This is a genomic window from Robertmurraya korlensis NBRC 107688 (genome assembly GCF_001591645.1).
Classification (GTDB): Bacteria; Bacillota; Bacilli; order Bacillales; family Cytobacillaceae; genus Robertmurraya_A.
On the sequence record NZ_BCVH01000007.1, the window covers coordinates 1 to 210,519 of the forward strand.

Genomic DNA, 210,519 nt, shown 5'->3' on the forward strand with positions numbered 1-210,519 from the left:
GAAGTTCAAGCATGTTGTACGTGCACAGGACTGTAGCGGAAAGGAGTTTGGCTCCCCTTGTTATTTTGATAATACCAAGCCGGGGTTTCAACTGTTTCTAGATTCGATTAAACAATTGAAGCTAGAACAACACATGAAAAAAGTGATCGTAGGGATGGAACCTACCGGACATTATTGGTTGAAATTTAGCACATATTCTTTAAGAAATCATATAAAGTTTGTCACCTGGTAACAAAGAGATGGCCCAACAAATCATGAGGGAGAAGTCAAAACCACTTGCCATAGACAGGACAGCTTATGAAAGCAACAAATAACATGGGTAATAAGTTAAGATGCAGAAATTAACTCAGTCTACTTTTATTCTATCAATAGGTAATTCTGAGCCGAAGAAAGAAATGTTATTAATACCATTTCTAATTAGATTTTCACACTCGGTGAAAGTATCGATAAAAGATTTAAAATCTATTTCGATTTCTATGCTTGGATAGGATTACATTTTGTAATTGTTCTAAAATACAATGGCTATGCTTTTTAGCATTTTTACTAGTAGATATACCGATGTTCGCCTCCAGATCAAAAAGTTTACAATATGCTCTAAATCCTCTTTATAACCTTTTCGTGAAATATTACCTCTTGACCAATTTTAACGTACCCTCCAGCAGCACCAATAATTCCACCAAATCCAACTTCGGGTATATCAGGGAATATTAGTGCTTAGATATTCCCGTACAAATAAGACAAGCCCTTCGCCTAGCGAGTTTGCAAGAATAAGGAATTATAAAATTTATCGTTAACCAAAGCCATCGATGTAAAAAATAGCCTTTTTCATATTTAATCCTTCCTAACTCTCATTTTTAAGACAGTCATTATAATGTCTTCTGCTAATAACTTTAGTAATCTAGTTATATATTCTATTATTGTTCTTCGGATTAGCATATGGGTTCAGGGTTTCTTGTTATGGATAACAACTAAAATAATGAGTTACATAAATGAATCACGTTGTACCATCCTACTATTGTTAGTTATTTCCCACAAGAACAAGGGATGTAATATTTGCTAGGCAATCTCTTAATGCCCTCTGTAAAAACAATACTTCCTAAAACTCCAACTAAATCGCTCGATGAAATAATTTTAAGTGCATAATAAATGCCAGTACCAGCAATAAAATCTAGTATTAAAATTCTTTTAATTGTCGAACCTTTAATAGTGATGAAAAAAACCTGATTTCGTTTTTTCATATTATTTATCACACCCAGTTTATTTTTTTCCAAAAAAGATATGACTAAATAAGATTGTCTTATTCCACTGATCGCCCACACTTATAAATAGTACTCTTTTAAAATATTTATAAGGCACAAACTATTACATTGTTTCATGTAACTGAAATTTAGTTAACATGTATTCTCTAACACTTGATGGTTATACAATTAGGAATTAAGTAAAACTCCAAATGGGAAAAGCATAAATATAATAGCTTTTGTATTAGTGTCTACCTAAATCAATCTAATCAAGGTTCTAACTCCCCCTTGACTATGGAGTAACTCCATAGTCTAAGATACGAGTATGAATTTACACACACAGGAGATGATCAACATGGCTATATCAAAAGGAATCGAAAAAGAATATACAATGAAATCCTTGTTAGCATACGCTACCCCAACCATTGGTGTAATGATATTTGCATCTATCTATACAATGGTAGATGGTGTTTTTTTAGCACGTTACGTGAATTCCACTGCGTTGTCCGCAGTTAATATTTTCATGCCTTTTTATGCATTAATATTTGCTGTTGCTTTAATGCTAGGAACCGGGGGCAGTGCCATTATTGCAAAGAAAATAGGTGAAAATAAATACAAGGAGGCAAATAGGAACTTTACGTTTATCGTATTATGTGGGATTGTCATTGGTTTTCTAATCATGATTTTTGGATTATTATTTATTCGGCCATTGTTAACGTTACTTGGAGCTGGTACAAGTGATCAACTTTTTGATTATACTATCTTATACGCGCAGACCATATTAACGATCGCCCCATTGCTTATTATCCAAGCAATGTTTGAAACCTTCTTTGTGACAGCAGGAAAACCAAATTTTAATTTGGTCATTACCATTATCGGTGGAAGTGTAAACATTGTTTTGGATTATGTGTTTATTGTTAAAATGAATATGGGAATTGAGGGAGCTGCCATTGCAACTGCAATAGGAATTGCAATTCCAGCGCTTGTAGGAATTGTATATTTTTTATTAGCAAAAAAAGACCAGCTTCACTTTGCTATTCCAAAAATTGAATGGAAAGTTCTTCTGAACAGTTGTCTTAATGGTTCATCTGAAATGGTTACTAACCTTTCGTCCTCGGTCGTAACTTTTGTTTTTAACCTATTAATGTTGAAATATATAGGAGTAGAAGGAGTAGCTGCTGTCACAATTATGCTTTACCTTATGTTTTTTTTAACTCCAATCTTCATGGGGTTTTCCGTTGGTATTGCCCCAATTATAAGCTATAATTATGGAAGTCAAAATACCAATCAATTAAAACGAATTTTTTTAAATAGCATACTTTTTATTGGAATTAGTTCAATAGTTGTATTTGGGGGTTCCCTTTTGCTAGGTCCTCTTTTAATCCAATTTATGGTGGAAGAGGGTAGTAATGTATATAACATAGTTATGGGGGGATTTCGAATATTCTGTTTTGCGTACTTATTCATGGGATTAAACATCTTTGCTTCCATGCTGTTTACAGCACTATCAAATGGGAAGATTTCAGCATTAATCTCTTTACTGCGAACATTGGTATTCGTATTAATTGCATTATTGGTTCTGCCAATTGTAATGGGAGTTCCCGGAATTTGGGTAGCTATTCCAATAGCTGAATTCCTCTCGATTATCGTTTGTGCTATTTTTATAGTTCGAAAAAGAGGAGTTTATCTTTACTATTAATGTGACTCGATAATTTTAAGAAAGGCAAATATTTTATGGACATAAACCCACAAATTCACTTAACGACAGGCCAATTTGCTAAATTAATGAATATCAGGAAAGATACTTTGATCTACTATGATAAAGTTGGTATATTTTCTCCGGAGATTATTACTTCTAACGGCTATCGCTATTATTCAGTATATCAAGCAGAGGTTTTTCATGTGATTTTAATACTCAAAGAGTTAGATATGCCATTAAAGGAAATTGAGAAATTCCTTGATAACAGATCACCTGAACGACTTCTTCTTTTATTGGAGCAGAAAGAAAAAGCACTTTCGACGAAAATTAACCATCTCACAAAAATGAAAAAGTTGGTTGAAGACAAAAAAAATGATATAAGAGAAGCATTGGAAGTAAATACCTCAGATATTTTTATAGAACATAAGGTAGAGGATGATTTCATAGTTGTAACCGATGCAAAACCCTTAACAAATGATAGAAACGCCTATGAATCTATCCAACTACATTTTAAGTATTTAGATGAATCTAATAATGTTAGTTCCACTTCTGAAGGATGGATGATTAGTGTAAGTAGTGTACTAGACAGGGAAAGTATTAAGTATGACTACCTTTATACAAAAGTAACTGAATCAAGTTTTGCTAATCGTATAATTGAGAAAGGAACTTATTTGGTTGCGTATCATAGTGGAGGTTATCTTAGAATTGAGGAAACCTACAGTAGGTTAGTAAAATACGCACACGATAATAATTTAGTCTTAAAAGGTTATATCTATGAAGATGCATTGTTAGATGAGTTATCTGTTAAAGGATTCGAAAAGTATTTAATAAAACTTTCCGTTCAGGTCCTTGCCTAAACTAATCTATCAGACACAACTTTACATGAAGATGGAGAGATATTTATATACCTGTCCATCTTCATGTTGTTAATTGATGGAATAAATTTCTATGGTAAATGCATTATATACAGTATTGAAAACGTTAAGCCTCATGTTCTTTCTTTTGAATGTGGAACTTCTCATTCTTATAGCTACAATAAAGAATGTTCTCTACTTGATTGAATCCTATTTTCTGAAGCTCCGTAATTAACCAATTCTTTGTTCTGTTTACTACTTTTAAATTATTTTCTTGAATTTTTCCATCTAAAACCAATGGTAGTGTAAAATTGTTATCCCCTTTTTTAAAGACAGATAGAGCCCCAGACCTTTCCAATATAGCATAGTCCACTTCTCTTAAATCTGATACCTCTGCTTGCCTTAGTTGAATCAGAATATCGTCTATAGTAAAACCGTGCTTCCGAAGATTTTTTTCTATTAGTTTTCCATTGTCCACTATCATTATTGGGCTTCCATTGATTAATTTATGGAACTTTTGACTTTTTAATTCTATTGTTCCTAGTATCACCTGTAAGGAACCAAGCAAAAAGATAGGTGCCAAAGCCCTAACCATATGGACATGTGGATCTTCGATCGAAATTACTGCTAACTCTGCAACCATTAGGGAGACAATTATGTCAAGTATACTTAATTTACTTAATTCTTTTTTACCCACAAAACGAAATAACGTTAGTACCACAAGGAATACTATAAGAGTACGCAGTAGAGTATTTACAATTTCCCACAAAATCTAAATCCTCCTATATTTTGTTTAGTTTGCTATCGACCCCTTAAACCTAGAATATTATTCTCTTTGTTCATGATTGGTGTCAAATGGTATTATTCCATTTGTGAAACGAATCATTCATGTTTACTGAAATTTATTCTAAATGGAGCAACGGTCTATTTAGAATTTCTACTCTGGAAAAGCAGGAGGGGGATCCCCTTATGGAACGTTGGAATGAGTAATTTCAATTTGAAGACTTTTTAAGTTTATTAAAGTTTCAATTAAATAATAGAGAAATCACTATCAATCGAAAATTATCCTCTCTAAAGTCCTTATTCAACTACCTTCAGAATATAGCGGAGACGGATCAATTAGAGCCTTATATTAAGAGAAATGTCATGGCTAAAATTGAATTTAATGATGTATCTGAGAACCCTGAGACGGTAGCAAAACCAAATGGAAGGGAAAATCTTAATGGGCGATGAATATGAGCTCTTTAGAAGCTTTGTAGCCCATGAGTATGGTGATCAGAACAGTTCTAACAAACATATTGTAAGATTTCATGAATTAATAAAGAGAGAAATAGAGCCATTGTTTCTTTGTTCTTAGGGTCTGGGTTAAGATTAACGGAATTGGCTGTTATTAAAATGGTCTGTGAACTTTTGTGAATTTTTAGGGGAAGCATGTGGTCAATATATATCTAATTAAGAAGGATGAAACTTAAATGGAAAATTATAAGAACATACTTTCAATAGCTATGCTTTGTCAGGGTGATCTTCTATAACCAGCTTAATTTCTGATACTTCTTTGCAGAAACCTTAAGCTCGTTTACGATCTTTTCAATAGGTTCCCCTTTAAGTAGCATCATTGTAATTTTAGCAGTTGTGTTTCTAATGTTGATAAGATTTTGTTCTAATCCTGAAATCATATGAGTGCCCCTCTTTTAAAATTTGCCTTCTGTATGTTTTATCTTCTATGTTTAGGAATAAAATTAAATGTACATTGAAGGTATTCCTAAATGTAAATATCTCGTGTTTGCCGCATCATTTTATATTTAGCTTTAGTTATAACTCGGGACTTTGCTGAATCAATACTTTTTAAAACAAGTAAACAAACGTTTTTTTGTTCACACTTTAAATATGAAAAGTGAGTAAGTTTATAGAACTTATATAAACACTAATCGGCCCTTGTAAACATCCTTATGGAACAAACGAGGCAGGATAATTGAAGAGGCCTGTTACATATAAGGGGTAGAGAGTGGGAGGGAATGTTTTCAACATTAAAGACAGAAAGATTGGTATTAAGAGAAATAACAATGGATGATGCAGAGGGCATATTTGCTTGTTTTTCAAATTTAAATGTAACACGTTATTATGGCGTAGAGACTTTAGGAAATATAGAACAAGCAAAGGCATTTGTTGATTTCTTAAAGGAGAAAAGAGGAATAAGTTGGGGAATTGAAATAAAAGTAACAAAAGGAATAATTGGGACTATTGGATTTAATGCTTGGCCCCAAAGCAAAAGTGAGCAGAGATAGGTTATGAGGTACATCCTCATCATAGGAGAAAGTGATACACCATTGAAGCCGTATCTATAGTAATTGAACACGTATAACAAGGCCCTTCTAGGAGAAGGACCTTGTTAATATGGAAACTAAAAGTTAATTTATCTCCACTTTCCTTGATCAACCTCGTAAGCGCATTGTCCTACAATCCAAGCAAGTTGACCAGTTATAACATATATATTACTTTTTACTCCCATCTTTATTAGTTGCTTAGCTGCAGCAGTATAATTTCCGCTCCAGAGATACTCGTAGAGGAGTGCAAGTGCAGATATCCCAAAAAAAGTGCCATTAAAATATGTCTTTAATTTAGAATTAACACATCGATTATGAGCATCATTTTTAGAGGTGCTGTAAGTAGTAACCAGACTAAAATATGGAGTTACAGCTGGCTCAGTCAAAAAATTTTTTTTGTTCCCGGGTTTTGTAAATACAACTGGAGAATTAGTGTATATCTCCTTAAACTGAGTAAGATCTGCACTTTTCCCGAACTCAGATTCTAACTTATTAAAATCAATATCTATGATGTTACCTTCTTCATCTTTTATGGTCGCCTCTTCCCATAAAAATTCAAGTTGTGCTGCCATTTCCTTTACTTGTTCCTCTTCGGAAGATGGAAGGGTTTTACCTTTAGCTAAACTGGTCGAAGCAAATACTAAGGTGAAAACGATAGACAATATAATAGCCTTTAACCAAATGCTATTTTTCAAATCTAGTAACGTCCTTTTGGTATTTATTTACAATAAATATTGTAACACACAGAAAATGTAATTAATATACATTTTTGGTAATTAAATAGATTTTTTGTATAATATAATCATTGGAACTAAAATATTTTTAAGGAGGTAAAAATATGGAAGTGAAAAAAAGAAGGACAATAGCCTTTTTTATTTGTTTAGTATTAATGTATTTATTTTTTATAGTTACTGACTATATTAAGTTAGATGAACTAAATTTACTGGTAAATTTTTTGAAATCATTGGTTATAATGGCTGTATTAACATTGTTAATGTGGTTATTTGGAGGGAGAAAAGAAGGGCATAAATAGTGAATGGAAGCGGCGGTGTTTTAAACAGTAACTTCATCTGAAGGAAATGATAACGATTATATAGAGGGATCAGAGAGAATGTGATATGATTTTAAATAATCCTACAAAACAATTGTAAATGATTTTGCTGAAGTGTTTTGTATTGCTAATAAATTATAGTTTATGAAGGTAGCATTCCTTTAGCAGGAATGCTTTTTTCTTGTTGAACAAATTGGGGCATCATTAATGTAATAAGGAAAATGAATTTCAAGTTTGTGTACAAATACACTTAAACAAACGGGGGCAATTACTGAATATATATCTATTAAATAGGTATATTCTATGGATTTTAGGCAGATACTGTTAGTACTAGAACGATCGGGGAGTTGTTCAAAATGCTAGTATCTGAAGCCTGGAAACTATATAAAGCAGATAAACAAATTCAAGGGTATTCTTCTCAAACATTAAAGGTATATAAAGTGCAATTGTCCTTGATGATAAAATACTTTGGAGATATTAAGATTACTGATATTACAACTGAATCTATCAAACTATATCTTGGAGAAGTTGCAACTCAATTAAAAGCGTCAAGTCTCTGTCATAGAATTCGTTTTATAAAATCGTTGTTTAAATGGGTTCAAGAAGAGAAGTATGTTTCGGTTAACCCGGTATCTAGTATTAAAGAACCCAAGCCGGAGAGTAGAATTCCTAAGTTTTTAACGGAAGAGGAAATTGAATTACTTCGCGAAGCGTGTGGTACCACTTTTGAGAAAGCGTTATTTGAGTTTATGTACTCAACCGGATGTAGAATTGGAGAGGTCGTAAACTTAGATAAGCATTCCATTAACTTTGCAGAACAGTCTGTTATCGTTTTTGGAAAAGGGAAAAAAGAAAGAGAAGTGTATTTTAATACTCGATGTAGTATCTGGTTAAAAAGATATATAGAGGAAAGAACGGATGATCAACAAGCATTGTTCGTAACGATTCGAGCACCACATCGAATGAGTATTGCTCAGATGAGATATGTTATAAAACAGGTTTCCAAAAGAGCTGGAATAAGTAAGTGCATCCACCCACATCAGTTAAGACATAGCTATGCGACAACTCTTATAAATAATGGAGCACCACTAGAAGTTATACAAAACTTAATGGGCCATGAAAAAAGTGAAACGACTAGAGTATATGCTTATCTAAGTGGACAATTGAGACGTGAGCTATATAAGAAATTCTTTTAAGTGCTGCATGAAGCAGCATTTTTTTTTGTTGTACTAAGAACTTGAATAATAGAGCCAAATTGTGCATTATAAAGAACTCAAAAAAGGCTACCTTGTTTGGAAGTAAGAGGATCATTTACTTCCTAAGGTAGTCTAAATGATAGTCAAGGATATGTTGTTATTTTAGGCTTTTTCCAATTTTCTAAGAAGAAATAGGATTATGCATCTGACGGTTATTCCTAAAACAAAAAATCCTATAAAAGAGTATGTGTGCTTCCAATTATCCATATGAAACATATGTACTTTAATGGCTAAAGGCACAATGATATAGGCAAACGTTAATGCCCATAGGGTATTTGCAATGAGAAACGAGCTCCATTTGATGAAATATTGATATACCAACATGGCAGAAACGGGGATAACCACTAAATCAGCTGGAAATAAAGGGGGTACCATTGAAAATAGTTTATCCAGGATAGCCCCATCTTATTAAATCAACACCAATTACATCTAGAACAGTTGATAGGCAGGTAGCAATTAATCCGTAAGATAGAATTTCAAAGAACCTTTCCTTATCTACAAGTTTATACCAAATGAATACAGGAATTATCGTAGAAGCTAAAAGGAGCCACCATATTGGTGAAAACAAGTCATCATTTAGCCAGTGTTTAAAAGCAACTTCACTTAATTCTTGGCGCGAGTTTTGTATGTCTTGATAATTAGGAATTCTCATATGATGAAACCTAATTTTTAGTTAGATATTATATATTCTTTTTCTAAATAGAGTTAAATATGCCAAAACCAACTAAAGAGTTGAAGGGATCAATTTTGTCAACTTTCAAAAGTAACTGAACACTATTTTGCTAAAGGGCAGAATTGTTTAATTAAAATCACAGAATTAATGGTGTAATGTTTAGGCATATTATAGGTAAAAAGGAATTAATTATGATTGGACTTGCTGTGGCAATTATTTTATTTAACTTCGTTGCTTTTAGAACAAATAGGAGACTAAAACCTAACCGAATTGTTCATATTTGGATTTTTACCATAGCTTTTCAGCAATTATTTGATACGATAATTGAATTAAAATATTACGGTTACTGGTACTTTGATAAAGAAGTTGATTGGGCGGGACTAATCCCACATCTTATACTTATTCCACCTGTTAATATGATGTTTCTCAATTGGTACCCTTTTAGTAAGAAAATTTTAAACCAAGCCACATACATTTTCATTTGGGTTATAGCCATATTACTATACGAGGCAATTACTTTACTTCCTCGACCGTGGGGTTATTTCCAATACGGTTGGTGGAATCTATGGCTTTCAGCGGCACTTGATCCAATACTTCTGCTAATATTACTGCAATACTATAAATGGATATGTAAAGTGGAAATAATGTCGAAAAAGAAGATAATACATTAGAAAAATGAATAGCGTAAGTACCATCAGAAGTTCCTAAATGAGTTAGTTCTTTTATTTAGTCCATAAAAAGCAAAACACCTCTCTTATTTAAGAGGTGTTTTGTCTATTTATCATTTTGATTATTTTGCTTTTCTTTTGATAAAAACCATCCTAATATTGCAATGAGTAATAAGACTGATCAAAATGTAATTTTCCACTCAGGAGATTTCGGGAACTCCTTTGTTAAATAACCTAAGTCAGGATGGGATAATGTGTAAACAGCTAACTTAACGCCAACCCAACCAACGATAAGAAAAGCTGCAGTTTCAAGGAGGCCACTGAAAAAGTCCAATATTTATAAAAGGCAGTTGAAAGTTCTATCAAATGAACTTTCAACTGCCTTTTTACTTTATAATATGTTTATCAAAAGTGTGTAGGTGGTATTCAAGTGATCTCAAATCAAGAATCTCTCAACTTCAGCCCATTCATGGCTTTATACGATATTGTTGTACCAAAAGATAATATGCTTCGAAAAATTAATGACCTTGTGGATTTTACTTTTATTCTTGAAGAATTGAAAACAAAATACTGTCTTGAAAATGGTCGTAATGCAATTTCCCCAATTCGTATGTTCAAATATTTACTTCTTAAATCAATCTATGATTTGTCAGATGTAGATGTTGTGGAACGTTCCAAATACGATATGTCATTTAAATATTTCCTCGATATGTCTCCAGAGGATTCTGTAATTGACCCAAGTTCATTAACGGAATTTCGAAAACTTCGTCTAAAAGATGTAGGTTTATTAGATATGCTAATTGGGAAAACCGTTGAGATAGCTCTAGAAAAAGAGATCATTAAGAGTAAAACAATTATCGTGGATGCAACACATACGAAAGCACGTTATAACCAAAAATCACCGAAAGAGTTTTTACAAGAGAAATCAAAAAGTGTCCGTAAAGCAGTATATCAAGTAGATGATTCAATAAAAGAAAAGTTTCCGCCAAAAACGACTTCTAAAGAAGTAAACGATGAATTGGATTATTGTCGTCAAGTCATTACGGTTATTGAAACTGAGCCACAAATTGCTGAGATTCCGGCTGTCAAAGAAAAATTAAATGTATTAAAAGAAGTTGTCGAAGATTATACAGAACAACTAAGCTTTTCAAATGATCCAGATGCGCGAGTCGGACACAAAACAGCTGATTCTTCTTTCTTTGGATTTAAAACACATTTAGCTATGAGTGATGAGCGAATTATTACAGCTGCGGTTGTTACTACTGGAGAGAAAAGTGATGGAAAATACTTAAAAGACCTAGTTGAGAAAAGTAAAAAAGCAGGGATGAATATTGATAGAATCATTGGTGATACAGCTTATTCGGAAAAAGATAATATTCAGTATGCAAAAAAAGAAGAATTTCAACTAGTATCTAAACTACATCCTCAAATCACACAAGGTGTACGAGCGAAAGAAGACGAATTTGAGTTTAATAAGGATGCAGGTATGTATGTTTGTAAAGCAGGTCACATGGCCATATGTAAAGCGCGAACAGGCAAGAAAAATCAAGGCACAAATCAAAGTGACACTTATTACTTTGATATAAAAAAATGTAAAGTATGCCCGTTGCGTGATGGCTGTTATAAAGAGGGGGCAAAAAGTAAAACATACTCTGTTTCAATCAAATCCACCGAACACAAGGATCAAGAAAAATTTCAAAACAGTGAAGAGTTTAAAGAATTTGCACGCTCTCGTTATAAAATTGAAGCAAAAAATAGTGAGTTAAAACATAGACACGGGTATGAAACGGCATCATCTGCGGGTCTATTTGGGATGGAGATTCAAGGAGCCACTGCGATATTTGCAGTTAATCTCAAGCGAATCCTAAAAATCCTAAATGAAAAAGAATAAAAGAGAAACGGAAAAAGGCAATTTACCGTCTAAAAAACAGACGGCAAATTGCCTTTTTTTTATTGAACTGAGATTCGAGAATAAAAAACGCAAGTTTTCAGTGGCCTCCTAACAAGACGGTCTTTTTTTTGGGGGGTATTATAAATACCTTTTTATATAACTTACGATAAGTTCAAAATGTAGACCCACAATAGTATTTTGAGTGTTTAGTAACAATACGGGCTCTTATCACATATAATTTGGTAATTTTGTGAAAAGGAGAGTGATTTTTATGCCATACACTTTACGAATTGATATCCCAGCAGGTCAAGCACAGGAGCATGTTGTTGAAGTATACAGCGTAAATGGCGGCAGCATTGACGTGAATTACGGAGTTGAAGTCTATTCTTATAATCGGTATGGTGCAATATTCAGAATGCAGGAACTCACAGTAACTCCTGATCGTTTTTATTTTCACTGTCGCTACTTAAACTATACGGGTTTCACCTTGACACTCCAGTGTCATGATCAGGATGTAGTAGTTAAGGGCACTCCCATCACAGATCCTAAGTGGGACATTTAATCATCTATCGCTCCAATGACTCATAAAAAACTTTTATTTAAACCAAGACCAAACCACAGGGAAATTTGTAATTGTACTACCGCTTTTTTACTTCCATTAATAACTCATTATAAGTTACAGGGAAAAGAGCTATTAAAAATTCTTTGTTTGTTGCTATAGCAAATTTTCCTACTACACTAGTAATTATTGGTGTTTTTACTTTATCTTTTGTAAGCTTAGTTTATTTGCCTGCTACATCGTTAATAATTTTTAGTTTAGTTGTATATATTAATTTTTCTCTATGTTAACGAGTGTTTTTGAAAAGATAAAATTTGACGTGAGTAATTAGGTTTCCGTTTTCTAATATAGTCAAAACCTCTGCTTTTTAAAAGTAGGAGGTTTTTATGAATAAGGGGTGGTTAGTTAAATTAATTATAAGCTGAACCTCGCATGTCTTGAGAAAACACTATTAATTTTCAGAATATCTATTGGAAAAACAGTAGGTTGATATTATAATAGTTGTAAGTACATGTTGTTCTTTATTTTAACATATACGTACAAGTTTATTAGCGTCAATGGAAAAGAGTACTTACAATATGATTCTTGCTAAGGAGACCATCCATGAAACAAAATAACGAAAACATATCATTTAAGGACCGAATGATTGCTCATTATTATTTTACTGATCCAGATAATGTGGGAAAAGACAGTTCGGAGAATAGCTATGATGCGATAACTGCGGGGACAACAAAACCTATCATAGAAACAGTAGGTGGCAAACCAGCTATTACGCTTGCCGGTGGAAATAGCGGGACTTCTTTTATGCAACTTCCTTCGGGATTACTGAAGGATATAAATGATCACTCCGGGATTACAGTCAGTACGTGGGTTTACTTGAACAAAGGGACGAATGTGTGGGAAAGAATTTTTGATTTTGGCAAAGGGTCTTCTGGACCGTATCTGTTTTTAACACGAAGTTTACGTGGTACTTGTTTTTCAGATGGAGATCTCGTGGCTGATGCTGGTAGAACGTACCCCTCGGGAGAATGGATTCATGTCGCTATGTCAGTTAAAGGGACGGAAGGCGGTACATTAAGCAGTGCTGGACCGATTATTTACGTCAATGGTGAAGTTGTTGCAGATGGTTCGATCAGCCAGACTACGAGTGGTACATATGCCAAACTTCGCAATTGGTTTGAAACGTTCTCAGAGCCATCCAATTATAGCAATAATTATATCGGCAAATCTCAATATGACGTAGATGCCGACTTTAGCGGTTCCCTCTCTGACTTCCGTATCTACAAAGCTGGTTTATCCCAAGACGAAGTGATTGAGGTAATGTGCGAATCTCTTACGGATGAAGAGATTGTTCAACTGGCCAAGGACAAGTATTTATCGTTTCCGATAACCATTGTAACGAAGGATGTGTCTTTGCCTACTTCACTTATGGGTGAAAAGGTAAGCGTTTACTGGCAATCAAGCAACCCGAAAGAGTTATCAAATGAAGGTGTAGTAGGAGAAATCCAAGAACCAAAGGGCGTTACTTTGACAGCGTTCCTAAACAAAGGAAATGCTTCCGCTAAAAAGGAATTTCCGGTATCCATCCTTCCGAATGGAGTCCCAACACATCATTTAACGATTGATGGAAGTCAAGAAGTGTTGGATATCAGTCAGACGTTATACGGTCTTTTCTATGAAGATATCAATAACGCAGCGGATGGCGGTATTTATGCGGAGCTTGTTCAAAATCGTTCCTTTGAATCGTTTGCGTTTGATACATATTCCCACGCATCCGGTGAGTGTGGTTGCTCGACAGGTAGAAACCATGAACCATTGCATGCCTGGTTTGGAGATGTTGAAAAAGTAACGGTGAAAAATACAGGAGGATTGAACGAGTTTTTTGGAATTTCTGATAAAGATGTCAATTCTCATTATATTACTGCACCAAATGGTAGCACGATTATCAACAAAGGGTTTACTGATTCAAATCACCATTGTGCGATGCCTATTAAACAAGGGGATCGGTATGAATTGACGATCTGGGCCAAGGCGGAATCAGCAGGAAGCATCATAGTCCAGCTACAAGATCCGAACGGCTTGTCTATCAGTGACACCGTAACGGTACAGGTGGAAGGCGGTAACACATGGCGGAAGTATGGCGTGGATTCTAAAATGGTACTTACGGGTTCGAATACCATTCTTGGTCAGCTTGCGTTAACCTTTACTGGTGAAATTTCCATTGATATGGTTTCTCTCATGCCGCAAGATGTATGGGGAGCAAAAGAGGAAGAGAGATCGAAAACGGCTCATTCTAACTATAATGGAAACTCAAATTATCGTTTACGAAAAGATTTAGTGAATGCTTTGGTTGACTTGCACCCGACATTTCTTCGTTTTCCAGGAGGTTGTATCTCAGAAGGATCGTATATTTGGGAAAACGTATATGAATGGAAAGACTCGGTGGGCGATATAGAGCTCCGTAAAGAAAACTTTAATGTATGGGGTTACATGATGACGATGGGTCTTGGCTACATGGAATATTTCCAGCTTGCCGAAGATCTGAATGCAACTCCTCTTCCTGTCATGGCCTGCGGAGTACTATGCCAGGCCCGTTCGGATTATGTCAATCCTGCAGGTGGAAGCCTAAGAGATTTTTATGTTAAGAGCTTTACAGATTTAATTGATTTTGCCATTAACACCGATTTTGAAAATAACGAATGGGCTTCTTTGCGTAAGCATATGGGCCACGCGGCGCCGTTTGACCTTCGCTACTTAGGTGTTGGGAATGAGAACTGGGGTACAGAGTTTTTTGCGAACTTTGAGTACTTTAAATCAGCCATTGAAGAATACATGGACAAGTATTATCCAGGCTATGAATTACACATTATTTCAACGGTCGGTGCACAAGCGGACGATGATGCTTATCAGCAAGGCTGGAAGTTCCTAAGCGGCAATATGACAGGAAGTGAAACGGTTAACTTTACGGACGGCAAGACGGTTACAGAAGAAACGGTCACTTGGTATGAGAAGCAGTCGAACTATATGGATACCATTGCAGATGAACATTACTACCGTACGAACAAGTATTTACTAAACAATGCCGACCGGTACAACTATTATTACCGAGCTTATCAGCCTGATGGCAGCATGAACGAAAGGGAAACCTCAAAGGTATTCGTTGGCGAATTTGCCTCCACGGATAAAAATACTTTGGCGGGAGCCGTTGCCGAAGCAGCTGTCATGACCGGTTTTGAAAGAAATTCTGATGTGGTGAGATTAGCTGCCTATGCACCGTTATTTAACAAAGTTTTGACTGACGGAACCTATCGATGGACACCTGATTTAATTTGGTTTGATGATGAGACCGTTTGGTTCACGCCGAACTACTATGTGCAGCATTTATTTGGTAAGTACCTTGGTACGAAACTGTTAGGTACAGCCTTCTCGACTTATCAGAATGGAAATATCACAGAATTAACTCCACGAGGTGGGATTGAAATCGCTGCAGGCAATGCCGAGATTCATGTGAAAACAGTGAAAGTGATTGATAATGTAAGTGGAACAGTGCTCTTTGACCAGGATTTCATGCAAGAATTAAATCCTGCTTGGGAGATGATCCCAGGTTCAGTTGGATACTCACTTGATCCGGAAAAAGGTCTAATATTACAGGCACAAAACGGTGGCTTAAACGGTTTATATATCAAGAACGAGAACTGGACCAACTATAAGGTTGAAGTGGAAGCAACAAAGTTATCCGGCTCCGACGGTTTTTATGTAGGTGTGGGCTTGACGGATATTTCTCCAGAGAAAAAGGATTGTTTAGAATACGCAATAGGATACAACGGAAATGCCACGGGTGTTAAGGTATACAAGCAAGGAGTTCAAGGCTATACATTAGGCGACTACTCATCCAGTACGGCAGCAGGCAACTTACGAGCAAGCTGCTATGAAGAGTTAGCGGATAACACGCCTTACACCATCTCAGTTAATTATGGAGCAGGTACTTGGGATCGTCTTATCTGTTCTTACACGGATGGAACAAAAACTAGCAAGGTGTTAGATTATAAGCTAGAAGCTTATAACCGAGACATTTTTAACTCGGTTACAAAAGACGATCGTCACGTCTATGTAAAGCTTGTCAATGCCGATCCATTTGAAAAAACAACCAAAATTATGCTGAAGGATTTGAGCGTGGCGGAAGAGGGTCGTATGATCACAGTGACTGGGGATGAATCCCTTGTTCATACACCGAATGTCAATAAAAAGAATGCGGAACAGATTGTTCCTTCCGAAACGGAAATCACACTTGACGACAATTGTGCGGTTGTCACATTATCAGCGAATTCAGTTAGTGTGATTGTTTTAGATGTAAAGTAAAGGAGTAAGGGAAAGTTTCTAAAAGTAATGCATCTTAAACAATATTTTTTTAGTATATTCAGACCCGTAGGTAATCTCTACGGGTCTTTTCGTTCGGGTAATGTTAATAAGAGGATTAAGATTCTATCTTAACACCATCCATTAGAGTATTCAAAAAAGTTCTTGACGAGTATGCGCCTAAATAGATAAATTTATAACAAACGTAACATTAGTGAACATATGTAAAAATTCAGCGCAAACTTGCACACAAAATAAGGTTATCAAAGGGCAAAAGTTGTTATGAAAACGTTTTCAGTTTTTGTGATCCATCAAATATAATAAAGGCATAAGGAGGTTGTAGTGATGTTCCTTGATGATCGAAGTGTAAATTTGTTAAATGAACTGATTAGAACACCTCAAATTAAAAATAAGGAACTAGAAGTGAAATTCAAGCTTAGTAGAAGACAGATCTCCTACTCCTTGGAGAAAATTAATCAGTGGCTAGAAACGAAAAACTTATCGCCCATAACTAAGAGTAGGAATGGTAACTTTATTATTGATAAAAAGATATTTGAACATTTTTCAGTCCCTCATCCAACTGTTAGTCAATTGGATGAATATATACCGACAGAAAAGGAACGCGCACTATTAATTATTTTATATTTACTTGGAAAAAAAGAAGAGGTATCCCTGTTTCATATTATTGATCTTTTTAATGTAAGCAAAAACACAGGAATTAGTGATATAAAAGAGGCATCCAATTACATTAAAAGCTATTCCTTGACAATCGTTTATAGCCGATCTGACGGATATGAAATTGTGGGTGATGAATTTCAAATTCGAAAGCTATTAGTATTTGTAGTTAGATCCGTTTTAAATTTGTTTAATGGTCACAAGTATTTTGAGAGGATTTTTCACCTGGATATCTCTCCAATGAGAGACAAAGTAAAGTCTATCGAAGCATCATTAAAGATCCATTTAACAGATGAGAGGTTTGAATGCTTACCATATATAATAGAACTAATTTTTTCGCGAATTGAACAAGGGCATTTTCTTAACGCTGATTTTCATATTGGTTTAAAGGAACTAGCTGATACAGAGGAATATTTAGTTTCGGAGATTCTATTAAAAGAAGATATGGATTTACCAATGAGCGAAAGAATATGGCTTACACTTCAACTGTTAACTTCAAATGTCCGATCATCAGATATCCTTACTGATGATCGGATAAACGACCTAAAGGTTGCAATCCTTAATATGCTCGCCATGTTTGAAAAGAAATCATGTATCTTTATCGATGATAAAAAGGCAATCCTCGATAAATTAATGATTCACATGAGACCGGCATACTACCGAATTAAATACCATCTTACGTTAAAAGAGCAATACTCTACCAAGCTAATCGAGGAGTATATGGAGCTGTACGAGACTGTCTCTTCTTCTATAAGTCCACTCGAGTCATTAATTGGTGAGAAATTCCCTGAAGGGGAGATTGCCTTTATAACCATGTTCCTTGCAGGTCAACTGATTAAACAGGGAGATGAGCTGCATAGAAGGAAACGTGCTTTAGTTGTTTGTACTAATGGTCTGACCGTGTCAAAAATTATGAAGCAAACGCTAAAGGAAATCTTTCCGGAGTTTTATTTTGCTGAAAGTCTGTCTCTACGACAATTCCAAATGTATCAACACGATTATGAAATCATATTTAGCACGATCCCGATTCAGTCCTCACAACCAGTGTATTTAATTAATCCACTCATGACTTTAAACGAAAAAGAAATGTTACGTAAACAAGTCATAAATACCATCGATAAAAAAAGCTATGACTCTATTAATATGAATACGTTAATTAATACGATAAAAGAGAATGCAATCATAACAGATGAGACTGCTCTATTAACCTCACTATCCAAACTATTTCAAAACAGTCAGAAGAAAGATTTGAAGAATAGAAAAGGTATCCCATTTGGTCTAAAACAATTCTTACCAATTGAATTTATCCAATTTAGCAACAAAGTGGAAACCTGGCAGGAAGCCATTGCTATCGCTTGTGAGCCATTAGTAAAAAATAACATCATTAGATCGTCCTACGTGACAACTCTAATTGAAGATAATGATCATCAGCATATTTACAGTTTTTTAGGAAAATATATGGCCATCCCGCATGCGGCCAGGGAAAAAGGAGTACTAGCTGACGCGTTTGCTATGCTGATCTTAAAGGAACCAGTAGAATTTGCAAATGGACATAAGGTATCCATTATTACACCGCTAGCTATTTATAACCCAAACCGTCACTTAAAGGCACTTTTTCAATTGGCAGATCTTGCGGAAGACGATTGGAAAATGTCTGAATTACTAGACTCGAAGGAGGCAGCTGATGCGTGGCTTATTATCAACGGAAGTTGAAACAGTAGGAGGAAGAACAATGTTTTTTGATAAAAATATAACCTTTTTTGGTTTAAATGCTAGTGATCGTACAGATGCCCTTCGGCAAATGGCTTTATCTTTGAAAGAGGCTAACTTAGTTACGTCTTCTTTTGAGAAAGGTGTGTTGGAGAGGGAGGAATGCTTTCCAACTGGCTTGGCAGTTGGGACGTTTGGGCTTGCTATTCCTCATACAGATTCAGATAAAGTCATTGCACCACAAATTGCTTTTGCCTCATTAAAAAATCCAGTCAAATTCCGTCTGATGGGAAATGGGGAGGAAGAGGTAGATGTCTCTTTAATCTTCATGCTTGCATTAAAAAAGTCTGAAGATCAAATAACGATGTTACAACGGTTAATGGAGATTTTTCAAAATCAGGAGTTGTTAAAGGAATTTGCTGAATGTAAGAGTCTAGAAGATTTTGACCAATTATTAAAACAAGTGGAACTAGAATGATTTACTAGATAAAGGGGGACATTACATGTCAGTTTTACAATGGTTCGTTGATCTAGGTGCAAGTGTTATGCTGCCTATTCTATTGTTTGTCTTTGGTATTATTCTAGGTACAAAACCAGCTAAAGCTTTTAAGGCGGGTCTAACTGTTGGGATTGGTTTTGTTGGATTAAACCTTGTCATCGGGTTATTAACGAATAGTTTAGGTCCTGCTTCCAAGGCAATGGTTGATAACTTTGGTTTTCAGCTCGGTACGATTGATGTGGGATGGCCTGCAGCAGCTGCTATTTCCTATGGTACAGCTTTAGGGAGTTTAGCGATACCATTAGGGATCGGTATCAATGTAGTCCTATTGATTACAGGATTAACTAAAACATTAGACGTTGATATTTGGGATTACTGGCATTGTGCCTTTACTGGGTCTCTTGTCTATGCCTTAACTGGAAACTTTGCACTTGGCTTATATACGATCGCCATACACTTGGTTGTCATCTTCTTCCTGGGAGATTTAATTGCAAAGGATGTTCAGAAATTTTATGGATTTCCAAAGATTACATTTCCTCATGGTGCATCTGCGCCATCCTATTTAGTAGCAAAACCATTGAACTGGGTGTTTGATAGAATTCCGGGCTTTAATAAATTAGAAGCTAATCCTGAAACTATCCAAAAGAAAATTGGTATTTTTGGGGATTCAACAGTAATGGGTGTGTTAATTGGGATTGTCATCGGCTTCTTAGCAGGCTACAGTGTTAGCGAGGTAATGCAACTTGCCGTTCAAACGGGTGCAGTAATGATGTTAATGCCACGGATGGTATCTTTACTAATGGAAGGGCTTTCTCCAATTTCGGAAGCGGCTAGTGATTTCGTAAAAAGACGGATGCCAGGAAGAGACCTATATATTGGAATGGATAGTGCCTTATCAGTAGGTCACCCCGCCGTATTATCTGCATCGTTAATTATTGTACCAATTACCTTGTTTTTGGCGGTTATTTTACCAGGGAATAAAGTCTTGCCATTTGGTGACTTAGCGACAATTCCCTTCTTAGTCTGTTTAATGACACCAGTTTTTAGAGGAAATATTATTAGAACAGTTGTTGCAGGCACCATTTATATGGCAGTGGGATTGCTAATAGCCTCATGGGCTGCACCATTAATTACAGATGCTGCACTGGCTGCGAAATTTGATATGGCAGGGAATACGAGTATATCCGCACTAGTCGATGGTGCTGTTTGGACGACATTTATCTTTGTGGGTTTAGCAAAGTTTATGAGCTGGGGTGGAATTACGATTATTGGCGTAGTTGCTTTTGCAGGTTTAATTTATATAAATAAGATTAAACCTAAGCGAGAAGCAAAAATCAACGATGACGTTGGAACTAGTTTATAACTAATCCTTAGGTGATTGAAGGTGATGTACAGTGTTAGAGGTTTGGAAACAGTTAGTCTGCGACGCGAATAAAGCATTAAAAGAGTTGCAGCTTGTCAAATGGACGAGTGGAAATGTTAGTTATAGAGACTATGAGAATAATAGAGTAATAATTAAGCCAAGTGGAGTTCACTTTGATGCTTTAAAGGTTGAGGACATGGTAGTCGTTGATTTAGAGGGAAATGTCATTGAGGGCAAGTTAAAGCCGTCTGTGGATACACACAGCCATTTATATGTTTACCGTCATCGTAAAGATATTCATAGTATAGTCCATACTCATTCACCGTTCGCTACAAGCTTTGCTATACGTGGATTAGACATTCCTTCTTACACTACAACAGCAGCTAATTTGTTTAAAGATCGTGTTCCATGTTCTGGTTTTGCTGCAATTGGTGAAGAAGAAATAGGGAAACAAATTATTGACCATATTGGTGATTCATCTGCTGTATTACTCCGAAATCATGGGGTATTCACGGTTGGGAAAGATATTGAACATGCAATGAAGGCAGCGGTTATTTTAGAAGAAACAGCTGAATATGCTCATTATGCGACCTTACATGAACCAGATCTTGAACCTCTTAGCATAGAAGTGATTAAGCAGTGCAACCACTTTTATAGCACTACTTATGGGCAAGAAGAAAATGAATCTATTACAAAGGGTGAGAGTAAATGAAAAAATTATTAATTATGTGTGGAACGGGTATTGCAACTTCCACAATTGTAACGGGTAAAGTAAAGGAATGGTTAGAGGAAAATGGGCTTCAAAATAAGGTGAAGTTATATCAATCAAAAATTAGTGAGGAATTAAGTCGTATTGATGAATACGATATCATCGTATCGACAACTCTAGTACCTGATAACATTCAGGATAAAGTTATTAATGGTGTACCTTTACTAACAGGTTTTGGGAAAGAAGAGATGTTTGAACAAATCAAAACACAAATCCTTGCCTAAGTGCTTAAGGGAAATTTATTAAAAAGGAAAACTTTGAACCAGGCAAGTTGAACTGCACTCCAGTAGTTAGACATGAAGTCTAACTACTGGAGTGTTTTTTTATAGTAAAGTTTTTCAGTGCTTGAATTGTTTAACCAACAATTCACTTACAAACAATAGACCAACTAGTTTATAATATAAGGATGTCTAAATGGGATAGAAGTAGGTGTCTACCCTTAGAACTGAAGAACATGTAAGTAGGTGAACAAAATAGATATCATTGAAACAAGGGTGAGAGGGTTTATTGAAGATATTCAGCACCCCAAACAAAAAAAGAAGATTAATATAAATGATTTAGAACTTCAGTTGCGTAAGCTGATGGATGATTATTTTGATATGGATGGCTATTCGCTGTTCTATCGTTCTATTGAGCTATTGCAAGCAGAAGGACAATTGATTCCTATTCAAAATAACCAATATAACGGAAGAACACCAGCTCTACCCCTATATTACTGGGTTAATATAAAAGATCAGTCAACCAAATGGGATCGTCTAGAGATGATGAAACTAAGTGATCAGTTTGACTTTTCCTATTATGAACGTTATCCCGAGTGGCAGACGAAAGAAGAATGGAACCGGATCGAGAATGTATATACTTTTCTCCAAGACCATCAGGAGAGGCAAATGGTTTCCTTTGAAGAGAGAAGCTTGGAGCTTTTTGGGCATGAAAAATTCTTACTAGATGGAGAGCAATTTCCTGAAGGCAAAGGCTTTTTAACTAGAATCGGAGTTTCAGCAGAGCAACTGAAAATGGAGAGCTACGGGGAACCCTTTGTCTTTTGGATGAAGCAAGGGAAAGAAATAAAAGATATTCAGCGTGTGCTCATTGTCGAAAATCTATCTTTCTTCCATACCTCTATTAAATTATTGGAAGCCAATATACTCGATTATGAACCAGAGCTTATTATTTACGGTGAAGGAACAAAAATTGAACGTAGTTTTTCCTTTTTCTTTAAAATGTTCCCACCAAAACCCTACCTATTCTATTACGCAGGAGATCTAGATGCCTCAGGGTATGGGATTCTTGTTCGTCTTATAGAAAAATACCCGGACTGCTGTATACAGCCTGCCTTGAAAATTTATCGCAAAATGCTTGAATGTGTTGAACAAAGAAATGAACAGAAACTTGGCCAAATGCAAAATAGCAAATACCGTGATTCATTTATCAGGTGGTTTACGGAAGAAGAACAAGTCTTATTAATGGAACTATGGCAGGAAAATAAGCGGGTCCCACAAGAGGTATTAACAATAGAAACATGGAGGAGATGGATGTGAACGAATCATGGGAAGGATTCGCCCAGCGAATGCAACGATTAAATCCACTGTTTGAGCTAGGAAGGGGGATGGAGGTTGGTGAATTAAAGCCACATATCCAGACCATTCTCATGCAGGTTCTCCTCACCATTTTTTATAGAGAATTAAATGATGATGATCATAGGCGCAAATCAGATATTAAATATATGGTTGAAGATGCTGTGAAACAAATGAGACTTTTGGCAGACGATAAGCAAATCGAACGGATCACTAGCGGGCTATTATATCAGGGGAAAGAAGAATATAGCAAGCCGTTTGAAGCCCTATATTACGATGAAATCAGACAATCCTGGGAGACGCAAACCTTCCGATATGTCACGATGGATGAACTATATACGAATCTAGAAATCGGCGGTACCATTGTTTATAAACTAACAGATGTTGCTCAGGAAATGATCTTTATGAGCAGAGAAATGGCTGAGGAATTTTCGATTACGATTGAACAACTTTATAGTATGCAGCTGATTAAAAACGGTAATTTCAGAAAAGCTACTCGAAACCTCGATCACCTCATTTCACGAGTGAACCGCTTAATGGCAAATGAATTCTCCTTTCAAAAGGAAATGATCAACAATCCCAAAATTTTATTGGTTGAAGAGGAAAGACAAAGAGCCGACAATCGTGTGGAAATTGAAAAGCAATTTGAAGAGGAAAAAAATCATTTTCGAACCATTACGAGTATGATAGAAAAAACAAAACGCAGGAATGAAGCAGACGATTATATTCAGAAAGAATTGATTCTACTACAGGAAAAAATTGGACATACAAGGCAATTGCATGATCGTTTTGCGAAGCTAGTTATTCAAAATATTTCTTATGAGCTGAAACTAAAAGCGGAAAATCCTTCATTGTTTTGGGAGAAAAGCATGGTTTCATTTCGTGAGCATGTTTATGAGAATTGGTTATTAAAAGAAGGTGTTCAGGATTTTACGGTCATCGAAAAAGTTCTTTCTCCCATGTTCTCACCAAGGAATGAGTTTATACTGCCACTCGATTGGATTTGGGGGGAACAGGAATTTGATGAAAAACAACTAATCGATACTGAACCAGAAGAGGAAGTCGAAGAAAGTGTTACTCGTCTACGAGTGACGAACTGGGATTCGGTTATCAAGGCCTGGAGCTATGTGTTTCAATTTTTACAATCGAACGGAGAGTTTTCATTATCAAATCTCGCCACCATGCCATTAGAAGTACAGGATTTGTGGTTCGAGGAATCTGAAACAATTGATTTATGGATGATGTTTGATAAAAAGCCATTGAAGGTTCAAGTGCTGCATCGGAAGGAAGAAATATTAAGCGATGAAAGAGAAATTCTCCTTCTTAAATTAATGAAAGAATATCCACAATTTGAAGTGTTTGAAGGGATGAAGATCTTTACGATGTTTGATCATCGAGCGGAGCCTTTCGTTTGGTATCAAACGAAAATAACCCCTTTTAAAATATGTATACAGGAGGAGAAACGATGAATACAGAAACGATCAAACGAGCATCGGCTGTCTACTTTACGTTATTAAAAGAAAAGGTCATCGACGAAAATAGTGAACACTTTCAAACATTCTTTGATCCGGAAGTACGCCAGACAGTCTTATTATTAGCAGATGAATCAGGTGCGTATATCATAGAATCGCCTAAACGTATTCATTTGGTGGTCCAGCCAACGGGATCTGTTTTTGCAACAAATTTCACTCATTTGAAAGAGAAACATCGGCAAGTTGAAACGAAGAAACATTTTCACCTCATTAGCATGATCATTATGTCCTTCTTGGCAGCAATAGACCGTAATCAGGCAGCAAGAATCCGTACGAAACGGGAAGGAATTAGCTACTACGCATTAGAACGGAACGTAAATGACCTAATCATGAATTGGGAGAACATTTCTAAAGCGAAACCTACTTTTGGAGAAGAAGAGCGTATCGATATGAAGGAAATGATAACCACATGGAAATACATGGAGGTTGACACCGAGGATTACGGGATGAAAAAAGGCAATAGAAGAACAAGAATCGGTTTAATTGCCAGTGCGATGCGTTTATTAGAGACGGAGGGGCTAATTGTTATTCTTGATCGGGACGATATTCCAAAGGTGATTCCTAAAGCCGAGCTATTTGAGAGAATTGAATATTTGTATCATGATTATGATCGTTATGAACAATTGAAAAAATTAATGACGACAGAGGAGGATGAGCATGCCGAAAATCCATCGAATTAGAATTGTTGGCCTGAAATACGATGGCATGCAAAAGCAATATAAAGATACCACCTTTAATTTCCATAATGAGGAAACATCCACCAATGGCCTGATTGCGATGATGAATGGTGGCGGTAAAGGGGTATTCCTACAAACCGTCTTCCAAATTCTCAAACCAGGAACGTCGTGGGGAAAGCAAAACAATCGTTATTATCAGCAGTTCTTCTTTAATAATAAAGAGCAATTCATTCCGTATACCTTTCATGTTCTCATTCAGTGGGAACTAGATGGTGGTGATCGCCGTCATCTAATCACGGGAGGAATGTTCTCTGCTGAACAGCGAATCTCAATGAGTGAAGAAAGTGGAAGTGAGAGTAAATCTTTGGAACAGGAAGCTAAAATCCTTCCGAATATTACTTTTTATACGAGGGAATTTGAAAGAAAAGAAGAGGCGTCCGTTGAGCATATTCCCCTCTATGAAAATGATGAGGTTGCTGACAGTGAAAGCTTAAAGGACTATTTAAAATGGAATGGATACGACGTTTATCGAGATACGAAAAAGCATTATCGCATCCTAGATACATACGGAATTAACCGTAAAGATTGGGATATTATGAAGGATATTAACAAGGATGAAGGTGGAGTCGGGAAGTACTTTGAGGGTGCCGAAGATGACCACTCCCTATTCCAAAAACGAATTATCCCTACTGTAAGTCAAGTTTTACATCGAACCGAACACCAAAAGAATGACCTTGTTGAGATTTTCAAGAGTCAGGCTAGTATTGCAAAGGATCTGCCTGTTCTTTTAAAAAGAGAACAAGCCCATAAAGAGTTTTTAGAAGACATCGTTCCATTTGAAGAGCATTTAGCTAAAGGGGTCGAACATAAAGAAATCGTTCAGGATAGTATAAAGGTCGGAAGACAGCTCCTAGGTGCTTTAGAGCATTTGAAGAAGTCAGAAGCGGAATTACTGCTTACTTTAGAGGGTGACTTGGAGAAATTAATGATCAAACAAGAAGACCTCCGCTATCAAAAGGATAACTTAGAATATGCAAAAGCCCATAGAGAGGTAATGGAGTGGGATAAGAAATTAGTGGACGAAAGGAAAAAGCATACGTCCTTACAAGATATTGTCAAAGAAAAACAGGAACGAAAAGAACAACTGGTCTTTCAGCTATTGTTGAAAGAGTGGAGTGAAAACGAACAAACGATTCGCGCTTTATCACAGCAGATAGCCATATTGGAACAGAATAGTGGCTTAGAACAAGTGAATCAAAGAATGGATGAAATCAAAAAAGAAGTGGCACAAGAATGGGAGCACTCCTATGTAACCATCCAAGAAGGGGTTAGGCAGTATTTAGGTTATCAGAAATTCTTAAAGAAAAAAGAAACAGAACTCTCACAACAGGATAAACAAAAGACAAAAGAAATTGCTCAAATTAGTACGGAAGCGGATTTTCTATATACACAAATGCATGCCTTTGAATCAAAGGATGCAGCGCTTATTAAAGAGTTTGGTGACCGTTTAACCTATGACTTAAAGGGTTTGATTGAGAGTTTCACTAAGCAAATGGAGGACAAAAAAGGTACATTAGAGGAGATACAAGCTAAGGATAAAGAATCTAGTGAACGACAAAATCAACTGGCTACCTCCCATGGTACGCTCGTCCAATCGATTCAGCATTCAGAAGAAAAATGTGAAGAATTAAAGAGCGCAAAGGAAGAGCAAGAGCAAAGAGAAGCAAAACTATTAGATAAGCTTCAAGGTTTATTAGATCATACCACCACTCCTTTTACACACTCTCTTTTATCAAAGTATGCGATTCAGATCGAAGAAATTCTGGCCAATAACCGAGAACAAGGGGAACAAATGAAAAAAGAGCTTTGGGAGACACAGCTCGACCACTCCTTGAATGACGAGGGCTTCTGGATTGCGAATAAAGATGTAAAAGAATTAAAGGAATGGATTGATGAGAAGACAGGTATTGATGTGTTCTATGGAACCCAATTTCTTCAATCGCTTAGTGCCGAAGAGATGGCGAATTATTGCTTAACGTATCCTCTCCTTCCATACGGTCTGGTCGTCAGTCAGCCTCAATGGAAAAAGATCAATCAACAGGTTCTATCAGGAAGAATGTATAAAAGTCCGGTTCCTATTTTCATGCGCGAGGAAATGAGTAACGACCAACAACAGCCATCCTTTGTCATTATTAACGGAACAGAAAAAGAGTTATTATCGGATAAAAATCAATTCACTCAATGGAAAATTAATATTGCTAAACAAATAGAAGAGAAGAAAGATACGCTCATTGAAATCGAGAAGACAGAAAACTCATTACGTCGTATGTTAAAAGAAATCGATCGGTTTGTATCAGGTAAGCTTTCTAGTGATATCGAAAAAAGCCTACTTCAGGAACAGAACGCTCTTCTTACTAAAAAAGCGAATTTACAGGAAATTACCACCCAAGAACAACGAGAAAAAGAGTTGCAGCATCAGTTAAAAGAGCAATTGGAAACTACAAAGAAGAAAATGGAAAAGATAAAAAGCGATGTTCAAGTGCTAGAGGATTTTGATAAAGAAAAACGGCTCTATCAAGAAAATAAACGAGTGAAACTAGAAAAAGAGAAACAAAAAGAAGCCTTAGTGATCAAGCAACAGGAACTAGGGAAAGAACACCAACAAATCGTAGAGCTACAAAATAAGTGGAACCATACGTTTGTAGAATGGAAGCTAACAACCGAACAGAATATCAAGGAGATTGCCTTCTTTATCGAGGGCGCAATTTTTCCTCCGGATGAAAAAGTAGACCAAAGTGAAGAGATTCCTCGCTTATCTACCAATTTATTAGAAAAGATAAATGGAAGCATCGATGAGCTGAAACAGCTTCAAAAATCAAAAGAAGAACAGGCGAGAGAATTACTCGTTATTCAAGCAAAAAAAGAAACCGAACAAAAGCAGCAGACGAAATTAGAGAAAAAACTCCGAGCTTCTAATGAAGAATGGGAAAAAACAGCGGAACCTGATGAACCGATCAGTATATTAGAAAATATGCTTCAAACGGCGCAGAAGGAAGCAAAGACAGCGGAAAAGGAAGAAAGAGAGCAGGGAACGGCTGTAACGGTAGCAGAAACATCCCTACAGCATGCGACAGAACAGCGTGAAAAGACAGGAAAGAAAGTCGAAAAGCATGAAAAACAGCCTGAAGAATGGGCAGATCTAGACCTAGAAGTGAAGGAAATAGAAATAAAGGACCAAACAAAGATCACGAAAAATGAAGTAAAGAAAACAGAGAAACGCCAAAAAGAAACTGAAACGAATATTGCGAGTTATGAAGGGGATTTGTTAACCCTATCCGTGATCCTTAAGGAAGAAGCGGCAGCCTTTACGGAACATGATCTAGAAAAGATTAAGAGTCAAGGGAAAGCATGTATTCTATCTTGGTGTGAGGAACATCAAGAGATTCTAGAAGAAGGGCAAGAGAAGCATGCGAAAATCGATCAATCATTGCGTAATCTGAAGCTTGCGATTGAAGGAAAGGATTGGGAGATTCGGTTTAAAAATGAAGTATTAACGACACTAGACCACATGGATACTAGGCATTATGCCCATATCCAAAGCATCGTGAAAAATATGAAGCGTTTTTCACAAAGTGGATTAGAACAGTTAGAACGCGACAAAGAAAGGGCAGAAAAGGCTCAAAACTTCTGGGCTAGCCGAGCAAGCATGAAAGTGATGAGTATTGCTGAGGCCATTCGTTCGATGATCGCGAAAATGAAGCTAAAGAATGAACGAGGATCGTTCCCGCTCGTTCAGCTGAAAGAAGATATCTTACCTAAAAAAGCAGAAGATATCGAACCACTATTAAAACAGCACTTCGTAGCGGCGATTAATAAAATTACGAAGCAATTTGATATGATTGATGATCAAAATAGATTACTAGACCAAGAGATAAAGCAACTCATCAGTGATGAGCAAATCTTATTTATCTCTCTAAGAAATCGTTATCCTGAGCTACTCGTCTATAATATGAGAACGGATAACGCGTTTATGTTCGGGAAACCACAAAAAGAGCATTATTCCACTTGGCAAACGATTAATCAAGGTTCAAAGACGAAATCTGATGGTAGTGGTGGACAAAAGTTATCAGCCCGAATGGTAATGATGATGATGTTATTATCAGTGAAAAGCGAAACTGATCAAAGCTGGGTTCCGTTAGTCTGTGATAACCCGTTTGGACAAGCAGCATCCACCCATGTCCTTGATCCGATCTTTGCCGTTGCTAACAAACTGAAGTTCCAATTCATTGTCGTCACTCCGCCTGAACTGGTGAAAACGGAAATCAGCCAACGATTTGATTCCTACTACAAATTGGACTTCATTCGAGAAAAAGGAAAAGAAATAGTTTCCGACACTATTGTTCCAGCATTTCGAATTTTCCAAGGAGAAGAAGTCGTTCAATAAGGTACTCACACAGAAAATCCCACCTTCTACATAGAAGGTGGGGTTTTTTATACTATAAACCATTATCTAGAAGTAGTTCAGATCAGAAAACACTGTTTTTTAATATAAAAAAACTGAATTTTAAATTTTATCCATAAAATCGTTTCCATATAATTAAGTTGAATCTTTATACGAGTAGACATTTATTTTAAATAAACGAAATATGAAGGGGGTAATTAACATGCTAAGACACGAAATTGAACAGAAGATAGAGCTCCTAATTGATAACCTAATTAACTTAAATGATCCAGATGGTAAATATGCGATTCCGCTTGCAGATGGGAGAAAAATCGATAATAAGAGCTTTAATTATTGGGAATGGACAGCGGGTGTCGGTTTATATGGAATGATGAAATATTATAAATTAACGAAAAAAGAAGAGATTTTATCTATTATTATCAAATGGTTTGACGATCAGTTCAAAGAGCCTCCAGTTGAGAAGAATGTGAACACGATGGTACAAATGTTAACGCTTGCATATTTATATGAAGAAACAGGTAATCCCACTTACCTTCCTTATTTGGAAACTTGGGGTGACTGGTTATACCATGATATGCCGAGAACAAAGGGTGGAGGAATTCAACACGTTGTTTTCGGATCGGAGAACTATCAACAATTATGGGATGACACGTTAATGATGAGTGTTTTGCCGCTAACAAAAATTGGTTTATTGATTAATAAGCCAGAATATGTGGAAGAGGCAAAAAAACAATTTTTAATACATATCAAATATTTATCTGATAAGAAAACAGGTTTATGGTTCCATGGCTGGACGTTTGAAGGAAATCACAACTTTGCAGAAGCTCTGTGGGGACGAGGGAATTCATGGGTAACGATTGCTATTCCGGAATTTCTAGATTTAGTTGAATTAGATGAAACTGACGCCGTACGTCAAGTATTAACTGATACGCTGGAGCAACAATTGGCTGCGCTTGAGCTATGCCAAAATGAAAACGGTTTATGGCACACATTGTTGCTTGACCCAAGTTCCTATGTGGAAGCCTCCTGTACAGCTGGTTTTGCGTTTGGAACGTTACGGTCTGTCCGTAAGCGATATGTTCCTAAAAGATACTTAAATATGGGATTAAAAGGAATTTCAGCGGTCATTGAAAATATTAATGATCATGGTGAATTACAACATGTTTCGGCTGGAACCGCAATGGGAGAAACACAAGAGTTTTACAAGGAAATTCCAGTTACTGCTATGCCATATGGGCAATCAATGGCCATTCTTGCATTAGTAGAGTATTTATATCACAGAATCTAATCAATCAGTTGAGGTGAATGAAATGAATATCGGTATTAGAGCCCATGATATAGAAAACCGGCCGTTAGAGGAGTTAGTAACAGAAATCGCGGGGAAAGGTCTAACATCCGTACAATTAGCACTTAGTAAATCATTTGAAGGGTTGAATACCGAATTAGGTAGTTTAAGTCCTGGATTAGCCAAACATATTGGAAATGAATTTTCAAAACAAAAAGTCCAAATCGCTGTCCTAGGTTGTTATTTTAATATGATTCATCCTGACCAAGTGGAGAGAAGGAAAGGAATCGAGCGATTTAAAGAGCATATCCGATTTGCAAGGGATTTTGGCTGCAGCATTGTTGCAACCGAAACAGGAAATGTAAACGCAGAAATCATCTATACAGAGGATAATTTCAAAGAAGAGCCTTTCTTAGAGGTAGTTGAAAGTGTTCGTGAACTCGTACAAGAGGCGGAGAAATTTGGTGTGATTGTTGGGATTGAAGCAGGTGTAAATCATCCTATCTATTCACCAAAAGTGATGAAAAGGCTGTTAGATACGATCTCTTCGAACAATCTTCAAGTAATCCTTGATCCAGTAAATCTGTTAACCGTGGATACGTATGAAAATCAGGAGGAGATTTTCCAGGAAGCAATGGAGTTATTCGGAGATCGGGTTGTTATTCTTCATGCGAAGGATTTTATCGTTCAAGATAATCAACTACTAACGACCGCGGTGGGAAAAGGCCTTTTAAACTATGATTTTATCTTGAAGAGGATTCATGAGAAAAAACCATATATAAATATTTTATTAGAAGAAACAAAGGAGCCTTATATTGATGAAAGTGTGGCTTTTTTAAAGGAAAGATATCAACTGTCTAAATAAATTCGTCAAAGGGATAGGGGAGAGAGACTTGACATCACTTTTTTCATTAGAAGGGAAAGTGGCATTAATCACTGGAGCAAGTCGTGGGCTTGGACAGGGAATGGCTGTAGGGTTGGCAGAGGCGGGGGCTCTTGTCATCGGAGCAGGCATGAGTGATATGTCAGAAACGAGAAAACAGATAGAATCAATCGGTGGTACCTTTCATGAAATACAAGCGGATTTATCCAAGCCTGATGCGGCAAGTCAATTGGTTGAAAAGGCCTTAGAGTTAACAAATTCGATCGATGTTCTAGTAAATAATGCAGGGATTATTCGCAGATCTGAAGCGGAAAGTTTTTCAGATGAGGATTGGCTCGAAGTCATTCAAGTGAATCAACATGCTGTTTTCCAACTCTGTCGTGAAGCGGGGAAGCATATGGTCGGAAAAGGGTCAGGAAAGATCATTAATATTGCTAGCATGCTTTCCTTTCAAGGGGGGTTACGAGTTCCTGCTTATACGGCTAGTAAGCATGCGGTTGCTGGCTTAACCAAATCGCTTGCAAATGAATGGGCAGGAAAAGGGGTTAATGTAAATGCCATTGCGCCAGGATATTTTGCAACCGATAACACGGCACCTATTAGAGAGGATGCCGATCGTAACGCTTCTATTACCTCAAGAATTCCGCAAGGACGCTGGGGAACACCAGAGGATTTAAAGGGAGCTGTTATTTTTCTAGCTTCAGATGCAGCTAACTATGTTAATGGCCATATTTTAGCGGTCGATGGTGGATGGTTGAGTTCATAAAATGGGTGCTTAGGATCTTCTTTTATATAAATTTTTTTTACTAAATTGGGGGAAGAACCATGAAGAAAATTGTTGTATGTGGATTAAGTAATCGAGCACTAGGAATGTTTGTTGATTCGATCCTTCATCAATTTGGTTCAAATAATCAAATTGTAGGATTACTCGATTCCGACGAGCGGAGAATAGAGCTTTGCAAGGAGCGTTTTCCGCAATTAGCATCTGTTCCTGCTTATGATCCAGTTCAATTCCAGCAAATGGTTGATGAAACCAATCCTGATACGGTGATTGTAACGAGTAGAGATGATACTCACATCAATTATATATTACAAGGCTTAGAGAGGAGCTTAACGGTTATTACTGAAAAACCAATGGTTACGAATGCTCACGATGCTAAAAGAATCATAGAAGCGGAAAAGGTGAGTAACGGGAGAGTCATTGTTGCCTTCAACTACCGTTATAATCCGTTCCATCGAAAAATAAAGGAATTGATTTTAGAAGGGAAAATTGGAAGAGTTACGTCTGTAGACCTTAATTGGTATATTGATACATACCATGGCGCCAGCTATTTCAAAAGATGGAACCGCAACCGGGAGTTTTCAGGTGGATTATCAATTCATAAATCCACCCACCATTTTGACCTAGTCAACTGGTGGCTAGATCAGAAGCCAGAAGAAGTCTTTGCCTATGGTGCCTTACATTATTTTGGGAAGGACGGAGAATTCAATCCGAGTCTAACAGATAATCGATACTGTAGCACTTGCGAAGAAAAGCACTTGTGTCATTACTATATGCGCTGGTCAGACCGTAGAAATAATGTAAATGCAATAGACGACCATATAAAAGCAGATAGCATTGAGAAGTCAGCACATAACTATACCCATTATCGTCCGGATTCATGTATTTTTGATCATGCGATTGAGATTGAGGATACCTACGTAGCAACCGTAAAGTATGACAAAGGTGCGTTCTTAAGTTATTCCGTAAACTTCTCTCTTCCGTATGAAGGCTACCGTTTAGCCATTAACGGTACGAAAGGAAGAATTGAAACAACGGAATATCATGAGCCAAGCCGAATACCGTTTTCAGTCCCTGAACAGACCATCGAGTTTTATCCACTGTTTGGCGGGGCGAAGGAGACGATTCATGTTCTTCAAACGGGAGGCGGCCACGGTGGAGGAGATCCTGTATTGTTGGAAGATCTCTTCTTAGGAGTAGATCAAACCCGCCAATATCCGATCTTAGCAGGTGCAGAAGCGGGGGCATATTCCATTGCCGTTGGTGAAGGGGTATGGCGTTCAGTGAAAGAAAAGAAGCCATATAAAATAGAAGATTTGTTGCGAAATAACGCAGATTTCTCTTTAACAAAGTAATAGGAATGCCCAAGAGGAGGATAAGAATGCCACAATTAGTTCTCGAGCAAAACAAGGTATCGCAGGCGATTGACCGCATTGTTGAAAGGACCTTTCAAATGGATTTCAGTTGGGATTGGCCAGGTGGAGTCGCTTTATTTGGTGTGGCCGAAGCTTACGAAGCCACTGGTGAGAAGAAGTACTTGCAATACATTAAGGATTGGGTAGATGCAGAATTAGAAGATGGTCTTCCGAGACTTACCGTAAATGCCTCTTCCATTGGCCATGTTCTATTAACCTTGTATAAGGAAACAAATGAAGAAACGTATATAGAGTACGCCACACAAATGGCAGATTATCTACTACATGACGCCGAGCGCTTTGCGGATGGAGTTCTGCAGCATACAGTCAACGGAACGAAATATCAATTTCCTGAACAAGCATGGGTAGATACAATGTTTATGGCTGGGTATTTCCTATTAAGAATTGGCCATTTATTAGATAGAGAGGATTACTTTAACTTTGGATTAAAGCAATACCATGGACATGAAAATTTCCTCCAAGATGACATGACCAACTTGTACTATCATGGCTGGGACAATCTTGCACAAAATCATATGTCCTCCATTTATTGGGCCAGAGGAAACAGCTGGGCAGCCTATACAATGGCTCGTGCTCTTGAACTGATTGAGGTTCAGCACCCATCCTTTATGATTATCCAAGGTTCCTTACGTGACCAGTTAAGTGCATTGGTTCGTTTACAATCTGAATCGGGACTTTGGCATACCATTGTAGACGATCCAACCTCCTATCTTGAAACATCAGGATCTGCTGGGATTGCTGCTGCATTATTGACACGAGGGAAACTGTACAACAAATATATCCAGAGATCAGTTGATGGAATTCTTGGTCAAATAAGAGAAGACGGCTCGGTGACGGGAGTTTCGGCAGGAACGGCTGTTATGTTCAATGCGGATGGATACAAAGAAGTTCCTTTTAAACGAGTACAGGGGTGGGGCCAAGGGCTTGTATTAGCCTTTTTATCACTGCTATTAAAAAGAGAAAATAAAAACTAGTAAACATTGAAACCTGTGGTCGTAGTAAGCTTCCACAGGTTCTTTTAAATCAATAGTTTCAATTTTGTAATAAAGGAGGAAAAATAGATGCTAATCGACGGGAATTCAAATGGTCCGGATGCTCCTAAGACGATCAAACTCTTTTTAGCTGGAGATTCTACCGTAGCGAGCTGTCCTCGGAATGAGGCACCAATGGCCGGTTGGGGGCAAGTGTTTCAATCCTTTTTTACAAAGGACGTTAAAGTTCTTAACTTTGCGAAGGGCGGAGCAAGTACAAATACCTTTATTGAGCAAGGATATCTGGATATCATACTAGAGTTCATTCAGCCGAACGATTATCTGTTTATACAATTTGGACATAATGATCAGAAACCTTTTGGTACGGAGCCTTTTACAAGCTATCCGTTATACCTCACTGAATATATAAATGGTGCAAGGGAGAAAGGTGCGATTCCTATCCTGGTTACTTCTGTCCATCGACGCAATTTTAATGAAGAGGGTCGATTAGTAAACACTCTCGGGGACTATCCAACCTCCATGATTCAGTTAGCGGAAACACTGGATGTACAAATGATCAATTTATGGAACAAAACAGAAAAACTCTATGAGTCATTGGGGTCAGAAAATTCGAAGAAATTGTTTGTCTGGTTTCATGAAAATGAACACCCAAATTATCCAGATGGACTTCAGGATAACACTCACTTTTGTGAATCAGGAGCTAAGGAAATCGGAAAGCTCGTAATAGAAGGAATCAAGGAATTGAAGCTGCCAATTATGTCTTTTATCAAAGAGTAGAGTTAGATCTACAAATAAGAGAAGGTGATACGTATGGGAAAAAAGTTATTTCACGGAGCTGCCTATTACCCGGAGCTTTGGGATGAGAAGGTAATTGAAGAAGATATTAAGTTAATGAAGCAAGCAGGTATTAATGTCGTTAGAATGGGAGAGTTTGCTTGGTCCACGATGGAGCCAGAGGAAGGGAAGTTTGAGCTGAGCTTTTTTGTAAATATAATAGAAAAACTCTATGAAAATGGTATTGAAACCGTTATGTGTACCCCGACTCCTACTCCACCTATTTGGTATACGTATGGGCATCCGGAGCGAATGTATGTGGATCGTGAGGGGAAGGTGATGGACCATGGATCTAGACAGCATGCGTGCACCAACCATCCATTTTTTAGAGAAAGAGCGGCACTGATTACGGAGAATCTAGCAAATGCAGTCGGAAGCTTGCCTGGGGTCATAGGTTGGCAGATTGATAACGAGTTTAAATGTCATGTGAGCGAATGTATGTGTCATACGTGTAAAGGCCAATGGCATCTTTGGTTAGAGAATCGCTATGACACAATAGAAAACCTAAATAATGCTTGGGGAACGAAGATTTGGAGCGAATATTATTATCGTTTTGAACAGGTACCGCAGCCGGGGCCAGCACCTTTTTTACACAACTCCTCATTAAGTACGATGTACCAACTCTTTTCAATGGAAAAAATGGCAGAGTTTTCCGATGAACAGGCAGAAATCATTAGAAGGTTTTCAAGTGCACCTATTACACATAACAGCTCCGTCTTTTTCAGTGTAGACAACGAGAGACTATATGAAAATTTGGACTTTGCTTCGTTTGATACTTATGCCACCATCGATTCCTTTGAAAACTATTTAATTAATAATGATTTGTGGAGGAACTTCAAAAAAGGGAAAAGTTTTTGGGTCATGGAAACCAGTCCATCCTATGCGGCATCCTTAGAAAGCCATGCAACACCACATCCAAATGGCTACCTGAAAGCAGAAGCAGTAGCTTCTTATGCATTAGGTGCTGAAGCGTTCTGTTATTGGTTGTGGAGACAGCAACGTGCAGGTTGCGAACAGCCGCACGGGTCTGTAATCAGTGCCTGGGGAAAGCCTACAGTTGGATTCTCCAATGTACTAGAAGTAGAAGAAATGCGTAAAGAAATTGAATCAATTATTCTATCAACTACACCTTCACAAGCAGAATTAGCTATTACTTATTCTGACCGTGGCAAGGCCTTCTTAAAGACCGAACCGCACCGAGATTTGAATCATCGTACGTTAGTTACAGACTTCTATAAACGGATATTATCCATGGGAATTCATCGCGATGTGATTCCTGAAGGAGCAAGCTTAGATGGGTATAAACTATTGTTCACCCCGTTTATACCTTACTTACCCTCTGACTATATTGCCAGAGCAGTAGAATTTGTTGAAAGTGGTGGAACTTGGATTGTCGGTCCGTTAACAGGAGGTCGTACTGAGCATCACACTGTTCATACCGATAAAGCCTTAGGAGAACTAGAAAAATACGCTGGTGTAGAAGTACTATACACCTACCCAATGGATGATAGCGGAACAATCGGGCGTGCGTTTGACATAGCCGCACCATTAGGGAAATGGAGTTCTGTGTTCGAAACAGATTCCAAAAGTACCGTCGGGATCATTGAAGAGGGACAATCAAAAGGAAAATCCTTTCTTACCGAACACCCACTTGGAGCAGGAAAAATCGTTATGCTTGGGTCCTTGCCACAAGGAGAGACAGGAGATTTACTGTTGCAGAAATTAATTGATCACTATTCACAAGAAGCAAACCTTACCATGAGAACAGATGTATCAAAAGGTACGATCGTTGCCCCGAGACAAGGGGATGGTTACACCGTGTGGTTTATCATCAATATGGACGGAAAGGGCGGCTCTGTATCGATCCCGCAACGAGGAGTAGATTTGCAGACCCATAGCCTAGTTGAGCCAGGGAAGCTTGTGCTTGGTAGCTTTGAATATAAGATGATTCAGTTTAAGGGGGAGTTAGAATGATTCGTAAAGCATCTGTCATGAAAGTGTTCGCTGGTTATCACGAGGAATATAAAAAACGCCATGATGAACTATGGCCAGAAATGGAAGTGGAACTAAAGAACCACGGAGCTCATCACTATTCCATTTTTTTAGATGAGAAAACCAATACCCTCTTTGCCTATGTAGAAATTGAAAGCGAAGATAAGTGGAATCAGATGGCCCATACGGACATTTGCCAAAAATGGTGGGCTTATATGAAGGATATTATGGAAACGAACCCGGATAACAGCCCTGTTTCAACCGAGCTAAAGCAGGTATTTTATTTAGATTAATAGATGAACCTAAAAGAGAGACCGTTAGTCGCTATTGAGTGGTCTCTCGTTTTTATTGTGTAACACAAAAAATTATAACAATAAAGAGGGGGATAGTTTATGCATAGCTTGCGTTGGGCATGGAGCTATATCCGTCACTATAAAGGAAAGTTGATTATTGGTTTACTATTGGCTCTAGCTGTGTCAGCCCTAAATATGGTCAATCCCTATTTAGCAGGGAGAATGGTTGATGATGTTATGTATGGTGAAAAGACAGGAATGTTATGGACCCTAATAGCCTTCATGATTGGAACAACAGTTGTAAGGACCTCCGTGCGATATGGCTATCAGATTATGTTTGAAAAAATTTCGCAAAATGTCATTTTTAGAATGAGAGAAAACCTTTATGATCGTCTTCTTCAACTGGATTTTGCCTTTTATGATCGGACAAAAACAGGTGATATTATGGCCCGAATGACCGGTGATATGGAGGCGATACGACATTTTACCGCTTGGACTATTTACATGATATTTGAAAATGCCACCATTTTTATCTTTGCGATTGTCTTTATGTTTACGATCCATCCTCCGTTAGCTTTAGCTATCTTATCAATTGCTCCAGTTATTGCATTTTTTGCGTTCCGTTTATCGAGCGATGTTAAGCCAACGTTTACAGAGATTAGAAATCAATTTGCAAAGCTTAATTCAATAGTTCAGGAGAATATCAGTGGGAATCGAGTGGTAAAAGCTTTTGCCAAAGAAAGTTATGAAATTGAAAAGTTTTCCGCTGAAAATGAGGCTTTTAGAGATCGAAATCTACAATCTGCTAAAGTATGGGAGAAATATTTACCCGTTCTTGATTCTCTCGCAGGTGTCTTAACGGTAGTGATGATATTAGTTGGGGGTATGATGGTGATAACAGGTTCCCTTACAATGGGAGAACTTGTTATCTTTAATTCTTTGATCTGGGCATTAAATAACCCTATGCGGATGGCAGGATGGTTGATGAATGACCTCCAAAGATTTATTGCTTCAGCTGAAAAGGTAGAGGAATTGCTGCTTACAAAATCACCAATGATGAATGGGATTAAGAGGAGTGATATTCAAGATATAACAGCAGGGACTGTTGAGTTTGAGCGTGTTTATTTTAGCTATGGTGATGGCATGGTTCTAGAGGATGTGACCTTTGAAGCGAATCCTGGGCAAACAGTAGGGATTATTGGCCCAACTGGCTCAGGAAAATCAACATTAGTGAACTTGCTTAGCAGATTTTACGACACAACCAGTGGAACGATTAAAGTGGGTGGTAGGAACGTTAAGGAATGGAATATTCATCAATTACGATCATCCATGGGAATGGTTATGCAAGATATTTTTCTATTTTCCGATACCATTGAAGGGAATATTGCCTATGGCAGTCCAAATGCAACATTGGAGGATGTTCAAGCTGCGGCAAAAAAGGCTGAAGCTCATGATTTTATTTCAACCCTTCCTGAGGGTTATGACACGATTGTTGGTGAAAGGGGTGTAGGATTATCAGGAGGTCAGAAACAACGGATTGCACTTGCAAGAGCCCTCCTGAAAGATCCGAGCATTCTCATCTTGGATGATACTACCTCCAGTGTGGATATAGAAACAGAGGAAAGAATTCAAAACACACTACAATCTATTCAACAAAGCAAAACTTGTTTTATTATTGCTCATCGTATTTCCTCTGTAAAAGAGGCAGATTTAATTCTCGTCATGAATAATGGCAAAATCATTGAAAAAGGAACTCATGATGAATTGCTTTTGAATAAAGATTACTATTATCATGTCTTTCAAAACCAATATGGGAACTTTGATGTTCACCTAATTGCAGGGAAGGTGAGATAAAGTGGCACGAAATAAATTTAATGTGGACGAAGAGCTAGAAACACCTTTTAGTATGGTTCACTTAAAAAGATTACTAGTGTATGTTAAACCCTATAAAAGAACCATCCTATTCACGGTCTTACTCATGATCATTGCAAGTGGTGCAAATTTGATTGGCCCTTATTTAATCAAACAGGCAATAGATGAAGAAATCCCGTCGAAAGATAGTACAGGACTAGTTATTTTGGCGGGCATTTATTTAGGTGCCTTGATCATTACAGGAATCTGTATGAAGTACAGAATCCGAATGATGTCTCAGATAGGTCACAATGTGATCAAACAGATCCGAAAAGATTTATTTACCCACTTACAAAAGCTTTCCTTTTCATTCTTTGACAGTCGGCCACATGGGAAAATTTTGGTGCGGGTAGTTAATTATGTGAATTCACTAAGTGACCTTTTATCAAACGGATTAATTAATTTAATCACCGACCTCTTTAGCTTATTGGTCATCATCGGCTTTATGCTTGCGATTGATGTCAAGTTAACCCTAGCTGCGATGGCAGGTTTCCCTATCCTAGCCGCAATCATATTTTTAATAAAAAATGCACAGCGGAAAGCTTGGCAGAATTTAAGCAATAAGCAGTCGAATCTGAACGCTTATATCCACGAAAGTATCAATGGAATCAAAGTAACCCAAGCTTTTGTACGAGAGGAAGAAAATAAAAAAATCTTTCATGGGGTTTCCAATGGATACAGAGGTTCATGGCTTCAAGCGATTAAAGTTCATTTTTTATTATGGCCAGCCATTGAGAATATATCTGTACTTACCGTTTCTTTGATTTACGTGATGGGTATCAGCATGATTGGAAGTGGCATTACAGTCGGTTCTTTGGTTGCGTTTGTCGGATATATCTGGATGTTTTGGACACCTCTGGCTAATATTGGAAACTTTTATAATGCGATTATTAATGCTTCGGCATACCTTGAAAGAATTTTTGAAATGATGGATGAAAAACCAACAATCATGAATGAACCGGGAGCGACTGACCTAGAGACTATTAAAGGGAAAGTTGAATTTAGCAATGTGGTCTTTGGTTATGAAGAGAATGATAGGAACCTAGATGGGATCAACTTCCAGGTGAATCCGGGTGAATCTATAGCTATTGTTGGTCCAACCGGGTCTGGAAAAACGACAATTGTCAATTTGATCAGCCGTTTTTATGATATAAATAGTGGACAGATAAAAATTGATGATGTTGATATTAAGACCGTAAGCGTTCCTTCCCTTCGAAAGCAAATGGGGGTAATGCTTCAGGATCCATTTATATTTTCGGGAACCATTATGGACAATATTCGTTATGGTAGATTAGAAGCAACAGATGACGAGGTAGTGGAGGCAGCAAAAGCAGTGCAAGCCCATGATTTTATTACCCAGTTAAATGATGGATATAATACAGAGGTAAATGAAAGAGGAACAAAGCTATCAAACGGTCAGAGGCAGCTGATCTCTTTTGCCAGAGCATTACTCGCTGATCCGAAAATCCTAATTTTAGATGAAGCAACATCTTCTATAGATACAGAGACAGAGCTTGCCCTGCAAAAGGGACTAGAGGCGTTGCTATCTGGAAGAACTTCCTTTATTATTGCCCACCGCCTTTCTACCATTCAAAATGCATCCCGGATCTTTTTTATTGAAAAAGGGAAAATTCGGGAGGAAGGAACACACGAAGAATTAATTCAACAGAGAGGCCTATACTGGAGTTTGTATACTTCACAATATTCCTCTTTAGTAGTTGGCTAATGTAAAGCTCCCAATCTAGGGGGCTTTTTTAATTGATTATTTAGAAAACTCAAACTCCTTAAATATTCCCTTTGAAAAATAGTTTAATAATGGTAAAATTTAAGTAACACGTACGGACAAATTTTGCTCTTTTTTGCTAATAAAAATGACGGCGCTTTCATACTTATCTACCAATAAACGGAAATTGGAGAATCACTCGAATGAAAAAGGTCTTTAATCAACTAAAGAGACGATATGATAATCTAAAAATAAAATACAAACTTTTTGTACTCGTTTCATGGATTATGATTCTCTCATTTTCTTTTACCTTTTTTGGACTAAGCTATGCCTTTAAAATTTACGATGAACAAATCTATAGCAAGTCCTCACAAGTTTTAAGTACATCCTCAAATAGTATTGAGAATGAATTAAAACGGATGGAGGACGTTTCCTATAATATTTTAACGGATCCCCAAATCCAACAATACTTATCTTTAATTATGGAAGACAGTACCGAATATGAAAAATTTCGTTTGCGCAACCAAATGAGTGATAAACTTCTTAGCTATGTTAATAAAGAGACCTATATTCAATCAGTTTATTTGGTCGATGCAAATGGGGAAGAGTACGCAGTAGGACCCAAAAGCGTGAAACTATCAGATAGACAAAAGAAGTATGTCACCAATATGGCGATAAGTGCAGATGGGAGCAATGTATGGCTTAATCCAAGGGAAAATGATTTTACCATTGCTACTGCTCGAGAAATTAGACAGTACAGAAACTTAAGTTTTGATAACTTAGGTACACTTGTTATTTATATCAACATGGATAAGCTTGTTGGGAATATATTAGAGGGTTCTAGAAGGATAGATGGTGAATTTTTTATTGTTGATACAGATGACGTTATTTTTCCTAAGGAGACCAATTTTCTAAAAGAGCCATTATTAACATTAGACTCAGGATACCAGATAAAGGAAATTGGTAAAAAAAATTACTTTCTTGTTTCTATTAAGTCAAATTACTTTGATTGGGGTTACGTTAACGCGATTCCCTTTAATCAAATTTTTAACAATATAAATCTTGTTAAAACATTTTTAATCATTATATTTATTCTGATGTTCGCTGTTGTAACTGTATTAGGAATGCGATTTGCGAGGAATATAACAATTCCTTTAGAAAATCTTGTAGCTGGAATGCAACACCTAAAGGTTGGTGATTTTAAAGAGGCAAGAGAGGAAACGCTTAAGTTTTCAACCACTCAGGATGATGAAGTGGGAAAACTGCAACAAAACTTTCAAACCATGATCCAGCAAATTGACGAGTTAATCCATGAAGTTTTTTCTAAGCAGCTAACAATCAAGGAAACAGAATTTAAAGCTTTACAGGCTCAAATTAACCCTCATTTTTTATACAATACATTAGAATCTATCAACTGGTTAGCTAAGGGAAATGGTCAAACCCAGATTTCGAAAATGGTTGAAGCGCTCGGTTTTTTATTGCGCAATTCTATTTCTCTAAAAAAACCATTGATTACGGTAGAGGAAGAACTTGATATTGTGAAAAATTACATCATTATTCAAAGTTATCGATTTGAAGAACGATTGGACTTTCACATGAATGTAAATCCAGATCTATATGGATATTCTATCCCAAAATTAACGATACAGCCCCTCGTTGAAAATGCCATTCACTATGCATTAGAACCAATGATAGAAACTTGTAAAATTGAAGTATATTCAATTGTTAAAAATGACTCTTTCCAACTAGTTGTTGAGGATAATGGTCCAGGAATGGAGCCTACCTTCATAGAAAAGTTAAAAAGGGGAGAAGTGAAAACAAGAGGACAAGGGCTAGGTTTATCAAATATAGATGAAAGAATAAAGCTTTCTTTCGGAGAAGACTATGGAGTTAGGATTGAGAGTGTACCTAATGAAGGAACAAAGGTAATCATTGTACTACCGTTTGATAAGGGGGGAAATCATGTATAAGGTTTTATTAGTAGATGATGAAAGAATTATTACTGATGGCATGTCTAAGGTCATTGACTGGGAATCTATTGGAACCAATTTAATGGGAACGGCAAGAAACGGCATCGAAGCATTCAGTGTAATTGAACAAAAACAACCTGATATTGTGATTAGTGATATCAAAATGCCTGGAATGAACGGGTTAGAGCTTGTTGAAAAAGTGAACAGCGTGTTTCCAGACATCCGATTTATTCTCTTATCAGGCTTTAGTGAATTTGATTATGCAAAACAGGCAATGGCATATGGAGTGAAACACTATCTTCTAAAACCATGTAATGAGCACTCGATTATGGATGCTGTAACAGAGCTATGTGAAGAGTTAACACAAAGACAAAATCGCGAACAATTTGTTAATAAAATGAAAGTAACCCTAGAAAGTGTTATGCCTTATGCAAAGGAACAGATGTTAAAGGAAATTGTCACCAATCAGTATGAAAATAAAGATTTGGATTACTATCATAAACTATTTCAATTAGATTTACATTCCTCTAACGTACGGATGGTATTATTCCAACTAGAGGGTGAGTTCCAATTTGAACAAATGTTTGCTATTAAAAATATAGCAGAACATATTTTTGACTCTTTTATTCTTAGCTGTACGGTAGGGCAAACCGTTTTGTTTTTAATTGAAGATAGTGTAGATACTCGTAATCTTCATAACCAAATTGAAAAGATTAAAAAAACGTTTTTTCAATATTACCGAATGGATTGTACAATTGCTATTACTGATGAAGGAAACATTAGGCATGCTAATAAATTATATAAGGAAGCACTTGATTGTCTGGCTTATCGATTTTATTTAAATGAAGGCGGGATTATAACTTCGAAGGATATCTCTAATCCATACGGTTTTGCGGAAGGAGATTTTTATTTTGATGATCAAAAGTTTTGTCGCTTAGTAAAATCGGGTTCATGGGAGGATGTTAAGAAAGAAATCAGCACATTCATTAATCATTTAATCTATTTAAAACTAGATATTCACACCACCAAGTCATACGTGATTCAACTTTTTAATGCCATGATTCGTTTATGTGAAGCAACAGAGATGAATAAGTATTTAGCCCAATTAACCATTCTATTAGAAATGGAAACAATCCAATCAATGAAGGCCTTTTTTGAAAGCGTTGCCGAGGAAATAACATTTTTATTTTATAACCAAAACAAGAATAAGCACTCGGCAATTATCAATAAAGTGTTTGAAATCATTGAGAAACACATTGGGAATCAACATTTATCCTTACATTGGGTAGCCAACGAGATGTTATATATGAACGCTGATTATCTAGGAAAGCTATTCAAGAAAGAAACGGGTGAAAAGTTCTCCAATTATATAACAAAGCAAAGAATTGAACTGGCCATTGAATTAATTGAAAAAGAAAATGATGTAAAGGTGTTTGAATTAGCAGAGAAAATTGGGTATGGTGATAACCCTCAATACTTTAGTCAGGTCTTTAAAAAACACACAGGCTATACTCCATCAGAATATAAAAAAGAATCGTTACAAGGGTAGGAAAAAATAAATAAAAGGGGAAATAACAATGAAAAAACTATTATTTTCAACCTTATCCCTAGTAATGGTAGTTTGCGCTGGTTGTGGAAAAGTAGACCTTCTCAATTTGGCATCGAGTCAGGAAAAAGAGAGGGTTACTATAAAAATTGCCTGGTGGGGTGAAAAGCCTAGACATGATTATACAATGGAAGTAATTGAGTTGTTTGAAAAAACATATCCCCATATTAATATTGAACCAGAGTATGCCTACTGGGATGATTATTGGAAAAGGCTAGCCCCGCTAGCAGCGGCAAATCAACTTCCAGATATTGTACAAATGGATCTCCTATATTTGAAAACCTATAGTGAGAATAACTTGCTAGAGGACCTGACCCCTTTTATAGATGAAGGAGTCATTAATACAGACGATATTAGTGAGGATTTTCTCTTAGGGGGTAAAGTAAATGGGGCGATGTACGGCTTTCCACTTGGATTAAATGTACCTGCCATTATCGTTGATCGGGATTTACTTTCTTCAGCTATTGATTCTTTTCCGGATTCCAACTGGACCTGGGCAGACTATGAAGAAATCGTTTCTAAGGTACATAATGTAAAGGGTATTTATGGAACCAACGGAATGAAATCAGTAGACGTGTTTTTTTCGTATTATCTTCGGACGAAAGGAATGAATTTATATAATAATAGCGGGACCGGGTTAGGGTATGAGGAAGATCAGTTGTTTATTGATTACTTTGAAATGCAATTGAGATTACTAGAAAAAGGTGCGTTTCCAAGGGCTGATGAAGAAGATCAAATTAAAGGAATTGAGAATGGATTACTAGTCAATAAATTGGCACCTATGACCTGGGCTTATTCCAATCAATACATCGGGATTTCAGAAGCCGCCAACCGTGAGCTTGATCTTATTCCTCCTCCGGGACCTGGGCAGTTTGAGGGCTTAACATTGAGACCGAGCATGCATTTTTCTATATCTAAGAGTTCAAAAAATAAAGAAGCAGCTGCACTTTTTATTAATTTTTTTATCAATAATATTGAAGCAAATCAAATCATAAAAGGAGAAAGAGGAGTACCTATTTCTTCAACAATTGCCGATAAAATAGAAAATGTGCTTTCTGAAGATCAGAAAAACGTCTTTGAATACGTTTATAAAGTAAAAAATAATAACCCAAAAGTGGAAAAAGCAGACCCTTTAGGAGGCATTGAGGTAGTGAGCTTATTACAGGATATATCAGACCAAATCCTTTTTAAGAAGATCACCCCAAGTGAGGGAGCAAAAATGTTTAGAACAGGGGCAAATAGTATTCTATCAAATAAAAACTAATATTTTTACTGGAGTAAGGGCTCTTTCGAACAAGATAAAATCACTTGTTCAAGGAGTCTTTTTTGTTTTCAAATAAATGTCTGATTTTTAAACAAATAGGACGGAAAAATGGATTCAGAATAGTTGGAATTGGTTGCATAATAAAAATGTAAACACTTACATAAAAGTGTGGAAAAAGAAGGGGGAAAAGAAATGAAAAAGTTTTTAGTGTTAATCTTTACTTTTGTATTAGTTTTTTCCTTAGCAGCATGTAACAGCAGTTCACCTAGCAGCAATGAGTCTGAAGAACCAAAAGATGACAAAAAAGATGAAAAAGTAACTCTTCGTATTGCCTGGTGGGGTTCTCAACCACGACATGATTACACACTTAAAATAATTGAAATGTATGAAGAAAAAAATCCAAATGTAAAAATTGAAGCAGAATATGCAGCATGGGATGACTACTGGAAGAAGTTAGCTCCACAAGCAGCTGCAAACGAGCTACCGGATATTATCCAAATGGATTTATCTTACTTCTCGCAATATGCACAAAATGGTCAAATCGCTGATCTATCTTCGTTTGTTGGGAATGAAATTAACACCGCAGATATTTCTGATAACGTGATCGATGGTGGAAAAATTGGCGACAAGCTTTATGGAATTAACGCAGGTGTTAACGTGGTTGGTTTCCACTATGACCCAGTAGGACTTCAAAAAGCTGGTGTAGATTCAATCCCTGAAAATTGGACTTGGGATGATTATCTGGATATTGCAGCAAAAGCGAAAGATGCAGGATTGTTTGTAGATACAAGCATGAAAGCGGATGTATTCTTTAACTATTATTTAAGAACAAAGGGTGAGTCTTTATACGGGAAAGACGGTGCTTCTTTAGGATATAAAGATGACCAATTATTCATCGACTTCTTTAAAATGAGATCCGATTTAATTCTGGATAAAGCAGCTCCGACTCCTGACTTTATGGCTCAGTTAAAAGGAATTGAAGATGATCCTGTAGTGACACAAAATGCAATTGGTATTTGGCAATGGTCTAATCAATTCGTTGGTTTACAACAAGTAGCAAATAGAGATCTTGCTATTGCTCCAATGCCAGGTCCTGACAGCGATAAAGGTTTATATTTGAAGCCAAGTATGTTCTGGTCTGTTGGAAATAATTCGAAAAATAAAGAAGAAGCTGCAAAGTTTATTGACTTCATGATCAACGATATCGAAGCGAATAAATTGAATCTTGGGGACCGAGGTGTTCCTGGTTCTGCAACTGTTAAAGAAGCATTAAAGCCATTGCTTTCACCAGCTCAGGTTCAAGTATTTGACTATGTTGAGTGGGCAGAAGGAAACAGTTCTCAATTTGATGGTCCAGACCCAGTAGGTGCAGGTGAAATTATCGAGACTCTAGATAGCTTAGCTGAACAAATGGCTTATGGAAATCTAAAAGTGGAAGATGCTGCAAAACAGTTTAGACAGCAGGCCGAAAGCGTCTTATTGCAAAACAAATAATAATTTCCAAAGATAGCTGATCACCTTTTCGATCAGCTATCGTCCTTTCATCTTATGGAAATGAGGCCAAAGAATTAAGGAGATGAAGATATGAGTATCCCAGTGATTAAGGGAAATCCCAAAGCGAATATTCCAATCCGCTCAATAAGCAAAAGAAGCCGTATTATTAAAGAAAACCTGACCGGCTATGCATTTATTAGTCCGTTTGTTATTGGATTCCTTGCGTTTACATTTATACCAATCCTTGCATCTTTATATTTATCATTTACAAACTATAATCTATTCGCCCCACCTAAATGGATAGGCTTAGATAACTACATAAAAATGTTTACAGGCGATCCTCGCTATTGGCAATCGTTAAAAGTAACACTCATTTATGTATTTGCTGGGGTTCCCTTACGACTCGCATTTGCATTGTTAATTGCTATGATGCTTAATACTGCATCTAAGGCAGTTGGGCTCTATCGCTCCTTGTTTTATTTACCTTCTCTAATTGGAGGCAGTGTAGCAGTTGCAATTATGTGGCGTAATGTCTTCGGTGATATTGGTATTGTTAATATTTTACTAGAATTAATTGGAATCCCAACCGTTAGATGGTTTGGTAACCCTACTGCAGCATTATGGATGCTTATCTTCTTATCCGTATGGCAATTTGGTTCTTCGATGCTAATCTTCTTAGCAGGATTAAAAGGTATTCCAAAAAGTTATTATGAAGCAGCAAGCGTGGACGGTGCCAATGGAGTTCAGAAATTCTTCAAAATTACTCTTCCCATGCTAAGCCCAGTTATCTTATTTAATACGGTTATGCAGACGATTGCTGCATTTATGACGTTTGTTCCAGCCTTTATTATTTCAAAAGGTACAGGGGGACCGTTAGACGGAACACTTCTGTATTCTCTATATCTATTCATTCAAGGGTTTGAGTTCTTTAATATGGGTTATGCTTCCGCCATGGCATGGGTCATGCTCATTATTGTGGGAATATTAACCGCGGTCATCTTTAGTACTTCAAAATACTGGGTTCATTATGAATCAGAAGGAGGCAAATAATTATGACATCAAAGTTAAAGTCACCAAGATGGTGGATCTATCATATACTCGTCGGCGGGTTTGCTATACTGATGCTGTATCCCGTTATTTGGCTCCTAATGAGTTCCTTTAAACCTAGTGACACCATCTTTATTACCGCGAAATCACTGATTCCAGATCCTTGGATTTGGACCAATTTTGTAGAAGGGTGGAAAGGGATTGGTGGCAATTCGTTTGGAGTGTTCATTAAAAATACAGCCATCCTGGTAGTGATTACACTAATTGGACAAGTAATTTCATCGGCCTTTATTGCCTTTGGTTTTGCACGATTACAGTTTAAAGGAAAAGCACTTTGGTTTGGAATCATGATGGTAACCCTAATGCTTCCACACGATGTGTTAATGGTTCCACAATATATTATTTTTTCTAAGCTTGGTTGGCTTAACTCTATTAAGCCGCTTGCTATCCCAGCCTATTTTGGACATCCGTTCTTTATTTTCCTCCTAGTACAATTTATTAGAACGATACCTAGAGAGTTAGATGAAGCGGCAATTATAGATGGGTGCGGTACCTTTAAAATATTTACAAAGATTATTTTGCCTCTAATTAAGCCAGCATTAGCGACAGCATCGATTTTCTCATTTTATTGGACTTGGGAATCGTTATTAGGACCAGTGTTATATTTAAATAGCCCGTCAAAGTATACTGTTTCAATGGCTTTAAATATGTTCCTAAGTAATGAAACGGTCTCTAACTGGGGATCCATGTTTGCAATGTCGGTTGTTACGTTAATTCCTGTTTTCGTTATTTTCTTCCTGTTTCAACGCCATGTTGTGGAAGGGATCAGTACGAGTGGACTTAAAGGCTAATAGGTACATCAGCTTCTGTAACCGGTCTATTTTCTTTGCCACTTCATAATAGGAAGTGTTGAAAGTCCGAAGTGGCAAAGATATATAATAGATTATGAGGAACGAGGGGGAGGACAAATGGAAACAAATGCTTTTATGGGCGGTTTTTATAAATTAATGGACTGGATATCAAGACTAGCATTCTTAAACATACTTTGGATTTCATTTTCACTAGTAGGTCTTTTCATCTTTGGTTTTTTTCCAGCAACAGTGGCTATGTATTCGGTTGTTCGAAAGTGGATGTATGGAAAAGAAGATGTATCTATGTTTCGAACCTTTTGGACGTCATATAAACAGGAGTTCGTAAAAAGTAATGTTCTCGGATTGATAATTTTCACGATTGGAGCTATTTTGTATATTGATTTTCACTTTGTCATTCAAGCAACAAATAGCTTTGTATCAATTCTTTATATTCCATTTTTACTAATTTCCTTTATCTTAGTTTGTATGTTGTTTTATATCTTTCCGATGTTTGTACATTATGATATGAAAATTAGTCAGGTGATTAAAAATTCTTTTTTTGTCATGATTATGAATCCTTTGTCCACTTTTTACATGTTAATTGGTAGTTTTGGTATTTGTTTTGCACTCTCCTATGCACCACCAATCTGTATCCTTTATAGCGGGAATTTGCTCGCTCTATTTATTATGAAACCTGCAACCATGGCCTTTGAGAAGATAGAACAAAAATCGAAATTACTACTTCAAGGACAATAAAAAACGGGCCCTCAGATTAATGGGACCCGTTTTTTCATGATGAGCCTAAACCATTTAGAGAGTAGGGGGATGTAATGGAACAAGTATTACTATGGAATTCACCGAACACCAAAGAAGATGATAGAAAAGATGATTCTCCTAATATAGAACTGTTTTTGTTAGATGGGGAAGGCATTCATCCAGTCATGATTATAGCGCCTGGGGGAGGCTATTCTCACCGAGCGAGTCATGAAGGGTACCCAATTGCTAAGTGGCTTAATTCCATAGGGATATCTGCGATTGTTCTTAATTATCGTGTAGCCCCTCATAAACATCCACTTCCACTTTCTGATGTTCAAAGGGCCATTCGATTGGTAAGATACCAATCTTCTCATTGGAGGATTGATCCAAACCGTTTAGGGATAGTAGGATTTTCTGCGGGTGGGCATTTGGCATCTGCTAGTGGTACACATTTTGACTCCGGAAATATGGAGGCCGAAGATCCTATTGAGCGGATCAGCAGCCGACCCGATGTCATGGTTCTTTGTTATCCAGTGATAACGATGGGTGAATCCACTCATGCTGGTAGCAAGCAAAATTTATTAGGGGAAAATCCAAGTGATGATTTGATACATCTGTTATCCAACGAATTACATATTAATGAACAAACACCACCCGCTTTTCTTTGGCATACAGCTGATGATGCATCTGTTGACGTGGAGAATAGTTTCCTATTTGCAAAAGAGTTAAGAAAGAATTCGGTCCCTTTTGAGCTACATGTATTCGAAAATGGTCGACATGGATTAGGTTTAGCTGAAGACCATCCGGAAGTAAAAGTTTGGCCAAGACTTTGTGAAAAATGGCTAAGAAAAAGGGGATTTTAAACATTTTCTAGTTTATCAATCTAGTTAGAGAAATTAGGAGGATAAGATGCTAACAAAAGATGAGATCAGGATTCGAGATCCCTTTATCCTTACAGCCCAGGATTCAAAAAACTATTATTTATATGGCACAACAGATGAGAATGTTTGGGAAGGACAGGCAGTAGGTTTTGATGCCTACAAAAGCAGAGACCTAGTAAACTGGGAAGGTCCATTTTCCGTTTTCCGGCCAGAGCCTAACTTTTGGGCAAACCAGCATTACTGGGCACCTGAGGTTTATTTTTATCATGATCGTTACTATATGTTTGCTAGTTTTAAAGGGGAGGGGAGATGTCGCGGAACTCAGATCCTTGTTTCCAATCATCCATTAGGTCCTTTTTCTCCTCTCACAGAACATCCAATTACCCCAAGTAATTGGGAGTGTCTGGATGGGACCTTATTTATAGATCATAACCAAGATCCATGGATTATTTATTGTCGCGAGTGGTTACAGGTTCAAGATGGAGAAATCTGGGCCCAGCGTTTAACACATGATTTTGTATCGATAGTAGGGGAACCTTGTTTTTTATTCAAAGCATCAAATGCTAACTGGGTAGTTCCAGTGAGAGGAGAGACGGAATATATCACAGACGGACCTTTTCTGTATCAAGATCAAAAAGGACGGTTACAAATGCTATGGTCAAGTAGAAGCCGAAAAGGGTATGCAGTTGGAATTGCAGTATCAAAATCCGGTGATATTTGTGGGCCATGGGTTCAGGAAAAGAAACCATTATTAGACGAAGATGGGGGACATGCGATGCTATTTAGAACATTTGATGATGAATTAAAACTAGCCATTCATTCACCCAACCGGTCCCCAATTGAACGACCTGTATTTTTATCGGTTCTAGAGCAGGGTGGCAAATTAGTTGTGGAAAAGTAATGATAGGCTAATCTTCTAATTATAAGAAAAACTATGTACCCAATTGGGTTACACAGTTTTTCTTTACTATTAAAATGTTAATTAATCAGTGCTTGTAGAGGGGCTGGTATTCTTCCTCCGCGATTGATCATATTTTGTGAGCTGAATGGATTTACGCCCATAACTGGTGCTCGACCAAGAAGTCCTCCAAATTCAACGATTTCTCCTTCTTGCTTTCCTGGTACGGGGATAACTCTAACAGCTGTTGTTTTCTTGTTAATCATTCCTATTGCTGCTTCATCTGCAATCATAGCGGAAAGGGTAGCAGGGGAAACATCTCCTGTTATTGCAATCATATCAAGGCCAACGGAACAGACACATGTCATGGCTTCAAGCTTTGATAAAGTCAAAGCTCCATCAATAATTCCTCGAATCATACCATTATCTTCACTGACTGGGATAAAAGCACCGCTTAATCCGCCGACATAAGAACTCGCCATGGCGCCGCCCTTTTTCACCGCATCATTCATGAGGGCTAAGGCTGCAATCGTTCCATGAGTACCTACGCGCTCAAGACCAATTTCCTCTAAGATTTCCGCGACACTATCATTTAAGGCATTCGTTGGTGCTAATGAGAGGTCCATTATTCCAAATGGGATACCTAGACGCTTGGCTACTACTCTACCAATTAGCTCACCAGCACGTGTAATTTTAAAGGCTGTTTTTTTGATAATATCAGACACTTCTCCAAGGTCAGCTTGGGGATGTTTTTTTAATGCGTTCAATACAACACCAGGTCCACTAACACCAACATTAATAACCGCTTCGCCTTCTCCAGCTCCATGGAAAGCTCCCGCCATAAAAGGATTATCCTCAACTGGATTACAAAATACAACAAGCTTAGCACAAGCGATTCCATTTTGATCCTTCGTCCGCTCCGCAGCTTCTTTGATGACATACCCTAATTGCCTAACCGCATCCATATTAATACCGGTACGAGTAGTCGCCACTGAAACAGAGGCACAAACTCGTTCTGTTACGCTAAGTGCTTCTGGCAAGGCTTTTAGTAAAGTCTCATCACCTTTGGAAAATCCTTTGTGCACAAGGGCCGAGAATCCTCCAATAAAATCTACTCCTAATTGCTTGGCGGCTAAATCCAGTGTCTTTGCAAGCTCAACGGTTTGTTCAACTGTTGCATTTCCTAGTATTTCTGCAATCGGGGTAATAGAAATTCGTTTATTTATAATCGGAACGCCAAACTCCTTTTCCGTTTCTTCTGCTACTTTTGTTAAGTCCTTAGCGTAGGTAGTAATTTTATTAAATACATTTTGCTGCATTTTACCAAAATCGGAATCCGCACAGTCTCGGAGGCTGATTCCCATTGTTACTGTACGAATATCAAGATTCTCCATTTGAACCATTCGGATCGTTTGAAGGATTTCATCCATTGCAATTGTCATTGTCAATCACCCCTAAGCTAAATTCTGTGCATCGCTTGAAAAATTTCTTCAAGTTGAATATTTATTTTTAAGCCCATTTCCTCACCAACCAGGTTTAGTTGGTCACGAAGGTTAGATAGATTTTCATTTCCAGTCACATCAATAATCATCATCATTGTAAAAAAATCTTGTAAAATGGTCTGACTGATATCCAATATGTTCATATGGTTATCAGCTAGAATGGTTGTTACTTTTGAAATAATGCCAACCTTGTCCTTACCAATCACACTTACCACTGCACGTCTTCTTTCCATTTGTTCCACCTCATTATTTTTTGAAATAAAAAAAGATTGGAGTATCTCCAATCTCGGGTAAGAAGAGTGTGCAAAATATTATTATGCAAACATTCTCTTCTGTCCTTTTGCCTGAGATTGTGAATCCTTCGGCGCCGTAAACATACGGTCTCTCCAGAAGCTGCTCCGGTAATAGTTTGATCCACTACCATCATTGCGGCTGTATTGAATTAAGTAAGATATTATCAATAAATAATAATTCAGTCAATTAAAATTTGTGGAAAGTGAAAAATGACATTACTGATTTTGACTTTTCAGAAAATTGTTATTGAAAATTGGTAAAAAAGAACATATAATCAAAAATGAGCATAAACGAGCATAAACATTCACTTTTATGACTGAAGATGAATGTTTTTATGTAAGCGCTCTATTTTCTGGAGGTGATGCTTATCCTAATAAGGAGAAAATTTACTAGAGGGTTAATTTTCTATTCTACTGTAGCAAAAAAAGCATGAAAAAAAGTACGATTCAGGGGGACCCACGACCAAATGGAAATAACCCCTAAATCATACCTCTGTTTGAGTATGTCTAAAATTCTTAAGAAATTTTAGAACTCATTTTTATGGTATGGCAAAACAGATTTTTTTTCAAGGATTGTATTTTGTAAAAAGTATCTATTATTCTACGAAATTATTATTTGGAGGTTTTGATACCATGAAAATTCTGAAAAAGTTTCAAATTATTTTATTTGTATTAATTTTATCCTTACTAAGTGCATGTAGCAGTGGAGAAAGTTCCTCCACGAGTGCTAATGATGATCATAGCGATGATAAAGAAAAACAGCTTAAGATCGGATTGACCGTCCCAACTTTAGGTAATCCATTCTTTGTAGCTATGTCCAAAGGGGCTAAAGAAGTTGCGACTAAGTATAATGCTGAAGTCATTACAGTTAGTGCCGATCATGATCTGGCAAAGCAAACGGCTCAAATTGAAGACTTTATTACAAAAAAAGTGGATCTTATTTTGTTAAGTCCATTTGATTCTGCTGGAATTGCAGGTGCAGTTAGTCAAGCAAAAGCAGCTGGTATTCCGATCGTTGCTCTAGATGGATTTGCAGAAGGTGGGATTGACACAGTAGTTATGTCAGATAACGTTCAAGCTGGGAGACTGGCTGCTGAATACCTTGTAGAGCAACTGAATGGAAAAGGGAATATTGTCATCATTGATGGACCTCCAGTTTCTGCTGTAACAGATAGAATTAAGGGCTTTAAAGAAGTGATTAGCAAATATCCTGACATTAAAGTGGTTGCGAACCAGAATGGTGAAGGAAACCGAGAGAAGGCTCTAACTGTAATGGAAGGAATACTATCTGCCAATAAGAAAATTGATGCGGTTTTTACCATTAATGATGAAGAGGCTGTTGGGGTACAAATTGCTCAAGAGCAAGCGGGCAGAAACGATGAATTCTTCCTAGTAAGTGTTGATGGTGCTCCATCTGCAGTAGATGCATTAAATAAGGGTGGAAGCTTTGCGGGTACTTCAGCACAATTTCCGAACCAAATGGTTATTGATGGTGTTGATTTAGCATTGAAAATAATAGATGGAGAAAAAGTCGACTCAGAAGTTCTTATCCCTACTGAATTTATTACTCAAGAAAATGTTGATTCATACAGCGGGTGGTAAGCTAAACCCCTTTAATTAGAAAGGTAGATATAGTGCTCTATTTTAGAGCACTATGTTTACACCAAAAGTAATGTAGGGAGGGGAAGAAATGATCATAACGAAAGAGCAACAAACGAGGATTCATTCTATAAAAGCACAACCTATTATGAGTATGAAGGGTGTTACAAAGCAGTTTTCTGGTGTGAAAGTGCTACAAAATGTTGATATTGAACTTTATCAAGGAGAAGTTCATGCACTGATGGGAGAGAATGGTGCAGGGAAATCTACTTTAATGAAAATAATGGCGGGTGTGTACCAGCCTGATGGCGGTTTAATTGTCTATAAAGGTCAAGAAGTCCATTGGAACAATCCAATGGATGCTAGAAATAAGGGAATTAGTGTCATTCATCAAGAGATTAGCTTATCTCCTAACTTATCCATTGGAGAAAATATCTTAATGGGTACCTCGTTAAAGAAAAGTAGATTAGGGTTAATTAGCTGGAACGATATTTACGAGAAGGCTGAAAATATCTTATCATCCATAGGTTCATCTTTGGACCCTCGAGCGAATGTTAGTTCATTAAGTGTAGCCCAACAACAAATGGTTGAAATTGCTCGTGCGTTATCACTTAACTCTGAAATCTTAATCATGGATGAACCAACCGCATCACTTACAGATAAAGAAATAGAGAGGCTTTTTACGATCATAGACGGATTAAAAAGAAAAGGCGTTGCGATTGTTTACATCTCACACCGAATGGATGAGATTTTTAAAATTTCTAATCGTTTTACTGTACTCCGAGACGGACGCTTGGTTACGAGTGGTCCAATATCAGAAACAAATCCTACGCATCTGGTAAAACTAATGGTAGGACGAGAGTTAAATGAGCTGTTTGTTAGAGATAGAAGTGAAAATAATACGGAAACAAAGAATCAAAAACCAGTACTTGAGTTGAGAGGTATATCCGACAGAAAAATTGTAAAAGATGTATCGTTAAAGATCTACCCTGGGGAAATTGTTGGTTTAGCAGGACTTGTTGGTGCTGGTCGAACAGAGCTTGTTAGAACCATCTTTGGATTATCCGATTTGTCAGAGGGCCAAATTTACATAGAAGGCAGATCGGTTCAAATAAAGAATCCAACCGATGCGATAAAGCTAGGAATTGCCCATGTACCTGAAAGCAGAAAGGAACAGGGCTTATTACCGAATCTATCAGTTAAAGAAAATATCATGATGGCACAATTTCCTATGTACCGTAAGTTTAGGCTTTTACAGTACAGCAAGATAAACCGTGAAGCAGATCGCTATATTGAGGAACTTGGAGTTAGAACGGCATCGAAAGAACAAAACGTGATGGGCCTTAGCGGTGGGAATCAACAGAAAGTCGTTATCGCCAAATGGCTTTCAATTGGTCCAAAAGTACTGTTGCTCGATGAGCCAACACGTGGGGTAGATATTGGTGCAAAAACAGAGATTCATAAAATCATTAATCAACTAGCCGAACAAGGACTTGCTGTGTTAATGATTTCTTCTGAATTACCCGAAATACTTGGAGTGAGTGATCGGATACTAGTCATGCACGAAGGCAGGCTAAGAGCGGAATTATCTCATAAGGAAGCTACCCAGGAAAAAATAATGTTCTACGCTACAGGAGAGGTTAAATGATGAATATTAATGTACAATCTAGTAGTCCATCCGTAGTTACATTCAAGGATCGTTCTAAACAAATATTTAATCAACTGGGCATGTTAATCATTCTTGCTTTGTTAATTGTAGTAATGAGTGTGATCGCTCCGAATTTCACAGATTCAAGCAATATTTTAAACGTATTGAAGCAAAGTTCAATAACTGCGATCCTGGCGGCAGGGATGACGGTAGTTATTTTAACAGGTGGAATTGACTTATCTGTAGGATCAACACTTGCTTTAAGTGGTGTTATATCAGTTCTACTGTCAAACTCCGGAGTTCCTGTAGTATTCTCTATGTTCGCTGGAGCTGCTGTTGGATATATAGCCGGGGCCATTAATGGTTATTTAACTGCTGTACCAAAGCTACCTGCGTTTATCGTAACTCTAGGAAGTATGACTTATTTGAGAGGATTGGCGTATGTCATAACAGGTGGTTATCCCGTAGTTTTAGCATCAGAGAAATTCAAGTTTATAGGAGCGGGTGAAATACTAGGTATACCTACTCCGATATATATTATGGCAATTGTTTATATCATCATGTTTGTTGTATTGAAATATACGATGTTTGGCCGACATGTTTACGCGATTGGTGGAAATGAAGAGGCCGCCCATCTAACAGGAATTAAAGTGAATCGTACATTAATCAATGTCTACTCTATCAGTGGATTACTGGCAGGTATTAGTGGAGTGGTAATGGCGGGGCGCTTATTCTCTGGGCAACCAATGGTAGGTATCGCGTTTGAACTGGATGCAATTGCAGCTGTTGTTCTAGGTGGAACGAGTTTTGTAGGTGGACGTGGCCGAATACAAGGTACGATTATTGGGGTGTTAATTGTCGCTGTATTAACGAACGGGATGACATTGCTTAATGTAGATTACTACTGGCAACAAGTGGTGAAGGGTATTGTTATTGTCATTGCCGTCCTTCTTGACCGGTTGCGTAGTAGAAATTAAGAATAGTGAAATAATGAATGTGAAATAGGGAAAAGCTACGTTTCCAAATAAGGAGCGTAGCTTTTGGGTTTAAGCAGCCACTTAATTGGTCATAAAGAATATAAAAAAGTGGATGTGATTCAATGGAGGAACATGAAGGGAATTTTGCACGAGGATTTGCTTGGGCTATCATGCTAAGTCTTCCCTTATGGGCAGGAATTATTGGCATTGTTCGATTTATTTCAAAGTAAAAATCGTTGAATAAATCTTTTAAGTAAGTTAAATAAGGTTTAAAGATTATGTATTCTGGGTATAGTCCAACACGTTAATCTAGGATAGGAGCGGTACATATGACGTTTATATCTAAGATTTTATACAGTTGGCATAGATTCCGGATGAATTATCACTATTTGTTAGTAGAAAGTTGTTTGGATTCTGAATTGAAAGGTAAGCTAATAAAAAAATTAGAATACCATAAAAATCAGGTCATGCGGTTAACAAAAGATGAAACGGAGTCTTTAGTCTCCCTTCAGGTTTCTTCACCTAGTCAAATGTTTTCTAGGAAGAAATAGAGGGGCCTCAATTCTGTTTATACGTAAGGTAATGGAGGAAAGTGATGAAAAAGAAGGTTACCATAATAGGTGGTACGGGCACGATAGGCTCCATCTTATATAAAGGTCTTTCGGATAAATATAAAATCGTCATTCTTGATAAAAAAGCCCCCAAACATGCTGGTGAATTTATTGAGGTGGATGCTACAAATGCTGAGATGTTACTAAACCGTATTCCAAAAGATACGGATGTACTTATCAATTTACTCACCATAAAAACGGAAAACGACTTAAAGGACATAAAAGAGTTTCAACGTATGACCGATATTCATCTATTGTCTTCCTTTTATGTGTTGTACGCAGCTATGACATTAGGTATTACTAAGGTGGTGTATGCAAGCAGTAATCATACCACTGATTCCTATGAGGAGGATGGTTTTTCTACGTTAGGTAGAGAAATTACCACTAGTGATTACCCTTCCTCTCGAGGATTATATGGGGTATTAAAGTTTGCTTCCGAGCAAATTGGCTATTTAATGTCTAAAGAGTCAGAAAAGCTATCTGTTATTAACTTACGGATTGGTAGTGTTCATCCTGATGAGCAAAAAGCGGTAAAGGAAGACAATCGTCTTCATCAAACCTTATTGTCTCATACAGATACGATTCAGCTTTTTGAATTAGCTATTCAATCCACCGTCCGTTTCGGAACCTACTACGGGGTATCAGATAACCCTGACAAGCCTTGGTCGCTGGAAAGTGCCTATCGGGAGCTTGGTTTTATTCCATTGGTAAATTCGTTACATGTTGCGAAGGAAGAGTGACTGATAAAATGTTAACGTTAACAAAAAATGATAAATTGATTTGTTAAAAGGGAAGTAAAGCTGGAGTGGCTCTGAAAATAAGGTATAATGAATATAATAGTCTCTGCAAAAAGGAAGGTCACCAATGGTTACAATAAAAGATATTGCAAAATTGGCCAATGTGTCTCACACAACGGTATCAAGGGCATTGAATAATAGCCCCCTTATCAAAGGACCAACGAAAAAGAAAATCCTTGAAATTGCCTCCCAGCTCAATTATTCCCCTAACTACAATGCAAAAAGTCTAGTGATGCAGAAGTCACATACAATTGGCTTGTTTTTAACAAGTATCAGCAACGGGACATCTGCGAGCTTTCTAGCTGATACGATCAAAGGTGTCAATGCGGCCATTAGCCAAGAATATAATCTTTTTATCAGGGGTATAGATGATTATGAAGATTATTCGAGCATCAATCCACAAAGGTTTGATGGAATTATTGTCATGAGCCAAAGTATACAGGACCATTCCTTTATTTATCATGTCCTTCAAAAGAAAATTCCGATTATCGTTTTAAATAGAGAAATTGAAGAAGATTATATTATGAATATCCTATCTGATGATAAAGAGGGTTCAAGGCAGGCAGTACAATATCTCATTGACTGTGGTCATAAGGATATAGGAATTATCGAAGGTACGCCATCCTTTAAATCGGCACAGATGAGAAAGGAAGGTTATTTAACCGCCCTAATTGATAATCATTTCCCTATTCAACAGGAGTATTCTGTAAATGGAAACTACGATATGGAAAGTGGATACAAAGGGATGGAAAAATTATTGTTGTTAGGGAAGCCTCCTACAGCAGTTTTTTGCTCCAATGATGACATGGCCATCGGTGCGATGAATGCGGTATATGCCCACGGGTTGAGTGTTCCGGATGATATTTCAATCGTTGGGTTTGATGATAGTGGATTTGCTCAATATACGACTCCAGGATTAACGACAGTGAAGCGTCCAGTAGAACAAATCAGCTATCTTGGTGCAAAAAACATATTATCATTGGTTACAGGTAAGGAAGTTACGTTAGAAAAAGTGTATGTTAATACAGAATTAATCATAAGAAAATCAGTTAAAAGCATAGAAAAAAGATGCTAGGTTGAAGTGACCCCCAAAAGTTAAATTTCCACTCTAACTTTTGGGGTGCAGTACAGTTTTAGCATCTTTTTTACTTATATTTGGAGCTGCTTTAAGTCAAAAAACTTTCCTTTTTTACTCATTAATTCATCATACGTTCCAAATTCTACGCATTTCCCATTTTCTATGACAGCAATTTTATCGGCATTACGTATGGTGGATAGGCGGTGAGCTACCATAAAGGTGGTTCTCCCTTTACATAAAGTATGTAAAGCTTCTTGAATTTTCTTCTCGGAATGGCTGTCAAGGGCTGAAGTGGCTTCGTCAAGAATGATTACCTTTGGATTACGGATTAATGCTCTAGCGATAGAAATCCTTTGTCTCTGCCCACCTGAGAGTTTATCTCCGTGTTCACCGATCCTCGTTTGTAAGCCATTAGGTAGTTTCTGAATAACATCCCAAAGGTTTGCTGCCATTAAAACTTGTTTGAGTTCTTCTGTTGATACGGAAGGCATGCCATAAGTAATATTTTGTTGGATGGTGCCTGAAAATAGAATAGTTGTTTGTGGGACTACGGCTAAATGGTGTCGATACGATCGTAAATCAATGGAATTCATATCAATCCCATCTAGAAGAATATTCCCCTCTGTTGGTTGAATAAATCCAATGAGTAGATTTAAGATGGTTGATTTACCAGAGCCAGATTCTCCTACAAACGCTATGGTTTCCCCTTGTTTTACCTCAAGATGAATATCTTCTAGTATATCCTGGTGAGAATCCGGATAACGATAGCTGATATGTTGTAAGGAGAAATTTCCGTTGACCTGTTTTACCTCTGATTTGTTTTCGTGGTTTTCTACTTCCCCAGCTGTTAATATCTCACCAATTGAATTCACAGATTCGAGTCCTTTAGCAATAGTAGGGATTAATGTAATCATACTAGATACGGAATTAACTACAGTAGTAAAGTAGGTTTGGTACATAACCACTTCTCCGGGAGTAATAGAGCCTTTAAAGGCCAAAATTCCAGTGAAAACCAAACAGATGATTTGAAATATTTGAAAGCTGGCCCAGCTAACAGAGCCAAATAAAGATTGGATGATATCTAAATGAAATCCTTTCAATAAAATTTGCTGAAATCGATGGTTCAATCGCCGAACCTCTTGCTTTTCAAGCGCATGTGCTCGAGCAATTGGGACTAATTCAATCATTTCGATTACACGAGCAGAGGTTTCCTCCATTTCTTGGCGAAACTCTGAATTAGAGACTTTGATTTTTTTCCGAAAGATGACAATGATGAGAGCGGCGATAGGAACGGTTAATAGAAAAAAGAAAAACACAATAGGGCTGTTATATAATGTAATGCCTAACGCCACGATTAGATTTACAAATATATTTAAGCTACTAACAAATACTTGTGAGGACAATGTTTGAACAGCTTCTACATCTCTCATTATTTTAGATTGAAGTCGACCGGATTGTATTTCCTTCTGGTAGGGAATGGATAATTCCTGTAGCTTCTTTATAAGAGAAGCACGTAAACCTGATTCGACACTACGGATGGCATAACTATGTAATTTCGTATGATAATAGTTTGTTAGAATATTTTGCAAAACTAAAATGATCATAACAATCGCATTTAAGTAAATGGTGCGAATACCATCTCCAGATGTATTCGTAGCAGCATTAATGACATTAGCAATTGCAATAGGCATAACCCAAGCTGGAATATGCTTGATAAAAAATAAGATAGCTGAATAAAAAATTCTTACATAATTCCCTTTATATAGACCAATTAGAATCTTAAAGGAGTTTTTTTGATTTTTTTGATAGATTTCCTGAACAAGTGAGTCCTTCAAATTTTTTCAACCCCCTATAGCTGAGGAAGGATACAGTGGTTCACACTAATACCCATTGCTTAGCTACTAGTTTAAAAGCTTTTTTAATGGAAGGTCACTGTCCTTGATTGCCTTAACAATTAAATGAGCTATAGCACGGGCTCCTTTTTCATTAAAGTGGGTATTATCATGAACTCCGTCAGGATAATTTTCTGATTCGCCAGGAGATAAATGTAAAAAGTATGAAATGGAATCCTCTTTTCCAATTGAATCCATCCATTCACAGGTTAGCTTATGAATATCTAATACTGGAACTTGATGTTTTTTCGCAAAGTGGAGCATTGCTTCTGGGAAGTCTCCAATTGACTTGGGATCAACCTTGTCTCCATTAAAGTATCGTCTAGTTACAGGAGTAAGTAATATGGGGTGAGCATTTACCGAACAAGCCACGTCAATAAATGCATGTAGGTTGTCTTGATAATCTTTGTAAGGATGCGTTCCTCTTTCAGGGTCTTCAATTTTTTGATCATTATGTCCAAATTGAATAAGTAGGTAATCTCCTGATCTAATACTATGTTTGATGTTTTCCAAGTGCCCTTCATTAATAAAGGATTTTGTACTTCTTCCATTAATTGCTCGATTTTCCAATCTAACATGCTTCTTAAAATAAGGGTGGAAAGCTTCCCCCCAGCCAGTTTCAGGACGTTTTTCTTGTAGTTTGCTAGAAGCAGTAGAATCTCCAGCTATATATATAGTGATTTGCCGATCCATATGGTATTCCTCCTTTTAGTAACATAATTATGTACACGTTAACAATTTTATGTTCCTTCATAAAATTGAATGTTTGGATTGAACCAATAAATAAATAAGTTGTAAAATTGAGTAATAGTTCAATTTTATATTATATAATGTTAACGTTAACATCCAGGTGAAAAAGTGTCAATCATTGATAAATATGAAACTAAAAGATCAGTTACATGGTTTTGTAACTTATGGTAATATGTAGATATTATATAACTCGGACTAATAGTAAAAACATAAATGATAGCGCTTTCCCTACCTTAGTTAGGAAAAAACTTTTTAAAGGAGTGAACTTTTTGAGGAAATCCAGAGTGTTTTACAAACTGTTTATCCCATTTTTCCTATTAGGAATAGGACTTGTTGTAGGATTTAGTATATTTATCTATAATTCTACTTACAACTCAGTAGAGGAAAGCTTCTTAAAGGATAAGAAAAATTATACAAGGCAAATCTTAAACAATGTTGAACAAAAAGTAAGAACAATCGAATATGGATATACCGCTTATAGCTCTACATCAAATTTTGAACAGATCTTTATGCATCCCATGACGGAAAAGGATTTTGAAACGTATCGAGATATAAAAAAGGAAATGAGCTATATAGAGATGATAGGGATCGAAGGGAGCAAATACAGTTTAGTAAGCTTGGAGCAGGAATGGGGCATAGTTGATGGTTCATTAAAAAGGCTAACCACTAATCAAATAGCGGAATATAAAGATACGTATATTTCTAGTGATACCAATGGTCTCTTCTGGAAACCGACAGAATCAGGTATAGAAATGGTTATGGCCCTTCCTATGTATAAAAGGGAGAAGTTTGCTTTAGGTATTTCTAATATCCCTAGAAGGAGTATTAATCAAATCGTTGGTGATAAAAATAATTTGGTAGAAATTTATAATAAAAAAGATCAACTGCTATACTCCAATAAGATGAAAGTTAGCGAAGTAACAACAGAAACATTTAAGCAATTTAAAGAAGTGGCAAAGGGTATCAATGGTCCGGATGTGCTAACAACTGAAGATGGGAAGAAATATGTATTTATGCAGTCCGAGTACAATCAATGGCTGTATGTGGTTGAAATTGATGAAAAAGAGATTGGGAGCATTATTCATAATACAAGAGTAGGTCTATGTGTTGTTTCAGCTCTCCTAATTTTATTGGTCGGCATTATTTCATATCTATCATCCGAATCGTTCTCACGTCCGATAAAGAAAATACAAGAAAAATTAGCCGTTCATGGTGTAAATCAAAAACAAAATGAACTATTACTTTTGGCAGATTCAGTAGACAAAATAGTTGGTCAAAATAAGAGTTTGACTACTAGTTTATCAATGCAAAAACCACAACTAGAAACTTTATTTGTTTTAAGCTTGTTTAGAAAGCGAATATCGGAAATAGAAATAACGAACCGTTTAGAACAACTTGGACATCAATATAAGAAGGAAAAGGTATATTATACAGGCCTAATTCAAATGGACAACATGGAAGATCAGAAAATAGGGGATAAAAATCTGTTTTTACTGGCCATAAATAATTTGGTAGAAGAGGTCGTTCCAAAAGAAGAGCGTCTCATTCCCATTGTATTAAACGATGAAATGCAAGCAACAATTTTTATATTAGATAACAATGATGAAGAGGCGGAGCGTCGCATCATAAAATATTATGAACATATTCAGGCTGCTGTAAAGAAATCACTTAATATGGTAATTAGCGTTGGAATTAGCCCTGAATATCATTCTTTAATAGATAGTAAAAAGGCGGTTGATTTGGCCAAAGAATCTCTTCATTATCGTGTGAACGTTGGTACTGAGTCGATCATTTTTTACAATGATATTGCTTCTATGCTAAATGAAGCTTCTATATCAAAATTTCCGGTGGAATTGCTAAATGAGTTATTGAATGCGATTCGATCTGGAGATGAGGAGGACGTAATGCGTTTGGTTGACCTCCTTGTAGAAGAGATTTTCCGATTAAATAAGAATCCTATCAGTCTAGGAGTTACCTTAATACGGGTGATTAATGAGCTTGTACAGTTAGGACAACTTCTAGGTGCAGAATCGAAAATCTTTGAAAATATTAAGAAGCTTTACCAAGCAGCTATCAATGCCTATTACCCTGAAAAAATAAAGGAAATGTTAATCCATGATTTAGTTAAACCAGTCATTATTAGTACTCACGATAAAACGGAAAGAGGTTTTAAATCACTTTCTGACAAAATCGCCTATATTGTACAAACCGAATACGATCAGGAGATTTCCCTTGAAATAATTGCGGAACGCTTGCATTATAACCCCAACTATTTAAGCAATGTATTCAAAAAAGAACATGGAGAAAATTTTGTAGATTACTTAATGAACTATAGGCTACAAATGGCGCAAACTTGGCTTAAGGAAACAGATCTAGCTGTAAAAGATATTGCTGAACGGTTACAGTATAGGAATTCTCAGAACTTTATTCGATTCTTTAAGAAGAAATTAGGAATAACTCCTGGTGATTATCGTAAGGAATATACTCAATAAAAAGAGACGGAATATTCCCTCTTCTCTTCACAAAGAAAAAGCTTCTGTTTCCAGCAGAAGCTTTTTCTTATATTCATTATCCTTTTACTGACCCAACGAGAGCACCCTTGACGAAGTATTTTTGAACGAAAGGGTAAGCAATTAACATAGGAACGGTAGCAATCACAATGACCGCCATCTTAATGGTTTGAGCAGGTGGGACCACGTCTACAGAAGAACCTTCCGCTTGCATCCCACTTGATACGATGACAATTTGGCGAAGCAAAACCTGTACCGGCCATTTGGTAGAATCATTTATATAAAGAATCGCTGTCATATACGTATTCCAATACGTAACGGCATAAAACAGGGAAATGGTTGCTATTGATGGGAGAGCAAGCGGTAGCATGATTTTAAGAAAGACTCCAAAATCAGTGCAGCCATCCATTTTTGCTGATTCCTCCAAACTATCCGGCAGTGCTTGAAAAAAGTTTCGCATGATTATTAGATTAAAAGCGTTTATGGCAACTGGTAAAATTAATGACCAATAGGAATCAATTAGCCCGACATACTTAACGACTAGGAAGGTAGGGATCATTCCCCCGCTAAATAGCATTGAAAATACCACAATAAAATTAAAGAAATTTCTACCTAGCAAGTATTTACGTGATAACCCATAGGCCATTAACGCTGTAAGAACCATACTAACCAAAGTACCAATTCCAGTTACTCCTATGGAGACTGCTAATGATTTGAAAATGGTTGGTGTTGATAATATATAGCGATAGGCGTCCAACGAGAAGGTAGTTGGAAATAAAATGAATCTCTTTGCGACAACCTCCTGGGTGGATGCAAAAGAACTCGAGATCACATTTACAAATGGAAGTAAGCAAGCGAGAGCAATTAGTACTAAAATACTTCCATTTATAATAGGAAACAAACCGCCTCCTTTCTTCTTTTTCTGCGTTTTGAATTTGTTCATACAAATCCTCCTCATTGAATTGTTTTATATAATAATAGGTACTTTTACCGTAACATCAGCTAGCGATTACGTATATAATCAGTATCCCACAACTGGAGGATGACGAGAAAGCGCTTTCTTACCTTTGTTAATAATCCGAAACTAAATAAAGTGATCTTTCTGGTGGATTCTAGGGCTAGAAACACAGCAAACAAGCTGTTGTGTAAGCGTAATTATAAAATGATTATGTACGTAATTTATCCATTTAAGTATGCTTGAAGCAAGAAAGAAAACAAAATCGTAACAAGGGGGGAGAAAAATGGAAGGTGCTGTGAAGCAGGAAGATCATACTTTACCGATATTGTCTTCAAAGCAGCAAAAAGTTTTAAAAAGACAAAAACTCTTTGCGGGAATGAAAACGAATAAAATTCTATATCTTATGATTCTTCCTGGAGTACTCTACTTTCTTATCTTTAAGTACTTACCAATGGCTGGTCTCATCATTGCGTTTCAAGATTATCAGCCGTATTTAGGGATCTTTGGAAGTCCGTGGGTTGGATTTAAACATTTTATTCGTCTATTTACGGAACCAACTTTTTTTATGTTATTAAGAAATACGTTAATATTGTTCGCATTGAATCTGGTCATCTTTTTTCCACTACCAATCATTGTTGCACTCATGTTGAATGAAGTTAGGAATAAGTACTTTAAAGCAGGAATTCAAACAATCATTTATATTCCACATTTTATGTCCTGGGTAATCATTGTTTCCATCAGTTTTATATTCTTAAATGTTGATGGGGGAATTATTAATGAGTTCTTAGCTTTAATAGGCTTAGAGAAAATTAGTTTTTTAACTTCACCTGATTGGACAAGAACCGTATATATTAGCCAAATTATTTGGAAGGAATTAGGTTGGTCTACTATCATCTATTTAGCTGCTATTACTGCGGTTGATACCCAATTATATGAAGCGGCTGAAATGGATGGGGCGGGACGTCTTCGTAAAACCTGGCATGTTACCTTGCCTGCCATTCGCCCGGTAATTATTACTCTATTAATTTTGAAAATAGGCAGTACCTTAGATTTAGGATTTGAGCATATGTATCTGTTGCTTAATTCACTAAATCGAAATGTAGCAGAAATTTTTGATACGTATATTTACACGGCAGGGTTAAAAAACGGTCAGCTTAGCTTTAGTACCGCTGTTGGTTTATTTAAAGGAATTGTTGGATTGGTTTTAGTTATTTTATCCAATAAATTAGCGAAGAAATTTGGAGAAGATGGCGTGTATTAAATGAAGTAGGAGAGGGTAACCATGCTGAAGTCAGTTGAAAAAGTAAATCATTTCTTAACGATCATCCTAAACCTCGTGTATGTGAATTTTTTATGGGTTCTCTTTACTTTATTAGGATTGATTCTATTCGGAATTGGCCCCTCTACTTACGCCTTAGTGAGCATTTGTAGACAATGGATTCGTGGGAATCAAAACGTATCCGTTTTCAAAACTTTTTGGAAGTATTACAAAGAGAACTTTAAGGAATCTGTTATCGTCAGTTGGCTCTATTTAGCTGTTGGAGTCATTTTAACTGTTGATTTACTGTATGTTACCAACTGGTATGGAAGAGCTGCTTTATTTGTTATAAGCTTCATGTATTTGTTATCACTCGTTTATATTTTTCCTATCATGGCTCATTATGATTGGAAAGGCATGTTCTTTAAGATTAGAATGTCTTTTCTATTCGGTGTAGCTTGTCTGCAATATTCACTTGTATTAGGTTTTGTGTTAGGTGTTTTTTATTGGGTAGTAACTAACTTTTTTCCTGGCGTCCTTACCTTTTTCGGTATGAGTTTCTTATTCTATCTGATTACTTGGACGGCAAACCAAGTATTTACTAGAATGGAAATAGCAAATGGAGAAGAGCTGAGGAAACATATTAATTATGAAAATGAAAAGGGGAATAGGGATGAAAAAACGCATGAATTCAAAGTTAGCTAGTATTAGTTTGGCAAGTATGTTGTTAATGGCAGGTTGCAGTGATTCAACTTCTGGTAGCAAATCCTCTGAGGGAGAAAAGGATAACAACAGTAAAACTGAAATTACATGGTTAAACGTATTGCATACGGCATCTCCTCCTACTGACACTGTATTAGATCTGATTGAACAAAAAACGAATACAGAAATTAGTTTCTCATGGATACCAGATGCTTCTAAGGAAGAGCGTATTAATACAGCATTAGCATCTGATTCTCTAGCAGATATTGTTACATTGACGATTTTAGAGAATTCCTCTGTCCGCAATGCATTAAAATCAGGAATGTTCTGGAACGTGGAAGAGTACTTAGATGAATATCCAAATTTAAAGGCAATCTCAGAGGAGACACGTAAGTCAGCGTCGATTGAAGGAAAGCTGTATGGGATTCCTTTTCAAAAGGACAAAGCAAGAAATGGTGTGGTTATTCGAAAAGATTGGTTAGAGAAAGTGGGTCTATCTGTTCCTAAAACAACCGACGAACTGATGGAAGTTGCGAAAGCGTTTACAGAAAAAGATCCTGATGGAAATGGAAAAAATGATACGACAGGTTTTATGGATCGAAGTGATTTGATTTACGGTGCATTTAAAACACTAGGTTCCTATTTCGGAACACCAAATAATTGGCAAGTGGATAGCAAAGGGAATTTTCAAGCTGAGTTTGAAACAGATGAATATATCGAAACGATGGATTATATGAAAGAACTTTACGAAAACGGTTGGATTAACAAGGATTTTGCAGTAACAGCAAAAACGGATCAACAACAAAATTTTGCTCAAGGTAAAGCAGGTATTTATGTTGGAGCCTTGTTTGATGCAAAAAATCTACAGACGATGGGTGCAGGAATTCAGGATAATATGGAATTAGCGTTAGTAAATGATATGGTTTCTGATACAAATCCTGACAGAGCCATTTGGTCTGCAGGGAACGGAATTGGCGGATTAATTGCATTCCCTCGTTCAGAAGTTAAGGACGAGGCCGAGCTAAAACGAGTCTTACAGTTTGTGAACGATTTATTAGAACCAGAAATCTATACGTTAATGACCTATGGGGTCGAAGGAACGCATTACAAGCTGAATGAGGAAGGGGCCTATGAAATTATTAATCAGGATTTATGGCAGCAAGAAGTTCAACCGTTTGCCGCATCTCGTCCAAAAGAAACTGGATATGGTCTAAAAGATCCTAATCCGATTAAAACGGAAGCAGATGAGAAGATAGCTGAAAATGAAAAATATGCTGTCTTTAACCCTGCATTTCCATTAGAATCTCCAACCTTTACGACGCAAGGGTCGGAATTACAAAAGGTTATTACCGACGCAACTTATCGATATATTTTAGGTGAAATTTCTCTTGCTGACTTTAAAGATGCAGTTAAGAGCTGGAATGAACAAGGCGGAAAAGCGATTAAAGAGGAATATAAGTCAGCGTACAAAGAAGCGAACTAATGAAAATGGGGGTTTTTCTATTGGGTATTATTCAATAGAAATACCTCCATTCTATATCTTAACCTATGTATGAAGAGTATTTAAAAAAGGAGATGGGTAGTTATGAATTGGTCGGTTCGAACAGCAAACTCAATTATGGAAAGGCTTCCTCGACTTTATGAGGACAAAGGATACAACGGAAAGTGGTCCTATGATTATGGTGTCGTCCTTAAAGGATTTGAGACAGTATGGAAGATAACAGGAGAAGAAAAGTACTTTACCTATATAAAAGAGAATATGGATTATTTCATTCAAGAGGATGGTTCCATTAAAGGGTATGAATTGGACGAATATAATATCGACCATATTAATAACGGAAAACTGTTATTTGTATTATATAAAGAAACTGGAGAAGAAAAGTATAAGAAAGCTTGTGAGTTATTACGCAAACAATTACAGACACACCCGAGAACCTCTGAAGGTGCGTTTTGGCATAAGCAAATATATCCTTATCAGATTTGGCTTGATGGTCTGTACATGGGATCGCCTTTCTATGCAGAATTTCAAACAACGTTTGCCCATGGAGAAGGCATAGAAGACATTATTCGGCAATTTCGGGTTAGTTACCAGCACTTGCTTGATCAAAAGACGAACCTCTTATATCACGCATGGGATGAGAGAAAAGTTCAGCCTTGGGCTGATACAAATACAGGGTTGTCAGAGAACTTTTGGGGACGTTCAATGGGATGGTATTTATTAGCAATTGTAGACACATTAGAAATCCTTCCAAGGGAAACGGAGGGCCGAGACTTACTAGTCCAAATGCTCAACCGAACTCTACAAGCACTAGTAAACTATCAAGATCCTAAAAGTGGTGTTTGGTATCAGGTAACTGATAAGGCGGGTGAGAAAGGAAACTATTTAGAAGCATCTTGTAGCAGCATGTTTGTTTGTGCAATAGCAAGAGGGATACGTCTTGGAGTTCTTGATAGAGAAGAATGGGAAAAACAATTAGTGAAATCCCATCAAGGGTTGCTGGACGAATTTGTTTTGTTAACAAAAGAGGGATGGGTAAATTTAAATAAAAACTGTCAGGTTGCTGGTCTTGGTGGAGCAGATCTACGTGATGGAACCTACACGTATTACATTAGTGAGCCGGTTATTTGTAATGATCAAAAAGGTCTAGGGGCATTCTTACAGGCATTGGCTGAGTTTGAAGAAGTGATGAATAAGGAGCAAAGAAATGACAACTTATCATATTTCTGCTAATCGTGAATCACGTGATGGACAGTTATGGACGGAAGAGATTCAGCGGGTTATTGATGAGGCCTATACGAATGGTGGGGGACGAATTGTTATTCCTGCAGGAGAATATGTAACAGGGGCTTTATTTTTAAAAGACAATATTGAACTTTACTTGTCCCCAGGATCAACCTTAAAATTCTCTGATCAGCAAGAGGACTATCCGGTAGTTGTCTCTCGCTGGGAAGGAGTGAAACGGGAAGTTTATGCTTCCTGTTTATATGCAGAGGATGCCAAAAATATTGCTGTTACAGGCTTTGGAACCATCGATGGGAATGGTAGGAGCTGGTGGCAGATTTTTCGGAATGAACAACAAAAGCTTTCTTACCCAAGGCCAAAATTAATAAGTTTTGACGGATGTAAGCACATTACGATTAGAGATGTAACCTTAATCAACTCCCCTAGTTGGACTGTAAATCCGATTCGTTGTCATGATGTTACTGTTGATAATGTATCAATTTTTAATCCAGCAGACTCTCCAAATACAGACGGTATCAACCCAGAGTCGTGTAAGAATGTAAGAATTTCAAACTGTCATATTGATGTCGGTGATGATTGTATTGCAATCAAATCCGGTACAGAAGATACGGAAGAAAGAGTTGCCTGTGAGAACATTGCCATAACAAACTGTACAATGGTTCATGGTCATGGAGCGATAGTACTGGGTAGTGAAATGAGTGGAGATATTCGAAATGTGACGATTAGTAACTGTATCTTTCAGGATACGGACAGGGGGATTCGGTTGAAGTCCCGTCGAGGACGTGGTGGTGTTGTAGAGGATATCCGGATTAACAATATTGTGATGGAGCGAGTGATCTGTCCATTTATTTTAAATTTGTATTATTTTTGTGGACCTCGAGGAAAAGACAAATATGTTTGGGATAAAAATCCTTATCCAATAACTGATGAAACACCGATATTTAGGAGGATTCACTTTGCTAATATATCAGCACGGAATGTTCATGCATCCGCTGGCTTTATATACGGGCTAGCAGAACAGTATGTATCTGAAATTACATTCGACCACATTGATATCTCAATGACTGAAAATGCCATTCCTGGAAAACCTGCTATGATGGCAGGGATAGAAGAAATGAATAACCGTGGATTTTACGTAGGGTTTGCCCGAGACATCCGATTCCATCGAGTCACGGTAGAGAATCATGAAGGTCCAGCTTTTCATATCGAATGTAGCGAGGATGTTGAAGTAGTTCATTGCAAATCAAAAAATACGAAATCAGAAGAACTGCTTCTTAGGGAAGTAGGAGTGAAATGATAGAAGAAAGACGAAGGCAGCTTTTGGAGTTATTAGGTGAACGTTCAAAACCAAAGAGAATTTTTGGGAAGGTTCTACAAGTAGAACAAAGTTCCAGCTATGTATTAGAGCATTTAATGTTGAATGTAAATGGGATTGAAACAGTTCCAGCTTATTTGGCGAAACCTTTGAATGCGGATCTACCTTTACCTATTGTTATCTATAATCACTCTCATGGTGGGAATTTCGAGCTTGGGAAGGAAGAACTGTTAACGAGCAGCCCTTATTTACAAAGTCCTCCCTTCATTGAAGAAATTACAGGGCTCGGATATGCCGTCTGTTCCATTGATATGTGGGGATTTAATCAAAGAAAAGGGAAACAGGAAAGTGAAATGGTAAAGGAAATGCTTTTAAACGGTGAAACTTTGTGGGGGATGCGTATATTCGATAATATGAGCCTATTAGATTACCTAGGAACTCGACCAGAAATTAATTGTAATAAGATCGCAACGATTGGAATGTCTATGGGTGGTTTAATGAGCTGGTGGTTAGCCGCTTTAGACGAACGGATTAGAGTAACGGTAGACATTGCAGCACAGGTCCACTTAGAAACTCTAATCAAAAAGAGAGGGTTAGATCATCATGGTTTCTATTATTATATACCAAGGTTTCTAAAGGATTTTTCTACATTAGGTGTTCAGGAACTGATTGCCCCCAGACCAAGGCTTAGTTTAATAGGAAAGGATGATCGGATGTGTCCAATAGATGGAGCAGAATGGTTAGATGAACAATTGAGAAAGACCTATAAAGAACATGATGTTCCTTTTAATTGGGAATGCCGGATCCTTACGGGAGGACATCAAGAGACAAAGGAAATGAGAGAAGAATGGAAAACTTTCCTAAAGAAGCATCTTTAAGCTTTGTTAAACAACTGGTTGTCGGAAAACATGGGATATGCGATTTTACTAGTATTCAGGAGGCAATAGATAGCTGTGATACGGTATGGGGTCCAGTTAAGATAACCGTTTTAAGTGGTGACTACTATGAAAATATCAGCTTATATCAATCCAATATATTATTAAAAGGTATTGGAACGGTAAAGGTGATTGGAAATCGATACGCATTACAAAAGGATGAGTATCAAAGGGAAATAGGCACTTTTTTAACGTCCACGCTGTTTATCAACGGTGAAAATGTTACTTTCGAAAATTTCGAGATTATTAATAATGCTGGACCAGGTGAAAAGGTGGGTCAGGCAGTTGCTTTGTACAATGAAGGAAATCAAATCACCTTTAGGAACTGTTCCTTCAAGGGGTATCAGGACACGGTATGTCTGGGTCCCTTGCCAGACGTTCAAAAGAATGGGAAGTGCTTTTCAACTCCAAACATAAAAACGAAATATCAAGAAAATATATGTTATTTTACTGAATGTTTCATAGAAGGCACCGTTGATTTTATCTTTGGTGGGGGAGAGGCGCTTTTCAAAGCCTGTGAAATCAAGTCATTAAAAAGGCCCCAAAACAAAGAAGGATATATTACAGCCGCTTCCACTTCCAAGGAGAAAAATGGCTTTACCTTTTATGGTTGTTACATTACATCAGAAGCTGATGTAAACAATGTTTTTTTAGGGAGACCCTGGCGTCCCTATTCAAAAACGGAATTTATTAATTGTTTAATTGGGCCACATATTCACGAGGATAGATGGAACGATTGGGGAAACAAGCTAAACAGAACCACTGTAACGTACAGAGAAGAAAAAAATAAATATCAGATTAAAAAGATAAAACCGATCCATTGGATTCAGTTGATTGAATAGATTCGAAAGGGAAAGGATCATATCTATGAAGCGAAAATGGGAAGTAATCATTGGATTAATAGGAGCCATACTTTGTGTCATTATGCTAGGTGGGTTTTCATTGACGATGACCACGATGGAGGAAGGTACTTTTGCAAAATCGGTTTTTCCGATATTGCAAGAAGGTGTCTCGATCCATGACCTTTCTCAGAGCTTTGAAGCAATGAAAGCGATAGCGGTATGGTTTGGTATAACGCTATTAATCGTACTTATAAGCGCTGTTATAGCGACTCTTTCAATCTTGAAAAATAAATTTCCTAAAAGAGCAGCTCTATTTTTTTCGTTAGCAGGCTTAGCTACTTTGATTGGTACTCAAATGATTGCTTTTCCAATCGCTTTTTTCTTTTTTGTAACATCAGGATTATGCCTTTTTAGAAAAGTGAGAGATGAGGAGATAGTTTATGTATCGAACAAAAATAGTTAATCCCATTTTACAAGGTTTTAATCCTGATCCATGTATTGTTAAGGCAGAGGATACTTATTATATTGTCGTGTCTTCCTTTGAATGGCTACCAGGAGTCCGGGTTTATCAATCAAAGGATTTAGTCAACTGGGAACATGAAACAGATATTCTTACCAATCAAGTAGATTTACGTGGGAATCCAAAAAACGGTAGCATTTGGGCACCGCAGATTAGTTACAATGATGGGGTTTTTTACCTAGTTTATACCGATGTGAAAAGTACAAACCGTCCATTTAAGGATAGCCATAATTACTTAATCACGGCTCCGAGTATAAAAGGACCATGGTCCAATCCCGTTTATTTAAATAGCAGCGGGTTTGATCCATCCTTATTTCATGATAGTGATGGACGGAAATGGTTATTAAATGAAATTTGGGATTATCGAATGACAACAGGGAACAAGTCTGCAGGTGTGGTTCTCCAAGAATTTGATGAGGAACAAAAGCGTTTGGTTGGACCCGTATATAAAATTTTTGATGGAACAGAATTAGCAAAAACGGAAGCACCTCATATTTACCATCATGGAGAGTATTACTATTTAATCACAGCGGAAGGAGGCACAGGATCCGGACATTCGGTTACCGTATGTCGGTCAAAGAATATTACAGGACCATACGAATTGGATCCGAGCTATCCGATGTTAACAGCTAGTGATAAACCTGAATCCCCGTTACAATGCTCGGGCCACGGCAGTATTGTTCAATCACCACTTGGGAATTGGTATATGGTTTATTTATGTACTCGGCCGTTACTAGCGAAAGCCGCCATACTAGGGCGTGAAACGGCGATCCAGGAGGTATATTGGACAGAAGATGGCTGGCTTCGACTAGTAGAGGGGGGGAATGGACCATTAATTGAAACAGAAATCATAACTGACAAACCACTGATTCAATCAATGAAAACCGACTTCCGAGATGATTTTAAGGATGTTCTTGATAAGGAGTGGAATACCTTACGTATCTTAGCGGATGATTCTTGGTGTAATCTTAAGAGTCGTTCCGGTTATGTGCGTATCATATCAGGCGATTCCATCCAATCCTTGTTTGAACATCATATATTAGCTATTCGTCAAAAAGATTTCTGTTTTCATGCGTTAACGAAAATAGACTATACCCCAAAAACCTATAATCAAATGGCTGGATTACTATTGTATTTAAATGACAGTAATTATCTTTATGCGTACTTAACTTATGATGAGGTTTTAGGACGTGTCATACGATTAATGCAGTGCAAAGACGGGGTGTACACTCTTTTTCCAATCATCATCCCACTAGAGGATGGAGAGGTAGAACTAAAGGTTGAGGTCGATGGACCAATAGGGAAATTCTATTATCGAATGGCAGGCAAAGCTTATTGGCTGGATATTGGAGATTCTCAGGAACTGCTATTTTTAGCGGGAGGATTCACTGGGAATTTTGTAGGAATTGCAGTTCATGATATGGATCAGAAAGCTGGCTCCTATGCTGATTTTGATTATTTCGAATATCAAGGCTTAGATAGATTTCAAGATTAACAGATTTTGAATATAATCTTCTATTTAAAGGAGAGGATGATCCCATGAAATTACAGTCAATTAATAGAAAGAAAGTCCTTACTTACCTAGTAACGACGGTACTAGCTATATCAACTTTTGCTATCCCCCCAACGAAACAGAAGACGCACATCGTCCATGCAACCGATCATCAAGCGGGAAGTGTACTAGCCTTTCCGGGTGCGGAAGGTGGAGGACGTTATACTTCCGGAGGACGCTATGGTGATGTCTATATTGTTACTACATTAGAGGATTATGCATCAGGTGAAAGAGCCATTAAAGGATCTTTGCGCGATGCTGTAAGTCAAGACAATCGATTTATTGTATTTCAAGTATCGGGAGTTATACATCTAAAACAACCTTTATCATTGAAAAACAGAAAAAATCTAACGATAGCCGGGCAAACCGCTCCTGGAGATGGAATTACACTTACTGGTTACGAAACAAATATCAGTGACTCTGAAAATGTCATTATTCGTTATCTTCGTTTTCGTCCAGGTGCTGACAATGTGCACCAGGGAGACTCAATGGACGCGATTTGGGGTAGAAGTATGAAAAATGTGATGATCGATCATATATCAACAAGTTGGTCTACTGATGAGACGATGTCATTGTATCGTGCAGAAAACATGACTGTCCAATGGTCGATTGTTGCTGAAAGTTTAGCCATGAGCGGCCATACGAAAGGACGTCATGGGTACGGTGGGATTTGGGGAGGAGTAAATACTACGTATCATCACAATCTAGTAGCCAATCATACTTCGCGTAATCCTCGGTTAGGTGGAGGGACTGTAGAGGCAGATGACAACAACCACATCGGCTTATTTGATATAAGAAATAATGTCATTTACAACTGGGGTTTTAATACCGCATACGGTGGCGGCCGTTCCTATGCTAATTATATGAATAACTATATGAAAGCGGGACTAGGTACACGTACTAGTGTTGAGTCACGTGTAATTGATGCTGGGGAAAAAGGGAAACCAGGCAAGTTTTACATTTCTGGGAATGTAATTGAAGGAAATGAGGAAGTATCCAGCGATAATTCTAAAGGAGTTTATGTATCGGAAAGTGCTACCCCAACGACAGAGATTGTCAATGAAGAGTTTAAGATGGATGGAACTTCTGAGAGAGCACTACGAACAACATCTGCTGAACAAGCATACAAAGAGGTTCTAGAAAAAGCAGGAGCAACCTATCCAAAACGGGATGCATTGGATGCACGGATTATTAATGAAGTGAAGAAAGATTTAGGTAGATTTGTGAATCACCATGAAGAAGTGGGAGGACTTCCCTATACTGAAACGATTTATCGGTCAGAAAATTTCGATAGAGATCAAGATGGGATATCCGATGATTGGGAGTTCAAAAATGGGTTAGATCCAAACAATGCTAATGATAGCAAAGTGTTATCAGCAGACCATAGTGGCTATACCAATATTGAAAATTACGTAAATTCGTTGATTGATATGGAATATATACCAGAAAATCCTGAGATTTCATTGACATCACCAACTAATAATCAGATTTATAAAACAAGTGATTTGATTACAATTGAAGCAAACATAACAGCGAAGTCAGACATTGAAAAAGTAGAATTTTATAATGGGCATAAGATGATTGGAACGGTAACAAGTGAACCATATGTAGTTCATACCAATCTGCCTGATGGTACGTATTATATATCTGCAAAAGTGACAGATAAAACTGGCCTCCAAACACACGCTACTGCTTCGGCCATACATGTAAATACGGATAGTAACATACAGCAGTGGAAGTCTGTTGATATTGGAAATCCAGGGGTCCCTGGTCATGCCTCTATCCACAGTAATGGGATGATAGTTAAAGGTTCAGGGAAGCTAGAAAAAAATGACGATGATTTTCATTTTGCTTATCGTAACTTGGCAGGAGACGGAGAATTAATTACTAAAGTAGAAACCATGACGCCTGTCGATCATCATGCATTTGCGGGATTAATGATACGAGAGGGGCTTGAAAAAGATGCGAAAACAGTAGCCTTAGGCCTTTCTTATACAAAATCTTATTCGTGGAAGGAAAAGGACCCGCTAACAGGGAAAGAAACCACCCATTATAGAAATCCTTGGTCAGCTTATTTAGCCTCACGATATGAAGTAGGTGGGAATATGGACAAATTAGGTGAGAACCTTGATTCACCAAGTAGCGCCATTGAATCGGGTGTTGCGTTACTAAATGATATACCGTTTAAAGATAAAGAGCATTCTCTTGGGTATTACCTAAAGCTGAAACGAACAGGGGATGTGTTTCGAGCAGAAGGATCCGTTGATGGAATCAACTGGACTCTTATCGGAGAACGAACAATAGATATGAATCAAAAGGTTTATATTGGGTTTGCTGTAGATGGGAACAAGGTTGATAATGAACTAAATAATTTAAATACAGCTACTTTTTCTCACGTGCAATTTACCTATTCAAAAAATCAATAAGGGTTTCTGTCTCGTTCATTGTATATTTAATAAGTAATTCCCTCACACTACCTCTAGAATGATTTGGAGGGAGATATAATGGAACAAATAATTTCGTTGGATAGCAAGTTATCTGGAATGTTAAATGAGTTAAAGGATCATTATGATAAAGAAACTAGTAAATCAGTTAGTTACGACGAGTTAATTAAGGAGTTGATTATTGCCCATTATTATATGGAGGTAAAGAAGTAATAAGAACAAACCCCATTCACGACTGTGAATGGGGTTTGTTAGTTGATTTACGCACTAATCTTAACAACTTTACCTTCTTTACGCTTTTTCGCGTATTCAGCAGTTGCTGTATACAGGACGTCAGATGATGAGTTAAGAGCCGTTTCACAAGAATCCTGTACCACACCGATAATGAAACCTACTGCAACTACCTGCATGGCCACATCATTAGAAACTCCAAATAAGCTACAAGCTAAAGGAATAAGTAGGAGTGAACCACCAGCAACACCTGATGCACCTGCAGCAGAAACTGCTGATAAAACGCTAAGGATAAGAGCAGTACCAATATCTACTTGAATACCAAGAGTGTGAACAGCTGCAAGAGTCAGAACAGAAATCGTGATTGCTGCACCTGCCATATTAATGGTTGCACCAAGTGGAATTGAAACAGAATATGTGTCCTTATCTAAATCTAGTTTTTCACATAATGTCATGTTTACAGGAATATTTGCCGCTGAACTACGAGTGAAAAAGGCAGTGATTCCACTTTCTTTTAGGCATTTAAACACTAATGGATATGGATTTGTACGAACATTTACATAAACAATGATTGGATTCACAACAAGAGCAACAAAGAACATACAACCGACTAGAACAAGAAGTAATTTTCCATAGTCTAATAAAGCAGATAGTCCGTTTGCTACAATCGCATCGTATACAAGTCCCATGATACCAATTGGTGCTAAGTTTATGACCCATTTAACGATTTGAGAGATCGCATTTGAAAAGCTCTCTAGTAAGTTTTTTGTAGAGTCATTAGCACTACGTAAAGCAATTCCAAGAAGGATAGCCCAAGTAAGAATACCGATATAGTTGGCATTGATTAAAGCATTTACTGGGTTATCAACAATATTAAATAATAATGTTCGTAAAACTTCTACAATTCCACCCGGAGGTGTAAGGTCCTCAGCCCCTGATGTAAGTGTTAAGCTGACTGGGAAGATAAAGCTTGCTACAACGGCAACAAGTCCGGCTAAAAACGTACTTGCAGCATATAATCCTACAATGGATTTCATATTTGTTTGCTGACCACTTCTATGCTTAGAAATGGCATGCATAACCAAGAACAGAACTAACACTGGGGCAACAGCCTTTAGTGCTCCAACGAATAATGAACCGAAAATAGAGACCCATTTGGTAGCATCAGGAATGGCTAAAGCAAAAATAATCCCCAAAATCATACCAACGAGGATACGTTTGACTAAGCTCACTTCGTTCCACTTAAGAAATAGATTTTTCATTTGACCCTCCGATTTTATAATTTAATGATAAAGGCAAAGTACAAAGCTATTTTGCTTTGCTGCGTTAATACCTGTTAGTTTAACACGAATATTATAAATTGTGAAATAAATTATTATATTGAAATATTTGAATTTTCTTTTAGTTAATATAAATAGTGAAAACGTAACGATGGGTAAAAATGGTGGAAGTTGCTAAATCAACTACTTTGCGGGTTGACAGAGGATTTTGGATAGAAAAATAAAAAGAAAATGACAAGAAGATTAAATGTTCGGAATATTATATAAATGTTATTCTTTTAATAATGTTTATATACGGTGATATAGCATCATCTATTCTCATACAATTTTCTTAGAACATTGTTTCTAAGGAGATGAGGGTATGAATCATAAAATGCAAAAAGCACTTCTACTCGCTGAAAATATAAAGGGTTTTCTTCTGTATGTTGAGAAGCATAAAAATAACTTCATGGTCGATGCGGATAAAATGTATCAAGTAAAACTATTTATTAAGGAATATAAATTCAAAATTATTGCGGATGAACTTCATAGAATCAACCAGTTTGAATGGGACGAAAAGTACACGTATTATTTAGTAGATAGCTTCCAAAAAGGACTCACCACTATTGATGAATATGTACAATATAACTACAATGATTTATTTATTTTAACAGCAAGGCTATATACATTAAAGAATCTTAGTCAATCTTTTGTTATTCAGTAGTTTACACATTACCTAAAATTAACAAAAGTACTATAATAGTAGTGTATGAAACGCTTTCAAATAATGGGTAATAAGGAGAGGAACTAAATTGGAATCGAGCCCCCAATTACGTACACTACTAAATAGCTTTGTAGAAAAAGGTCCTGCCGGTTGTGCCTGTTCAGTCTATCATCAAGGTAGGAAGGTGTTTGAGGATTATATTGGATATGCAAATGTAGAAGCAGAAAAGCCGATTGCACCTGATACTATTTATAGAATATATTCCAACACGAAAGTTGTGACCTGTGTCGCGGCACTGATGCTGTATGAGCGAGGTTTGTTTTTGTTGAATGACCCGCTTGAAGAGTATCTGCCAGAATTTAAAAACCCTCTCGTTTACAGGAAAAATGATTCGGGAGAAGTATATACCTCTCCTGCTGCTAGTTCAATTAAGGTGAAAGATCTTTTCACTATGACATCTGGATTAACCTATGAAGGGGATGGTAACGAAACAGAACGTCAAGTAAAAGAGGCTTTAAAGCGTGTCATGCAAAGTGGAGATACTGATCATTTCGACGTTCGAAGTTTATCTAAAATGTTAGCAGAGATTCCACTAGCTTTTGATCCAGGTACGAAATGGCAATACGGATTCAGTCATGATGTACTAAGTGCATTAGTGGAGGTTTTATCCGGAAAAACATTCGGACAATTTTTAGAGGATGAAATTTTTGACCCACTAAAAATGAAGGATACATTCTTTAAAATTCCAGAAGAAAAAAGAGACCGTCTTTGCAGTCTTTATGATCGAAGTGAAAACGGTATATTAACTGAAAACCAATTAATTGATGGGAATTACCAGCCGGGCACCATGTTCGAAAGCGGTGGAGCTGGATTGCTATCAACTCTTGATGATTATAGTCGCTTTGCTCATATGCTCGCAAATGGCGGTGAGCTTGACGGGGTGAGAGTATTAAGTCGGAAGACGGTTGAACTAATGTCCAGCAACCATTTATCACCTGAGCATTTTTCAGACTTTAACTGGGACTATCTTAAAGGGTATGGATATGGATTAGGAGTCAGAGTATTAATGAATCCTGCTGAAGCTGGGAGCAATAGCACAATAGGAGAGTTTGGGTGGTCAGGTTTAGCGGGTACATGGGTGCTAATTGATCCAAAAGAAAAATTATCTGCCGTATATATGCAGCAAATGTTTCCTAACTTTGAAGCATATCACCAACCACGACTTCGATCAGTGATTTATGGAGGGTTATAAATAGAAAGTGTTTGGTTAGCCGGAAGTATGTGTTACAATGAAATTCCTTGGCAGGGGCAACTATTATATTATATGAATTTGTGAGAAGCAGGGGGCTAATTTATAGTTCCTTGCTTTCTTTTTTTCTATCAAGAAATCTGTTGGAAGTTCTTTAAGTCAAATTACTATTAATAGGAGAGTTTTACGATTCTCTGATTAAAAAGTTTATAAATCATAGCCTCTCCGTAAAAATGACGAAATTGATATTGTTTTTTAGTTTATGGTGTAGGTATTTTTAAAAATATCCATCAATTATAATCTAATTACAGATATTTCTGAACATTCTATAATATTTCTTCTCCGCTAATTTTGCCTTGTATTCTATAAAGGTTCTAGGTTATTTCTATCGGGTGTTTTGAAAGCGGATACAAAATAGCGGAGGTTAACAGATTTAGTGGAGGTGAAAGATTAATTTTATTTTTTTTACTTTCAGGGTAATAGGAGATTCATTATGTTGCAATTAAACATGATTTAAAAGGGGGACTAAAAATGAAAAAGCTTTGTAAATCTATTTGTTCGTTTAGTTTAATGTTAATTTTAGTCATAGCTTTGTCCGCTTGTAACATGGAAACTTCTGGGGGTAATGATAAAAAAGATGGTGACGGTGGTAAAGAGGTTATAAAAATTGGAGCTATATTTGCTGAAACCGGTCCCGCTTCTACTTTAGGAAAAACTCAGGCGAATTATGTGAAGCTCATCCAGAAGCAATTAGATGAAGCAGGAACAATCAATGGAAAGAAAATTGAAATTATTATGCAAGACTATGAAACGGACGATACAAAAGCTGTAATTGCTGCAGACAAGTTAATTTCAGAAGGGGTAGTTGCGGTTGTAGGTGCTACTCAAGCTAGTACGTCAATGGCAATATTACCAAAGATTTCCGGTGAGGGAATTCCATTGATGACTGTGGCTCCTGTTAATCCTGAAGCGAAAGATATTTATCAAATGGCACCAAGTAACTTAACAAATGCTAGCTTAATAATTAAATTTTTAAAAGAAAATAATATTTCAAAAGTAGCCTGGATTAATGCTCGTGATGGATTTGGAGTAGAAGGTCTCCCTTCCTTTGAAAAGGTAGCAAAAGAAAATGACATAAAAATCGTGGCACATGAAGAATTTGATGCAACTGCAACGGATATGACGGTTCAATTAACAAATATTCGGAAAAAGAATCCAGAGGCAGTAATCGTTTGGTCAAGAACACCAGGTGCTGGAATTGTAGCTCGTAATTTTAAAGCTCTTGGGTTTGATATCCCTATGATTCAATCTTCTGCCTCTGCAAATAAAGGATTCTTAGACCAAGTGAAAGATAATAATGAAAATATCTACGTAATTGGAAGTAAATTAAGTGTTGTTGATCAGTTACCTAATGGAGAACAAAAAGATCGATTAAAAAAGTTCCGTGAAGATTATCGTACAATGTTTAATAGTGATCCTGATAATTTTACCGCACATGCAGCGGATGGGTTCCATCTATTAATTGAGGCGATTAAAGCAGGAAATACCACCTCTGAAGATATTCATAATTACTTAAAGACAGAAGTCAATAAATATTCTGGGTTAACGGGTTCATTCGAATTACAATCCGATTATGTAGGACCTTACGAAGATGGATTTTCAGTTCTTGGTATAGAGAATAATGAATGGAAGTATTATGAGTAGAACTAGTTTCAACGTTGTTTTTTGAGTAACTAAACCGTAAGAATAAAAAAGACCAATGGTAGAAACATAGGTTCTGCCATTGGTATTAAGAAAGGAGTACCTCCATGGAATTACTAATGCAATATATCGTAACCGGGCTAACAGTTGGAAGTATCTATGCTTTACTAGCCATCGGTTTTGTGACTGTCTATAACATTACCGGAATATTAAACTTTGCCCAGGGTGAATTTGCGATGATTGGTGCGCTGACTTGTATTACTTTTGTGAATGCAGGGCTACCCATGTATGCATCTATTATCTTTGCTATCCTTATCTCAGCTACCATAGGGTTAATAGTGGAACGTACGGCTATTCTTCATGCTAGAAATACATCAGTCATTATCTTAATCATTATTACAATAGGGGTTTCCACCTTCTTAAAGGGGATGGGATTAATTATATGGGGTACCAATCCGAAGCAACTTACTCCCTTAATTAAAATGGAACCTATTCATTTTATGGGTGCTGTTATTAACCCTCAAAGTATTTTTATTTTCATCGTTTTATTGATCCTGTTAGCTGTACTATACGTATTCTTTGAAAAAACCTATATCGGTTCCGCATTACGAGCTTGTGAAAAGAATCCACGTGCAGCGAAACTTATGGGGATAAATCCAAGTACTATGTCAGCCTTGGCTTTTACTTTGGCAGCCGCATTAGGGGCTATTGCTGGTATTTTGATTACCCCTATTACTGACGCAACGTATGAAATGGGGTTTCTAATTGGTGTCAAAGGGTTTGTTGGGATGGTCATTGGTGGAATGCATAGTATCCCAGGGGCTGTAGCAGGTGCGTTACTTGTCGGTTTGTTGGAAACCTTTTCTGGAGGTTTTATCTCCACGTTTTATAGTGATGCGATAACATTTCTCGTACTGATCCTTGTTTTATTTTTTAAACCAAATGGAATATTTGCAAGAGCCTCAGGTGAGAGAGTTTAGTAGGGGGGAATATAGATGTCGAAGCTGGAAAAAGTCTTATATGGAAATCGATTGAAACCTTTCCTATTTTTAGTGGGACTTATTTTGATGTTACCTTTCGTTGTAAAATCTTCGTATATTTTTACCATTTTAATATTAATAGGAATCTATTCAATCGTTACTCTAGGTTTATGTCTGTTAATTGGCTATGCAGGACAAATATCCCTCGGGCATGCAGCCTTCTTTGGAATAGGAGCTTACACGTCGGGTGTTTTAACTACTAGTTTTCAGCTTTCTCCCTGGTTAGCACTTGTTATAGGAATGGTTACTACTTTTTTTATCGCTTATCTAATTGGGATACCAATTTTAAAATTGAAAGGTCATTTTTTAGCTCTTGCAACACTTGGAATAAACATCATATTTTATATTTTAATTTTAGGTCTGAATCAGTTGACAGGCGGGGCCGCTGGTTTAATAGGGATACCGTCATTGTCTTTATTTGGATTACCGCTTACAGATAAATTATTTTTCTACTTTTTTGTTTGGACGGCTGCTTTACTTGTTCTATTATTATCATTAAATATCGTCCGCTCACATGTAGGTAGAGTGTTAAGAAGTATTCATGACAGTGAAATAGCAACAGAGACACTTGGAGTGAAAGTGGAGAATTATAAAGTTGCTATTTTTGCATTAAGTGCTGCTTTTGCATCGCTAGCAGGAAGTATGTATGCTCACTATATTACCTTTGTTGCTCCACCTACATTTTATATAACAAAATCAATCTTGTTTTTAATTATGGTAATGGTTGGAGGGGCAGGCTCCGTTTGGGGTGCGATTCTAGGAACTACAGTTATTATGTTTTTGAATGAGATCATTCGCTTTGTAGGACACACTTATTTTGGCATTAGTGGAGAAGTGGAGATTGTTGTCTACGGATTAATTATAATTTTGATTATGATGTTTTTACCAAAAGGGCTGATGCATGTTATTTCGAAACCGATTCAAAAGCTTAAGCAAAAAAAGAAAGTAAAAATAAAGTCTCATAAAGATATGATTTCTCAAAAAGGAGTTTAATAGGTCATGTCAAAACTACTTGAAGTAAGGGGATTAACAAAACAATTTGGTGGAGTTACAGCGGTCTCTGAAATCAGTTTTGATGTAGGAGCTGGAGAAATCGTAGCAGTCATTGGACCAAACGGTGCAGGAAAAACAACTTTATTTAATATGATTTCTTGTTTTCTTTCTCCAACAAATGGAGAAGCATACTTCAAAGGAAATAAATTGACAGGACAAAAGATTCCTCAACTAGCTCACTTAGGGATAGCAAGGACATTCCAGAATTTACAAATATTTCACAATTTGACTGTCCTTGAAAATGTAATGATGGGTGCTCATGTCAAGTTGAAAACCAATGTGGTGAATGCTGCCTTCCGACTCCCAAGGATTTTAAAGGATGAAAGAATTGCCTATGACCTAGCATTAGATGCGATTCATTTAGTTGGCTTAGAAGAATTAATGTTCGAACAGGCAGGCCAGTTATCATATGGTCTCCAAAAGCAGTTGGAGTTTGCAAGAGCGATTGTTTATAAACCAGATTTCATTATGTTAGATGAACCAATGGCAGGTTTGAATGATTACGAAACCAATCGAATGGCAGGTTATATTAAGAAGTTAAAATCAGAAGGTATTTCCTTTTTATTTGTTGAACATAAGATGGCGACGGTGATGGAGCTTGCTGATCGGATAATCGTCCTTGACTTTGGAAAGAAGATTGCGGAAGGAACTCCTGACGAAATACAACAAAATGCAAAGGTAATTGCTGCCTATCTAGGAGAGGAGGTTGTTTAATGCTGAAGGTTGATGGCGTAAGTACCCATATTGGAAAAATCAAAATACTTCATGAGATCTATTTCCAGGTGGAAAAAGGACAAATTGTCTCAATCATCGGTGCAAACGGTGCTGGGAAAAGTACACTGTTAAATACGCTTGCTGGACTTTATCGGCCAACATCTGGAACGATTACTCTTGAAAATGATGTTATAAGCGGCTATCCAGCTAATAAGGTAGTTGAAAAAGGCTTGAGTCTCGTCCCGGAAGGCAGACAAATCTTTTCTAACCTTACTGTAAAGGAAAATTTATTACTTGGAATGTTTTCAAAATATTATAAGGAGAAGAAGCTAGCAGAAGAAAATTTAACGAAAATACTTGATATGTTCCCTAGTTTAAAGAAACATTTAAAAAACCTAGGTGGAAATTTAAGTGGTGGGGAACAGCAAATGTTAGCCATTGGAAGAGGATTGATGTCAAATCCAAAAATCATTCTTCTAGATGAACCTTCCATGGGTCTTGCGCCGAAAATAGTATATGAAATACTAGATACATTAATGATAATTAAAGAGGATTTAGGAACAATGGTCATATTAGTAGAACAAAATGTGAAAGCTGCACTTAAAGTGTGTGACCAAGCCTATGTCATTGATCAGGGAAGAATAATTATAAATGGAACAAGAGACGAAATTAGCTCTAATCCTCAGGTTATCTCAGCTTATCTAGGCATTAAGTCAGCGGGAGCATAAGGTAAACGGCAAATAAAAGAATAAATTGATAGATAGAAAAGTTTCAGCTATTAATCCCTAAGAGTAATCTATGGGATTTTACTGTTTACTAAAAAAGGAGTATAGTATGTTTAGTTGGTAAATTTTGAATATTCACTCTCTTCAAAAAATCAACAGTTTCTTTTAAAATGAAAAGTAGAAATTTTAAAACGAGGGGAATGAGCTATGCCAAATAAAGTAAACGATCGCCTTATGAAAAAATTAGAAAATCACTTACGATCAACTGCCAGACAACTTGTAAAGTTTGATACGGAAGAGGAAGTACTACAATATTTGACAGCTTCGTTTCAAAGTGAGCTATATTGTGATTTTGTAGGGGTTATTTTAAATGAAACAGGAAACTTTGTGACAAAAGCTTGGAGCGGAAACGTACCAGAACTGACCAATTATTTTCCCCTTGAACAAAAGTTTTGCTCCAACAGACTTCTCCGACAAAGCCTAACGAATGAAAACGCTGATTCTCCTGAAACCTGTAATTTATCTAGGGTACTTAAAGAGGCAAATATAAAAACATGGTTTACTGTTCCTTTATTTGAAAACGATTCCAATTTAGGTTTTTGTATCATTGGATTCCTAAACTATGTTCCACTATTAGAAATGGAGGCTCCTTTTGAAGAATTCGGCAAAGATATTGCTGTAGCAATGGAAATGGCTAGGGAAAAGAAATCACAGTTAAAAAAGATCGAAGGGATTGAATGGATTGGCAAAAACCTTTCTCTTAATGCTCCTATTGAAAAGCATATTGAAGAGTTAACGTTAAGAGCCGGAAAAGGAACAAATGCTGATTTTGCTTGTATTTATTTATATGACGAAAAGGAAAATTGTTTTATATTCCAACCGCCTTCCTATGGAGAGAAACAACATCCTGATTCCATTATGATTAAAGATAATTACTTACTGAATAAATATTTTCCATTTCTGGAGAAACCTGGAGGCACTCAACTAACCATTCCTTTAATCATAGAATTACGTACAATTGGAGTACTGCATATCGAGAACAGTAAAGAGGATGTTTTTACGGAAAATGACTTGAGACTATTAGAACTATTGTCTAACCATGTAGCGACTATCTTAGAAAATGCACGACTATTTAACAGTGAGAAGGAGCATAAAAATCGCCTCCAATTTCTTTTAGATTTCCAACAAGCGCTTGTAAAAGAAACAATAGAGGTGGATGGTTTTGATGGCATTACCTCAATGCTTTCGAATCTATTTCAAAATCCAGTGATTTTATTTGACCGTTTTTTGCAGCCAATTTCAGTCCATATGAATAATAGAATCAATCAGGTCCAGCTTCTCGATCAACTTACCGAAATTGTACAAAAAGAAAAAGGAAAAATAAATAGTCCAGACTACTTTTTAATTAAGGATTCAGATGATCCCTCCGCCTTTTTTTCGTTCTTGACGGTACATGGGGGAGGAAGTTTACTAGGATATCTCGCCGTACGAAGATTGGGTCAAGAAATGGATGAGATTGATCGTTTAACGATTGAACTTGCTCGTAATATATATTCACTCCAATTTATTAAGCAAAAAATCGTTCTAGATGCAAAAGAACAGACAAAGGATAGTTTTATTAGTAAATTATTATCTAAACGAATTGAAGATAAAGAGGGGATTTTACAGTTTGCCAATGTTTTTCAATGGGACCTTTTTCAAAGCCATCAACTGTGCGTTTTGTCTATCATTTTGGATGAAGATGAAGTAAAAGGATCTAACCTTTTTGAGCAGCAGTCGAAAAAGAACCTTGTATGGGATTATATTAAATCACATTTACCAGAAAAGGATCATGGCATTATAACGGTAACCCATGAGGAGAAAAATGTGTTAATAATCCCATGTGAAAATAAAGGGACACAATCGAAAAAATTTTGGCAATTACTTTATTCGAAGATCAACAATTGGATGGAAGAAACCAATATAAGGTGCAAAGTGTTCATGGGGATTGGAGGAATGACAAGTAACATACAAGACTACTTTTTAAGTTATCAGCAAGCCATTCAGGCACTAAATATTGTCAACAGCCGATTACGTCAAAAAGGTTATATGCTATTTGATGAACTTGGCTCGTATGCGATCCTTCATCACTTGAACTACTCCATGGAAGTGGCCCTCTTTGTAGGTAAACAACTAGGACGGCTTCTATCTTATTCAGAAGGGAAAAATACCGATCTTTGCAATACTCTTCATACATTTCTACAAAATAATGGGAATGTTAAAAATACTGCTGAAGAGCTTTATATACATAGAAGTTCTTTGCTATATCGCCTTGAAAGAATAGAATCTCTATTAGATGTTCAGTTAAGTGATGCAGAAGTGAGGTTTAATTTAATGCTAGCATTAAAACTTCATGATATGTATGGGCAAGAAATAGAGAGAAGTGTCTTATTAAGATGAAAGAGCAATGTAAAAAAAACGGCCGCAATCTTTTAATGAGATTATTGGCCGTTTTTTAACTTTTTTCATTTTGGTGCAAGAGATATTGAAAATATAGGTTTTATAAGAAGATACTCCTTTTACTATAATACGACGAAAAATCATATGTATTTTCCTACATAGTGTAGGTACAAGGAAACAATCATTATTAGTTATAATAAATTTACAGAAATTATTAAAAATTCTAAAAAAGGAGTTGCGACAATGACCACTCAAACAATCGGTGTTGTAGGAGCTGGATCCATGGGGACGGGTATTGCAAACCTAGCTGCAATTAATGGATTCAATGTTGTATTAAGAGATATTGAGGAAAGATTTTTAGAAAACGCCTTAAATCGCATGAGTAAGTTTATGGATAAAAGTGTTTCAAGAGGAAAATTAACAGAAGAACAGAAACAAGAAGCATTAAGCCGTATACAAACAACCACTCAATTAGAGGATTTGAAGGATGTTGATATCGTAATTGAAGCCGTTATCGAGGATTTAACTTTAAAAAAGGAAGTATTCTCAAGCCTCGATCAAATTGTCCGTGAAGGTGTCATTATCGCGACAAACACATCCTCTATGTCAATCACTGATATTGCATCGGCAACTACTCGTCCTGAACGAGTAGCAGGAATGCACTTTTTTAATCCTGCACAAATCATGAAGCTCGTTGAAGTGGTACGCGGATATAAGACTAGTGATGAAACGGTAGAAGAATTGAAAGCATTATCTATTAAACTAGCAAAAGAACCAGTTGAAGTAAAAAAAGACTCACCAGGATTTATTGTTAATCGTATTATGCTTCCACAGTTTATTGAAGCAATCAAACTAGTTCAAGAGGGAGTGGCCTCTTATGAAGATATTGATAAAGCAGTGAAATTGGGATTGAATTATCCAATGGGCCCATTTGAGCTTCAAGATTTTGCTGGAGTAGATATTGGTTACCATGTAATGGAGTATTTTAAAAAAGAGTTTAATAACAATTTTTATGCACCACCACTTCTTTTAAAGGAAATTATTCGAGCAGGAAGATATGGAAAGAAAACAGGTGCAGGATTTTACGATTACGAATAATGAATGGAGGAAAAGTGAATGAGTTATGAATTTTTACTATGTGTGATTAACAAAAATGTGGCTGTTGTTACAATTAACCGCCCACCTGTAAATCCCTTGAATACAAACGTTTTTCAAGAATTAAATACTTTATTTGGTGAGCTTGAGGCAAATGATGAGGTGCGGGCAATTATCTTAACTGGAAGTGGAGAAAAAGCATTTGTTGCAGGTGCTGATATCAATGAAATGGCTAACCTTGGCCTTGTTGGAATTAATAAGATGAACAAAATTTCAAGATCGGTATTTTCAAAAGTTGAAAATTTAACAAAGCCTGTTATTGCAGCAATAAATGGTCTAGCTCTTGGTGGGGGATTAGAGCTAGCGCTTGCTTGTGATTTAAGGATTAGTTCAAGTAAAGCTAAGTTTGCATTCCCTGAAGTAGGACTTGGTATTATACCTGGTGGGGGCGGCACACAGCGTTTGCAAAAAGTGGTTGGCCAGGGAGTAGCGAAGGAACTTCTTTACTTTGGCGAGATGTTTGATGCCTACCGTGCCTTAGAACTAAACATGGTTAACAAGGTAGTTCCGCTTGAAGACTTACTTGATACAGCGCAGGAATGGGCTCTAAAGCTAGCCCAAAAACCACCAGTGGCTCTACAAATGTTAAAATTAGCCGTTAATACTGGAGGGAACACGGATCTTGAATCTGGCTTAATTATTGAAAGTGCTTGTTTTGCAAACGCTTTCTCGACAGAGGATCGAAAGGAAGGATTACAAGCATTTATAGAAAAGAGGAAACCAATTTTTGCAGGAAAGTAAGGAAAACCGCATCAAGTGAAGTATCCATAAAAAATATGGATACTTCACTAAATAAAAATGTTTTTTTCGAGGGGTGATCAAAAGAGTGGGAAAAGATCGTAATCTATTTACGGTATATGGAATTTTAGAGTCTTCATCAAAAAATTATGGTCAAAATGAAGCATTATTTGATTTGAAAAGAGTAGTTACTTACTCACAGTTAAAAAGAGATGTTGATAAATTTGCAGTGGCTTTAACGAAACGAGGGATAAATAAAGGGGACCGAGTGGCAGTATCCTTACCCAATTGGTACGAAACAGTTGTTATTTTTTTTGCCGTAGCAAAAATTGGTGCCATCCTTGTCCCGTTTAATCCTAAATATAAAGCTCATGAAGTGAACCATATACTGAAAAATTCTGAGCCAAAAGTAATTATTGTCTCTGAAGAATTTAACCACAATTTTGGGTTAAAAGAAGTTCTGTTTGTATTAGAAGAGGTTATTACCGTCCGTTTTTGTTGGGAAGGACTTTTATCCTTTCATGAAATCATGGACGAGGAATCTGTCCATCTGGATGAAGTACCAATAGATGTAGATCAGGACGTATTTTGCATTTTATATACCTCTGGTACGACGGGTGTTCCAAAAGGCGTCATGGTTACTCATCGTAGTGTTGTACAATCTGCTAATACAATGGGTATGGAACTCCTTTACTCCGAAAATGATGTACTAATTCTTCCGGCTCCTTTATTTCACATATTTGGTATGGCAGTTAATTTGTTTTGCGCTGCCTTCACAGGTTCTCGTATCGTTTTATTGGAGAAATTCAAACCGACTGAAATACTCCGTTTAATTGAACAGGAAAAAGTAACGATTTTAAATGGTGTACCTACCATGTTTATTAAACTACTAGAAGTGGAAAACTTCGATCAATATAATTTGTCTTCGCTACGAACTGGTGTTGTAGGAGCATCCCCGATTCCACCATCAAAGGTGAAAGAAATTCGGAATCGTATGGGAATTAACCTATGCCAATCATTTGGAATCACTGAGACGGTTACCGTAACCATGACTCCTTACGATGATAGCGAAAAGAATATTACAGAAACCCTAGGAAAGCCAATTCCTGGAGTAGAGTTAAAAATTGTTGATAATAACCGTAACAAGTTGGAGCCTGGAGAAAAAGGGGAAATCGCGATTAAGAGTTTTGGCATAATGAAGGGCTATTATAAAATGCCAGAGCATACAGCAGCAGTGATGGATCATGAGAATTGGTACTATACAGGTGATCTTGGCACCCTTAATGATCAAGGCTATTTAAAATTTGTAGGTAGAAAAAAAGAAATGATTATTCGGGGTGGACTTAATATTTATCCACAAGAAATAGAGTCTGTACTCGCAAGGCATCCAAAAATAGTAGAGACTGCTGTTGTAGGTTTGCCTGACGATACCCTAGGAGAATTAGTGTGTGCGGTTGTGCAATTGAAAAGTGGCGAAGAGTGTACGGAGGAAGAAATCATCAATTATATAAAGAACCATATTGCCTTATATAAGGTCCCTCAAAAAGTAACTTTCACAGATAAATTCCCGGTAACAGCAAGTGGAAAAATTCAAAAAATAAGGCTTTGTGAAGAAATAAGTAATAGTAATTCTACTATTCAAAGGTAAAGGAGGTAAGGAATATGAAGTCGGAATATTATTTTCAAGTACGTTGGGGAGATACGGACGCGGCAGGTATCGTTTATTATCCAAATTTCTTTAAGTGGATGGATGAAGCAACACATGATTTTTTTACAAAAATAGGTTATCCTTCTTCCAAGCTTTTTGCAGAACAGCAAATTGGGGTTCCTCTGTTAGAGGCGAATTGTTCATTCAAGAGCCCACTTGTATTTGAAGACCACATTGTTGTACAAAGCTCAATAGAAGAGTTGCATAACAAAGTCTTTAAAATTAAACATGATTTTATAAAAGAAGGCGAAATCGTCGCTGAAGGTTATGGTGTCCGTGCATGGGCCTCTTTTACTGGTAAACCAAAAGCCCAAACTATCCCAGACTATATTCGTGAAAAGATGGTATCTCAAGTTAAAGCAATGGAGGGATAGGTAAATGCTTATTGAAAAGAGGCAAAATCATCCATTTTTATATACTGGTAGATTAGTAGGGGACATTCTTACACCAGAGGACTTTCATGACGAACATCAAATGCTAGCAGACTTGACAAGTAAATTTGTCATGAACGAGGTTTATCCAAAGTTAGAAAAAATTGAAAACCAGGAGTTTGAGGAAACTGTTTCATTAATGAAAACAACCGGTGAACTAGGTCTAATTCGTGCAGATATCCCAGAGGAGGATGGTGGTCTTGGATTAGGGAAGGTTAGTGCAACCATTATTTCTGAAAAGATGGCACTTGGTCGTTCGTTTGCTATTACCTTTGGCGGTCAAACCGGGATTGGAGCATTACCTATTGCTTATTTTGGAACAAATTATCAAAAGGGTACGTATCTTCCAGATATTTTGAGTGGGGAAAAAATTGCTGCTTATGCTTTGACAGAACCATCTTCAGGTACAGATGCAATGAGTGTGAAAACAATAGCCGTCTTATCTCCTTGTGGTAATTATTATGTATTAAATGGGGAAAAACAATGGATTACAAATTCTGCGTTCGCTGATATTTTTATCGTGTATGCGAAAGTGGACGGGTCACAGTTTACCGCCTTTATTGTTGAAAAGAGCTTTGAGGGTGTCTCTACAAGTGCAGAAGAAAAGAAGATGGGGCTTAAAGGGTCTTCTACTCGATCACTTATTCTAGAAAATGTACGCGTTCCTATTGGAAATGTTATTGGAGAAGTAGGTCGGGGCCATAAAATTGCTTTTAATGTATTGAACATCGGTCGTCATAAGATTTCTGCAACATCACTCGGTACAGCTAAACGAGCTATTGAACTGGGAGTAAAATATGCCAACCAACGCATGCAATTTGGTCAGTGTCTTTCTGGCTTTAATCTAATTAAGAATAAAGTGGCTGATATGGTAATTAAAACGTATGTCAATGAAAGTGCTATCTATAGAACAGCGGGAATGATGGAAGAAGGCTTCGATTATATGAAAAAAAATGGGGATGATTTTGCTTCCACAATTGCACTTTTTGCAGTAGAGTGTTCCATTAATAAAGTCATGTCAACAGAAGCTTTAGATGAAATTGTTGATGAAGCCGTTCAAATTCACGGTGGTTACGGTTATATGACAGAGTATGAAATTGAAACACTATATCGTGACTCTAGAATTAATCGAATCTTTGAGGGAACAAATGAAATTAATAGACTCCTCATTGCCACCACTGTCTTTAAAAACCATGTAGATTTATCTGAAGGTGATGAGTGGAAAAATGGGTTACTTCAACATGAAAGACAGATTCTTCAACTAATGAAAAAATTATTCCATGCTGCTATTCAGTCTATAAATAAGAACAACCTTAGTAATTTTCAAATAGAGCAAGAAATTGCAGCATTTCTTGCTGATATGGTTATTACTATTTACGCTATTGAAAGCGCTATTTTAAGAACAGAAAAATTAATCATGAGATTGGGTGAGGAAAAGAACAGACAGAAGCTTGATTGTACTAAAGTATATACTCATGAAGCTTCTCAACAGATTGCACTTAGGGCATTAAACATGATTAACCATTTTGGTGATGAAGAAATCTTTTCTCGATTTGCTAGTCGTTTGATTATGAGCAGTTCAGAAAATAATGTGTTAATCAAACGAAGAATTGCTGATGTTGTAATAGAGAAAGAACGTTATTATTGTTAATTTGATCGCTTTCATCTGAGCGTTTTTATAAGGAGTGGTGAAGTATGAGCAATATCGTTTTGGTGGATGGGGCACGAACAGCATTTACAGAAATTTCAGGTACTTTTAGAGGTATATCAGCTACCGATTTGGGGGTGGAAGCTGCACGAGGAGCAGTCCTAAAAGCGAATATTAATCCCGAAGATATTGATCACGTCGTCTTCGCTAATGTTCAACAATCAAGCAAAGATGCACATATTTTAGCGCGTCATATTGGTTTAAAGGCGGGATTGCCTATTCATATTCCAGCTTTAACAATCAATCGCTTATGTGGTAGCGGTGTGGAAGCAATTATTACAGCAGCCCGGTATATTATGACGAATGAAGCAAAGGCTGTACTTGCTGGCGGAACAGAAAGTATGAGTAATGTTCCTCATGTTATTCCGGGGATGAGGTGGGGTAGTCCGCTTGGTGGACCTGCCATTGAAGACTGGGTATGGGATGGATTATACGATACAGTGGGTGACTGCACGATGGCTGATACAGCAGAAAATTTAGCCGAAAAATATGGCATCTCTCGTGAAGAGGCTGACAGTCATGCACTTACCAGTCATGAACGGGCCCTAGCCGCAATCGAAAGAGGATATATGGCAAAGGAAATTGTTCCAGTTGAAGCAAAAGAAAGGAAAGCAAGTAAGATCGTTCATCAGGATGAACATGTCCGAAAAACCAGCCTGGAGAAGCTTGCGAAGTTAAAACCCCGTTTTAGAGAGAATGGAATTGTTACGCCGGGAAATGCAAGTGGGATGGTCGATGGGGCAGCATCAGTTATTATCACTTCTAGTGGGTTTGCCGCCGAAAAAGGATTAAAGCCACTTGCAAGGCTAGTATCGTGGGCGGTTGTAGGTGTTGACCCTAAGTATATGGGGATTGGACCTGTTCCGGCCATTCAAAGCGCATTGCAAAAAGCAAACCTTACACTGAAGGATTTGGACTTAATCGAAATCAATGAAGCATTCTCGGCACAGTATCTTGCTTGCCAAAAAGAGCTGGGGTTTGATCCGGAGATTGGAAACGTAAATGGTGGTGCGATTGCTCTAGGACACCCACTTGCCGCTAGTGGGACGAGAATTACTCTTTCTTTGGCATATGAATTACAAAGACGTGGTGGTAAATATGGTGCATCTGCTGTCTGTATAGGTGGGGGACAAGGAATCGCCACGATTTGGGAGAGGTTATAAAAAAAATTTATTCAAAAGGAAAGGTAATCGCACGGTGGCTGTCACTAGTGCGATTTTTTTATACATAGAAAAGGAATCAAAAAGAGACAAAACGAGACACCCGTCTCAATTTGTCTCTTTTTTTGTAATCGAATCAGCGAGAAATGTCAAAAGCAATAGCTTATCATCTTGGCACAGTTCTTGCATTAAAAATAGTGTAATGAATTTTTCCTGGGAGGTTGTATATATGAGAACATTGGAAAGCAAAGATGTTGCTTTGACTAAGGAAAAAGCAAAGTGGATGTACCAAAAAATGTTAGAGATTCGGAATTTTGAGGACAGGGTTCATGAGTTGTTTGCACAAGGAATTTTGCCGGGATTTGTTCACTTATATGCTGGAGAAGAAGCAGTAGCTGTAGGGGTTTGTGCCCATTTAAATGATAAAGATAGCATTACAAGTACACATAGAGGACATGGACATTGTATTGCTAAAGGCTGCGATTTGAATGGTATGATGGCTGAAATTTATGGAAAAGTGACTGGATTATGTAGAGGCAAGGGCGGGTCAATGCATATTGCAGATCTTGATAAAGGGATGCTTGGTGCCAATGGTATTGTTGGTGGTGGGTTTCCTCTTGCGTGTGGTTCTGCTCTAACTGCCAAATATAAAAAGACCGAAAATGTAAGCGTTTGCTTCTTTGGTGATGGCGCTCAAAATCACGGAACTTTCCATGAAGGTATTAATCTAGCTGCGATTTGGAAGCTTCCTGTTGTGTTTGTTGCTGAAAACAATGGCTTTGCAGAAGCGACTCCTTTTTCCTATGCATCGAGCTGTAAATCAATTGTAGACCGTGCCATTGGGTATAACATTCCTGGTATTAAAGTCGATGGGAAGGATGTTCTTGCTGTTTATCAAGCGGCAGAAGAAGCGGTTCAAAGAGCAAGACGTGGAGAAGGACCTACTCTCATTGAGTGTGTAACGTATCGGAATTACGGTCACTTTGAAGGAGACGCACAAAAATACAAAACAGAACAAGAAAAGTCAGAGCATAAGACTGAAAAAGACGCGATTCTGCTCTTTAGAAATCACTTAGTAAATGAACAACTTCTAGCTGAAAAAGAATTAATCTCTATAGAAGAATCCGTTGAGGACGCAGTGAAACAAGCAGTGAAATTTAGTGAAGAGAGTCCCTATCCCAATGCTTCTGAATTACTAACGGATGTATATGTTTCCTATTAATGCTAGACATTTACAATCTTTTAAAATGATTCATATATAGGGGAGGAATCAATCATGACTAGAAAATTGAGTATGTCAGCTGCAATCAATGAGGCTATGAAACTAGCAATGCGTAAAGATGAAAATGTCATTTTAATGGGTGAGGATGTTGCTGGTGGAGCACAAGTAGATCATTTACAGGACGAAGATGCATGGGGAGGGGTACTAGGGGTTACAAAAGGGCTAGTTCAGGAATTTGGACGTGACCGAATTTTAGATACTCCGATTTCAGAAGCAGGTTATATGGGGGCAGCAATGGCCGCGGCTTCGACTGGTCTAAGACCCATTGCTGAGCTCATGTTTAATGACTTTATCGGCAGCTGTTTAGACGAAGTACTAAATCAGGGAGCAAAGTTCCGCTATATGTTTGGTGGGAAGGCACAGGTACCTGTTACCATTCGAACGATGCATGGAGCTGGTTTTAGGGCGGCTGCCCAGCATTCTCAAAGTTTATATGCTCTATTTACGGCGATTCCAGGCGTAAAGGTGGTCGTTCCTTCTACCCCACATGAAGCCAAGGGATTATTACTTGCCTCCATTGAAGATAACGACCCGGTCATCTTTTTTGAGGATAAAACTCTTTATAATATGACAGGCGATGTTCCTGAAGGGTATTATACGATTCCATTAGGAAAAGCGGATATCAAGCGCGAAGGCTCTGATGTAACAATCGTTGCTATTGGTAAACAGGTGCATACAGCTTTAGAAGCAGCTGAAACTCTAGCAACCAAGGGTATTGAAGTTGAGGTTGTAGATCCCCGTAGTTTATCACCATTAGACGAAGAGACGATTCTTTCGTCGGTAGCAAAAACAAATCGACTCATTGTTATTGATGAAGCAAATCCAAGATGTAGTATTGCTACTGATATTGCAGCACTTGTGGCGGATAAAGGATTTGATACACTGGATGCGCCAATTAAACGGATTACTGCACCACATACTCCGGTCCCGTTCTCGCCTCCATTAGAGGATATTTATCTACCAAAGCCAGAACGGGTAGTCAAAGTGGTATCTGAATTATTAGGTACACCGATTGAAGTATAGATAGAGAGCTGGGAGGAGAGAGACATGGCAGTCGAAGTAGTAATGCCCAAGCTAGGAATGGCGATGAAAGAAGGTACCGTCTCCGTTTGGAATAAGGGAGTCGGGGACCAGGTCGGTAAAGGAGAACCGATTGCGAGTGTAAGCTCAGAGAAAATTGAAATAGATGTAGAATCTCCGGCTGAGGGGACGGTCCTACAAATTGCGGTTTCTGAAGGAGAAGGAGTCCCACCTGGAACGGTTATTTGTTATATCGGAAATCCTGGTGAAGAAATTGGAGAGAGCATAACCACAGTAAAAAATCAAACTCCTGAAGTGGAAAAAGTAGCTCCTACAACTGAAAATACAGCACCTACACTACAGACGAAAACGCCTCGTGATCGTGTGAAGATTTCCCCAGTAGCCAGAAAAATGGCTGAGGCAGGTGGTCTTAATATTGAGGAAATCAATGGTACAGGACCAGGGGGAAGAATTACAAAGGAAGATGTACAAGAAGCTCTCAAAACTTCACGCTCAACTCAAGTAGAGCAAAACAAGGAAGTTGATATAACATCAGATAAACCGTTAGAAGAGATCGAACAGATTCCTGTATCGGGCATACGTAAGGTGATTGCAGAAAGAATGTATGATAGCTTGCAAAAATCAGCCCAGCTAACGCTAAACATGAAAGTTGATGTAACTAACTTAATGTCTTTACAAAAGAAAACAGCAGAAACGGTTCAATATCGTTTTGATAATAAGCTTACTGTAACAGATTTTATCGCAAGAGCAGTTGTGCTTTCGCTTCAGCAGCATCAGCAAATGAATAGCTCATATATTGACGATAAGATTCACTTATTCAACCATGTTCATCTGGGAATGGCTGTAGCACTAGAAAGAGGATTAGTTGTTCCAGTTATTCGTAACGCTGAAAGATGCACGCTTATTGACTTGTCCAGAAAAATCAAAGAGCTTGCGCAAGACGCCAGACGAGCGCAGCTTAACAGTGATGATATGCAAGGCTCCACGTTTACTATTAGTAACTTAGGTGCCTATGGTGTGGAGCATTTTACTCCCGTAATAAACCCACCAGAAGCAGGAATTCTTGGTGTGGGCGCTGTTTATGATACACCAGTATTTATCGGTGAGAAGGTGGAAAGAAGAAGCATCCTACCACTTAGTTTAACGTTTGACCATCGTATTCTCGATGGGGCACCGGCTGCTGCGTTTCTACAAACGGTAAAACAGTATTTAGAGGACCCAATTACGATGCTTTTTTAGAAAGAAGGGAGTTCTTTGAAATCGATTATAATTATAGGAGGTGGACCTGCTGGCTATGTGGCTGCTATTACGGCAGCCCAGCAGGGACAAGAAGTTACTCTTATTGATCAAGGGCCATTGGGTGGAACTTGTTTAAATGAAGGATGTATGCCCACGAAATCCCTTCTAGAAAGTGCAGAAGTACTAAGTCAGATCAAGCATGGAAGTGAGTTTGGAATTCGGTTATCAGCTGATCAGATAGAAATTGATTGGCCAAGGGTACAACAAAGGAAAAATCAAATCGTTTCAACCCTTGTAAAAGGGATTCACTTTTTAATGAGAAAAAATAAAGTGAAAATTATAAATGGCAAAGCGTCGTTTCTTTCGAGCAAAGACATAAAGGTTGAACGTGATGCAGATGAACAAGTAGTAACAGCGGACAAAATAATCATTGCAACAGGATCTGAACCTGTTCCCTTACCGTTTGCGCCATTTGACGGCAACTGGGTGATTCATAGTAGTCATGCGATGTCGCTTAGGGTTATACCTTCCTCGTTAGTCATTATTGGAGGAGGGGTAATAGGCTGCGAGTTTGCTAGTGTTTATAGCAGAATGGGAACGAAGGTCACAATGGTAGAGATGGCAAGTCAGCTCTTGCCCGGGGAAGATGAAGACATAGCTGCCATCTTACATAAGCAGCTTAAAAATGAGGGGGTCACCATTCATACTTCTTCTTCAGTGAGAAGTTTTCATTCAGGGCAAAAGAAAGTAGTTTTTGAAAATCAAGAGGGTCTACAGGAGGTTCAGGCAGAAATCGTCCTCGTTTCAATTGGAAGGAAACCAAGGATTGAACAATTAGGTCTAGAGAATATAGGAATAGATTTTTCTAGAAAAGGAATTATCGTCAATGAACATTTGCAAACGAATATACCCAATATATATGCATGTGGTGACGTAATTGGTGGTATACAGTTGGCACACGTGGCGTTCCATGAAGGTACGGTGGCTGCTTTACATGCGTGCGGGGTAGAATCTCAGGTGAACTATCGCGCCGTACCCCGCTGCGTTTACACTTCACCAGAAATTGCAAGTGTTGGTTTGACGGAGAAGCAGGCAAGAGACCAGTTTGGCGATATACGAATAGGGGAGTTTCCATTTTCTTCAAATGGAAAGGCGTTAATTGCCAATAAACAGGTGGGAAAGGTAAAAGTACTAATTGAACCAGAATTTGGAGAACTCCTTGGTATTTCTATTGTTGGAGCCCATGCAACAGAATTGATTGGGCAAGGCGCTGTGATGCTTCATGCTGAATTGACAACGGACATACTAGAAAACTTTATTGCTGCTCATCCAACTCTTTCTGAGGCAGTCCATGAAGCAATACTAAGTGCCGTAGGTCATGCGGTTCATGTATAAAATAGGAGGAATGTGAATGCGAGCTGCTCTCTGGTATAACAGAAAAGATATTCGTGTAGAACAAATTCCGGAGCCTTCGGTTGAAAGTGATGAGGTAAAAATAAAAGTATCTTATTGTGGAATTTGCGGGTCGGATTTACATGAATACTTGGCGGGACCCATTTTTATCCCGGTAGAAAAGCCTCACCCCATATCAGAGGATAAGGCTCCGATTGTTATGGGCCATGAATATGCAGGTGAAGTGGTTGCAATAGGTGAAGGGGTGACAACGGTAAAGGTTGGAGACCGTGTTTGCGTAGAGCCCATATACAACTGTGGAACATGCGCTTCTTGTTTGAAAGGACATTATAATGTGTGTGAACAACTAGGTTTCATTGGTCTTTCTGGTGGTTTAGGAGGTTTTTCGGAGTACAGTGTCGTTCCTCAAAAAATGGTCCATAAAATACCTGATTCTATGACTTGGGAACAAGCAGCTCTTGTGGAACCAACAGCCGTTGCTGTTCACGCTGTTCGCCAAAGTGAAATGAAAATAGGTGATTCAATCGCGGTAATCGGTACAGGCCCAATTGGCTTATTAGTGATACAAGCAGCTAAAGCGGCAGGAGCAAGCCAAATTATTGCGGTGGAAGTATCTTCAGAAAGACGCGGGATTGCCATACAAGCTGGGGCTCACCTGGTGATTGACCCTACGGAAGTGGATGCCGTCCAAGAAATAAAGAACTATACGAATGGACTTGGAGTGGATGTCGCGTTTGAAGTAGCAGGGATTGATGTAACCATTCATACAGCAATTCAGTCGACCAAAGCAGAAGGGAATGTAGTGAATATCAGCATTTGGGAAAAACCAGCGACTATTCCAGTTAATCATTTTATTTTAACTGAAAGAAAAATGACGAGTATTATTGCCTATCGAAATATTTTTCCACAAGTGATTCATTTGATTGCAAATGGACAGATTCAAGCCGAAAGTTTAATTACTAAGAAAATCACTCTTAATCAGATTGTGGAGGAAGGGTTTGAAGCATTAACGAAAAGTAAGAAGCAAATTAAGATACTAGTTGACCCTTCCCAATAAATCCTTGCAAAGCCTTTGCGTATAAATGACGCGAAGGCTTATTTTTTTGAAAATTCTTTATACGACCGATTACTCATTGAAAGCGTATACACCATTTACTATAATAGTAGTTGGAGATATATTCCTTCATAGGGAAAAACGTGGAAAATTCTATCATGGATAGAGGAGGTTTCATGGATACAACCTTTTATTTTGATACTTGGAAGCGTTTTGTAAAAGAAGGTGTTCTTGATTCAGCTAGGTTGAATAAGCGAATCTTAGAATCTTGGTATCGATGTAAAACAGAAAAAGTAAATCCTTATTTATATAAAGCCCACCATTTATTAACAGAAGAGGAATTACAAGCTAAAAAGAAAAACCATTCACTGCTTATTGAATTAGCAACTCCTTTTCTAAAAAAAATGGATCAACCTATTAAAGAATCAGGAATGATGGCATTGTTGGTCGACCCTGAAGGATATGTCCTTTCTTTAACAGGGAACGAAAGAACATTAATGAATGCACGCAAAATTAATTTTATTGAAGGTGTACGCTGGACCGAAACAGAGGTTGGGACAAACGCGATTGGGACGGCCTTACAAACAAAGGAACCTGTCATTATCCATGGTGCAGAACATTATTCAGTTGCTTCACATCAATGGAGCTGTTCTGCTACTCCTATTGTACATGGTGATGGTAGCTTACTAGGAGTCATTGACGTCTCTTGCCCTGTAGAATCTTCCCATCCCTTTATGATTGGTATGGTTACGTCCATTGCCTATGCCATTGAAAAAGAGATAATTAGTAGGTCTTATAAAAAAGAAATCGATCTAATTCAACAAGCAACACTTTTAGCGGAGACACATAAAAACCACCTCTTCATTGTTTGTAATCAGAAAAAAAAGATCCTATCAGCTAGTAAACCTATTCGAGAGAAAATCCCCCAAGTAATCGGTATGAACCTTCATGAGATGTTACATAACAATTACCGAATTGATTTTGAAATGCCTTTCATGTCAAAGGAAGACAATAGTATCAATGGCAGCTCCTTTTTCCTATCAGAAGTTGTTAAGCAACAGCATCGTCTTTTCATTTCTCATTCTAGTTCAACTTCAACAGATACCTTCTATTTTAAAGGAGAGGCTGGAGTAAGCGAGGTTTTCCAACACACGTTAAGAAAGGTGAAACTCGTCGCCCCAACTGATGCCACCGTGTTTATCACAGGAGAAACAGGAACAGGAAAAGAGCTAATTGCTCGTGCTATTCACGACAACAGTTCTCGAAGGAAGGGTCCATTTATTTCATTAAATTGCGGGGCAATTCCAAAAGACTTGATGGAAAGTGAACTTTTTGGCTATGTAGATGGAGCTTTTACGGGTGCTAGACGTCAAGGATATAAAGGGAAATTTGAACAGGCCCATAAGGGTACAATATTTCTAGATGAAATAGGGGAGATTCCCCACACCATGCAGGTTGCTTTATTACGTGTGCTTCAGGAAAGAACCATTACTCCGATTGGAAGCACAAAGGAAATACCATTGGATGTACGAGTGATTACAGCAACTCACCGTGAGATGTTAGAGCTTGTGAGAGAAGGGCATTTTAGGGAAGATCTTTATTACCGTTTAAATGTGTATCCCATTGTCATACCTCCTCTACGAAAAAGAAAAGAGGATATCCCGTACCTCGTTAATTATTTATGTCAGAAAAATAACTGGAGCTTTGATAACATAGAGGATATTTTCACTAGATTAAGAGAGTATGATTGGCCAGGGAATATAAGAGAACTGACCAATATGCTGGAGCGATTGCATATCATGCTTCCAGAAGGGGATTTGTCAGGTAAAGAAGACATTTCAATAGTGTTAACAACCAATATACCTATTTCTTCATCAATCGAAAAGGAAACCGTGGATAATAACCTCAAGACACGTGAGAAAATCCAACGGGATCTTATGCTGGATGCTTTAAAAAAGACAAAGGGGAATGTGACAGCTGCTGCCAAATTACTTGACATCCCAAGAAGTACTTTTTATAAAAGGCTTCAAAAATTTCGGCTGTGAAATCAAGAAAATCGCGCTATAAAGATAGAAAAGGCGGGAGTTCCAAGGGAACTTCCGCCTTTCTAGTATTCTCTACCTTATTTTGTTTGGCCAAATCAAGCCAATGATCACGCCAATGAAAGCCGGAAGCATCCATCCAAGACCAATCTCATAAAGTGGTAGATAGTCTAAATAAAACGTTTTAATTGATTCGAATAATCCTACAGTCGTTCCAGGTAAGTAAGCGGCTAACGTGCTATATCCGTCAATGATGCTTACAAAGAACGTAAGTAGCATCGAAGCAGCGAATACGCTTTGTTTTCCTTTAAATAATGGTGAAAATAAAGCTAATAAGATAAGAACAATCGCTAACGGGTATAAGAACATCAATACTGGGATTGCAAATAGAATGATATTGTTCAAACCGAAATTCGCAATGGCAAAAGAAACGACACATAACATAAGGACAAACCAACGGTAGCTTACTTTTGGAAACACATTATGGAAAAATTCACTACATGCCGTGATCAGTCCAATACTCGTTTTTAAGCAAGCAAGAACAATAATAATTGCTAATAAAATGTTACCAAATGATCCGAAATAATGCTGAGAAACAGCAGCAAATATCTCCCCGCCGTTCGTAAACGTTCCTACTGCGGTTATACTTGATGCTCCCATATACGTAATAAGACCATATATAAGCGTCATAAGTCCCATCGCAAACACACCAGATTGCCAAGTTGCTTTGGCAATTGCTTTTGTATTAGTGATGCCTTGGCTTTTAATCGTGTTGATGACTACAATTCCGAAAGCTAGGGAGGCAAGAGCATCCATGGTGTTATAGCCTTCTTTAAAGCCTGTCATAAATGGTAAGCTCTTATAATCTCCTGTAGGCTGTCCGAAGTCACCCATTGGCTTAACAATTGCTGTAACAATTAAAATAAATAAAAATACTAAAAAGGCCGGTGTTAAATACTTTCCAATATAGTCCATAATTTTTGCTGGGTTTAGAGAAAAATAATACACAATTAGAAAAAATACGAAACTAAATAGTCCTAGCCATAAACTTACAGAGTCTGGATTGATATACGGTTCAAAGCCGACGACAAATGGAACAGTAGCAGTACGTGGAATGGCGAAGAACGGTCCAATCGTTAGGTAAAGCGCCATCGCAAATACGACACCAAAAAGTGGATGAACGCGACTTGCTAAATCACGAAGCCCTGTACTTCCAGATAGTCCAATGGCTAGGATTCCTAAAAAGGGAAGTCCAATCGCTGTTACTAAAAAGCCAATCAATGCTGGCCAAAAATTCGTACCTGCTAGTTGTCCTAATTGGATGGGGAAAATTAAATTTCCTGCACCAAAATAAAGACCGAATAGCATAGTACCGATCAATGCGTAAGTAGAAAACGGTATTTTCTGTTGCATGTTGAAACTCCTTCAAGATGAATTTTTCATTAAAACTACTATATTAGAATCATATTTTAGTAGTTGCAATAAATTCGAATATATAGATTTATCTCTCTATTGTCAATCCAGTAATTTTTTTTCTATAGAAGATGGATCAAATAAATTCGAAGAGATTCAAACAAAATAGGAAAGTCATTCAGCTAGACAGCTAGAATGGCTTTCCTTTTCTATAAAACTTAATTTAACTGATCGGCAGGTCCAAAAAATTCAAAATGAATTCTATCAGCAGGAACTCCTAACTCTTTTAATGCAGTATTTACTGTTTTCATGAATGGAATCGGACCACAGAAGTAGAAAGAAGCATTTTTATCTTTAACAATTGAATCGATCCATTGAAGATCAATATATCCTTCTTTATCAAACTCTTTGTTTAATACATCTACTTCTGTCGGCTTTTCATAGCAAAGGTGATACTTAATATTCTCCGATTGACTTGAAAGCTCTTTAACATGTTCATGCATGGCATGAGTCGTTCCGTTAATAGCAGCGTGAATAAATGTGACTTTACGATTTGGCTGTTTGGAAGCAAGGGTATTTAGCATGCTAATCATTGGAGTAATTCCTACACCACCACTAAGCAACACAACAGGTTCTATAGATTCTACATCTAAAACAAAATCACCGGCAGGAGCTGTCACTTCTAGAGTATCTCCTTCTTGAATGGTATTGTGTAAGTATGTGGATACTTTCCCGTTTGGGATATGTTCAGAAGAAGAGGTTTCCTTTTTTACACTAATCCGGTAGTACTCTTTTTCAGGACTGTCAGATAAGCTATACTGGCGAATATGAGTGTACTCTTCTCCCGTAATTTTTACCCGAATGCTAATATACTGGCCAGGAGTGAAAGTAGGAATTCCCTTACCATCCTTTGGTTGTAAGTAAAAAGAGGTAATTACTTCACTTTCTTTTACTTTTTTAGCAACAGCGAAGTCTCTAAAATCATTCCAGCCACCAGATTGAGAAACCGTTTCCTCATACATTTCATTTTCTACTTGAATAAATACATCCGCAATCACACCATACGCTTTCCCCCACGCATCAATAATGTCATCGGTCGCAGCATCTCCAAGTACGTCTTTTATCGCAAGTAATAAATGTTTTCCAACGATAGGATAATGCTCGGCTTTCACTTGTAAACTTCTATGTTTATGGGCAATTTGTCTAACGACAGGTAGGATGGCTTCTAAATTATCTATATACGCAGCGGCAGCATAGACAGTATTTGCAAGTGCTTTAGGCTGTCTTCCTTGTTTTTGATTGGCGTGGTTAAAAATATTTAACAACTCCGGATGGTTTGTAAACAGCATCTCGTAGAATCTCTTAGTAATGGCTTCCCCATGTTGTGCTAGGACAGGAACAGTGGATTTAATAATTTCAATTGTTTTCGTGTCTAATGGACTTGTAGTTGTTGTCATGTTAATTCCCCCTTAATAATATTCTCACAGTGTTAAAGATATATTTAGAATACATGTTTTATTTTAGGCATTGATGGTTACTTAAAGCAATATTTTAAATACATGTTTAACAGAATGTTCACATTTATGTTGAACTAGTTAGTTTATGGTATATTTAAATTATTTAATGGCATAGGGATCAAGGTGATTATGATGCAACTTACCACATACACAGACTATACGTTACGTGTTCTTATTTTTTTGGGAATGCAAACAAGCAGCGAAAAATCAAATATCAAAGAAATTTCCAGCTTTTATAACATATCAAATAATCATTTAAGCAAAGTAGTTTATGAACTAGGAAAGCTTGGATTGATAGAAACGGTTAGGGGACGCAATGGAGGAATTCGGCTAGCGAAGGAGCCGGCTCAAATAAATATTGGTTCCATTGTTCGTCTAACGGAAAGTCCTATCAATATGGTGGAATGTTTTGACGAGACCAGAAACACTTGCCGAATCAGTCCGGCTTGTAAATTAAAACATGTATTAAATGAGGCTTTAAACTCTTATCTAAAGGTTTTAGATGGATATACGTTAGAAGATTTGCTGCAAAATCAGGATGAGTTAAAGACATTATTCTTATAAAAAGTAAAAAGGTTGCTCTGGCAACCTTTTATTATTAAATATAAAAAACAGATTTACTAAGTTCATCTTATTTTACTAAATACTGGAAAATACATGTCGTAAAGTCCAACTTAGTTCACTTATTCCGCTAAATATTGGAAATCGCATGTCGTAAAGTTCAACTTAGTTCACTTATTTCACTAAATATTGGAAATTGCATGTCGTAAAGTCCAACTTAGTTCACTCATGCCACTAAATGCTGGAAATCACATGTCATAAAGTTCAACTTAGTTCACTCATTCCACTAAATGCTGGAAATCGCATGATATAAATTCCAACCTAGTTACTCATTCCAAAATCTCAAAACTTTCAAGAACCTCGATAAGGAAGGATTCAAATTATTCTTTTTCCAAGCTATGACAAGCTCAAAGTCCTGATCCTCTATTTGATTCATTTCCACAAAACGAAGCGAGGGGCTAGATATCGCTTCAAAGCTCTTTGGTAAAATGGATATGCCCATTTCCGATTCTACTAAAATCGGAACCGTATCAACGAAGCGTGGCTGACTAACAATTTTCGGAGTGAACCCATGCTGTTCACATAACTGGACAATAAAATCATACGAGCCAACTGGTGAATCGTGGCGATTATGTATGATAAATGGCTCCCCAGCCACATCTGGTAGAGTGATATTTTTCTTGTTAACGAGTGGATGGTTTTGGTGCATAACAATACAGTACGGTTCTTTAGCAACCGTTTCAATTTCAATTTCTTCAATTCGATGGAGTCCTGAGGGGAGGGTTAGTGCAAAATCTAGTTCTCCATGCTCTAATTCATCTTTTAGCATTTTACTAGGAAAGTGGTTTAAATGGAGTTCCACTTTTGGATATAACTCACGAAACCGTTTGATGACTGAAGGTAGAAAACTTTTCACATGCACAGCTAGAAAACCAATGGAGAGACTTCCAATGATACCTTCATCTGTTTGCTTTGCCTTTTCAATGGCTCCTGATGTTTTCTCGACAATCTCAATGGCTTCTTTGAGGAAAACAGAGCCTGCTGGGGTGAGCTTTACGGAGCGTTTGTTTCTGATAAATAGTTTTACGCCTATTTGATCCTCTAAATCAGCAATTTGCTGGCTTATCGCGGATTGAGCAACATACAGCTGATTGGCAGCTTTCGTAAAATTTAGATGCTCTGCAACAGTGATAAAATAACGCAATTGGCGAATATCCATAAGACCCTCACTTGTTATGTGTTTTCTATTATTTTATCATAGAATATGAGAATAAAAGGGTCAGGAAGAAAAGTTTCCCATTTACCAAAAATAGTTGTCTACAAAAATATATGCAAAGAGTAATCAGGAATCCTGATTACAGAAATCAAACTCTAATATTTCCAATTCTTTTGATTTCGTTTTATGGTTAAATATGAAAGCGCTTTAAAGTATGAAAATTCTGACTAGGGGTGTGGGGAGATGGTTGTACGGGTTATTGGCAAATTACCTAATGAAGGAAAACCATATTACGTTCGAAACGGAGAGGGAGAAAGATACTTATTCGGAACACAGGTAGCCTCGGTTGTTGCCACCACGAAAAGTACGGGTGATATGCTAGAAATAGTTCAATTATCAGGAGGAAAAGGGGATTATTTTCCATCACATATACATGAACAAGCCCATGAAGGCATTGTCGTGCTTGATGGAAGACTTGAGGTAGAAATCAATGGAGAAAAGCATCTACTAACAGCAGGGGATTATGTTCATATTCCTTCAGGCACAGTCCATGCGTATCGGATGCAGAGTCATCGTACACGCTTTTGGTCGTTTACTATTAACGGCACTGTTGCAGAACTATATTCATATATTGGAGAACCCTATGATAAATTTGAACGTCCACCTGTTTGTAAAAATCCTTTAGATTCAAATAGTCTAGCAAACATTCCTAATGATATTGATATAAAATTTGTTGATTGTCAGCAAGTAAACGAATTCGTTCAACTAGTAAAAGGCTGTTCAATTCCAACAGAGCCAAAGGCCTACGTGCTTGAATCTGGAGAAGGGGTACACCTGCTGAGTGGAGATACCGTACATTCTCTTCTTACTACAAAAGAGGCGACTGACGGTCATTTTATTGCTTTAGTATCTGAAGGACCAAAGGGATTGCCGATTGGAGAACACGCACATGAAGTTACAAATGAAACTTTTATGTGCTTGCAAGGGGAAATGACCCTTTGGGTAAATGGAGAGGAATTACATTTGTTACCGGGTGATTTTGCCTATGTTCCTGCAAAGACAGCCCATCGCTTCCGTTGTGATGCTCACTACACAAAGTTTCTGGGGGTATTAACTCCGGCTGATTTTGAGGGTTTCTTTCGAATTTTAGGAGATGAATATGAACATTCTATTTTTCCTGACGAGCCTGCCCCTTACCGGTTTGACCGAGTCATTCAGAGGATCCAGGAACTAGACTTGACTCTATTAGGGAAGCCACCACGTCCATCTGATATTGAAGAGGTTAGTTGAATATGAGTTTTCAAGTAAAGTTATTACCAGACCTTGTGTTTTCCTCTCCCGGTGGAAAACCATTACTTCTAGATTTATATTTACCTCTTAAGAAGAAAGAACCATTGCCAGTTATCGTGTGGTTACATGGGGGCGGTTGGAGAATTGGGGATCGGAAGCTTGGACCGGATTTTTATCAATATTTTGCCGAAAAAGGCTTTGCGATGGCGAGTATCGAATACCGTTTGAGCGGGGAAGCCCTCTTTCCTGCACAAATTCATGACGTAAAGGCGGCGATACGTTGGCTTCGTTCGGTTGCTGATGAGTATCATTTAGATAGCGATCGCATAGGGTTATGGGGCTCATCTGCTGGAGGACATTTAGCAGCATTAGCCGGAACAACGGGAACAGGAATACTTGAGGGGTTGGAACACGGGGTTGAAGAATATTCCAGTGATGTTCAGGCGGTTGTTGATGGTTATGGACCAACGGATTTCTTGCAAATGGATCTACCTCATACGCCTGAGGGGCGTTCTAATGATCCAGAAACAGAACATCTTGACCCAGTCTTACATCACTCTGATATGAATTCTCCAGAATCTCAATTGCTAGGATCTCCTATTCATTCGGTACCTGATCGTGTGCGAGAAGCCAATCCCATTACGTATATCAAAGGGGATGAACCGCCTTTTCTGATCATGCATGGAACAAAGGATACGGCGGTACCAGCACATCAAAGTGAACTACTATATCAAGCTCTCTTAGAAAAAGGAAACGATGCCACTCTCTGTTTAATAGATGGTTTTGGCCATGCCTTTTTTAACAACAATGATTTGGACAATCATCCGCCTTATTCTGCTAGTCTTCATACAACTAGAGTAGGGGAGAAAGAGCAAATAGAATCCACCCACGTTAAAATATTTGAGTTGATTGAAAAGTTTTTCCGAAAACATTTAATGAAAATGGGCTAAAAGATACTCCGATCAAGCGGAGTATTTTTTTTTTGCAAATTAATCATCTGAAATCGCGATTTCTCAAATAACATCTGTGTATTTCAAAAAAGTTTTTCTTTGTCTTATCATAAAATTACAGGCTGACACGATGGCTACATTAAAATCAAGGAGGGTTTTACTTGAAATTACTAACATATTCCGAAAATAATCATTCACTTAGACTAGGTATTTTAGTAGACGAACATACGATTATCGATCCACAACTCGCGTACATCGAGCAGTTAAAGCAACAAGGGCAAAAAAGGGCAATAGAAATTGCAAGCGCTTTACTCCCGGCTAATCCAGTAGAATTTATTGCGAGTGGGGATGTGGCCTTGCAAAAGGCAAAAGAAGCGATTGACTTTGCTCTTGGGCATTCAGTAGAAACCTCGGCAATTTTTAAAAAAGATCGTGTAAAGATCGGACCACCAGTGTTAAAGCCGAATAAAATCATTTGCGTAGGATTGAATTACAAGAACCATATCATTGAGATGAAGCGTGACTTTCCAGCACACCCAGTCATTTTTGCTAAGTTTGCAACAGCAATTGCGGCTCCTAATGACATATTTCTACTTAACTCCGATTTAACGAAAAAATTAGATTACGAGGCAGAACTAGCATTTGTTATTGGGAAGGAAGGGAAGAACATCAAGGCTGAAGATGCTTTGGATTATGTGTATGGCTACACGGTGGCAAATGATATCACCGCTCGCGATATGCAGAAGAGAACGATTCAATGGCTGCAAGGAAAAACGCTAGATAACAGTCTCCCGTTAGGGCCCGTTTTAGTGACAAAGGATGAAATTTCCAATCCACATGGTCTTGATATTTCATTAACCGTAAATGGCGAAGTAAGACAAAAATCTAATACAGAGCAGCTATTGTTTAACGTAAATCATTTGGTTGAATTTTTATCTGGCATTTGCACGTTAGAACCAGGTGACATTGTTTGTACGGGAACACCAGGTGGTGTCGGTGAAGCACAAAATAAGTTTCTCCAAGATGGAGATGTTGTTAAAGTAGAAATTTCGGGGATTGGAGCAATCGAGACCACCATTAAGGAGGAGAACGTTTCATGACAAACTTTCAAGAGCCGATTCGCGATATTGCTCATTTAGCTCATATAGAATTGCAGACTCCAAGGCCAAATGAAAGTCTTGAGTTTTTCCAGGGGTTACTTGGGATGACGGTAGTGAAAAGTGAGGCACAATCCGTCTATTTACGAGGCTGGGGTGAGCAGCAGCTTTATAGCTTGAAACTCACAGAAGCCAAGCAAGCTGGCCTTGGTCATGTGGGGATGAGAACCTTCTCTCCACAATCGCTTGAGCAGCGAGCAAATCATCTGAAGGATAGCAAGTATGGGATTGGATGGACAGACGGCGATTATGGACATGGTCCTTCCTATCGTTTTATGGATCCCGCTGGACATAAAATAGAAGTCTTTTACGAAGCGGAAAAGTACGTGACACCGGATCATTTGAAGCCAGGGTTAAAGAACATGCCGGAAAAGTACTCTGCTAGGGGGGCAGCCGTTACACAGCTTGATCATATAAATTTGTTTAGTCCTGATGTCGATGCGGATAGTTTATTCTATCGAAAGTATCTAGGCTTTAAACTGAGTGAGCAAGCGGTAACAGAAACAGGAAAACAAACAACGGCGTGGCTACATGTGACCAACAAGTCTTATGACATGGCAATTTCATTGGATAAAACCGGTGCCCAAGGACGTTTTCATCACGCTGCATTTAAAGTAGAAACTCCAGAAATGGTTCTGCGAGCAGCAGATGTGTTTTTAGATAATGGAATTTATATTGAAGCTCCACCTAATAAGCATGTGGCAGGGCAAACGATGTTTGTGTACGTGTATGAGCCAGGGGGCAATCGTATTGAAGTATGTTCAGGTGGATTTCTCATTTATACACCTGATTGGGAAACGGTGACCTGGACACCAGAAGAACGGAAAAAAGGATTGGCATGGGGGTCTCCTTTGCCAGCAACGTTTCACACATATGGTACACCAGATATTGAGAAATCAAGTACAGGAGGGTGAGGGAATGAACAAGATGTTAAATAAGATTACTCATGAGGAAGCCATTGAGCGTGCCAAAGAATTATCTTTAATGATCCGTTCTCGTTCCCGTGAAGGAGAAAGCTTGAGACATCAACCACAAGAAACTATTGACGACTTTATTGCATCAGGGTTAGTTCGCTCATTGGTTCCAAGTCGTTGGGGAGGACATGAGCTCGATTGGAAAACATTAGCCGGTACCGCGATTGAAGTATCGAAAGGAGATGCCTCTGCAGGCTGGTGTTATTCCTTATTGCTACTTCACAGCTGGATGCTAGCCTTTTTCCCAAACGAAGCTCAGAAAGATGTATGGAAGGACAATCCAGACGCTTGTCTTGCCACCTCCATAAATCCAAGTCCGAACTCAGAGATTCTAAAGGTAAAAGATGGATATCGTCTAACTGGGAAATGGGGATTTTCTTCGGGAATCAATCACTGTGATTGGGTCATGATTAGTGCTGCAGCCCCACAAGAGGATAGTGAGAAAGAGAAAAAAATGTTGTATTTCCTCGTTCCGAAAAGCGACTTAAAGGTGATAGATGTATGGCATGTTATTGGTATGCGTGGAACAGGTAGTAACTTGTTAGAGTTATCGGATGTATTTGTCCCGGAACATCGCACGATGGAGTTAACTCCGTGGAATCTCCAAGGCATTTCTCCTGGTATGGAGCAAAATAAGGCCCCACTTTACCGTATTCAGCTGTCAGCGGTTATGCCTGTAACATTATTGTCTGTTATTTTAGGTGCAACAAAGGGTGCCTATAATATTTGGCGAGATATGGTCATTGGCAAAAATAAATCCCGTAAAGGAGAACCTGTTGCCAATTTAACACATCAGCAAATCCGACTTGCGAAGGTAGCAGCTAAGCTAGAAGCGGTAGATGCACTGCTTCATAAGTCGCTAGAGTTAGTAGAATCTGGAAGAGTGCTTGATTACAAGGAACGTGTTAGTTTGCGAAGAAATTATTGCTATTGTGCGGAACTCTGTACTGAGGCAATGGAAACCATTTATACAAGTAGTGGGGCAGCCGCTTCTGCAGAAAGTCATCCGTTACAACAGTTTTGGCGTGACATTCATGCTGGGGCACAACATACCGCATTTAATTTTGACTGGGTAGGAGAGCTTTTTGGAAAATTGGAGCTTGGACTTCCTGTGAGTGTAGAATACTAGAAACGGAGGAATGAAAATGACAGTAAGTGCTGACCGCTTGTCCAAAGAGTTAATATCTTCCTTGCAGGGAGAAACAATGGTTTCCTTAATTTCAGTAAATGCTGAAACAAAGTACCCACAATTAAGTGTGGTTTCGTGGGTGCATCCTACACCTGATGGAACGACGATAAAAATAGCGCTAGGTCATAAAGCATCTAGTATTGATAATATACGAAGCAATCCTAACGTAGTGTTAGGTGTAATTGGAGCTGGAAGCTGCTATTCTGTAAAGGGAAAAGCGTCAGTTTCTGAAATTAAAGAGCTTACTATGAAACTATGTGTTGTCACTATTGAAGTGGAAACAGTTGAAAATGTCATGTTTTACGGAGGTAAGGTAACAGCAGAACCTGTTTATGAGAAAACGTATCATAAAGACCTTGCTATAAAATTAGATACGGAAGTTTATCAGCTTCTAAGTGAGTAACAAAAACGAAAACCAAGCCAATCACTTTATGTGGTTGACTTGGTTTTTATTAATCTAATAAAGATTGAATTCCTTTTGCAAATGTCGCCTGTGGGGGCCAAACACAAAGATCAAATGGGAAATCAGAACCTGGAACGACGCGATCTTCACCAACTGTTTCCACTAGAAAATCAATGCTTGCTGGATTCCATAAGACCGTATCATACCAGAAACGCTTCAAGTATTCTGAAGGTTTTCCTTGTAAGTTAGACGAGACAGCTCCCCATTGCTCATATCCTTTATCAAGTCTGCCGATTTGATAAGGAAGGAAGCCTCCACCGTGGGCAAATAGGATTTTCACATTCGGATACTTGTCAATGATTCCACTTAATAGAATATCAGTTGCACACACGGTTGTTTCCCATGGGACACCTATTAGATTGGGCATCATCCAATTTTTTAATCGTGAATCTTCACTTAGCAATGGATGGATAAATACAATAGCTTTTAACCGGTTTGCTTCCTCAAAGAAAGGAATGAAATAGTCGTCTGAAAGCATTTTTCCTGCTGCTGACGGTCCTATGATAGCGCCTTTAAGTCCCATTTTAACTGCATCATGTAAAACGTCTGCAGCATGTTCTGGATGGGCAAGAGGAACGGTGCCAAGAGCGGATAGACTTCCATTCGCTTGTGTAACTAAATGTGATAAAGAGTGATTATAAACTTGGGAAATATCTGTGGTGATGTCTAGTGGAAAATCATACATAAAAAGCTGTGGAATAGGTGAGATCAAGGAATGAGAAACACCAGCTTCTTTTTGTTTGCGTAGATACAAGTTCTTGTCAATGAAGGATGGTTTTAATTCAAAGCCCCATTTTTCGTTAATTACTAAAAAGTCATCCTTATTTTTTTCTTTTTTTATCCATTTAGCATGAACATTTTCTTTATGGTCCTTTAACCAAGTAAGAACTTCATCGGGGATAAAATGGGTATGAAAATCATGCATATTCTCTATTCTCCTTTTAAAAAAATTTGATAGATTCTGAGTTTCTAGTCACCAATATCCCATACGATTGGATATCTCCATGGCTGCTTGGATTACTTTCTTTGTATATCCTGGTACTTTGTTCGCTTGTATTCTTTGCTTGGGTCCTACAATAGCTAGTGCAGCAATCACCTTTCCACGATAATCATAGACTGGTGCTGCGATCGAATTCACCCCTTCGAGTATTTCCTCGCTACTAAAAGTGTAACCGTTTTCTTTTATTTGTTTTAAATGAGCTCGAAGTTTGACAGGGTCGGTTATTGTACTTTTTGTGTATTTTGTTAAGCCTTTTTTAATGACTCTATCGACGAGCTGATCATCTGAATAGGCTAGTAACACTTTACCTGAGCTCGTGCAATAAGGAGGATTTCTTTTTCCCACATTCGTTAAGACGCGCACCGGGTGGTGGCAATCTACCTTTAGAAGATAAATGACTTCATCATTATCGAGAACGGAAATATGTGCTGTTTCACCTATGCTTTCCACCAAACGGTTTAAAATGGACTGTGACTCTTTGTATATATCCATATGACTATTAACGATTCCGCTTAAGGAAAGGATAGATAGGCCCAGGCGATACTTTCTTGTTTCAGGATCTTTATAGACAAAACCCTCAGAAGCTAACGTAGCCATGGTTCGACTCACCGTACTTTTATTGATTCCGAGAGAGGTAGATAAGTCGCTAATCTTCTTTTCTGGTTCTTCCATGGAAAAACTTCTTAATATTCGTAATGCATTTTTAACGGATGATAAATGCTGATCTTCCTGTTTTTCATTAACCATCTAGTTTCCTCCTTTCATTATTAGAAACAAAAAAGTGTTTGTTTCCCTATAGTGGAGAATATAGCAAATAATTCTAGATAAATAAAGTGAATATTTTAAAAGTTTTAATTTTGGTTTTGTTGCATATAGAGAAACAACAGTGTTGATGATGAAAAAAGTAGTAAGTAATATTATAAAGTGAGGATTGATAAATTTTAGGAGAGTACTAAGAAAGTCTTCTTCTAAAGACAAAATTGTAAGCGTTTTATTTATTATGAAGAGGGGGATGTAATATGTTCAAAAGAGGAATGAAGCTTAGTCTTACTTTGTTAATCTTAATTTCACTAGTATTTGTTTCCGCTTGTTCGAAGAGTTCTGGAGGGGAACAAGCTGGGTCGGATTCAAAATCTATCACCATTAAGATGGGTCACATGAACTCTCCTGACCATGTACAAGACTCTAAGGCAATGAAACCGTTTAGTGAAGAGGTAGAAAAGCTTACTGATGGTCGAGTGAAATTTCAAATCTATCCAGGTGGAGCGCTTGGTGGACCTAAGGATACGTTAGACAATATTACAACTGGAATCATGGATGCAGGTTGGGGGCTACATGGGTATAACGCAGGAAAGTTCCCTACCCACTCTGTTCTTCAGCTTCCATTCCTTGCAAACGGGACGGGAGAAGAATTGAGTGTGGTTGCTCAAGAGCTCTATGATACGTTCCCTGAAGTTCAAAAGGAATATGATGATCTAAAGTTATTATGGGTTCATGCTGCTGATCCTTACGCCATTATCACAAAAGGAAAAGCGGTAAGGAGCTTTGAGGACGTAAAAGGATTAAAGCTTAGAACACCATCTGTTGAAGCAGGTGAAATGATTAAGTCATGGGGTGCAACACCAGTTTCCTTACCAGCACCAGAAATATATGATGCTCTTCAAAAGGGAGTGATAGATGGGGGCGTCCTACCTGTGGCTGCTATAAAAGATTTTAACCTGACCGATTTGGTTGATTACGTTACATTAGGAAACTTTAACACTAGTATTTTCTACGTTGCCATGAACAAAGATAGCTGGAATAAGATTTCACCAGAAGATCAAAAGCTGATTGAAGAGGAACTTCTTGGTGAGCCGATGGCGAAAATGGCGGGTGCAGCGTTTGACTATCAAAAGGGCTTAGCGGAAAAAGAAGCAAAGGATGCAGGTGTAGAGTTTATTAGCCTTGAAGAGGGTGAGCTACAAAAATTTAAGGATAACTCAGATGGTGTAAAGGAAAAATGGCTGTCTGATATGAAAGAAAAAGGCGTAGACGGACAGAAGATTTACGATAAAACAGTAAAGCTTATTGAAGAATAAAAGTCTTCCTATATGGAGGTGTAGGTAATGGAACAAGAAGTAAGGAAGGACCTTTCGTTAAGAGCTTCGGCTCTTGACGAGGTCTCCGCATTCGAAAAAGTGATAAATCAATTCGAGAAAGTTGTTTCTACTTTAAATAATGTTCTTCATAAAATTTCGAGTATCATCTTGTTTCTATTAATGTTTCTCACAACTGCCGATGTGGTTGGTCGATATTTTTTTAATAAACCTATTACGGGTACGTACGAGCTAACAGGATTGGCACTAGCCATGATCATCTTTTTTAGCCTAGGTTCTGCACAAATTAAAAAAGATCATATTGAAATTGATTTCTTAACAAATATGATGCCAACAAAGGTTCAACATACACTTTCAGGTCTTACTTCTCTCTTATTGTTTATCCTAATGTCGTTAACAACCTGGCAATTATTTGAATATACAAAGAGGGTTTATTTCGGAAATGAACTAAGTGGAGATCTTGGCTTACCGCTGTATCTGTTCGTTACCTTTGCCACAGCTGGTGCGGTTTGTTTCACACTTACTTTTATTGTTGATACGTTAAGATCCTTCCTAAGGGTGGTGAAAAAATGAGTCCAGAAATGATAGGCGTGTTAGGAATTGTTTTACTATTGGTGCTCATCTTATTAAAGGTGTCTGTAGGACTTTCTTTATTTTTAGTAGGGTTCTTAGGAGTATCATGGCTTTCTGACTGGCAGGTAGGATTGTCACAGCTTGGATCCTCCGCTTTTGGAACTTCCAATAATTATGGGTTAAGTGTTATTCCATTGTTTATATTAATGGGAATGTTTATGTCTAATACAGGATTAGGAAAGGATCTTTTTAATGCTGTTGATAAGTGGATTGGGCACTTTCGTGGTGGTCTAGCCATCGCTACAGTTGGTGCAGCTTCCATTTTTGCCGCGATATCAGGCTCCTCCAACGCGACAACAGCTACTTTGGCTAAAATCACTATTCCTGAAATGAAAGAGTACAATTACAGGACGACTTTTTCTACTGCTGCTGTTGCTGCCGGAGGTACCCTTGGGATATTAATTCCTCCTAGCGTAATCTTGATTTTATATGGGGCTTTAACATCTGAACCTATAGGACCACTATTAATTGGTGGTTTAGTACCAGGAATCATCATGACCCTTCTTTTTATGCTTATGATAAATATACAAGTCCGGTTAGATCCTTCCATTGCTCCTACAAAAACGGAAAAGGCAACCATCGAGGAAAAATTCTCTTCGTTAAAAAGTGTGTGGCCATTTTTATTGATATTTGCCATTAGTATCGGTGGCATTTATTTTGGTGTATTTACTCCAAGTGAGGCTGGTGGGATAGGTGCAATTGGTGCTTTCTTTCTTACCCTTTTAACTAAAAGACTGAGTTTTAAAGGACTAATCTCTTCCTTAGATGAGTCGATAAGGTTGACGGTCATGCTGTTCTTAATTTTAATTGGAGCATCATTATTTGGAAAGTTCCTAGCGTTAAGCCAAATACCGATGTATTTAACAACGACGGTCGGTTCACTAGATGTTTCTCCCTTTCTCATCATGGCTATGATTCTTTTAGTCTATTTTATTCTAGGAATGTTTCTAGAAGGGATAGCAATCATGGTACTTACCCTGCCCATTGTCTATCCGTTAATCACTCAATTAGGATTCGACGGGTTATGGTTTGGAATCATTATGGTAATGGTGCTGAATATTGGTGTTCTTACACCTCCTCTTGGATTAAGCGTTTATATTATTAGTGGTGTCGTAAAGGATGTCCCAATTCAACAAATTTTCCGAGGAGTCTTCCCAACTATTATTACTATGGTTGCTTTTACCATTGTGCTAGTTATCTTTCCTGAAATCGTCACCTATTTACCCAGTTTGATTGAATAAGAACCTAAGGAGGAGTTGATCCAAAATGATCAAGAAAACATTGGATGAAAAGGCTTTTTACTTATTAAAAGAAAAAATGGATGAAGGGTTATTACCGCAATGGGTTCTAACTGACCCAGATATATATGACCTTGAAATAGAAAAAATATATGGACATTCGTGGCAGTTTCTTGGCCATGAAACGGAAATCAAAGAACCAGGAAGTTATGTTACACGTTGGATGGTCAATGATCCTGTTTTGTTAGTAAGAACTCGTGAAGGTGATATTAAAGCGTTTTTAAATTCATGTACCCATCGTGGAACTCAGCTTTGTACAGCAGATCGAGGAAATAAAAAAACCTTCACTTGTCCTTATCATGGCTGGAGCTATAATTTGAACGGTGAATTAGTTGGAATCGTAGCTGGTAATAAGGTGTATGGAGAAGAAATGGATAAATCCGAGTGGGGCTTAAGGCCCATCCCTCAGGTTGAAATGTATCAAGGAATGATCTTTGGAAATCTTGATAAGAATGCGGAACCTCTTGAGGAATATCTTGGGGAGATGAAATGGTACTTAGATATTCTTCTAGGTAGAAGTGGCGGAATGGAGGTCAGAGGTCTTCCACAGCGCTGGGTAGCAAAGGCGAACTGGAAAGCGACTGCTGAAAACTTTGCTGCTGATCCGTATCATGTACAAACAACTCACCGTTCCACAGTTGAAATGGGAATTAGTCCGGAAGACCCGTTGTATGCCGGCTATGGACATCAGGTGGTAATGAAAAACGCACATGGTATTAATGTGATAACCTCCAAGACAGGAAAAGCAAGAGTACCATATCAAGGTACACCCGAATCTATGTGGCCGTTGTTTGAGAAGAATTTAAGCCCCGAGCAGCTAGATATCCAGTCGAAAGTCACTGTGTTTGTAGGGGGAGTGTATCCGAATTTATCCTTTGTAAGTCCTATTCACGGAACGGAAGGACATTTACATAATTACTTGAACTTTCGAATGTGGAGGCCACTCGGGCCAGATAAGGTAGAGGTTTGGTGTTGGTTTTTAATTGATCAGGCAGCACCGGAGGAGTATAAAGAAGCTGCCTATCGAGGATATCTAGGTTCTTTCGGTCCAAGTGGCACACTAGAACAAGATGATACCGAAACATGGGCACGTATTGTTGAAGTAAGTAAAGGCTTAATGATGAGGGACAAAAGCTTGAACTACAATAGTGTGAGCAATTATTTAATGGGGTACTCCCATGTGGAACCAGATAAGAACTTTCCTGGGCCGGGGACTGCTTATCCAACAACGTATATAGACGCCTTATCTAGAAGGATGCACGAACAGTGGCTGGAGCTAATCTCGAAAGGTCTATTTAAAGAGGAGGTCAAGCAATGACTCTGAATATTCAAAGATTGGTGACCCCCGAACTTCATCTTGAGATCACGACGTTACTGAACCGAGAAGCGTATTTCCTTGACAATCGTAAATACAAGGAGTGGTTAGAATTACTTACCGACGACATCGTATATCGGATGCCATTGAGAGAAACGGTAGAAGGTGTTGGAGTGAATGATATCTCTACAGATACGGCTTTCTTCGAAGAAACAAAAACATCTCTAACGACCAGAGTTCACCGCTTGTATACAAAATCTGCCTGGGTAGAAAACCCGGCTACTAGACAGCGTCATTTTATTACCAATGTGACAGTAGAGGCAACGGAAGAGGAAGAAGAGTACAAGGTAAGAAGTTATTTCTTATTTATGAGAAGCAGAGCCTCTACGACCGATATGGAGCAAATGTTTGGGGAGAGAAACGATATCGTTCGAAAAGTAGACGGTGTGTGGAAAATCTCCTCACGAACGATTTTCCCGGATCAATCGGTAATCACGACAATGAATATGAGTATGTTTCTCTAATAAATCTCATTATCACACAGCCTCCTAGTGAAAAAGGGGGCATTTTAATTAAATTTTCAAAAAATATCAGACTGTTGCATATAGAGCAACAATGACGTTGTTGGTGCTGATAGTAAGCGTTACCATGTAATTAATAAAAATAATCTAATTTTAGGAGGATACACAGTATGCAGGTAGAAACAAAAGTTAAAGCAATCAATTGCTTACATTTTATCAACGGTCAATTTGTTGAATCACAAAATCATAAAACCTTTGAAAATATGAATCCAGCAACAGAAGAAGTATTAGGTACTGTAGCAGAAGGGGGAAAAGAGGAGGTAGACTTTGCGGTTCGTGCGGCGAGAAGAGCATTAAATGGTCCGTGGAAAAATATGACACTCGCAGAACGGTCAAAGATCCTTCGTCGCATTGGTGATTTGATTCTTGAAAGGCAAGAGGAATTGGCGATGCTAGAATCATTAGACACAGGAAAGCCATTTTCTTTAGCAAACAAAATTGATGTTCCACGTGCAGCGTATAATTTTCACTTTTTCGCCGATTATATCACATCTGTTGGAACGGATGCCTACCAACAGGATGATCAAGCAATTCATTATGCCTACCGTCGTCCGGTAGGGGTTGTTGGAATCATCAAGCCATGGAATCTACCATTATTACTTCTTACTTGGAAGTTGGCCCCTTGCCTTGGGATGGGGAATACGGCGGTCATTAAACCCGCAGAATGGACTCCGATGACAGCAACCGTGCTAATGGAAATTTGTAAGGAGGCAGGCGTCCCAGATGGAGTGGTGAATCTTGTACATGGCTTTGGTCCAAATTCAGCCGGCGGAGCAATCTCTGAGCACCCAGATATTGATGCCATTTCCTTCATCGGAGAACCGAGTACAGGGGCAAGTATCATGAAAGCAGCTGCTGACTCTTTGAAAAAGCTGTCTTATGAATTAGGTGGAAAGAATCCAAATATTATTTTTGCAGATTCTGATCTTGATGAAGTGATTGAAACAACGGTTAAATCTAGTTTCATCAATCAAGGGGAAGTTTGTCTTTGTGGCTCACGCATTTACGTAGAGCGACCAATTTACAATGAATTTATCAATAAATTTGCTGAAAGAGTAAGAGAGTTACGAGTAGGTGACCCGCTTGCTGAATCCACCAATGTAGGTGCGTTAGTTAGCAAGGAACACTATGAAAGAGTAAATAGCTATATCGAGATTGCACGAAATGATGGAGCAAATATTCTAACAGGTGGAAAGCGACCAGAAGGAATGGATAAAGGGTTTTTTCTAGAGCCAACAATTATCACTGGGCTTGATCGTACTTCTCGTTGTGTTCGTGAAGAAATTTTTGGTCCGGTTGTGACAGTAATGCCTTTTGATATGGAAGAAGAAGTCATCATGCAGGCAAATGATACACATTATGGGTTAAGCGCGACCATCTGGACAAACGATCTGCGCCGTGCACACCGAGTGGCACATCAAATTGAAGCGGGCATTATTTGGGTAAACACATGGTTCCTAAGAGATCTACGAACTCCTTTTGGTGGGATGAAAAATAGTGGGATTGGTAGAACCGGAGGAATGCATAGCTTAGATTTCTACTCGGAATTATCAAATATTACGATCAAGCTGTAAGAAAGGTGGGAAAGGAAATGTCCATTGTGACTCATAGAATAAAAGAATATGCCGCTCTATTAGCTGATGCTGAAAAGACAGGTGTTGGAACCAATCCACTTACGTCAATAGATCCAAATCTTTCTGTAACGGAAGCTTATCATATACAGCTAGAAAATATACAAATGAAAGTGGAACAAGGACTGATAATTGTTGGGAAGAAAATCGGACTTACCTCACTTGCTATGCAAAAGCTTCTCGGGGTTGACGAACCCGACTACGGTCACTTGTTAAATAATATGGAAGTAGCTAATGGCGGGACGATTCCAATCGAGAAAGTATTGCAACCAAAGGTAGAAGCAGAACTCGCTTTTGTTTTAAAAAAGGATTTAATGGGTCCAAATATAACGACACTTGATGTGTTACAGGCAACTGATTATATTGTACCCGCCCTCGAAATTGTAGATAGTAGGGTAAAAGATTGGAAGATTAAGCTTCCTGATACGATTGCAGATAACGCTTCTTCTGGTTTTTACGTACTTGGAGACAAAAAAGCAAAGGTGGACGAAATCAATCTTGAATTGCTTGGCATGGTGCTTTCGAAAAATGATGAGATTGTTAACACCGGGGTGGGAGCGGCCGCTCTAGGAAACCCAGCTACATGTGTTGCATGGCTAGCAAATAAATTGTCTGAATTTGGGATTTCACTGAAAGCAGGAGAAGTCATTTTATCTGGTGCACTATCGGCAGCTGCTGATGCGAAGGCTGGAGATACTTTCTCTGCTAGATTTGCTCATCTTGGCCAAGTAAGTGTTCATTTTTAAAAGGAAAGGATGGTTCTCATGGACAAAGTAAAGGTTGCAATTCTTGGATCAGGAAATATCGGTACGGATCTCATGATTAAGCTAGGACGCTCAGAAGTTCTTGAATTAACGACGGTAATTGGAATTGATCCTGAATCTGACGGGTTAAGAAAAGCAAAAGAGCTAGGCTATGAAACGATTGATACCGGAATAAAGGGGTTCTTAGAACGATCAGAACTGGCAGATATCGTCTTTGATGCAACATCAGCAAAAGCACATGTTAGGCATGCAAAGCTATTACGAGAAGCGGGCAAACAGGTTCTTGATTTAACACCAGCTGCAGTTGGCCCACTTGTCGTACCCCCAGTGAATATTAAAGAGCATGTGGACGCAGATAATATTAATCTGATTACATGTGGCGGGCAAGCGACGATTCCAATGGTTCATGCGATTAATTCTGTTCAATCAGTGGAATACGCGGAAATAGTCGCTACGATTTCTAGTAAAAGTGCGGGTCCTGGAACAAGGGCAAATATTGATGAATTTACCGAAACAACAGCACGTGGAATTGAAAAGATTGGAGGAGCAAGAGTTGGGAAAGCCATCATCATCCTGAATCCAGCCGATCCTCCGATCATGATGAGAGACACCATTCATGTTTTAGTAAAAGGTGATCAGGTGGATGAAGAGGGGATTGCTCGTTCCATCAAAGAAATGGAACAACAAGTACAGGAATATGTACCTGGGTACAAACTAAGACAAGAACCGATCTTCAACGGCAACCATATAACCGTTTTTATTGAAGTAGAAGGAGCAGGCGATTATCTGCCGAAATATTCTGGAAACTTGGATATTATGACGGCAGCTGCTGTGAAAGTAGCAGAAGAATGGGCAAAACGCAAAATTTCACAAGCAATTGTTTAAGAGAAAGGAGGAGCAAAAAATGGAAGCGAAACGTGATGTAATATTGACGGAGGTAGCTTTAAGAGATGGTAGTCATGCGATTCGGCATCAATTTACAGTTGAGCAGGTAACTCAGGTGGCAATGGGGTTGGATCAAGCCAATGTACCTTATATTGAGGTATCACATGGAGATGGATTAGGTGGATCCTCTTTGCAATATGGATTTTCCCGAACCAATGAAATGGAATTAATTGAAGCGGCGGCTGCTTCGGTAAAGCAGGCGAAAATCTCTGTTCTTCTTATTCCTGGAATCGGAACCAAGCAAGAATTAAAGCATGCGGCACAGCTTGGTGCCAAGATGGTGAGAGTGGCCACTCATGTGACTGAGGCTGATGTCGCCCCGCAGCATATTGCTCTTGCCAAAGATTTAGGTCTTGAAACAGTAGGGTTCTTAATGATGTCTCATATGGCTCCTACGGAAAAGTTGGTGGAGCAAGCGAAGCTTATGGAGAGTTACGGTGCCGATACAGTGTATGTGGTCGATTCTGCGGGGGCTCTCTTGCCACATGAAGTGAAGGAGAAAATTCGCGCTCTTAGACAAAGTCTTTCGATTGATATTGGTTTCCATGCTCATAATAACCTATCTTTGGCGGTAGCAAACAGTATTACCGCGATTGAAGAGGGAGCAAGACGCATAGATGGAAGCATCCGATGTCTTGGCGCCGGTGCTGGAAACACGCAGACTGAAGTACTCGTCGCCGTCCTTGACCGCTTAGGTATAAAAACGGGAGTGGATCTGTACAAAATGATGGATGTAGCCGAAGATATTGTTGCTCCAATATTAGAAAAACCACAAGAAATTACAAAAGACGGTTTGGTACTCGGATATGCGGGTGTGTACTCTAGCTTCTTATTACACGCACAAGCAGCTGCACGAAAATTTGGAATTGATTCCCGTGATATTCTCGTTGAGCTTGGAAAGATGAAGGTGGTTGGTGGTCAGGAGGATATGATCCTTGATGTGGCTGCTGAACTTGCTAAAAAACTGCAAACAACGGGTTGATAAGGAGGAAATGGAATGGCGACAGTGGAATATAAAGAGATTGCAAAATATTTAATTGCTGGTGAGGAAGAGAAAAGGGAGGTCGTAAAAGTAACAGAGAATATCAAACCAGATCTTTCTGTTGAAGAAGGATATCTCGTCCAACAGGAGCTTGTCAAAATAAAGCTGGAAGAAGGGAGAAGGATCGTCGGACCAAAAATGGGTTTAACTAGCAAAGCAAAGATGCAGCAAATGAATGTAAATGAGCCCATTTATGGATATGTGTTTGATTATATGCTGATCGAAAATGGTGGAAGGGTTCAATTACAAGACATGATTCACCCGAAAGTAGAAGCAGAGATTGCTTTTGTCATTGGGGAGGACATTGAAGGACCAAACGTGACAGCAGCAGATGTGTTGTCAAAAACTGAGTATGTGATTCCAGCTCTTGAACTAATCGATAGTCGGTACGTCAATTTCCAATTCACTTTACCAGACGTAATTGCAGACAATGCATCTACATCTAGAGTTGTTTTCGGAACATCTTTTCAAAAGCCCGACAAATTTGATCTTGATTTAGTAGGTGTAACACTTTCTATTAATGGGGTAATTAAGGAGCTTGGTGCAGGAGCAGCTGTGCTTGGCCACCCAGCGGAAGCGATTGCGATGCTAGCAAATATGCTTTCTCGTAAAGGGGAGAAGGTTCGTAAGGGTGATGTGATTTTATCTGGAGCAATTACAAGTGCCATTTTGTTAGAAAAGGGAGATGTTGTAACCGGTCGATTCGATGGATTAGGTGAAGTCTCTTTTGTGGTGACAGATTAATTTTATTTGAAGAGAAAGGAGGCATCCTATGCCAATCATTCAGGTTCAAATGATGGAAGGCAGACCAAAGGAGAAAATTGAAGAATTGATTCAGAATATTACAAATACGGTTACTGAAACATTGGACGCTCCAAAAGAGAGTATTCGAGTATTAGTGACTGAGATTCCGAAAACTCATTGGGGAGTAGCAGGTGTGCCAAAGTCAAAATCGTAAGGACTATAAGGAGGTTCATAATGACTATTGAGTTATGTACGTTAGTTCCGCATGTTCCAAGTATCTGTCATGAAGATACAGCTCCGGATTTTCAAAGAGACATGGTAGAAGGATTAAAAGAGGTTGCCAAGGACATTCAAAAAATCTCACCGGATGTGATTGTGTTAGTATCCTGCCATTGGCCATCTACTTTCTTCCATTATGTTGACTGTACCCCTGAGCATAAGGGGATTTTAACAGCCTTTGAAGCTCCTGATCTTATTAAGGATATTCCTTATTATTATCCAGGTGATGCCGATTTGGCTAATCAGCTGGTGCAAGCAGGTGTGAGTGCAGGATTACAGGTACAAGGAGTAAATGATCCATACTATATTTGGGATTATGGAACGGTTGTCCCTTTAAGATATCTTGTACCGAATGAAGATATTCCTATCATCAATCTTTCGGTTACTCTTGCTGCTAGTATCGAAGAAACATATAAATGGGGTCAAGAGATAGCAAAGGTTTTACATGCTACTGATAAAAAGGTCGTTTTTGTTTCAAGTGGTGCTCTATCTCATAATTTAGTCCGCGGTCGTCATAATAAGCCGACTGTGGCAGAGCACTCTTTAGATAAACAATTCATTGAGTTTGTGATGAAAAAAGACTATCAATCTGCTTATGATATGTTACCTGAATATGCGAGAATGGCTAGGGTTGAGTCTGGTGGACGACATCTGGCAATGTTGTTTAGTATGCTTCAAAAGGATGATGAGGTAGCTTACTTAGCAGATGGGCAATCCTCAGGAAGCTGGAATGTATTGCTAACCTTTGACTCCAAAAAGGTAGTTGGAGAGGATCGAATGGAAGATAGTAAGGTAGTAAAGAAATAAATATCTGTTAACAGTTAGTTTTGTAAGCGTTAACAAGGAAGTAGGAGGATGTTTCATGCGGACAAAAGTAGGTATTATCGGAGCGGGGCCAGCTGGATTATTGCTGTCCCATCTCCTGCATCTTCAAGGCATTGACTCTATTATTCTTGAAAATCGTTCGAAGGAAGAAATCGAGGGAACGATCCGTGCAGGAGTGCTGGAACAAGGAACAGTTGACTTACTTAATAGCACAGGTATTGGAAGAAGAATGATGAGAGAAGGGCATATTCACCATGGAATTGAACTTCAGTTTAATGGTCGTAGACATAGAATTGATATGAATGAATTAACCGATGGAAAGAAAATTATGGTTTATCCTCAACACGAAGTGATCAAGGACCTGCTTGAAGCTCGTCTAAAGGTCGATGGAAAGATCTACTTTAACGTGAAAGGCGTTCAGCTTCACGATGTTGATACGAATTCTCCAACCATTAGTTTTAAACAGGAAAATGGGACTGAGGTAGAACAAATTGAATGTGACTTCGTAGCAGGCTGTGACGGGTTTCATGGTCCAAGCCGTCAAGCGATACCAAAAAAAGAAAGGGTGGAAAAACAAAAAATTTATCCCTTTGGTTGGCTAGGAATTCTTGCCGAAACTCCACCAGTACATCCAGAACTTATCTATGCCCACCACGACCGAGGCTTTGCACTATTAAGTACTCGTACCCCTAAGATTCAACGCCACTACCTTCAAGTTGATCCAAAAGATGATATTGCGAATTGGTCAGATGACAGAATATGGTCCGAGCTACATGCAAGGGTTGATACTTTAGATGGATGGAAAATGATTGATGGCCCGATTATTCAGAAAAATATTGTTGCCATGAGAAGCTTTGTTTGTGAAACGATGCAGTATGGAAGATTATTTCTGGCTGGTGATTCCGCACATATTGTACCGCCAACTGGTGCAAAGGGGCTAAATCTAGCAGTAGCTGATATTCAAGTATTAGCGAAAGGAATCAGCGAATTTTATCTTTCAGGAAATGAAGATACTTTGGAACATTACTCCTCTATTTGTTTGCAAAGAGTATGGAAAGCCCAGCGATTCTCCTGGTGGATGACCACCATGCTTCATAGAAATGTTGAACAGACTCCGTACGAATATGGAATTCAAATCGCTGAGCTAGACTATGTTACTTCTTCAGAAGCAGCTGCAAAAAGTTTGGCTGAAAATTATGTTGGCTTGCCGATGGGGTTTAAAGGATTAGAGTTTAATCAGCAAATCCTAAACTAAGTAAAAGGGAGAAGGATAATCCCGTTAGGTTGAATCATAAAAGGGGTGTCAGGCTATGAGTCAAAAAAAGCAATCTTTTTTCCGATATGAAAATGGTATATTATTCGTTTTGTTTTTGGTTTTTGGCTTGGTATTTATGGATCGGCTTAGCATTATATATTTATTTCCTTTTGTTGCACCAGAGTTAGGTCTAAACAACACACAAATGGGGATGATTGTTGGGGCAACTTCTATTGCTTGGGGATTATCAACCCTATTATTTGCTAGTTTATCTGACTTTCTTGGAAAAAAGAAAAAGACCTTAATTGTTTTTATTATCATCTTTTCGGCTGCTACCTTTACCTCTGGCCTAGTTGGCGGGCTTGGATCCCTCATTCTGGTTAGACTCTTAATGGGAGCATCTGAGGGACCAGTTATTCCACTAGTTCAGTCTACAATTATGGCGGAATCCACTCCAAAACGAAGAGGGTTTAATATGGGCTTTATTCAAAGCTCCGGACCTCTTCTAGGAAATGCGGTTGCTCCAGTCCTGGTTGTGGCCATTGCAGCAGCGACAAATTGGCGGTATTCTTTCTTTGCTCTTGCTATTCCTGGAGTCATTCTTGCTATCATATTAATGTTTTATATGAGGGAGCCACTCTTACATTCATCTGGAAATAGTGGAGAAAAGCAGGGAAAGCCAACCTTTAGTGAATACAAAAGTGTTTTTAAAACAAGAAACGTATGGGTGGGAATGTTAATCGCTATTTTCTATATGATGTATTTACTGGTATTTACTAGCTTTATGCCTTTATTTCTATCAGGTGTATCTGGATACAGTGAAGCGCAATATGGAATTGTTTTAGGTGTTTTAGGGATTTCCATGTTCTTTTGGCAGTTATTTATTCCGTTTTTATCCGATAAGGTAGGGCGGAAAGCGGTTATCACTCCCGTAACGTTTATTGCTATTTTCCTACCGTTAGCCATTGCTAATTTTCATAATAATTTCGCTTTACTAGCTATTTCTGTTTTCATACTAGCCATCGGATTTGGAGGACAGCCGCTATATCTTGCTATTATTCCCTCTGAGTCAGTACCAAGAACATTTGCGGCTACTGCAATAGCGGTTATTGTGTTAACTGGAGAGATTATTGGCGGAACTTTAGGACCAATTGTTGCGGGTGTTTTAGCAGACAAATACAGTTTGTACGCCCCGCTATGGCTTGCCAGTGGAGCTGCAGTTATTTTCTTTCTTTTATCCTTTGCCCTAAAGGAAACAGCACCTGTGAAAGTGTCGGGGAATAAGGATATGAACGAGGTAAACGTACCAATTTAAAAACCCTATTAGAAGAGGCCATGATCCTATTTAGATTGTGGTCTTTTCTTTTGGGAAAAAGAGAAAGAGGTTGTTTTAAAAATAATGTAGGAAATTGTTGATGGAAAATCCCCAAAAAAGTTCGATCGTCTTGTTGACAACACTGAATATTTAAACTATTCTAAAATTAACAAATATGTAATCGTTTTCAAAGAAACCTTTCCCGAAGCATTCACCTAATCTATAGATTCTTCTACAAACTCATATTTCTAGTTTATTAAAAATGGTATATACCAAAATGATTGAATAGCATAGGACAGGGGATTGTATATTACTATATAATGTAAATAGTACTAGCCAAGTATTAACCATTTAAAGCAGGTGAAGAAATGCATAAAGGGGAAGAAGAAACACCATTTTATCAACAATTAAAAGATAAAATCATCGACGATATTGAAAGCGGGAAACTAAAGCATGGAGATAAGCTCCCATCTGAAAGGGAATTAGCTGAACAATATGGAATCAGCCGGATGACGGCAAGACATACCCTATCCATATTAGAAAGAGAAGGGGTCGTGGAACGAAGAGTTGGTGCAGGAACCTTTATATCTAATTATAAGATCGAGATGGATTTCATAACTTTTAATAGTTTTACAAGAACGATGCTGGGAAAAGGGTTAACACCAAGCACCCAAGTTCTTTCAATTAAAACGAGTCCAGCAAAACCAGGGATCGCAAATAAGCTAAACATTCCTGATGGGGAAGAAATTGTTATTATTAAGCGATTGAGAAACGTGAATGGAATTCCTATTTCTATTGAAGAATCCTTTATTCCGTATAGGTATTGTCCAGATATAGATAATAGAATAACTAACAATCATTCTCTTTATCAAATGTTAGAAAGTGAATATGGCATTACGCTAGTAAAGGCCAAAGAATATATGAAAGTGAAACTAGCAGAAGAAAGTGACTGTAAATTACTTAGAATTCGATCCGAAAGTCCATGTGTCTTACGTGAAGCGGTGGCCTACGATGATCAGGAACAATCGATCGAATATTCAACATCACTAACTAGAAGTGACATTGTCAGGTTTTATTCCGAGCTACATCTGAAATGACTATCATTTCAGGTTATTAAAAGTGGTATATACCATTAAAGGTAAGAGGAGGGAAAGTGATGAGAGTCATTGGGGTTGGAGATAATGTGGTTGATAAGTATATGTATAAGAGAATCATGTATCCAGGGGGAAATGCGCTGAATTTAAGTGTTTATGCAAAGCAACTAGGAGTAGATGCTGCCTATTTAGGTGTATTTGGAGATGATAAGGCAGCGAATCATATTATCGAAACACTAAACCATTTGAAGATAGATATCTCTTATTGTCGACAGCATCCTGGGGAAAATGGCTTTGCAGCAGTAGATCTTGTGGATGGTGATAGAGTATTTATCGGAGGAAATGATGGAGGTGTACAAAAGGAACATCCTATTATTCTCACACAAGAAGATTTGGATTATATTCAAACATTTGAATTGGCTCATAGTAGCATTTATAGCGGGATGGAAGCAGAACTACATAAATTAAAGGAAACCGGGATTCTCGTTTCCTTCGATTTTTCAACGGATTATAATGAAAGCGTTTTAAAGGGGGTTTGCCCTCACGTTAATATAAGTCTTCTCTCATGTGGTCAGCTTCCAACAGAAGAAGTAAAGGACCTTTTAACATATGTGTGTTCCTTAGGCAGTTCAATGGCTATTGGGACAATGGGTTCACGAGGGGCAATGGTATTTAACGGAAAAAACTTTTATGAACAAAAACCCCACTATGTTAAACCTGTAGATACGCTTGGAGCAGGAGATTCTTTTTTTACAGCTTTCATTCTTGAGTACTTAAAAGGGAGAAAGAAGAAGGTAAATGAAGATCAGTTGATCCGTGAAAGCCTAGAAGAAGGAGCGAAATTTGCGGCACAGACTTGCTTGGTCGATGGAGCATTTGGATTTGGTATGGAATTCTAAATTCTTTTTTAAAAGGATTTAAGAATCATAGATAAAAAGTACCGGGGGTGGTTGTGTTTTGGAAGGCTAATACACCTTAAATAATTATTTATGCTCTAACTATAAGGAGGGTCAATGAATGAGAACAAAAATATTAATTGTATTCATGCTTATGTTGGCATTGGTCATTACGGGTTGTTCCAGTTCTACCTCATCAAATGAAGATGATTCGGATAAGATTGTTTTGAAATTTTTGCATAAGTGGCCTCAACCAGAATACGCCCCTTATTTTGAAGAAGTAGTAAAAGAATTTGAAACTCAAAATCCAGATATTAAAATTAAAATGGAAGCAATTGCGGACGAACCGATAAAGGATAAACTTCGCGTCATTCTTGGCGGAAGCGAGGTTCCAGACATTATGTTTTCTTGGTCGGGTGAGTTTGCTAGAAAATTCGTACGTGCCGATGCAGCCTTAGATCTCACCCCATATTTAGAGGAGGACGCTGCATGGAAAGAAAGTTTCATTCCGGCTTCCCTACAGCCATTTTCTTCGGATGGGAAGAACTATGGAATTCCACTAAGATTTAATGGAAAGTTCTTTGTTTATAATAAAGAAATTTTTGATAAATATGGATTAGATGCTCCTAAAACATGGGATGAATTTTTAGATATTCTCGACACTTTAAAAGAAGAAGGCGAAACTCCACTCATGCTTGGAAATGAAAGTCCTTGGGCAGCTATCCACTACCTAACAGGGCTGAACCAGAAGATGGTGGACCAAGAGGTTCGAATGAATGATTATAATCCTCGTTCAGGAAAGTTCACGGATCCAGGCTATGTAAAAGCGATGGAAATGTTAGCTGAATTAAACGAGAAGGGTTATTTTATGGATAACGTAAACTCAAGTTCTCATGATATGGTGAAGCAAATGTTCTTTGCAGGAAAAGGGGCTATGTTCTACGTTGAATTAGAAGAGTTTCAAGATGTAGAAAATGCTTTGAAAGGGAACTGGGGATTCTTCCCGATGCCATCAATAGCTGATGGGAATGGAAGTCAAAATTATATAACAGGTGCTCCAGATGGATTTATTGTTTCTTCAAAGTCAAAGCATCCGAAAGAAGCCGTAGAATTTTTAAAGTTTATTACTAGTAAAGAAAATTCGTTAAAGCTAGTGAAAGATATTGGTTGGCCGAGTCCTATCGAAGGAGCTACGAACCCTGACACTGCTCTAAAGCAAGTGGCAGAAGGTGTGGATTATATGAAGCAGTCAGAAGGAATGGCTGAATGGTTAGATACAGATGTTCACGCCAAAGTAGCGGATGTGTATCTATCAAACATTCAACTTCTTCTAGATGGGTCAAAATCTCCTGAAGAGATTATTAAAGAAGTTCAAGATGTAGCCAAACAAGTGCAGAGTGAAGTGGAATAAATAGAACAGGGCAGGTATTCTTTCGATTACTTGCCCCCTCATAGGAGGGAGAAGGATGAAAGAAACATATAGAAACGGCCGAACGGCATTCCTTTTTATTTTACCAGCACTCCTTCTAATCCTGTTTATTGTATTTCTGCCAATTGTACTTAATTTATACAATAGTTTTTTTAGGTGGAATTCCTTTGAGGCAGGAAAAACGTTCGTCGGCTTCGATTATTATATAAGGCTTTTTAAAGATCCCGTATTTTTTACCGCTTTAAAAAATAATTCCCTATACGCAATTATTTCTTTACTTTGCCAGGTGGGTGGGGGAATTATTATAGCTGCTATTTTAGAAGATAAACTGATTAGGAGGTTTCAACCCTTTTTTAGAACCGTATTCTTTATTCCCTCTGTTATTTCGATTGCGGTTGTAGGTTTAATGTGGCAACTGATTTATAATCCAGAAATCGGGTTAGTGAATGGAGTGTTAAACGCCATTGGTCAATCGGAGTGGGCTCATTCCTGGTTAGGAGACAGTAAAACGGCCATTTATGCTGTAGTTGCCGTATCACAATGGCAATATACAGGATATATGACGATGCTATTTCTCATTGCCATGCAAAAAATTCCAATGGAATACTATGAGGCAGCCATGATTGATGGTGCTTCAAAGATCAATTCCTTTTTCCATATTACGCTACCACAAATAAAGGAAATGATTTTGGTAGGTTGCGTCATTACCGTGATTGGAGCTTTTAAGGTTTTTGATGAGGTATATGTGATGACGTTTGGCGGTCCAGGAAGATCAACAGAGGTCCTAGGAACAATGTTATATCGTTCCGCTTTTCGAAACGATGAAATGGGCTATGCATCTACCATCGGAACAATTATTTTTATCATCACCCTGACCCTATCCCTCATCCAGATGAAATTGGGAAAATCGGGACAGGAGGTGGATTAAGCAAATGACGATCGTAAAGAATAGAATTTTCCAAGTGGTCATCCTGTTGTGGTTTAGTATGTTTTCCCTAGTGATTATATATCCTATTATCTGGCTAGCTTTAAGTGGTTTAAAAACAAATAGTGATTTCTTTTTAAACACATGGTCACTTCCAGAAGAATGGGTATGGGAAAATTACAAAGCAGCATGGGATGCGGGAATCGGAAAATACTTTTTTAATAGTGTGTTTATTACGGTGGTTTCGGTGATAACAGTATTGTTATTTGGATCAATGGCTGCTTATGGGTTAAGTAGATTCCGTTTTAAAGGACAAAATATATTATTAATCATTATATTAAGTGGGTTAATGCTTGCTCCACAAGTAAGTTTGATTCCGCTATACAAGCTTCTTCAAGGAATTGGGCTTTACAATACCTATGGAGCATTAATCATTCCATATGTTGCCTTCCAACTGCCATTTGCTATTTTTTTAATGAGATCGTATTTTTTATCGATACCAAGAGAGCTTGAAGAGGCAGCCATTATTGATGGATGCAATCGTTGGAAAGTGTACTGGAATATCATTATCCCGATGGGAAAGCCAATTATTGCTTCCTGTGCCCTATTAACTGCCATGAATGTTTGGAATGAATTTATGTTTGCTTTGGTTTTTATTGAGGATTCAAGCCTTAGAACCATTCCGGTTGGTTTGATGAACTTACGAAGTCAATTAAATACTAACTTCGGAATTCAATTGGCAGGATTAGCTATTTCAGCATTACCGATGATTATCGCTTATATTATCTTTCAAAAGCAATTTGTCCGTGGGATATCGGCAGGTGGTGTGAAAGGATAATAATATATAAGTGTCTATATTAGTATATTTAACTAATATAGACGAATATAATGGTATATACCATTAGGAGGGGAGCAAATGAAGAAGGTTTCCAGAAAACAGATCACGGGGATGAACTTTCATTATCTACATTATCCATTTGAATACTTTTTGGATGCAATGGTGAAGTTTAAATTCCAGCAGATTGAAGTTTGGGGGGCAGCACCGCATTTGTATATCGAGGATCTGTCATTACAAGATATTAGGCGAATCAAAAGTGAGATTCACCAAAGGGAATTAACAGTCGTTTGTTTTACTCCAGAACAATGCATGTATCCCATCAATCTAGCTGCAAAAGAGATGGACATCAGGGAGAGAAGTATCGGTTATTTTCAAAAATCAATTGATGTGGCAGTAGAATTAGAAATTCCTATGGTGTTAGTAACAGCTGGCTGGGGATACCGAAATGAAAGTAGTGAGGAGGCATTAAAAAGATCAAAGGCCTCATTAGATATTCTATCAAACTATGCAGAAAAAGAAGGAATCGTATTAGCGTTAGAGCCATTGCAAAAAGTGGAATCGAACATCGTAAATACATTGCCTGATTTAAAGGGACTCCTTGAAGATATTTCTTCTCCCTATCTAAAAGGAATGGTAGATACAATCCCGATGGCGGTGGAGGGAGAAACTTTAGGTAGCTATTTGGAACAGTTGGAACTAGCGCATATTCATTTTATTGATGGAAAACCTGCCGGGCATTTAGCCTGGGGAGATGGAAACCTTCCATTAGAAACCTATATTCAAACATTATCTGATTACAATTATAAAGGTGCTCTTACACTGGAGTTTACTTCTACACAGTATTTGCTGAACCCAAATGAAGCAATCGAAAAATCACTTAACATGTTAGCTCCTTATCTAAATGAATAATTAAAAATTGTGGAGGGATTATTATGTTGAAATTTGATAAAGATTTATTTTTGCAACTAGTTGGAGAGGAAGGAATGGCAAAGCAAGGAGAAATCGAAAGAATCGTAGATGAGATTTCAAATAAGGGCTTCCAAAACATCTTTTTGATTGGATCTGGTGGAACGATAGCGATGATGTATCCTTATGAGTATATTTTTAAATCAAACTCGAGTTTGGATGTTCATACTGAGATTGCAGCAGAGCTACTAGTGATGAACAATCGTCATTTAACAAAGGACTCGGTTTGTATATTTGCTTCTGTCACTGGTACAACAAAAGAAACTGTTGCAGCTGCAGAATTTTGCAAAGATAAAGGGGCGACGACAATTGGTTTAGTAGCCATCCCAGATACCCCTCTAGCTAATGTAGTGGATCATTGCATTTCAACAGGCAAGGAAAAGCATTCGTTTGATACGTTCTTTGTACACCTCCAATTGCTTACTGCTCGATTTATTCACAATCATGGAGAGTTTCCTGACTATGAACAATTTACAAAAGAACTAGCTCTTCTTCCACAAGGAATTGTTCACGCAGTTGAAACGTTTGACCCTCGCGCAGAGCAATTTGCCATTAAACACAAAGATACCGGGTACCATATGTTAGTCGGAGCAGGGAATCTATGGGGAAATACTTACTCGTATGCTATGTGTATCTTAGAAGAAATGCAATGGATTAAATCCAAATCGATTCATGCAGCAGAGTTTTTCCATGGTACGTTGGAGCTAGTTGAGGAGGATACAAGTGTCATCCTGTTCAAAGGAGAAGATGAAACTCGACCACTCGTGGATCGAGTTGAAAGATTCGCTGAAAAAATTACAAACGAGTTATTTATTATTGATACTAAGGACTATCCGTTAGACGGTATTAGTGAAAAGTTTCGAAAGTTTTTTGCTGTGAATGTAAACTGGGCATTAACTGGACAAATTAGTGTCTATCTTGAAAGAGAAAGAAACCATCCTCTAGAGTTAAGAAGATACTACCGCAAAATGGATTACTAAGGGGTGGGAAAGATGTTTAATTTTGATAGAGACAGATTTTTACGAATCCAAAATGGGGCAATCGGTTTGAAGGATGAATTAGACATAGTGGTAGATGATTTAGTAACAAAAGGAGTAAAGAATTTATTTTTTGTTGGCACGGGTGGAGCGGCCATATTAATGTATGCTGCAGAATACATCTTAAAGAATCACTCAACCTTACCTGTTTTCACGGAAATATCGTCTGAATTGATGGTAATGGATCATCAGCATTTAGGTGAACAATCACTAGTCATTCTTCCATCTTTATCAGGAACAACAAAAGAAACAGTAGAAGTTGCAAAATTTTGTAAGGAAAAGGGTGCTACTACTATTGGTTTAGTGGGTTATGCGAATACACCACTTACTGAAGTGACAGATTATTCTTTTGTTAACTTTGCAGAGGATGATACGTCCTGTGAATCATTCTATCTTCAATCATTCCTCATTGCTTTTCGGTTAATGTATAAGAGACAGGAGTTTCCTGAGTACCATCAATGGATGGAAGAGCTAAAATTATTACCACAAGCTCTTTTAAAGGTGAAAGAGGATACTGAAAATCGTGCAAAAGAGTTTGCACAAAAGCATAAAGATACTCCTTATCATATCCTGTCTGGAGCTGGAATTGATTGGGGTCAAACCTACTATTATGGAATGTGTATCCTAGAAGAAATGCAATGGATTAAGACGCGTCCTGTTCAAGCATCTGATTTCTTCCATGGAACACTTGAACTGGTAGAAGAAGATACAAGTATCCTATTGTTAAAAGGAGAAGGAAAAGCACGTTCCCTAACGGACAGAGTGGAACGCTTTGCCCACCACTTTTCAAAGGAATTAACCGTATTTGATACAACAGATTATCTACTCGAGGGAATTTCAGAGCCATTTAGGCCGTTATTATCGCCAATCGTATTGGCAACCCTACTAGAAAGAATCAGCTGTCATTTGGAAGCAGTTAGAAACCACCCTCTCACCACAAGAAGATACTATAAAAAAGTTCCTTTTTAATACCATGCGAACTGTAGACTTCTAACTTGTCTACAGTTTTTTATTATTCATATTTCTTTATCTTATCGAAAAATTCTGTTAAAATCACTACGGAAACTATTTTAATTATGTATAACTAGAAAGTAAAAAATGTAAGGGGTTAATCCATGCTAAATTCAGATTTGGATACACGTTTAGAACCAAAAATTAAGGAATTATATCAATTACATAAGGAACGTTCGGCAAATATTGACTGGAGTTATCATGAATTTATCCCGTGGGACAAGGCGATGTCATTTAAGAGAGTTCCTTGGGATAAAAGTCAAGTCACTCTTCCGGAAGCAGTGATTGTGGCGATTGAGACAGCTTTATTAACAGAAGTGAATTTGCCTTGGTATACATCTCATTTGGATTATACTTTTAAAAACTCTATGGAAGTTATTAATGAATTTGTTCGCACATGGACGGCAGAAGAAGACCAACACTCTAGTTTACTTGAAACCTATTTATTGGTGACTCGTAACGTGGATCCAAAACGATTACATGAACTAAGAAAGCGAATGGTTGAGAGTGGCTGGTTCCCTGACTTCACGAACCCACTAGCAACGATGGCCTATACTTCTTTACAAGAATTAGCTACTCTTGTTTTCTATAATAATGTCGCGAAAATTGCTAGTCCTCACGACAAGGACTTAGCAACTTTACTTAGAAGACTAGCGAAAGACGAAGCTCTTCATTATGCATTCTATCGCGATACGGTGAAAGCACACTTGGAACTTGACCCCAATTTCCTAGTATTCTTCGAAGATGTCATTATCAATTTCTCTATGCCTGGCGCCGTTATGCCTGACTTTAATGAGAGAATGAAAACGATCGCCCTCGAAGCGAATTACGGTCCATTACAGTATTTTGATCAAGTATTAGATGTAGTTGTCACGTACTGGGATATTGAAAACCTCCAGCCTACTACGGAAGAAGCGAAGCAATCACAAGCGAATATTATGAAATATCACGGGCGCTTAAAAAGAATTAAAGAACGCCAACTAGCTAAAAAATAATAGCAAGATGTAAGGATGGATTAAATCATGACAACGAAATGCGAGATATGTAATAAAGATACGAAGGAAAGAGTAAGTTATTTAGAATTAGAAACATGGGAATTTGATTTCTTAAAGAAGCAAAATAAACTATTCTATTCTATTTGTTTCTCATGCTTTGACAAACATACGAATCAATTTATAGACAAAGAAACGGATCTTGAATTAAGAAAGAAACGTCTTAGTCTGGTTAGCAAAGAAATCCAAGACGAGATTGAGGATATTCTTGCAATTGAAGTGTAAACCCTAGAGGTATGATAGAAGACCAGTTCTTGAAAAGGAACTGGTTTTTTTGTACTGAAATTTGTCGTGAACAAAATGAACAAAATGATTAATAAGTTTTTAATGTTGTTTAAATGTATAATTCAAAAAATGTTCAAAAGTTTTGTAAAATTAAGAAAACGCTTACAAAGGGGGATTTGAAATGTTTTCTATTAAAAAAATTTCAGCTTGTTTTTGTGCAGGAGTATTGGCACTAAGCCTTAGTGCTTGCAGTAGTGGTCAACAAACAGCGGGGTCTGACAAAAAGGAAGAAAGTCCAGGATATCCTACTAAGGCTATTTCAGTGGTGGCACCATCAGGAGCTGGTGGGGGTTGGGACTTAACGGCTCGTTCATTAACTAAGGTGTTATCAGAGACAAAAATTGTGCAACAACCGTTAACAGTTGAAAACAAACCTGGTGGTGGTGGAGCTGTATTTATGGCTGAATACGCGACCCAGCAGGTAGAAAATAATGATATGTTATTCGTCAATTCTCCTCCTATTATCATTAATAACTTAAAAAAAGAAGGGAATAGTCCATTTGGTTACAAAAACACAACTCCTCTAGCACAGTTAACGAAAGATTATGGAGCTATTGTTGTAAAAGCAGATTCAAAGTTTACCGATCTAAAGTCCGTTTTGGAGGAGGTAAAGAAGGATCCTACGAAACTAACATTTGCAGGCGGCTCGGCACCTGGATCAATGGATCACTTAATTTCCATTCTTCCAGCTTATAAGTATGGGGTGGATCCGACAAAGGTGAAGTACGTGTCCTATGATGGCGGAGGAGAGGCGATTACAGCCTTACTTGGTGGAAATGCAGATGTGATTGGGACAGATGCTTCTAGTGTGAAGGAATTCTTAAAAGCAGGAGATGTGCGGGTGTTAGCTGTTACTTCACCGGAACGTATTGGCGGAGACTTCAAGGATGTCCCAACTGCCATTGAACAGGGTGTCGATGCAGAGTTTACTATTTGGCGTGGGCTATTTGGTCCTGAAAAGATGTCGGACGAAGCCAAAACATATTGGGAGACTTCTATAGAAAAGCTTGTGAATACCTCTGAATGGAAGAAGGAAGTAGAAACACAGGGCTGGGAAATGGAATACAAAAACAGCTCTGATTTCACAAAATTCTTAGAGGAGCAGGAAACACAGGTTCAGCAATTATTAACCGCGTTAGGTATGGAGAAATAGATGGCTTTAGGGAGGGGTTTTCCTTCTCCCTTCTGCTTTTTGAAAGGGGAGTACCAATGGATATTAAATTCGATCGTATTGCTTCTGTACTGTTTCTCGCAATTGGAGTTCTGTTTATCATCGGAAGTCGTAATCTTGCTAGCTCTTCATATGGAAGTTCTGTAGGGCCTGATATTTTCCCATTCATTCTCGGTGCTTTACTTGTCCTTTTAAGTATTCGTTTATTTTACGAAACCGTTATGACTAGGAACCATCAAGGTGAAAAGGAGAAGCTCCAGTACAAGCCATTTCTTATTATCTTTGTTGCTACGCTGATTTATATTTTGACGTTGGAAACGGTTGGGTACGTCATTACCACTTTTATCTTTCTCCTTGTTTGTTTTCAAACAATGGAACGTACAAAATGGGTAAAGTCTATCATCATATCCGCTTGTTTTTCAGGACTTGTCTATTTTTTATACGTACAAGTGTTAAAAGGAACTCTTCCTGGCTGGCCAATTTGGTTTTAGCTATGAAAGGTGTAGAGAGGAGAATAACGCATGGACACACTCGACTATCTATTTCAAGGTTTTGGAACAGCACTAATCTGGTATAATATCGCATTTGCTTTTGTAGGGGTGTTAATAGGAACGGCCGTAGGTGTGCTACCTGGAATCGGTCCTATGAGTGGGGTAGCACTACTGATTCCAGTTACTGCATCCATTACAAGTGGGCTTCCTCCAGAGCAAGCAGCTACAAGTGCCATCATTCTGCTAGCTGGGGTGTACTATGGAGCGATGTATGGAGGATCGACCACTTCGATTCTATTAAATACACCAGGGGAATCCTCTTCTGTAGTAACGACTTTAGATGGGTACCAAATGGCAAAAAAGGGAAGAGCGGGAAGTGCGTTATCGATTGCAGCGATTGGTTCCTTTGTTGCGGGTATTGTCACTCTTGTCGCACTCATTGCTTTAGCCAAACCATTGTCAGCTGTTGCTCTGAAGTTTGGACCAGCAGAATATTTTTCTCTGATGTTACTGGGGCTAGGCGCTGTTAGCGGTTTAGCAGGGAAATCTGTTACAAAGGCATTGATTATGACCATTTGCGGGTTACTTCTCGGGACGATAGGTATTGATAGTGTCTCAGGGATTGCTAGATTTACATTTGATGTTCCATGGCTCTATCAGGGGATTGAGTTTTTAACGATTGCTGTTGGTTTGTTCGCTCTAGGTGAAGTGTTCAAGACGATCTTAGAGAAGGAAGATGATGATGTTCACATCGCAAAAATAAATAACTTACTTCCTTCCAAGAATGAATTAAAGGAATCAGCAGGACCGATTGCTCGAGGTTCGGTGCTAGGTTTTTTTGTGGGAATATTACCTGGAGCAGGTGCGACGCTCGCTTCCTTCTTTTCGTATATTCTGGAAAAAAAGATTTCTAAGAACCCTTCCAAGTTTGGTACGGGATCCATTGCAGGGGTTGCAGCGCCGGAGTCTGCAAATAATGCAGCATCGGGTGGTGCAATGATCCCGTTATTAACGCTTGGTATTCCGGGTTCAGGAACCACAGCTATATTAATGGGAGCATTGATGATGTATAACGTCCAACCTGGTCCGTTATTATTTGAAGACCATCCACAGGTAGCATGGGGACTAATTGCTAGTATGTTTATCGGGAATTTAATGCTATTAATTTTAAATCTTCCATTGGTGAAAGTGTTTGCTAAAATTATTCAAACACCCAAGCAATTCTTGATTCCTATTATTATTGCTATCTCGATTTTTGGTGTATATGCGGTTCAAGTTTCCACCTATGATTTATTGCTGTTATTAGGATGTGGGATTTTCGGGTATTTTTTAAGCAAAAATGATTATCCCATCGCGCCCCTTGTACTAGGATTAGTATTAGGACCGATGGTTGAGAATAATTTACGAAGAGCATTAACGATTTCAAATGGAGATTTCAGTGTGTTTTTGACCAGACCCATTTCCCTTGCTTTTCTACTGATTACATTACTTTGGCTGCTCATTCCATTCCTATTGAAAAGAAGAGGAAAGGAAGTCATTATTAATGTAGAAGGATAAATTATTTGAAATAGTTCGAAAACTCCTTATTATTAAGGAGTTTTTTTATTATAATGAGAATAGAGGTGTTTGGATGCGTTTACATACGAAGTTAATGCTCGGGATTTTTATTGTTATTGTTGTGATTGGTGGCTTGTTTGGATATACATTTAAACAGATAATGGAATCTAACTTAAAAAATGAAATAGGTTCAAAAGCTTTATCCGTAGCCCAATCCGTTGCAATTATACCGGAAATACAAGAAGCTTTTGGGACGGAAGATCCAGCTGCTATTATTCAGCCTATTGCAGAGAGCATTCGTAAGCAAGTAGGGGCAGAATTTATTGTGATCGGGAACTTAGATGAGGTCAGATATTCTCACCCTAACCCTATACGGTTAGGGCAGAAGATGGTGGGAGGGGATAACATTCGCGTCTTTGACGGCGAATCAATCATCTCAGAGTCAACGGGAACATTAGGGCCATCACTAAGGGGGAAAACACCTATTTATCAGAATGGGGAAGTTATTGGTGTTGTGTCGGTCGGTTATCTTCAGACAGATATAGAGATGAAGGTGGCAAAAATACAGAAAAAGATTTTTTTAGTTACCTTCCTTATATTAATAGGGGGACTTTTAGCAGCTCTCTTAATCTCTTTAAACATCAAAAAAGCGATGTTTGGATTAGAACCAAAAGAAATTGCTTGGATGTATCAGGAGAAACATGCCATATTGGAATCGATTCATGAAGGAATTATTGCGATAGATACAAATGGCAGAATTACAGTAGTGAATGAAACGGCTCATAAAATTTTGAAGGTACCTAATAAGGTTTTACTCAGGGGAAAAAGAATTGAAGAGGTTTTAGAAAACACAAATCTTCTGAGTGTGGCTCGAACAGGGAAGGCGGAATACGACCAGGAAATGATGATTTTCGGGTCTGTGTTTTTGGCTAATCGTATCCCAATCTATAATAAAAAAGGTAACGTTATAGGAGCGGTTGCAAGCTTGCGGAATAAATCTGAGCTCGCACAGCTACTTCAGGAATTATCCCATGTAAGATCTTACGCGGAGGGATTACGAGCACAAACACATGAGTACTCGAACCGCCTTTATACTCTATTAGGATTAATCCAATTAGGGTCCTATAAGGAAGCGATTGAGTTTATATCTCATGAAGTGGATGTTGCCCAAGGATTCGTTCAATTTCTAATGAAGGAAATTCCGGATCCCATTATTGCTGGATTTATCCTAGGAAAAATAAGCTTGGCGAGTGAATGGAAAGTGAACTTTCTTGTAGATAGAGAGAGTAGTTTTAAAGATATTCCCAATGAGATAAATAGGGATTCGCTAGTCACTATTATTGGGAATCTAGTAAATAATGCTTTCGAAGCAGTAAGGGGCAATGAGAAGGAAGAGAAAAATGTTACCCTTTTTCTAACTGATCTTGGAAAAGATCTAATTATTGAAGTGGAAGACAACGGAAAGGGTATTGATAGTGGGAAAAGCGATTTGATTTTTCGTGAAGGTTATTCAACCAAGAACACAAAGAATAATGCAGGGATTGGACTGAGTCTAGTTCAGAAGGAAATTGAAACTCTTGGTGGAACAATTACATATTCGTCGCAGTTAGGAGAGGGCACGATTTTCACCGTAGCAATACCGAAAAAATAGGGGGAGTAAACGATGGGCAACCGTGAGATCGAAGTGCTAATTGTCGAAGATGATCTTAGAATTGCTGAGATACAACAGCGGTTTATAGAGCAAATACAGGGATTTCGGGTGGTTGGGATTGCGGCTAGTTATATAGAAGCAAAAACATTGATTGATATCTTGAAGCCGGATTTGCTCCTATTAGATGTTTATTTTCCGGATATGAATGGATTGGACTTGCTGAAAGAAACGAAACAGTTAGAGAAACATACGGATGTAATTATGATTACTGCGACAAAAGAATTAGATAAGGTTCAAGAGGCGATTAGTATAGGGGTATTCGATTATATGATTAAACCTGTGGTCTTTGATCGCTTTAAACAAGCATTGCAACGATATCAAGACTTCCATAAAAAACTATTTATATTAGGAAAAGAAAATACGCTTATTACACAGCAAGAGGTTGATCGTCTTTTACGAAAAGAGGTAGAAGTAACTAGTAGTAACGATCGATCGCTGTTACCAAAGGGAATTGATCCACTTACCCTTGAAAAAGTTTTAGAGGTATTAAGGAAAGTAGGAGTAGGATTAACAGCGGAGAGCGTGGCAAAAGAAATTGGTGTTAGTAGAACAACAGCACGTCGATACCTCGAACATCTAGTATCGATTGAACAAATTGAAGCAGATTTAGCATACGGGACGGTTGGCCGTCCCGAACGTGTGTATATTGTAGAGAGATAAGCTCATAACCCTCTTCCCTATTTTGGAAGAGGGTTAATTTATGTGGAAATATAGGGAAATCAACAAACACCCCTTTCATAGTGACTTATGAACTAGTAATTAATACTATATCCAATGTGAAAGGCGGAATTTGTCGATAAATTCCCTTCGTATATCGAACTAAATCCCCTGTTTGTTTTCCGAATATTCTGTTACGTTAACTTGGTAGTCTATTATATACATAGAAGGGATGATTTTATGAAGAAGAGGTTTACGGCTTTACTAGCGTTTTTACTAGTTTTAGCCCTATTTACACAGGCTTCGTTTCCTGTCTTTGCTACTGAAACGGCAGATGCCTACGATGTGGTAGAGTTAGAGACTAGTAGGTCTTTATTCTCACTGACGGAGGCTAGAACAGTAGAAGTTCAAGCGGATTTTGGAGCAAATGTCGATTTAAGTCAACTAGAGTTTCAGTTTGGAGGAAAAAGCCTCTCGGAATGGAAAAAGTGGACAAGAGGGACCAATTATGATGGTGAACCTTTTATTAAGGTGATTGAAGAGCCACATTTCGTAGATGGCACAACAGCCATTAAGGCAACATTAGAGTTTGGTCTTCTATATGATAGAGACAATCTATCAAACCGTACAATCCGTACGCAATACCAACAATTTATTGGAGACTATGAATTGGCGTTGGTGAACCCAGCTAGCCAAATGAAGGCTGCCAAAACTGTAAAACTGAATGTGTATGATCAATTCCATTTCTATGAAGAGTTAAAGCCAACCATTGATCAAGTATTCGAGGAAGCAAATACGGCAAATGACCGTTATCTAGAGTACCAAAGTCTAGGTAAAACTGTACAAGGCCGTGACCTGCATTTTGTCATTTTAGCAAGAGATAAAGCAGCAGTTGATAAGTATTTGAATGAAACTTTACCAATCGCATTAGAAAATCCTGATAGCTTATTAGAAAAGCTTGAAAATGGAACGATGGGAGATTACCAAGTTCCCGTATGGATAAACAATATCCATCCTGATGAAGTAGAGGGTGTGGATGCACAGGTTGAATTATTTAAGAAATTTGCCATTGAAGAGGAAGTCACATTTCAAACGGTTGTTGACAATCAGGAAAAACCAGTCACATTGAATGTGGATGAAGTTCTTGATGATGTCATCTTTTTATACATGTTTACGAACAATCCTGATGGTAGAGTACTTAACACAAGAGCAAATGCTAATGGATTTGACTTAAATCGTGATAATCACTACCAAACACAAATTGAAACACAGGAAGTAACGCAAGAAATTGCAAAGTGGACTCCACTTTCTTTTCTTGATATGCATGGGTACGTTAGTGGCTTCTTAATTGAACCAACTACCCCTCCACATAACCCGAACTTTGAGTATGATTTACTTTACGGCAATATGATTGAACAAGCTCATGTGATGGGGAAAGCAGGGATCAGTAACTCTGCTTATAACTCTTATGAAATTCCAGCACTTGACTACGGTGATGGTTGGGACGATATGACACCTGCCTATACAGCCATGTATGCGATGCTGCACGGTTCATTGGGACATACCATTGAAACACCAGCATTAAGTCAAAATGGATATGATGCTATGTATGGTACAGGTCTAGGTGCCACGCTTTATGTTACTGAAAACAAGGATGTACTGTACAAAAACCAGCTTGAGATCTTCAAACGTGGTGTGAACGGGGAGGATGATCGTGCGGTTGATGAATACTTCGTCAATGCTAACGGGGAATCAATTGGTCGTGTAAGGGGAGATAATGATAACTTCTTCCCGGAATACTATGTCATTCCAGCAGATGAGAAAGAGCAAAAAAATGCACTTGAAGCGACAAAAATGGTAGAATATCTACTTCGTAACGGTGTGAAGGTCGAACAAACGACAACAAACACAGAAGTAAATGATGTCACATATCCAAAAGGGACGTATGTGGTTCCTATGAATCAAGCAAAACGTGGATTGGCCAATGCTATGCTCTACAAAGGTGACGATGTATCTGATTGGGGAGCCATGTATGACCCAATCGTTGTTAACTTCCCAGCTTTAAGAGGGTTTGATATTGATGAAGTTCGTGTGTCAAATGCTTTTGATAACAAAACAACAGAAGTAGATCATGTAACTTTACCTACAGGTGAAGTGGTTGGAAAAACACCAAAGCAAGTGTTATCAAATACAAATAATGATACAGTGAAGCTAGTAAATGAGCTATTAAGAGACGGGAAAGTCGTTGAAAAAGCTATAGAAACAAAGGGCAAAGTGAATAAAGGTGACTATATTGTGAGTACAAAAGATTTAGCTGGGTATGATGACTTTTACTATGAAGCATCACCAGTCGGTACGACACAAAATGTAAAAACAGAAAAATTAACTCTTCCTAAAGTAGCTGTCACGGGTTCTGCCCAGTTATTATTCTCTGTCAAGGAGCTGGGGTTTGAAGTTGTAAGTCAGGCAGATGCTGATGTAGTTGTCAGTGATGGTAGTACCTTTAATGCAAGTAGTCTCGCAGGGAAATCGTATGTAGGTATGGGTGTTTATGCGCTTAATGCTGTGAAAAATAGCGGTTTGCTTGAAGGGTATGAGTGGGATTACACAAGCCCTGGTCACGAAGGGCTGTTAAAAGCAAAAGTGAATGATCATCAATTAACTGCTGGTTATCAGACTGATGAACTTTTGTATACTACCAACGGGGCTTGGATTACTTCTGTTCCTAAAGAGGCAGAGGTCTTGGCGACCGTTAGTACTAGTGACGACTTCTATGTTGCTGGATGGTGGCCTGGTCATGAAAAGGCAAAAGGTCAAACTCTAGCCTTTACTCAAAATCTTGAGGACACAAATATCACTTTATTTGCTAATGACCTAGCTTTTAGAGCACATACTCAGTATAGCTACCGTCTATTAGCTAACAGCATCTTTGCTTCGGTAGGTTCAGAAGTAGCAAAGAAAGGCAAAGGCTCCGTAAAGGATAAAGTTACGAAGAAGAATAACCAAGTTAAACCGTCTTTCTTTGAACAAGGAAGAGATAGAGAGTAGATTAAAAAAGGCAGGTTCTCAATCTAAGGTTGAGAACCTGCTGTTTTTCAGTAATCAAAATTTTAAATAATGTGATAATATAACGGTAATTGAAGGCGGGAAGGAGTAACTAGGGTGGTATTACATATGGAAGATGTTTCGTTAATAAGAGGGGAAAAATGGATATTACAGCAAATAAATTGGACCATTCATAAAGGGGATAACTGGGTGCTCTTTGGATTAAATGGTGCGGGAAAAACGGCATTGTTAAACGTATTAAATGCCTACTATTTTCCAACAAAAGGGAAAGTCAGTGTGCTAGGGAAAGAATTTGGTAAGGATCCTATTGGTGGTGAGCTACGAAAGCAAATAGGGTTTGTATCATCTTCGCTTCAACAAAAATTCCACCCAGGGGATAATTCCTTTGAGGTCGTATTAAGCGGTGCCTATGCGTCCATTGGTCTTTACGAAACTCCAACAGATAATATAAGAGAAAAGGCCATCACCTTATTAAAAGAGCTTGGTTGTATCCAATATGCAAATCGTAACTATGAAACTCTCTCACAAGGTGAAAAGCAAAGAGTGCTTATTGCTCGGTCTTTAATGAACAATCCATCTCTACTAATTCTCGATGAACCAACGAACGGTTTAGACTTCATTGCACGTGAACAATTTCTAGAAACGATTGAAGAGATTTCTACAAAAGAAGAGGCTCCAACTATGATATATGTAACTCACCATGTAGAAGAAATCCTGCCTATTTTTAATAAAACGTTGTTACTAAAAGAAGGACAGGTTTTTTCGGCCGGAGAAACAAACGAAATGATTTCAAGTTCTAATCTGTCTCATTTTCTCAACATGGATGTAGAAGTGATTTGGAAGAATGGTAGGCCATTGGTTTCAAAACGTAGAGCAATTAAAATTTAGTTATGTTTAGTCTTAAAATAATGTGAAAACATTGATGGAGGTCTCACATTATTTTAAAGATTTATAACAACTTTAAACCCAGTAAACTCAGAGTCAGTAAAAATGTAGATAAACCCAATGAAAGAAAAGCAAGAAAAATGGCCATTTTTGTTTTTTTTTTAAATCAATGGCCCTTTTTTAGTGTTTAAGACATTACTTGCTATCACTCCTAATAATAGAAATATGCTTTGGTAATAAATAACCGAATGCTAGAAGGAAAGTTAAAATCGAAATATACCAATTCCATCCTTTGTATTTCATATAGCCAGAGTGGATCATCCCAAATTCTACTAAGAGTGAAAGAAAAGTAAAACCAATTGTCAATCGCCACTTATTATTCCTTGTAAGGTAATTTAAGTAAAGAATTGAAAGTGAGGTTGGTATAAAGGTATAACTGAGAATATCTCCAAGGCCAGCTTTTTTGGGGTGACCAATATCAAACATGTCAATGACCCTAGCAATCATGCCATCACTAAACCAAGTAACAAATCCTACAACTCCAAATGTAATATAGATTTCCCTCCAAGTGATATTTTTTTTACGGATAAAAAGGGCAGTTGTAGCTAATAAAATACTTATGATTACAGGAAACCATAAGCCCTTTGCTCCTAAATCTAAATTTTCGATAAATTTCTGCATTTTATAACTCCTTTTTAAAGGTTACGTTTATTTTTTCTCGTACTAATTTATATATACTTGATAAATTTACTTTATCTAGCTAACAATCCAAGAAAAGGTGCCAACCAAAGTGAAGGCACCTTTTTTTATTTACATTAGTAAAGTTGTTAATGATTTTTTCACAACTGTAATTTGTTTCACTTCATGATTATCATTCTCAAATTATCATGGAAGAAAGTAAGAAAACTAAGGGGAAATCACTATGAGCAAGAATAATGTTGAAAATCAAGTGAAGCGTAATTTCCCAACATCAAAGGTAGTGACATGGGTTTCCGTAGGGATGGTTGCAGGTATAATACTTGTTTCTATTTTATTATTATTTTCATGACCCAAGCCTCTTTATATTTTAGTCTTTTTCATGTTTCTTGAGTTTATACGGAATGCTAAAATTTTTATCCATTATCTAATTTATTATAGCTATCAATCTTTGTAAGCCAATAGGCAGTAAAGTAAAGGGTTAAAAAAATAATAAAATCATACAAAGTTGACCAATTTTTAGGATTATAAAAATCAATAGCATCAAAGAGATTCATTCCGCCAAAAGCAGCAAGGGCTGAGAATATAACTCCCTTTAATAAGGGATTCATTTTTGGTTTTATTTGTATTGCAAACATCACCGCAACAGGTGCTAAAGAGAAGTGATAGGGTAAAAATAGAAAAGGTGCTAAAGGGATGATTACCATCGGGTACGACCAGAGTCCTAAAGATAACGCAGCAAGGTCTATTATTAGTGACAATATGATAGTCATCAAACCGCATAAAAGAAGACGCCCTGTACTATCTTTCTTCCTAAATACAAACCAGACAAACCATGGGATAATAAATAGGGCGAAACCTAGCCACCATTGCCATGTAAGGATAAATTCTTCCGATACTATTTTTGCAAATATAGAACTGATTTCAGTATACTGGTTAAAAGCTTTTTCAGATTGAGTGAGCCCTTTCTCAAATGCCATTTTCAAACATCTCCCGAAAAAAGTAATAATCTAATTTTTCCCGTTTAGGACTTAGCTATTCAAGCTAGCTAAAACCTTTAATGATCTAAATTTATCAATCCAAAATAAAGGATTTCTTCAACAAACTGAGTATATAAATAAGGAATATCTTTATTGAATCGGAGGCTATGCCTTTTATGAAATATCCTTATGAGAGTGTTGTAATTAATGACGAAGTCCCTGTGTTTGTAATGATGACCAGTGTAAAGTATGTGGCCATGCATTGGCACGACAGAATCGAACTGTTACTAGTGTTAAAAGGCCAAGTTCACGTTTATGTAGGGAAAGAAGAGTATGTACTTAGAGAAGATGACCTGTTGCTCATAAATAGTAATGAAGTACACGGGGTAGAATCAGATCAGGAGAATAAACTATTAATCCTTCAGATTCCTATTGCTTTTATAAAAAACTTCTATAGTACTATCGAAGAGGAATCCTTCATTTGCCAATCTCTCTATCATACTGAACAACACAAATATAACCTCCTTCGAATTTTACTTGCTCAGCTGATATTTACAGTGAAAAAGAAAAGTGATCATTACGATATAAAGGTTCATTCTCTTTTATTAGATATAGTTTATAATCTAATGACTAATTTTAAGATGGAAAAGAAAAATATAGTTTTACATACTAAAAAAGATATAGAACGTATGAATCGTTTAACCCATTACATACAGCAGCATTATTCAAAACCAATTACGCTACAGGAACTGGCTGAAACGGAGGAACTCTCACCACCATACCTTTCAAGATATTTTCAACAGCATATGGGACAAACATTTATAAAATATATCAATGGTATCCGCCTAGAGCATGCGGTTCGATATTTATTAGAAACCGATTGGCCCATCATTCAGATTGCACTTGAGTGCGGCTTTCCAAATCTTAATTCCTTTCACAAGTTGTTTAAAGAGACATTCCACACGACCCCTCACCAATACAGAAAGAAACACATAAATAAGTATCATTTGATTCGTCCAGCTGGATTAGGCGGAGTGGCAAGTTACGATTTCATTGAGGAAGAGGATTTTCAAGAGTTGTATAAATATTTAGAAAAAGATAAAAAATCATATGAATTAGGATAAAAAAGTAAACGTTTTCAATAACGGAAACCTCTATAATAAAGTTAATAAACCACTTAATGGTGGGAAATTATCATTCTAGGAGGGGAAGTTATGTACAAAAATCCACACTTTTTTTCGCATTTGGCTCATGTTGAATTAATTAGTCCGAAATTAGAGGAGTCTGCTGATTTCTTTAAAAATATTATTGGATTAGAGGAATCTGATCGTACGGATACCTCTGTGTATTTCCGGGCATGGGGAGAACATTATCATCACAGTTTAAAGATTACTGCAGGGGAAGAACCTGGATTAGGCCATATTGGTTGGAGAGCAGATAGTCCTGCGGCTCTTGAGGAGGCTGCGGCTCATATTGAGAAGCTAGGACTAGGAAAAGGCTGGATTGAAGGCGATCTAGGTCATGGTCGTGCCTATCAATTCACTTCTCCAGATGGACATTTAGAAGAGATTTTTTGGGATGTGGAGATGTACGAAGTACCTACGGTATTAAAAAGTAAGTGGAAAAATCGCCCACAAAAGAATCCTGGTCGAGGAATTTCACCACGTCGTATTGATCATATCACTCTACACAGCAATGATGTCACAAAGGATCGTGAATTCTATCAAAATCTTGGATTCCGTTACAATGAAGGCATTTTCTTGGATGCAAACGAACCTGCAAGTCCAGAAATTGGTGCGTGGCTTTCTGTTACCAATCTTTCTCATGATATAGCATTCTTGAAATCTCATACGGGAAAACCAGGTGGATTTAACCATGTTTGTTATGCGGTGGAAAGTAGAGAAGAGGTATTATTAGCTGCTGACCATATTATTGAAAGCGGATACAACCTAGCGATGGGTGGACCGACACGTCATGCACTTGCAGAAGGTTTCTTCTTTTATGTTGATGAGCCGGGTGGTAACAGATTTGAATTATACGCAGGAGCACATCTCGTGTTTGCGCCTGATTTTGGTCCATATAGATGGAGTCTATCAGAGAACCCGAACGATGCTTGGGGAAGAGAAATGCCATGGGATGCGACGGGGAAAATTATTAAGTAATAGCAAAAGTAAGGGGATGATTTATAATGTGGCACTTTTTTCCGGATAATTATATGTGGTCTTACCAAGTGGTAAGAATGATTAGTCAATCCTATTTTGGGGGCGGTGAGGTAAATGAAATACTTGACGCTGCTAGCCGAATGAAGGTGGGAGATTTCGAAAGCTTCCATCAAGAATGGATGAGACTGGGAAATAAAGCTTTAACAACAGCAAATGACGCGATGGATAGAGGATATGAGGAAACAGCTCGATCAGGATATTTACGTGCAGCAAACTATTATCGTTGCTCTGAATTTTTCCTTCAGCCAGATGACAATAGAAAACTACCAACCTATTTAAAAGCAGTTGATTCCTTCAGAAAGGGAGGGGAGTTATTACCGAATCCCCCAAAGGCGATTAATATTCCATTCGAGCATGCTGTACTTCCAGGATATTTTTTCGAAGCACCTGGCCAGAAGAGAGGACCATTAATGATTATGTTCGGGGGTCTGGATTCAACCGCTGAAGAGCTATATTATGGACCAGCTCAATTTTTGAACGAAAGAGGAATTTCTCTTTTGGCAGTAGATGGACCTGGGCAAGGAGGAGCAATTCGTCTTCATCATATTCATTCTCGCCATGACTATAATCTTGCGGGAACAGCAGCATATGAATGGGCCGTGGAAAACTTGGATGTAGGCCCAGATAGAATTGGAATTATGGCTGTCTCCATGGGAGGTTATATGGCGGCGAGATGTGCAGCGTTTGAACCGAGATTCAAAGCATGCGCGATTTGGGGTGCTGTGTATGACTATAATGATGTCTGGGAAAAACGACCGGATCATCACCCATTAGCAAAAATTCTCCAACACATATTTGGCGTAGAAGATATGCCTGCAGCACGAGCGAAGCTGCAACACTATAACCTAAGGGGAATAGCCGAGAAGATTCAGATGCCAACTTATATCGTACATGGGGAGGATGATCGACAAAATACCGTTGATAATGCCCATAATGTATTTAATGATCTAACCTGTCCTCGTTGGTTAAAAATCATTCCAGCAAGTAGTCCAGGCTCATCCCATTGTCAGGTGGACAATGTTACAGAAACCTACGAAATGTATGACTGGCTGAAGGAGCAACTAGCAAAATAGTTAGGAGGGAAAGGAATGAAATTTGTCACATTTATCAATACAGAACAACAACAAAGGGCAGGCATTCTGATGAATGACTCTGTGATTGATCTAAACTCTGCCTCTAATGGTGAACTTCCAGAAACCATGGCGGATTTCCTTAAAAATCAATCCCAATATATACCGGTTGTTCAATCATTACTAGAGACAAAAGATCTCCCTTCTATTAATTTAAATAATATACAGCTAAAAGCTCCACTTCCAAATCCAACTAGTTTTCGAGACTTTGTTGCCTTTGAAACGCATGTCAAGAATGCAACCAAGCGTTCGGGTGATACAGTGGCACCGGAATGGTATGAAATGCCGATCTTCTACTTTTCTAATCCAAATGCCATGAAGGGTCCAGATGAAGAAGTGAAACGACCTTCAAAATGTGTACGTCTCGACTATGAACTTGAGCTTGCTTGTGTGATTGGTAAAGAAGGGAAAAATATCAAAGCGAGTGAGGCGGAGGATTATATTTTTGGCTATACCATTTTAAATGACTGGTCAGCAAGAGATATTCAGATGAAAGAAATGAAGGTGTTATTAGGACCTGCAAAAGGGAAGGACTTTGCCACATCTATTGGTCCCTACATTGTAACAAAAGACGAACTTGAACCACACCGAGTGGGGCAACGTTTTGATTTAGAGATGACGGCAAAGGTGAATGGGGAAGTTCTTTCTAGAGGAAATTTTAAAGATATTTATTATACCTTTGGTGATATGATCGAGCGAGCTTCCGAGGATGTGACTCTTTACCCTGGAGATATTATGGGTTCAGGCACAGTTGGATTTGGATGCCTGATGGAGCTAGGGACAGAGGTTCATCGCTGGTTAGAACCTGGCGATGAGCTAGAACTCACAATTACTGGCCTTGGTTCTCTTACAAATAAAATCATTTGAATATGGTAAGGGGGAGCTTATGAGGAGAATAGTGGACCTGAGCGTATCAATTGAAGAGGATTTAAAGGATCCTCTTCCTTTTTCCATTCGTTATGAAACACATGAGGAAGGAGCGGAATTCGGAGCCAAATTAGTGGGGGTGACTCCAGACGATTTTCCCGAGAGGAAGGGCTTGGCTGGAGAATTCCTTTCTTTAACCAGTCATGCTGGTACTCATGTAGATGCACCATGGCATTACTGGCCTACATCTGAGGGTAAACAGGCCCGTACCATTGATGAAATGCCCTTAGAATGGTTTTTTAATGATGGGGTAGTACTTAATTTCACAGATAAACCGGCAGGCTATGCAGTAACGGTTGCAGATTTACAAGAGAAGCTTAAGGAAATGAACTATCAGCTAAAACCTTATGATATTGTGATGATTCGTTGTGATGCAGATAAAAAAAGATATGAACCTTCCTATAGTGAAATTCATGTTGGGGTAACGGCTGAAGCCACACTTTGGTTGATTGAGCAAGGAATAAAGGTGATGGGTACAGACGGATGGGGCTGGGACACTCCTTTATCTATTCAGGCAACAGATTATTTGAACAACCCACGTCCTGGGGTGTTATGGGCAGCCCATTTTGCAGGTAAAGAAAAAGAATATTGTCAGATTGAAAAACTAGCCAACTTAGAACAGCTGCCTTCATTTGGATTTAAGGTATCTGTTTTCCCAGTGAAAATTAAAGGAGCTAGTGCTGGGTGGACTAGGGCGGTTGCGATCATTGATGAAACGAAATGAAGGTGAACAAAAGCTATTAAATGAATATTGAGGAGGTCCTTAGCTATGGCAAATCAATATGTAAAAAAAGTACTTATAGTTGGTGGTGGGATAAGCGGGTTAGCCGCTGCCATTGCACTTCATAAAATTGGTATTGAGGCTGAAATAGCTGAAAAACAGTTAGAATGGGATGTATACGGGGTTGGAATCATTCAACCGCCCAATGCTCTAAGGGCGCTGAACGAAATTGGATTAGCAGAAGCTTGTATGGAACAAGGAACGTCTTATTCTGGGTTTGATTACTATACTGGGTCAGGGCACTTCATGTTCTATGGACCATCCCCAACCATTGAGGGATATCCTGGAGTTAACGGAATTTCTAGAAAGAAATTACATCATATTTTGATTCAAGCTGTTAAAGAAATTGGAACAAAAATTTATATGGGAACAACAGTTAATCAACTTGAAAATAAGACAGAAGGGGTTTCCGTTGAATTGAGCAATGGAATAACTGCAACCTATGATTTGGTAATTGGTTCGGATGGAAGTAATTCTAAAGTTCGGCAATTGTTGTTTGGAGAAATAACCCAGCAATATAGTGGTCAGGGAGTTTGGCGATATACACTTCCTAGACCTAAAGAAGTAGACAAAGGTTTATTCTATTATGGTCAGAAGGCTAAAGCAGGGTTAGTTCCCATGTCTGAAGATGAAATGTATCTTCTAGTTACAACTCATGAACCCGATAACCCTAAATTTCCGAACGATCAATTACATGTACTGCTCCAGGAAAGGCTTACTGAATTTAGTGGAATTATAGCGGAAGCAAGAAACATGATTATAGATCCAGCACTTGTCGTATATCGACCAATTTTCAGCCATTTTGTTGAAAGTCCATGGTATAAAGGAAACGTTGTCCTAGTTGGAGATGCAGCACATGGCACAGCACCACATCTTGGACAAGGAGCTTCTATCGCTATTGAGGATGTCATTGTGTTAGCAGATATATTAAACCATGATTTAGATATTCAAGAGACCTTACGAATCTTTATGGAAAAACGTTATGACCGCTGTAAGTTGATTGTAGATCATTCCAATCAATTAGTAGAGTGGGAATTACTAACCAGGAGCGGAAAAATGAATGACGGAGGAAGAATTGGAGCCTTCGTTAACGACACTTTAATCAAAATGAATGAACCCTTCTTAACAGAAGTTAAACGACCTATTGGTTAAGAAAATAAGCCTTTGCACACATTGCAAAGGCTATTTTTTGTGTGGATTAGTGCGTCGGTGAACTATGTGTTAAAGATTCCTTATACTTCTATAACCAGTATCTTGCAATAGTTATATGTTCAAACATTAACTAGTTCTATATTGTATAAGTATGCGAATAAACTATATTAAAAGATGAGAAATTAAGCAGAATTATTGTGTATTTCCAGGCTTTTTTTAGGAAGTTCTCATTTTTTTTTGCTTGAAACAATTTATAATTATCAGATAATACTAGATATTTTAATCTATAATTCATTATAATAGACTATAATAGGATTAGGATAAAGACAGAAAAGGTGTGTTCATAAGTGGCGCTCACATCCTTTCTGCGAATTTAGGATGTAAGGAAGGTAAAAATGAGAAAAATAGAAACTACCTCAGACGTTTTCTTAATTGGTGCCGGAATCATGAGCGCTACGTTGGGAACACTTCTGAAAGAATTAGTACCAGAATGGAAAATTACAGTGTTTGAAAAGCTCTCAAAGACAGGAGAGGAAAGCTCGAACGAATGGAATAATGCGGGAACGGGGCATGCCGCATTATGTGAGCTAAACTATACGGCGGAAAAACCGGATGGGTCTGTAGATATTAGTAAAGCAATAAATATTAATGAACAGTTTCAGGTTTCAATGCAGTTTTGGTCTTATCTTGTAAAAAATCGTCTGATACATAATCCACAGGATTTTATCAGACAATTGCCTCATATGAGTTTAGTGCAAGGGGAACAGAATGTTGAATTTTTAAAGAAACGATTTGAAGCGCTGTCAAACAATCCATTATTCCAAGGAATGGAATTTTCTGAGGATCCGGAGAAATTGATGGAATGGATCCCCCTTATTATGCAAAACCGCTCTACGCATGAACCTGTAGCTGCTACCAAAATTGACTCCGGAACCGATGTTAACTTTGGTGCATTAACGCGTATGTTATTTGCTCACTTAGAAAGTAAAGATGTCCATATAAACCACAATCATAGTGTGACTGATATAAAACGTACTAGCGATGGACTGTGGGAATTAAAAGTTCGGAATCTCGAAAGTGGTACAGTTGAACACCATAAGGCGAAATTTGTCTTTATTGGTGGTGGAGGAGGAAGCCTACATTTATTGCAAAAGTCCGGTATTCCTGAAGGAAAACATATCGGAGGTTTTCCAGTAAGTGGAATATTTATGGTTTGTAATAATCCGAAGGTTATAGAGCAGCATCATGCAAAAGTATATGGAAAGGCGAAGGTTGGTGCTCCGCCTATGTCTGTTCCACATTTAGACACTAGATTTATAGACAATAAAAAGTCTTTACTATTTGGACCCTTTGCTGGTTTCTCACCCAAGTTTTTAAAAACGGGTTCAGTATTTGATTTAGTAACCTCTGTAAAGCCGGATAATCTCTTAACAATGTTGGCTGCAGGTGCAAAAGAAATGTCATTGACAAAATACCTGATTCAGCAAGTGATGTTATCAAAAGAACAGCGTATGGAGGAGTTACGTGAATTTATCCCGAATGCTAAAAGCGAGGACTGGGATTTAATAGTGGCTGGCCAACGTGTACAAGTGATTAAAGATACAGAAGACGGAGGCAAAGGAACGCTTCAGTTTGGTACGGAAGTAATTACTTCTGAAGATGGTTCCATTGCAGCATTACTAGGTGCGTCTCCAGGTGCTTCCACTGCCGTTCAAGTCATGCTTGAGATACTAAGAAAATGCTTTCCACAATATATAACTGGATGGGAACCAAAGATTAAAGAAATGATCCCTTCATATGGATTGCCACTAATGGAAAACCGAGAGCTCTTGCGGGAAGTTCATCTTTCAACAGCAGAGACACTTTGTCTAAGCGAAAAAGAGCCAGTGTTTAGTTAATTGAACATTATAGGAAATTAGGAATAGAGAGTTACTATAGGAAGAACCTTTAATCTGTTCGATAAAGGTTCTTTTCTAATTTGAATAAATGGACCTACAAAAATTTAACAACTCAAAGGGAAAACGTATGTTCGGTATGGTATAATAGAGAAGACAATTGCATAGTTGCAGGGTGGGGCGATTGAGCCTTCCTTATGGGAGGTGACAAGCGTGGATTTAGATTCAGCAATGTTCATAGTAGCGTTGGTAACTCTAATCGTACTTTTAATTGATAAAATAAAAAAGTAAAACCCACCCTGTATCTTTGGCCGGAACAGGTGGGCTTTACTTTGTATAAGTAAACTAATTGTTGATTGCCAATCGCACATTCTGCGATTATGCATTGTTATAGGTAAGCATGTGTTCATAGCACATGCTTATTTTTAATATATGGATGATCTATCCTTATTATAGACTAATTTTAGTAAAAAATAAATTAATTATAATATAATCTAATACTTTCTTATAAGAATTTATGAAGGATTTTGATGAGCTGCTAGCCACTACATATTTCCATTATTGATGCACATCCTACTACTAAATAGTAGGAACTAGGAGGAGTTATAGGTGAACCTAGATAACATCATTATTGCGCGAGAAAAGATGAAGGGTATTGTACATGAAACTCCTTTGGATTACTCGAAAACGTTTAGTGATTTAGCTAAAAATGAAATATTTTTAAAATTAGAAAATCTACAGAAGACTGGATCCTTTAAGGTAAGGGGCTCTTATAATAAGCTAATCTCTTTATCAGAAGAGGAATTAAACAAAGGAGTGGTAGCCGCTTCTGCAGGGAACCACGCTCAAGGTGTTGCCTATTCGAGTCAAATGCTTGGGATTCCATGTACGATTGTGATGCCAAAGGGAGCACCTCTCAGTAAAGTACTAGCAACAAGACAGTACGGGGCAGAGGTGATATTAGAAGGAAATGTGTTCGATGAAGCACTTGCTTACGCGTTAGAACTTAACGATAGGAAAGGTGCTACATTTATTCATGCCTTTGATGATGAGAAAGTGATTACGGGGCAAGGCGTGGTGGGACTAGAGATTCTTGACCAGCTTTCTGAAGTAGAGGCGATTGTTTGTCCTGTTGGAGGTGGGGGACTTATTGCTGGTGTTGCAATGGCTGTGAAGCAAAAGAATCCTAATATAGCCGTATATGGTGTTCAAACACTAGCTTGTCCGAGTATGAAGCAATCGTTACTCGAACAAAAACCGGTTGCTATTACATCATCACCTACAATGGCAGATGGAATCGCTGTACAAAAACCAGGTGTAAGTAATTTTGAAGTAGTCCAGAAATATGTAGACGATATAGTGTGTGTTGACGAAATGGAAATTGCACGCACGATGCTTATGCTTTTGGAAAGAAGCAAACTGCTAGTTGAAGGATCGGGAGCTAGTTCTCTTGCTGCATTACTATATAAAAAAATAAATATAACAAATAAAAAGGTTGCGGCTGTTTTAAGTGGAGGCAATGTAAATGTCCATTTTATATCTAGGATTATTGAACGAGGACTTGTTGAGTCAGGAAGGTATGCGAACTTTTCCATCATTTTAAAAGATAAGCCAGGAGAACTTCAACGCGTGATCAGCTCGATAACAGAATTAGACGCCAATATTCAAGATGTTCATCTCCATCATATGGGAAAGAATATATATCCAGGCTACGCACAACTCGACATATCGGTTGAAACGAAAAATAATGAGCATATAGAAGAACTATTTAGTTTGTTAAAAGAAAAAGAATTTCATGTAACGATGGAATCTTAAGGAACGTTCACTTTACCAACCAATTCTTTTGGTTGGTTTCTCTATGGGATTATTAAGAAAATGAACAATGATAAATAATTTATTCTTGAAAAGATGGATGCAAAATGTTAACGTTAACAAAAAAAGGATGTGAACATATGGAAAAGTTTATGGGAAGTAATTTTTTATTGAAAAATGATACCGCTGTTACGTTATTCCATGATTATGCAAAAGAAATGCCAATCATCGATTACCATTGTCACTTAAATCCGAAGGAAATCTATGAAAACAAACAATTCAACAATATTACCGAGGCCTGGCTTTACGGAGACCATTATAAGTGGAGAGCAATGAGGGCGAATGGAATTTCTGAGGAGTATATAACGGGAGATAAATCAGACTATGAGAAATTCCTTGCGTGGGCAAAAACTGTACCAATGACGATTGGAAATCCATTGTACAATTGGACTCATTTAGAGCTTCAACGATTTTTTGGTATTTATGACATATTAAATGAACAGAGTGCCCCACATATATGGGAAAAAGTAAACACATTGCTGAACGAAGAAGATTTTCGTGTCAGAGAGTTAATCGTTAAGTCTAGGGTAAGAGTGATTTGTACGACAGATGACCCAGTAGATACGTTAGAATATCATACTTTGTTACAGGAAGAAAAGGATTTTCCTGTTCGTGTCGTTCCAGGTTTTCGTCCTGACAAGGGATTGGAAATCAATCGTGAAGGCTTCGTAGATTGGGTGGCTAAGCTTTCTGAGGTCTCAAGTATAGATATTGAAAACTATGAGGATTATCTAGCTGCACTAGAATCTAGAGTCCATTTTTTTGAATCAGTAGGATGTAGAGTTTCCGATCATGCGTTGGATTCAATGGTGTATGAGGAGGCTAGCTTTGAAGAGGTTGCTAAAGGTTTTGCCCAAAGATTATCTGGAAGTCAAATCTCTATTGAAGCGGAAAAAAAGTTCAAAACCTTTACACTTCAATTTTTAGGGAAGCTTTATGCAGATCTAGATTGGGCAATGCAATTTCATATCAATGCAAATCGTAATAATAACACAAGAATGTTTCGCTTGCTTGGTCCTGATACAGGCTATGATTCCATTAACGATGATCAAATCGCTAAGCCATTAGTACGGATTCTTGACGAGTTAGATCGTCATGGCAAGCTACCCAAGACCATTCTTTATTCATTAAATCCAGTTGATAATCAGGTAATTGCAAGTGTTATAAATAGTTTCCAAGATGGAAAGATTCCTGGGAAAATACAATTTGGCACGGCATGGTGGTTCAATGATACAAAGGATGGAATGCTTGATCAAATGAAGGCTTTATCTAATATAGGTTTGTTTAGCCGTTTTATTGGGATGCTCACAGATTCGAGAAGCTTTTTATCCTATACAAGGCATGAATACTTCCGAAGACTTGTATGTAATTTACTTGGTGAGTGGGTGGAAAATGGTGAGGTTCCCCATGACATCGAATTACTGGGAGGAATTGTACAAAGAATTTGTTACCTCAATGCAAAGGAGTACTTTGCTTTTAAGGAAGTAGAAGAGAGTGAAATGGTTCGCCCCTAAGTAGATTTATAACATAAAATGTTAACGTGTGCATTTAAGGGAGGGAGATAATATTGCAAAAGTTAAATCGAAGCAGTTATCCTGAGTCCAAAACATATCCTGAAAGAGTTCTTCAATATGGGGAAGGGAATTTTCTAAGAGGATTCGTAGACTGGCAAATTCAAGTATTAAACAGAGTGGCTGAATTTAATGGAAGCGCTGTCGTTATACAACCTAGAGGGTTCGATAAAATTGAAAGACTGAATCGTCAGGAAGGTTTATACACATTATTTTTACAGGGGATGAAAGAGGGGCGTCCGGTAAATGAATATCAGGTGATAGAATCCATCAGTAGAGGGATTAATCTGTTTACCGATTATGATGAGTACGTCAAATTAGCAGGTAGCAAGGATCTGCGGTTTATTGTGAGCAACACAACAGAGGCAGGTATTGCTTTTCATCCAGAAGACCGTTTGGAGGATCGGCCACAGAAAAGTTTTCCCGCCAAATTGACTGCGTTCCTATACCATCGATTCCATGCATTTTCAGGTGATGTAGACCGTGGGTGTATTATTATTCCATGCGAACTTATTGAGAATAATGGTGAGGTTCTGAAAGAAATAATTTTGAAATACGCTAAGCTTTGGAATTTGGGGGACGAGTTTATCGGGTGGATTCATCAAGCAAATACGTTTTGCTCGAGTCTTGTAGACCGGATTGTACCAGGATATCCGAGCGATACAATAGAGGAGAAAACAAGGGAGCTCGGGTATATTGATGAATTAATGGTGGTAGGGGAGCAGTATCATCTTTGGGTAATTCAGGGTCCGCAATCTCTATATGATGAGTTACCGGTAAAGGATACAGGGTTAAATACTCTCATCGTGGACGATTTAACTCCCTATCGCACGAGAAAGGTAAGAATTCTAAATGGAGCCCATACTGCAATGACTCCAGTTGCATATCTATCTAATCTCGAAACAGTGGAAGAAGCTGTTATTGATCCAGAGGTAGGTATATTCATCAAAGAAATGATTACCGAGGAAATTATCCCCACTCTTGAAGGTGAGCACCATGAGCTTTCTTTGTACGCAGATGAAGTACTTAATCGATTTGCTAACCCTTATATTAAGCATTATTTAATGAGTATTTCCTTAAACTCCAGCTCAAAATTTCAAACAAGGAATATTCCGACTCTCCTAGATTACTTAAATAATAAACATGAGTTGCCAAAAAGGCTGGTCTTTTCTCTAAGCGCACTCATTTATTTTTATCGAGGAAAAAGAGGTGAGGAACCTATCAAACTTCAGGATCAAGTGGGAACCCTTCAATTTTTTTATGATTTATGGAAGCGTTATGATATGCAAGTAATTTCCATACATCAACTAACAGAAGCTGTATTGAGTAATGATCAATTATGGGGGATGGACCTAGCTTCCATTCCGAATTTGATTGATAAGATAGCAAATAATCTTTCACAAATAGAGGAAAACGGAGTACGAAACGTGTTAAAAGAGTTAAATGAAAAAGTCGGTATGTGAAGGAGGGGAACCGATGAAGAAGGTGTTAAAAATACATGAAAACGATAATATCATTCTAGCTTTACAGAACATAAAAGCGGGAGAAGAGATTACTATAGAAGGAATGTCTCTTTTGATAAAAGAAGAGATTTATCGGGGACATAAAATAGCACTAAGAGATATCCTGGAACAGGAGGATATCATAAAATATGGTTATCCGATTGGTCATGCTATCTCATCCATTCGAGCTGGTGAACTGGTCCATACCCATAACACTAAAACAAATTTATCTGGGACGGAGGAGTATACCTACCATCCCGATCAACAGAAAAATCCTTTTGTAAACGAAGATAGAACCTTTAGAGGATATCGAAGAGACAACGGAACAGTAGGGATTCGTAACGAGCTCTGGATTGTACCGACTGTAGGCTGTGTAAACGGAATTGCGGAAAAGATCATAAAGCGTTTTGAAAAACAAGTTGGTGAGGAAAATCCATTTGATAATGTACTAGTCTTAAAGCATAGTTATGGGTGCTCACAGCTTGGAGATGATCACGAGAATACAAAACAGATCCTTTTAAACGCTGTTACCCATCCTAACGCAGGGGGTGTCCTTGTGTTAGGACTTGGATGTGAAAATAATGAACTTCCTGAATTTAAAAGAGCGCTAGGAGATATAGATGAACAACGGGTGAGATTTCTCGTATCACAGGCTGTAACAGATGAAATTGAAGAAGGATTTAAGCTCGTTATGGAAATCTATGAAGCAGCGAAACACGATCATAGAATAGATGTACCATTATCAGAATTAAAAATTGGCTTGAAATGTGGGGGTTCTGATGGGTTTTCTGGTATTACCGCAAACCCACTTTTAGGCAGGTTTTCTGATTATCTTATTGCACAAGGTGGTACCACTGTTTTAACTGAAGTGCCAGAAATGTTTGGAGCGGAGAAAATATTGATGGAACGAGCTGAAAATGAAGAGGTTTTTCATAAGGTTGTTCATTTGATCAACGATTTTAAGGGATATTTTCTTGCACATAATCAACCAGTCTATGAAAATCCTTCCCCAGGGAATAAGGCGGGTGGCATTACGACTCTGGAGGATAAATCCCTTGGTTGTACTCAAAAGGCAGGAACATCTACGGTTGTTGATGTACTAAAGTATGGGGAAGTACTTAAGGTAAATGGGTTAAATCTTCTGAGTGCACCTGGAAATGATTTAATTGCATCAACGGCATTAGCCGCTGCTGGGTGTCATATGGTTTTATTTACAACTGGAAGAGGGACTCCGTTTGGAACCTTTGTTCCAACGATGAAAATAGCTACGAATTCTCAAATCTATGAAACCAAACCTCACTGGATCGACTTTAACGCTGGAATCCTTTTAGAGGAAGATGTATCAGCTGAACAGGTACTCCATGATTTTGTTACCTATGTGACTGAAGTGGCAAGTGGAAAATGGGTTAATAACGAAAAGAATGATTTTAGGGAAATTTCCATTTTTAAAAGTGGTGTTACTTTGTAAATAGGTGCCTGCTTTAACGTATGTTCGTTAAAGCAGGCTTTTTAGTTCTCTTCTAAAACGATACTGCTAACTACTCTTTCTTCAGTACTCTTAGCAATCTTCGTTTTGTATTCTAGATTTTCTTGATAGTTCATTTTGAAAATACAAGAATATAGGACATCCAATATCAAGTGTATGGAGTTATTGGTTGAATAGTAGCCAATTTTTGAATACATTTTTTCACGGGTAGAAATGTATAACGTACAATCTGAAAAGTTCTTTAAACTGTTTTCACTAAGACTAGTTAAAGAAATAATAGGGGTTTTTCTATCCCTCAAAACCTTAGCAATTTTAATAACCTCGTCTGATTCACCTGAGTAAGAGATTAAAATTGCTGTGTGTTTAGGGGTAGAATTGTTAGCGACAAAAATTTGCTCTTCAGGAACATTCATTAATTCTACATGACGATTAATACGAAGCATTTTGTGTTTAAAATCAAAAGCCATAAGCAACGAATTGCTTATCCCATATATATTGATGATATCTGCCTTAGCAAGTAGGTCAGTGGCTTTCCTTAATTCCTCATTTTTTAAAAGTGCCAAAGTATCTTCAATCGTTTCGGTTGCTAAATGACCAATTTTGGAAGCGATGCTCATCAAACTATCTTCTGGTTCAAAAGGGAAATTTGGATCAATATTTGAAAAATGTTGGTTTAAATAGTGGATCTCTTCAAGAAATTTCTCTTTTAACTCATTCCAGCCGCTAAATCCTAATTTTTGTGACAAACGAACAACGGTAGAGGGGGAAGTAAAGGTAGCTTGGGCTAAATCCTTTGTTGACAAGTGCTGGATATTTTCCTTTTCTTTTAGTATATATTTTGCTAGTACTTCTTCGGATTTTGATAATGAGTCCATTGATTCAAGCTTATTTGAGATGATCATAATGTAGTTGTTTTTCTCCTTTTAAAAAGGTATTTCATTTTTTGTTAAGAAAATCGATGGAAAATTAGAATGCCATTCTAACCTGCTTGGAAAGTCTTTCACTTCATGTTTTCTTCCTATACTATATCACTATAAAGTAATGAATGAAATAAACATGAGGCTTATAGGCCACTAGGTTTCGGGCATGATAAGCGGAGTGATTTTAATAGTAAACGGAGGAACAAATCATGGCATTTCAAGAGAATTTTTTATGGGGCGGAGCAGTTGCTGCACACCAAGTAGAAGGTGGATGGAATAAAGGTGGAAAAGGCCCAAGCGTGGCTGATGTTATGACTGCTGGTGCACACGGTGTACCAAGACAAATTACAGATGGAGTTTTAGAAGGAAAGTTTTATCCTAACCATGAAGCAATTGATTTTCATGGCAATTATAAGGAAGATATCGCATTATTTGCAGAAATGGGCTTTAAATGCTTCCGTACAAGTATTGCTTGGACTCGTATTTTTCCAAAAGGTGACGAAGTCGAGCCAAACGAAGAAGGGTTACAATTTTATGATGATATGTTTGATGAGTTATTAAAGCATGGCATTGAACCTGTCATTACGTTAAGTCACTTTGAAATGCCTTATCATCTAGTGAAGGAATACGGTGGTTGGCGTAACCGTAAAGTAATTGAATTCTTTGTACACTATTCGAAAACGGTGATGAAACGTTACAAAAACAAAGTAAAGTACTGGATGACTTTTAACGAAATTAATAACCAAAAAAATACAGCAAATCCACTATTCGCCTGGACATGCTCTGGTCTTCAATTTAAAGAAGGTGAAAACAGAGAAGAAGCAATGTATCAAGCGGTACACCATGAGCTTGTTGCAAGTGCACTAGTGGTAAAAGAAGGCCACAAAATTAATCCTGACTTCCAAATTGGATGCATGGTTTCATTTGTACCTATTTATCCATTCTCATGTCATCCTGATGACATGATGCTGCAAGTAGAATCCATGCATGACCGCTGGTTCTTTGCAGATGTACATGCAAGAGGACATTACGGTGCTTATGCAATAAAAGAGTGGGAAAGAAAAGGCTATAACATTAAAATGGAGCCAGAAGATGCTCAAATTCTTGCAGAAGGTACAGTGGATTATATCGGATTCAGTTATTATATGTCTGATGCAGTAAAAAGCGGTGTAAATCAAGTAGATGAAAATGACGTGGTGGGTTCTAGCTCAAGTGTGAAAAATCCTTTCGTTAAAGCTTCTGATTGGGGTTGGCAAATTGACCCAGTTGGTTTACGATATTCTTTAAATCAATTATGGGAAAGATACGAGCTTCCATTATTTATCGTTGAAAATGGTTTCGGTGCTGTGGACGTAAAAGAAGAGGACGGAAGTGTAAATGATGACTACCGTATTGACTATCTACGTTCGCATATTGAAGAAATGCAGAAAGCAATTGAACTAGATGGTGTTGAGCTAATGGGTTACACTCCATGGGGCTGTATTGATTGCGTATCCTTTACAACAGGGGAAATGAAAAAGCGCTATGGATTTATCTATGTTGACAAAGACAACGAAGGTAACGGAACTTTAGAAAGATCTAAGAAAAAGTCTTTTGATTGGTATAAAAATGTGATTGCAACGAATGGTAAAGAGCTATAATAAATGAAGAAAACTGACCTTGGTTCCATGCCAAGGTCAGTTTTTAATTAAAATGGAAAGTTATTTTCGGACTCTTCTTGATAACAAGGCTGTGTGACCTAACAGGATGCCAGCAACAGCGGAAGCGAAAAGAGTAATAAGTGCAGGTGAGAAAATCTCGAAAACGTGTCTGAAAATATTGGTGCATCCAATAACAAAGCCAAAGACTCCTAGTAAGGAAGTAAGAATCGTAAATTTTATACTCCGAGCAGGGATACTTACAATAGCTCTACCGATTAGCCCCATCAAGAATATGGCAAAGATGAAATAATCACCTGACAGTCCCACAATTAACCCACCAATTCCGAAGCCTAAAGCGCTTAAATACAGAACTTTCATTTTCAACCCTCCCTCAAATACCCCTTAGCTTATATATATTCGCGTGCGTAGAAGAAGGTTTTTAATAGAAAAAATAAATAAGGGAAGATCTAGGGAATAACTCGAAGAAGGTTTGTGCAAAATAATCTATACCTGTTTAGCACACTTCATTTATGGAGGGCAACTTATGCAATGGTATTTGAAAGTACTTAAGAATTATGTTGGATTTCAAGGCAGAGCTAGGAGAAAAGAGTACTGGATGTTTTTCCTATTCAATTTCCTTATCACCATCTTGCTCTCAATTATTGAATCGATGCTTGGTCTTGGAGGTATTCTATCTGCACTTTATGGGTTAGCGGTTTTATTACCTTCGATTGCTGTTAGTGTACGCCGACTGCATGATATCGGGAGGTCTGGCTGGTGGATGCTACTCTCTTTAATCCCTGTAATTGGATTAATCGTGCTTCTCGTATTTGCAGTTCTTGATAGTCAGCCAGGTGAAAATAAATATGGACCCAATCCAAAGGGTCAATAAAAAAAGTAACCACCTATTTTCGAATAGGTGGTTACTTTTTTATATTCAAATTTGCTTAAATTTCAATTATTACTGGCAAAATCATTGGTTTTCTCTTTGTTTGAGTAAATAAGTACTGTCCAACTGATTTTTTAATATTTTGTTTTATAACATTCCACTGACGAACATTTTCAGCTTGTAAATCGTTGACTGTCTTCTTGGTTAAGCGATTGATTTCTCTAATTAAGTCTTCTGAATCCTTGACATATACGAAACCTCTTGTAATTGTGTCAGGGCCTTGGATGATTTTTCGATCTGTTTTGCTAATGGTGATAATAATCACGACCATTCCATCCTCAGAGAGCTGTCTTCTATCTCTAAGGACGATTTCTCCTACATCTCCAACACTTACTCCATCGACATACGTATCCCCGTTCGGGATGCTACGAGTCTGAACAGCAACTCCATTTTCCACATCGACGACATCACCGTTTTTGATAATAAACGTGTTTCCTTTTTCTACACCAACAGACTCTGCTAATAACCGATGATGATGTAGCATCCGGTATTCCCCGTGGATAGGGACAAAATAAGTAGGCTTCATCAGGGTAAGCATGAGTTTTAGGTCCTCCTGATAGCCATGCCCTGATACGTGCATGCCGGTTGTGCTTCCAGACCCATATATTACCTTCGCACCAAGTTGAAACAGGTTATCAATAATACGTGAAACATCCTTCTCATTACCAGGAATAGGAGAGGCTGCTAGAATCACTGTATCGCCAGGGTAGATGGACATATCTCTATAATTTCCTGTAGATAATCGGGAGAGGGCAGCCATGGGTTCTCCTTGGCTTCCGGTACAAAGGATAGCTACTTTTTCAGGGGCCATTTCATTGGCAGATCTAGCATCTATTATCATACCCTCTGGGATATTAACATAACCCCTTTCCATTGCTACTTGGACAACATTAACCATACTTCGTCCAACTAAGGCGAGTTTTCGATTGGTTTTAATCGCGGCGTCCACAACTTGTTGAACGCGGTTTACATTGGAAGCAAAGGTAGAGACAAAGATTTTTCCATCTGCACGTAAAAAAGCCTCATCCATATGGTTTCCTACCATCTCTTCAGAAGGAGTTAAACCTTTTCTTTCAGCATTTGTACTTTCAGAAATTAACACTAGTACACCATTTTTGCCGATTTCGGCCATTTTGTGTATATCAGAATGCTGGTGGTTAGCTGGTGTTAAATCGAATTTAAAGTCACCGGTATGTACCACATTTCCCTCAGGTGTATGGAAGACAATTCCAAGGCAATCAGGAATGCTATGACTAACTTTAAAAAATGAAACGCCAACTTCTCCAAAAGTAAGCTCTGATTCGGCGTGAACCTCGACAAGCTTGGTATCACCTGTTAAACGGTGTTCGTCAAGTTTCAATTCAATCAAGCCTAAAGTAAAACGGGTAGCGTAAATAGGTACATTTAATTTTTTGAGAAAATAAGGAATTCCACCAATATGATCTTCATGCCCATGTGTAACAACTAGAGCACGAATTTTTTCTTTGTTTGCTTCTAAATAAGTAATATCAGGGATGATTAAATCGATCCCTAACAGGCTTTCATCAGGGAACTTTCCTCCACAATCAATAACTATCATGTCATCTTCATATTGAACAACATACATGTTTTTCCCGATTTCATTCACTCCGCCAAGAGCAAAAATCGATAATTTACCTTGATTCATTATAAATTAACCTCCTCTTCCCAATTTAGTTTAGGAATAGTGTTCCCAGTTAGAGGACGGTTATTATTATTTAAAGGGAAATAAACAGATTAATGATGCTTACATAACTGAGTGAAAATTTGTGGAAAATAAAGATATTTAATCAAAGAAGGAGGGGTATTTCTGAATCTCGTTTATATAACCATTACGGCTTGGATGACGATTCTATTTTTTGCCTTACTCCCTCATAAGATCAACAGAGTGTCAAATGTGATTGTTTTTTTTGTGACGTCTATTATAGATATTAATAAGCTATCGTTAAACATTTCAACATTTAATTTAATTAAGCTTAATATTTCTTATAGTAATTGGTTAGCGTTAGTGGTATACAGAGATATAACTATGAGTGTAATCTTATTAATTTATGCTAATGTCTATTTTACAACTAAGGATAAAAGAAAAAGATGGGGAATTACGATTCTTACATTTCTACTATTATTAGGTGGGTCACAGTTGTTAAGGGGATTATCTATGATGGAATATACTGGGTGGACCATTTACTATGAAAGCATATGTATTGGAGTATTGATAGGTATTACTTTTTTAACAGCTCGTTATTCGACAAGATGTGATGGTGGAAAACAACATGGATAATATCATCTATGATCATGCATTTAATTTGAATGAGTGGACTGTTCTGATAATCACTGGACTAGGGTTTACTTTATTTTTCATTCTCCCAAAAAAATTTTCTAAATCTGTTACTGCAGTGAACCTGTTATTTGGGGTAGTCGTTGGTCTTATGTTTGATCATACGATAGCCATCAAACCCATTGATTATTACGATGTAGGAGATGAATCAAAATACCAGTTGTTTGATCTATTTTCATATATTATGTACGCTCCAGTAGGGTACTTATATATCTATTTATACGAAAAGTTAAAATTACCTACAAAAAAATATTGGCTGATTGTTTATATTGTTTTTTGGTCAATTGTTGGGATAGGAGTGGAATGGTTAGGGGTTCTCACCGGTATTTTCCACTATAAAAATGGATATAAAATTACGTATTCCTTTCCTATCTATTTATTTGTTCAAGCCTTTCAAATTTGGTTATACCATTATCTCTTTAAAGAAAAATAAAAGGGAAGCAGCTAATTATTACTGCTTCCCTTCGTAATTATTTGAAAATCCCAAATGGTTTGCCAACTGGAATAAATACTTTTCCAAAATGAGTGTTTAATACCGCAGCAGCTGAGCCATAAAAAGACATGATAGCAATGAGTAATTCTGAAATAGCCGCTACCTTATGGAAGAATTCAGGTGCCACCCCAAGAGTGGATAAAGACAGACCGATGAACAAGAAATCAATAAGAACAAAAATGATAAATAGAACTTTATGTGTTTCCATCGCACCAATCGTCATATATAAGCTAAACAATAAATAGCCAATAAAGGCAATTCCAAGCTGCTTCGGATCAACTGTAAGTGCTGCATTTTCTCCAAAAACACCAAGGTTAATTAACCATGAAGCTCCTACACCGAACCAGAAAAGGGCAAATGCACCGAAAGCGGTTGTGCCGAATGTATTATTATGTTTGGCATCATTGATAGCAGCGAAAAGCTGTGCAAACCCACCTAGGAAAATCGCCCATGGTAAAACAAAGGAAACCCCGTCGGTCCAGCCAAGTTTTTGTGATGATGCAACCAAGGTTACCATAGCTAGTCCAAATAAACCTAAGGCAGAGGGATCAGCCGTAACGACTTGGATTTTTTGTGTTTGATTTTGATTCATGTTGAAATGTTCCTCCTAATTTAAAAACATACTTATATAAGATACAGAATTTAATCCAACACTTCAATGGAAAAAAGAATATGTAAGCGAAGTTTTCATCTTGACTTGTAAGAGAAAACATGAAGGAGGGACGTTTTTCGCTCCTCCACTAAGATACCTCTATTTTTTCTCTAAATTCTTCATTTTACCCATATGTATTCTAATGATGTTTTCTTTCTAGTCCTTATCTTTCCATATATAATAAGAGATACAAAAGAGGCAGGTAATAATCTGGGGGAGATTACAAATGATAAACATTCGCTTACTTAATGAACACGATGCAATAGCATACAAAGAAAAGAGAATAGAAGCATTACAAATTCATCCTGAGGTATTTAGCTCAAGTGTAGAGGAAGAATTGGATTATTCATTAGAAGTACATGCATCAAGACTTCGAGCTTCTAACGCGTATACATTTGGTGCTTTTGAGAAAGACAAACTTGTAGGAGTAGTTACACTTGTCATAGAAATGAAAAGAAAGCTCATGCATCGGTCAGATATATTTGCGATGTACGTAACTCCTGAAGTAAGAAGATTAGGTGTCGGGAAACAATTGATGGAGGCCGCAATCGCTCAGGCAAAAGAATTGGATGAGGTTGAACAGGTTTATCTAACGGTTTCAACAAATAACACGGCAGCTAAAAAATTGTATGAGTCTGTTGGGTTTGAAATAATCGGAAGCGATCCTCGATCCATGAAAATCGGCAATAAATATATTGGAGAGGAGATGATGGCTCTCTATTTGAAGTAAGAAAGCGAGGATTACTCGCTTTCATTTTTTTATTAAGCGCTTACAAGAGTATTATGAAATAATACCCCTTCGAAACAATTCTCCAACTGCATGTGAGCGGTTGTTTGCTCCGAGCTTTTTTATTGCTGTTTTCACGTACTGCTTGACAGTCAATTCACTAATGTTCATAGAATCAGCCATTTCCTTGGTACTTTCCCCTTGTGAAATTCGTTTCATCACTTCTAATTCTCTTTTACTTAATAAAGTAGGAGTATCCGTTTCTACAGCACTCTGAAGATATTTACCGATTAGTTTTCCGTATAAAGAAAGTGAAGATAGTATTTTCTCGTCGAAAACAACCCCTTCCTGAAATTCCGTTGAGCAAATGTATCCAACAACTACAGGGCCAAAACAAATGGGTACGACCAACATAGAATCTACATTTGAAGGAAAAACGTATCTACTGCTAATTTGTTTTAGGTGTTCAACACCCGAGCAATATTTTGCCTCGCGTTCTTTAATGGATGAGTGGATAATGGGGAGAGCACGAATATCGTCCCTGATCTCTCTGATATGTATGAGCTGTGTAGAAGTTAATTGGATAATTCCTTCCCCTAAATACCCTAAAGGGGAGTAACGAAACAAGAAAGCATTTCTAGTTGGGAAAAGTTTTAAATAGATGTCGAGAATAAGATAAAGCTGTTCCTCATGACTAGCTTGAACTTCAAGCTTTCGAACATGTTCTAAAACGGAGTAATGGGTTGGTATAAAAATCATCTCCTTTTTAGGAAGTATCTATATCTAAAATTGGGAATATTCAAATTATACAGAAAATATTACGATAAAGGTAGCATATTAAGAAGGAATTTCTAAATATGTAAAAATACCTATTGGAGAGGAAGATGTCAGATGGCTAATTTAGATCCACAAGCAAAAGTTTACTTAGAAGCGTTCAATCAATTGCCTGCCCTTCACTCAATGGAAGCACAAGCAGTAAGAGATTTGTTTGCACTAGTACCACCAGTAGAAGTAGAACTTGCTCTGTTAGCAAGAGTTGAAGATAGATTAATATCAGTTGGAAATGATACAGAAATTAGTGTGCGAATTTATACACCAGAAGGAGAAGGTCCTTTTCCCCTTTTTGTTTATTACCACGGAGGTGGTTGGGTAATAGGGGACTTAGAAACAGCGGATGCTAGTTGCCGGATGTTAGCAAATAAGACAGAGCGAGTCGTTGTGTCAGTGGATTATCGTCTTGCTCCAGAATACAAGTTTCCAGTTCCAGTAGAAGATTCATATGCCGCGCTGAAATGGGTGAAAGAACATGCAACGGAAATAAATGGAAACGCTTCCAAAATGGTGGTTGGGGGTGACAGTGCCGGAGGAAATCTTTCAGCAGCCATGACCCTCCTTTCTAAAGACGAGAAAGGGCCAGAGATTGAAGGTCAAATTTTAATATATCCAGTAACAAGCCTAACCTATGATACAAAGTCATATTTTGAGTTTCAACAAGGTTTTGGATTAGATCGGGACTTAATGATTTGGTTTGGAAACTATTATATTAACGGAGAAGAAGATACGAAAAATAAGCTTGCTGCTCCGTTAGAAGCTGAGGATGTATCTGGTCTCCCTCCTGCTTACGTGATAACGGCGGAATATGATGTGTTGCGAGATGAAGGGCAAGCCTATGCTGAAAAATTAAGAAAGGCAGGAGTTCAGGTTGAAACGATCTGTGAAGAAGGGCTTGTACATGGTTATTTTACGAATATGGCCGTTTTCCCAGACAGAATTAAAGCTTCCATCTCAAACATTGCTGAATTTTTAAATAAGATAAATAAAGAGGTTCGCCAGACATAAAAAGAGTGGAGGGGAATGAAATGAGTTCAACAAAACCATTTGATGCAGTCGTTGTAGGTGCAGGCTTTTCAGGATTGTATATGCTGTATCGATTAAGAGAAGCAGGGTTTTCAACAGCAGTATTCGAAGCCGGAGATGGTGTCGGAGGAACTTGGTATTGGAATCGTTACCCAGGTGCTCGATGTGACTCTGAGAGCATTTACTATAACTATACGTTTTCGGAAGAGTTATATAATGAATGGACATGGACTTCGAGATATCCCGCTCAGCCAGAGATTTTACGTTATTTAAATTTTGTAGCAGATAAATTTGATCTTAAAAAGGACATCCAATTTAAGACACGGGTACAGTCTGCTCACTATAACGAAGATACAAAGAAATGGGAGATACAACTTGATAACGGCACAAATGTGACAGCGAAGTACTTTATTACCGGGGTTGGATGCCTTTCTGCAGCGAACCTACCTAAATTCAATGGATTAGAAAACTTTAAAGGGGAATTCTACCATACCGGACATTGGCCACATGAGGGAGTAGACTTTAAAGGGAAGAGAGTGGGTATTATTGGAACTGGATCAAGTGGAGTCCAGGCAATCCCAGTAATTGCACAAGAAGCTGAACATCTAACTGTTTTTCAACGTACTCCTCAGTATAGTGCTCCTGCTAGAAATCACCCATATAGTGAAGAGTATTTAGAACAGGCAAAGAATAACTTTTTAGAAATCAAAAAGCAGATGAGAGAATCAGCAGGTGGTCAGCCGGCGATTCCACCAGATAAATCTGCATTAGAGGTTACGCCTGAAGAAAGACAAAAGGTCTATGAACACGCATGGGAAAATGGTGGGTTAGGGCTTTTTGCCGCTTATTATGATATAACGATAAACGAAGAGGCAAACGAGACGGTTGCCGAGTTTATCCGAGGGAAAATAAAAGAGATAGTCAAAGATCCAGAAACGGCTAGTAAGCTTCTACCAAGCTATTATTATGGTACGAAACGTCCAATCATTGATACGAATTATTATGAGACGTTTAATAGGGATAATGTATCTCTTGTGGACGTACGGAAGAATCCAATTGAGGAGATTACCACTTCAGGCGTGCGTACATCTGAAGAAGAGGTTGAATTGGATGCACTGGTCTTTGCGACAGGCTACGATGGAATGACAGGGCCTCTTCTCAAGATTGACATTCGTGGGAAAGACGGTATTTCCCTGAAAGAGAAATGGAATGGGGGAGCTTCTACTCGTACGTACTTAGGAGTAGCTAACGCTGGTTTTCCTAATTTCTTTATGATTACTGGTCCTGAAAGTCCATCCGTATTAAGCAATATGCCTGTTTCGATTGAGCAGCATGTGGAATGGATTGGAGACTGCATCGAGCATTTTGAGAAGCAGGGTGTTGAAACGATTGAGGCAGCTGTTGAGGCTGAAGAATCTTGGAGCAAGCATTGCCGAGAAGTAGCAGAAGCAACGCTCTTTACAAAAACGGATTCGTGGTACACAGGTGCTAACATACCTGGAAAACCGCGGGGATTCTTAATATATTTAGGTGGTGTCGGTGCTTACCGAAAAAAATGTGAGGAGATCGCAGCTAATGGGTACGAAGGTTTTACCATAACGTTAACGAACCAAACTGTTGGGTAGTGCGAAAAAGAAGAGATTAAGAAACACATAATCTCTTCTTTTTTAGTAGGGAAATAGTTTTTTCCTGTCGAATTAGAAGGTATAGTAGGAATCAAGGAGGCAATCTAAATGCAAATACTACTAATACGACATGGACAATCAGAGGCTGACTTACTTCATGTACACGAAGGAAGCGCAGATTACCCATTGACAGAAGAGGGAATTAGACAATCGGTAAAGATGGCGGTCCGGGTAAAAAGGGAATTCCCACCTCAAATGATATGGGCAAGTACATATAAGAGGGCAGCCAAAACGGCATCCATTTTAGCTGACGCAATAGGTTGTCCAATTGAATATGTTTATGAGCTGCGTGAGCATGACAATGGGGAAATGGCAGGAAAGCCACTTGATGAGATTCCTTTTCCCTGGCACCTGCTACCTCATGAAAAGTTTGGTGGATATGGGGAATCAGCAATGGAATTTCGAGCTAGAGGAGAACAAGTCTTTTCACAAATTCTGGCGGCTAGTAAAGAGTATAATCGTATTGCCATTGTTACACATGGAGGAATGATTTCAAGAATCCTTGAGAGCTTCTTGAATGTCCCCTTTGCACAAAAATCTTTTTTTAAGACAGATGATACCGGGATTCATCTATTAGAGATCACCGAAAATGGCAAACTCGTGTTGTTTGCGAATAGTTCTTTACACATAAAGTAGAGAGATTCGAAAGGGTGCTTTTTGGAACTCTTTTTTCCTATTACCTCCGAGCCTTTCATCGTATAATGAATCTATGATGTAGCTTTGAAAGAAATAGCGGAGTGATGGAAATGCAATATAAAAAGATACATATTATCGGTTCTGTCGGGAGTGGCAAAACAACTCTTGCTAGAAAACTATCAAAAGATTTACATATACCGCATTACGAATTAGATAATGTTGTATGGAAAAGATTTCAGACAGGTGATGTAAGGAGATCTGAAAGAGATAGAGATGCTTACTTAATGAATATTGTAAATAGTCATTCTTGGGTGAATGAAGGGGTTCATTACCAGTGGGTGACTGAAAGCTTTGTTGAGGCAGAGCTAATCATTTTTTTAGATACTCGGTATTCCAAGCGTACTTATAGAATCATCAAAAGATTTTTCCTTCAGCAACTAGGGATTGAAAAATGCAATTACAAGCCTTCCTTCTCAATGTTCATGCGAATGTTTCGGTGGAATACATATTTTGAAAAAGTTAGTAAACGAGAGATTATCGAGCTATTAAAAAAATTCGATGACAAAGTGATAATCATTCGAGATAGCACTGAATTACAAACTTATTTAACGAAGATGGAACAGAGGGAGGATATGGTGTAAATGTTAGTCCTACTCAGTGAAATCAATAATCCCCTTAATCCATCATTAGTTTTTCGACTAAGAGAACTAATAGGTGAGGGTTCGTTTACTCTAGGGTATATTCCTTCACAAACGGATAGGGATCGAATCTATTTTAATAAAAGTAAAGATTTTTTTACGTCAATTGGAATTAATAATTTCGTATACTTTGATGTGGATGAGGAATACGATGAGCGTCATATCGATCAGTTGTTATGTTGTGACGGAGTGTACCTATCAGGGGGAAATACGTTTTCTTTCTTAAATCGATTAAAAGAGCGCGGCTTACTTGAAAAAATCCGACAAATGGTGGAAGCAGGGAAACTTCTAATAGGAGTAAGTGCTGGTGCCATCATAATGTCTGACACGATTAACATGGCAGAATATATTGATCAAAATGCCGTTGGATTGGAAGATTTACATGCTTTACAATTGGCACCATTTGAGTTTATGCCGCATTGGGTGAAGCACCAATCACAACTAGGGAAACTTCAAGAATACTCGGCTCGCACGGGAAAAAAGATTTACGCTTGTTATGATGGAGATGGAATAATTATCACTGCTGGTGAAATCAATGGGTATGGGAGTATTGTAGAAATAGGTGTGAGGGAGAAACATTAGTGGAATTTAGAGAAACACAGATTAGAAAATTGGATGTTACAAACAAAGAAGTAGCTGAAATCCTATTAAAGCTACAAGTCCCTTCATACATGGTGGAGGCAAAGTTGATTAATTTTTATGATATTCCTCCGCTTAAGGATACAGTGGAAACTCTTCAGAATTGTGGAGAGGAGTTTTTTGGCTATTTTATTGACGATGATCTTTGTGGTGCTATAGCTTACAAAATGGAAGAAAAGACATTGGATATACACAGGTTAATAGTTCAACCCAATCATTTTAGAAAAGGGATAGCCAATCAGCTTCTAAGCTTCATTGAAGAGCAAGTGGAGGGCATTGACACGATCATTGTTTCAACAGGATCTGAGAATAAACCAGCTGTTGAGTTTTATCTGAATAAGGGGTTTACTATTGAGAAATTGGTACAAGTGAATGAGCAGTTGTCACTAACATGTTTTGAAAAAAAGATTGCCAGGTAGCTATTTCTACCTGGCAGTTTTGGTCTAGGTTATTAAACCTAGGTTCTTTATGAAAATGTCTCTTTTTTAACATTTATGCTTGGTTTAGGGCTTTTTTTCGATAAAAAGCTATGCAAAAGCATGCCGAACATGACGATAAATAGTCCGATTGTTGCAAGTGTACTCGGTAATGGGGTGGATAAAAGGATGACTTCCCCCACAATGACAAAAATGACTTGAGTCGACTGTGTTGCTTCGACCGCTGCGAGCTTGTCGTGGTTATCTCTTACACGATCGGTAGCGATGAAGAATAATGTCGTGGCAATCACTCCAGAGGAAATGGCAACAATGAATGACTGTACTATTTGATCGGTTGATGGCGGCCCAACTTGAACATATCCAACTCCAGCAAGCAGTAGCCAGAATGGAAGACTCGCCAGGGTCATACCAAATACCCGCTGAAAAGTATCCAATTTCCCACCACAAATATCCATCATTTTTCTATTACCCAGTGGGTAACAAAAAGCCGCCACGAGGACAGGAAAAGTGCTTGCTATTACAACCTCGAAGGTTAAACTTTGAGCGTGCTGCCATTGTATCAGTACAACACCTATTAGAATGAAAAACGAAATGAATAAGGCCTGTATCGGAATTTGCTGTCGAACCTTGATTGGACCATTCTTTGACTCCACCGTTTTATAAAACAGTGGACCCAGAAATACCCCGGCCACAATGGTAAGTGGCCAAGTACCAGCAACGAGCCAGCCGGGACCAAATGCGGCAGCAAAGGTTATAGGCGCATAAAATAATACAAAGCCTACAAAGCTCCAAAAAATCCAGGGAAGAGGATTGGAAACCATCTCCTGCCACATATGTTTTAGATTTCTTCTAAACATTACAATGATTAATAAAAAGGGTACCATAAAAATGTATCGTAACGAGGAACTCCATAGCCAACTGCCTCCAGATAGCTCCATCGATCGATTCAATATAAATGTGACAGCAAAAAACAACGAAGCTAAAATCCCTAATGTAATTTCTTTCATATGTGCACATCCTCTCAAACATTAACCACATTATAATATATAATTCTTATATAATACCATAACATTCCAAATTTTTGGAGAATTCACTTTCCCAAGTGGTTAATGGTAAATTTAAAAAAGGGATGTTATATGTACAAGTTTCTCTTTAAGTTTATACACATATGATGGTTGGTGAGTAAACCATTTATGTTTGCTAGGTATACATAATTGCAGAAGGTGGAAGGTTCAGATGGAAATTTTGGTCTTCGGTCAGAAGGTTACTAATCTTGGGTATAAGACGAGAGTTGGTGTGTATGGCATCATTCTCAATGAAAATAGGGATCAAATTTTGCTTATCCGTACGATTCGTGGAGGGTACTTTTTACCTGGTGGAGGGATTGAGGAAACAGAGAATCATGAGGAGTGCCTACATAGAGAAATGCTCGAGGAGACAGGATTTCTCGTAGTAGTGGGGGAGTACCTTGGGCAGGCTAAAAAATATCATCTTGCAATGGGGAAAAATCCAACCTTGAGCCATGCGCATTTTTACTTCGCTACACTTTGTGAAAAGGTGCAAGAGCCGATTGAGATGGATGAGGAACCTATATGGGTGACTATAGATAAAGCAGAAGAATTATTATTTCATGAACATCAAGTATGGGGAGTAAAGCAGGCAATTAATAAATAGAAGAAAAAGACTGCTTTTAACAGTCTTCTCCAGTGTAGATTTTTAGTTAGCTTTGTTTTTGATTATTATGAATGGGTACATTCTTCGGTGATTTTGGGAAGCCTTGTTTTCCCTTTCCAGGTCCTGTTAGTGTGTTTCTCTCATCCAGAACTTTTCCGCTATATTCAATAGGTCTTTCATCTGCCATTATTTTCACCTCCCATTATAGGGTGAGTGATTATGGTTGTTTAGATACATACTTTTCGAGTTATTAATTTCTTAATCATCTAAGTACTTTAAGTACTCGTAGTGGTCTGTTGGTACAGATTTAACGACCTCTCCAGCCTCATTATGGTAGATCTCGTATTCTCTGAATGTTTCAATGATGTAACCATCCACGAGTTCTGTTTTTTCAAGCTTTAGTTCTAATGAAGCAAGAACAGCTTCTTCCTCATCATTTTCTACATCAGAATTTGCTTCTGTTGTTTCGGAAGTGTCAGAATCATCAACGGACGGAATAGAAGGGTACATGTTAGTTGGTACGTTTGGATGAGTAAGGGTCGAGTTTGGAGATTCCATATAAGCTACCAGGGTTATAAGGGCAAATACACTAATGAGATACATATATTTTTTCATAATGAATAACTCCTTCTCACTATATATTAAACTATATGCAAAGCTGTTATAAATAGACCAAGCTGTTGGCCTTCAAAAGGATAGGGACGCCATAAAACTAGAACAAACAATCCTGCATATATATAGAAAAAGAGTTTAGAGGTAAAGGAGATGGGTAAATGATTATTACTTTTGCTGTACTGATATCAGTTTTTATTTTCTTTACTACTGTTCGAACCTTAAGAAATAGAAGTTGGAGTTTAATATGGTCTTCCTTTGGATACGAAGATTATTTTAAGATGATGGCAAAGCTCAAAAATAAGGGGATTTCTTGTAAAGTTGAAACACCATATAGAGGTATAAGTACACGATCGGATCGTTATAAGGACAATACTCAATACGATATTTATGTTAAAAAGGGAATGGAACAAGAGGCAATCGCTGCATTACAACAAAATCATTAAGATGGGTGGGAGGATCTTTTTAGAAGTTCTCCCTTTTTGTGTTTTTAGGCTGACTAACAAAGGTTATTGTTGGTTCATAATAGAGGAAAGTATAATATGGTGTGTATAAGGGAAGTGAAATAGATAAACATGCAAAAGTCAATCCAGATTTCAACATATGAAGAATACGAGACCCTCGAGCGTGAATTGGAGCATTACATAGAAGAGTATCAATCAGAGAATATACATCTCGTTATGTACTCTATACGAGAAGCGGTAAACAATGCATTTGAACACGGGATAAAAAACAATTCATTACTAGCTATTACCGTTACAACTCAAATAAGTGATAGTATGATGATTGTAGAAGTCGAGCATAATGGAGACGGTTTCAATTACGAAGAAAGAGTACTATTATTGGAAGATCCTGATCAATATTTTATGGAAATCTTGTCGAGTAGTAGGGGAAGAGGAATAGCAATCATGAAAAAGTGTGCAAAGCAAATCTCCTACTCTGAGGATGGACGAAAACTTACATTACTTTTTGAGCTTGAAAAATGAATTCCCTTTAATCCTTTATGTTAAAAACCATATGAAAAGACCCTCTTCACACAAAAGAGGGTCTTTGTTTATTTTTTTAAAAGAAGATATAGGAAATAAGGAGCACCAATTAGGGCCACCATGATCCCGGCTGCAATGCCTTCAGGTTCAATGATATTACGTCCAATGGTATCAGCAAATAATAGCAACCATCCTCCAGCTAATAGAGCCACTGGAATAAACAATTGGTTTCTTGGTCCAACCATCGCTTTTGCCATATGTGGAGCCATTAAACCGATGAAGCTTATGCCACCTGTCACGGAAACGGCAGAAGCAGCTAACGCAACAGCTGTGGTTAATAAAATGATTCTTTCCTTTTCAATGGAAATACCTACTCCAATGGAGATAGATTCACCTAAGGCTAATATATTAATCCGATTTGCTTTGTATAAAGTAAAGGGAATTAACACAAGTAACCATGGGAGAATAGCCCACACAAATGGCCAATCTGTTCCCCATATATTTCCTGCCAGCCACTTAGCAATAAAGTCTACCTTCGCTCGTTCCGCAGATGAAATGAGGACGATCATGGCTCCAGAAAGTGCCATTGAGAAACCAACACCTACTAGTACCAATCGCATTGGCTGAAGACCAACACTTTTCTTGTAAGATGAGATATAAATTAGTGCTGATGTAATGATGGCTCCTAAAAATGCAAGGATCGGAATTGCATAAGCAAATGTTGCTGCATCGATAGGTGCAAAAAGGAAAAAAACGGTTATCGCTACACCAGCCCCAGAATTAATCCCGATGATGCCAGGATCTGCTAAATCATTTCGTGTAATTCCTTGCAGAATGGCACCGGATAAAGCAAGAGCCATGCCTGCTAACAATGTAATGACAATCCGGGGAAGGCGGATATCAAAAAGAATAAATTCTTCCTTAAATGACCCATATCCAAATAAGGTAGGAAGGATTCGATCATAGCTAACAGAAGAGTAACCAAGACCTAAACTTACAATCATGGTACCTAAGATAAGTACGAGCAGAGCTATTACAATGGCTCTTTGTTTTTTTATAATATTCTGGTGAATCATGAGAATTCTTTCCCTCCTTTACGGATGATAAATAAAAAGAAGGGGAGCCCCATCATAGCAACAATGGCTGCCACTGGTGTTTCGTATGGCGTGTTTAGCGTTCGCCCAATCGTGTCCGCTAGAAGCATAAATGTCCCTCCAACAATAGTGGACATTGGAAGAATCAATCGGTAGTCAGTTCCGACTATTGTACGAACAATATGGGGTACCAGTAAACCGATAAAAGCTAGATTACCAGCTAAGGCTACAGCTGCTCCAGAAAGAACGATGACAATGACAAACAAAAAGGCTTTTATACGAGTCGTGTTTTGTCCTAAACCTACCGCGACTTCTTCATTTAAGCTTAGAATGGTTAGTTGCCTAGAAAGGAAAATGGCAATAATAATTCCAATCATAATGACAGGGACTACTATTTGAAGTTGTCCCCAGTTGGTTCCGATTACTCCTCCAGCTGTCCACATGGAAACATCTTTTGAGATTTTAAAGAGGATAGCAATGCCTTCAGTAATAGCAAAAAGAAAGGCAGATATTGCTGATCCTGCAAGAACGATACGGATGGGGGAAAATCCACCTTTTTTTACTGCACTTATACCAAAAACGAGCAAAGCTCCAACAGACGCACCAATAAAACAAGCGAGCATAACCCAGTAGTAATTGGCAGATGGTAGTAAAGCAAAAGTAATGGCTAATCCTGCATTCGCTCCTGCGGTAAGACCCAACAAGCCTGGATCAGCTATTGGGTTTCGTGTCATTCCTTGCATGATTGCCCCAGACACAGCTAGTGCCGCCCCAACCACTATTGCAGCAATTTCGCGTGGCAATCGAATTTCTTGTAAGATTAATATTTTTTCACTGGTCTGATTAGATAATAAAGCAAGCCAAACATCCTTGAAAGTGGTATCGGCAGCACCGAAAACCATTGCAATTCCAAACATAAGAATAAATAGAATGAGTGCAACCATACATTTGAAGAAAAACGATATCGCTTTGTTATTATGTATCAATCCATTCACCTCGCTTTTTAAATATCAAAAGAAAAAGAGGAATTCGTCAATGAATTCCTCTACAACGTAGTACCAGTAATTAAACACTAACAGGAATAAGATTAGTAACCGAGTGTTTTTCTTGTATGGAATTCCCTTTAAATAAGTTGTAGGTTATACACATTGGTTTATTTGTTCGTGGATCTCTGCCGATTTCAGCATCAATTTGAAATACTTCACGCAATACGTCACGTTGTATCACTTCTTCACATGTACCCGCTTTTACAATTTCTCCTGCTTTTAAGGCAATCAAATGGTCTGCAAATCGAGCGGCTTGATTCAAGTCATGTAACACCATGACAATCGTTCGTCCTTCATTTTGGTTTAATTCTTGTAAAAGCTCTAGAACCTCGAGCTGATGAGCCATGTCCAAATAAGTAGTAGGTTCATCTAGGAAAATAATATCTGTTTCCTGAGCAAGTGCCATAGCAATCCATACCCGTTGTCTTTGACCGCCAGAAAGGGCGTCAACAGGTCGATATTTAAACTCAATTGTACCTGTGGCCTCAAGAGCCCAATCAATCACTTCATAATCTCGTTTCGTCAAACGACCAAACCCTTTTTGATAAGGGAAGCGACCATAACTGACGAGCTCGCCAACCGTTAGGCCACCAACACTTTCAGGCGACTGGGGGAGTATGGCCATTTTTCTAGCTAACTCTTTGGTATGCTGCTTAGCAATGTCCTCTCCATCTAATAGGACTGTGCCAGCTTGTTGAGAAATAATCCGTGTAATTGCTTTAAGTAAAGTCGATTTTCCACAGCCATTGGAACCAATAATGGTGGTGATTTTATTATCTGGTATATGGATACTGAGGTTTTTTACTATCGTACGTTCTCCATAAGCAACGGATAGTTGGTCTGTATATAAGCGAACCATTGGAAACCTCCTTATATAAAAATTAATTAATTGATAATGATTATCAGTATCGATGTTTTAACTATAAAACGCATTCATTCAACTGTCAATAAATTTTTTTTTTATTTGTGGTGACAGACACCCTTCGTGGACAGTTTTTGTAGTTTTGTCCGTGTGGAGTGGACACTTAGTGTTGGGTTAAACAAAAAGAGGGAAATCATTAAATAAGGAAGAATTATGTGAATAGAAAAGTGATATTGAGAGGATGTACATATGGAGAGAGTGAAGAAGCCATTTATAATTAGAAATTATAAGGAACAGGATGCAAATCAAATCGCTGAATATGATTTTATTTCCATGCTAGCGTATCAATACAATGGGGACTATACTTCCGAAAATATTTTCTGTGCAGTTAGTGAAAAAGGGGAAATGCTAGCTTCCGCACATATTGCTCCTGATCAGTCTTGGGAGTTCATAAAAGATCCAGATAAGACTTTGGACTTTGAATTTAAGCTGCAAATGGACGTATCGATAAATGAGAACACGACGGTCCCACAAGATGCAGTGCATGAGTTAACAGATGTCGTTATGGAAAGAGCCAAGATGATCCGAAATCAATACCCTAATAAAAAAATAACAATAATACATACAATTTCCACCGATGATTTAGAGGAGATGGATTTTTATTTATCAAAAGGATTTATCGTAAAACAAAATCATTTGGTAATGAAAAGAGACTTAACGGAACCGATTCCGCAATTCCCACTACCACCTAATATCAAGATAATGAATTGGAAAATGGAGACAAACGAGGAGCAGGAAAAGTATTTGCAAGCAGAGGCAGCGGGAGATCCAAACGGTCTATGTTGGAGCTTAAATCATCTAAGGTGGACAATGTCAGGAGCAGAATGGGACACATTTACAGCATTTTACGGAAACAAGGTAGTGGGAAGTATCATGACATGGGGACTCGGAGAAAAGAGAAGTGCCACTGAAAACATTTTTGTATTACCTGATTGGAGAAGAAGGGGAATAGCCAAGGCGTTAATTTCTGAAGCGCTAACTTTCTTAAAGGAAAAAGGAAAAACAGAAGCAACATTAGGAGTGTTTGGAGATAATCGAAATGCGATTGCACTATACCAATCCCTTGGCTATCGAATGCTTTATACAAATATAGAATTTGGATATGACATTTAGGTCAGGATAAGGAAGTATGTTAATGACAAGGGAGGTGATATGCTTGCCAAGAGGAAAGGAACTAGAACAATTACCAATGGCGAATACATTACCTGGTGCGGGAAAAGACACAAGTAAAATGAATCGTACGGAGTTATCGGGGATAACAGTGGGTGATATGCCGAAGCCAGCTCAAGCAGCAAAAAAGAATAAATAACAAATAAGCCAAATCTATTCCGTAGATTTGGCTTTCTATTGCAAGAGGGGGGATCTAGGGTGGAGATAAAAAGCGGTAAAATAACCATTCGACCAATCACAACAAATGATGCAGGTCATCTAACAAAATGGCTATCAGACCCAGCTGTTTTGGAATACTTTGAAGGAAGAGATCAACCTTTTACAATGGAACGAGTTTTGGAAACCTACTTTATGAAAGAGGAAGGGCTTTCTCGATATATTTTTATGTCGGATGAAAAGCCCATAGGTTATATCCAAACCTATACAGTTGAAGATGAAGCGAACACCTTTGGTTTAGATCAATTTATAGGGGAAATAGAATATTGGAATAAAGGAATTGGTACGCTTCTTATTAATACGATGGTTAATTACTTAGTTACTCAAAAAAGTGCTAATCGAATTATCATGGACCCACATACTAGTAATAAAAGGGCATTAAGATGTTATGAAAAATGCGGTTTTAAAAAAGTGAAATTCCTCCCGAAGCATGAGCTACATGAGGGCGAGTATCGGGATTGCTGGTTGATTGAATTGCTAATAGAGCACTAGGTCCATTGCTGAGAATAAAATAAAAGGAGAGCGGGCTCCTCTTATTTCGTGTAAATGAGAATTGCGTCACGTAAAAATTCTGCTGTTCCAGGTTGGTCTTTATCATAGTAAGCAGTGAATCTTTCATCACCTACGTACATTTGGGCGAGGCCAGCATGAGCTTCTATGCTGTAGGTAGGCCAAAAATAACAAAGCCATTGCTTATGAAGTTCAGCAGCTTGTTGGGCAAGTGGACCTGCTGGATTTCCACTTGTAAAAGCCTGAGCTAAAACATCTCTTATTTGTTGCTCTAGAGCAGTCACTTTTTGGTAGTCCTCTTCAGACAGGTTCATAAGTTTGGTATTTGATTGTTCGACATTCTCTTTTCCATATTTATCTCGAATCTCTTTTCCGTATTTCTTTTCATTTTCAGCAAGTAAGTTTTGTTTAAATCCTTCAAATTTCTCTTTATTTGACATAGTTGTTCTCCCTTCCGTTTGTGCGATGCTCTTTTCTACATTACAAATTAACGTTTCTATTTGGTTTCGCTTTTCTATCAGTTTTAAACGATGTTCTCTTAACGCTGATTCTGCGTCAAAGGTGGGGGAGGATAGTATTTCTTTTATCGTATCTAAATTTACTCCAAGCTCTTTATAAAAAAGAATTTGTTGGAGACGATTCACCTCCGATTGCCCATAAATTCGATAGCCATTCGAATTAACCCTGCTTGGTTGCAAGAGACCGATTTGATCGTAATATCGTAAGGTCCTCGTACTAACACCTGCCAATTGTCCGAGCTTTTGAACCGTGTACTCCATATGTTTCACCTCCTAATAAGTTCACTATAAACCTTTACGCAACGTCAATGTAAATAGGGAATTGTAAAAATAAAAGCTCAAGGATAATTCCTTGAGCCTTACTAATTAATTAAAAATAGGGAAACGAGCCAAATCCCAACAAAAAGCCAACCAAAAATAATCAAACCACCAGCTATCCAGTTTTTGGGTTTCGTCTTTCCTTTGAGTGTATCGACTCTTAAGGTTGCATCCTTGATAACGTCTGATGGTATCATCTTTAATGAAAGATATATTCCAAAAGGAACTAGGATAATATCATCAAGTATCCCGAGAATGGGAATAAAATCAGGGATTAGATCAATAGGACTAAATGCATAAGCTAACACACAAGCAACAAAGATCTTGACGTACCATTTTACTCGTGGGTCTTTATAAGAAACATATAATAAAATAAGTTGTCTTTTTAAATTTGTCGCCCATATTTTCACTTTTTTAAACACTGTTTGCCCTCATTTCTAGTTAGACACTCCCCACTGTTCTAAATTCCACACTTGTGTGACCCATGGAGAGTAAAAATCTGGTTCGTGGGATACAACGATTATTGTTCCTTCATATTCTTGTAATGCCTTAGATAGTATCTTTTTGGCCATTATGTCAAGGTGATTCGTTGGCTCGTCAAGAATTAACCAATTGCTCTCTTCTAGCATAAATTCACATAATCTGACTCGTGTCTGCTCTCCACCACTCAAAAGGGAAAGAGGCTGAAAAATATGCTCTGACTTCAAGCCTGTACGAGCCAGAGCTTGACGAACCTCTTTTTGCGTCATGTTTGGATGGATGTTCCATAAATATTCAAGGGGTGAAATGTCCGGTGCTTCCACCATTTCCTGAGAAAAATAAGCGGCTCGAACGTTTTGCCCAAACGAAATTGTTCCACTTAGGGGTGTAATCTCCCCAATTATGGTTTTAAGAGTGGTCGATTTTCCGATTCCATTGTAACCTGTTATGGCGATTTTTTCTCCTCTTCTTACTGTTCTTGAAAACGGTGGAAGAAGGGGTCGATCATATCCTACCTGCAATTGCTGTAGTTCAGCTATTATACTAGCGGGACGTTCGCACACTCGGAAGGCAAACTTCGGTTTTGGAGGTGGATTAGGAATATCTATCCGGTCTATTTTCATCAATTTTTTCTCACGGGCCTTTGCTTGCTTTGAAGTAGAGGCGCGGGCTTTGTTTTTCTGTACATACGTTTCGAGTTTCTTTATTTCAGCTTGCTGTCTATTATAAGCAAGGAAGGATTGCTGCTTTCTTAACTCATACGTTTCTAGGAACTTTTGGTAGTTCCCTAAATACCGAGTAAGCATTTTGTGTTCAAGATGATAGATGATATTTACAACCTCGTTCATAAAGCCCGTATCATGCGAAATGAGAATAAAAGAATGAGGATAGTTCCGTAAATAATTTGTAAGCCACTCAATATGGGAAACATCTAGATAATTTGTTGGTTCATCCAGAAGTAATACGTTTGGTTCTTCAAGTAATAATTTAGCTAGTAACAGCTTGGTTCGTTGACCTCCGCTTAATTTGCTAACATCCGTCTCCAAACCAAGTGTAGTAATACCCAATCCATCTGCTATTTCCTCTACCTTGGCATCAATCAAATAAAAATCCCCGTGGTCAAGCTGTTCTTGTAGAAGAGCGAAACGTTTAAGATATAAATCAAGTTCTACTTCAGGCACAACCCCTAGTTGATTACTTAGTTGAAGCATTTCTGCTTCTATATCGTATAAATGCTGGTAAGCGCTTTGTAGATATTGTCGTATGGTTATTCCCTTAACAAGTTCAATATGCTGCTCAAGATATCCGACCTTTGTTTGAGGAAGCCAATCAATGGTTCCTTCATCAGCTAAATGGTAGCCGTTAATAATTTTTAATAAAGTTGATTTTCCTGATCCGTTGGCTCCGACTAAACCCACTCTTTCCTTATGCAATAAATCGAATGAAATATTTTTAATAACTAGTTTATCTCCAAAATAATGGGTAATATTTTTTACTGATAATATACTCATCAAGTCTACTCCTTTATCGGTTGATTGAACCAACCGTAAAACAGAGAAGGGCACAAAAAATCCTATAAAATTGACACATGAAAAAGGGAAAAGTATACACACTTTTCCCTTTGTTTATAACTTTTAATAGAAAAAGGGAAAAAGGATTTGAAATGTCTGTTGTTTTACGATTGGCTTTGCTAAAAATGGACACACGTATCCCGTGGTCAATTAGCGTAGTCAAATCACAAAAACAACAGGCGTATTCATCGGGTCCTTTTCCTCCTTTAATTGTTAAATACTGTATCTAGTTCATTATATTAGATAGGATAGGAAATTGTAAATAGGCATGCCTTTTCCGTTTTTGTCATTTTGTATGAAAAAGGGAAGGAACGTTTAAAATAAATGCAATGTTCACCAACAAGTATGTAATTTTACTTGTCTTTTTCTATAACGAGGTCTATAGTTATCTGGTAATGACAGATGTCAAGACAAGAGGAGGGCTACATAGTTGGAAAATAAAACAATATCACAAAAGAAATTACTCGGCATTGCAGGGCTAGGATGGATGTTCGATGCGATGGATGTCGGGATGCTTTCTTTCATTATTGCCGCACTAAATGCTGATTGGGGTTTAACACCTCAGCAAATGGGCTGGATTGGAAGTGTGAATTCCATTGGGATGGCTGTAGGGGCTCTCTTATTTGGAATTTGGGCTGATAAAATCGGGAGAAAGAATATTTTTATTATCACACTTTTATTATTCTCATTAGCGAGTGGGGCTTCTGCTTTTACAACCACCCTGGCCGCTTTTTTAGTTCTGCGTTTCTTTGTTGGGATGGGGCTAGGAGGGGAACTACCTGTTGCCTCCACACTTGTGTCTGAAAGTGTCCCAGCTAAAGACCGTGGGCGTGTAGTGGTTCTACTTGAAAGCTTTTGGGCATTTGGTTGGCTTCTATCTGCACTTATTTCTTATTTCGTTATTCCATCCTATGGTTGGAAAATTGCATTGATTATTAGTGCCATTCCGGCATTTTATGCACTTTATTTACGCTTGAACTTACCGGACTCACCAGCATTTTCAAAAAGGAAGGTAGAAAAAAGAACAGTACGTCAAAACATCCAAGATGTATGGTCTAAAGAACATTCGCGTTCTACCTTAGTACTTTGGGTGGTTTGGTTTACAGTGGTTTTCTCTTATTATGGTATGTTTTTATGGTTACCAAGCGTAATGGTTATGAAGGGATTTAGCATGATTAAAAGTTTTGAATATGTGTTAATCATGACGTTAGCCCAATTGCCAGGTTATTATACAGCCGCGTGGCTGATTGAAAAAGTCGGTCGTAAATTTGTGTTAGTTACCTATTTATTAGGAACAGCTGCTTCTGCACTAGTGTTCGGAAATGCTGAAACGACAGTTGTTTTAATGACAGCCGGAATTTTATTATCGTTCTTTAACTTAGGCGCATGGGGAGCATTATATGCATATACTCCAGAACAGTATCCAGCTGTGATTCGTGGGACAGGATCTGGTATGGCCGCAGCAATCGGTCGAATAGGTGGTATTCTCGGTCCTTTATTAGTAGGCTCTCTTGTAGCTGCCGGCTATACCATTGGATTTATTTTTACAATTTTCTGTATTAGTATCGTAGTGGGTGTAGCGGTATTAGCGTTATTAGGACGTGAGACTAAACAAATTGAATTAACGTAATTTTTCCAAGAACCTGAATCCAAAGACGGATTCAGGTTCTTTTATTGGAGACAGTAGTTGCCTTTTTTGGTTACTATAAAAAAAGAGTTTTTTTCTGGAAGGGGGGTCAATGGACATGGAAGCTTTAAAGGACATATTATTGGTTTATGGAAGAATCTTTACCATTTTACCACTTCTGTTAATGGCAACACTGTTTATGGGTAAAAGATCAATCGGTGAACTTCCTGTGTTTGACTTTTTAGTCATCATTACACTTGGAGCAATCGTTGGGGCGGATATTGCAGATCCAACCATTAAACAAATCCCTACTGCAGCAGCGGTAATTGCCCTTGCCATACTACAAAGGATTGTGACTGCCACAGTAATTAAATATCGTAAAATTGGGAAGGCAGTCACCTTCGAACCTACCATTGTTATAAAAAACGGTGAGCTAATTGTAAATAATTTAAAAAAGATTAATTACTCCATCGATAATATATTACAAATGCTTAGGGAAAAGGATGTGTTTGACCTATCCGTTGTTCAACTAGGAATCGTTGAAGCAAATGGACGTCTCTCTTTATTCAAATACTCTGGTGAGGCGCCGGTTATTAAAAAGGATCTAGGTCTTACTGAAGTAGACCATCAAATTAGTTTGCCTGTCATTATCGAAGGGATGATTGATACGACTACCCTTCATCATTTAAACAAAGATGAGACGTGGTTAAAGGAAGAACTCTCAGAAAAAAAGGTGGAATTAAATCAGGTTTTTTTTGCATCCATAAATGAAAAGCTTGTATTACATATATCTTTGGTTAATCAAGATAAGCCAAACTACATCAACCATTAAGCATTTTACTTCCCCTGAAGAAATAAATATACTATGATCAATATATCACAAAGTTATAGGAGACGATTTTTATGACAGATCAATCAAAAAAAAGGGAAGAAGTTCTAGAGGCCTTTCGTTTCAGACATGCGACAAAATCCTTCGATGCTTCAAAAAAAATCAGTGATGAGGATTTTGAATATATACTTGAGGCCGCTAGATTATCACCAAGCTCAGTTGGATATGAACCATGGAAATTCGTAGTTGTACAAAATACTGCCCTAAGAGAAAAATTAAGGGAAGTGTCGTGGGGAGCACAAGGTCAGCTTCCGACAGCTAGCCATTTTGTTATTATTCTGGCTAGAACAATTAAAGATACAAAGTATGATTCGGAGTACGTTAAACATCAAATGTTAGAAGTGAAGAAATTTCCTGAAGAGCTTTTTGGGAAAATTGTCGAAAGATATAAGACCTTCCAAGAAGAGGATCTTCATTTATTGGATAATGAACGCACGATGTTGGACTGGGCAGGAAAGCAAACCTATATTGCCTTAGCAAATATGATGACAGCCGCTGCAATGATTGGAATTGATTCATGTCCAATTGAAGGATTTAGCTATGACCAAGTCCAGAAAATATTAGAAGAAGAAAACTTACTAGAGGATGGACATTTAGCTGTTTCTGTCATGGTTGCCTTTGGATATCGTGATAAAGAGCCTCGTCCAAAAATCAGAAAAGAAATGAACGATATCGTTCAGTGGATTGAGTAGGATGTATAGTAAAGGGGAAAGAACCAATTGTGTTCTTTCCCCTTTTACTATTTTCTTGCCGTCATTCAGCTGTAGGCGGAGGAGTGAATGCTCAATGAAAATCCAGGAAAGTAGTGTAGAATATAGTCATTTGTGAGAAAATAGAAAAATATTACATACAGATTAGAAGGTGGAAAAATGAATCGAATCATGGTCATTGGGGTGTCTGCGGGTGTTGGAAAATCGACGTTTGCTAGGAAGCTTGGAAAATATAGAAATATCCCTGTTTACCATCTTGATTCTTATTTTTGGAAATCCGGTTGGGTAGAGGCAACACATGAGGAGTTTTCTTCTGCACAAAAAAAGCTAGTAGAAAAAGAACAATGGATCATTGAGGGAAATTACACAAAAACCATAAATGTAAGAGAGAGGTACTGCGACACCGTTATATACTTAGAACTTCCATTACCTATTTGTTTATACCGTGTAGTAAAACGGTATCTTACGAACATTGGTCATACGAGACCTGATATGACAATCGGTTGTACTGAGAAGCTAGATTGGAAATTTATTAAATTTATTATTTCTACCTATTTTGATAGGAAAAAGAAGATGATGGATCGGTTGGAAACGTATGAGATGATGGGGAAACAGGTGATTGTACTTAAAACGAAGGAAGAAATAGATTCATATTTTAATAAATTTTGAGGTTGTCGAAAATGGACTAAATTTATGTCGAATTGGAAAAGTTGCAACAAGCCATCCTAACAAGGTTATAGAGTACCCACTAAGGTACTCTATAACCTTATTTTTCCTGATCTTCCACAAGAAATTTAAGCACCGAAAGCTTATTATCCCAGAACTGATCAAAATAGCTTAGCCAGTCTTTAATTTCTGTAAAGGATTCTGGGTGTAGCTTATAAATCTTTTCTCTCCCTGTCTTGGTCATTCCGACTAGATTGGAATCAGATAAGATCCGGAGATGCTTGGAAACTGCTGTTCGAGTTATCGGAAATTGATCACTAATGGCGGTTACGGATAAATCCTGATTGGCAAGAAGCATTAATATTTTCCTTCTAGTAGGATCAGCAATCGCTTGAAACACATCGTGGTTTGGGACAGCGGCCATTACGCCTCAACAACCCCGCGTAGTTTCACATCAACAAGAGGTCCCCATCCACCATTCATGCGGTCGCGAATAACTTGGTGCGTTTCGTTAGCCAATGGAATAACTTCCTCTGTGTCGCCCCAGCCAGAATGAACAAGGGTAAACTCCGTTTTGTCTTCTAATTCTTTTAATTCAAACGTAACGACCCATCCATCTGTTCCCCAAGCAAATACGAGTCGATTTGGTGGCTCAAGCTCTAACACCTTGCAAGGACTTGGACCAAACGGAGACTGAATAGTAAATTCACTACCCACTTCTTGTTGAAAATCATTTGGCATAAACCAAGAGGAAATACCTTCTGCAGTAGCCACTGCATTCCATACTTTTTGAATTGGTGCTTGAAACACGGTTGTTTTTCGAATATCTTGAACCTTCATAATTTCCCATCCTTTTACTATAATATGAAACCAAAAGGTTTCCTATTAGGATTATACGAAACCATTTGGTTTCATGTCAACTTCAATTTATTAAGTACCCTTATTATTTCCAAATCGTATAAAATAAAGAAAGAATTAAGAAATTCTTAAGATTTTTAGAGGTCGATTGTTAAGATTTACTGTTTACTATAAATAGAGAAAAAGCTGCTAGAAAGTAGGGTGACAATGAACTCATACAATGTACTTGTCGTGGACGATGAAAAAGAAATACGAGATGCCATTGAGATTTATTTAAAAAATGAAGGGGTACGAGTGATCAAAGCTAGTGATGGATTGGAAGCTCTAGAAATCCTCCAAAAGCAGGAGATTCATTTAATCATCTTAGATATTATGATGCCAAAGTTAGACGGAATTTCTGCCACATATAGAATACGAGAAATAAGAAATATTCCGATCATTATGTTAAGTGCCAAAAGCGAGAATACAGATAAAATTTTAGGCTTACAAGTTGGGGCGGATGATTATGTGACAAAACCGTTTAATCCCATGGAGCTCGTGGCTAGAGTGAAATCACAGCTGAGACGATATGTAAGCTTAGGAACGTTTGAAGGAGTAAAGAAAAACATTGATTTGAATGGATTAATCCTTGACCAAGATGCCAAGGAAGTAACTGTTCATGGCGAAAAAGTAAAACTTACACCGATTGAATACAAAATTGTAGAGTTGCTCATGATTCATGCCGGACGAGTGTTTTCTATCAACGAAATCTATGAACTCGTTTGGAAGGAACCGGGGTACAACGCTGAAAACACAGTAGCCGTACATATTAGAAAAATCAGAGAGAAAATTGAAATCGATCCGAAAAATCCAAGATTTCTAAAGGTGGTGTGGGGAATTGGGTACAAGGTGGAAAAATAGAATCGTTCTTTTGATATGCTTACTCTTCTTTAGCTATGGTGTTAGTGGGCTTTTTACGTTAATGGTTCATGGGAACAGTTATTTGTATAAAGATTATTATCATTCTCTTGAATTCCAAGGAGCTTTTGATGAGTTTGCGAGTTATTTAGGTTTATTCGACCTTTATGCTATGCCAATTGAGGAAGCGAAGGAGGCCATTTCTGTTTCAGAGGAGGAAATTAAAGAGCATCGGTACCGGTCCGGAAGCCTAGAAGGCCAAATTGCCAATATTAAATCTCAATATGAGGGAAGAATTCTTGAAGCACAGGAAGCGGAAGACGAAGAGGCACTAAATAATTTCACAGCGGAAAGAGACGCTAAAATTGCTGATATTACGAAAAACTTCGAAAGTGATGATTATGTAAAAGGTAAAATCATTATAGAGAAAGAACAAAAATTAGAAGAGTTATATGAAGAGTTGGAGAGGAAAAGACCTCTTTTTGAAGAGTATAAAAAGTCCTTTTCATACTCTTTAACAAGTCCAAATGAAAAGGTTATTCAGAGTGAAAATTGGAAGGATTTATCTAGTGACGATTTCCGATATAAAACCAATTTAACCGTCTCAAGAGATTATGCCATTCACTATGGTACTTATGATTATAAATACACAGAGTTACTAGATTCTGTAACTCCAAATTCTATTGGGCCTTATAATGGACAAATTGGCCTTGCAAAATCCTTACCTGCTTCAAATAAATATGTTGTGGCTGCTGAAAACTATAAGCAAAAGCGTGTAATATTTTATATATTTGTTGGGTCAAGCGGTTTAGCACTCTTGTTATCGCTAGTAATAGGGAAGAAATCAAGAGGTATACGTGATGAAGTCAAGAGACTTCACCCATTTTATAATAAGCTACCAATAGATGTTAGAGTCATACTATTTCTCTTAGCAATGATTGCTGCATGTACAAATCTTTTTATCATCATTGATGGATATCAGTATGCAGTAAATGGGAACTACTACGATGCGATTGAAATAGTTTTTTGCATAGGCATAGGGGCTATCCTTTGGGGAGTATCCTTCATCCAAGCACTTTTTATAGCTAGTGAAATGAAGGATTGGGAAACTGTGAAAGTACAATGTCAAAAGTCACTTTTATATAAATTATTTTTAATTGTTAAAGAGGTATATGTAGATAGTATGGAGACCATTGAAGAGGCTTTCTATGACCGAAGTACAGCGACTCAAGTGTTTCTTATCCTCTTAACCTTATTTGGACTTGGGCTAGCGGTAATCATTATTACGTTACATCCTGCGTTTTTTCTAGTTTATTTTATCCTGTTAGCTGTACTTGGCTATCCAATAGTTATTAGAATTACAAATAAAATCGCCTACTTCAATTCCATCGTAGAAACAACCAATGAATTGGCAGCGGGAAGGTTAGGGGCAGATTTAAAAACATCCGGCAATTCAGCACTATCAACCCTTGCAAATAATATCAATCAACTAAAGCAAGGGGTTAAAACCTCGCAGAACGAACAAGCAAAAAGTGAGAGATTAAAGACTGAACTCATAACTAATGTTAGTCACGACTTGAGAACACCTTTAACATCTATCATTAATTACACGGAGTTATTAAAAAATACAGAGGTTTCTTTGGAGGAACGGAAATCATATATTAACATCATTGATAAAAAATCAAAAAGGTTAAAGGTGTTAATTGATGATTTATTTGAGGTTTCAAAGATGGCAAGTGGGAATATTGAATTACAAAAAGAAGAAGTAGATATTGTTCAGCTTCTGCAGCAAGCTCTTGCGGAATACGATACAGACATCAGAGAATCAACCGTACAATTTCGAATCACCAACTCCAATTCTCCAGTGCTAGCTTATGTTGATGGACAAAAGCTATGGAGAGTATTTGACAACCTAATTGGAAATATACTCAAATATTCACTTGAACAATCACGTGCCTATATAACGGTGGAAACCAAGAATAAGGAAACAGTGATTACGTTTAAAAATGTATCGAAATATGAGCTTAGTGAAAATAGTGAAGAACTCTTTGAACGATTTAAAAGAGGTGATACCTCACGTCAAACGGAAGGTTCAGGACTTGGATTAGCGATCGCACAATCAATAATTGACCTACATGCGGGAAGGCTTTCCATTCTAGTGGATGGTGATTTATTTAAAGTTAGCATTACTCTACCTAAAGAAAATAAGACGTGACTTTGGAAAGCAGGGGAGAAGAACTTCTTTTTAAAGAAGTTCTTCTTATAAATAATAATACTTGCATTTTGCAAATAATGTGATATAAATAAAGAGAGGTGAAAATATTGGAAAACTTACGTGATTTATTCCAGGTGTTAACAAGAAGATTTGGTATGTTAAATAAAAACTGTTGCTTAGTTGGAGGAATGGAGATTTCACTCGTTCAAAGTCATATCATCCATGAAATTGACAAACAAAACAATCCAAGTGTTCAGCAAGTTGCAGACACTTTAGGAATTGATGTGACAACGTTTAGTAGACAGATTCAAAACCTAACAAAAATGGGGTTGGTAAAAAAGCAACAGCTGCCTGAAGACAAAAGAGTTTATATATTATCTTTAACAACAGAAGGTAAGTATGTTTCAACCTCAATTGATATAGAAATGAATCAATATTTACAAGAAGTATTTTCTCATATGAATGAATTTGAAAAAGATACAGTGATCAGATCGATTAAGTTATTAAATGAGTCCATGTCTAAATCAACTGTCTGCTGTAAGCCTTTCATATAAGCAGGAAATCCAATCTGCTTATATATTTTTATTAAAATATACTTGCATTTTGCAAATAAAGAGGAGGAGAGTTTTGGTGGAGATAGTGAAGAGTTTTATTAGTATTGCGTTAGAATTAACCGTTTTGTTTGTAGGGATTTCTTTTTTTATTAATATCCTACAAGGTTATATCCCTTATGAAAAAATGGAAAGTTTGATGGATCGAAGTCATCCTTTGATTAGCGCGTTCATTGCCCTTGTTTTTGCGTTTGTAACCCCTTTTTGTTCTTGCTCGACTATTCCGGTTGTGGTGAATTTATTAAATAAAAAGGTACGTTTTGGTACAGTGATGATATTTTTATTTGCATCACCTGTATTAGATCCAACGATTTTGACTTTAATGACAGCCACACTCGGTTGGAAGGTAGCTGTTGTTTACACGTTATTAACCAGTATTTTATCGGTAGTCATAGGATTTAGTCTTGAAAAGCTTGGTTTTGAGAATCAGGTGAAAAATGTCATTATGACTGGATTTCAGGATCCAAATAAAAAGCTAGATTGGAAGGGTGCGTTAGTAGAAACCCTCCAGCTGATGAAGACGGTCTATCCATTCCTGCTTATTGGTGCAGCGATTGGAGCGATTATTCACGGACTGTTACCGACAGAATGGATTACAACCTACATGGGTTCTGACGACTGGTGGTTAGTGCCGATTGCTGCAATCGTTGGAATTCCTTTATATATTCGACTTTCCACAATGATTCCTATTTCTCATGTAATGATATTAAAGGGGATGGCACTTGGCCCAGTTATGGCGTTAATGATTAGCTCTGCAGGTGCTAGCTTGCCAGAATTAACACTACTAAATAGCATCTTTCGAAAAAAATTAGTTGCTGCCTTTATCGCATCTGTTATGTTGATGTCCACTTTATCTGGTTTTTTATTTTATTTACTATAGGAGGAATCTAAAATGAACGTACTAAAAAGCTTATTTGGAAAAAAGGATCAATCTTGCTGTGAGGTAAAAATTATCGAGAAGGTTGATAAAGAGACTAGTTGTAAAGAAGACGAAAAAAGGGAAGAGAAAAACTAAGGACTAGCAGAACTACTCAAAAAATTATCAGCTCCTATTTAGTAGAATTGAATAGGAGCTGATGCTTTTAGGTTCGGAAGGATGGCTTTGATAAAGAGCAAGTAGGATAAGTAATATCCGGAACATAATAAGAAAGCTTTTTTAAGAAATAACAGGCTTCTGGAAAATGATGTTCAAGAAAACGCAAGGTAGATTGATTTAATACTTCGTCACCTTTGTATAATTGGACCATTTTTTCTACTAGACTCGTAAATCCGATGACAGCCATCACCACATCTCTTGCAAATTGTAGCTGTATCGGAAAACCTTCTGGGGTAAATCGTAAGTACCCTTTAATTGCTTCGTTTTTTACAATAAACGATTGGAATATTTGCATGTATCCTCTTGTTTGTGTAACAAGTGCCATCTCAACCCCATCGAGTGCTCGAGCGAGTAAGGCGGCATGCCCGGCTGAATCTTCAAGCCATAAATCCATCAAATCAACTAGTGGAAGGATGGGAGGAGTCTGACCGTTTAGAAAAAAAACGAGCATTCGTAAGTATTCTTGGTTTTCACCAAGTGTGCCATTCAAATAGGTTGGGGTTAAATTCAAATTTACTTTGTTTTCAATACGTAAACGTTGAAGATATCCCTCAAAATGAAAATAACCATTGGCAATCGGATAAACTTCTCTAGCAAATGAGATCATATCAGCTGATGATACGGATGCTGTGGGTGGGAGGTAAGATAGTTTCGTAAGCAAACCTCGAAATAATTGGATATATTGCTTGGCAGTGTTCACATATTCAACCTCACTAGGAGATAAGAAATCGTGGATAAAGTGTGCGTGATCCTCTAATACCTCAAGCCAAAAAGAGTGTTCTTCAAAAACCGAAATGGGTTCATAGCTCATTTACATACCCCCTACAGAATTAAACCAGGTATTACAGTTTATGAGCAACCGGCGTGCATAAGAACGGGTAATTCCCAAATGAAAACCCGGGAAAAGTACCCGGGCTGGACCTACCTAATACGTGTTACATATTTTTCATAGAGGCTTTGGAATCCGTACATAGCCATAGTCTTAAGCAGGAAGATTACGGATAACTGAAAGCTATTCAAACGTACAAGAGTGACATAGCCCATTTTTCGGAAACCTCTCATCATTCCATAAGTAAATAATGAATCCACAATGAGATTAACGATAAAATATAATTTAAATTTTCCATATGTATATTTTAAAATCCAAATGGATCCAATGAAAAACGGCCCGAAAATTAATGGAAACTCATTGAGTATATTTGGTTTTATATTTGAAGGGAACCACCACCATTTTCTTCTCTGTGCGATAGTGCCTTCAATAATGAGATAGAGAGAGATAAAAATGGAGCTTGGAAGAAATCTTTTAAATGTTCTTGCACCAATTAAGGGTAGTGACAACCAAGGTAAAATAAAAAGAAGAGCTATATATAAATTAAATTTCTTCAACATCATCAGCTTCCTTCTTCGCTTATAATAATGTAGTGTGGCTCAAAAATGGAAACATATGTGTTTCATTTAGCAAAAAATGAAAAATATAAATACAAAAAATGGTATGATGGAGTGTGGAAAAAGAAGTTTTCAGGGGATGATCTTGATATGAAAAAGATATTTTTAACTCGGATGGTGAACAGGTCAAAGTTGAGTTCGGGAGATACCTCACATTTAGAGGAGGGACTACAGGTATGATTCAAGGGGAATTCATACACATAAGACCGCTTGTGTTGGATGATGTGGAGGAGTGTTTGGACTTTCAGGTGCGAAATCAAAATTTTTTTGAAGCATTTGCGATGGAACGCCCAAGTGACTTTTATACAATAACGGGACAACATAATTTAATAAAAAGGAAAATGATTGCGGCGGAGGATGATACAGATTATTATTTCGGCATCTTTCTACAATCAACAGGTGCTCTGATAGGTACGATGCAACTTTTTCAAGTACTTCGCGGATCCCTTCAAAGTGCTTATATTGGGTATTTTTTAGATAAAGAGCATAACGGAAAAGGCTATACAACGGAAGCAGCCAAGCTCTTGGTGTCATTTGGATTCGAAAACCTAAAGCTACACCGCATTGAAGCGGGAGTCATGCCACACAATATCGCCTCCATTCGAGTTCTACAAAAAGCTGGATTTGAAAAAGAGGGAATTGCTCGGAAAAATGTAAGGATAAATGGGAAATGGGAAGATCATCAAGTGTTAGCAATCATTAATCCGCTTGATTAAATGGAGTTTTCAACCGCAGCTGGCTATGAGTGCTTACAGGGGTTCTAGGTAAAATGATAAGAAGGAAACGATTTCCTAACCATAAGGAAATCGTTTCTTTATTTAAATGTCCAATAATGATTCAAGAAAAAATTTACGATCGGTATGGTTAGAGTGGTGGCAATTTCTCCTATCAGGTAATGAAACGAAAGGGCTTGAACAATCGAATACATAATAACAAAATTCAATGTAAATCCGATGGTAGCTACGATGAAAAAGCGTACTAACTTTTGCTTTGAATACTCACTGCCAAAAGTAAATCTTATATTTAGGAAGAACGAAAAAATAGTCATTAAAACAAAAGAAATAATGGAGGAGAAAATAGGTTCATTCCCCATACGTTCTACTAATATAAACATGGAAAGAAAATAGATACAAGTGCAAATGCAGCCAACCAAGCTATACATCATGAATTTTTGTACAATGGGTTTCCTAACAAGCATATAGGCATCCTTTCTAATGTCTGTTAGTTCTTTTATATCATGTACGAGTTGTAATGAAAATATTTTTTCTTTAAACAACGAACTATTTACATATTAATTGGATATACTATACAATGGAAATGCAACCCAATATGTTTTGATAAGGGAGTATGTTTTATGTTAGGTGTCGTTCTTAACTAATCCAATAAATTGGATACGATCATTCCGGTTTGTTTTCTAGTCTTGAAAAATTCAAGGGATTAGAAAGCTTATTTAGTTATGCCGCGAATGTAGTTAAGAACAATGGTCAAAACAAGCATACGATCCTTAGCCGAGAGTGTAGCTGTGTACCGCTGTGTAACAGCTTTTTATTTTGGTTAAATAGTCGTAACAGGAGAACTGTGTTTTTATTACACAAATCCTGTTTTTCTTGCCGCGTTGACTCGTTCAACGCGGCTATTTTTATTTTTAGGAGGAAAAAAGTTGAACAATCATACGTTTGAAACATTACAATTTGGGATGATTAAAGAGGAAATTGCCCATTACGCATTAACTAGCCAAGGGAAAGAAAAGGTGTTACAACTCACTCCATCTTTTCATGTAAAGCAAATACAATCATGGCTTGATGAAGTAACAGAAGCAGTGGGGATCATGAAAAAGAGCTCGAGTGTACCAGTTCATGGACTAGAAGGAATTGATATTTTGCTGCAAAGTATCAATAAAGGGGTTGCCCTTCGTCCTGATCTATTAATAAAACTTTATGACTTTTTAGATTGCTGCGGGAAAATGAGACGTTTTATGAAAGACAAGGAGTATATTGCCCCTCGGGTTACAAGCTATATTTATTCCATTGAAGAATTACCTGGACTCGCGGAGGAAATTAATCGTTGTATCCGAAACGGCGTTGTGGATGATTACGCAAGTAAGGAATTGTTGAAAATTAGAAAACAAATGGCTATACAAGAGGACCGATTAAAGGAAAAGCTCCAACAATTTGTACGCTCCTCTAAATTAAAAACATTCTTACAGGAAAGTGTTGTCAGTCAAAGAGAAGGCAGATACGTAGTACCGGTAAAAAGGGAATATCGTCAAAAAGTAAAAGGAGTTGTTCTAGATACCTCTTCTTCAGGATCGACGATTTTTATTGAGCCTGAAGAAATTAAAGCTTACCAAGATCAACTAGATTGGTTAAAGATGGATGAAGAAGCTGAAACTCAAAAGATCTTGATGTACCTTACCGGGTTAGTGGAAGAGAAAGAACAACAGATTCGGTTGGCAGTCGAAACAATGGTCCATTATGACTTTCTATTTGCGAAAGCAAAGTTTAGCCGGGCCATTGATGGGAGAAGTGTAGCAATTAACGAATCACACGATATTAAGTTAATTGAAGCCAGACATCCTTTATTGGGGAAAAATGTTGTACCATTACATTTTACGCTTGGTTCACCAGAAAATGCGCTAGTAATTACAGGTCCTAATACAGGTGGGAAAACCGTTGTAATAAAAACAGTGGGCCTTTTAACTTTAATGGCTCAAGCCGGTTTACACCTTCCCGTTGCAGAAGGTAGTTCAGTTAGTATTTTTCAAAATATTTTAGTGGATATTGGTGATGGTCAAAGTATTTTAGAAAACTTGAGTACCTTTAGCTCTCGAATCGTAAATATTATTGAAATTCTAAAAGAAGCGAATGACCGTACATTAGTATTGTTGGATGAGTTGGGTTCAGGTACTGATCCAGCTGAAGGAATGGGGCTTGCGACGGCAATTCTGGAGCAGCTCTATAAAAAGGGAACCACATTGTTAGCAACGACTCATTATAGTGAAATTAAAGAATTCGCAGATCATCAAGAAGGATTTGTTAATGGATCCATGGAGTTCGATTTAGAAACCCTTCGCCCAACCTATCGATTAATTATAGGAAAGGGAGGGGAAAGCCAAGCCTTTGCAATTGCGTTAAAGCTAGGGATTCACCCACGAATTATTCAACGAGCTCATCAAATCACATATAAAGAAGATAGAGTTTATTCAGATTCACATTTATCACTATTGGAAAATAGAGAACTTGAGAAACAAATAATTATTAATAAGCATCAATCGAGAGAAAAAGTAGTGAAAGTATCAAATCCGTCTGTTGCAAAATTTAATAAGGGTGATAATGTCATCGTTTCTCCAGAAAATGTGTTTGGTATTGTATACAAAGGACCTGATGATAAAGGGAACTACATTGTTCAAATAAAAGGAGAAAAGGGATCTTATAACCATAAACGATTAACTCTCCATATTGAAGCAAGTGAGTTGTATCCACCAGATTATGATTTTGATATTATTTTTGAAACAAAGGGAGATCGTAAATTAAATAAAATGCTTACAAAAAGGCATATCGAAGGGCTTAGCATTAATCATGAAAGCTAAAACATGATTTACCCTTATTTGGATACACTATAGGGAAAGAGAGTAAGGGAGGGAGCAATCATGGAACATTCTTATCACAATCTTAAATTAACTGCTCCAGAGGTGGGAAGCTTATGGATGCAATATATAAGTGACAGTTTGTCCAAATGTGTTCTTCGCCATTTTATTTATCATGTAAAAGATGAAGCGATTGGAAATGTCCTTCGTTATGCCCTAAGGTTATCTGAAACTCATCTTGATAAGATTAAAGAGTTTTTTTCGCAGGAAGGACTTCCGATTCCAGTTGGTTTCACAGACGATGATGTGAAAGTGGACGCACCAGCCTTATTTACGGATACTTTTATGATTGTGTACATTCATACCATGGCAATACATGGTTTGACAAGGTATTCAGGTGCAATTGGAACAGTTCTTAGAGAGGATATAAGGAAGTATTTTATTAAGTGTTGTACGGAGACCACGGATTTGTATGATCAAGCAACGGAAGTGGTATTGCACAAGGGGATTATCAGTAAGCCCCCAACCATGACAAATAAGCATACAGTTGAGTATGTGACAAAACAGAGCTTTCTGACTGGATGGTTTGGTGACCGTCGACCTATTAATACAATTGAAATCGGTGGCACGTATATTAATATGCATAAGACGATAGTAAAGGTAGTTTTAGAAATGGGTTTTAGACAGGTTACTCAGTTAAAAGAAGTTGAGCAATATATGACGCGAGCGGAAAAACTATGTAAGAAGCATATGGAGATATTAGCTAAAATGCTAACGGAAGATAATCTTCATTCACCAAAGACGTTTGAAGAAGAGGTGACAGACGTAACTGTCGCACCTTTCTCAGAAAAGCTTATGGTCTACCATATAACAACACTTCTTTCTGCAGCAATCGGGTATTATGGGGAAGCTCTGTCTATGTGTCAAAGAAGAGATTTGTCTGGAAGTTATGTAAAGATGATAACAGAAATGGGTCTATTAGCTGAAGATGGGGCGCAATTACTCATTGATTATGGATGGCTTGAACAACCTCCAGGAGCGCCAGATCGAAATAAATTAAAAAATGTAAAGTAGGGAGGAGTTGCTTTTACAGCAGCTCTTTTTCTTTTGAAGGAAAAAGGGGCTAGTTATCGAATTATTTATAAAGATTTAAAAAACAGGAGGCGTATAGATGAAAGCGGTTGGTTTATATAAATACTTACCAATAGATAACGAGGAAAGCCTAATTGATATAATAATAGAGAGACCTTTGCCCAAAGGGAAAGAACTACTTGTACAAATAAAAGCTATTTCTGTTAACCCTGTAGATACTAAGGTGCGTTCACCGAAGGATGTGGTGGAATCAGAGCCGAAAATATTGGGATGGGATGCGAGTGGAATAGTGGTTGACGCTGGGGAAGAATGCACATTGTTTCAACCTGGGGATGAGGTGTTTTATGCGGGAAGTCTGATTAGACAAGGGACGTATAGCGAGTTCCATCTCGTTGATGAAAGAATCGTAGGGATAAAGCCCAAAACACTCACGTTCCCTGAATCAGCAGCAATGCCATTAACTGCGATTACCGCGTGGGAAGCATTGTTTGAACGGCTTGGAATAGATCCTTCTAACAAAATTGATAATGGTGCTAAAACTGTCCTAATGATTGGTGGTGCTGGGGGAGTAGGGTCAATTGCTATTCAATTAGCGAAATGGGCAGGGTTACAAGTGATTGCTACTGCCTCTCGTGAAGAGACGATAATATGGGTTCAAGAATGTGGTGCCGACTTTGTGATTAATCATTATCACTCTCTAAAAGACCAACTGGTAAATCTACAGATAAACAATGTAGATTATATCTTTTGCTTAAACGACACGGACCAGCATTGGAAAGGAATGACTGAGGTAATTAAGCCGCAAGGAAAGATCTGTTCAATTGTAGACAACAAGTACCCTATTGAATTGAACGCATTAAAAAGCAAGAGTGTCACCTTTGTTTGGGAATTTATGTTTACTAAGGCAATGTTTGAAACGGAGGACATGATCTCACAGCATCAGATATTAAATAAAGTGAGCGACTTGATTAATGAAGGAATCATAAAAACAACCCTCAAGGAAACTTTGTCACCCATTAATGCTAAGAATCTACGTAAGGCTCATGCCATGCTAGAGTCTGGTAAAACAATCGGGAAAATTGTAATAGAGTCATTTGAATAAAAATGGTGGATTATTTAGGGTTAAGATAAATCATATGATTAGGAGTTAAATAGGTGAGTTTTGGTGTGCTTTTTATTATTTGTAATGTAATAGCAATGGTCGTTATTAAATGGTTGTTAAATAATAAACAACGGTCCCATACATTAGCTATTGTCCGGAAATTAGTCATATTTGGTTATTCCTTATTTCTTCTTTCATTTATTACTGTTGAGGGACTAATTATAAAAGAGGCTTATTCCAAGGAAATTTATGAAACGGAAGAAATTGATTTTGTTATCATCCTTGGAGCAGGGCTTCGAGGTGAGGAACCTTCAAAAACTTTACAAGGAAGATTAGATGCGGGACTAACATTTTTAAAGGAAAACCAAGACATCCCAGTAATTGTTTCGGGTGGACAAGGTCCAGGTGAGACCATTACAGAAGCAGAGGCGATGGGAACGTTTTTAGTTGAAAACGGTGTTGATAAGGAACGTATTATTTACGAAAGTTTATCCACAGATACGGATGAAAATCTGAAATTCTCTGGTGAGATGATGACTCAACTTGGTATGGAAAAACCAAAAGTTCTTATCATTACGAGTGATTATCATTTGTTCCGAGCGAAGCTTTTAGCAAATGATTACGGTTTAACTGCTTATGGTCTTGGTGGAGATTCCCCGTTTTTTGTGAAAGTGAACTATTATATACGTGAGTATTTTGGTGTTGTTAAGGACTTTGTTTTATGATACAAAAAATGATGATGGAGATTACACTTTATCATATGTAATCATTGATTAAATTAAGTAGCAACCTATTCTTTCAAAAAGAATAGGTTTTTTTATTATTTTTCGAAATATTTGTTTAATATTGTACGATTGTCCGATACCAATCTTTTCCTCCCTCAATATAAATATAGAGCGAATATAAGTTTAAATAAGGGAGTGAGAAGAAATGTCTTCATTTATGGAAAGATTTAATGAAAGGTATAAAGGTGATTGTAAGGACAAGGAACAGGACAAGGATAAGAAAAAGAAGAAACATAAGGACAAGGACAAGGATAAGTGTAAATGTAAGGAAAAGAAAAAGAAGGATAAAGAAAAATGCAAATGTAAAGAAAAGAAAAAGCACAAAGAGGAATGTAAAGACCATGGTACTGTAGTAAATGTTTTCTGTGGTGATAAGAAAAAAGATAAGAAAGGCCCAACAGGTCCAACAGGCCCAACAGGTCCAACAGGTCCAACAGGCCCAACAGGTCCAACAGGTCCAACAGGTCCAACAGGAGCAACAGGAGCAACAGGAGCAACAGGAGCAACAGGTCCAACAGGCCCAACAGGTCAAACAGGTCCAACAGGAGCAACAGGAGCAACAGGAGCAACAGGCCCAACAGGTCCAACAGGCCCAACAGGTCCAACAGGCCCAACAGGCCCAACAGGCCCAACAGG

General features: G+C 37.8%; 194 protein-coding genes, 3 pseudogenes and 1 riboswitch. Of the genes and pseudogenes, 158 read left to right on the forward strand and 39 right to left on the reverse strand.

The genetic code is table 11. From position 1 onward, the window contains the following. Positions 1-223 (forward strand): annotated as a pseudogene (locus BKO01S_RS11280) (IS110 family transposase); the annotation flags it as partial. A 799-nt stretch (positions 224-1,022) separates the two neighbouring features. Here the strand turns inward: BKO01S_RS11280 and BKO01S_RS11285 are convergent. After that, a complete protein-coding gene (locus tag BKO01S_RS11285; protein WP_232311218.1) occupies positions 1,023-1,319 on the reverse strand; it encodes a hypothetical protein in 297 nt (98 codons plus the stop codon). A gap of 274 nt (positions 1,320-1,593) precedes the next feature. Here BKO01S_RS11285 and BKO01S_RS11290 point away from each other — a divergent pair, with 274 nt between their 5' ends. Next, entirely contained in the window at positions 1,594-2,937 is a 1,344-nt protein-coding gene (locus BKO01S_RS11290; protein WP_084362047.1) for an MATE family efflux transporter, read from the forward strand. A 35-nt stretch (positions 2,938-2,972) separates the two neighbouring features. After that, complete coding sequence (locus BKO01S_RS11295; RefSeq protein ID WP_066053498.1) at positions 2,973-3,794, forward strand: MerR family transcriptional regulator; 822 nt, start codon at positions 2,973-2,975, stop codon at positions 3,792-3,794. Between the two features lie 124 nt (positions 3,795-3,918). Here the strand turns inward: BKO01S_RS11295 and BKO01S_RS11300 are convergent, their stop codons facing one another. Then, positions 3,919-4,560, reverse strand: a complete 642-nt coding sequence (locus tag BKO01S_RS11300) for a DUF421 domain-containing protein (protein WP_066053501.1) — start codon at positions 4,558-4,560, stop codon at positions 3,919-3,921. 224 nt (positions 4,561-4,784) lie between these two features. Here BKO01S_RS11300 and BKO01S_RS24860 point away from each other — a divergent pair. After that, positions 4,785-5,174: pseudogene (locus tag BKO01S_RS24860) on the forward strand (tyrosine recombinase XerS); the annotation flags it as partial. 143 nt (positions 5,175-5,317) lie between these two features. On the opposite strand, the gene BKO01S_RS24375 reads toward BKO01S_RS24860, so the two are convergent. Continuing rightward, complete coding sequence (locus BKO01S_RS24375; protein ID WP_157077355.1) at positions 5,318-5,467, reverse strand: hypothetical protein; 150 nt, start codon at positions 5,465-5,467, stop codon at positions 5,318-5,320. Positions 5,468-5,806: 339 nt separating this feature from the next. Between BKO01S_RS24375 and BKO01S_RS11305 the strand changes: the two genes are divergently transcribed. Continuing rightward, complete coding sequence (locus BKO01S_RS11305) at positions 5,807-6,076, forward strand: GNAT family N-acetyltransferase (protein ID WP_066053506.1); 270 nt, start codon at positions 5,807-5,809, stop codon at positions 6,074-6,076. A gap of 128 nt (positions 6,077-6,204) precedes the next feature. Here the strand turns inward: BKO01S_RS11305 and BKO01S_RS11310 are convergent, their stop codons facing one another. Continuing rightward, complete coding sequence (locus BKO01S_RS11310) at positions 6,205-6,810, reverse strand: hypothetical protein (RefSeq protein WP_066053510.1); 606 nt, start codon at positions 6,808-6,810, stop codon at positions 6,205-6,207. A gap of 143 nt (positions 6,811-6,953) precedes the next feature. Between BKO01S_RS11310 and BKO01S_RS11315 the strand changes: the two genes are divergently transcribed. Both BKO01S_RS11315 and BKO01S_RS11320 read left to right on the forward strand, forming a co-directional pair. Further along, positions 6,954-7,148 carry a hypothetical protein gene (locus BKO01S_RS11315; protein ID WP_066053513.1) on the forward strand — a complete coding sequence of 65 codons (195 nt, stop codon included), beginning with the start codon at positions 6,954-6,956 and terminating at the stop codon, positions 7,146-7,148. Between the two features lie 374 nt (positions 7,149-7,522). Beyond that, positions 7,523-8,362 carry a tyrosine-type recombinase/integrase gene (locus tag BKO01S_RS11320; RefSeq protein ID WP_066053516.1) on the forward strand — a complete coding sequence of 280 codons (840 nt, stop codon included), beginning with the start codon at positions 7,523-7,525 and terminating at the stop codon, positions 8,360-8,362. 162 nt (positions 8,363-8,524) lie between these two features. Here the strand turns inward: BKO01S_RS11320 and BKO01S_RS25120 are convergent, their stop codons facing one another. Continuing rightward, positions 8,525-8,797, reverse strand: a complete 273-nt coding sequence (locus BKO01S_RS25120) for a CBO0543 family protein (protein ID WP_369690997.1) — start codon at positions 8,795-8,797, stop codon at positions 8,525-8,527. A 10-nt stretch (positions 8,798-8,807) separates the two neighbouring features. Further along, on the reverse strand, positions 8,808-9,074 hold the full coding sequence (locus tag BKO01S_RS24865) for a hypothetical protein (RefSeq protein WP_232311219.1): 267 nt from the start codon (positions 9,072-9,074) through the stop codon (positions 8,808-8,810). Positions 9,075-9,250: 176 nt separating this feature from the next. On the opposite strand from BKO01S_RS24865, the gene BKO01S_RS11330 reads away from it, so the two are divergent. Continuing rightward, entirely contained in the window at positions 9,251-9,766 is a 516-nt protein-coding gene (locus tag BKO01S_RS11330) for a hypothetical protein (protein ID WP_369690998.1), read from the forward strand. 181 nt (positions 9,767-9,947) lie between these two features. Here BKO01S_RS11330 and BKO01S_RS24870 read toward each other — a convergent pair. Further along, positions 9,948-10,076 (reverse strand): annotated as a pseudogene (locus BKO01S_RS24870) (TerC family protein); the annotation flags it as partial. A 117-nt stretch (positions 10,077-10,193) separates the two neighbouring features. On the opposite strand from BKO01S_RS24870, the gene BKO01S_RS11335 reads away from it, so the two are divergent. From BKO01S_RS11335 to BKO01S_RS11485, 31 genes are all read left to right on the forward strand, one after another. After that, positions 10,194-11,654 (forward strand): IS1182 family transposase, encoded by a 1,461-nt coding sequence (locus BKO01S_RS11335; RefSeq protein ID WP_066053522.1) that lies wholly within the window; start codon positions 10,194-10,196, stop codon positions 11,652-11,654. Positions 11,655-11,925: 271 nt separating this feature from the next. Then, positions 11,926-12,216, forward strand: coding sequence for a hypothetical protein (locus BKO01S_RS11340; protein WP_066053526.1), 291 nt, complete (start codon positions 11,926-11,928; stop codon positions 12,214-12,216). A gap of 600 nt (positions 12,217-12,816) precedes the next feature. Then, positions 12,817-16,572: an alpha-L-arabinofuranosidase family protein gene (locus tag BKO01S_RS11345; protein ID WP_066053529.1), complete on the forward strand. Its 3,756-nt coding sequence runs from the start codon at positions 12,817-12,819 to the stop codon at positions 16,570-16,572. Between the two features lie 342 nt (positions 16,573-16,914). Further along, complete coding sequence (locus tag BKO01S_RS11350; protein ID WP_066053532.1) at positions 16,915-18,957, forward strand: BglG family transcription antiterminator; 2,043 nt, start codon at positions 16,915-16,917, stop codon at positions 18,955-18,957. Continuing rightward, entirely contained in the window at positions 18,929-19,432 is a 504-nt protein-coding gene (locus tag BKO01S_RS11355) for a PTS sugar transporter subunit IIA (RefSeq protein WP_198158802.1), read from the forward strand. The genes BKO01S_RS11350 and BKO01S_RS11355 overlap by 29 nt, the downstream gene beginning before the upstream one ends. Before the next feature lie 25 nt (positions 19,433-19,457). Beyond that, entirely contained in the window at positions 19,458-20,816 is a 1,359-nt protein-coding gene (locus BKO01S_RS11360; RefSeq protein WP_066053538.1) for a PTS galactitol transporter subunit IIC, read from the forward strand. Positions 20,817-20,847: 31 nt separating this feature from the next. After that, a complete protein-coding gene (locus BKO01S_RS11365; RefSeq protein WP_066053541.1) occupies positions 20,848-21,528 on the forward strand; it encodes an L-ribulose-5-phosphate 4-epimerase in 681 nt (226 codons plus the stop codon). Further along, complete coding sequence (locus BKO01S_RS11370) at positions 21,525-21,809, forward strand: PTS sugar transporter subunit IIB (RefSeq protein ID WP_066053546.1); 285 nt, start codon at positions 21,525-21,527, stop codon at positions 21,807-21,809. Before BKO01S_RS11365 ends, BKO01S_RS11370 begins: the two co-directional genes overlap by 4 nt. Before the next feature lie 240 nt (positions 21,810-22,049). Next, a complete protein-coding gene (locus tag BKO01S_RS11375) occupies positions 22,050-23,123 on the forward strand; it encodes a Wadjet anti-phage system protein JetD domain-containing protein (RefSeq protein ID WP_066053549.1) in 1,074 nt (357 codons plus the stop codon). After that, a complete protein-coding gene (locus tag BKO01S_RS11380; RefSeq protein WP_232311220.1) occupies positions 23,114-24,628 on the forward strand; it encodes a hypothetical protein in 1,515 nt (504 codons plus the stop codon). Before BKO01S_RS11375 ends, BKO01S_RS11380 begins: the two co-directional genes overlap by 10 nt. Beyond that, positions 24,625-25,371, forward strand: a complete 747-nt coding sequence (locus tag BKO01S_RS11385) for a DUF6063 family protein (protein ID WP_066053556.1) — start codon at positions 24,625-24,627, stop codon at positions 25,369-25,371. Before BKO01S_RS11380 ends, BKO01S_RS11385 begins: the two co-directional genes overlap by 4 nt. Then, positions 25,349-29,812, forward strand: coding sequence for a hypothetical protein (locus BKO01S_RS11390; protein ID WP_066053559.1), 4,464 nt, complete (start codon positions 25,349-25,351; stop codon positions 29,810-29,812). The genes BKO01S_RS11385 and BKO01S_RS11390 overlap by 23 nt, the downstream gene beginning before the upstream one ends. Before the next feature lie 220 nt (positions 29,813-30,032). Next, a complete protein-coding gene (gene bglB / locus BKO01S_RS11395) occupies positions 30,033-31,118 on the forward strand; it encodes a beta-galactosidase BglB (protein ID WP_232311221.1) in 1,086 nt (361 codons plus the stop codon). 22 nt (positions 31,119-31,140) lie between these two features. Then, on the forward strand, positions 31,141-31,980 hold the full coding sequence (locus tag BKO01S_RS11400) for a sugar phosphate isomerase/epimerase family protein (protein WP_066053564.1): 840 nt from the start codon (positions 31,141-31,143) through the stop codon (positions 31,978-31,980). 28 nt (positions 31,981-32,008) lie between these two features. After that, positions 32,009-32,764 carry a 2-dehydro-3-deoxy-D-gluconate 5-dehydrogenase KduD gene (gene kduD, locus BKO01S_RS11405; RefSeq protein WP_066053567.1) on the forward strand — a complete coding sequence of 252 codons (756 nt, stop codon included), beginning with the start codon at positions 32,009-32,011 and terminating at the stop codon, positions 32,762-32,764. A 59-nt stretch (positions 32,765-32,823) separates the two neighbouring features. Continuing rightward, the gene (locus BKO01S_RS11410; protein WP_066053570.1) at positions 32,824-34,134 is read left to right on the forward strand and encodes a Gfo/Idh/MocA family protein; all 1,311 of its coding nucleotides are present in this window, start codon (positions 32,824-32,826) and stop codon (positions 34,132-34,134) included. Between the two features lie 26 nt (positions 34,135-34,160). Then, positions 34,161-35,189, forward strand: a complete 1,029-nt coding sequence (locus tag BKO01S_RS11415) for a glycoside hydrolase family 88/105 protein (protein WP_066053572.1) — start codon at positions 34,161-34,163, stop codon at positions 35,187-35,189. Between the two features lie 87 nt (positions 35,190-35,276). Beyond that, the gene (locus tag BKO01S_RS11420) at positions 35,277-35,984 is read left to right on the forward strand and encodes a rhamnogalacturonan acetylesterase (protein ID WP_066053575.1); all 708 of its coding nucleotides are present in this window, start codon (positions 35,277-35,279) and stop codon (positions 35,982-35,984) included. A gap of 33 nt (positions 35,985-36,017) precedes the next feature. Then, positions 36,018-38,015: a beta-galactosidase gene (locus BKO01S_RS11425; RefSeq protein WP_066053579.1), complete on the forward strand. Its 1,998-nt coding sequence runs from the start codon at positions 36,018-36,020 to the stop codon at positions 38,013-38,015. Beyond that, on the forward strand, positions 38,012-38,326 hold the full coding sequence (rhaM, locus tag BKO01S_RS11430; protein ID WP_066053582.1) for an L-rhamnose mutarotase: 315 nt from the start codon (positions 38,012-38,014) through the stop codon (positions 38,324-38,326). Before BKO01S_RS11425 ends, rhaM begins: the two co-directional genes overlap by 4 nt. Before the next feature lie 99 nt (positions 38,327-38,425). Continuing rightward, the gene (locus BKO01S_RS11435; protein ID WP_066053586.1) at positions 38,426-40,180 is read left to right on the forward strand and encodes an ABC transporter ATP-binding protein; all 1,755 of its coding nucleotides are present in this window, start codon (positions 38,426-38,428) and stop codon (positions 40,178-40,180) included. A 1-nt stretch (position 40,181) separates the two neighbouring features. Further along, positions 40,182-41,963, forward strand: coding sequence for an ABC transporter ATP-binding protein (locus BKO01S_RS11440; RefSeq protein WP_066053589.1), 1,782 nt, complete (start codon positions 40,182-40,184; stop codon positions 41,961-41,963). Between the two features lie 200 nt (positions 41,964-42,163). After that, on the forward strand, positions 42,164-43,930 hold the full coding sequence (locus tag BKO01S_RS11445; protein WP_066053592.1) for a cache domain-containing sensor histidine kinase: 1,767 nt from the start codon (positions 42,164-42,166) through the stop codon (positions 43,928-43,930). Next, positions 43,923-45,479 (forward strand): response regulator, encoded by a 1,557-nt coding sequence (locus BKO01S_RS11450; RefSeq protein WP_066053596.1) that lies wholly within the window; start codon positions 43,923-43,925, stop codon positions 45,477-45,479. Before BKO01S_RS11445 ends, BKO01S_RS11450 begins: the two co-directional genes overlap by 8 nt. 28 nt (positions 45,480-45,507) lie before the next feature. After that, the gene (locus BKO01S_RS11455) at positions 45,508-46,800 is read left to right on the forward strand and encodes an ABC transporter substrate-binding protein (protein WP_066053599.1); all 1,293 of its coding nucleotides are present in this window, start codon (positions 45,508-45,510) and stop codon (positions 46,798-46,800) included. A 192-nt stretch (positions 46,801-46,992) separates the two neighbouring features. Continuing rightward, complete coding sequence (locus BKO01S_RS11460; RefSeq protein WP_066053604.1) at positions 46,993-48,294, forward strand: ABC transporter substrate-binding protein; 1,302 nt, start codon at positions 46,993-46,995, stop codon at positions 48,292-48,294. Between the two features lie 90 nt (positions 48,295-48,384). Then, entirely contained in the window at positions 48,385-49,344 is a 960-nt protein-coding gene (locus tag BKO01S_RS11465) for a carbohydrate ABC transporter permease (protein ID WP_066053607.1), read from the forward strand. A 2-nt stretch (positions 49,345-49,346) separates the two neighbouring features. Beyond that, positions 49,347-50,192 (forward strand): carbohydrate ABC transporter permease, encoded by an 846-nt coding sequence (locus tag BKO01S_RS11470; RefSeq protein ID WP_066053610.1) that lies wholly within the window; start codon positions 49,347-49,349, stop codon positions 50,190-50,192. 117 nt (positions 50,193-50,309) lie between these two features. After that, positions 50,310-50,948, forward strand: a complete 639-nt coding sequence (locus BKO01S_RS11475; RefSeq protein WP_066053613.1) for a YesL family protein — start codon at positions 50,310-50,312, stop codon at positions 50,946-50,948. 74 nt (positions 50,949-51,022) lie between these two features. Continuing rightward, complete coding sequence (locus BKO01S_RS11480) at positions 51,023-51,811, forward strand: alpha/beta hydrolase (RefSeq protein WP_066053616.1); 789 nt, start codon at positions 51,023-51,025, stop codon at positions 51,809-51,811. A gap of 46 nt (positions 51,812-51,857) precedes the next feature. Further along, positions 51,858-52,730, forward strand: a complete 873-nt coding sequence (locus tag BKO01S_RS11485) for a glycoside hydrolase family 43 protein (RefSeq protein WP_066053619.1) — start codon at positions 51,858-51,860, stop codon at positions 52,728-52,730. Positions 52,731-52,807: 77 nt separating this feature from the next. Here the strand turns inward: BKO01S_RS11485 and BKO01S_RS11490 are convergent, their stop codons facing one another. Both BKO01S_RS11490 and BKO01S_RS11495 read right to left on the reverse strand, forming a co-directional pair. Further along, a complete protein-coding gene (locus tag BKO01S_RS11490; protein ID WP_066053622.1) occupies positions 52,808-54,169 on the reverse strand; it encodes a PFL family protein in 1,362 nt (453 codons plus the stop codon). A 17-nt stretch (positions 54,170-54,186) separates the two neighbouring features. Beyond that, positions 54,187-54,462: an ACT domain-containing protein gene (locus tag BKO01S_RS11495; protein WP_066053627.1), complete on the reverse strand. Its 276-nt coding sequence runs from the start codon at positions 54,460-54,462 to the stop codon at positions 54,187-54,189. A gap of 89 nt (positions 54,463-54,551) precedes the next feature. Then, positions 54,552-54,629: riboswitch (glycine riboswitch) on the reverse strand. A gap of 526 nt (positions 54,630-55,155) precedes the next feature. Between BKO01S_RS11495 and BKO01S_RS11500 the strand changes: the two genes are divergently transcribed. The 5 genes from BKO01S_RS11500 to BKO01S_RS11525 all read left to right on the forward strand — a co-directional run bounded on the left by BKO01S_RS11500 (position 55,156) and on the right by BKO01S_RS11525 (position 61,229). Beyond that, complete coding sequence (locus BKO01S_RS11500; RefSeq protein WP_066053629.1) at positions 55,156-56,124, forward strand: ABC transporter substrate-binding protein; 969 nt, start codon at positions 55,156-55,158, stop codon at positions 56,122-56,124. A gap of 88 nt (positions 56,125-56,212) precedes the next feature. Next, positions 56,213-57,769, forward strand: a complete 1,557-nt coding sequence (locus BKO01S_RS11505; protein WP_066053632.1) for a sugar ABC transporter ATP-binding protein — start codon at positions 56,213-56,215, stop codon at positions 57,767-57,769. Next, on the forward strand, positions 57,769-58,746 hold the full coding sequence (locus BKO01S_RS11510) for an ABC transporter permease (protein WP_066054068.1): 978 nt from the start codon (positions 57,769-57,771) through the stop codon (positions 58,744-58,746). Before BKO01S_RS11505 ends, BKO01S_RS11510 begins: the two co-directional genes overlap by 1 nt. A gap of 595 nt (positions 58,747-59,341) precedes the next feature. After that, positions 59,342-60,097 (forward strand): NAD-dependent epimerase/dehydratase family protein, encoded by a 756-nt coding sequence (locus BKO01S_RS11520; RefSeq protein WP_066053639.1) that lies wholly within the window; start codon positions 59,342-59,344, stop codon positions 60,095-60,097. Between the two features lie 124 nt (positions 60,098-60,221). Next, positions 60,222-61,229 carry a LacI family DNA-binding transcriptional regulator gene (locus BKO01S_RS11525; protein ID WP_066053642.1) on the forward strand — a complete coding sequence of 336 codons (1,008 nt, stop codon included), beginning with the start codon at positions 60,222-60,224 and terminating at the stop codon, positions 61,227-61,229. Between the two features lie 74 nt (positions 61,230-61,303). On the opposite strand, the gene BKO01S_RS11530 is transcribed toward BKO01S_RS11525, so the two are convergent. Together BKO01S_RS11530 and BKO01S_RS11535 are read right to left on the reverse strand one after the other, a co-directional pair. Further along, positions 61,304-63,067: an ABC transporter ATP-binding protein gene (locus BKO01S_RS11530; RefSeq protein WP_066053645.1), complete on the reverse strand. Its 1,764-nt coding sequence runs from the start codon at positions 63,065-63,067 to the stop codon at positions 61,304-61,306. 66 nt (positions 63,068-63,133) lie between these two features. Continuing rightward, entirely contained in the window at positions 63,134-63,817 is a 684-nt protein-coding gene (locus tag BKO01S_RS11535) for a rhamnogalacturonan acetylesterase (protein WP_066053648.1), read from the reverse strand. Positions 63,818-64,134: 317 nt separating this feature from the next. On the opposite strand from BKO01S_RS11535, the gene BKO01S_RS11540 reads away from it, so the two are divergent. Beyond that, positions 64,135-66,366, forward strand: coding sequence for a helix-turn-helix transcriptional regulator (locus BKO01S_RS11540; RefSeq protein ID WP_439951041.1), 2,232 nt, complete (start codon positions 64,135-64,137; stop codon positions 66,364-66,366). Positions 66,367-66,442: 76 nt separating this feature from the next. Here the strand turns inward: BKO01S_RS11540 and BKO01S_RS11545 are convergent, their stop codons facing one another. After that, positions 66,443-67,327, reverse strand: a complete 885-nt coding sequence (locus BKO01S_RS11545; RefSeq protein WP_157077356.1) for a carbohydrate ABC transporter permease — start codon at positions 67,325-67,327, stop codon at positions 66,443-66,445. Positions 67,328-67,718: 391 nt separating this feature from the next. On the opposite strand from BKO01S_RS11545, the gene BKO01S_RS11550 reads away from it, so the two are divergent. From BKO01S_RS11550 to BKO01S_RS24380, 11 genes are all read left to right on the forward strand, one after another. Then, positions 67,719-68,603: an ABC transporter permease gene (locus tag BKO01S_RS11550; protein WP_232311225.1), complete on the forward strand. Its 885-nt coding sequence runs from the start codon at positions 67,719-67,721 to the stop codon at positions 68,601-68,603. Positions 68,604-68,624: 21 nt separating this feature from the next. After that, on the forward strand, positions 68,625-69,305 hold the full coding sequence (locus tag BKO01S_RS11555; protein ID WP_084362049.1) for a YesL family protein: 681 nt from the start codon (positions 68,625-68,627) through the stop codon (positions 69,303-69,305). Beyond that, entirely contained in the window at positions 69,256-70,785 is a 1,530-nt protein-coding gene (locus BKO01S_RS11560) for an extracellular solute-binding protein (RefSeq protein ID WP_066054072.1), read from the forward strand. The genes BKO01S_RS11555 and BKO01S_RS11560 overlap by 50 nt, the downstream gene beginning before the upstream one ends. Before the next feature lie 102 nt (positions 70,786-70,887). Next, positions 70,888-72,033: a glycoside hydrolase family 88/105 protein gene (locus BKO01S_RS11565; RefSeq protein WP_066053664.1), complete on the forward strand. Its 1,146-nt coding sequence runs from the start codon at positions 70,888-70,890 to the stop codon at positions 72,031-72,033. After that, a complete protein-coding gene (locus BKO01S_RS11570) occupies positions 72,008-73,342 on the forward strand; it encodes a glycoside hydrolase family 28 protein (protein ID WP_066053667.1) in 1,335 nt (444 codons plus the stop codon). Before BKO01S_RS11565 ends, BKO01S_RS11570 begins: the two co-directional genes overlap by 26 nt. After that, on the forward strand, positions 73,339-74,238 hold the full coding sequence (locus BKO01S_RS11575) for an alpha/beta hydrolase family protein (protein WP_066053670.1): 900 nt from the start codon (positions 73,339-73,341) through the stop codon (positions 74,236-74,238). The genes BKO01S_RS11570 and BKO01S_RS11575 overlap by 4 nt, the downstream gene beginning before the upstream one ends. Continuing rightward, on the forward strand, positions 74,208-75,137 hold the full coding sequence (locus BKO01S_RS11580) for a pectinesterase family protein (protein WP_066053675.1): 930 nt from the start codon (positions 74,208-74,210) through the stop codon (positions 75,135-75,137). Before BKO01S_RS11575 ends, BKO01S_RS11580 begins: the two co-directional genes overlap by 31 nt. Before the next feature lie 25 nt (positions 75,138-75,162). Then, positions 75,163-75,600 (forward strand): DUF4064 domain-containing protein, encoded by a 438-nt coding sequence (locus BKO01S_RS11585; RefSeq protein ID WP_066053678.1) that lies wholly within the window; start codon positions 75,163-75,165, stop codon positions 75,598-75,600. Then, positions 75,578-77,152: a glycoside hydrolase family 43 protein gene (locus BKO01S_RS11590; protein WP_066053681.1), complete on the forward strand. Its 1,575-nt coding sequence runs from the start codon at positions 75,578-75,580 to the stop codon at positions 77,150-77,152. The genes BKO01S_RS11585 and BKO01S_RS11590 overlap by 23 nt, the downstream gene beginning before the upstream one ends. A 44-nt stretch (positions 77,153-77,196) precedes the next feature. Continuing rightward, on the forward strand, positions 77,197-79,635 hold the full coding sequence (locus BKO01S_RS11595) for an Ig-like domain-containing protein (protein WP_066053682.1): 2,439 nt from the start codon (positions 77,197-77,199) through the stop codon (positions 79,633-79,635). Positions 79,636-79,713: 78 nt separating this feature from the next. Beyond that, a complete protein-coding gene (locus tag BKO01S_RS24380) occupies positions 79,714-79,866 on the forward strand; it encodes a hypothetical protein (protein WP_157077357.1) in 153 nt (50 codons plus the stop codon). Between the two features lie 47 nt (positions 79,867-79,913). On the opposite strand, the gene sstT is transcribed toward BKO01S_RS24380, so the two are convergent. Then, entirely contained in the window at positions 79,914-81,146 is a 1,233-nt protein-coding gene (gene sstT, locus BKO01S_RS11600) for a serine/threonine transporter SstT (RefSeq protein WP_066053685.1), read from the reverse strand. Between the two features lie 379 nt (positions 81,147-81,525). On the opposite strand from sstT, the gene BKO01S_RS11605 reads away from it, so the two are divergent. From BKO01S_RS11605 to BKO01S_RS11700, 20 genes are all read left to right on the forward strand, one after another. Then, a complete protein-coding gene (locus tag BKO01S_RS11605) occupies positions 81,526-81,867 on the forward strand; it encodes a hypothetical protein (RefSeq protein ID WP_066053688.1) in 342 nt (113 codons plus the stop codon). Positions 81,868-81,955: 88 nt separating this feature from the next. Beyond that, positions 81,956-83,119, forward strand: coding sequence for a serine hydrolase domain-containing protein (locus BKO01S_RS11610; RefSeq protein WP_066053691.1), 1,164 nt, complete (start codon positions 81,956-81,958; stop codon positions 83,117-83,119). Between the two features lie 528 nt (positions 83,120-83,647). Next, positions 83,648-84,820, forward strand: coding sequence for an ABC transporter substrate-binding protein (locus tag BKO01S_RS11615; RefSeq protein WP_066053694.1), 1,173 nt, complete (start codon positions 83,648-83,650; stop codon positions 84,818-84,820). Between the two features lie 104 nt (positions 84,821-84,924). Continuing rightward, positions 84,925-85,797, forward strand: a complete 873-nt coding sequence (locus BKO01S_RS11620; protein WP_066053697.1) for a branched-chain amino acid ABC transporter permease — start codon at positions 84,925-84,927, stop codon at positions 85,795-85,797. A 15-nt stretch (positions 85,798-85,812) separates the two neighbouring features. After that, positions 85,813-86,850 (forward strand): branched-chain amino acid ABC transporter permease, encoded by a 1,038-nt coding sequence (locus BKO01S_RS11625; RefSeq protein ID WP_066053700.1) that lies wholly within the window; start codon positions 85,813-85,815, stop codon positions 86,848-86,850. 6 nt (positions 86,851-86,856) lie between these two features. After that, positions 86,857-87,624, forward strand: a complete 768-nt coding sequence (locus tag BKO01S_RS11630) for an ABC transporter ATP-binding protein (protein ID WP_066053703.1) — start codon at positions 86,857-86,859, stop codon at positions 87,622-87,624. Continuing rightward, complete coding sequence (locus tag BKO01S_RS11635) at positions 87,624-88,352, forward strand: ABC transporter ATP-binding protein (RefSeq protein ID WP_066053706.1); 729 nt, start codon at positions 87,624-87,626, stop codon at positions 88,350-88,352. The genes BKO01S_RS11630 and BKO01S_RS11635 overlap by 1 nt, the downstream gene beginning before the upstream one ends. A 204-nt stretch (positions 88,353-88,556) precedes the next feature. Continuing rightward, on the forward strand, positions 88,557-90,788 hold the full coding sequence (locus tag BKO01S_RS11640) for a helix-turn-helix domain-containing protein (RefSeq protein WP_066053709.1): 2,232 nt from the start codon (positions 88,557-88,559) through the stop codon (positions 90,786-90,788). A gap of 243 nt (positions 90,789-91,031) precedes the next feature. After that, positions 91,032-91,886 carry a 3-hydroxyacyl-CoA dehydrogenase family protein gene (locus BKO01S_RS11645; RefSeq protein WP_066053718.1) on the forward strand — a complete coding sequence of 285 codons (855 nt, stop codon included), beginning with the start codon at positions 91,032-91,034 and terminating at the stop codon, positions 91,884-91,886. A gap of 18 nt (positions 91,887-91,904) precedes the next feature. Continuing rightward, complete coding sequence (locus BKO01S_RS11650; RefSeq protein ID WP_066053721.1) at positions 91,905-92,684, forward strand: enoyl-CoA hydratase-related protein; 780 nt, start codon at positions 91,905-91,907, stop codon at positions 92,682-92,684. 85 nt (positions 92,685-92,769) lie between these two features. Next, positions 92,770-94,329, forward strand: coding sequence for a class I adenylate-forming enzyme family protein (locus BKO01S_RS11655; protein ID WP_066053723.1), 1,560 nt, complete (start codon positions 92,770-92,772; stop codon positions 94,327-94,329). Between the two features lie 14 nt (positions 94,330-94,343). Continuing rightward, positions 94,344-94,763, forward strand: coding sequence for an acyl-CoA thioesterase (locus BKO01S_RS11660; protein ID WP_066053726.1), 420 nt, complete (start codon positions 94,344-94,346; stop codon positions 94,761-94,763). Between the two features lie 4 nt (positions 94,764-94,767). Next, a complete protein-coding gene (locus tag BKO01S_RS11665) occupies positions 94,768-96,471 on the forward strand; it encodes an acyl-CoA dehydrogenase FadE (protein WP_066053729.1) in 1,704 nt (567 codons plus the stop codon). Positions 96,472-96,515: 44 nt separating this feature from the next. Then, entirely contained in the window at positions 96,516-97,691 is a 1,176-nt protein-coding gene (locus BKO01S_RS11670; RefSeq protein ID WP_066053734.1) for an acetyl-CoA C-acetyltransferase, read from the forward strand. 226 nt (positions 97,692-97,917) lie between these two features. After that, positions 97,918-98,910, forward strand: a complete 993-nt coding sequence (locus BKO01S_RS11675) for a thiamine pyrophosphate-dependent dehydrogenase E1 component subunit alpha (protein ID WP_066053737.1) — start codon at positions 97,918-97,920, stop codon at positions 98,908-98,910. Between the two features lie 54 nt (positions 98,911-98,964). After that, a complete protein-coding gene (locus tag BKO01S_RS11680) occupies positions 98,965-99,993 on the forward strand; it encodes an alpha-ketoacid dehydrogenase subunit beta (RefSeq protein ID WP_066053740.1) in 1,029 nt (342 codons plus the stop codon). A 24-nt stretch (positions 99,994-100,017) separates the two neighbouring features. Beyond that, positions 100,018-101,250: a dihydrolipoamide acetyltransferase family protein gene (locus BKO01S_RS11685; RefSeq protein WP_066053743.1), complete on the forward strand. Its 1,233-nt coding sequence runs from the start codon at positions 100,018-100,020 to the stop codon at positions 101,248-101,250. A gap of 15 nt (positions 101,251-101,265) precedes the next feature. Continuing rightward, positions 101,266-102,645, forward strand: a complete 1,380-nt coding sequence (lpdA, locus tag BKO01S_RS11690; RefSeq protein WP_066053746.1) for a dihydrolipoyl dehydrogenase — start codon at positions 101,266-101,268, stop codon at positions 102,643-102,645. Between the two features lie 16 nt (positions 102,646-102,661). Then, positions 102,662-103,720, forward strand: coding sequence for a 2,3-butanediol dehydrogenase (locus BKO01S_RS11695; protein ID WP_066053749.1), 1,059 nt, complete (start codon positions 102,662-102,664; stop codon positions 103,718-103,720). 173 nt (positions 103,721-103,893) lie between these two features. Continuing rightward, a complete protein-coding gene (locus BKO01S_RS11700) occupies positions 103,894-105,762 on the forward strand; it encodes a sigma-54-dependent Fis family transcriptional regulator (RefSeq protein WP_066053752.1) in 1,869 nt (622 codons plus the stop codon). A gap of 72 nt (positions 105,763-105,834) precedes the next feature. On the opposite strand, the gene brnQ is transcribed toward BKO01S_RS11700, so the two are convergent. Both brnQ and hmpA read right to left on the reverse strand, forming a co-directional pair. Next, entirely contained in the window at positions 105,835-107,172 is a 1,338-nt protein-coding gene (gene brnQ / locus BKO01S_RS11705) for a branched-chain amino acid transport system II carrier protein (RefSeq protein WP_066053756.1), read from the reverse strand. A 218-nt stretch (positions 107,173-107,390) separates the two neighbouring features. Next, entirely contained in the window at positions 107,391-108,629 is a 1,239-nt protein-coding gene (gene hmpA / locus BKO01S_RS11710; RefSeq protein ID WP_066053761.1) for an NO-inducible flavohemoprotein, read from the reverse strand. 192 nt (positions 108,630-108,821) lie between these two features. On the opposite strand from hmpA, the gene BKO01S_RS11715 reads away from it, so the two are divergent. Beyond that, positions 108,822-109,253 carry an RrF2 family transcriptional regulator gene (locus BKO01S_RS11715; protein ID WP_066053765.1) on the forward strand — a complete coding sequence of 144 codons (432 nt, stop codon included), beginning with the start codon at positions 108,822-108,824 and terminating at the stop codon, positions 109,251-109,253. 322 nt (positions 109,254-109,575) lie between these two features. Here the strand turns inward: BKO01S_RS11715 and BKO01S_RS11720 are convergent, their stop codons facing one another. After that, the gene (locus BKO01S_RS11720) at positions 109,576-110,469 is read right to left on the reverse strand and encodes a LysR family transcriptional regulator (RefSeq protein WP_066053770.1); all 894 of its coding nucleotides are present in this window, start codon (positions 110,467-110,469) and stop codon (positions 109,576-109,578) included. Between the two features lie 240 nt (positions 110,470-110,709). On the opposite strand from BKO01S_RS11720, the gene BKO01S_RS11725 reads away from it, so the two are divergent. From BKO01S_RS11725 to BKO01S_RS11750, 6 genes are all read left to right on the forward strand, one after another. Further along, positions 110,710-111,756: a quercetin 2,3-dioxygenase gene (locus BKO01S_RS11725; protein ID WP_066053773.1), complete on the forward strand. Its 1,047-nt coding sequence runs from the start codon at positions 110,710-110,712 to the stop codon at positions 111,754-111,756. A gap of 2 nt (positions 111,757-111,758) precedes the next feature. Beyond that, on the forward strand, positions 111,759-112,706 hold the full coding sequence (locus BKO01S_RS11730) for an alpha/beta hydrolase (RefSeq protein WP_066053776.1): 948 nt from the start codon (positions 111,759-111,761) through the stop codon (positions 112,704-112,706). Between the two features lie 161 nt (positions 112,707-112,867). Next, positions 112,868-113,806 carry a fumarylacetoacetate hydrolase family protein gene (locus BKO01S_RS11735; protein WP_066053781.1) on the forward strand — a complete coding sequence of 313 codons (939 nt, stop codon included), beginning with the start codon at positions 112,868-112,870 and terminating at the stop codon, positions 113,804-113,806. Further along, a complete protein-coding gene (locus BKO01S_RS11740) occupies positions 113,803-114,777 on the forward strand; it encodes a VOC family protein (RefSeq protein ID WP_066053783.1) in 975 nt (324 codons plus the stop codon). Before BKO01S_RS11735 ends, BKO01S_RS11740 begins: the two co-directional genes overlap by 4 nt. Before the next feature lie 4 nt (positions 114,778-114,781). After that, on the forward strand, positions 114,782-115,966 hold the full coding sequence (locus tag BKO01S_RS11745; RefSeq protein WP_066053785.1) for an acyl-CoA dehydrogenase family protein: 1,185 nt from the start codon (positions 114,782-114,784) through the stop codon (positions 115,964-115,966). Positions 115,967-115,982: 16 nt separating this feature from the next. Beyond that, positions 115,983-116,429, forward strand: a complete 447-nt coding sequence (locus BKO01S_RS11750) for a PNPOx family protein (protein WP_066053789.1) — start codon at positions 115,983-115,985, stop codon at positions 116,427-116,429. A gap of 49 nt (positions 116,430-116,478) precedes the next feature. Here BKO01S_RS11750 and BKO01S_RS11755 read toward each other — a convergent pair whose 3' ends face one another. Further along, complete coding sequence (locus BKO01S_RS11755; protein WP_066053790.1) at positions 116,479-117,414, reverse strand: amidohydrolase family protein; 936 nt, start codon at positions 117,412-117,414, stop codon at positions 116,479-116,481. 48 nt (positions 117,415-117,462) lie between these two features. Next, positions 117,463-118,236, reverse strand: coding sequence for an IclR family transcriptional regulator (locus BKO01S_RS11760; RefSeq protein WP_066053793.1), 774 nt, complete (start codon positions 118,234-118,236; stop codon positions 117,463-117,465). 272 nt (positions 118,237-118,508) lie between these two features. Between BKO01S_RS11760 and BKO01S_RS11765 the strand changes: the two genes are divergently transcribed. From BKO01S_RS11765 to BKO01S_RS11915, 31 genes are all read left to right on the forward strand, one after another. Next, complete coding sequence (locus BKO01S_RS11765) at positions 118,509-119,567, forward strand: TRAP transporter substrate-binding protein (protein WP_066053796.1); 1,059 nt, start codon at positions 118,509-118,511, stop codon at positions 119,565-119,567. A 27-nt stretch (positions 119,568-119,594) separates the two neighbouring features. Further along, positions 119,595-120,158, forward strand: a complete 564-nt coding sequence (locus BKO01S_RS11770; protein ID WP_066053799.1) for a TRAP transporter small permease — start codon at positions 119,595-119,597, stop codon at positions 120,156-120,158. Next, positions 120,155-121,459, forward strand: coding sequence for a TRAP transporter large permease (locus BKO01S_RS11775; protein ID WP_066053802.1), 1,305 nt, complete (start codon positions 120,155-120,157; stop codon positions 121,457-121,459). Before BKO01S_RS11770 ends, BKO01S_RS11775 begins: the two co-directional genes overlap by 4 nt. Positions 121,460-121,484: 25 nt before the next feature. Next, positions 121,485-122,834 carry an aromatic ring-hydroxylating oxygenase subunit alpha gene (locus BKO01S_RS11780; RefSeq protein ID WP_066053805.1) on the forward strand — a complete coding sequence of 450 codons (1,350 nt, stop codon included), beginning with the start codon at positions 121,485-121,487 and terminating at the stop codon, positions 122,832-122,834. Continuing rightward, complete coding sequence (locus BKO01S_RS11785) at positions 122,831-123,355, forward strand: 3-phenylpropionate/cinnamic acid dioxygenase subunit beta (RefSeq protein ID WP_198158804.1); 525 nt, start codon at positions 122,831-122,833, stop codon at positions 123,353-123,355. Before BKO01S_RS11780 ends, BKO01S_RS11785 begins: the two co-directional genes overlap by 4 nt. A 167-nt stretch (positions 123,356-123,522) precedes the next feature. Then, positions 123,523-124,986, forward strand: coding sequence for an aldehyde dehydrogenase (locus BKO01S_RS11790; protein WP_066053808.1), 1,464 nt, complete (start codon positions 123,523-123,525; stop codon positions 124,984-124,986). A gap of 17 nt (positions 124,987-125,003) precedes the next feature. Further along, entirely contained in the window at positions 125,004-125,789 is a 786-nt protein-coding gene (locus BKO01S_RS11795) for a 2-keto-4-pentenoate hydratase (RefSeq protein WP_066053811.1), read from the forward strand. An 18-nt stretch (positions 125,790-125,807) separates the two neighbouring features. Next, positions 125,808-126,692 (forward strand): acetaldehyde dehydrogenase (acetylating), encoded by an 885-nt coding sequence (locus BKO01S_RS11800; RefSeq protein ID WP_066053816.1) that lies wholly within the window; start codon positions 125,808-125,810, stop codon positions 126,690-126,692. 19 nt (positions 126,693-126,711) lie between these two features. Continuing rightward, positions 126,712-127,734 (forward strand): 4-hydroxy-2-oxovalerate aldolase, encoded by a 1,023-nt coding sequence (gene dmpG, locus BKO01S_RS11805; protein ID WP_066053819.1) that lies wholly within the window; start codon positions 126,712-126,714, stop codon positions 127,732-127,734. A 15-nt stretch (positions 127,735-127,749) separates the two neighbouring features. After that, positions 127,750-128,538 (forward strand): 2-keto-4-pentenoate hydratase, encoded by a 789-nt coding sequence (locus BKO01S_RS11810; protein ID WP_066053822.1) that lies wholly within the window; start codon positions 127,750-127,752, stop codon positions 128,536-128,538. A 28-nt stretch (positions 128,539-128,566) separates the two neighbouring features. Next, positions 128,567-128,752 (forward strand): 4-oxalocrotonate tautomerase, encoded by a 186-nt coding sequence (locus BKO01S_RS11815; RefSeq protein WP_066053825.1) that lies wholly within the window; start codon positions 128,567-128,569, stop codon positions 128,750-128,752. 20 nt (positions 128,753-128,772) lie between these two features. Next, on the forward strand, positions 128,773-129,624 hold the full coding sequence (locus tag BKO01S_RS11820; RefSeq protein WP_066053828.1) for a DODA-type extradiol aromatic ring-opening family dioxygenase: 852 nt from the start codon (positions 128,773-128,775) through the stop codon (positions 129,622-129,624). Positions 129,625-129,679: 55 nt separating this feature from the next. Continuing rightward, positions 129,680-130,897 carry a 4-hydroxybenzoate 3-monooxygenase gene (pobA, locus tag BKO01S_RS11825; RefSeq protein WP_066053831.1) on the forward strand — a complete coding sequence of 406 codons (1,218 nt, stop codon included), beginning with the start codon at positions 129,680-129,682 and terminating at the stop codon, positions 130,895-130,897. Between the two features lie 55 nt (positions 130,898-130,952). Continuing rightward, complete coding sequence (locus tag BKO01S_RS11830) at positions 130,953-132,212, forward strand: MFS transporter (RefSeq protein ID WP_066053833.1); 1,260 nt, start codon at positions 130,953-130,955, stop codon at positions 132,210-132,212. A gap of 368 nt (positions 132,213-132,580) precedes the next feature. Continuing rightward, a complete protein-coding gene (locus BKO01S_RS11835) occupies positions 132,581-133,309 on the forward strand; it encodes a GntR family transcriptional regulator (RefSeq protein ID WP_066053836.1) in 729 nt (242 codons plus the stop codon). A 59-nt stretch (positions 133,310-133,368) separates the two neighbouring features. Continuing rightward, positions 133,369-134,205, forward strand: coding sequence for a fructoselysine 6-kinase (locus BKO01S_RS11840; protein ID WP_066053837.1), 837 nt, complete (start codon positions 133,369-133,371; stop codon positions 134,203-134,205). A gap of 118 nt (positions 134,206-134,323) precedes the next feature. Next, the gene (locus BKO01S_RS11845; RefSeq protein WP_066053842.1) at positions 134,324-135,613 is read left to right on the forward strand and encodes an ABC transporter substrate-binding protein; all 1,290 of its coding nucleotides are present in this window, start codon (positions 134,324-134,326) and stop codon (positions 135,611-135,613) included. 55 nt (positions 135,614-135,668) lie between these two features. Continuing rightward, the gene (locus BKO01S_RS11850) at positions 135,669-136,559 is read left to right on the forward strand and encodes a carbohydrate ABC transporter permease (protein ID WP_066053846.1); all 891 of its coding nucleotides are present in this window, start codon (positions 135,669-135,671) and stop codon (positions 136,557-136,559) included. A gap of 4 nt (positions 136,560-136,563) precedes the next feature. Then, the gene (locus BKO01S_RS11855) at positions 136,564-137,394 is read left to right on the forward strand and encodes a carbohydrate ABC transporter permease (RefSeq protein WP_066053849.1); all 831 of its coding nucleotides are present in this window, start codon (positions 136,564-136,566) and stop codon (positions 137,392-137,394) included. Positions 137,395-137,472: 78 nt separating this feature from the next. Beyond that, entirely contained in the window at positions 137,473-138,303 is an 831-nt protein-coding gene (locus BKO01S_RS11860) for a sugar phosphate isomerase/epimerase family protein (RefSeq protein ID WP_066053852.1), read from the forward strand. A 23-nt stretch (positions 138,304-138,326) separates the two neighbouring features. After that, positions 138,327-139,340 (forward strand): SIS domain-containing protein, encoded by a 1,014-nt coding sequence (locus tag BKO01S_RS11865; protein WP_066053854.1) that lies wholly within the window; start codon positions 138,327-138,329, stop codon positions 139,338-139,340. A 12-nt stretch (positions 139,341-139,352) separates the two neighbouring features. Continuing rightward, positions 139,353-140,366: an SIS domain-containing protein gene (locus tag BKO01S_RS11870; RefSeq protein ID WP_066053857.1), complete on the forward strand. Its 1,014-nt coding sequence runs from the start codon at positions 139,353-139,355 to the stop codon at positions 140,364-140,366. A 146-nt stretch (positions 140,367-140,512) separates the two neighbouring features. Beyond that, positions 140,513-141,403: an acyl-ACP desaturase gene (locus tag BKO01S_RS11875; RefSeq protein WP_066053862.1), complete on the forward strand. Its 891-nt coding sequence runs from the start codon at positions 140,513-140,515 to the stop codon at positions 141,401-141,403. Between the two features lie 27 nt (positions 141,404-141,430). Further along, entirely contained in the window at positions 141,431-141,685 is a 255-nt protein-coding gene (locus BKO01S_RS11880; RefSeq protein WP_066053865.1) for a hypothetical protein, read from the forward strand. 181 nt (positions 141,686-141,866) lie between these two features. Beyond that, positions 141,867-142,898 carry a Bug family tripartite tricarboxylate transporter substrate binding protein gene (locus tag BKO01S_RS11885; protein ID WP_066053868.1) on the forward strand — a complete coding sequence of 344 codons (1,032 nt, stop codon included), beginning with the start codon at positions 141,867-141,869 and terminating at the stop codon, positions 142,896-142,898. Between the two features lie 56 nt (positions 142,899-142,954). Beyond that, positions 142,955-143,407: a tripartite tricarboxylate transporter TctB family protein gene (locus BKO01S_RS11890; protein WP_066053871.1), complete on the forward strand. Its 453-nt coding sequence runs from the start codon at positions 142,955-142,957 to the stop codon at positions 143,405-143,407. Between the two features lie 30 nt (positions 143,408-143,437). Then, positions 143,438-144,964 carry a tripartite tricarboxylate transporter permease gene (locus tag BKO01S_RS11895; protein ID WP_066053874.1) on the forward strand — a complete coding sequence of 509 codons (1,527 nt, stop codon included), beginning with the start codon at positions 143,438-143,440 and terminating at the stop codon, positions 144,962-144,964. 73 nt (positions 144,965-145,037) lie between these two features. Next, the gene (locus tag BKO01S_RS11900) at positions 145,038-146,615 is read left to right on the forward strand and encodes an ATP-binding protein (protein ID WP_066053877.1); all 1,578 of its coding nucleotides are present in this window, start codon (positions 145,038-145,040) and stop codon (positions 146,613-146,615) included. A 12-nt stretch (positions 146,616-146,627) separates the two neighbouring features. Continuing rightward, positions 146,628-147,335 carry a response regulator gene (locus BKO01S_RS11905; RefSeq protein WP_066053880.1) on the forward strand — a complete coding sequence of 236 codons (708 nt, stop codon included), beginning with the start codon at positions 146,628-146,630 and terminating at the stop codon, positions 147,333-147,335. Positions 147,336-147,572: 237 nt separating this feature from the next. Continuing rightward, positions 147,573-150,380, forward strand: a complete 2,808-nt coding sequence (locus BKO01S_RS11910) for a M14 family metallopeptidase (protein ID WP_084362051.1) — start codon at positions 147,573-147,575, stop codon at positions 150,378-150,380. 114 nt (positions 150,381-150,494) lie between these two features. Then, on the forward strand, positions 150,495-151,286 hold the full coding sequence (locus tag BKO01S_RS11915; RefSeq protein WP_066053883.1) for an ABC transporter ATP-binding protein: 792 nt from the start codon (positions 150,495-150,497) through the stop codon (positions 151,284-151,286). A 192-nt stretch (positions 151,287-151,478) separates the two neighbouring features. On the opposite strand, the gene BKO01S_RS11920 is transcribed toward BKO01S_RS11915, so the two are convergent. Next, positions 151,479-151,964 (reverse strand): hypothetical protein, encoded by a 486-nt coding sequence (locus BKO01S_RS11920; protein WP_066053886.1) that lies wholly within the window; start codon positions 151,962-151,964, stop codon positions 151,479-151,481. A 241-nt stretch (positions 151,965-152,205) separates the two neighbouring features. On the opposite strand from BKO01S_RS11920, the gene BKO01S_RS25015 reads away from it, so the two are divergent. Beyond that, a complete protein-coding gene (locus BKO01S_RS25015; protein WP_269748517.1) occupies positions 152,206-152,331 on the forward strand; it encodes a hypothetical protein in 126 nt (41 codons plus the stop codon). A 64-nt stretch (positions 152,332-152,395) separates the two neighbouring features. On the opposite strand, the gene BKO01S_RS11925 is transcribed toward BKO01S_RS25015, so the two are convergent. Further along, positions 152,396-152,959 carry a CBO0543 family protein gene (locus BKO01S_RS11925; RefSeq protein ID WP_066053892.1) on the reverse strand — a complete coding sequence of 188 codons (564 nt, stop codon included), beginning with the start codon at positions 152,957-152,959 and terminating at the stop codon, positions 152,396-152,398. Between the two features lie 176 nt (positions 152,960-153,135). On the opposite strand from BKO01S_RS11925, the gene BKO01S_RS11930 reads away from it, so the two are divergent. The 11 genes from BKO01S_RS11930 to BKO01S_RS11980 all read left to right on the forward strand — a co-directional run bounded on the left by BKO01S_RS11930 (position 153,136) and on the right by BKO01S_RS11980 (position 167,479). Continuing rightward, on the forward strand, positions 153,136-154,083 hold the full coding sequence (locus tag BKO01S_RS11930) for a helix-turn-helix transcriptional regulator (RefSeq protein ID WP_066053895.1): 948 nt from the start codon (positions 153,136-153,138) through the stop codon (positions 154,081-154,083). 90 nt (positions 154,084-154,173) lie between these two features. Continuing rightward, complete coding sequence (locus tag BKO01S_RS11935; RefSeq protein ID WP_066053898.1) at positions 154,174-155,121, forward strand: VOC family protein; 948 nt, start codon at positions 154,174-154,176, stop codon at positions 155,119-155,121. Between the two features lie 26 nt (positions 155,122-155,147). Then, positions 155,148-156,254, forward strand: coding sequence for an alpha/beta hydrolase family protein (locus BKO01S_RS11940; protein ID WP_066053900.1), 1,107 nt, complete (start codon positions 155,148-155,150; stop codon positions 156,252-156,254). 15 nt (positions 156,255-156,269) lie between these two features. Then, complete coding sequence (locus tag BKO01S_RS11945) at positions 156,270-157,178, forward strand: fumarylacetoacetate hydrolase family protein (protein WP_066053903.1); 909 nt, start codon at positions 156,270-156,272, stop codon at positions 157,176-157,178. A 19-nt stretch (positions 157,179-157,197) separates the two neighbouring features. Next, the gene (locus tag BKO01S_RS11950) at positions 157,198-157,962 is read left to right on the forward strand and encodes a cyclase family protein (protein ID WP_066053906.1); all 765 of its coding nucleotides are present in this window, start codon (positions 157,198-157,200) and stop codon (positions 157,960-157,962) included. Positions 157,963-158,007: 45 nt separating this feature from the next. Then, positions 158,008-159,171: an FAD-dependent oxidoreductase gene (locus BKO01S_RS11955; protein WP_066053909.1), complete on the forward strand. Its 1,164-nt coding sequence runs from the start codon at positions 158,008-158,010 to the stop codon at positions 159,169-159,171. 395 nt (positions 159,172-159,566) lie between these two features. After that, a complete protein-coding gene (locus BKO01S_RS11960) occupies positions 159,567-161,069 on the forward strand; it encodes a malate:quinone oxidoreductase (RefSeq protein ID WP_066053912.1) in 1,503 nt (500 codons plus the stop codon). Between the two features lie 642 nt (positions 161,070-161,711). Further along, positions 161,712-162,881, forward strand: a complete 1,170-nt coding sequence (ilvA, locus tag BKO01S_RS11965) for a threonine ammonia-lyase (RefSeq protein ID WP_066054079.1) — start codon at positions 161,712-161,714, stop codon at positions 162,879-162,881. Between the two features lie 137 nt (positions 162,882-163,018). Beyond that, positions 163,019-164,452 carry a glucuronate isomerase gene (uxaC, locus tag BKO01S_RS11970; protein WP_066054082.1) on the forward strand — a complete coding sequence of 478 codons (1,434 nt, stop codon included), beginning with the start codon at positions 163,019-163,021 and terminating at the stop codon, positions 164,450-164,452. 53 nt (positions 164,453-164,505) lie between these two features. Beyond that, positions 164,506-165,972, forward strand: a complete 1,467-nt coding sequence (locus BKO01S_RS11975) for a tagaturonate reductase (RefSeq protein WP_066053915.1) — start codon at positions 164,506-164,508, stop codon at positions 165,970-165,972. Positions 165,973-165,985: 13 nt separating this feature from the next. Further along, positions 165,986-167,479 (forward strand): UxaA family hydrolase, encoded by a 1,494-nt coding sequence (locus tag BKO01S_RS11980; protein WP_066053918.1) that lies wholly within the window; start codon positions 165,986-165,988, stop codon positions 167,477-167,479. Between the two features lie 41 nt (positions 167,480-167,520). On the opposite strand, the gene BKO01S_RS11985 is transcribed toward BKO01S_RS11980, so the two are convergent. Beyond that, positions 167,521-168,399, reverse strand: a complete 879-nt coding sequence (locus tag BKO01S_RS11985) for a MurR/RpiR family transcriptional regulator (protein WP_066053922.1) — start codon at positions 168,397-168,399, stop codon at positions 167,521-167,523. Positions 168,400-168,626: 227 nt separating this feature from the next. Here BKO01S_RS11985 and BKO01S_RS11990 point away from each other — a divergent pair, with 227 nt between their 5' ends. Next, the gene (locus tag BKO01S_RS11990; RefSeq protein WP_066053925.1) at positions 168,627-170,057 is read left to right on the forward strand and encodes a 6-phospho-beta-glucosidase; all 1,431 of its coding nucleotides are present in this window, start codon (positions 168,627-168,629) and stop codon (positions 170,055-170,057) included. Between the two features lie 60 nt (positions 170,058-170,117). On the opposite strand, the gene BKO01S_RS11995 is transcribed toward BKO01S_RS11990, so the two are convergent. Beyond that, the gene (locus BKO01S_RS11995; RefSeq protein ID WP_066053929.1) at positions 170,118-170,435 is read right to left on the reverse strand and encodes a hypothetical protein; all 318 of its coding nucleotides are present in this window, start codon (positions 170,433-170,435) and stop codon (positions 170,118-170,120) included. Between the two features lie 166 nt (positions 170,436-170,601). Here BKO01S_RS11995 and BKO01S_RS12000 point away from each other — a divergent pair, with 166 nt between their 5' ends. Next, the gene (locus tag BKO01S_RS12000) at positions 170,602-170,949 is read left to right on the forward strand and encodes a DUF805 domain-containing protein (RefSeq protein WP_066053930.1); all 348 of its coding nucleotides are present in this window, start codon (positions 170,602-170,604) and stop codon (positions 170,947-170,949) included. Between the two features lie 55 nt (positions 170,950-171,004). Here BKO01S_RS12000 and BKO01S_RS12005 read toward each other — a convergent pair whose 3' ends face one another. Further along, entirely contained in the window at positions 171,005-172,672 is a 1,668-nt protein-coding gene (locus BKO01S_RS12005) for a ribonuclease J (RefSeq protein ID WP_198158805.1), read from the reverse strand. 381 nt (positions 172,673-173,053) lie between these two features. On the opposite strand from BKO01S_RS12005, the gene BKO01S_RS12010 reads away from it, so the two are divergent. Both BKO01S_RS12010 and BKO01S_RS12015 read left to right on the forward strand, forming a co-directional pair. Continuing rightward, the gene (locus BKO01S_RS12010) at positions 173,054-173,305 is read left to right on the forward strand and encodes a hypothetical protein (RefSeq protein WP_157077358.1); all 252 of its coding nucleotides are present in this window, start codon (positions 173,054-173,056) and stop codon (positions 173,303-173,305) included. After that, entirely contained in the window at positions 173,298-173,795 is a 498-nt protein-coding gene (locus BKO01S_RS12015; RefSeq protein WP_157077359.1) for a hypothetical protein, read from the forward strand. Before BKO01S_RS12010 ends, BKO01S_RS12015 begins: the two co-directional genes overlap by 8 nt. A gap of 37 nt (positions 173,796-173,832) precedes the next feature. Here BKO01S_RS12015 and BKO01S_RS12020 read toward each other — a convergent pair whose 3' ends face one another. After that, the gene (locus BKO01S_RS12020) at positions 173,833-174,447 is read right to left on the reverse strand and encodes an acetate uptake transporter (RefSeq protein ID WP_066053941.1); all 615 of its coding nucleotides are present in this window, start codon (positions 174,445-174,447) and stop codon (positions 173,833-173,835) included. A 286-nt stretch (positions 174,448-174,733) separates the two neighbouring features. Here BKO01S_RS12020 and BKO01S_RS12025 point away from each other — a divergent pair, with 286 nt between their 5' ends. Beyond that, on the forward strand, positions 174,734-175,237 hold the full coding sequence (locus tag BKO01S_RS12025; protein WP_232311222.1) for a GNAT family N-acetyltransferase: 504 nt from the start codon (positions 174,734-174,736) through the stop codon (positions 175,235-175,237). A gap of 51 nt (positions 175,238-175,288) precedes the next feature. Here the strand turns inward: BKO01S_RS12025 and BKO01S_RS12030 are convergent, their stop codons facing one another. Continuing rightward, positions 175,289-175,993, reverse strand: coding sequence for a response regulator transcription factor (locus BKO01S_RS12030; RefSeq protein WP_066053944.1), 705 nt, complete (start codon positions 175,991-175,993; stop codon positions 175,289-175,291). A 132-nt stretch (positions 175,994-176,125) separates the two neighbouring features. On the opposite strand from BKO01S_RS12030, the gene lipP1 reads away from it, so the two are divergent. The 6 genes from lipP1 to BKO01S_RS12060 all read left to right on the forward strand — a co-directional run bounded on the left by lipP1 (position 176,126) and on the right by BKO01S_RS12060 (position 181,168). Continuing rightward, a complete protein-coding gene (lipP1, locus tag BKO01S_RS12035; protein ID WP_066053948.1) occupies positions 176,126-177,073 on the forward strand; it encodes a LipP1 family hormone-sensitive lipase in 948 nt (315 codons plus the stop codon). A gap of 20 nt (positions 177,074-177,093) precedes the next feature. Then, on the forward strand, positions 177,094-178,716 hold the full coding sequence (locus tag BKO01S_RS12040; protein WP_066053950.1) for a flavin-containing monooxygenase: 1,623 nt from the start codon (positions 177,094-177,096) through the stop codon (positions 178,714-178,716). 108 nt (positions 178,717-178,824) lie between these two features. Beyond that, positions 178,825-179,412, forward strand: a complete 588-nt coding sequence (locus BKO01S_RS12045) for a histidine phosphatase family protein (RefSeq protein WP_066053951.1) — start codon at positions 178,825-178,827, stop codon at positions 179,410-179,412. Positions 179,413-179,522: 110 nt separating this feature from the next. Next, the gene (locus BKO01S_RS12050) at positions 179,523-180,053 is read left to right on the forward strand and encodes an AAA family ATPase (RefSeq protein ID WP_439951042.1); all 531 of its coding nucleotides are present in this window, start codon (positions 179,523-179,525) and stop codon (positions 180,051-180,053) included. Then, on the forward strand, positions 180,054-180,692 hold the full coding sequence (locus BKO01S_RS12055; RefSeq protein ID WP_066053955.1) for a Type 1 glutamine amidotransferase-like domain-containing protein: 639 nt from the start codon (positions 180,054-180,056) through the stop codon (positions 180,690-180,692). It abuts the gene before it with no gap. Beyond that, complete coding sequence (locus BKO01S_RS12060; RefSeq protein ID WP_232311223.1) at positions 180,692-181,168, forward strand: GNAT family N-acetyltransferase; 477 nt, start codon at positions 180,692-180,694, stop codon at positions 181,166-181,168. The genes BKO01S_RS12055 and BKO01S_RS12060 overlap by 1 nt, the downstream gene beginning before the upstream one ends. Before the next feature lie 47 nt (positions 181,169-181,215). On the opposite strand, the gene BKO01S_RS12065 is transcribed toward BKO01S_RS12060, so the two are convergent. After that, positions 181,216-182,193 carry a DMT family transporter gene (locus BKO01S_RS12065; RefSeq protein ID WP_066053958.1) on the reverse strand — a complete coding sequence of 326 codons (978 nt, stop codon included), beginning with the start codon at positions 182,191-182,193 and terminating at the stop codon, positions 181,216-181,218. 229 nt (positions 182,194-182,422) lie between these two features. Between BKO01S_RS12065 and BKO01S_RS12070 the strand changes: the two genes are divergently transcribed. Continuing rightward, on the forward strand, positions 182,423-182,860 hold the full coding sequence (locus tag BKO01S_RS12070; protein WP_084362053.1) for an NUDIX hydrolase: 438 nt from the start codon (positions 182,423-182,425) through the stop codon (positions 182,858-182,860). A gap of 46 nt (positions 182,861-182,906) precedes the next feature. On the opposite strand, the gene BKO01S_RS24385 is transcribed toward BKO01S_RS12070, so the two are convergent. Both BKO01S_RS24385 and BKO01S_RS12075 read right to left on the reverse strand, forming a co-directional pair. Further along, positions 182,907-183,047, reverse strand: a complete 141-nt coding sequence (locus BKO01S_RS24385; protein ID WP_157077360.1) for a hypothetical protein — start codon at positions 183,045-183,047, stop codon at positions 182,907-182,909. Between the two features lie 71 nt (positions 183,048-183,118). Beyond that, complete coding sequence (locus BKO01S_RS12075) at positions 183,119-183,475, reverse strand: hypothetical protein (protein ID WP_066053961.1); 357 nt, start codon at positions 183,473-183,475, stop codon at positions 183,119-183,121. A 158-nt stretch (positions 183,476-183,633) separates the two neighbouring features. Here BKO01S_RS12075 and BKO01S_RS12080 point away from each other — a divergent pair, with 158 nt between their 5' ends. Then, positions 183,634-183,918 carry a hypothetical protein gene (locus BKO01S_RS12080; RefSeq protein ID WP_066053964.1) on the forward strand — a complete coding sequence of 95 codons (285 nt, stop codon included), beginning with the start codon at positions 183,634-183,636 and terminating at the stop codon, positions 183,916-183,918. 129 nt (positions 183,919-184,047) lie between these two features. Next, positions 184,048-184,458 (forward strand): ATP-binding protein, encoded by a 411-nt coding sequence (locus BKO01S_RS12085; protein ID WP_066053967.1) that lies wholly within the window; start codon positions 184,048-184,050, stop codon positions 184,456-184,458. Between the two features lie 68 nt (positions 184,459-184,526). On the opposite strand, the gene BKO01S_RS12090 is transcribed toward BKO01S_RS12085, so the two are convergent. The 3 genes from BKO01S_RS12090 to BKO01S_RS12100 form a co-directional block, all read right to left on the reverse strand. After that, on the reverse strand, positions 184,527-185,534 hold the full coding sequence (locus tag BKO01S_RS12090; protein ID WP_066053970.1) for a FecCD family ABC transporter permease: 1,008 nt from the start codon (positions 185,532-185,534) through the stop codon (positions 184,527-184,529). Continuing rightward, positions 185,531-186,496 (reverse strand): FecCD family ABC transporter permease, encoded by a 966-nt coding sequence (locus BKO01S_RS12095; RefSeq protein WP_066054104.1) that lies wholly within the window; start codon positions 186,494-186,496, stop codon positions 185,531-185,533. The genes BKO01S_RS12090 and BKO01S_RS12095 overlap by 4 nt, the downstream gene beginning before the upstream one ends. Before the next feature lie 121 nt (positions 186,497-186,617). Then, on the reverse strand, positions 186,618-187,457 hold the full coding sequence (locus tag BKO01S_RS12100) for an ABC transporter ATP-binding protein (RefSeq protein WP_066053973.1): 840 nt from the start codon (positions 187,455-187,457) through the stop codon (positions 186,618-186,620). A 252-nt stretch (positions 187,458-187,709) separates the two neighbouring features. Between BKO01S_RS12100 and BKO01S_RS12105 the strand changes: the two genes are divergently transcribed. From BKO01S_RS12105 to BKO01S_RS12110, 3 genes are read left to right on the forward strand one after another with little or no spacing between them, the layout of a single operon-like run. Next, entirely contained in the window at positions 187,710-188,633 is a 924-nt protein-coding gene (locus BKO01S_RS12105) for a GNAT family N-acetyltransferase (RefSeq protein WP_066053975.1), read from the forward strand. Positions 188,634-188,676: 43 nt separating this feature from the next. Then, on the forward strand, positions 188,677-188,829 hold the full coding sequence (locus BKO01S_RS24640) for a hypothetical protein (RefSeq protein ID WP_198158806.1): 153 nt from the start codon (positions 188,677-188,679) through the stop codon (positions 188,827-188,829). Between the two features lie 59 nt (positions 188,830-188,888). Further along, complete coding sequence (locus BKO01S_RS12110) at positions 188,889-189,398, forward strand: GNAT family N-acetyltransferase (protein WP_066053979.1); 510 nt, start codon at positions 188,889-188,891, stop codon at positions 189,396-189,398. Between the two features lie 41 nt (positions 189,399-189,439). Here BKO01S_RS12110 and BKO01S_RS12115 read toward each other — a convergent pair whose 3' ends face one another. From BKO01S_RS12115 to BKO01S_RS12125, 3 genes are all read right to left on the reverse strand, one after another. Next, positions 189,440-190,195, reverse strand: coding sequence for a MerR family transcriptional regulator (locus BKO01S_RS12115; protein WP_066053982.1), 756 nt, complete (start codon positions 190,193-190,195; stop codon positions 189,440-189,442). 101 nt (positions 190,196-190,296) lie between these two features. Beyond that, positions 190,297-190,674: a YkvA family protein gene (locus BKO01S_RS12120; protein ID WP_066053984.1), complete on the reverse strand. Its 378-nt coding sequence runs from the start codon at positions 190,672-190,674 to the stop codon at positions 190,297-190,299. Positions 190,675-190,689: 15 nt separating this feature from the next. Next, a complete protein-coding gene (locus tag BKO01S_RS12125; RefSeq protein WP_066053987.1) occupies positions 190,690-192,243 on the reverse strand; it encodes an ABC-F family ATP-binding cassette domain-containing protein in 1,554 nt (517 codons plus the stop codon). 547 nt (positions 192,244-192,790) lie between these two features. Between BKO01S_RS12125 and BKO01S_RS12130 the strand changes: the two genes are divergently transcribed. The 4 genes from BKO01S_RS12130 (at position 192,791) to BKO01S_RS12145 (ending at position 196,198) form a co-directional block, all read left to right on the forward strand. After that, positions 192,791-193,933 (forward strand): MFS transporter, encoded by a 1,143-nt coding sequence (locus BKO01S_RS12130; RefSeq protein ID WP_084362058.1) that lies wholly within the window; start codon positions 192,791-192,793, stop codon positions 193,931-193,933. A gap of 115 nt (positions 193,934-194,048) precedes the next feature. Continuing rightward, on the forward strand, positions 194,049-194,762 hold the full coding sequence (locus BKO01S_RS12135; RefSeq protein ID WP_066054106.1) for a DUF421 domain-containing protein: 714 nt from the start codon (positions 194,049-194,051) through the stop codon (positions 194,760-194,762). A 71-nt stretch (positions 194,763-194,833) separates the two neighbouring features. Further along, the gene (locus tag BKO01S_RS12140) at positions 194,834-195,511 is read left to right on the forward strand and encodes an NAD(P)H-dependent oxidoreductase (protein ID WP_066053994.1); all 678 of its coding nucleotides are present in this window, start codon (positions 194,834-194,836) and stop codon (positions 195,509-195,511) included. A gap of 177 nt (positions 195,512-195,688) precedes the next feature. Further along, positions 195,689-196,198 carry a P-loop NTPase family protein gene (locus BKO01S_RS12145; protein ID WP_066053995.1) on the forward strand — a complete coding sequence of 170 codons (510 nt, stop codon included), beginning with the start codon at positions 195,689-195,691 and terminating at the stop codon, positions 196,196-196,198. 97 nt (positions 196,199-196,295) lie between these two features. On the opposite strand, the gene BKO01S_RS12150 is transcribed toward BKO01S_RS12145, so the two are convergent. After that, the gene (locus tag BKO01S_RS12150) at positions 196,296-196,619 is read right to left on the reverse strand and encodes an ArsR/SmtB family transcription factor (protein WP_066053998.1); all 324 of its coding nucleotides are present in this window, start codon (positions 196,617-196,619) and stop codon (positions 196,296-196,298) included. Then, a complete protein-coding gene (locus BKO01S_RS12155; protein WP_066054003.1) occupies positions 196,619-197,035 on the reverse strand; it encodes an SRPBCC family protein in 417 nt (138 codons plus the stop codon). Before BKO01S_RS12155 ends, BKO01S_RS12150 begins: the two co-directional genes overlap by 1 nt. Positions 197,036-197,260: 225 nt before the next feature. Between BKO01S_RS12155 and BKO01S_RS12160 the strand changes: the two genes are divergently transcribed. From BKO01S_RS12160 to BKO01S_RS25020, 5 genes are all read left to right on the forward strand, one after another. Further along, positions 197,261-197,953 carry a response regulator transcription factor gene (locus BKO01S_RS12160; protein ID WP_066054009.1) on the forward strand — a complete coding sequence of 231 codons (693 nt, stop codon included), beginning with the start codon at positions 197,261-197,263 and terminating at the stop codon, positions 197,951-197,953. Continuing rightward, a complete protein-coding gene (locus tag BKO01S_RS12165; RefSeq protein WP_066054012.1) occupies positions 197,931-200,165 on the forward strand; it encodes a sensor histidine kinase in 2,235 nt (744 codons plus the stop codon). Before BKO01S_RS12160 ends, BKO01S_RS12165 begins: the two co-directional genes overlap by 23 nt. A gap of 107 nt (positions 200,166-200,272) precedes the next feature. Further along, positions 200,273-200,719: a MarR family winged helix-turn-helix transcriptional regulator gene (locus BKO01S_RS12170; protein WP_066054015.1), complete on the forward strand. Its 447-nt coding sequence runs from the start codon at positions 200,273-200,275 to the stop codon at positions 200,717-200,719. Positions 200,720-200,795: 76 nt separating this feature from the next. Then, the gene (locus BKO01S_RS12175) at positions 200,796-201,656 is read left to right on the forward strand and encodes a permease (protein ID WP_066054017.1); all 861 of its coding nucleotides are present in this window, start codon (positions 200,796-200,798) and stop codon (positions 201,654-201,656) included. 12 nt (positions 201,657-201,668) lie between these two features. Further along, positions 201,669-201,791, forward strand: a complete 123-nt coding sequence (locus BKO01S_RS25020; RefSeq protein ID WP_269748520.1) for a hypothetical protein — start codon at positions 201,669-201,671, stop codon at positions 201,789-201,791. A gap of 67 nt (positions 201,792-201,858) precedes the next feature. Here BKO01S_RS25020 and BKO01S_RS12180 read toward each other — a convergent pair whose 3' ends face one another. Both BKO01S_RS12180 and BKO01S_RS12185 read right to left on the reverse strand, forming a co-directional pair. Then, positions 201,859-202,683, reverse strand: a complete 825-nt coding sequence (locus tag BKO01S_RS12180) for a DUF2935 domain-containing protein (protein WP_066054020.1) — start codon at positions 202,681-202,683, stop codon at positions 201,859-201,861. 110 nt (positions 202,684-202,793) lie between these two features. After that, complete coding sequence (locus tag BKO01S_RS12185; protein ID WP_066054023.1) at positions 202,794-203,261, reverse strand: hypothetical protein; 468 nt, start codon at positions 203,259-203,261, stop codon at positions 202,794-202,796. Between the two features lie 233 nt (positions 203,262-203,494). On the opposite strand from BKO01S_RS12185, the gene BKO01S_RS12195 reads away from it, so the two are divergent. Continuing rightward, the gene (locus BKO01S_RS12195; protein WP_066054030.1) at positions 203,495-204,034 is read left to right on the forward strand and encodes a GNAT family N-acetyltransferase; all 540 of its coding nucleotides are present in this window, start codon (positions 203,495-203,497) and stop codon (positions 204,032-204,034) included. 98 nt (positions 204,035-204,132) lie between these two features. On the opposite strand, the gene BKO01S_RS12200 is transcribed toward BKO01S_RS12195, so the two are convergent. Continuing rightward, on the reverse strand, positions 204,133-204,516 hold the full coding sequence (locus BKO01S_RS12200) for a GtrA family protein (protein ID WP_066054034.1): 384 nt from the start codon (positions 204,514-204,516) through the stop codon (positions 204,133-204,135). 462 nt (positions 204,517-204,978) lie between these two features. Between BKO01S_RS12200 and BKO01S_RS12205 the strand changes: the two genes are divergently transcribed. From BKO01S_RS12205 to BKO01S_RS24645, 5 genes are all read left to right on the forward strand, one after another. Continuing rightward, on the forward strand, positions 204,979-206,907 hold the full coding sequence (locus BKO01S_RS12205; protein WP_066054038.1) for an endonuclease MutS2: 1,929 nt from the start codon (positions 204,979-204,981) through the stop codon (positions 206,905-206,907). A 60-nt stretch (positions 206,908-206,967) separates the two neighbouring features. Further along, entirely contained in the window at positions 206,968-207,978 is a 1,011-nt protein-coding gene (locus BKO01S_RS12210; protein ID WP_066054041.1) for a DUF3231 family protein, read from the forward strand. A gap of 97 nt (positions 207,979-208,075) precedes the next feature. Further along, complete coding sequence (locus BKO01S_RS12215; RefSeq protein WP_066054044.1) at positions 208,076-209,098, forward strand: zinc-binding alcohol dehydrogenase family protein; 1,023 nt, start codon at positions 208,076-208,078, stop codon at positions 209,096-209,098. Positions 209,099-209,151: 53 nt separating this feature from the next. Beyond that, a complete protein-coding gene (locus tag BKO01S_RS12220; protein ID WP_066054050.1) occupies positions 209,152-209,823 on the forward strand; it encodes a YdcF family protein in 672 nt (223 codons plus the stop codon). A 205-nt stretch (positions 209,824-210,028) separates the two neighbouring features. Then, positions 210,029-210,519 (forward strand): hypothetical protein (locus BKO01S_RS24645; RefSeq protein WP_198158807.1); only part of this gene is annotated, 491 nt, incomplete at its 3' end.

Coding starts and splice junctions, on each gene's coding strand:
- BKO01S_RS11745 (WP_066053785.1), top strand. CDS start 114,782: ATGAACAAGATGTTAAATAAGATTACTCATGAGGAAGCCATTGAGCGT.
- BKO01S_RS11465 (WP_066053607.1), top strand. CDS start 48,385: ATGAGTATCCCAGTGATTAAGGGAAATCCCAAAGCGAATATTCCAATC.
- BKO01S_RS11390 (WP_066053559.1), top strand. CDS start 25,349: ATGCCGAAAATCCATCGAATTAGAATTGTTGGCCTGAAATACGATGGC.
- bglB (WP_232311221.1), top strand. CDS start 30,033: ATGCTAAGACACGAAATTGAACAGAAGATAGAGCTCCTAATTGATAAC.
- BKO01S_RS24385 (WP_157077360.1), bottom strand. CDS start 183,047: ATGGCAGATGAAAGACCTATTGAATATAGCGGAAAAGTTCTGGATGAG.
- BKO01S_RS11320 (WP_066053516.1), top strand. CDS start 7,523: ATGCTAGTATCTGAAGCCTGGAAACTATATAAAGCAGATAAACAAATT.
- BKO01S_RS12150 (WP_066053998.1), bottom strand. CDS start 196,619: ATGGCCGCTGTCCCAAACCACGATGTGTTTCAAGCGATTGCTGATCCT.
- BKO01S_RS11895 (WP_066053874.1), top strand. CDS start 143,438: ATGGACACACTCGACTATCTATTTCAAGGTTTTGGAACAGCACTAATC.
- BKO01S_RS11875 (WP_066053862.1), top strand. CDS start 140,513: ATGCTAAATTCAGATTTGGATACACGTTTAGAACCAAAAATTAAGGAA.
- BKO01S_RS12055 (WP_066053955.1), top strand. CDS start 180,054: ATGTTAGTCCTACTCAGTGAAATCAATAATCCCCTTAATCCATCATTA.
- BKO01S_RS11290 (WP_084362047.1), top strand. CDS start 1,594: ATGGCTATATCAAAAGGAATCGAAAAAGAATATACAATGAAATCCTTG.
- BKO01S_RS12080 (WP_066053964.1), top strand. CDS start 183,634: ATGATTATTACTTTTGCTGTACTGATATCAGTTTTTATTTTCTTTACT.
- BKO01S_RS11945 (WP_066053903.1), top strand. CDS start 156,270: ATGAAATTTGTCACATTTATCAATACAGAACAACAACAAAGGGCAGGC.
- BKO01S_RS12090 (WP_066053970.1), bottom strand. CDS start 185,534: ATGATTCACCAGAATATTATAAAAAAACAAAGAGCCATTGTAATAGCT.
- BKO01S_RS12185 (WP_066054023.1), bottom strand. CDS start 203,261: ATGTTGAAGAAATTTAATTTATATATAGCTCTTCTTTTTATTTTACCT.
- BKO01S_RS12135 (WP_066054106.1), top strand. CDS start 194,049: ATGGAAGCTTTAAAGGACATATTATTGGTTTATGGAAGAATCTTTACC.
- BKO01S_RS12200 (WP_066054034.1), bottom strand. CDS start 204,516: ATGCTTGTTAGGAAACCCATTGTACAAAAATTCATGATGTATAGCTTG.
- lipP1 (WP_066053948.1), top strand. CDS start 176,126: ATGGCTAATTTAGATCCACAAGCAAAAGTTTACTTAGAAGCGTTCAAT.
- BKO01S_RS11780 (WP_066053805.1), top strand. CDS start 121,485: ATGATCAAGAAAACATTGGATGAAAAGGCTTTTTACTTATTAAAAGAA.
- BKO01S_RS11520 (WP_066053639.1), top strand. CDS start 59,342: ATGAAAAAGAAGGTTACCATAATAGGTGGTACGGGCACGATAGGCTCC.
- BKO01S_RS11315 (WP_066053513.1), top strand. CDS start 6,954: ATGGAAGTGAAAAAAAGAAGGACAATAGCCTTTTTTATTTGTTTAGTA.
- BKO01S_RS11930 (WP_066053895.1), top strand. CDS start 153,136: ATGAAATATCCTTATGAGAGTGTTGTAATTAATGACGAAGTCCCTGTG.
- BKO01S_RS11670 (WP_066053734.1), top strand. CDS start 96,516: ATGAGCAATATCGTTTTGGTGGATGGGGCACGAACAGCATTTACAGAA.
- BKO01S_RS11685 (WP_066053743.1), top strand. CDS start 100,018: ATGGCAGTCGAAGTAGTAATGCCCAAGCTAGGAATGGCGATGAAAGAA.
- sstT (WP_066053685.1), bottom strand. CDS start 81,146: ATGAAAAATCTATTTCTTAAGTGGAACGAAGTGAGCTTAGTCAAACGT.
- BKO01S_RS12130 (WP_084362058.1), top strand. CDS start 192,791: ATGTTCGATGCGATGGATGTCGGGATGCTTTCTTTCATTATTGCCGCA.
- BKO01S_RS11785 (WP_198158804.1), top strand. CDS start 122,831: ATGACTCTGAATATTCAAAGATTGGTGACCCCCGAACTTCATCTTGAG.
- BKO01S_RS11680 (WP_066053740.1), top strand. CDS start 98,965: ATGACTAGAAAATTGAGTATGTCAGCTGCAATCAATGAGGCTATGAAA.
- BKO01S_RS11885 (WP_066053868.1), top strand. CDS start 141,867: ATGTTTTCTATTAAAAAAATTTCAGCTTGTTTTTGTGCAGGAGTATTG.
- BKO01S_RS11900 (WP_066053877.1), top strand. CDS start 145,038: ATGCGTTTACATACGAAGTTAATGCTCGGGATTTTTATTGTTATTGTT.
- BKO01S_RS11800 (WP_066053816.1), top strand. CDS start 125,808: ATGGACAAAGTAAAGGTTGCAATTCTTGGATCAGGAAATATCGGTACG.
- BKO01S_RS11580 (WP_066053675.1), top strand. CDS start 74,208: ATGGAAAACTTTCCTAAAGAAGCATCTTTAAGCTTTGTTAAACAACTG.
- BKO01S_RS11810 (WP_066053822.1), top strand. CDS start 127,750: ATGGCGACAGTGGAATATAAAGAGATTGCAAAATATTTAATTGCTGGT.
- BKO01S_RS11495 (WP_066053627.1), bottom strand. CDS start 54,462: ATGGAAAGAAGACGTGCAGTGGTAAGTGTGATTGGTAAGGACAAGGTT.
- BKO01S_RS11340 (WP_066053526.1), top strand. CDS start 11,926: ATGCCATACACTTTACGAATTGATATCCCAGCAGGTCAAGCACAGGAG.
- uxaC (WP_066054082.1), top strand. CDS start 163,019: ATGGAAAAGTTTATGGGAAGTAATTTTTTATTGAAAAATGATACCGCT.
- BKO01S_RS12045 (WP_066053951.1), top strand. CDS start 178,825: ATGCAAATACTACTAATACGACATGGACAATCAGAGGCTGACTTACTT.
- BKO01S_RS11995 (WP_066053929.1), bottom strand. CDS start 170,435: ATGAAAGTTCTGTATTTAAGCGCTTTAGGCTTCGGAATTGGTGGGTTA.
- rhaM (WP_066053582.1), top strand. CDS start 38,012: ATGATTCGTAAAGCATCTGTCATGAAAGTGTTCGCTGGTTATCACGAG.
- BKO01S_RS11850 (WP_066053846.1), top strand. CDS start 135,669: ATGAAAGAAACATATAGAAACGGCCGAACGGCATTCCTTTTTATTTTA.
- BKO01S_RS12010 (WP_157077358.1), top strand. CDS start 173,054: ATGAGTGTAATCTTATTAATTTATGCTAATGTCTATTTTACAACTAAG.
- BKO01S_RS12145 (WP_066053995.1), top strand. CDS start 195,689: ATGAATCGAATCATGGTCATTGGGGTGTCTGCGGGTGTTGGAAAATCG.
- BKO01S_RS11545 (WP_157077356.1), bottom strand. CDS start 67,327: ATGAACAAATTCAAAACGCAGAAAAAGAAGAAAGGAGGCGGTTTGTTT.
- BKO01S_RS11720 (WP_066053770.1), bottom strand. CDS start 110,469: ATGGATATTCGCCAATTGCGTTATTTTATCACTGTTGCAGAGCATCTA.
- BKO01S_RS11880 (WP_066053865.1), top strand. CDS start 141,431: ATGACAACGAAATGCGAGATATGTAATAAAGATACGAAGGAAAGAGTA.
- BKO01S_RS11765 (WP_066053796.1), top strand. CDS start 118,509: ATGTTCAAAAGAGGAATGAAGCTTAGTCTTACTTTGTTAATCTTAATT.
- BKO01S_RS11950 (WP_066053906.1), top strand. CDS start 157,198: ATGAGGAGAATAGTGGACCTGAGCGTATCAATTGAAGAGGATTTAAAG.
- BKO01S_RS12040 (WP_066053950.1), top strand. CDS start 177,094: ATGAGTTCAACAAAACCATTTGATGCAGTCGTTGTAGGTGCAGGCTTT.
- BKO01S_RS12025 (WP_232311222.1), top strand. CDS start 174,734: ATGATAAACATTCGCTTACTTAATGAACACGATGCAATAGCATACAAA.
- BKO01S_RS11715 (WP_066053765.1), top strand. CDS start 108,822: ATGCAACTTACCACATACACAGACTATACGTTACGTGTTCTTATTTTT.
- BKO01S_RS12095 (WP_066054104.1), bottom strand. CDS start 186,496: ATGGTTGCACTCATTCTATTTATTCTTATGTTTGGAATTGCAATGGTT.
- BKO01S_RS11330 (WP_369690998.1), top strand. CDS start 9,251: ATGTTTAGGCATATTATAGGTAAAAAGGAATTAATTATGATTGGACTT.
- BKO01S_RS24380 (WP_157077357.1), top strand. CDS start 79,714: ATGGAACAAATAATTTCGTTGGATAGCAAGTTATCTGGAATGTTAAAT.
- BKO01S_RS11505 (WP_066053632.1), top strand. CDS start 56,213: ATGATCATAACGAAAGAGCAACAAACGAGGATTCATTCTATAAAAGCA.
- BKO01S_RS12000 (WP_066053930.1), top strand. CDS start 170,602: ATGCAATGGTATTTGAAAGTACTTAAGAATTATGTTGGATTTCAAGGC.
- BKO01S_RS11645 (WP_066053718.1), top strand. CDS start 91,032: ATGACCACTCAAACAATCGGTGTTGTAGGAGCTGGATCCATGGGGACG.
- BKO01S_RS11725 (WP_066053773.1), top strand. CDS start 110,710: ATGGTTGTACGGGTTATTGGCAAATTACCTAATGAAGGAAAACCATAT.
- dmpG (WP_066053819.1), top strand. CDS start 126,712: ATGGAAGCGAAACGTGATGTAATATTGACGGAGGTAGCTTTAAGAGAT.
- BKO01S_RS11350 (WP_066053532.1), top strand. CDS start 16,915: ATGTTCCTTGATGATCGAAGTGTAAATTTGTTAAATGAACTGATTAGA.
- BKO01S_RS11425 (WP_066053579.1), top strand. CDS start 36,018: ATGGGAAAAAAGTTATTTCACGGAGCTGCCTATTACCCGGAGCTTTGG.
- BKO01S_RS11510 (WP_066054068.1), top strand. CDS start 57,769: ATGAATATTAATGTACAATCTAGTAGTCCATCCGTAGTTACATTCAAG.
- BKO01S_RS11755 (WP_066053790.1), bottom strand. CDS start 117,414: ATGCATGATTTTCATACCCATTTTATCCCCGATGAAGTTCTTACTTGG.
- BKO01S_RS11485 (WP_066053619.1), top strand. CDS start 51,858: ATGCTAACAAAAGATGAGATCAGGATTCGAGATCCCTTTATCCTTACA.
- BKO01S_RS11555 (WP_084362049.1), top strand. CDS start 68,625: ATGCTGAAGTCAGTTGAAAAAGTAAATCATTTCTTAACGATCATCCTA.
- BKO01S_RS11490 (WP_066053622.1), bottom strand. CDS start 54,169: ATGACAATTGCAATGGATGAAATCCTTCAAACGATCCGAATGGTTCAA.
- BKO01S_RS12140 (WP_066053994.1), top strand. CDS start 194,834: ATGACAGATCAATCAAAAAAAAGGGAAGAAGTTCTAGAGGCCTTTCGT.
- brnQ (WP_066053756.1), bottom strand. CDS start 107,172: ATGCAACAGAAAATACCGTTTTCTACTTACGCATTGATCGGTACTATG.
- BKO01S_RS11450 (WP_066053596.1), top strand. CDS start 43,923: ATGTATAAGGTTTTATTAGTAGATGATGAAAGAATTATTACTGATGGC.
- BKO01S_RS12160 (WP_066054009.1), top strand. CDS start 197,261: ATGAACTCATACAATGTACTTGTCGTGGACGATGAAAAAGAAATACGA.
- BKO01S_RS11380 (WP_232311220.1), top strand. CDS start 23,114: ATGGATGTGAACGAATCATGGGAAGGATTCGCCCAGCGAATGCAACGA.
- BKO01S_RS25020 (WP_269748520.1), top strand. CDS start 201,669: ATGAACGTACTAAAAAGCTTATTTGGAAAAAAGGATCAATCTTGCTGT.
- BKO01S_RS12210 (WP_066054041.1), top strand. CDS start 206,968: ATGGAACATTCTTATCACAATCTTAAATTAACTGCTCCAGAGGTGGGA.
- BKO01S_RS11775 (WP_066053802.1), top strand. CDS start 120,155: ATGAGTCCAGAAATGATAGGCGTGTTAGGAATTGTTTTACTATTGGTG.
- BKO01S_RS11860 (WP_066053852.1), top strand. CDS start 137,473: ATGAAGAAGGTTTCCAGAAAACAGATCACGGGGATGAACTTTCATTAT.
- BKO01S_RS11730 (WP_066053776.1), top strand. CDS start 111,759: ATGAGTTTTCAAGTAAAGTTATTACCAGACCTTGTGTTTTCCTCTCCC.
- BKO01S_RS11840 (WP_066053837.1), top strand. CDS start 133,369: ATGAGAGTCATTGGGGTTGGAGATAATGTGGTTGATAAGTATATGTAT.
- BKO01S_RS11345 (WP_066053529.1), top strand. CDS start 12,817: ATGAAACAAAATAACGAAAACATATCATTTAAGGACCGAATGATTGCT.
- BKO01S_RS11370 (WP_066053546.1), top strand. CDS start 21,525: ATGAAAAAATTATTAATTATGTGTGGAACGGGTATTGCAACTTCCACA.
- BKO01S_RS11385 (WP_066053556.1), top strand. CDS start 24,625: ATGAATACAGAAACGATCAAACGAGCATCGGCTGTCTACTTTACGTTA.
- BKO01S_RS11955 (WP_066053909.1), top strand. CDS start 158,008: ATGGCAAATCAATATGTAAAAAAAGTACTTATAGTTGGTGGTGGGATA.
- BKO01S_RS11905 (WP_066053880.1), top strand. CDS start 146,628: ATGGGCAACCGTGAGATCGAAGTGCTAATTGTCGAAGATGATCTTAGA.
- BKO01S_RS11700 (WP_066053752.1), top strand. CDS start 103,894: ATGGATACAACCTTTTATTTTGATACTTGGAAGCGTTTTGTAAAAGAA.
- BKO01S_RS11585 (WP_066053678.1), top strand. CDS start 75,163: ATGAAGCGAAAATGGGAAGTAATCATTGGATTAATAGGAGCCATACTT.
- BKO01S_RS12180 (WP_066054020.1), bottom strand. CDS start 202,683: ATGAGCTATGAACCCATTTCGGTTTTTGAAGAACACTCTTTTTGGCTT.
- BKO01S_RS11445 (WP_066053592.1), top strand. CDS start 42,164: ATGAAAAAGGTCTTTAATCAACTAAAGAGACGATATGATAATCTAAAA.
- BKO01S_RS11535 (WP_066053648.1), bottom strand. CDS start 63,817: ATGGATCGGCAAATCACTATATATATAGCTGGAGATTCTACTGCTTCT.
- BKO01S_RS12030 (WP_066053944.1), bottom strand. CDS start 175,993: ATGATTTTTATACCAACCCATTACTCCGTTTTAGAACATGTTCGAAAG.
- BKO01S_RS11665 (WP_066053729.1), top strand. CDS start 94,768: ATGCTTATTGAAAAGAGGCAAAATCATCCATTTTTATATACTGGTAGA.
- BKO01S_RS11925 (WP_066053892.1), bottom strand. CDS start 152,959: ATGGCATTTGAGAAAGGGCTCACTCAATCTGAAAAAGCTTTTAACCAG.
- BKO01S_RS11500 (WP_066053629.1), top strand. CDS start 55,156: ATGAAAATTCTGAAAAAGTTTCAAATTATTTTATTTGTATTAATTTTA.
- BKO01S_RS12005 (WP_198158805.1), bottom strand. CDS start 172,672: ATGAATCAAGGTAAATTATCGATTTTTGCTCTTGGCGGAGTGAATGAA.
- BKO01S_RS11830 (WP_066053833.1), top strand. CDS start 130,953: ATGAGTCAAAAAAAGCAATCTTTTTTCCGATATGAAAATGGTATATTA.
- BKO01S_RS11855 (WP_066053849.1), top strand. CDS start 136,564: ATGACGATCGTAAAGAATAGAATTTTCCAAGTGGTCATCCTGTTGTGG.
- BKO01S_RS11890 (WP_066053871.1), top strand. CDS start 142,955: ATGGATATTAAATTCGATCGTATTGCTTCTGTACTGTTTCTCGCAATT.
- BKO01S_RS12050 (WP_439951042.1), top strand. CDS start 179,523: ATGCAATATAAAAAGATACATATTATCGGTTCTGTCGGGAGTGGCAAA.
- BKO01S_RS11835 (WP_066053836.1), top strand. CDS start 132,581: ATGCATAAAGGGGAAGAAGAAACACCATTTTATCAACAATTAAAAGAT.
- BKO01S_RS11550 (WP_232311225.1), top strand. CDS start 67,719: ATGAAAACGAATAAAATTCTATATCTTATGATTCTTCCTGGAGTACTC.
- BKO01S_RS12115 (WP_066053982.1), bottom strand. CDS start 190,195: ATGGAGTACACGGTTCAAAAGCTCGGACAATTGGCAGGTGTTAGTACG.
- BKO01S_RS11595 (WP_066053682.1), top strand. CDS start 77,197: ATGAAATTACAGTCAATTAATAGAAAGAAAGTCCTTACTTACCTAGTA.
- BKO01S_RS12100 (WP_066053973.1), bottom strand. CDS start 187,457: ATGGTTCGCTTATATACAGACCAACTATCCGTTGCTTATGGAGAACGT.
- BKO01S_RS11420 (WP_066053575.1), top strand. CDS start 35,277: ATGCTAATCGACGGGAATTCAAATGGTCCGGATGCTCCTAAGACGATC.
- BKO01S_RS11355 (WP_198158802.1), top strand. CDS start 18,929: ATGCGTGGCTTATTATCAACGGAAGTTGAAACAGTAGGAGGAAGAACA.
- BKO01S_RS11620 (WP_066053697.1), top strand. CDS start 84,925: ATGGAATTACTAATGCAATATATCGTAACCGGGCTAACAGTTGGAAGT.
- BKO01S_RS11940 (WP_066053900.1), top strand. CDS start 155,148: ATGTGGCACTTTTTTCCGGATAATTATATGTGGTCTTACCAAGTGGTA.
- BKO01S_RS11415 (WP_066053572.1), top strand. CDS start 34,161: ATGCCACAATTAGTTCTCGAGCAAAACAAGGTATCGCAGGCGATTGAC.
- BKO01S_RS11650 (WP_066053721.1), top strand. CDS start 91,905: ATGAGTTATGAATTTTTACTATGTGTGATTAACAAAAATGTGGCTGTT.
- BKO01S_RS11960 (WP_066053912.1), top strand. CDS start 159,567: ATGAGAAAAATAGAAACTACCTCAGACGTTTTCTTAATTGGTGCCGGA.
- BKO01S_RS12155 (WP_066054003.1), bottom strand. CDS start 197,035: ATGAAGGTTCAAGATATTCGAAAAACAACCGTGTTTCAAGCACCAATT.
- BKO01S_RS12195 (WP_066054030.1), top strand. CDS start 203,495: ATGATTCAAGGGGAATTCATACACATAAGACCGCTTGTGTTGGATGAT.
- BKO01S_RS11575 (WP_066053670.1), top strand. CDS start 73,339: ATGATAGAAGAAAGACGAAGGCAGCTTTTGGAGTTATTAGGTGAACGT.
- BKO01S_RS12065 (WP_066053958.1), bottom strand. CDS start 182,193: ATGAAAGAAATTACATTAGGGATTTTAGCTTCGTTGTTTTTTGCTGTC.
- BKO01S_RS25015 (WP_269748517.1), top strand. CDS start 152,206: ATGAGCAAGAATAATGTTGAAAATCAAGTGAAGCGTAATTTCCCAACA.
- BKO01S_RS24865 (WP_232311219.1), bottom strand. CDS start 9,074: ATGAGAATTCCTAATTATCAAGACATACAAAACTCGCGCCAAGAATTA.
- BKO01S_RS12020 (WP_066053941.1), bottom strand. CDS start 174,447: ATGAATCAAAATCAAACACAAAAAATCCAAGTCGTTACGGCTGATCCC.
- BKO01S_RS12105 (WP_066053975.1), top strand. CDS start 187,710: ATGGAGAGAGTGAAGAAGCCATTTATAATTAGAAATTATAAGGAACAG.
- BKO01S_RS12070 (WP_084362053.1), top strand. CDS start 182,423: ATGGAAATTTTGGTCTTCGGTCAGAAGGTTACTAATCTTGGGTATAAG.
- BKO01S_RS11740 (WP_066053783.1), top strand. CDS start 113,803: ATGACAAACTTTCAAGAGCCGATTCGCGATATTGCTCATTTAGCTCAT.
- BKO01S_RS11480 (WP_066053616.1), top strand. CDS start 51,023: ATGGAACAAGTATTACTATGGAATTCACCGAACACCAAAGAAGATGAT.
- BKO01S_RS11935 (WP_066053898.1), top strand. CDS start 154,174: ATGTACAAAAATCCACACTTTTTTTCGCATTTGGCTCATGTTGAATTA.
- BKO01S_RS11990 (WP_066053925.1), top strand. CDS start 168,627: ATGGCATTTCAAGAGAATTTTTTATGGGGCGGAGCAGTTGCTGCACAC.
- ilvA (WP_066054079.1), top strand. CDS start 161,712: ATGAAGGGTATTGTACATGAAACTCCTTTGGATTACTCGAAAACGTTT.
- BKO01S_RS12015 (WP_157077359.1), top strand. CDS start 173,298: ATGGATAATATCATCTATGATCATGCATTTAATTTGAATGAGTGGACT.
- BKO01S_RS11980 (WP_066053918.1), top strand. CDS start 165,986: ATGAAGAAGGTGTTAAAAATACATGAAAACGATAATATCATTCTAGCT.
- BKO01S_RS11640 (WP_066053709.1), top strand. CDS start 88,557: ATGCCAAATAAAGTAAACGATCGCCTTATGAAAAAATTAGAAAATCAC.
- BKO01S_RS11605 (WP_066053688.1), top strand. CDS start 81,526: ATGAATCATAAAATGCAAAAAGCACTTCTACTCGCTGAAAATATAAAG.
- BKO01S_RS11695 (WP_066053749.1), top strand. CDS start 102,662: ATGCGAGCTGCTCTCTGGTATAACAGAAAAGATATTCGTGTAGAACAA.
- BKO01S_RS11560 (WP_066054072.1), top strand. CDS start 69,256: ATGAAAAGGGGAATAGGGATGAAAAAACGCATGAATTCAAAGTTAGCT.
- BKO01S_RS11660 (WP_066053726.1), top strand. CDS start 94,344: ATGAAGTCGGAATATTATTTTCAAGTACGTTGGGGAGATACGGACGCG.
- BKO01S_RS12125 (WP_066053987.1), bottom strand. CDS start 192,243: ATGAGTATATTATCAGTAAAAAATATTACCCATTATTTTGGAGATAAA.
- BKO01S_RS11570 (WP_066053667.1), top strand. CDS start 72,008: ATGACAACTTATCATATTTCTGCTAATCGTGAATCACGTGATGGACAG.
- BKO01S_RS11870 (WP_066053857.1), top strand. CDS start 139,353: ATGTTTAATTTTGATAGAGACAGATTTTTACGAATCCAAAATGGGGCA.
- BKO01S_RS12075 (WP_066053961.1), bottom strand. CDS start 183,475: ATGAAAAAATATATGTATCTCATTAGTGTATTTGCCCTTATAACCCTG.
- BKO01S_RS11400 (WP_066053564.1), top strand. CDS start 31,141: ATGAATATCGGTATTAGAGCCCATGATATAGAAAACCGGCCGTTAGAG.
- BKO01S_RS24375 (WP_157077355.1), bottom strand. CDS start 5,467: ATGATTTCAGGATTAGAACAAAATCTTATCAACATTAGAAACACAACT.
- BKO01S_RS11635 (WP_066053706.1), top strand. CDS start 87,624: ATGCTGAAGGTTGATGGCGTAAGTACCCATATTGGAAAAATCAAAATA.
- BKO01S_RS11455 (WP_066053599.1), top strand. CDS start 45,508: ATGAAAAAACTATTATTTTCAACCTTATCCCTAGTAATGGTAGTTTGC.
- BKO01S_RS11615 (WP_066053694.1), top strand. CDS start 83,648: ATGAAAAAGCTTTGTAAATCTATTTGTTCGTTTAGTTTAATGTTAATT.
- BKO01S_RS11565 (WP_066053664.1), top strand. CDS start 70,888: ATGAATTGGTCGGTTCGAACAGCAAACTCAATTATGGAAAGGCTTCCT.
- BKO01S_RS11525 (WP_066053642.1), top strand. CDS start 60,222: ATGGTTACAATAAAAGATATTGCAAAATTGGCCAATGTGTCTCACACA.
- BKO01S_RS11435 (WP_066053586.1), top strand. CDS start 38,426: ATGCATAGCTTGCGTTGGGCATGGAGCTATATCCGTCACTATAAAGGA.
- BKO01S_RS11865 (WP_066053854.1), top strand. CDS start 138,327: ATGTTGAAATTTGATAAAGATTTATTTTTGCAACTAGTTGGAGAGGAA.
- BKO01S_RS11630 (WP_066053703.1), top strand. CDS start 86,857: ATGTCAAAACTACTTGAAGTAAGGGGATTAACAAAACAATTTGGTGGA.
- BKO01S_RS11460 (WP_066053604.1), top strand. CDS start 46,993: ATGAAAAAGTTTTTAGTGTTAATCTTTACTTTTGTATTAGTTTTTTCC.
- BKO01S_RS11305 (WP_066053506.1), top strand. CDS start 5,807: ATGTTTTCAACATTAAAGACAGAAAGATTGGTATTAAGAGAAATAACA.
- BKO01S_RS11770 (WP_066053799.1), top strand. CDS start 119,595: ATGGAACAAGAAGTAAGGAAGGACCTTTCGTTAAGAGCTTCGGCTCTT.
- BKO01S_RS11760 (WP_066053793.1), bottom strand. CDS start 118,236: ATGGTTAATGAAAAACAGGAAGATCAGCATTTATCATCCGTTAAAAAT.
- BKO01S_RS25120 (WP_369690997.1), bottom strand. CDS start 8,797: ATGGTACCCCCTTTATTTCCAGCTGATTTAGTGGTTATCCCCGTTTCT.
- BKO01S_RS11590 (WP_066053681.1), top strand. CDS start 75,578: ATGTATCGAACAAAAATAGTTAATCCCATTTTACAAGGTTTTAATCCT.
- BKO01S_RS11360 (WP_066053538.1), top strand. CDS start 19,458: ATGTCAGTTTTACAATGGTTCGTTGATCTAGGTGCAAGTGTTATGCTG.
- BKO01S_RS11815 (WP_066053825.1), top strand. CDS start 128,567: ATGCCAATCATTCAGGTTCAAATGATGGAAGGCAGACCAAAGGAGAAA.
- pobA (WP_066053831.1), top strand. CDS start 129,680: ATGCGGACAAAAGTAGGTATTATCGGAGCGGGGCCAGCTGGATTATTG.
- BKO01S_RS11820 (WP_066053828.1), top strand. CDS start 128,773: ATGACTATTGAGTTATGTACGTTAGTTCCGCATGTTCCAAGTATCTGT.
- BKO01S_RS11985 (WP_066053922.1), bottom strand. CDS start 168,399: ATGATCATCTCAAATAAGCTTGAATCAATGGACTCATTATCAAAATCC.
- BKO01S_RS11750 (WP_066053789.1), top strand. CDS start 115,983: ATGACAGTAAGTGCTGACCGCTTGTCCAAAGAGTTAATATCTTCCTTG.
- BKO01S_RS11470 (WP_066053610.1), top strand. CDS start 49,347: ATGACATCAAAGTTAAAGTCACCAAGATGGTGGATCTATCATATACTC.
- BKO01S_RS11795 (WP_066053811.1), top strand. CDS start 125,004: ATGTCCATTGTGACTCATAGAATAAAAGAATATGCCGCTCTATTAGCT.
- BKO01S_RS11845 (WP_066053842.1), top strand. CDS start 134,324: ATGAGAACAAAAATATTAATTGTATTCATGCTTATGTTGGCATTGGTC.
- BKO01S_RS11790 (WP_066053808.1), top strand. CDS start 123,523: ATGCAGGTAGAAACAAAAGTTAAAGCAATCAATTGCTTACATTTTATC.
- BKO01S_RS11675 (WP_066053737.1), top strand. CDS start 97,918: ATGAGAACATTGGAAAGCAAAGATGTTGCTTTGACTAAGGAAAAAGCA.
- BKO01S_RS11295 (WP_066053498.1), top strand. CDS start 2,973: ATGGACATAAACCCACAAATTCACTTAACGACAGGCCAATTTGCTAAA.
- BKO01S_RS11475 (WP_066053613.1), top strand. CDS start 50,310: ATGGAAACAAATGCTTTTATGGGCGGTTTTTATAAATTAATGGACTGG.
- BKO01S_RS11910 (WP_084362051.1), top strand. CDS start 147,573: ATGAAGAAGAGGTTTACGGCTTTACTAGCGTTTTTACTAGTTTTAGCC.
- BKO01S_RS12215 (WP_066054044.1), top strand. CDS start 208,076: ATGAAAGCGGTTGGTTTATATAAATACTTACCAATAGATAACGAGGAA.
- BKO01S_RS11625 (WP_066053700.1), top strand. CDS start 85,813: ATGTCGAAGCTGGAAAAAGTCTTATATGGAAATCGATTGAAACCTTTC.
- BKO01S_RS11920 (WP_066053886.1), bottom strand. CDS start 151,964: ATGCAGAAATTTATCGAAAATTTAGATTTAGGAGCAAAGGGCTTATGG.
- BKO01S_RS12085 (WP_066053967.1), top strand. CDS start 184,048: ATGCAAAAGTCAATCCAGATTTCAACATATGAAGAATACGAGACCCTC.
- BKO01S_RS11410 (WP_066053570.1), top strand. CDS start 32,824: ATGAAGAAAATTGTTGTATGTGGATTAAGTAATCGAGCACTAGGAATG.
- hmpA (WP_066053761.1), bottom strand. CDS start 108,629: ATGACAACAACTACAAGTCCATTAGACACGAAAACAATTGAAATTATT.